Origin of the sequence: Allobosea sp. UC22_33 (assembly GCF_042700715.1) — a bacterium.
Lineage (GTDB): Bacteria > Pseudomonadota > Alphaproteobacteria > Rhizobiales > Beijerinckiaceae > Allobosea.
In genome coordinates this window covers 4,879,026-5,102,226 of record NZ_CP170556.1, presented here as the reverse complement: position 1 = coordinate 5,102,226, position 223,201 = coordinate 4,879,026, and the positions used below count along the sequence as shown (strand labels likewise).

Here is a 223,201-nt window from a genome sequence, read left to right as displayed (position 1 = left end):
CTCGCGAATCTCGATGGCATGGGAGACGCGGTCCGCCGTCTGCCGCGCCTGCCAGTTGATCCAGGCGGCCAGCAGGATCGCGAGCGCGACAACCCCGATCGCGATGATCGTGGTCGTCGCCGAGCGAAGGCGCGCGCCAAAGACCGGAAAAACCGGCATCGGAAAGCGGTTGCGGGGCCTCACCTGAGCAGACATGCAGGTCTTGTTAGGGGACGCATGTCGACATCCCTATGTAAAAAGACATGCCTCGTCCATGCCGCCACCTGGCGCGGAATCAGGCTTCCCCATCGTCATCCGAGCCGCCCGCAACGATCTGGCGACCCAGAATCGCGCCGAGCACGACGATGCCGCCTGCTGCAGCCATCCGCCAGCTCAGGCGTGATCCGATGAGCTTTGCGGCCAGCGGCGCGGCCGCGAAAGCCGCAGTCGCCGCAGGGCGCGGCGGCCGGCGGCGATTCTTGACGATGGTCGCCGCGCCCAGCGCCAGCAGGGCCGCAAGGAACAGCCCTCCGGCGATCCAGAGGCTGGCGGCGACAGCGCCGTAGCGCAGCACCAGCACGGTATGCAGCGCATTCAGGGCATAGCCGCCGGCGCAGAGCATGAGCAAGGCGGCAAGGCCGAACAGGCCGTAGACGGTGACATTGCGCCTCACCACCCCGGAAATCTCCGCGGAGATGAAGGACCCGATCCCCCCGAACATGGTCAGCGCGCCGACAGGAAGCCGACGAACAGGCCGACTGCCGCCGCCAGGCCAAGCGCGCGCAGCGGCCGCTCGCGGATCTCAGCCTCGATCAGTTGCTGCAGTTCGGTCGCCTGTTCCTTGGCGACGTCGACCATGCGGTCGGTATCGACGCCTACGGCGCGCAGGCGCTCGCTGACGGTCGCGGCGATATCTTCGGCGCTACGGGTCAGGGTGTCCTCCAGCGCGCTCGCCTGGCGCTTGGCACGGGCTCCGGCCTGGCGGACCTCGGCCGCCACATCCTCGGCGCCGGCTTCGACCTCGGCCTTCGCCCGCTTGGCAGCGGCGGCAGCCTGACGTTTCGCGGATGTCGTGGTGGCCATGGCAATGTCGTCCTGTCGCTGATGGAAGTGTGGATGGTGGCGAGGAGGCGCGGCGGCCGCAAGGGCTTCCGCTTGATCGGGCAACGCGTGCACGGCGGTTCTGTTCCGGAAACCGCTCAGGCAGCTTGGGCTTCGCCGGTCTTCTCAGCCTCTTCGGTATCTGCCCTGGCCTTTTCGCGGCGATAGCGCGCAAATTCCTCCTGCGCCACCATGGCGACGATGACGATCGGCGTCGAGAGCACGGCGCCGACGGGCCCCCAGAGCCAGAGCCAGAAGATAAAGGCGATGAAAACGAGGAAGGGGGAGATCGTCAGCCGGTTGCCGACGAAGACGGGCGTGACCGCGTTGCCCTCGATCAGGTGCAGGACATAATAGGCCGCGGCCGGCCAGAGCGCTGCGAGAATCGAGGGCGCATCCAGCAACGCGCCGGCGAGAAGCATGATCGCGACGAAGATAGGCCCGACGAAGGCGAGATAGTTGAGCAGGAAGGCGAGCGCGCCCCAAAAGACTGGAAAAGGCAGGCCCGCGAGCCAGGCGATCGCCATCGTCAGGATGCCCATGCCGAGATTGATCACCGTCACCAACGCGAAATAGGTCGCCACCCGTGCCTCGATCTCCTCGAAGAAGGACCCGGCCGAACGGCGCGCGCCCCGGCCGAGACAGAGCCTGAGCACGCGTGCCTTGAGGTGGCGACGCGTCGCCAGCCAGAAATAGATCGTCGCGACGAAGATCAGCATGCCGCCGGCCGCCGTCGACGAGGACATGGCGATGTCGAAGAGCGGATTACCCTGGGAGACGCTGAGTTCGGCGCCCTTGCCGGTTATGGATGCGATGCCGCGCTTGAACTCGTCCATGAAGGCGAAGACGCCGGCGAGCTTGCCGTGCAGGGCCGCCATCATCGCCGGAGCCTGGTCGCTCCAGCCGGCGACCGGCACGGCGAGGATCGCGACCGCGCCGAGCAGCAGGCCAATGAAGAGCAGCACCACCAGGGCCGCAGCCGCGTGTTGGGGAACGCGGTGGCGGGCCAGCACATCGACCAGGGGCCCGAGCACGAGCCCGAAAATGACGCCCGCAACGACCGGCATCGCGATGACCTTGGTCAGTGCCAGCGAGGCCGTGGCGAGAATAACGAAGATGCCGACGATGGCGTAGCGGACGATGAGGTCATGCTCGACGGGCGTGACCTCCACGGTGTCCTCGACCGGTTCCGCCTCGGCCATGTAGCGCGGAAACGGCCGCCAGGCCGATGAACTGAGCATGGGATGCTTCCAACGCGCGAGCCGCGCCCCCCTGGCGCGTCAACGGGATCAACGCTGGAAAGATCGACCGGGTTCCGGTTGGCGAGAGGCTCTTAGTGCGCCTCGTCCCAGTTGCCGGCGGCGCGGGCCTCGACCGCGAGCGGCACGCGCAATTGCACGGCCGGATGCGGCGCCTCGACCATGACCTTCTCGATGATCGGCAAGGTCTTCTCGACCTCCTCCTCCGGCACCTCGAAGACCAGCTCGTCATGGACCTGCAGGAGCATGCGGGCGCCCAGCCGGTTGGCGGCGAGGGCGTCATCCATGCGGGTCATCGCCCGGCGGATGATGTCGGCGGCCGAGCCCTGGATCGGGGCGTTGATCGCCTGGCGCTCGACGAAGGCGCGCTCGGACGGGTTCTTCGATGAAACCGCCGGGAAATGGCAGACGCGGCCGAAGATCGTCGTGACCTGGCCATGGGCGCGGACATGGGTCTTGGTCTGGTCCATGTAGTCGCGGATGCCGGGGAAGCGCTCGAAATACTTGCGGATATAGGCGCTCGCCTCCTCGCGGCCGATGCCGAGCTGGTTGGCGAGGCCGAAGGCGGAGATGCCGTAGATGATGCCGAAATTGATCGCCTTGGCGCGGCGGCGCACCTCGCTCGGCATGCCCTCGACGGGCACGCTGAACATCTCGGATGCCGTCATGGCGTGGATGTCGATGCCATCGGCGAAGGCCTGCCGGAGCTGCGGAATCTCGGCGATGTGGGCGAGCAGGCGCAGTTCGATCTGGCTGTAGTCGGCCGAGACCAGCTTGTAGCCCTTCTCGGGCACGAAGGCGGTGCGGATCTTGCGGCCGGCCTCGGTGCGGATCGGGATGTTCTGCAAGTTCGGTTCGGAGGAGGAGAGCCGGCCCGTCGTGGTCGCAGCCAGCGCATAGGAGGTGTGGACCCGGTTGGTTTGAGGGTTCACGTAAGCTGGCAGCGAGTCGGTATAGGTCGATTTCAGCTTGGCGAGCTGGCGCCATTCCAGGATCTTGGAGGGCAGCGGATGCCCCTGCTCGGCAAGCTCTTCCAGCACGCCGGCGCCGGTGGCCCACTGGCCGGTCGCGGTCTTCTTGGCGCCCGCCAGCCCCATCTTGCCGAACAGGATGTCGCCGAGCTGCTTGGGGCTGCCGATCGTGAATTTCTCGCCGGCGAGCTCGTAGATCTCGTCCTCCAGCCGGGCCAGCCCCTGCGCGAAATCGCCGGAGAGGCGGGAGAGGATCTGCCGATCGATGGCGATGCCGCGGCGCTCCATCCGGGCGAGGACCTCGACCATCGGCCGCTCCAGCACCTCGTAGACCGCCGTCTTCTTCTCGGCGACAAGACGCGGCTTCAGTGCGAGCCAGAGCCGGAGCGTGACGTCGGCATCCTCGGCGGCATAGTCCGTCGCGCGGTCGAGCGGGACCTTGTCGAAGGTGACCTGCGATTTTCCGGTGCCGGCGACCTGCGCATAGGGAATCGTCTCGTGGCCGAGATGCAGTTCCGAGAGCTTGTCCATGCCGTGGCTGTTGTTGCCGGCATCGAGCGCATAGGAGATCAGCATGGTGTCCTCGATCGGGGACACGCTGAGGCCATGACGCTCCAGGATCAGCAAATCGTATTTCAGGTTCTGGCCGATCTTAAGCACGCCCTGATCGGCGAGGAGCGGCTTCAGGGCGGCGACGGCCTGCGCCAATGGAATCTGGCCTTCGAGCAAACCTTCATCGAAAAGGCCGCCATCGCCGCCGCGATGCTGGAGCGGGATATAGCAGGCGCGGCCCGGCGCGACCGCCAGCGAGATGCCGGCGAGATCGGCCTGCATCGCGTCGAGGGAGGTGGTCTCCGTGTCGAGCGCGACATGGCCAACTTCGTAAGCCCAGCCGATCCAGCGTTCGAGATCGGCGAGCGTACGCACGCATTCATAGGCTGTGCGGTCGATCTTGCCTGCGATCGCCTCGTTCTTGCGGGCAGCGGCGAGGTCGCCCGGCTTCAGCCAGCCGTCTTCGCCGACCGCGGCGCCCGAGGCGGCAGCGGCAGGCGCGGGAGACGCAACCGGTGTGGAGCCGGAAACAGCGTCCTCGATCGCATCGGCCCCGACATAGAGCGCCTTGAGCTCGGCGGCGCGTGCGCCACCCGGCGCCAGATCCGGATCGGCGTCGACGGCGCCGACATCGGCCTCATAGGCCTCGGCGACGCGCTTGGTGATGGTCGTGAATTCCATCGCCTTGAGGAAGGCGATGAGCTTGGCCGGATCGGGCTGCTCCAGCGTCAGGTTTTCCAGCGGCGTCTCGACCTTCACGTCGTCGACAAGGCTGACGAGCTTGTGGGAGATGCGGACCTTCTCGATCACCTCGGGATTGGTCAGCGTCTCCCGGCGCTTCGGCTGCTTGATCTCGCCGGCCCGCGCCAGCAGGGTTTCGAGATCGCCATATTCGCCGATGAGCTGGGCCGCGGTCTTGATGCCGATGCCCGGTGCGCCCGGCACGTTGTCGGTGGCGTCGCCGGCCAGCGCCTGCACATCGGTGACCTTGTCCGGCATGACGCCGAAATACTCGACGACCTCGGGCTCGCCGATGCGGCGCTCGGCCCGGAAGCCCGCGCCCTTCTTCTGGTCGCCGGAGGCGGGATCGTACATGGCGACGCCCGGCTTCACCAGCTGCATCAGGTCCTTGTCGGCGGAGACGATGAGGACATCGGCGCCAGCCTCGCGCGCCTGCTTCGCATAGGTCGCGATCAGATCGTCGGCCTCGTAGACATCCTGCTCGACCGGGATCAGGCCGAAGGCGCGCACCGCCTCGCGCATCAGCGGGAATTGCGGGATGAGATCGGCCGGCGGCTCCGAGCGGTTGCCCTTGTAGGCCGGGTAGATCGCCTTGCGGAACGAGTTCTCCGACTTGTCGAAGACGATGGCGAGATGGGTTGGCCGGACGCCGAGCACGCCCTCGCGCACGAACTGGAAGAGCTTGGTGGCGAAGAGCCGGACCGCGCCGGAAGGCAAGCCGTCCGACCGGGCATTGTATTTCCGGTCCTGATTGATCGACTGGAAATAGGCCCGGAAAATGAAGTTCGAGCCATCGACCAGGAAGAGATGGTCGCCGGGCTTCAGGGCGGGCGCGGTGGTGGTTGTCTCGCTCATGGCGCGGACCATAAGCGGGCAGACGCAACCGGTCCATTGCATCCGGGCGGCGATTCGCAGCAAGCTGGCCAAAATGCGTCAGGAGCGAAGCGTCGTGAGTCCCTATGTCACCATGCCCCTCGTCTTCGAGAGTGTTCCGGAAGCGGAGATGCAGGGGCGGGCGGAGGCCTTCCTCGCCCGCATGCGCAAGCGCCGTACCGTGCGCGACTTCTCCGACAGGCCGGTGCCGCGCGAATTGATCGAGACCGCCGTGCGCGTCGCCGGCACGGCTCCCTCAGGCGCCAACCAGCAGCCCTGGAGCTTCGCCTGCATCGCGGACCCCCAGCGCAAGAAGCTGATCCGCGAGGGCGCGGAAGAGGAGGAGCGCGCCTTCTATGCCGGCCGCGCCGGCGAGGAATGGCTGGACGCGCTCGCCCATCTCGGCACGGACGACCAGAAGCCTTTCCTGGAGAACGCCCCCTGGCTGATCGCGATCTTCGCGCAGCGCTGGGGCCATGATGCCGAGGGCAACAGGATCAAGCACTATTACGTGCCTGAGTCAGTGGGCATCGCCACCGGCTTCCTGATCGCGGCGCTGCACGATGCCGGGCTGGCGACGCTGACGCATACGCCGGCGCCGATGAACTTCCTGAACGAGCTCTGCGGGCGGCCCGACAACGAGAAGGCGCTGATCCTGCTCGTCGTCGGCTATCCCAAGGAGGATTGCCGCGTCCCCGCCATCGGCAAGAAGCCGCTGGAGGAGATCGCAACCTTCCTGTGAGCCTCGGGCTCAGGCGGTGATCTTGTCGATCTCGGCGAGGTCTTCCGCGCTCAGCACCCAGTCGGCCGCCTTGACGTTGGCCGCGACCTGCTCCGGCTTGGTGGCACCAGCGATGACGCTGGAGACGACGGGCTGGGCCGCAAGCCAGGAAAAGGCCAGCTCGACCAGCGTATGACCGCGCTGCTCGGCGAAGGCGGTCAGGCCCTCGATGCGGCGCCAGTTATCCGCGCTGAAGATCTCGTCGGCGCGCTGCGGCAGCTTGGTCAGGCGCGCGCCTTCCGGCATCGCCGCGCCGCGCTTGTACTTGCCGGTGAGCGCGCCGTTGGCGAGCGGGAAATAGGGCAGCAGGCCCATGCCGTAATGGGCGATGGCGGGGATCAGGTCCTTCTCGGCGCCGCGCTTCAGCAGGCTGTACTCGTCCTGCGCCGAGGCGAAACCGGGGATGCCGAGATCGCGCGCCGTCCACTGGGCATCAGCGACCTGCCAGGCGACGACGTTGGAGCAACCGACATAGCGGACCTTGCCCTGGCGGACGAGATCGTCGAGCGCGCGCAGCGTCTCCTCGATCGGGGTCAGCGGGTCAGGCCGGTGGAGCTGATAGAGATCGAGCCAGTCGGTCTTGAGGCGCCGGAGCGAATCCTCGACGGCGTTCATGATGTAGCGGCGCGAGCCGCCCTTCTTCACGCTCTCAGTATCCATATCCATGCCGAACTTGCTGGCGAGCACGATCTGCTTGCGGCGCGCGCCCAGAACCTCGCCCAAAGCCGTCTCGGAGCCGCCGCGCTCACCATAGATATCGGCCGTGTCGAACAGGGTGATGCCGTGCTCGATCGCGGCATCGACGACCTTGCGCGTCGCGTCGAGGTCGATACGGCCGCCGAAATTGTTGCAGCCGAGCCCGACGAGCGAGACGCGCAGGCCCGAGCGGCCGAGATTGCGGAATTGCATGGTGGTGATCCTTCCCCTGAGAGGCGGGCAGAGGATCAGAGCGGGCGGGCAAGGACAATCGCCCGGCGCGTCATCCGCGGGCTGCGCTCAGCGCAGACCCGGAAACGAAAATGCCCGGGCTCGCGCCCGGGCATTTGATCTCAGGCCACTTTCGGCCTTCTGCTTCTGCGAGCGCTTGCGCTCGTTCGGGTCGAGGATGCCCTTGCGCAGGCGGATCGACTTCGGCGTGACCTCGACGAGCTCGTCGTCGTCGATCCAGGCCAGCGAACGCTCCAGCGTCATGCGGATCGGCGGGGTCAGGCGCACCGCCTCGTCCTTCGAGGTCGTGCGGATGTTGGTGAGCTTCTTGCCCTTGAGCACGTTCACCTCGAGATCGTTCTCGCGGGTGTGCTCGCCGACGATCATGCCCTGATAGACCTTCCAGCCCGGCTCGATCATCATCGGGCCGCGGTCTTCGAGGTTCCACAGCGCGTAGGCCACGGCCTCGCCGGTCTCCATCGCGATCAGCACGCCGTTGCGGCGCCCGCCGATCTCGCCCTTGTAGGGCAGGTAGTCATGGAACAGCCGGTTCATGATGGCGGTGCCGCGCGTGTCGGTCAGCAATTCGCCCTGGTAGCCGATCAGGCCGCGGGTCGGGGCGTGGAAGACGAGGCGCAGGCGATTGCCGCCGGAGGGACGCATCTCCAGCATGTCGGCCTTGCGCTCGGACATCTTCTGCACGACGACGCCGGAATGCTCCTCGTCGACGTCGATCACGACCTCTTCGATCGGCTCCAGAAGCTGGCCGTCCTCGCCGCGCTTCAGCACGACGCGGGGGCGGGAGACGCCGAGCTCGAAGCCCTCGCGGCGCATCGTCTCGATCAGGATCGCGAGCTGGAGTTCGCCACGGCCGGAGACGATGTAGCTGTCCTTGTCGGAGGCTTCCTCGATCTTCAGCGCGACGTTGCCCTCGGCCTCCTTGAACAGGCGGTCGCGGATGACGCGGGTGGTGACCTTGTCGCCCTCGGTGCCGGCGAGCGGGGAATCGTTGACCATGAAGGTCATCGACACCGTCGGCGGGTCGATCGGCTGCGCCTTGATCGGAGTGTCGACTGACGGGTCGCAGAAGGTGTCGGCGACGGAGCCCTTCACCAGGCCCGCGATCGAGACGATGTCGCCGGCGACGGCCTCTTCGATCGGCTGGCGCTCGAGGCCGCGGAAGGCGAGGATCTTCGAGATGCGGCCGGTCTCGACGGTCGAGCCGTCGCCGGAGAGCACCTTGACGGTCTGGTTCGGCTTGGCCGTGCCCGAGGTGACGCGGCCGGTGATGATGCGGCCGAGATAGGGGTTGGCCTCCAGCAGCGTGCCGATCATGCGGAACGGGCCTTCCTCGACCTTGGGCTCCGGCACATGCGAGAGGATGAGGTCATACATCGGCGCGAGGCCGTTATCCTGCGGGCCTTCCGGCGAATGGGCCATCCAGCCCTGCTTGCCCGAACCGTAGAGGATCGGGAAGTCGAGCTGCTCGTCGGTGGCGTCGAGCGCGGCGAAGAGGTCGAAGACCTCGTTGATGACTTCGGTGGTGCGGGCGTCCGGCTTGTCGACCTTGTTGATCGCCACGATCGGGCGAAGGCCGAGCTTCAGCGCCTTGGAGACCACGAACTTGGTCTGCGGCATCGGGCCCTCGGCGGCATCGACCAGCACGATGGCCGAGTCGACCATGTTCAGGATGCGCTCGACCTCGCCGCCGAAATCGGCGTGGCCGGGGGTGTCGACGATGTTGATGCGCGTGTCCTTCCAGACGACCGAGGTCGCCTTGGCCAGGATGGTGATGCCGCGCTCCTTCTCGAGGTCGTTCGAATCCATCACGCGCTCGATGACGCGCTGGTTGTCGCGGTAGGTGCCGGACTGCTGCAGGAGCTTGTCGACGAGCGTGGTCTTGCCATGGTCGACGTGCGCGATGATGGCGATGTTGCGCATGGACATGCGGGTCTGGGCCTTGCTTTCAAGGCCACGAGCCGGTCTGGAGCGATGCCCCGCCGGCGCAGCCTGTTTCACGTGAATCTGGAATTCGTTGCGCTGCACATAAACGTTGGCGGGCTTTTCGGCAACCGCCGAGGCTGCCGAAAAGTAAATGCGCTCAAGCCTCCGCCAGCGCGCGCTGCCGTTCGGCCACGGCCCGGCCGACCTGATCGATGGCGAGGCGGTAGGCGGCGAGCGCGGCCACGTCGAGATCGCCCTTGGCATAATCCGCCAGCACGCGCGTCAGGATCTGGTCGGCTTCCTGGCCGAGGCGCATCAATTCCGCCTCGTCCTCGCAGGAACGGATCACGGCGAGAAGCTCCAGCAATTCGTCGAGGCCCGCCATCGCCCGTCGGCGGCGGTTGGCGCTTTCGCGGCCGAGCAGGGCAGCGCCGCCCGTGCCCACGGCCGAAAGCGCCATCGCGCCGATATAGAACCAGTCGCCATAGCGGTCGAAGAAGCTCTCCTGCTCCCCGTCGATATAGGCGGCCGCGCCGGAATGAACCGGCAGCGGCGCGTCCTTGTCGGTCGAGGGCGTCTCCAGCGCCTGCACGGCCGGCAGTTCCGAGGCCAGCGTCAGGCGCAGGCCGAGGATGTCCTTGGTCAGTTCGCCGACGAGATTGTCGTCAAGGCCCTGTGCCGCGACGAGGCGCGAGGTGATCGAGATGGTCTGCAGGCTCTCGGCCGGACGGGGCGGATCGCCGCCCAACGCACCGCGCACGATCTCGCCGGATTCGATCGCGCGGTAGTGCAGGGCGAGCGCATCGGCCTCGCGGACGGGGATCAGAACGGGGTCGTTGCCCCAGGCCTCGCGCAGGCGGCGCAAGCCGTCGTTATTAGTGTGGGAGCCGACCGCGTTGATCGAGAAGAAGACGTCGATGCGCTTCTCCTTCGCCGCCGCCACGATCTCCTCCTGGCTCAAGCCCACGATCTCGACCTCGTCCGGCCGGACCTCGTATTGCGCCAGCACCCGCTTCAGCAGCGTGATGTTGCCGGCCGGATTGCGGGACACGCCGATCCGGCGGCCGCGCAATTCGGCGATGCGGCCGATGGCGGTCTCGGCCCCGGTGATGAAGAAAGGGAAGGTCCGGCGGGTGATCAGCACGGTGTCGGCAGTCGAGGGCATGGCAATGTCGGCGCGCAGCATGGCGAGATCGGCCTGGCCGGCATCGATCCGCTTGGCGCTGTCCTCGGAACCCTCCGTCAGGACGAGACGCAGCCGCACCGAAGCCTTGTCGCGATTGAGGCCCTGCACGAAGGCAGCAGCCATGCGGGCATCCTCGGAGCCGAGCGGCCCGACCGCAAGGCGCAGGGTCCGCGGCTGGCCGACATAATAGAATACCGCCACGACGAGGCCGGAGACGGCGAGCAGCCCCGCCGCGATCGCCAGCCCTCGCCTGCCCATACCCAGCCGGATCAATCAACGCCCCCTTCTTCGCCCCATGCAAGCATGGCTTCCTTCGCCATCATGTCGCAAGTACGGCATGCGCCCGCGGACGGACCGTGCTAAACGCCGGGCCATGTCCACTGGTTCGCCCTTCCTGATCAAGATCTGTGGCCTCTCGACCCCCGAGACGCTGGAGGCCGCGCTCGCGGCCGGCGCCGACATGATCGGGCTCAATTTCCACCCGAAGAGCCCGCGCTACGTCACGCTGGAGCGCGCCAGGGAACTGGCGGCGATCGCCCGCGGCAAGACCGAGATCGTCGCGCTCGTCGTCGACTGGAGCGAGCAGCGGGCCGCCGAACTTGCCGAGGCGTTGAAACCCGACTGGTTCCAGTTTCATGGCCGCGAGACGCCCGAGCAGACCGCGGCCCTGCGCCGTGCCGTCGCCCGGCCGGTGATGAAGGCCCTCGGCATCGCCACGGCCGAGGACCTGAGCGCCGTCGCCGGCTATCGCGACGCCGCCGATCTCATCCTGCTCGACGCCAAGCCGCCGAAGGACGCGGCCTTCCCCGGCGGGCATGGCAAGCCCTTCGACTGGGGCCTGCTGGGCGGTCTCGACCCTTCCCAGCGCTTCATGCTATCGGGCGGGCTCGATCCGGCGAATGTCGCCGAGGCGATCCAGGTGACCCATCCGGCCGGTGTCGACGTATCATCAGGCGTCGAAAGCGCGCCGGGGATCAAGGACCCCGCCCGGATCGCGGAATTCATCGCGGCGGCCCGCAAGGCCGCGGCGGCAGGACAGGAAAGCTCGAGCGCATGAACGCCCCCTCGACCCCGAACAGCTATCGCAACGGCCCGGACGAGAACGGCCGCTTCGGCCTGTTCGGCGGCCGCTTCGTCGCGGAAACGCTGATGCCGCTGATCCTGGAACTGGAAGAGGCCTATAACGCCGCCAAGGCCGACCCGGCCTATCATGCCGAGATGAGCAGCGGGCTGAAGCATTATGTCGGCCGGCCCTCGCCGCTCTATCTCGCCGAGCGCCTGACGGACCATTTCGGCGGCGCCAAGATCTACCTGAAGCGCGAGGAGTTGAACCATACCGGCTCCCACAAGGTGAACAACGTGCTCGGCCAGATTTTGCTGGCGCGGCGCATGGGCAAGAAGCGCATCATCGCCGAGACCGGCGCCGGCCAGCACGGCGTCGCGACCGCGACGCTCTGCGCCCGCTACGGGCTGGAATGCATCGTCTACATGGGCGCGGTCGACGTCGCCCGGCAGGCGCCCAACGTCTTCCGCATGCAGATGCTCGGCGCCACGGTGGTCCCGGTCGAATCCGGCACCAAGACGCTGAAGGACGCCATGAACGAGGCGCTGCGCGACTGGGTGACCAATGTCGGCACGACCTTCTACTGCATCGGCACGGTCGCAGGCCCCCATCCCTATCCCGCGATGGTGCGCGACTTCCAGTCGATCATCGGCAAGGAGACCCGTGAGCAGATGCAGGAGGCGGAAGGCCGCCTTCCCGATTCACTCGTCGCCTGCATCGGCGGCGGCTCGAACGCGATGGGGCTGTTCCACCCGTTCCTCGACGATCCCAGCGTCGAAATCTACGGCGTGGAGGCTGCCGGCCACGGCATCCCGAGCGGCCTGCATGCGGCCTCGCTGAGCGGCGGGCGCCCCGGCGTGCTGCACGGCAATCGCACCTTTCTGCTGATGGACGATGACGGGCAGATCAAGGACGCGCATTCGATCTCGGCCGGGCTCGACTATCCCGGCATCGGCCCGGAGCATTCCTGGCTGCATGATGTCGGCCGGGCGAAGTACCTCTCGGCCACCGACGAGGAAGCGCTGGAGGCGTTCCAGCTGATCTCAAGGCTGGAAGGCATCATCCCAGCCCTGGAATCCGCGCATGCGCTCGCCCGCGTCGCCGATCTCGCCCCGCAGAAGCCGAAGGACCATCTGATGGTGGTCAACCTCTCAGGTCGCGGCGACAAGGATATCCCGCAGGTCGCGGAGATCCTGGCGGCGCGCTGACGCCGCCGCCCCTCACGAAACTTTGACGCGCAGCCTCTCGACTCTCGTTACGGCACTGGCGAGCATAGCTTGTTTCCGGCGCATCCGCGCCGGGCATCGTCGCGTGGAGCGGGACCGGGGCCAGTGGGGGGCAGCGGTAACGACGACCGTCCGATCGGGCACGGGCCGGGTTCAACCGGCCTGCCGGTCGAACTCGCCTTCCTGACGCGGCACGGCCTGGCGCCTTCGCTTCTCGCCCGCATTGCCGACATATCCCGGCGCAACCGCACCGAGCCGGTCCGCGAGGCGATCGCGCTCGGCCTGATCGACGAGACCGGCTTCTACCGGGCACTCGCGAACGAGATGGGGCTCGCCTTCCTGCCGCAGCCGCCGCGCCCGATGCCCGGCGGCGGGCACGATGCCATCCTGCGCCAGGGCATTGCGCCGACGATCGACGACCTGCGGTTCCGATTCATCCTCGCGCCCGAAGGTCCGGCGCTGCGGCGGATGATCGAGGCCGGGCCACGCCATCGCCACGACATCGCCGTGACGACCCCGCGCCGTTTCGGGGATGCCCTGCGCCACAGCAATGCCGGCCCGCTGGCCGAGCACGCGGCCGGGCTCGATCCCGCTGGCCTCGCCCGCGACAGCGCCCGCACGGGCGCGAGCCGGGGCCAGGCGATTACGGGCGGCTGCGGGATCGCGGCTGCCGCGACCGGCGGCGTCTTCGCCCCGCTCGAAACCTTCTTTGCCTTCGCGCTGCTGCTCGGCCCCCTCTTCCTCGGCCTGATCCTGCTGCGGCTGGCGGCCTCGATCGAACGCTCGGCGCCCGATCTCTGGCGCAGCCATCGCTGGCGCATCGACGAGTCGCGCCTGCCCGTCTACACCGTCGCGGTCCCGCTCTATCGGGAAATCGCCGTGCTCCGGCAACTGACGGATGCCTTGGCAGCGCTCGATTATCCTCCCGCCAAGCTCGACATCCGCCTCCTGATAGAAGCCGATGACACGGTGATGCAAAATGCGCTGGCGGGGATGGCCCTGCCGTCGCATTTTTCCGTGACGATCGTTCCGCCAGGATTGCCACGTACCAAGCCGCGGGCGCTCAACCTCGCCCTGCTGGAAGCGCGCGGCATGTTCTTCACGATCTTCGATGCCGAAGACATTCCCGACCCGCAGCAGGTGCGCATGGCGGCCGCCCGCTTCCTTGGAGGCCCGAAGGACCTCGCCTGCCTGCAAGCTAGGCTCGTGATCGACCATGACGACGAAGGCGTGCTGCCTGCCTTGTTCGCATTGGAATATGCCGGCCTGTTCGAGGTCTTGAATCCCGGGCTTCTGCAATTCCAACTGCCGATCCTGTTGGGCGGCACTTCAAACCATTTCCGGACCGAGGCGCTGCGCGCCGTTGGCGGCTGGGATGCCTGGAACGTGACGGAAGACGCCGATCTCGGCTTCAGGCTGGTGCGCGCCGGTTATCGCATCGGCGACCTGCCCTCCAATACCCGCGAGGAGGCACCGGTCTCGATCCCGGCCTGGCTGAAGCAGCGGTCGCGCTGGATCAAAGGCTATATCCAGACATTGGTGACGCATTCGCGCGCGCCCTTGCGATTGATGCGCGAGGCCGGGATCGCCGCGACCCTCGCCTTCCTGTCGCTGGTATTCGGCACCGTCGCGACGGCGCTCGGCTATCCCGCTTTCGCCATCGCCGCCCTGATCGCCTGCTGGAACGGCTCGCTGTTCGAGCCGGTGGGCACACTTGCCACGGCGACCTCGATCATCGCGCTGGGTGTCTGGCTGCTCGGCAGCATCGCCCTGTTCATACCGCCGATCGTCGGCGCATTGCGGCGCGGCTCGCCGGGGCTCCTCCTGCTCGTGCCGCTGCTGCCGCTCTACTATGCGCTCATCTCGCTCGCTGCCTGGATCGCGTTCTACGAATATCTCAGGCGCCCCTTCGCCTGGAACAAGACCGAGCACGGGCTCGCCCGCCGACGTCCCAACCGACCATCCTAGAGCAATCCGCAATTCTCCGAATCGCAGGATGGATCCAGGCCGATGCTTCATCGCATTGTCTTGACGCGAACCGGTGTCCCCTTCGCTCGAAAATGCTCTGGGACCAGCATCGGCCAGTCGTCGAAGCAGCCTTCGCTGCCATGAGCATCCCTTACGAGTGACGCAGCCACTCCGCTGCCGCCTGCGCCGGAGGCTGCTCGATATTGAAGGCGCCGACGAATTGGCCGTCCTTGCCCATCAGATAGACCAGGGCGGTATGGTCCATCGTGTAGTCGCCATCCTTGAGCGGGACCTTCTTGGAATAGGCGCGGTAGGCCTTGATCACGGCGTCGATGGCCGGCCGGTCACCGCTCAGGCCGACGATGCGCGGATCGAAGGAGCCGAGATAGCTCTTCATCGCGTCCGGCGTGTCGCGCTCGGGATCGACCGTGATGAAGAGCGCTTTAAGCCCCTTCGCCTTGGCGCCGTCGCCGGCCGCGCGCAGGGCCTCCGAGATCTCGAAAAGCTTGGTCGGGCAGATATCCGGGCAATGGGTGAAGCCGAAGAAGACCAGGAACGGCGAGCCCTTCAGGTCGGTATCGGAGAGCGGCTTGCCCTCCTGCGTCGTCAGCGTGAACGGGCCGCCGACGCTGGCGACGCCACTGCCACTGCTGCCCTGGCGGCCGGGCGAGAAAGTCAGGATCGCGGCTGCGGCGAGCGCGAGCGCCCCGGCCAGGAAGACGACGAGGGGCAGGACGAGACGGCGGTTCACGGAATTCATCCCAGCAGGCGGCCGCAGCCGCTAGACAGCGTTTTTCCAGGCATCGGTCGGATCCGAAAACCAGTTCCCACTTGTCGGACCGATGCCTAGAAACAGGCCACGATGGCGGCGATCAGACCGTCGGTGAAGAGCCGATCGCCTTCGCGCCACCACAGCAGCAGGCCGGTGAGAAACAGGGCGAAGAAGCCTCCGCCGATCAGCATGAGGCCGAGACGGCTCGAAGAGCCGGCCTCCGTCTGCGTTGTCTCGTCTGCCTGCGACATAGGCACACCCTAGCGCCGGATCACGCCCACCGAAAGCGGGCGCCGTGACGCAGGGGGCTCACGATGCGGCGATGCGCCCTGAACCCCGAAATAGCAGGGCGTCTCGGGCGAAGCGAAGCGCAGACCCGAGAATCTCTGGCAGGGAAAGGCTCCGGTGCCTCTCCTTCATGAGATGCTCGGGTCAAGCCCGAGCATGACCGCGCAGGTTCCGCTCACTTCACCGGGAAGGTCAGCGGGGAATAATCCGTCACCGGGCGCTTGACCCAGTCATTGCCGGGCGCCGCGGCTTCCGTCCGCTTCTGGGCTTCGTGGAGACGCAAGGCTGCGGCCGGATAGTCCATGGTCAGGACCGTACCGTCGCGGACGACGAGCCTGCCGTCGACATAGACGCGATCGACGGCGCGCTCGGCCGCGGCATAGACCATGCTGCGGACGGGGTCGCGACGCGGCTGCATCATCGGGTGCTTGAGGTCGACCATGACGAGGTCGGCCTTGCAGCCGGCTTCCAGGCGGCCGATATCGTCGCGGCCGAGCGCGGCGGCGCCCGCCGTGGTCGCGGCTTCGAAAATGTCGGTGGTGGTCAGCGTGCGCGGGTTCTCCGCCATCATGCGGGCGACATAGCCGACATGGCGCATCTCCTCGAGCATGTTGTGCGGGTAGGTGTCGGTGCCCAGGCCGATGCGGACACCGGCGCGGCGATAGCGCCCGAAATCGTCGAGCGCGATGCCGCGGCGCATGAAGACCGTCGGGCAATGGGCAACCATCGTGCCGGTCTCGGCGAGCAGCGCGAGATCGCGGCGGCTGTGCCAGGCGACGCGGGGGTAATCGTCTAGGAAGATGCCGTGGCCGACGATGCTGGTGTCGCCGAGCACGCCGAGCTTCTCCAGCCACTGGATCGGCGTCACGCCATGGCGGCGGGTGATCTCGTGGAACTCGACCGTCGACTGGGCCGCGTGGATCTGCCAGGGCAGGTTACGGCGCTTGGCCTCGGCGTGGCTGTCCTTGATCAGGCCCTCGCTGCAGGTGTCGATCTGCGAAGGAGAGACCATCGCGAAGAGCCGGCCGGACGGATGCTTCTGCGCCTGCTCGATGACCGCGAAAGCCTGCTCCATGGCCGCGACGCCGGCCTTCTCGTCCCACTCGTATTCCACGACATGGCCGTTCTTGGTGTACCAGCGGGCCGAGCGGAACATCGGCGACAGGCAGACGCGCAGGCCGCTATTGGCCGCCAGATCGATCCAGCCGGGATGAGCGACCGACATGTCGGCGAGCGTAGTGACGCCGGAGAGCAGCAATTCCGAATAGGCGACCTGCACGCAATCAGGCACCGCCTCGGCGTCCGGACGCAGGATCGGCATGAACTCGTAGAGCGAGGAATTGTAGAGTGCGGGCGAGCCGAGTTCGTCGAGAAAGCCCTTGTTCAGCGCCTCGCTCGAGGGATGCGAATGGATGTTGACGAGGCCGGGCATGACCATGCGCCCGCTGCCGTCGACGGTCTCGTCGGCCGGCCCTTCGTAGCGGGGCCCGACATAACGCAGCGTGCCGTCCTCGAAGGCGACATCGGCTCCGTGCAGATAGACATGCCGGGAGGCTTCCGCATCCCAGGCGACAACGACTTCGGCGTTCTTGATGACCGTGATCGTCACGATAGTTCCTCCCTAGTGGCCAGACATAGAAAAAGCGCCGCGCGGTTCCCACCGCGCGGCGCCGAAGACGCTCAGCGCTTCAGCTTGAGGTCGAGGCCCTTGTAGAGGCCCGCACCGTAGATGCCGTGGGCGCGCACGCCCTCCAGCCGGTCGCCGGCGACGACCCAGAGCGGCTGCGAGGCCAGGGGAACCCAGACATTCGCCTCGGTGAGCTGCATCTGGACCGCGCCGATCGCCTGCTTGCGCTTGTCGGCATCGACGGCGGTGGCCGCAGCCTTGAGCAGCTCGTCGGTCTTGGTGTCCTTCCAGTTCATCCGGTTCGGCGTCGGGGCCTGGCGGCTGGCGAAGTAGAGGTTCAGCGCCTCGGTCGCCGTCACATAGGGGTAGGACATGTAGAAGGCGTCGAATTCCTGCGTCGCCAGCTTGCCCCAGGCGACGGTCGCGTCCCAGAGCTGGATCTTCATGTCGATGCCGACCTTGCGCAGGTCGGCCTGCATCGCCTCGGAGATGCGCGGGTTGGTGTCGTTGCGGATGCCATAGACGATGAAGGTCGCCTTCTGGCCGTCCTTCTCGCGGATACCGTCGGCGCCCGGCTTCCAGCCGGCCTCGTCGAGAAGCTTGGCCGCCGCCGCCGGATCGTATTTCGGCGTCTTCGCGACCGTGTCCTTGTCGTAGTCGAGCACGGCCGGATTGAGCAGGGACGGCAGCGCCGAGCCCTTGCCGAAGAAGATCGCCTTGGAAATGGCCTCCTTGTTGGTGGCCATGTTGACGGCTTCGCGGATGGCCTTGTCCTTCGAGACCGGCTTGTCGACCTTGAAGCCCATGAAGACGTCGTAGATGTAGTTTTCCTGCCGCTGCACCGTCATGCCGGGGATGCGCTGCATCGTGTCGAGCGCGATATAGGGCATGTAATAGGTCACGTCGGCCTGCTTGGCCTGGATCGCGGCCATCAGCGTGTTCGACTCGGGGATCACCTTCCAGACGATCTCGTCGATCTGCGGCTTCGGGTCCTTGTAGATCGCGGGACCCCAGGCGTAGTGCGGGTTCTTCTTGAGCACGAGCTCCTGGCGCGGGGTCCATTTCGACCAGCAATAGGGGCCGGTGCCATTGAAGCCCTGGACGCCGAAATTCGGCCCGAGCTTCTCGACGGTCGCCTTGTCGACCACCGAGGCGAAGGACAGCGCGAGCTGGAACATCAGGTCGCTATAAGGCTCCTTCAGCTCGTAGATCAGCGTGGAATCGCCGTCCGCGCGGATGTCCTTGACCGGGCCGCCGCGGAAGGAGACCGGCGACTTGTTGGCCGGGTCGGTCCAGCGCTTCAGCGAATAGACGACGTCGTCGATCGTCATCGGCCGGCCGTCGCAGAACTTCACGTCCTTGCGGATCTTGAAGGTGTAGGTCGTGCCGTCGGGCGAGATCGTCCAGCTATCGGCGAGGCCGGGCTTGATCGTCTTCATGTCGAAATCGACCGTCACCAGCGTGTCGGCCATCATGTACAGGACCTCGGCCGCCGCGGTCGCGGTGGTGCGGATCGGATCGTAGTTGTCGGCGTCGATGACGCGCAGGATCGAGAGCGGCGCCTTCTGCTGGGCGACCGCGGGCACGGCCGCAAAACTTGCGGCGGCGGCGCCAGCGAGAAACAGAGTAGAGAGTTTGAACATCGAGCAAGTCCCCTTTTTTGATGCTTCTTGGTTGATATCGGCTGCTATTTGCGCAGCTTGGGATCGAGGGCGTCCCGCAGGGAGTCGCCAAGCACATTGAAGGCCAGCACCACCGCGAAGATCACCAGGCTCGGCAGGACCGAGACATGCGGCGCGAAGAACAGGAAGTTGCGCCCGTCAGCCGCCATCGCGCCGAGTTCGGCCGTCGGCGGCTGGGCGCCGAGGCCCAGGAAGGACAGGGCCGCGCCGAGCAGGATCACCTGGCCGAAGCGCAAGGTGACGAAGACGAAGAGCGCCGAGAGGCAGTTCGGCAGGACATAGCGGATGATGATCCGCAGGTCGCTCAGGCCCAGCGAGCGCGCCGCCTCGATATAGCCCTGCTGCAGCACGACCAGCGCCGAGCCGCGCACCACGCGCGCCATCAGCGGCACGGTCGCGATCGAGAGCGCGATGATCACCGCGAGCAGGCCCGGCCCGAAGATCGCGGCGATGGCGAGGCCGAACAGGATGGCGGGAAAGGACAGGAGGATGTCCATGAAGCGCATCAGCACGCCCGACACCTTCGGATAATAGGCGGCGACGAAGCCGATGACGCCGCCGATCGTGCAGCCGAACAGGACCGAAGCGAAGCCCATCAGCAGGGTCGTGCGCAAGCCGAAGAGCAGGCGCGTGATCATGTTGCGACCCTGCCCGTCGGTGCCGAGCAGGCCCAGCTCGCCCGGCGGCTTCAGCGTGTTGGCGATGTCGTTGACGAAAGGATCGGTCGGCGCGAGCCAGGGCGCGAAGGCCCCGCAGAGAATGGCGAGGACGACGAGGGCCAGCGCGATGCAGGACCCGACATCGGACAGCAGCATCCGCAGCACCGTCTTGCGGCGAACGGGCGCGGCGGCGGCGACGCTCACGGCGGCCTCGACCGTCTTGGCGCCGGGCTGGAGCGCATTGCGATCGAGCTTCATGGAAGAACTCATCAGGTGCCCCTCACGCGCGGATCGAGCACGGCATAGAGGACGTCCACCGCGAGATTGACCAGGATGAAGCCGAGCGAGAGCATGATGATCGTGCCCTGCGCCATCGGCAGGTCGCTCGACAGGATGGCGCCGACCGCGAGCCGGCCGATGCCCGGCCAGGAGAACACGGTCTCGGTGACGACGGCGCCGCCGAGCAGGAAGCCGATCTGCAGGCCGATCAGCGTGACGACCGGGACAAGGGCATTGCGCAAGGTATGGCGCAGCACGACCCTGCTCTCGCTGAGCCCCTTGGCGCGGGCGGTGCGGACATGGTCGGCGCCGAGTTCGTCCAGCACCGAGGTGCGGGTCATCCGCGCGACCGGGCCGACGAAGACGCCACCCAAAGTGACCGCCGGCAGGATGATCCCTTGCAGACCCTCCCAGGTCCAGAGCGGGCCGGTGCGCCCGGTGAAGGGCAGGATTGGATAGTAGAAGCCGAAGAGCCAGATCAGCCCGAGGCCGAGGAAGAAGACCGGCAGCGAGACGCCGGCGACCGAGAAAGCCATGATCGCGCGGTCGATCAGCGAGCCCCGGTAATAGGCGCCGACGGTGCCGAGGAACATGCCGAGCGGGATCGCCCAGACCAGCGAGGCCAGCATCAGCTCCAGCGTCGGGCCGATGGTGTTGCCGAGTTCCTGCGTCACCGGGACGTTGTTGATGATGGAAACGCCGAGATCACCCTGGAGCAGCCGCCCGAGATAGATCGCGAACTGCTTCCACAGCGGCTGGTTCAACCCGAGTTCCTGACGGATCGCCTCGACCACGTCCTGCGTCGCGGTCGGGCCGGCGCGGACCTGCGCCGGATCGGTCGGCACGACCTGCATCAGCAGGAAGCCGATCAGCAGCACGCCGAGCAGGACCGGCAGGACCAGCAGCAGCCTTTGCAGCGTATGTTTGAGCATCGCGGAGGTCCCGGCCTATTGCGCGGCGGCCGCGAACTGGCCGTGCCGGTCGAAGACGATCTCGCCCCCGAGCAGGGTCAGGTCGCAGCGCACCTCGTTCTCGACCTGCGCGACAGGAATCGCGAAGATGTCGTGCGAGAGCACCGCGATATCGGCGAGCTGGCCCGGCACCAGCCGGCCGAGCTTGTCCTCGGCGAACTGGGTATAGGCGCCGAGCAAGGTATAGGCGTGCACCGCCTCCTCCATGCTCAGCTTCTCGGCGCCGCCGATCTCGGTATGGCGCTTGGTCTGGCGGGTGACCATCGTGAACAGGTTCTTGAACGGGTCGGTGGCGCAGACCGGCGCATCCGAGCTTGCCGCGGCATGCAGGCCGCCATCAAGCCATTTGCGCATCGGGTAGGAGGCGCCGGCGCGCTCTTCGCCAAGGTTGATCACATAGAGATCGCCGAACTCGTAGATGAAGGCCGGCTGCGGCACCGGGTCGATGCCGGCGGCCGCCATGCGGGCGAGCTGGCCGTCGGTGAGGAAGCCGCAATGCTCGATCCGGTGGCGGCGCCCCTTGATCGGATGCGCGGGACTGTCGGCCTTCTCCATTCCGGAGAGAACCTGCTCGATCGCGGCGTCGCCGATCGCATGGATCGCGAGCTGGTAGCCCAACTCGTGGTAGTGCCGGAGATAGCGGTGCATGTCGGCATCGGAATAGATGAAGATGCCGCGATTATCGGGGTCGCCGACCAGGTAGGGCTCGCTCATCGCGGCGGTCAGACCGCCGGCACTACCGTCACCGAAGACCTTCATCGCACCGTAGCGCAGGAGGCCGGTCTCGCGGCCGAAACGGTAGCCCGCCGCATGGGCCTCGTCGCCGATGCCGTCGGCATTGCCGTAGATGCAGACCCAGGTGCGGACCGGCAGGGTGCCGGCGCGCGCGACCTCCTCATAGGCCTCGATCTCGGCCATACCGGCGCCCATGCCGACGCCGGCATCCATCACGCTGGTGAAGCCCTGCGCCAGCATGTAGTGCCCAGCCTTTTCGATCGCGGCTTTCAGCTCCGCAATGCTCGGCTTCGGCATCGCCTGGACAACCAGACGCATGGCGCTTTCGGCCAGCAGGCCGGTGAGCTTGTTGTCGCGGCGCTCGATCAGGCCGCCATCGGGGCTCGGCGTGTTGTGGCCGATGCCGGCCGCCGCCATGGCGCGGCCGTTGACGACGCCGACATGGCCGCAGGTGCGCTTGATATAGACGGGATTGTCCGGCGAAACGCGGTCGAGCTCCTCGGCGGTGGGATGGCGGGCCTCGGCCAGCTCGTTATGGTCGTAGCCGCGGCCGGTGACCCATTCGCCGGGCTTCCTGCCCTTCACGGCGGCGGCGATGCGGCGCAGGATCTCGTCAATGCTGTTGACGCCCTCCTCGGGGCGCAGGTTGACCTCGCTCATGGCGAGGCCGAGCGGCAGCAGATGCATATGGGCATCGTTGAGGCCGGGAATGGCGACGCGGCCGGCGAGATCGACGATTTTCGTCGCTGGCCCCTGCAGGGCGGCGATCTCAGTCGCAGAACCCGCAGCCAGCACCTTGCCATCGCCGATCGCCAGGGCTTCGACGAAGCCTTCCGCCAAGCCGCAGAAGATGCGGCCATTCAACAAAACGGTCTCAGCCTGCGTCATCGCCCGGATTATCCTGCTTTCCCTGTTGAATTCTCGCCGCGAGGCATTGGCGAGGCGATAGTCTTCGGCAAGCATCTCCCGTGCCATGCACACGGCAATGCGTGTGCATGCGGCCCGATCGTATCGAATGGGGATTTAGTCTGGACGGTATGCTTTGAACGCGAAAACTATTCCACTCCGCCGGTTCCCCATGACACTATTTTCTTATTGGCTTTCCGCCAGCATTGCTCAGAATATTGAACATGGCAAGGCCCGCCGAACAGGCGGCCCTTGCATGACGCGCAGGAAAGACAAGGCGCGGGGAAAAGGGAAACGGAACGGCCATGAGCTTTGACGTCGGCGGAAGGCTGAAGGAAATCAGGGTGGCTGCCGGGCTTTCCCAGCGCGAGCTCGCGGCGCGCTCCGGCGTGACCCATAGCCTGATCTCGCTGATCGAGCAGAACCGCAACAGCCCCTCCGTCGCGTCGCTGCGCAAGATCCTCGGCGGCATTCCGATGACGATGGTGAGTTTTTTTGACGAAGAACGAACGCCGCGCGACAAGGTGTTCTTCGAGGCCACCGACCTGCTCGACCTGACCTCGCGCCTGCACCAGGTCAATGGCGGGGAGAGCCGGGGCCAGATGTCCTTCCGCCAGGTCGGGGACGCCCAGGCGCATAATCTGCAGATCCTGCATGAGTCCTACGATCCCGGCGCCGATACCGGCGCAGCCATGCTCAAGCACGAATCCCATGAGGGCGGCGTGGTGCTTTCAGGCGAGCTCGAGATCACCGTCGGCGACCAGATCAAGGTGCTGAAGCCCGGCGATGCCTATCTCTTCGACAGCCGTATCCCGCATCGCTACCGCAATATCGGGACGGAACGCTGCATCGTCGTCAGCGCCTGCACGCCGCCTTATCTGTGAGGCCGGGATTACGGCACCGCGTCCCTGTCATTCCGGGACATGGCGAAGCCATGGGCCCGGAATCCAGAACCGATATCCTCTCTCATGAAGTGGGCCGGACCGCCGATCTCTCCGAAAGAGGGCGTCGGCTCTGGATTCCGGGCCCGATCTTTCGGATCGCCCCGGAATGACGGCGATGCGCCTCATCCCGCGCAAACCTTAGAATTCATTTAAACTATTGATATTATTTGATTTTTATACCACGGTCGGATAAGCATCGCCTCTTCTCAGAGGTCGCGATGCACGCCGGTTCCCGCCCCGTCCAGAAAACTGCCACGAGCCTGGAGCTGTTCTCGCACAACCTCTCGCTCTCGGTCGGCACCTTCCTGATCCAGGAGGGCGAGCGGATCGTCGGCCCGATGCGGCCGGGTCTCAAGGTCGCGGTCATGCTGGAAGGCCGGCAGGCGCTGGAACTCGACGACCGTCCAGCCGTGCTGCTCGATGGCCCGGCCGTTCTCGTCGCGGCCAATGGCGGCGACCATATGCAGCAGCGCACCGGGCTCGCGGATGGTGCCTTGCGCTGCGCCCTGATGCAGTTCGACTTCGATTTCGTCGCCCGCGAGTTCGGGCCGGATGTCGCCAAGGCCGCTCGCCTCGCCTGCTCCGACGATGCCGGTTTCTGGGTGCGCCCGGCCGATGCGCCGATCCGCTCGCTCGCGCTGCAGATGGCGGAATGCCCGGTCGGCGAGGCGCTGCGCCCGCTCTATCTCGCCGGCAAGGCGCTCGAACTCGGCGCTCTCGTGCTGGACCGGATGCTCGGCGAGCGGCCCGTGCGCCCGGCACGGCTCAGTCCGCGCTTGCGCGAGCAGGTCCATGCCGCACGCGACCGCCTGCTCGAAACGCTGCAGGAGCCTCTCAGCCTGGCGGAGCTGGCGCGCGAGTGCGGCCTCAACCCGACCAAGCTCACCTCTGCCTTCCGCACCGAGTTCGGTGCCAGCGTCTTCGAATACCTGCAGGAGCAGCGCCTGCAGCAGGCCTATGCGCTGATCGCGAGCGGGGAAGCGAGCGTCGCCGTCGCGGCCTTCCAGGTCGGCTACAGCCCGGCGCATTTCTCGGGGCTGTTCCGCAAGCGTTTCGGCATCGCTCCGAGCGCATTGCGCTGATTCAAACGATGAATTCGCCTTCCCGTCCTTGCTTGGAGGCGTTCGAAACGCGACCGAAAGAAATACTGCCGCGATCGAAAGCCAAGCGCGTTGCCCGCCTTGCAGCCTTCCTGAAAGAACCCCGGAGACGCGGCGCCAGAGGCGCCAGGGGCAGGATTACGGGCATGATCGGGATCAACGGCAGCAATCGCGCGATGTGGCAGGCCGGCGTGGCATTGGCCGCGCTCGTCGCCGGCGGAGCGGGCACGGCGCTGGCGCAGGGCGCCCAGGCACAGCCGGCAGGCGCGGCGATCGGCCTCGACACGATCGAGGTCCAGGGCGAGCGCGCCAGCGGCCCGGTCAACGGCTATGTCGCGCGCCGCAGCGAGACGGCGACCAAGACCGACACGCCGATCCTGGAGACGCCGCAGTCGATCACCGTCGTCACCCGCGACCAGATGGACGACCAGGGCGCAACCACGGTCAGCCAGGCCCTGCGCTACAGCGCGGGCGTGCTCGGCGAGACGCGTCTGTCCTCGGGCGGCCGCTATGACAGCGTCTTCATCCGCGGCTTCGGTGGCGCCGGAACCGGCGCCGGCTTCGTCAACAATCTCGATGGCCTGCGCCTTCTGCGCGGGGTCAACTTCCTCGTGCCGTCCTTCGAGCCCTGGGGGCTTGAGCGGGTCGAGGTTCTGCGCGGCCCGTCCTCGGTGGTGTTCGGGCAAGTGAAGCCCGGCGGCCTGATCAACATGGTCAGCAAGCGGCCGCGCGACGAGAAGCACGGCGAGGTCCAGCTTCGCGCGGGCAACCGGCAGCGGGCCGAGATGGCCTTCGATATCGGCGGCCCCGTCGACGCGCAGAAAACCTGGCTCTATCGCGTGGTCGGCCTCGGCCGCTCGGCCGACACGCAGGTCGATTACACGCAGGACCAGCGCGTCTTCATCGCGCCCTCCGTGACCTACCGGCCGACCGGGGCGACCACCTTCACGCTGATGGCCTCGTTCCAGCGCGATCCGGAAACCGGCTTTTACGGCTTCATCCCGGCGGTCGGCACCGTGCTGCCGAGCCGGGCCGGCCGTATCCGCAGCGAGTTCTTCCCCGGCGAGCCGCGCTTCGAAGGCTATAGCCGCAACCAGGCCAATCTCGGCTGGGCGTTCGAGCACCGCTTCAACGACATCTTCAGCTTCCGCCAGAATCTCCGCGTTTCCGATCTCGAATCGCGCTTCCGGACGGTGGCTGTCGGCGGCATCGCAGCCGACCAGAAGACGCTGACCCGCCGCGTCACGATGTCGAACGAGAAGGCGCGCACCGCCGGCATCGACAACCAGCTCCAGGCCGATTTCCGCACGGGGCCGCTGACGCACAAGGTGCTGTTCGGCGTCGACGGATACTGGACCGACGGCACCGCCTTCACCGGCGCCGGCGGCACCGTGCAGACCCTTGACTACACGAACCCGATCTATGGCCGCCTGCCCTTCGCGCTGCCGGCGCTGGCCGGCACGAAGCAGACCACGGCCCAGTACGGCATCTACCTGCAGGATCAGATCAAGCTCGACAGGCTCTCGCTGGTCGTCGGCGGGCGCTTCGACCGGGCCGAGGCCCGGACGCGAGCGATGAGCACGGGCGTGCTGACCAAGCAGGACGATACCGCACGCACCGGCCGCGTCGCGCTGATGTACAATTTCGACAACGGCTTTGCTCCCTATGCCAGCTACGCGACCTCGTTCGATCCGCAGGCCGGGACGACCTTCACTGGCACGCCGTTCAAGCCGACCGAGGGCGAGCAGTTCGAGGCCGGCTTCAAATTCGAGCCGCCGGGCATGAACGCCTTCCTGCAGGCCTCGGTCTACCAGCTCACCCAGACCAACGTCCCGACGACGGACCTCGCCCATCCGACCTTCCAGATCCAGACCGGCGAGGTCCGCGCTCGCGGCATCGAGGTCGAGGCTCGTGCGACCGTGTTCGAGAATCTCGACCTCGTCGCGGCCTACACCTACACGGATGCCGAAGTGACCAAGAGCACGGGCGTCGACCTGCACAAGCGCCCGACCGTCGTGCCACGCCACACGGCGGCGCTCTGGGCGCATTACACCTTCCGGACAGGCATGCTCTCGGGCCTCGGGCTCGGCGCCGGCGTCCGCTATGTCGGCAGCGGTGCCGGCGACCCCGGCAACACCTTCTCCACGCCGGACTACACGCTGGTCGATGCTGCCATCAGCTACGACCTCGCCGCGGCCAGCCCGGCCCTCAAGGGCTGGAAGGTCCAGGTCAACGCCCAGAACCTGTTCGACAAAGAATATGTCTCCGGGTGCTACGCCGCGACGCAGTGTTCCTTCGGCCTGCGCCGCACCGTGCTCGCCACGCTGTCATATCGCTGGTGACGTCGCCGATGCAGCCCGGAAGCCTCCTCGATCCCGCATTCGCCCCCGTCACGCTGCCGCTGGCCTGGCAGCGTGACTTCGAGGCGCGGGACGGTTCACGCTACCGGCTGCTGATCTCCGTGCCGGAAAGCCCCGCTCCGGCGCGCGGCTTTCCCGCGCTTGTACTGGTCGACGGCCACGCGCTGTTCCCGGTCGCAGCGACGGCCGCCCGGTTGCAGGCCCAGCGCCCGGAAGCGACCGGCGTCGGCCCCGCCGTCCTGATCGGCATCGGCTATCCCGACGGGCGGCCCTTCGATGCCGAGCGGCGCCAGCGCGACCTCCTGCCCGTCCCCGGCGGAGCCGACCGCTTCCTCGACATGATCGTCGAGGAGGTCCTGCCGGCCGTCGCAAAGCTCGCACCGCTCGATCCGAGCCGGCGCGCGCTCGCCGGCCATTCCTATGGCGGGCTGTTCGTCCTGCACGCGCTGTTCACCCGGCCCGGCCTGTTCGATGCCCTCGTCGCCGGCAGCCCGTCGATCTGGTGGCAGGACCGCGCCATCCTCGCGAGTGAGGAAGCCTTTCGCAGCAGCGGCTCTGGCCCTGCCGGGCGGCTTCTGATCACGGTCGGCAGCCATGAGCAGGCGCCCACGCTCGCCGTCACCCCGCAACGGGCCGAGCGGCTCGCTCAAGCGCGGATGCGTGACAACGCGGCGGAGATGGCTGAGCGCCTGACCGCCTCTGGCAGCGTCGCGTGTGACTTCATCGAATTCCCCGGCGAAAACCATGTCTCGGTCATCCTGCCGATGCTCGCGCGCACCGTGGCCTTCACACTCGCTGGCACGGCCCAAGACAAGGCGGCAGCCGCATGATGCTGGACAGGCGTTCACTGATTCTGGCCGGCTTAAGCCTGCCTGTGCTGCCCGCCATGGCCGCCGATCCGGTCGTCGCGACCGATGTGCTCGGCCGCACCGTGAAGCTCGCGGCTCCCGCCAAGCGCATCGTGCTGGGGCAGGGCCGCCAGCTCAACGCGCTCGGCCTGATCCATCCCGATCCCGTCAGCATCCTCGCAGGCTGGGGCAGCGATCTCGAACGCCAGAATCCAGACGGTCTCGCCCGCTACCGGGCGCGCTTCCCGGCCATCGACGCGCTTCCGCTCGTCGGCGACGGCGGCACGGCTGCCGGCTTCTCGCTGGAGCAGGCGATCGCGCTCGGGCCCGATCTCGTCGTGCTCAGCAAATCGCTCGCCGGCACGCGCCGCGGTCCCGGCGATCTCGTCGAGAAGCTGGAAGCGGCCGGCATCCCCGTCGCGGTCGTCGATTTCTTCCTGGAGCCGCTGCGCGACACCGTGCCGAGCCTTCGGGCGCTGGGCATCCTTACCGGCCAGCAAGAGCAGGCCGAGCGATTGATCGCCTTCTACGAGGACCGCATGAAGCGGATCGCGAGCCGGGTCGCGGATGCGAAGCGCCCCTCGGTGTTCATCCATGCCCATGCCGGCGGCTATGATTGCTGCATGACGGCCGGACAGGGCACGTTCAACGAATTCATCCAGGCCGCGGGCGGGCGCAACATCGCCGCCGCGATGCTGCCGGGCGCGACAGGACAGATCGGCCTCGAACAGCTGATCGGCGCCGATCCGGATGTCTATATCGCGACCGGCGGGACGCATCTCGCCAAGCTCGGCGGGCTCGTGCTCGGCCTCGGCGTCAGCGAGACGGACGCCGCCGCCAGCTTCGCCAAGTTGCTGGGCACGCCCTCGCTCAAGATGCTCAGCGCCATCGAGACGCGCCGCGCCTTCGGCTTCTGGCACCTGTTCAACGATACCCCACTGCATGTCGTCGCGATCGAGGCCCTGGCGAAATGGCTCCACCCGGAGCGTTTCGCCGATATCGACCCCGCCGCGACGCTTGCCGAGGGCGCGCGCTTCTCGGCGATCCCGCTCGATGGGACGCTCTGGATCGCGGCGCCGCCGAAAGCCTGACGGAGACCTTCATGCTCGCAACTTCGACCCGGATCGCGCTCGCCAACCCCTTGGGCGTCCTGAAGCCGCTCTGCGAGCATCTCGTCGAGCACGAGGCGGTCATCACCGAACAGGGCGGCACCACGATGATCGCGCTCGACGGCAGCCTGGCGCGGATCGCGCTTTCGGCCAGCGCATTGGATGTCAATGTCGAGGCGCCGGACCTGTCCGCGCTGCTCGGCATGAAGCGCGCCATCGCGAGCCATGTCATCGAGTTCGCCCCGAAGGACGACGCGCCGGAGATGCGCTGGACCGGCGACGGCACCGGCCCCGCCCTGCCGCCCGAATTCCGCCTCCTGACGGTCACCGGCGTCGAGCGGATCACGCCGCATATGGCCCGCATCCGCTTCACGGGCGAGAACCTCGCGCGCTACGACCATCTCGACGCGCTGCATGTGCGGCTGTTCATCCCGCCCGAGGGTGTCGCCGAGCCGAGCTGGCCGATGGTCGGCGATGACGGCCTGCTGCTGCCCTCGCCGGCCGAAACCAGGCCGCTGGTGCGCAAATACACGATCCGCGAGATCGACGTCGCTGCCGGTACGCTCGCGCTCGATTTCGTGCTGCATGAGGATGCCGGCCCCGGCTCGGCCTTCGCCTTCCGGGCCAAGGCCGGCGACCGGATCGGCATGGCTGGCCCCGGCGGGCGCGGCCTCAAGCCGGCCGAGCGCTATGTCTTCCTCGCCGACGAAACCGGGCTGCCGGCCGTGGCGCGGATGCTGGAGAACCTGCCGGCCGAGGCCAAGGGACAGGTCTTCATCGAGGTCGCCGATGCCGGGGAGGAGCAGGCCTTGCGCCATCCGGCCGGCATGGCGCTGAGCTGGCTGCATCGTGGCACGGCGGCGCCGGGCAGCCTGCCGCTGCTGCCGGACGCCTTCGCGACGATCGACTGGCCGGCGGACGGGCCATCAACCTATCTCTGGTCGGCGTCGGAACATGCCGCGTTCAAGGCGATCCGGGCGGCGTCGCGCGGCAAGCTCAGGCCGGAGCGCGACCAGAACCTCGTGGTCAGCTATTGGCGCGCCGGAGCTTCGGACGAGGAGCATGTCGCCGCGAAGAAGGCCGAAGCCGCGAAGGCCTGATCAGCCCTCTCGCACCGCGACCACGAACAGGCGCGGGAAGCGCAGCAGCACCTTGCCGTCGCTCTCGACCGGGTAATGCGGCGCGATGCGCTCGAGATAACGCGCGAGGAAGTCTCTCTGCTCCTCGGCCGCCAGACGGTCGAGATAGGGCTTCAGGCCGGTGCTCTTGAACCATTCGGCGATGGCTTCGAGATTGGCGAGAGCATGGACATAGGTCGTCTGCCAGATATCGACGCGGCAGCCGGCCTCGATCAGCCAGCGCCGGTAATCGCCGAAGGAGCCGATCGCCGAGCGTTCGGCCTTCGCACTGGCAAGCTTCTCCGCCCAGGGTCCTTCCGCCGCGACCTCGCGCATCGCGACATGGGAGGGCTCGTTGAGATTGTTCGGCATCTGCACCGCGAGGCAGCCGCCTGATGTCAGCGAGCGTGCCAGACGCGGAAACAGGCCCTCATGATCCGGCAGCCATTGCAGCACGGCATTCGCGAAGATCAGGTCGTAGCCGGCCGCATCGGACCATGTGTTCACGTCGCCGAGGATGAAGGAGAGATCGGGCAGGCGCTTGCGCGCCTTCTCCAGCATGTCCGGCGAGGAATCGAGGCCTTCGGTGATGGCGCCGGGGAAGCGGGCGGCGACCAGCTCCGTGCTGTTGCCGGGGCCGCAGCCCAGATCGATGCAGCGCTTGGGATCGCTCAGCGGCACGCGGGCGAGGAGATCGGCCGGCGGGCGCGTCCGCTCGTCCTCGAAGCGCAGATATTGCGCGGCGTCCCAATCCGGCTTGGCGTTCATCGCTCGCTCCTGTCGCGCAGCGCCGCCTTGCGAAGCAGCACTGTCAGACTCTTCTAGCGCGAAACGGCGGCGTCCGCAGGCTTGCGCGCGAGAAGGGCGAAACGGGTGGAGGAGGCCAGCCGGATCGCATCGTGCAGCGGTGCCGCGCGCTGCTGCTCACGCACGACCTGATGGTAATCGGCCGGGACGATGTCGATGAAGCCGGCGGCGGTCAGCATGGTCTCAAGGCGCTGCCGGCTGAGCCCATCCTTGAAATAGAAGCGCTTGGTGATCGAGGCATGGGTGTCGGCATCGATCTGGTGGACGGCGGCGCCACGCTTCTCGCGCAGCCAGTTGCCGAAGCGGTTGACCAGCGCCTGCCAGCGCGTGCGGTTGACCCAGTCGCCATCGATCACCAGCAGGCGGCCGCCGGGACGCAGGACGCGGAACCACTCGCCAAGCGCGGCCTCGGGATCGGTCAGGGTCCAGACGAGATGGCGAGTGATCGCAGCGTCATAGCTCGCATCCTCGTCGAGAAGGTGCTCGGCATCGCCGAGACGGAAGCGGGCGGCCTTGCCATGCTTGGCGCGGGCGCGCTCCAGCATTGCCTCGGAGAAGTCGAGCGCCGTGACGCGGTGCTTCAGCGAGAGCAGGGCGCGGGTGATCTCGCCGGTGCCGCAGGCGAGGTCGAGCACGTCGAGCGGCTCCGGCCCGAAGGAATCACCGATCAGGCGCTGGAAGGCCTTGAGCTCGCGATTCGACTTGATCGCATGGCCGAAGGAGAGATCGAAGCTCTCGGCCCGCGCCGACCAATAGGCGCGGATCTCTTCCTTCAGGGTGAAGTTGTCGTGCGAAGCGGGCGTGGACATCAGTGAACCTGGATATAGGGCTCGACCAGAAGCGTGCCCCGGGCCGAATGCTCGAGATGCACGCCGACGGCATATGTCTCCGAGACCGCCTCATGCGCAAGCACCTCGGCGGGCGCGCCAGCCTGCGCGATGCGCCCTGAATTCATCACCAGCACCCGGTCTGCGAAGCGCGCCGCGAGCGAGAGATCGTGGATCGCGACGACCGTGACGATGTCGCGGCGGCGGGTCGCCTCGCGGATGGTCGCCATGACGTCGAGCTGGCGGCGCACGTCGAGCGCGCTGGTCGGCTCGTCCAGCAGCAGCACGTCGGGCTCGCGCACCAGCGCCTGGCCGATCGCGGCGAGCTGGCGCTGGCCGCCCGAGAGCGTGGCGATGTCGCGTGAAGCGAAAGGGGCCAAGCCCAGCTCCTCGATCACCGCCTCGACGGCGCGGGTATCCTCGGCCGACGCCGCGAGCGCATAGCCGCGATGCAGGTTCTTGCGCGCGAGCAGGATGATGTCGAAGACCGAGAGCGCGACTCGCGCGCCGGTATCCTGCGCGAGATAGAAGACCTTGCGGGCCCGCTCGCGCTGCGACAGCACCGAGAGGTCATGGCCGTCGAGCGCGACCGTGCCGCGCTCGGGCCGCAAGAGGCCGGCGGCGCAGCGGAACAGCGTCGACTTGCCGGAGCCGTTGGGGCCGACCAGAGCGGCGAGCTCGCCACGCGGCAGAGCTTCGGTGCCGAGCGCCTGCAGGACCGGCGTCGCGCCGTAACGGAAATCGAGATCGCGAAGCTGCAGTGACATCGCTCAGAACTCCCCGCCCGCGGATCGACATGACCAGGCTGATGAAGAAGGGCACGCCGATCAGCGCCGTGATGATGCCGATCGGATAGATCACGCCCGGCGTGATCACCTTGGAGACGGTCGAGGCCAGCGAGAGCAGCACGGCACTCGCGATCGTCGCCGTCGGCAGGAAGAAGCGCTGGTCCTCGCCCACCAGAAGCCGCGCGATATGCGGGCCGACGAGGCCGATGAAGCCGATGCCGCCCACAAACGAGACCGAGACGGCCGCGAGCAGCGAGGTCGCGACAAGGATTTCCAGCCGCAGGCGGTCGACGCGGACGCCGAGGCTCTCGGCGCGCTCGTCGCCGAGGCGGAGCGCCGTCAGTGCCCAGCCGCGCATCAGGAAGAACGGCAGGGCAAGCGCGATCAGAAGCGCGGCGACGCCGACCTTCTCCCAGCTGGCGCGGGCGAGGCTGCCCAGCGTCCAGAACACGATCTGGGTGAGCTGTACCTCGTTGGAGCGGTATTGCAGCAGCGCGGTGATGGCGTTGCAGGTGAAGAGCAGGGCGATGCCGACGAGGATCATCGTCTCGGGGCTGACGCCGCGCAGCTTGGTCATGAAGAACAGGACGAGCGAGGCCGACAGCGCGAAGACGAAGGCATTCGCCGTGACGATATAGGGGCCGGCGCCGGGGATGACGCTCCAGCCGAAGACGATCGCGACGGAGGCGCCGACCGTTGCCGCCGCCGAGACGCCGAGCGTGAACGGATCGGCCAGCGGGTTGGCGAGGATGGTCTGCATGCCCGCCCCGCTCAGGCCCAGCATGGCGCCGACGGCCATCGCCATCAGCGCGATCGGCAGGCGCAGGTCCCAGACGATGACGGAGAGCCGCGGCGTGGCCGATTGCGGATCGACCAGCGTGCGCAGGACGTCACTGAGCGGCAGATTGCCGGGACCGATCGAGACATCGAGCGCCAGCGCGAGAGCCAGCGCGACGACACCGAGCAGGACGAGCTTCAGCCGGCGCGCATTGCGCCGGCGATAATCCCCGGTGGCGGTTGCCGTCATGGGCAGGGTCGCGGCCATCGTCGCTCAGGCCGCCTTCACTGGAGCTTGGCCCAGAACACGCCGGAATAGGGGATCGGCAGGAATTTTTCGTGGAATTCCTTGAAGACCGCTTCCGGGTCGATGTCCTTGAACCGGTCGGGATAGAACTCCTTCGCCATGGCGAGCTCGGCGATGAAGTAATAGGGCGCGTCGTAGAACTGGTGGTAGAAGGCCACGACCTTCTTGGCCTGCACCGCCTTGAGCTGCTGGAAGCCCGGGCGGTTCATCAGCGCCACCATCTGCTTCTGCACCTGCTCCGGCGTGGCGTCATAGCCGAGAGCGACCGCGGTGCTGCCGGGGTTGCTGCCGTACCAGTTGGCGCCGGTCAGGAAATAGACGTCCGGATTGTCGGCGAGCACCTTCTCCTGCGCGGCCTGCGCCTGGAAGGCGGAGAAGAACTGGCTGCCCCAGTTGCGCCCGCCGGATTCCTCGATGAAGCGGCCGAAATTGAACGGGCCGAAGGTGGCGCAGCAGGGCAGGAGGCCGGCGGCGCGCTCGACGAAGACCAGCGGCTTCTGCTTGTCGGGGATCGCGCCGACGCGGGCATAGATGCTGCGGGTCTGGCGCATGTAGTAGTCGGAGAAGGCGTTCGCCTCCTTCTCGCGGCCGAGGATGCGACCGAGCAGCTGCACGCTCGGCAGCACGTTCTGGGTCGGGTCCTGGCGGAAATCGACGAAGACGGTGGTGATGCCGGCCTTCTCGAGCTTGGCGAGCAGGCCGGTCTCCTGCGCCTTGAAGTAGTTGGACAGGTCGAGGATGTAGACCTCGGTGCCGAGCGAGGCGATCTTCTCCATGCTGACATCGGCGGCATAGGGGTTGCCCATGTTCGCGACGTCCTTGGCCTTGGGGAACTTGGCGAGATATTTCGCCCAGGCGCCCGGATCGTTCTCGATCAGGTCGTTGCCCCAGCCGACGACGCGCTTGAACGGGTCGTCGCGGTCGAGCATCGCCAGCGTATAGAGCTGGCGGCCTTCGCTGAGCACGATCTTCTGGGGGTCGCGCGTGACGTTGACGACGCGGCCGGCGAGATCGGTGACCTCGATGGTCTCGGCGCTGGCGGCGCCCGCAAACAGCACGGAAGCGCCGATGAGCACGGCGGAAGACAGACGGGCAAGCCAACGGGGAGCGGGCATCGGACAACATCCTGCCGGGGAAGATGCCCTCGCGCTAACACAGCCCGTCTTGGGACGGCAAAGCAAATCTGCTTGTTTTGAATCGATCTAAATTAGATCTATTCTAGAATTCATTGAGAGTAACGCCAGCCAACGAAGATAACGCTCTCGCGAATCCTGTCATCGTCTTGCGCTCAAACAAGGCGATCCGGCCCCTCCATCGCCTCGCGCGCTCGCACCGCAAAGCGCCGGGCGAGCGGCGCGACCTCGGCCGCATTGGCGGCGGCAGCCGTGCCGGTCCGGACCCGATCGGCGATGCCGACGAAGATCACCGCGAAACGGAACAGCGCGAAGACGAGATGGAAGCGCAGCAGCGGCGCCGTCGGCACGGCATGAGCGTAATAATGCGCGAGGAACTCGGCCTCGGCGGGAATGCCGAGCGCGGCCCGGTCGAGGCCGAGGATGCCACCATATTCGTCGGGTGCGGTGTGCCAGGGCATGGTGCAATAGCCGAGATCGGCGAGCGGGTGGCCGAGGGTCGAGAGTTCCCAGTCGAGGATGCCGATCACCTCGGGCTTCTCCGGATGGAACAGCAGGTTGCCAAGCCGGAAATCGCCATGGGCGATCGAGACATGGCCGTCGTCATCGGGCAGGTGCGCCGGCAGCCAGTCGGCGACCGCCTCTAGGTCAGGGATCGGTTCGCCCGGCGATTCCCGCAATTGCTTGGTCCAGCGCGCGATCTGGCGCTCGAAATAATTGCCCGGCCTCCCGAAATCGCCGAGTCCGACCTTGTCCGGCTTTACCGCATGCAGCTTCGCCAGCGCCTCGGCCATGCCGAGAAAGAGGCCCCGCCGCTCGCTCGGGGCGAGGTCGGGCAAGGCGGCGTCATGGAAGACGCGACCGTCCAGCCGCTCCATCAGGTAGAAGGGCGTGCCCAGCGGCTCGGGCTGCGCATGGAAAAGCACGGCGCGCGGCACCGGCACGTTCGTCTCCGACAGCGCTTCGAGCACCCGAAACTCACGGTCGATCGCATGGGCGCCGCGCAGGATCGGCCCGGCCGGCTGCTTGCGCAGCACGAGGCGGCGCGTCCCCCAATCGACGAAATAGGTCGGGTTCGACTGGCCGCCGCCGATGCGTTCGAGCGCGAGTTCGCCAGCGCCGAATTGCACCCGCAGCAGGCTCGCCAGAGCGGCCGGGTCGAAGTCGATGCTGGACGGCACTGCGGCTGCCATCGCCTCAGCCCTGCGCCTCGCCAGCCACGGACCAGTGCCAGAAATCCCGTCCTTCCTGCGTCAGGAAGCGATTCAGCACCATCTTGTGAACCTCGTCGGCGCCGTCGACCAAACGCGCCTGCCGGGCATAGCGATAGATCCATTCGAGCACGGTGTCCCTGGAGTAACCGCGCGCGCCGTTGACCTGGATCGCGACATCGGCGGCAGCGTGCAGGACATTGGCGACCTGGACCTTGGCCATCGAGACTTCCTTACGGGCGAAGCCGCCGCGATCGAGCTCCCAAGCCGCCTTCATCACCAGCAACCGGCCGATCTCGATGCGCATGGCGAGATCACCGAGCTTGAGCTGGATGCTCTCGCGATCGGCGAGGCGCTGGCCGAAACCGTATCGCTCGGCGGCATAGGCCTGGGCGATCTCGATGCAGCGCCTGGAGAGGCCGAGCCAGCGCATGCAATGCGTCAGGCGGGCCGGGCCGAGGCGGACCTGCGTCACCTTCATGCCCTTGCCCTCGCCGGCGAGCACGTTCTCGACGGGGATTTCGAGCCCGTCGAATTCGATCTCGCAATGGCCGCCATGCTCCTCCGGCCCCATGATCTCGATGCGGCGCAGGATGCGCCAGCCCGGCTGGTCGGCATGGAAGAGGAAGGCGGTGAGGCCGTTGCGCGGATCGTCCGAGGTGCGGGCGACGAGGATGAGGTGCTTCGCCTCCTCCGCGCCGGTGATGAACCATTTCCGGCCGCTGACGACGTATGTGTCTCCCCTGCGCTCGGCCTTCGTCCGGATCATCGAGGGATCGGAGCCACCGCCCGGATGCGGCTCGGTCATGGCGAAGGCGGAGCGGACCCTGCCCTCTACGATCGGCTTCAGCCAGCGCTCCTTCTGCTCGGGCGTGCCGAGCGCCTCCAGCACCATCATGTTGCCATCGTCCGGCGCGGCCGAGTTGAAGACGACCGGGCCGAAGATCGAGCGGTTCATCTCCTCATAAGCCACCGCCATGCCCATCTTGCCGAGGCCTGCACCTCCGGTCTCTGGCTTGAGCTGCAGGCACCAGAGACCCGCGGCGCGGGCCTTGGCGCGCATGGTCTCAAGCAAGGGCAACGCGATATTGCCATGGGCGTCATAGGAGGCCCGGTCGGCTTCGAGCGGCAGGATTTCGCGCTCGACGAAGGCGGCGATGCGCGCGCGATAATCCTCGATGCGGGGAGAGATCTCGAAATCCATGGCTGCGCTCACAAGGAGGAAACGAGATGGCCGCCATCGACGTCGATGGTGGAGCCGGTGATGTAGCTGCCGGCAGACGAGGCGAGCAGCAGAAGGGCGCCGTCGAGCTCCTCCGGTTGGCCCAGCCTTCGCTGCGGAATGCGCTTGATCAGGTTCAGACCGGCTTCGGTCGCGAAGAAATCGCGGTTGATGTCGGTCTCGATATAGCCGGGGCAGAGCGCGTTGACGCGGATGCCGTCACGCGCCCATTCGAGCGCCAGCACCTTGGTCAACTGGATCACGCCCGCCTTCGAGGCCGCATAGGCGCTGACGCCACCGGCGACGCGATGGCCGAGGATCGAGGCGATATTGACGATGGCGCCGCCTCGGTCGCTCTCGCGCATGCCGCGCGCCACGGCTTGGGCGACGAGGAAGACGCCCTTCAGATTGGTGTCGAGCACCGCATCCCAATCCGCTTCCGCGAGATCGGCCGCCGGGCCGGCGCCGCTGATGCCGGCATTGTTGATCAGGATGTCGAAGTTATGCCCGGCTAGTGCCGCCGCGATCGAAGCGGAATCGGCGACGTCCAGCACCAGGGTCTTCGAACTGCCGCCCGCTGCTGCGATCTCCGCTTTCGCTTGATCCAGCGCCGATTGCCGGCGCGCGGCCAGCGTGACCTCGACGCCGTGGCGCGCGAGCAGCCTGGCGAAATGCAGCCCCAGCCCGCCAGACGCGCCCGTGACCAGCGCGCTCTTTCCTGAGAGATCCTCGAACATCAGGCATCCCGCTTCGACCACGGCCAAGTCTCGGCCGGCCGCGCTCCGGGATCAAGGCGCCCAAACGTCGAAGAGCCCCGGCGCGAAGCGCCGGGGCTCCTTGATTCATGGCTGCCGATCAGCGGCTGCCCGGTCACTGCCAGGTCTGGCGGCCATACCAGGCATCGACATCGCTCGTCGCCTTGTCCTTGGCGAGGCCGTAGCGCTCCTGGATCTTGCCTTCGAGCTGGTCGCGCTTGCCGGCGATGACGTCGAGATCGTCATCGGTCAGCTTGCCCCACTGCTCCTTGACCTTGCCCTTGAGCTGCTTCCAGTTTCCTTCGACGCGGTTCCAGTCCATCGGGACCTCCTCGTGTGAGTGTGGATTCATGGAAACAACGCACCGGTCCGGCGATTGTTCATTCGAAACTGCCGCCAACCATAAATTACCCGGGTAGAATCTTGCTTTATTAAAATCCGGGTATTATTGAGCGTCCATCGAACAGGATGGGGCGCACCGATGCAGATGGCGGATAGGAAGGCGGCGACGGCAGCCTACAAGGAACGGAAAACGGTGGCGGGCATCTTCGCCTTCCGCTGCGAGGCGGCCGGGCTGACATGGGTCGGGCGGGCGCCCGATCTTTCGACGATCGAGAACCGGCTGCGCTTCACGCTGCGCCATGGCAGCCACCGCCAGCGCTCGCTGCAGGCTGCGTGGAACGCGCATGGCCCCGAAGCCTTCCACTTCGAGGCGCTTGAGCGGCTGGAGGCCGAGGATATCGCCTATGTGCTCGACCGCGTGCTGAAGGAGCGCCTCGCCCATTGGCAGGCGAAGCTCGGCGCGGAAGCGCTTTGACCGAACGCAACATGCTCCACCCAACCGCGTCATCCCGGGCGTAGCGAAGCGAAGACCCGGGATCCATGCCGGAACGGTTCAGGCATGGATCCCGGATCGGCGCAGCTTCGCTGCTTGTCCGGGATGACCAGCTTTTCCTGAAAGGACGATGTGCAGGTTGCGCCCGCTCAATCGTCCATCTTGAGGGCGGCGATGAAGGCTTCCTGCGGGATTTCGACCTTGCCGAACTGCCGCATCTTCTTCTTGCCTTCCTTCTGCTTCTCCAGAAGCTTGCGCTTACGCGTGGCGTCGCCGCCATAGCATTTGGCGGTGACGTCCTTGCGCAGGGCGCGGATGGTCTCGCGGGCGATGATCTTGCCGCCGATCGCGGCCTGGACCGGGATCTGGAACATGTGCGGCGGTATCAGCTCCTTGAGCTTCTCGCACATGGCGCGGCCGCGGGCATCGGCACGCGAGCGATGGACCAGCATCGACAACGCGTCGACCGGCTCGGCATTGACCAGGATCGACATGCGCACGAGATCGCCCTCGCGATAGTCCGTGATCGCGTAGTCGAAGGAGGCATAGCCCTTCGAGATCGACTTCAGCCGATCATAGAAGTCGAACACCACTTCGTTGAGCGGCAGGTCGTAGACGACTTTGGCGCGCGAGCCGACATAGGACAGATCGGTCTGGATGCCGCGGCGATCCTGGCAGAGCTTCAGGACGGAGCCGAGATATTCGTCGGGCGTGAAGATCGTCGCCTTGATCCAGGGCTCCTCGATGAATTCGATCTTCATCACGTCCGGCATGTCGGCCGGGTTGTGCAGTTCCAGCGTCGAGCCGTCGCGCAGCTTGAGGTGGTAGACCACCGAAGGCGCGGTCGAGATCAGGTTGAGGTTGAACTCGCGCTCCAGCCGCTCCTGGATGATCTCCAGATGCAGCAGCCCGAGGAAGCCGCAGCGGAAGCCGAAGCCGAGCGCGGCCGAGGTCTCCATTTCATAGGAGAACGAGGCGTCGTTCAGCCGCAGCCGGCTCATGGCGGCACGCAGCACCTCGAAATCGGCGGCATCGACCGGGAAGATGCCGCAGAACACCACCGGCTGCACCGGCTTGAAGCCCGGCAGCGGTTCCGCGATCGGCTTCTTCTCGTCGGTGATGGTGTCGCCGACGGCGGTATCCGCGACTTCCTTGATCGAGGCGGTGAAGAAGCCGACCTCGCCGGGGCCGAGCTGCTTGACCTCGGTCATCTTGGGCTTGAACACGCCGACGCGGTCGACGCCATAGGAGGCGTTGGCCCGCATCATCCGGATGGTCATGCCCTTCTTGAGCACGCCGTCGATGACGCGCACCAGCACGACGACGCCGAGATAGGCATCGTACCAGCTGTCGACCAGGAGGCACTTGAGCGACGCATCCGGATCGCCCTTGGGTGCGGGCAGCTTCGCGACGATCGCTTCCAGCACGCCCTCGATATTGAGGCCGGTTTTGGCCGAGATCGGCACGGCCTCGGAGGCATCGAGGCCGATCACGTCCTCGATCTGCTGCTTGATGCGCTCCGGCTCGGCGGCGGGCAGGTCGATCTTGTTGAGGACGGTGACGATCTCGTGGTTGGCGTCAAGCGCCTGATAGACGTTGGCGAGCGTCTGCGCCTCGACGCCCTGGGAGGCATCGACCACCAGCAGCGAGCCCTCGCAGGCCGCGAGCGAGCGCGAGACCTCATAGGCGAAGTCGACATGGCCGGGGGTGTCCATCAGGTTCAGGACATAGTCCTTGCCGTCCTTGGCCCGGTAGTCCAGCCGCACCGTCTGCGCCTTGATGGTGATGCCGCGCTCCTTCTCGATATCCATCGAGTCGAGGATCTGGTCGCTCATGTCGCGGGCGGCGACGGTGCCGGTCTGCTGGATCAGACGGTCGGCCAGCGTCGACTTGCCGTGGTCGATATGCGCGACGATCGAGAAGTTGCGGATATTGTCGATGGAACGGGTGCTCATGCGCGCGCCATAGCAGTGATGCCGCGCGGCGCCAAGCGATTGCGCGTTTCGAAGCGCGACCGACGACCATTAAACTCCAATGTCATCCCGGGCGAAGCGCAGCGAAGACCCGGGATCCATGCCGGAACCCTTCTCGGAAGCGCTCAGGCATGGATCCCGGATCGGCGCCGCTTCGCGGCTTGTCCGGGATGACCGGCGAGGTTCTACCGGATCTCACAATCAAACTTGCGATTCCAATATCTAAGAATTATTCTCTGAGTATGGAGTTCGACCACGATACCGAGATCGACCGGATGCTCGGGCTGCGCCTCAAGGCGGCCCGCCAGCGCCATGGCCTGACGCTCGATGCCCTTGCCGAGCGCAGCGGCGTCAGCCGCGCGATGATCTCCCGCGTGGAGCGCGGCGAATCGAGCCCGACGGCTGCGCTGCTGGTCCGGCTCGGCTCCGGGCTCGGCCTCTCGCTCTCCGCCTTGCTGGAAGAGAATGCAGGAAGCGGGCCGCTGGCGCGCCGCGACGCCCAGCCGGTCTGGCGCGATCCGGCGAGCGGCTATCTGCGCCGCAATGTCTCGCCGCGCGGGATGGGCTCCGGCTTCGAGATCGTCGAGGTGGAGCTGCCGGCCGGCGCGGAAGTCCGGCTCGACAATGCGACCGGCGCCGCGGCGCTCGACCAGCAGATCTGGGTGCTGCGAGGCCGGCTCGACCTGACCGTCGAAGGCATCCGCCATGAACTGGCAGAGGGCGACTGCCTGCAGATGCATCTGCGCGGCCCGATCGTCTACCGCAATCCGGGCGATGCGCCCGTCCGCTACGCCGTCATCCTCGCCGCGAAAAGCGGCGCCTTTCCGGGACATATCGCATGAACGCACGCGCTTTCACCGTCGCCATCGAGACGCTCGACGCCAAGGCTGCCGAAGCCGCGATTCCGGCTCTGGCCGAAATCCTGTGCGACAGCGTCGCCAACGGCGCCTCGGTCGGCTTCATGAACTGGAACACGGCCGCCGATTACGAGCGCTTCTGGCGCGATGTCGCGGCCGGCGTCGCGGGCGGGCAGGTCATCCTGCTCGCCGCTCGGAACGAGGATGGCATCGTGGGAACGGCCCAGCTTCACCTGATCGGCAAGCCGAACCAGCCGCACCGGGCCGAGATCGCCAAGGTTCTGGTGCATTCGCGGGCCCGCCGGCAGGGCATCGGCGAGGCGCTGATGCAGCGGGCCGAGGCGATCGCGCGGGAGAAGGGGCGCGACCTGCTGGTGCTCGACACCGACGAGTACAGCGCGGCGCGGCGGCTCTACAACCGGCTCGGCTGGACAGAAGCCGGCACCATCCCGCGCTACGCGCTGATGCCGGATGGCGCCGATTGCGGTTCGACGTTTTTCTACAAGAGCCTGGCTTGAGCCACCCTTGTCATTCCGGGGCACGCCGCAGGCGTGAACCCGGAAACCACGACGGGGTCGGGCATTTGATATCCGACGACCAGCCGCTCACCCGGTCGTGGATTCCGGGTCCTTCGCTTACGCGAAGCCCCGGAATGACAATGGAAGGCTCAGCCTTCGACCTTGCCACGGATGTAAGGCTCGACCGGGCCTTTGAGCGTGATCGTCATCGGACGGCCGAAGCGGTCCTTGGCGTTGCCGGCGGAGACCTTCACCCAACCCTCGGAGACGCAATACTCCTCGACATTGGTCTTCTCGACGCCCTTGAAACGGATGCCGATGTCGCGCGCCAGCACCTCCTCATTGTAGAAAGGGCTCTCCGGATTGACGGAAAGGCGGTCGGGAAGCTGCTCGGACATGGCTCGCACCTGAATTGCGGAAAGGGATGCTTTGCCCGCTCGATAACCGCTTCCGCCCGCAAAGCCAACTCAGGGCCTTGGGCTGGCTCTCAGCGGCTGCCGTCCAGCAGGCGGCCGACGACCTTGGCGGTGTAGTCGACCATCGGGACGATGCGGGCATAGTTCAGGCGCGTCGGGCCGATGATGCCGACCACGCCGACGATGCGCTGCTCGGCGTCGCGGAAGGGCGCGGCGACCATCGAGGAGCCCGACATCGAGAACAGCTTGTTCTCCGAACCGATGAAGATGCGCACGCCGTCGCCATCCTCGGCGCGGGTCAGCAGGTCGATGACGTCGGTCTGCGTCTCCAGATCGCCGAAGAGCATGCGGATACGCTCGAGGTCCTCCTGCGCCCGGAGGTCGTCGAGCAGGTTGGCCTGGCCGCGCACGATGAGATGGCGGTCGCTGCCGGGGCCGGCCTGGGTCGCAATGCCGCTTTCGACAAGCCGGGCCGTCAGCACGTCGAGCTCGCGCTCCATCAGGGCGCGCTGCCCGCCGATCTCGCTGCGCAGTTCGGCCAGCGTCTTGCCGAGGATGCGGGCGTTCAGGAAATTCGCGGCCTCGCTCAGGGCCGAGGCCGGCAGGCCGGGCGGAAGCGCCAGCAGGCGATTCTCGACCGTGCCGTCCTCAGAGACAAGCACAACCAGCGCGCGGGCCGGATCGAGCCGGACGAATTCGATATGCTTCAGCCGGACATCGGCCTTGGTGGTGACGACGACGCCGGCGCCGCGCGACAGGCCGGAAAGCAGGGCCGAGGCTTCCGTCAGGGTCTGATCGAGATTGCGGTTGCTGGCGGCAACCCTGATCTGGGCCTCGATGCGCGCGCGCTCGTCGGACGTGAGATTGCCGACCTCCATCATCGCGTCGACGAAGAAGCGCAGGCCTCTCTCGGTGGGCAGGCGCCCGGCAGACGTGTGCGGTGCGTAGATCAGGCCCGCCAGTTCCAGATCGGTCATGACGTTGCGCACCGTCGCCGGCGAGAGCGCCATCGGCAGCAGGCGGGCGATGTTGCGCGAGCCGACGGGCTCCCCCGTCGTCAGATAGCCGTCGACGATCTGGCGAAAAATCTCGCGCGAGCGCTGGTCGGTCTCGACCAGGCCGCTCATCGTCTCGGGGCGGGGCGTATGGGCGCTCATGAACCCTTTCAGGCGAACCGTCGTTCTCTATCCTATTGTCGTCATGCAGGAGGCGCGGATCAAGGGGCAAGCCCCGCCCGTGCCTTGCCGTCAGCGGCGCGAGCGCCTACAAGCCGCCACTTCCCCGCAAGACAGGAATATTTCATGCGACCCTCCAAACGCGCCGCCGACGAGATGCGCAAGGTCACGCTCGAACGCGGCGTGGTGCGCTATGCCGAGGGTTCCTGCATGGTCACGTTCGGCGAGACCAAGGTGCTCTGCGCCGCGACCGTCGAGGAAAAGGGGCCGCCGTGGCTGCGTGGTACCGGCAAAGGCTGGGTCACCGCCGAATATTCGATGCTGCCGCGCGCCACGCATGAGCGCACGCGCCGCGAGGTCACCTCGGGCAAGCCTTCCGGCCGCACGCAGGAGATCCAGCGCCTGATCGGCCGCAGCTTGCGCGCCGTGGTCGATCTCACCGCGATCGGCGAGCGCCAGATCGTCGTCGATTGTGACGTGCTCCAGGCCGATGGCGGCACGCGCACGGCCTCGATCACCGGCGCCTGGGTCGCGCTGCACGACGCGCTGAAATGGATGGAAGGGCGCGGCCTGCTCAAGGGCACGAACCCGCTGAAGGACCATGTCGCCGCGATCTCCTGCGGCATCGTCGCCGGCAACCCGGTGATCGATCTCGACTATGTCGAGGATTCAGGCGCGCAGACCGACGCGAATTTCGTCATCACCGGCTCGGGCGGCATCGTCGAGGTGCAGGGCACGGCCGAGGGCGCGCCCTTCTCCGAGGAGGAGCTGCTCGCGCTGCTCAAGCTCGCCAAGGGCGGCGTCTCCAAGCTCGTCACGCTGCAGAAGGCGGCGGTGGCTTAAAGGACCCGATATGTCCTCGCTGGAAATCGGTGTCGCGGTTGCGATTGCAATCATCGTGATAGCCATGGTGATCGTCATCAGCCTTCGCTCGACTTCCAGCCATAAGGCGCGCAGACAATCCTTCGAAGCGCCCGACCGAGGCTATCAGCCTCCGAATGATGACGGAGGACATGCAGTATGAAGATGAGCCAACACCGCCTCCTCACCGGCAAGGTCGTGATCGCCACCCATAACCAGGGCAAGTTGCGCGAGATGCGTGACTTGCTGGCGCCCTATGGCATCGAGCTGGTCTCGGCCGGAGAGCTCGGCCTGCCCGAGCCGGTCGAGGATGGCACCATGTTCTCGGAGAATGCGGCGATCAAGGCGGTCGCCGCGGCCTCGGCCAGCGGTTTGCCGGCGCTTTCCGACGATTCCGGCATCTGCATCGATGCGCTCGACGGCGCGCCCGGCCTGTTCTCGGCCAACTGGGCCGGGCCGGGCAAGGATTTCGCCCCCGCGATCGGACGCGTGCAGATGGAACTTGCCAAGCGCGGTGCCATCACGCCCCAGAAGCGCAAGGCGCATTTCGTCTCGGCGCTGGTGATCGCCTGGCCAGATGGGCATCAGGAATTGTTCGAGGGCCGCGTCTTCGGCACCGTGACCGAGCAGGCGCGCGGCCTGGGCGGCTTCGGCTACGACCCGATCTTCCTGCCTGACGGCCATGACAAGACCTTCGGCGAGATGACGGCGCTGGAGAAGCACGGCATTCCGGCCGATGGCTCGCCCGGCCTGTCGCATCGCGCGCGCGCCTTCCATGTGCTCGCCGCCGCCTGCCTGAGGAAGCCCTCTTGAGCGCCCCGGCCGCCCTCGCGGCGCGGCCATCACTCCTGCATCCGACCGCGGATGCGGGCTTCGCCGTCTATGTGCATTGGCCATTCTGCCTGGCCAAATGCCCCTATTGCGACTTCAACTCCCATGTCCGGCTGCAGCCGCCGGACCAGCAACGCTATATCGCCGCCTTCCGCCGCGAGATCGCGCATCGCGCCGCGCTGGTGCCGGGACGCACGGTCTCCTCGATCTTCTTCGGCGGCGGCACGCCCTCGCTGATGGAGGGGGCGACGGTCGGCGCGATCCTCGATGCGATCGGCGAATACTGGGCGGTCGATCCGAACTGCGAAGTGTCGCTGGAGGCCAACCCGACCAGCGTCGAGGCCGGGCGCTTCCGCGATTTCCGCGCGGCCGGCGTCAACCGCGTCTCGCTCGGCGTGCAGGCGCTGAACGATGCCGATCTCAAGGCGCTCGGCCGGATGCATTCCGCCGAGGAGGCGCTCGCCGCCGTCGCCATCGCGCGGCAATATTTCGAGCGCTATTCCTTCGACCTGATCTATGCCCGCTCGCCCTTGCAGACGCCTGCGCTTTGGCGCGCCGAGCTGGAACTGGCGATCAGTCATGCGGCCGAGCATCTCTCGCTCTACCAGCTCACGATCGAGCCCGGCACGGCCTTCGAGCGGCTGTTCCGCGCCGGCAAACTCGCCATCCCGGACCATGATGCGGGCGCCGCGCTCTACGAGATCACGCAGGAGATCACGGCCAAACACGGCCTGCCCGTCTACGAGATCTCGAACCATGCGCGGCCCGGCGCGGAATGCCGGCACAATCTCGTCTATTGGCACTATGGCGAATATGCCGGCATCGGCCCCGGCGCCCATGGTCGGCTGGTGACGGCGGAAGGCCGCATGGCGCATTCGACCGAGAAGCGGCCGGAAGTCTGGCTGGACCGCGTCGAGGCCGAGGGCCATGCGTTGGTCGAGAACGAGCGGCTGTCCGAGGAAGCGCAGGGCGACGAATACCTGCTGATGGGCTTGCGCCTCGTCGAGGGCATCGATCCCAAGGTGTTCAAGGCGCTTGCCGGGCGGGACCTCAACGCCAATCGCGTCGCCAGCCTGATCGACGAGAAGCTGCTGATGGAGCGCGCAGGCGGCCGGCTTGCGGCGACGTCTGATGGAGCGCTGCTGCTCGACGCGTTGGTGGCCGATCTCGCGGCTTGAACGAGGCTCTTGCTGGCCACGTACTCCTTAGCTATCTTCTTAGCTAACGGAGATACCCATGGCCCAGTTCTCGGTTCACGACGCCAAGACAAACCTATCCAAGCTGATCGCTGACGCTCTCGAGGGTGGTGACGTGGTGATCGCGCGCGGCAATGTGCCGGTGGTGCGCCTCGTGCCGGTCGCCCCCGGCGGGAAGCGGCGTTTCGGAGCACTCAAGGGCAAGATCGCCATCGACGCGCGCTTCGACGAGCCGCTGCCCGAGACCGAACTCGGCGGCTGGAATCTCACGTGAGGCTGCTGCTCGATACCCATGCCCTGATCTGGTGGCTTGCGGGCGACGAGGCGCTGAGCGGCTCCGCTCGCGAGGCTATCGCCGACGAGGCCAACAGCGTCGCCGTCAGCGCCGCTTCGGCCATGGAGGTGGCCACAAAATTCCGTATCGGCAAGCTGCCTGACGCGGCGCTGCTAGCGCAGAATTTCGAGGCCATCATCGCCGATCAGGGCTTTGTCGAACTGGGGATCTCCATCCACCATGCGCTCCGGGCCGGCGCGATGAACATCGCACACAAGGACCCGTTCGACCGACTCCTGATCGCTCAGGCTCAGTCCGACGACAGGGTGCTGGTTTCGAACGAAGCGCTGTTCGACGGCTTCGCCGTCAAACGCCTCTGGTGACGCCGCTCAGCCCTTACCCAATCGCACGCCCGTCTTCGGATCGAAGACATGGACCTTGTCGGGGTCGACGGTGATCCAGAGCCGGCCTTCCTGCGCCGCGACCTCGCCGGTCGCCGCCTGCATCACGAAGGGCTGGCCGGCGAGCTTGCCGTGGAAGAGCTGGGTCGCGCCGAGCTCCTCGATGAACTCGACATCGAAGGGCAGCGAGCCCGCCTGTCCTTCCGAGGCGATCTCGACATCCTCGGGACGCAGGCCGACCTCGACCGGCACCTGGGCCGCCAGGTCCTCGCGCAGGTCGCGGACCTCGATGATCGCGTCGCCGAGCGCGATAATGCCGGGGCCATCGACGGCGCCGGGCAGGATGTTCATCGGCGGGGAGCCGATGAAGGTCGCGACGAACTTGCTCGCCGGCTTGCGGTAGACCTCGGCCGGCAAGCCGATCTGCTCCACCTGGCCGGCATTCATCACCACGAGCTTGTCGGAGAGCGTCATCGCCTCGACCTGATCATGGGTGACGTAGATCGCGGTGACGCCGAGCGCGCGCTGCAGCTTCTTGATCTCGACGCGCATCTGCACGCGCAGCTTGGCGTCGAGGTTGGAAAGCGGTTCGTCGAAGAGGAAGACCTGCGGCTTGCGCACGATGGCGCGGCCCATGGCGACGCGCTGGCGCTGGCCGCCGGAGAGCTGGCGCGGCCGGCGCTCCAGGAAGGGCTCGATCGCAAGGATGCGGGCCGCCTCCCGGACGCGCTTGTCGATCTCGTCCTTGGGCGTGCCGCGGTTGCGCAGGCCATAGGCCATGTTGTCGTAGATGTTCATATGCGGGTAGAGCGCATAGTTCTGGAACACCATGGCGATGTCGCGGTCGGCCGGCTCGATCTGGTTGACGACGCGGTCGCCGATCGCGACCTCGCCGGACGAGATCGTCTCCAGCCCGGCGACCATGCGCAGGAGCGTGGACTTGCCGCAGCCGGAAGGGCCGACGAGGACGCAGAAGCCGCCATCGGGGATGTCGAAGGAGACGCCCTTCACGGCTTCGACGCCGCCGGCATAGACCTTCTTGACGTTGCTGAGAGTGACCTGGGCCATTCGCGGATTACTTCTCGGTTTCGACCAGGCCCTTCACGAAGAGCCTCTGCATGGCAATGACGACGAGGACGGGCGGCAGCATCGCCAGCATGGCCGTGGCCATGGCGAGCTGCCATTCCGTCAGGGCGTCGGCGGTGACGATCATCTTCTTGATGGCGATGACGATGGTCTGCATCGAGTCCTTCGTCGTCACCAGGAGCGGCCAGAGATACTGGTTCCAGCCATAGATGAACTGGATGACGAAGAGCGCCGCGATCGTCGTCATCGAAAGCGGAAGCAGCGTGTCCTTGAAGAACCTGAAGGGGCCGGCACCGTCGATCTTGGAGGCTTCGAGCAACTCGTCCGGGATCGTCATGAAGAACTGCCGGAACAGCAGCGTGCCCGTCGCCGAGGCGATCAGGGGGATGGCGAGGCCCTGATAGGTGTCGAGCATGTTGAGATCGGAGACGATCTTGAAGGTCGGGAAGATGCGGACCTCGACCGGCAGCATCAGCGTGATGAAGATGATCCAGAACGCCGCCATGCGGAAGGGGAAGCGGTAATAGACCACCGCATAGGCCGAGAGCACGGAGATGAAGATCTTTCCGAGCGCGATCGTCATCGCCATGATGAACGAGTTCAGCATCATCCCGATCACCGGCTCGCGCGTCGTGCTCGACGTCCCCACGAAGAGGATGCGGTTGTAGTTCTCCAGGAAGTAGGGGCCGGGATAGAGTGGCATCTGGCCGTTGATCACGGTCGAGGCGTCCCAGGTCGAGGCGACGAAGGTCAGCCAGACCGGGAAGGCGACGATCAATACGCCGATCGTCAGGATGATATAGGCGATCAGGTCGCCCAGGCGTCGGTCCTCGACCATCAGGCGGCCCTCCCCATCTCGCGCAGCAATCCGGCCAGCGCATCGGCGCAAGCCTCGAGGCAGGCCTGGCCCTTCTCAGGCGTGGCGCGGCGCGCATCGCCGACCACGCCGGTCTCGGTCATTTCCTGGAAGGAGCGGTGGCGCGAGACGACCTGCCGGCGCGGCGCGCGGTCCAGCGCACCAAAAGCTTCCGGCAGGCGCGGCTCGCGAACAGAGCCCGGCGCCAGCACCATCATCATCGAGGTCTCGACCTCGCAGGCATGCTGGACGCCCTTCTGATCTTCGAGGAGGGGGCCAAGCGCCGGTTCGGCGAGCATGAAATAGGTGGTCGCGGCGACCTGCAGCCGGGTCTCGCGGGCGAAATCGGGCAGGAAGGCGGTGAGCGCGGCGATGTTGCCGCCATGGCCGTTGACGATCAGCACGCGATGGAAGCCGTGGCGCTCGATGTTCTTCAGGAACGAGAGCAGCACGGCGCGATAGGTCGGGATGTCGAAGGTGAAGGTGCCGCCGAAGGCCATGTGATGCTCGGCCATGCCGCACCAGAGCGTGGGGGCGACCACGACGTCGACATCATCGGCGCGCTCGGCCGCCGCCTTGCAGACGCCGCTGCACAGGATGGTGTCGACGCCGACGGGCAGATGCGGGCCGTGCTGCTCGATCGAGGCGACGGGCAGGACGACGATCGCGTCCGTCGCCGCCTTGGCGCGCAGTTCCTCGGCGGTGAGGTCCATCCAGAGCACGGAGGCCATCAGTAGCTGACCTTGCGCTCGATGAAGCGGAACTGCACCGCGGTCAGCCCGATCACCATGATCAGCAGCAGCACCGACTGCGCCGCGGAACCGCCGAGATTGGAGCCGCCCTTGCCGTCGGAGAAGACCTTGTAGACCAGCGTCTCGGTCGCGCCCGAGGGGCCGCCGCCGGTGATGGTGTCGATGATGCCGAAGGTGTCGAAGAAGACGTAGACGATGTTGACGACGAGCAGGAAGAAGGTCGTCGGCGAGAGCAGCGGGAAGACGATGGTCCAGAACCGGCGCATCGGCTTGGCCCCGTCGATCACGGCGGCCTCGATCACGCTCTTCGGGATCGACTGCAGGCCGGCGAGGAAGAACAGGAAATTGTAGCTGATCTGCTTCCAGGTTGCGGCCAGGATGACCAGCAGCATGGCGTGGTTGCCGTTGAGGCGCGGATTCCACGGGATGCCCAGCGATTGCAGCCCGCGCGCGAGCATGCCGAGCGAGGGATCGAACATGAAGAGCCAGAGCACGCCGGCAATGGCAGGCGCCACCGCATAGGGCCAGATCAGCAGGGTCTTGTAGATCTCGGCGCCGCGAATCTGCCGGTCCGCCATGACGGCGAAGAGCAGCGCGATCGAGAGCGAGAACACACAGACGAAGGTCGAGAAGATCGCCGTGTTGACGAAGGCCTTGAGATAGCCGGGATCGGAGAAGAGCGCCTGGTAATTCTCGAACCAGACGAACTCCGTCGAGGTGCCGAAGGCGTCCTCGATCAGGAAGCTCTGCCAGACGGCCTGGGTTGCCGGCCAGTAGAAGAACACGATGGTGATGGCGAGCTGCGGCAGAAGCAGCAGGAAGGGGATCGTCAGCCCCTTGAAATATGCGTTCTTCTGCATCGGCTTCCTTGGAGAACAAGACGACCATCCCGGACGCATGTGCCCGGGATGGCCTCAGGGATGCAAGAGCTACCGCTCAGCGCGCCGCCGAGCGCTCGAACTGACGCAGCATCTGGTTGCCGCGCTCCACGGCCGCGTCCAGCGCCGCCTTCGGCGTCTTCTGGCCGTTCAGAGCGGATTCCAGCTCCTCCGACCAGACATCGCGGATCTGGACGAGGCTGCCATAGCGCAGGCCCTTGGAGTTGTCGGTCGGGGCCTTGTTGGTCAGCTCTAGGATCGGGGTCTCGAGATAGGGCTTGTCCTTGTAGAAGCCCGACGCCTTGACCTTCTCATAGGCCGCCTTGGTGATCGGCAGGTAGCCCGACTCGGTGTGCAGCTTCACCTGGCGGTCGACATCCGAGAGGAAGGTGAAGAACTTGGCCACGCCCTTGTATTCGGCCGGCTTCTTGCCGCCCATCACCCACAGCGAAGCGCCGCCGATGATCGAGTTCTGCGGGGCGCCGGCGGCTTCCGGATAATACGGCATCGCCGCATTGGCCCAATCGAACTTGGCGTTCGCCTTGACGTTGCCGAAGAAGCCCGAGGAGGTCAGGAAGATCGGGCATTCGCCCGAGGTGAAGCGACCCTCGCCGTTATTGGTGCGGCCTGAATAGTCGTAGGTCTTGTCCTTCTGCATCTCGACCAGATTGGTCCAGTGCTTCAGGAAGAGCGGGCTCTGGTTGAAGTTCATGACCGCATCGGCGCCGGCCATGCCGTTGACCTTGGTCGAGAGCGGAATGTTGTGCCAGGCACCGAACTGCTCGATATTCGCCCAGGGCGCCCAGGCGTTCGAGACGCCGCACTTGTCGTAGCCGGCGGCCTTCAGCTTCTTGGCGGCTTCGAAAGTCTCAGGCCAGGTCTTCGGCGGCTTCTCCGGGTCGAGGCCCGCCTTCTTGAAGGCGTCCTTGTTGTACCACATCACCATCGACGAGGAGTTGAACGGCATCGAGAGCATCTCGCCCTTGGCCGTCGAGTAATAGCCGCTGATGGCCGGCAGATAGGCGGCCGGATCGAACTTCTCGGCGGCTTCCTTCATCATCTCGTGGACGGGCTTGATCGCGCCCTTGGCCGACATCATGGTGCCGGTGCCGACCTCGAAGACCTGCAGGATATGAGGCGCCTGGCCGGCGCGGAAGGCGGCAATGCCGGCGTTCAGCGTGTCGGGATAGGAGCCCTTGTAGACCGGAACGATCTTGTAGTCCTTCTGCGAGGCGTTGAAATCCTCGGAAAGCTTGACGACGACGTCGTTATTGGCGCCGGTCAGCGCGTGCCACCACTGGATCTCGGTCTGCGCCAGGGCAGGCGAGGCGCCGGCGAGCGCAAAAGCCGCGACCGACATCAGGATGCGCGATTTGATGCTCATGGAATGTCTCCCTTCCGCGGGCGAGCGCCGCCGCGGTTCTTGTCGTTGGTGCGCAAGCTAGCATGAAGCGCAGGCGACATTTCAATGACAAATCGATGACGACCGGCGCAATCCGCCTATGGTCTGGGTCCGGCTTGCGCCGTCACGCAGAACGGGGTGTTCTCCGTCTCCCGACGATTTCCTTTCCGGACCGGTGCCATGCCTGATCTCGCTCTCTCCGTCGCCGCGGCCCTGCCCGCGGATGCCGACGCCGCCGCGCTCGCAGGGCGCGTCTGGCGCGCCGATCTCGGCGGGCCGGCCGTGGTGACGCTCCGCGGCGGGCAGGTCATCGACGTGACCCGGCGCTTCCCGACCAGCCGGGACCTCTGCGAAAGCGCCGATCCAGCCGCTGCGTTGCGCGCCGCTGATGGCGAAGCGATCGGCTCGCTCACCGAGATCCTCGCCAATACGCCTGTGGACGGTCGCGATCCGAAGCGCCCCTGGCTGCTCTCGCCGCTCGATCTGCAGGCAGTCAAGGCGGCGGGCGTCACCTTCGCGGTCTCGATGCTGGAACGCGTGATCGAGGAGAAGGCGCGCGGCAACCCGGCTGCAGCAGCAACGATCCGCGAGGAGATCGGCAAGCTCATCGGTGACGACCTCTCCAAGCTGAAGCCCGGCTCGCCCGAGGCGATGCATCTCAAGGACGTCCTGATCAAGCAGGGCGCCTGGAGCCAGTATCTCGAGGTCGGGATCGGGCCCGATGCCGAGATCTTCACCAAGGCCCCGCCGATGTCGACGGTCGGCACCGGGGCGGATGCCGGCCTGCATCCGGCCTCGAGCTGGAACAATCCCGAGCCTGAGGTCGTGCTGATCGTCGCCTCGACGGGCGCGATCGTCGGCGCGACGCTGGGCAACGACGTCAACCTGCGCGATGTCGAGGGCCGCTCGGCCCTGCTCCTCGGCAAGGCCAAGGACAACAATGCGGCGGCGGCCGTCGGCCCCTTCATCCGCCTGTTCGATGCCGGCTTCACGCTCGACCATGTCCGCCGGACGACGGTGACGCTGACGGTCGAGGGCGAGGACGGCTTCCGGCTGGAAGGCTCCTCCTCGATCGCGAAGATCAGCCGCGACCCGGCCGATCTCGCCGCGCAGATGATCGGCCCGCATCACCAGTACCCGGACGGGGCAGCGCTCTATCTCGGCACCATGTTCGCGCCGATCAAGGATCGCGATGCACCTGGCGGCGGCTTCACCCATAAATACGGGGACATCGTCACCATCGCCGCCCCCGAGCTCGGCAGCCTCGTCAACCGGATGAAGCGCACCGACGCATGCGCGCCCTGGACCTATGGCGCCTCGCATCTGATGCGCCATCTCGCCAGGCACGGGCTGCTGTGAGGCGATAGCCGACGCCGAACGCCGCGCTGTTCCTGCCGGCTTTCTTGACCGAAAACCGCAAGAAGCAGCGGTTTTGTCAGGCGGATGGTAAGAATTTTCTGCCAGAGAGCGGGCTGGACCAGGAGGGTTCGGCGTGGCGATGAGCGAGATCGGGAGGCAGAACTCCCAGGTCGGCACCAAGAATGTGAGCGGCAAGGGCGCGATGGCAAGGATAGCCGGTTCACCCCTCGCCTGGATCATGGCGTTCGCGCTGGCGGCCGTCGCAGGGCTGATCCTGCCGTTGCGCCTGCCGCTGGGGCCGAATGCCTGGGACACCGTCGTCTATCTCGACGCCATCCAGCGCATCGAGCTCGGACAGATCCCGACCATCGATTTCTTCGCACCGATCGGCCCGCTCGGCTTCTACCTGGCCGCGGCTCTCGACATCATCTTCCCCCATGCGCAGCCGATGCTGCTGATCAACTGGGCGCTGCAGCCGGTCATGCTGCCGGTGCTCGCCCTGCTGGCCACTGAGACCTCCCGGCGCTCCCGCCCGCAGGCGCTCGCGCTGGTGCTGCCCTTCCTGCTGTTCGCGGCGCTGCCGATCAACCTGCACGGGCTCTACCCCTCGCCCGGTTTCGACGGCTACGGCTTCTACAACCGCCATGTCGCGCTGCTGCTCTATCTGCTGATCGCGACCCTGATGGTCGTGCAGCGGCGCGGCCTCCGGATCGGGCTCGTCGCCGTGCTGATGCTGGCGCTGTTCCTGACGAAGGTGACCGGCGCGGTCTCAGGCACGCTGCTTGTCGGCTATGCCACGCTGAGCGGACGGATGCGCTTCCGCGATGCGGTCATTGCCGCCGGCCTCGTCTTCCTCGCGCTGGCCGTGCTGGAGCTGGCGACCGGGCTGAGCTCGGCCTATGTCCTGGACATCCTGACCCTGCTCAGCCTCAACACCGATACGCTGCTGCCGCGCTTCCTGACCGTGGCCTCGGTCAAGTTCAATGTGATCGGTCCGTCGCTGCTGCTGCTCGCCGCGCTGGCCTATGCGTCCTGGCGCGACGGTCTGCCGACGGCGCTGCCCGGCTGGCGGGCGCTGGCTGACGCGCCGATCGGCTGGTTCGCGGCCGGCCTGTTCGCGCTCGCGCTGTTCGAGACGCAGAATACCGGCTCGCTCGAATTCATCGGCCTGTGGCCGATCGTCCTGCCACTGCTGCTCGACTGGTGGGAGCGGCGCGAGGACCGCATGCGGCCCGTGGTTCTCGTGCTCGTGCTCGCGGTCACGCTGCCCAGCGCCGTCATCTGCATGGAGCGGGGCATGCGCGCGGCGATGGGCGGGGCGACCTATGTCGCGCTCGATGTGCCCGATCTCGGTCCGCTCGGCCGCATCAGCGTGAAGCCGGACATCGCCGCCCGCGCCGCCGCCATGCTCGACCACTACGCGACGCAGCCCGAGGGCTATAGCGACCTGCTCCGGCGCGACATCCTGCCCTCCTACACGCTCTATTCGGAGATCGACTATCAGGCGACCTGGATGCTGGAGATCCAGCAAGCCATCACCGCGATCAAGGCCTGGGAAGCCACCAACAAGCGCGAGCTCAACGGCTTCTTCACCTTCGATTTCGTCGATCCGCTGAACCGCCTGCTGGAGCGCTCGCCGCCGCGCGTCGTCCCCGTCGGCGTCGATCCCGGCCGCAGCACGCCGGACCTGCAGCCGGGCACCATCGAGGCGCTCAGGCAGACGGATGCGATGCTGATGCCGAAATGCCCGGTGACGACGCCGCGCGAGATGATCCGCAGCCATTTCGCCGCTGCGCTCGAAGGGCGCGAGCGGATCGCGCTCGCGCCCTGCTGGGACATGTATCTGAGGAAGTAGGCGCCAAAGCATTTTCAAGCGAAGTGGATACCGGTTCGCGTGAAGAAAATGCGATAAAACAAAGAATTAGAGCGCGCCTGGGTTTCGGAGAAACACGGGCACGCTCTAAGGATCAGCCGGCCGCGGTCTGCCCGGCTTCCCAGCCGAGGATGGCGCGCTTGCGCGTCAGGCCCCAGTGGTAGCCGGTCAGTGCACCGGACTTGCCGATGACGCGGTGGCAGGGCACCACGAAGGAGATCGGGTTCTTGCCGACCGCGGTGCCGACGGCCCGCGCCGCGCTCGGCTTGCCGATATGGCTGGCGACCTCGCCATAGGTGGTGGCGCAGCCGACGGGGATGCGCAGCAGCGTCTCCCAGACCCGCACCTCGAAATCGGTGCCGATCAGGACGACGCGCAGGGGCGTCTCCGGCGACCAGGCCTTGGGCTCGAAAATGCGGCCGGCATAGGGCGCGGTCTGGACGGGATCGTAATGGTAGTCGGCATGGGGCCAACGCCGCATCATGTCGGCCAGCGCCTCGGCCCTGCCGCCGACGACCTTGCCGCCATCGGCGCTGTTCGAGACCCAGCCGAGCCCGGCAAGGCCGCGATCGGTGATCACCACCAGCGCCTCGCCGAAGGGCGAGACATGGAAGCCGTAGGAGAGCTTCAGGCCCTCGCCACCGGTCTTCCATTCGCCGGGCGACATCGCCTCATGCGTGACGAAGAGATCGTGCAGGCGGCCGGGGCCGGAGAGGCCGACTTCCAGCGCCGTATCGAGGATGCTGGCCGAGGCGGAAAGCAGCCCCTTGGCATGATCGAGCGTGATCGCCTGCAGGAAGGCCTTCGGCGTCAGCCCGCACCAGCGCCGGAAGAGATGGTGGACATCGGTCGGGGTCGCGCCGGCGGCCTCGGCGATCGCCTCGATCGTCGGCTGCTCGCGCCAGTTATGGGTGATGAAGGAGAGGATGCGCCGGACGGTGTCGTAATCCGAGCCGGGGGCCGCGGCCGGGAAATCGGCCTCGCTCGGCATCGCATCGGTGGCGCGCGCCAGCACCGCATTGGAGAAGCGCGTCGGGGTCATCGCCGTTTTCATGGAAGCATGAGCGTTCATGGGAGCCTCACATCATTCGTCATGATGCGAATCTAGGGCGACCACCATGCCGTTCCCACCCGAAAGCTGGCAAGGGCGGGGGTTGCCCTCCGCATCGTCCTCGCTGATGAGCCCTCATCCTGAGGAGCCGCGTCAGCGGCGTCTCGAAGGATGCTCCAGATGGTTCACGAGCCTCCTTAAACATCCTTCGAGACGGCCCTTGCGGGCCTCCTCAGGATGAGGGCTGATGGCGACATGACCTCCCCCGCCGAAACCGTCATCGATCTCTACCAGCGCCATGCCGCCAGCTATGACCGCCAGCGCGGCAAAACCTTGCACGAGGGAGCCTGGCTCGCGCGATTCCGGCGCCAGCTATCACCCGAAGCCACTATCCTGGATATCGGCTGCGGCACCGGCCAGCCGATCGCCAGCTATTTCCGCGCGGAAGGCCATGCCGTCACCGGCGTCGATTCCGCCCCGGCGATGATCGCACTGTGCCGGGCGCGCTTTCCGAAGGGAGACTGGCAGGTCGCCGATATGCGCCGCCTCGCGCTCGGGCGCCGCTTCGGCGGATTGATCGCCTGGGACTCCTTCTTCCACCTGACGCCCGAAGACCAGCGCGGGATGTTCGCGGTCTTCGCGGCCCATGCGGCACCGGGCGCAGCCCTCATCTTCACCAGCGGCCCGGCCCATGGCGAGGCGATCGGCAGCTTCGAGGGCGAGGCGCTCTACCATGGCAGCCTCGATCCCGGGGAGTACCGGGCCTTGCTGGCGGAGAACGGCTTCGCGGTCATCGACCATGTCGCCGAGGACCCAGGCTGCGGCGGGCATACGATCTGGCTTGCCCGGCACGGCTGAAGCGCTTCAGGGCGCGTTGTAGTCCGGGCCGCGGCGGGCGCTCGACAGGGCCGAACCCAGCGCATCGGCAAAGCCGGCGCGTTCATGCGGCGAGAGCGCGGAGGCGACCGCGACGCTCTGCCCGCGCGAGACCAGCTTCAGGCCAAGCAGGCCGTAATCCTCGTCGGTCTGGCGTTCCAGCCGGGTCCAGATCGGATTGAAGCGCCAGATCGTCTCGCGGCCATGATGCGAGACCTTGCGCAGGAAGACCTCCAGCGGCGTCACCACGATGCGCTCGAAGGCGCGCGCATGCCGGAAATTGACGTGGAAGGCGGCGAAGAGCGCGATGACATCGATCCCGAAGAAACCGGCGACCGGCCAGGCGCCGAGCACGACGAAGGGGATCGAGGAGATCACACTCGCCAGGCAGACCAGCGTCATCACGATGCGGAAGCCGTTCTGGCCGAGCGAGCGATGCGGCGTGATCGTGGCGTCGAAGACCGGCCGCTGCGACGCGTCCGCGATCTCGCTGCCAGGGCTCTCACTGCCGGTGCTCTTGCCGGGGGTCATTCGCGCATTATAACGCCGTCATGGATCAGCGGAACAGGCCCCCTCGCATGGCTGCGTCGGCAAAGCGCATCACGTTGCCGCGCGCCCGCAAGCCGGCGGAGATCTACGAGATCTTCCGCCGCTTCCAGGCAGCCAATCCCGAACCCAAGGGCGAACTGGACTACGTCAACGCCTTCACGCTGCTGGTTGCCGTCGTCCTCTCGGCTCAGGCAACCGATGTCGGGGTGAACAAGGCGACGCGCCCGCTCTTCGCCATCGCCGACACGCCCGCCAAGATGCTCGCGCTCGGCGAGGAGACCGTGCGCGACTACATCAAGACGATCGGGCTCTTCCGCACCAAGGCGAAGAACGTGATCGCGCTCTGCGAGCGGCTGATCGCGGAATATGGCGGCGAGGTGCCGGCGACGCGCGAGGCGCTGGAAAGCCTGCCCGGCGTCGGCCGCAAGACCGCCAATGTCGTGCTCAACATCGCCTTCGGCGAGATCACGCACGCCGTCGACACCCATGTCTTCCGCATCGCCAACCGCCTGCGCATCGCGCCGGGCCAGAACGTGCTGCAGGTCGAGCTTGGGCTGGAGAAGGCCGTGCCGCCCGAATTCGGACGGCACGCCCATCACTGGCTCATCCTGCACGGGCGCTACACCTGCAAGGCACAGCGCCCCGAATGCGTCCGCTGCATCCAGAACGACCTCTGCGATTCCGCCGACAAGCGGATCGCCTGAGACCGCCGGAACGCCTCACTTCGCGTCGAGCAGGTCCTTGACCGACAGGAGCACCAGCTCGTTGTCGTCGGCCTTCTTCGGATCGCGAGACGACGAGAACGGCAGGTTGTTGTCGTTGCCGACGACGATGGTGCCGTTGGCGCGATCGACCACGTCGACATTCTCGATCGTGAAGAACGGGAAGGGCAGCACGCCGTCGATGGCGCCCTGCTTCGCCTTGTCGTCGGGATCGGCGATCTTCAGGAGGTCGATGAAGCCGATCTTGCGCACCGGCTTGCCGACGCTCGCCTCGGCCATCTCGATCTTCACGATGCGCTTGAACTTCGCGAGGTCGTGGAAGCAGTCGGGGCCCTTCTGGCCGGCGGCGCAGGCTTTGTCGGCGGTCCCTTCGCCGTTATCGCGCTCGATGATCAACGCGGTCGTAGCGTCGATCATGTTGAAGTCGCCGATGGCGTTGCCCTTCAGCTCCAGCGGATAGAACCAGGACCGGCCGGTCCATTTCTCGTTCGCGACATCGAACTCGAGGATGCGCAGGACTTCCTTGCCGTCGACCTCCTCGTTGCCCTTGGTCTCGGCATTCCAGAGCGGGCCTTCGAGCAACGGGTAGAGGAAGCGGCCATCCGGCGACTGCGCCATGCCCTCATAGCCCTTGGAGCGGCGGACGTTGAAGGCGACGCTCTGGTCCGGCGCGCCCGGGGTGGTGATGGCGTAATGGTCCGGCGAGCGGGCCGGCTTGCCGTCGACCTGCGTCTCGAACACCGCCTCCATCTTGCCGGTGGCATCGACGCGGATGAGATAGGGGCCGAACTCCTCGCCGATCCAGAACTTGCCGCCGATCGGCTGGATCGATTCCGGGTCGAAATCGGCGCCGGTCAGGTAGCGCTTTTCCGTGCCTTCCTGAACGATGCGGAACGGCACCTTCTTGTCTGGGTCGTGCAGGAAGGTGGTCGAGAGCCGCTCGACTGCGCCCTTGCCGAAATCGGCCTTGAGGCGGTGGAAGAACAGCATCGCGTCCGGCGAATTCGCCTTGGCACCGAAGCCATTGTCGGTCAGCACGAGGAACTCGCCATTCCCCAGTGAGCGGATACCGGAGAAACCCTGCACGGGCTGGCCGGCGAAGGGGGTGGAGAGCCCGGTCGGGCGCCCGCCCGAGGTGCCCATCACGGTGCCGACCGCCTCGACGCGCTTGCCGGGCGTGACGAACTTGCCGGAGACCTTGAGATCGGCGGGCGCGTCGGCAGGCGCGGGGATGATGGTGTTCGCCGGCAGCAGGGCATGGCCGACGAGCTTGGCGGGAAATTCCTTCTGGGCGTCCTGCGCCCCTGCGAGCATGGTCGAGGACAGCAACAGGGCGGCGATGATCGGCAGGCGCATGGGATGGCTCCGGAATGAGGCGAAGCCTTCGCTTCGCCCGCCCGGATTGCGGCGCGACGACAGCGCCGCGACTGTTCCGTGACAAGCCTGCCGTGCTGGCTTTCAGTAACCCCGCGCCGGATCGACCACGTTGAGCAGCGGTTCGCCCGCCTCCAGACGCCCGATCTGCTGGGCAACTGCCGTGGCGATCGCCTCCGGCTCCGACATCGCCGAGTTATGCGGGGTGACTGTCACCCCCGGATGGGTCCAGAGGGCCGAATCCGCCGGCAGCGGCTCGACCTCGAAGACATCGAGCGTCGCGCCCTTCAGCGTGCCCGCATCGAGCGCGGCCAGGATGTCGTCCGCGATCTGCAGGCCGCCGCGGCCGGCATTGATCAGGAACGGCCCGCCGAGGCGCCCGCCCTGCGCGAGGCCCGCAAGCATCCCGGCATTGATGATGCCGCGCGTATCCGGGGTCAGCGGCAGCAGGCTGACGAGAATGTCGGTACGGGCGAGAAAGGCCTTCATGCCGTCATCGCCGGAGAAGGTCTGGAGCCCCGCGATGGTCTTGGGCGAGCGGCTCCAGCCGGCAACGTCGAAGCCCATGACGGCAAGCTTGCGGGCGGCATCCTGGCCGAGTTCGCCAAGGCCCATGACGCCGACGCGGACCGAGCGCGCGGCCGGCTGGTTGCGGTCGTCGTCCCAGAGCTTTTCGCGCTGCTGGCTGTCATAGCGGCGCTGCTGGCGCAGATAGCTCAGGCAATGCAGGACGATGTATTCGCTCATCCGCGTCGTCAGGTCGGGATCGACGATGCGCGCGATCGGCGCGGCCGGCAGCTTGTCGTCGGCGAAGAGGAAATCGACGCCGGCGCCTAGCGAGAAGATCGCGGCGAGATTGGGCAGGCCGGTCAGGCTGCCGGGCGGGTGCTTCCAGCTCGCGACATAATGGACGGCGCGGCGGTCGAAGGGCTCGCCGAGGACGACGATCGGCATATCCGGCAACAGCGCCTGAAAGCGCGCGCGCCAATCCTCGATATGCCAGCCCGTCATGGCCAGAAGCAGACTCATCCCGACACCCTCTCCGTAACCCGTTCCGCGACCAGCGGGCCGCGCGCCGCACCCTCTCCGATCCGATAGGCCTTGCGCAAGCGCTCGCTCGCCGCTTGGTAACCCGCCTCGTCGCGGGCATGCACGATGCCGAGCGGCCGGTCGGGGCCGACCGCGTCGCCGATCCCGGCCAGCGCAACGATGCCCACGGCATGGTCGATCGGATCCTGCGGGCGCACGCGGCCGCCGCCGAGCGCCACGACGGCAAGCCCAACGGCGCGCGTGTCGATGGACGCGACGCTCCCCGGCGTTTCGGGACAGACCGGCTTCACGATCGGCGCGGCGGCGAGATGCTTCTGCGGCGCTTCCAGCAGGTCGGCCGGGCCGCCGAGCGCAACGATCATCCGGCCGAAGCGCTCGGCCGCGGCGCCGGATGCGAAGGCCTGCTCGATCCGGGCGCGGGCGGCATCGAGATCCGGCGCGAGCTTGCCGAGCAGCAGCATCTCGGTAGCGAGCGCCACCGTGACCTCGTGGAAGCGCGGCTCGCGCCGCCGCCCGGTCAGATGATCGAGCGCATAGGCGACTTCGAGCGCATTGCCGGCAGCCGAGGCCAGCGGCTCGTTCATGTCGGTGAGGAGCGCGTTCGTCGGCATGCCCGCGCCGTTCGCGACGCCGACCAGCGCCTGCGCCAAAGCCTGCGCCTTGCCGTAATCCGGCAGGAAGGCGCCGGAGCCGAATTTCACGTCCATGGCGAGGCCGTGCAGGCCGGCGGCAAGCTTCTTCGACAGGATCGAGGCGGTGATCAGCGGCAGCGATTCCACCGTCGCGGTGACATCACGGATGGCATAGAGGCGCTTGTCGGCCGGGGCGAGGTCGGCCGTCTGGCCGATGATGGCGCAGCCGGCCTCGCGCACCACCTTTCGGAAGAGGCTGATGCCGGGCTGGGTGACATAGCCCGGCACCGCGTCGAGCTTGTCGAGCGTGCCGCCGGTATGGCCGAGGCCACGGCCCGAGATCATCGGGACATGGCCGCCGCAGGCCGCGACCGCCGCCGCCAATGGCAGGCTGACGGTATCGCCGACGCCCCCGGTCGAGTGCTTGTCGAGAGCCGGGCCGGGCAGGTCGTCCCAGCGCAGCACCGTGCCGGAATCGCGCATGGCCAATGTCAGCGCCACGCGCTCGCGCTCGCTCATCCCGTTGAAATAGACTGCCATGGCGAAGGCGGCAGCCTGGCCCTCGCTGACCGAACCGTCAGGCAAGCCGGCGATGAGCAGGCGGATATCGGCCTCGGACAGTTCCGCACCGTCGCGCTTGGCGGCGATGATCTCCTGGGTCAGGCGCATCAATAGCCTCCTCGCGGCGCGGCATCGGGCGCGGCGTCTTCGATAGCTGCGACGAGTGCCGTATAGAGGCCGCTGGCGCCGAAGCGGAAACTCGTGGGCGTCGCCCAATCCTCTCCCATGATCGCATCGGCGAGATCGAGATAGCGCCTGGCGTCGGCCAGCGTCCTGATACCGCCGGACGGCTTCAAGCCGATGGGACGGCCCGCCTCCGCGATGACGTTGAGCATCACGCGGGCAGCCGGAATGCTCGCCGAATTCGCGGTCTTGCCGGTCGAGGTCTTGATGAAATCGGCGCCGGCGGCGATGGCGAGCTCGGACGTGGTCCTGACCTTGTCGAGATTGGGATATTCGCCGGTCTCCAGAATGACCTTCAGCCGCCTTTCTCCGCAGAGCGACTTGACGTTGCGGACCATCGCGGTCGCAGCCGTGGTCTGGCCGGCGAGAACGGCCCGCCAGGGCAGGACGAGGTCGATCTCGTCGGCACCGGCAGCGAGCGCCTCCTCGGTCTCGCGCATGGCCGGGGCGATCGGGGTGTCGCCGTCGGGAAAGTTCACCACGGTCGCGATTCGGACGGGGCCGTCGCCAAGCTCGGTCCGCGCCGTCGCGACGAAGCGCGGCCACAGGCACACCGCCGCGACCGGCGCGGGGCCGGATACGGCGCGATGGCAGAGATCGCGGGCGCCTTCCTCCGTGGCATCGTCGGCGAGATCGGTGAGGTCGAGGAGCGCGAGCGCGCGCCTGGCGAGATCGGCATCGGACATATCTACAACTCCGACAGGAAGGCGCGCAGCAGGCGCCGGAGCGCCCCCGCCGCGAGGCCCGCGACATCGCGCGTCTCGGCATGATGCGGCGTGCCGCCATGCAGGCCTGCGCCCATATTGGTGACGATCGACAGCCCGGCGACGCGCAGGCCGTGGCGGCGCGCGAGGATCACCTCCGGCACGGTCGACATGCCCACGAGATCGGCGCCGAGGATCTTCGCCATGCGGATCTCGGCCGGCGTCTCGAAGCTCGGCCCGGTGAACCACATGTAGACGCCCTCGCCGAGCGGGATCGCCACCCGCTGGGCCGCGCGCTTGAAGCGGCCGCGCAGATGCGGGTCATAGGCATCGACCATCGGCACGAAGCGCCCGTCGCCCTTGTCGCCGACGAGCGGGTTGGGGCCGTTCAGGTTGATATGGTCGGTGATGAGGGCGAGGCTGCCCGGGCGCATTTCCGGCGAGAGCGAACCGGCCGCATTGGTCAGGATCAGCGGCGGCGAGCCGAAGGCGGTGAGCACGCCGAGCGGGACACGCATCACGGCGGAATCGCCCCCCTCATAGTAATGGGCGCGGCCTTCGTAGATCAGCACCTTGCGGCCATGCAGCGTGCCATAGCAGAGCTGGCGGGCGTGGCCGGAGACCTCGCCGCGCGGGAAGCCGGGCAGATCGGCATAGGGAATGCGAACGGCATTCTCGATCTCCTCGGCGACGGCGCCGAGGCCGGTGCCGAGCACGATCGCACAATCGATCGCATCGATGCCCCGGTCCGCCAGGATCGACGCCACCTCGTCGAAGGCCGGATCGGCCGCCATCACACGCTCCCTTCCGGCCGCACGGCGCGGCCCCAAATCACCGCGGCAAATTGGCCGGTCCGAAGGAGGCTGGCAACAGTTCCTCCAGCGTGAAGCGCGCGCGGATGCCCTCGGGGCCGGCAATCCCGACCGGGGTCTCCGGCGCCGCGAATTCGCGGATGCGCTGGCGGCAGGCGCCGCAGGGCGTGACCAATTCGGCGCCCTCGCCGAAGACGACGATAGCGCGGATCGCCTTCCCGCCGGCCGCGATCATCGCGGAAATCGCCCCGGCCTCGGCGCAGGAGCCGACGGGATAGGCGGCGTTTTCGACATTGCAGCCGGCATGAACCGCGCCGTCATCGGCGACCAGCGCGGCGCCCACCTTGAAGCGCGAATAGGGCGCATAGGCGCGCGACTGGATGGCGGCGGCAGTGGCGAACAGGGCCTCGAAATCGATATCGGCCGGCAAATCAGCGTTCCTTGACATAGGGCAGGCCGGAGGCCCTGGGCGGCGTCGCCTTGCCGATGAAGCCGGCGAGCAGGACGATTGTCATCAGATAGGGCAAGGCCTGGATCGCTTCCACCGGCACGAGGCCGATACCGGGCAATGTCACGCCCTGAAGCCGGATCGCGACCGCGTCGAGCAGGCCGAAGAGCAGGCAGGCGCCGAGCGCCGGCCAAGGGCGCCAATTGGCGAAGATCACGGCGGCCAGCGCGATGAAGCCGCGCCCCGCCGTCATATGCGGCAGGAAGCCGGCGGATTGCGCGACGGCGAGATAGGTGCCGCCGATGCCGCAGAGGACCCCGCAGATCGCGACCGCGCCATAGCGCAGGCCGGCGACCGAGATGCCGGCCGTGTCCACCGCCGCAGGATTCTCGCCGACGGCACGGATGCGCAGGCCGAAGCGGGTGCGCTTCAGCACGAGGGCGGTGACGAGCACGCAGAGGAAGGCGAGATAGGCCGGGGTGGCATGGCCGGATACGACCTCGTCGTAGAACAGGCCGAGCCCGGGCACGTTTGCACGCGCCCAGCCGGCGAAGGGCAAGGTGAGTTCGCCGAAGCGGGCCGCGCCTTCGAGCGAAGGGGTGCGCCCGCCTTGCCCGTACCAGGCATTGCCGAGGATGACGGTGAGCCCGGCCGCCAGCATGTTGATGGCGACGCCGGAGACGATCTGGTTGCCGCGCCAGGTGATGGCCGCGAAGCCATGGACCAGCGCCAGCGCCAGCGCTGCCAGAATGCCGGCGCCGAGCCCGATCCAGGCAGAGCCGGTGACGAAGGCCGCGACCGCCGAGGCGAAGGCGGCGACCAGCATCTTGCCCTCCAACCCGATATCGACGACGCCGGCCCGCTCCGACCACAAGCCCGCCATCGCCGCGCAGATCAGCGGGACCGAGAGCCGGATCATCGAATCGAGCACGACGGCGATCGTCTGGAGCAGGTCCATCAGGCTGCCCCTCCACCGATCCGCAACACGCTCGCGACGAGCCGGCGGAAGAGACCATCCAGCGCGCCTGCGAAGAGCACGAGGACGCCGCCGATGACCACGACCATGTCGCGGGTGATGGCCGGCTTGTCGAAGGAAAGCTCCGCGCCGCCCTGATAGAGTACGCCGAAGAGCAGCGCGGCGAGGCCGACGCCGACCGGATGACCGCGGCCCATCAGAGCGACTGCGATGCCGACGAAGCCGTAGCCGGCGGTGAAATCGAGCACGAGCCGATGCTGGACGCCGAGCGCCTCGTTGACCGCGAGCCCGCCGGCCAGCGCGCCCGAGATCGCCATGGCGATCATAGTCACCGCAGCGGGCGAGATGCCGGCATAGGCGGCGGCGCGCGGATTGGCGCCGACGGTGCGGATCGCATAGCCCAATCGGGTGCGCCAGATCAGCAGCCAGACGGCGACAAGCGCCATCAGGGCGAGGAAGAAGGCGCTATTCAGCGGCGTCGAGGGTAGTTTCAGGCCGAACGGCGCGAGCAATAGATGCATCGGCGTCAGGATAGCGCGTGCCGGGAAATCCGGCGTCTCGGGCTGCATCGAGCCGGGTTTGCCGATCACTTCGCGCAGCAGATAGACGATCAGCGTCGCGGCGACGAAGTTCAGCATGATCGTGGTGATGACGACATGGCTGCCGCGCTTCGCCTGGAGCCAACCGGGAATGAAGGCCCAGAGCGCACCGCCCGCCGCCGCCCCGAGGATCGCGAAGGGCGCAGCGAGGAAACCGGGCAGCGTGGCAAGCGCCAAGCAGGTGATCGCCATGGCGATACCGGCAACAGTCGCCTGTCCCTCGCCGCCGATATTGAACAAGCCGGCATGGAAGGCGACGGCGACGGCAAGCCCGGTGAAGATGAAATTCGTGGCGTAATAGAGCGTGAAGCCGATGCCCTCCGCGCTGCCGAGCGCGCCACGCAGCAGCAGGGCCGTCGCCTCCAGCGGGTTCTCGCCGATGCCGACGACGACCAGCCCGGCGACGATCAGGGCCGCCGCGACCGAGACCAGCGGCACCAGCGCGATATCGGCCCAGCGCGGCAGGTCGACGGGTGCGGCGCTCATCCGGCGAGCGTCACGTTGCCGGCGGCATCCAGCGGGAAGAAGGGATTATGGGCGATCTCCCAAAGATGCCCGTCGGGATCGGAGACATAGCCGGAATAGCCGCCCCAGAAGACCTTCCGAGGCGATTTCACAGCCACCGCGCCTGCCGCGACCATGTCCGCGAACAACGCATCGACCTCGCCCTCGCTGCGCAGGTTATGCGCGAGGGTGATGCCGGAGAAGCCGGCCGCGCTATCCGCAACCTCTGCATCCTTCGCCAGTTCGGTTCGCGGAAACAGCGACAGGCCGATCCCGTTCAGCTGGAAGAAGGCGACGCTATCCCGCTTTGGTTCGATCTCGTGCCAGCCCAGCGCCGCATAGAAGCGCCGCGACCGATCGAGGTCCCCGACGCCAAGCGTCACCAATGTCAGCCTCTGTTCCATCACGCCGCCTCATCCGTTACGCCGGCCATCAGCAGGCCGAGATCGCGCTCGTCGGCGGTCTCCGCCACCCGCTCGCCGGTGATCCGGCCGCCGCACATGGCGATGATTCGGTCGGACAGCGCCATCACCTCCTCAAGCTCGACCGAGACGAGCAGGACCGCGACGCCAGCATCGCGCAAGGCCACCAACCGGCGATGGATGAATTCGATCGCGCCGATATCGACGCCGCGCGTCGGCTGGCCGACGAGCAGGACCTTCGGGCCGCGCTCGATCTCACGGGCGAGCACGATCTTCTGCTGGTTGCCGCCGGAGAATTTCGCCGTTTTCAGCGCCGGGTCGGGTGGGCGCACGTCATAGGCCGCGAAGGCCTCGCGCGCATGGGCCTCGATGCGAGCCGGCGAGAGCAAGGGGCCGGAGCCGAAAGCGGGATCGTGCTGATAGCCGAGGATGGCGTTCTCGGCGGCGGAGAAGGCGGTGACGAGGCCGCTGCGGTGGCGATCCTCCGGGATATGCATCAGGCCGCGCTGGCGCAGCCGCGCCGGATGGCGATCCGCTGCCGCGAGGATCTGCCCGCCCAGCCTGATGACGCCGCGGCTCGGCTGGATCAGGCCGGCCAGCACCTCCAGCAATTCGCTCTGGCCATTGCCGGCGACACCGGCGATGCCGACGATCTCGCCTTCATGGAGCGTGAGGCTCACATCCTTCAGGGTCTCGGTGCCGCGCCCGTCGCGGCAGGACAGGCCGACCGCCTCCAGCACCGGCGCGCCACGCTCGCGCGGCTGCTTTTCGACCCGCAGCAGCACGCGCCGGCCGACCATCGCCTCGGCCAGAGCCGGCGGCGAGGTTTCGACTGTCGCGACATGGGCGACCATCTCGCCGCGGCGCATCACCGAGACGCGGTCGGTCACGTCCATGATCTCGCGCAGCTTGTGGGTGATCAGGATCACCGTCTTGCCCTGCGCCTTCAGCGCCCGAAGCAGGGCGAAGAGCTGGTCGGCCTCGGGCGGGGTCAGCACCGCGGTCGGCTCGTCGAGGATCAGGATCTCGGCGCCGCGATAGAGCGCCTTCAGAATCTCGACGCGCTGCTGCAGGCCGACGGAGAGCTCGCCGACGATCGCATCGGGATCGATCGCGAGGCCGTAATCCTGCGAAAGCTTCGCGAGCGCGCTCCGCGCCTTGCCGATGCCGCCTTTCAGGAAAGCCCCGCCTTCGGCGCCGAGCACGACGTTCTCGACGACGCTCAGCGTCTCAACCAGCATGAAATGCTGATGGACCATGCCGATCCCGGCCGCGATCGCATCGGCCGAGGAGCGGATGCGGCGCGCTTCACCCGAGATCCTGATCTCGCCGGCATCGGCCTCGTAGAAGCCGTAGAGGATCGACATCAGCGTCGACTTGCCGGCGCCGTTCTCACCGACGATGCCGTGGATCGAGCCGGCCGCGACCGCAAGGGACACGTCCCTGTTGGCGGCGACCGGGCCGAAGCGCTTGGAGATGCCGATCAGCTCAATGGCGGGCGCAGAGACGGCCTCCATCATGGCGCGGGCACCACGACGCAGAACCCCTCTCCCGGATGGGAGAGGGGCAGGGGTGAGGGACTGCCGCTGATTGTCAGAGCGCGGTGGTTGCCGCCGCGCCTTCTGCGGATAGGGCGGGCCCTCATCCCTGCCCCTCTCCCACACGGGAGAAGGGTTCCCCGCGCCTCATTCACTCCCTCCGGCACGATGTCTCGCTCACATCGTGCATTTCTGGTCGGACATGTAATCGTGGACCTTGACCGTGCCGGCGATGATATCGGCCTTGGCCTTGTCGGCGGCGGCCTTCATCTCCGGCGTGATCAGGGCCTTGTTGGCGTCGTCCAGCGCCCAGTCGATGCCCTCTTCCTTCAGACCGAGCACGGAGACGCCGGGCTTCCAGGAACCGTCCTGCGCCGCCTTGAAAGAGTTGTAAGCGGCGACATCGACGCGCTTCAGCATCGAAGTCAGCACCTTGCCGGGATGCAGGGCGTTCTGGTTGGAATCGACGCCGATGCCGAGCTTGCCGGCATCCGCCACCGCCCGGAGCACGCCGATGCCGGTGCCGCCGGCCGCGTGATAGACCACGTCGGCGCCGCGATCGATCTGCGACTTGGCGAGCTCGCCGCCCTTGACCGGATCGTTCCAGGCGGCCGGGGTCGAGCCGGTCATGTTCTGGAAGATCTCGGCATCCGCCTTGCCGGCCTTGACGCCCTGGACATAGCCGCAGGCGAACTTGCGGATGAGGGGGATATCCATGCCGCCGACGAAGCCGACCTTGCCGGATTTCGAGGCCATCGCCGCCAGCAGGCCGACGAGATAGGAGCCCTCATGCTCCTTGAAGACGACCGACTGCACGTTCGGCAGTTCGACGACCATGTCGATGATCGTGAATTTCAGGTTCGGGAACTCGGTCGCGACCTTCTGCAGGGCGGTCGCCTGCGAGAAGCCGACCGCGATGATCGGCGAATGGCCGTCGCGGGCGAAGCGGCGCAGGGCCTGCTCGATCTGGGCATCGTTGGTCGGCTCGAAATCGCGGAAGTCGACATTCGTCTCCTTCTTGAACTTCTCCGCGCCGATGAAGACGCCCTCGTTGAAGGATTTGTCGAACTTGCCGCCCTTGTCATAGACGATGGCCGGCTTGATCGGCTGCGATTGCGCGAATGCCGCCACAGCCGAAAGCGCAACGCCGGCGAGCGCCGCCGCGAAAGAACCCAAACGCATCGAACCGATCCCCTGTTGCAGCCGGGCGCCGTTGTCCGGCCCTCGATGACATCACGATGGCATGGCCCGGGCGCGCGGCCAAGCGGACGAAGGTCATGCTCGCCGCGGGGCCCGGCCGGGCAAGGCCGGCGATTGCCGAAGGGCCGCTCCCGGCCTTAGGCTGGCGGCCATGATGCTGAACGACGACGAGATCGAGCGCTATGCGCGCCATATCGTCCTGCCCGAGATCGGCGGGCCGGGCCAGCAGCGGCTGAAGAACGCGCGCGTGCTGGTGGTCGGCGCCGGCGGGCTCGGGGCGCCGCTGATCCAGTATCTGGCGGCCGCCGGGGTCGGGAAGATCGGCATCGTCGACGACGATATCGTCTCGCTCTCGAACCTGCAGCGCCAGACCATCTTCACCACCGAGGATATCGGCGCGCACAAGGCGGTGGCCGCTGCCCGCTTCGTACGCAACCTCAACCCGAACGTGGTGGTCGAGGAGCATGTCACGCGGCTCGATCCGCACAATGCCCGCGCGCTGATCGCCTTCTACGACGTGGTCGCCGAAGGCTCGGACAATTTCGCGACGCGCTATGCCGTCTCCGACGCCTGCTACCATGAGCGCAAGCCGGTGGTGATGGGCGCGCTTGGCCGCTTCGATGGCTCGCTCACCACGATCCGGGCTCATGAGACCGGGACGGACGGCAAGCCGAACCCGACCTGGCGCTGCCTCTTCTCAGAAGCACCGCCGCCCGGCGCGATCCCGACCTGCGCGGAGGCCGGCGTACTCGGCGCGCTGCCCGGCGTGATCGGCTCGCTGATGGCACTGGAGGTGGTGCGCGCCGTCACGGGCTTCGGCGAATCGCTCGTCGGCAAGCTGCTGCTGGTCGATTCGCTGACGCTGCGTTTCGAGACGCTGCGCTATGGCTGGGACGAGGCCAACCCGCTCAACGGCACGGGCGTAGCCGAAGGCCGATCTTAACCGATTCCTGCTAGCCAATCCCCCAACAGGGACGGGGAAGGGCATCATGCAGGCCGGCGGCACGATCGGGACACGCGTTTCGACGCGAGCGGCCCGGCTTCCCAATTTGCCGCTCGCCCTACTCGGCATCGCCATCCTCGCCTGCGCGCTCTTGCTGACGCTGCCCCTGACCTTGCCGCTCGGGCCGATGTACTGGGACCTCGTCCTGTATCTCGACGCCGCCAACCGGATCGGCGACGGCCAGGTCCCGCTAATCGATTTCATCGCGCCGGTCGGGCCGCTCGGCTACTGGCTCTTCGACGGTTTCGATGCGCTGTTTCCCCGCGCGCATCCGCTGCTGCTGGCGCAGTGGTGCCTGTTCGCCGTGACGGCGCCGGCCATGGCTGTGGTCGTGCACAAGATCGACAAGCGATCGCGCGCCCAGGCGCTGGCGCTGCTCCTGCCCTATCTCGCCTTCCAGATCCTGCCGGTGAATGTCGAGCACTACTCCTTCTTCCCGGGCACGGACGGGTTCGGCATCTACAACCGGCATGTCAGCATCGTGCTCTACGTGCTGGTCTCCGGCCTCGTCTTCCTGCGCGGCCCCGCGCTCGGCGCGGTCATCGGCTGGACGCTCACCGCGCTGTTCCTGATCAAAATCACCGGCTTCCTCGCCGGCGGCCTCGTCACGGCCTTCGCCTTCACGGCCGGGCGGATCGGCTGGCGCCAGATCCTGCTGATCGCCGCTGCGGCCGGGCTCGGGCTGATCGGACTCGAACTCGCGACCGGGCTCGTCAGCGCCTATCTCGACAGCATCCTCGCGCTCATCGCGATCAATGCCGGCGGCATCCTGCCGCGCTTCGTCCAGGCCGCCTCGCTGCATCTCGACATCGTCGGCGCCGGAACGGCGCTCGGCCTCGCCCTGCTCTGGCTGGACCGGCGCGATATCGCGGAAACCGCGCTTGCGCTGCGCAGGCAACCGTCCGCGGCCGGCTTCATGCGCCTGCTCGACCGCGAGGTCGCATGGCTCGCCATCGTCCTTGCCGCGGGGCTGTTCTTCGAGACCCAGAACACCGGCGGGCAGGCCTTCATCTTCATCTGGCCGGTTCTGCTGATGATCCTGTCGCGCTGGCTCGGCAGCGGGCGGCGGGGCGCGCTCGTGGTCTGCGGCCTCGTCGCGGCGACCGCGATCCCACCGGCGGAAACCGTGCTCCAGCGCGGCGCGCGGGCGCTGATGGCGCAGGCCGGCTATGCCGCCCTGCCGAACCAACATCTCGGCCGGCTCGGCCAGGTCTCGCAGCATATCGACGTCATGAACCGCGCGAGCGCGATGCTCGACATCTATGCCAGCCATCCCGCCACGTTCCGGGAGTTCACCGCCCGCGAGATGCTGCCGAATCCGCAGCTCTATGCGGAGCTCGACTTCCAGGCGTCCTGGCTGATGGCGGTCGACGAGGGCGTCTCGGCGATCCTGGCGCATGAACAGGCCAGCGGGCGCCGCTTCGAGACGATCATGAGCCTCAATTTCGTCAATCCCTTCCCCGCGGTGATGGGCCGGAGTGCGCCGCGCGGCATCGCCATCGGCGCCGACCCGTTCCGCGCCGTGCCGAAGCCGGATTCCGAGGAGATCGCGCTTGCCCGCGAGGCCGACCTCGTGCTCTATCCGCTCTGCCCGGTCACGGTGGCGAACGAGGCCCTGCGCCGGATCTACGCGCCGATTCTGACAGGCCGGCAGGAGATCGCGCTCGGGCGCTGCTGGAAGGGCTATGTAAAGCCGGCTTAGCGGCCGCGCTTCGCCTCGATCACGTCGAAGAGCTGCGCCGCCAGATCGGGCCCGCCGAGCTTCTTGATCGCCCGCACGCCGGTCGGCGCGGTGACGTTGATCTCGGTGAGCTTGCCGTGGATCACGTCGATGCCGACCAGCAGCAGGCCGCGCTCGCGCAAGGTCGGGCCGATCGCCTCGCAGATCGCGAGCTCCTGCTTCGACAGGTCGGTCGGGCGGGCCGCGCCGCCGCGCACCATGTTGGCGCGGAGATCACCGACCGCCGGGACGCGGTTGACGGCGCCCGCCGCCTTGCCGTCGATCAGGATGATGCGCTTGTCGCCCTCGGTGACCTCCTTGATGAAGCCCTGCACCACCCAGGGCTCGCGGAAGAGGTTGCTGAACAGGTCGAAGAGCGAGCCGAAATTCGGGTCGGTCTTGCTGGTCTTGAACACGGTCGCGCCGCCATGGCCGTAGAGCGGCTTCATGACGATCTCGCCATGCTCGTCGCGGAAGGCCTCGATCTCCGCCCTGTCGCGCGTGATCAGGGTCGGCGGCATCAGTTCCGGGAAATGGGTGACGAGGATCTTTTCGGGCGCATTGCGCACGGAGGTCGGATCGTTGACCACCAGCGTCTTCGGGTGGATGCGTTCCAGCATATGCGTCGTGGTGACATAGGCCATGTCGAAGGGCGGGTCCTGCCGCAGCAGGACGACATCCAGCGTGGAGAGATCGACCTTCTCCTCGGCGCCGGCCGTGAAATAGTCGCCGTCGACGTCCTGCACCTTCACCGGGCGCATCGGCGCGGTGACCTTGCCGTCGCGCATCGAGAGCTTGTCGGGCGTGTAGGTGTAGAGGTTATGACCGCGCGCCTGCGCTTCCAGCATCAGCGCGAAGCCGGTATCCCCGGCGATCCGGATGCGCTCGATCGGGTCCATCTGGATGGCGACGTTGAGGCTCATGACAGGCTTCCTGTTGCAGGCCGTTCTTATCGGGCCGCGGGCGGGGTTCCTGCAAGTGGGTGGCCTTGCGTCAGAGGACAAGCGCGAAGGCGGCGGGCACATGGCGCGGCCGGCGCCAGGGGGCCACGAAGACCGCATCGGCGCGCAAATGATGGCCGGCGGCCCAGGCATTCCGCGAGAGCCAGTGCCGGATGCGCCGCTCGATCAGACGCTGCTTTTCCGCGGTGATCGCGATCATGGCGTCGTCGAGTCGGCCTCTCGCCTTGACCTCGACGAAGGCGATGGTGCGGCCGCGCTTCATCACGAGATCGATCTCGCCGCCCTTGCCGCCGAAGCGCCGCTCCAGCAGGCGATAGCCCTTCGCCGTCAGCCAGAGGATGGCGAGCCATTCGGCACGGCGCCCTGTGAGGCCGGAACGCTGCGCCTTAAGGCTGCGCCCGCCCGGATCGGCGCCCGCCCGGCTCACGGATCGTCGCGGGTCAATTCGAGCGCGCGGGCATAGACCTTGCGGCGCGGCTGGCCGGTCTCGGCCGCGACCTGTGCCACAGCCTCCTTCAGCGAAACCCGGGCAAGCGCCGCGCGCAAGCGCTCGTCGATCGCCTCGTCGGTGGGAACGAGATCGGCGGCACCGGGCGGGCCGATGATGACGACGATCTCGCCGCGCGCCTCTTCCTCGCCATCATAATGAGCGGCCAACTCGGGGAGGGTGCCGCGCCGGACCGTCTCGTAGAACTTGGTGAGTTCGCGCGCGACGGCGCCCGGCCGCGGGCCGAGCACGGCTGCAGCGTCCGTCAGCATCTCGGCGAGGCGCCGGGGCGATTCGAAGAAGACCAGCGTGCCGGGGATCGCGGCGAGCTCGGTCAGGCGGGTGCGGCGCCCGCCCGATTTCGGCGGCAGGAAGCCCTCGAAGAAAAAGCGGTCGGTCGGCAGGCCGGCGAGCACCAGCGCAGCCAGCACGGCGGAAGGGCCGGGAATGCCGGTGACGGGCAGGCCTTCCGCCACCAGCTCGGCGACGAGCTTGTAGCCGGGATCGGAGACCAGCGGCGTGCCGGCATCCGAGATCAAAGCGAGCTTGCCGCCCTCGCGCAGCTTCGCCAGCACCTTCGGGCGCATCTGCGCGGCATTGTGCTCGTGATAGGGCAGGAGCGGCGTCGAGATGCCGTAATGCGCCAGCAGCGTCTTCGAGGTGCGGGTATCCTCGGCCAGGATCGCATCGGCGGCGGCGAGCGTCGCCAGCGCCCGGAACGAGATGTCACGGAGGTTGCCGATCGGCGTCGCGACGATATGCAGGCCCGGCGCCAGAGGCTCGGCCTCGGCCCTCAGGCCGAAGGCGGTGTAACTGGGGGAGCGAGGGGCGGCATCGGTCGACATCCGATCACGCTGCCACAGCGGCCGCGCCCGCGCTATGGCAAGGCGTGCAGCGCCCCCTGCAACCTATAGTTAACAACTTGAAAATAGGCTTCCACACTGGCACGAGAGGTCCCGGGGGTAGAACAGTTCCGCAGGACCTATCGCGGGCGGCGCTTCGCCGGCCCGGTCACGACTGGAGATCGCCCGTGTTTCATCGGCACCTCGCACCGACCCTGCGATCCAAGGCTGGGGCCTTCGCGGTCCTGCTGCCGCTCGCGCTCGCGGCCTGCGGCGGCGGTACTTCCGGCCTGCCCGGCTTTGATTCGGGCGCGCCCGCAGCCGGCGGCGGCGCCGCGCCGACCGGCCAGACCATCGGCACCGGCAAGGTCAAGGTCGGCCTCATCCTGCCGCTGACCGCCGAGGGCCAGGGCGCCGTCGTCGGCAATTCCCTGAAGAATGCCGCCGAGATGGCGCTGGCGGAATTCCCGAACGCCGACCTGACCCTGCTGGTCAAGGACGATCGTGGCACGCCGGAGGGCGCCCGCGCCGCCGCGCAGGAGGCTCTTTCGGAAGGCGCCGAGCTGATCGTCGGCCCGCTCTTCGCGCCGTCCGTGCAGGCTGCCGGGCAGGTCGCGCGCGCCGCCAACAAGCCGGTCATCGCCTTCTCCAGCGATTCCAACGTCGCGACCCGCGGCGTCTACCTGCTCTCCTTCCCGCCCGAGAACGACGTCAACCGCGTGATCGGCTATGCCGCCCAGCAGGGTCGGAAGTCATTCGCCGCGCTCTTGCCCGACACGGCCTATGGCAAGGTGGTCGAGGCGGCCTTCCAGCAGGCGGCAGCCAGCCGTGGCGTGCGCGTCGCCGCGATCGAGCATTTCGGCGCCGATCCAGCGGCGATGAAGGCCGCGATCCAGCGCCTGATGCCCTCGCTCGCCCAGGCCGATGCGCTGTTCGTGCCGGCCGCGGCCGATACGATGCCGACGATCGGCCAGTTGCTGCAGGAGGCCGGCTACAACCCGGCCAAGGTCAAGCCGCTCGGCACCGGCGTCTGGAACGATGCGGGCATCGCGCGCGTGGCGGGCATCCAGGGCGGCTGGTTCGCCTCGCCCGACACGGCCGGTTTCAACGCCTTCGCCGGGCGCTACCAGCAGCGCTTCAACAGCGCGCCGACCCGCACCGCGACGCTCTCCTATGACGCCGTCTCGCTGGCGGCGGCGCTGGCGCGCACGCAAGGCTCCCAGCGCTTCTCGGAGGCCGTGCTGACCAATGGTTCGGGCTTCGCCGGGGCGGACGGCGTCTTCCGCTTCCGCCCGGACGGACAGGTGGAGCGTGGGCTAGCGGTGCTGGAGCTGCGCAACGGCCAGATCGTCACGATCAACGCCGCGCCGCGCGATCTCGGGCCGCGGTCGCAGTAAGACACCCGGCAAGCTGCCGTTATTCTCGGGCTTGACCCGAGGATCTCTTTGAGAAGGAGGCTCTGGAGCCTCTCTCGGCATGAGATGCTCGGGTCAAGCCCGAGCATGACGGCGAGGAAGGATCAGCTCAGCGGCGCGTATTTCACGACGCAGCCATAGGCCTTGGTGCTGGCTTCCGAGACCGGCTTGCCGGCCTTGAGCTCGGCGACGGCCTGGCGGACATAGCTCTTGGCGCCCTCGAGGCTCGATGCCGCCGAGGTCGGCCTGTCGTCGATCGCGCCCATATAGGCGAGCGTCCCCTTGGGATCGATGATGTACATGTGCGGCGTGGTCTGCGCCCCATAGGCCCGCGCCACCTTGCTGTTCGGGTCGAGCAGGATGCCCGCCGGAGCGGCATTGCGCTGGACCGTCAATTCCTTGGCCTTGGCGGCATCGACATGGCCCTGCTCGCCCTGCGGCGAGGAGATCACCGAGAGCCAGACGACACCCTCCTTCGCCATGTCCTTCTGCAGGGTCTGCATGGTCGCGCTGTTATAGTGCTTCCGGACATAGGGGCAGTCGTGATTGGTCCATTCGAGGATCACCGTCTTGCCGGCGAACTCGGAGAGGTTGCGCGTCTTGCCCTCGACATCGACCGCCTGGAAGGCGGGGGCGGGCGCGCCGACCTTGGCCGCGCCTTGGGCAAAGGCCGCGGCCGGGAAGGCGAGGCCAGCGAGAGTGAGGCCGGCGATGAAAGTCTGTCTGGTCAGGCTTTGCATGTCTGTCTCCCTGGGTTGACGTCGAAAACCTATGGCAATGCAGCCGTCTTCGTGGTGCGACCGGCCGCGCGTTCGGCAGCCGCGATCAGCGTATCCGCCGTCAGGAGCTGCGGCAGGATCTCGGCCTGCGCCTCCTGGCGGGCGGGGTAGAACAGATAGAGCGGCACGCCGGCGCGGCCCTGTTCGGCCAGCGCCTTGGCGATGCGGCTGTCGCGATTGGTCCAGTCGGCCTTGAGATAGACGACGCCGAGCTTGGCGAAGGCATCCTTCACCTCCTGCCGGGATAGCGCGACACGCTCGTTGGCGAGGCAGGTGATGCACCAGGCGGCGGTGAAATTGACGAAGACCGGCTTGCCCTGCGCCTGCAAGGCCGAAACCCGCTCGGGCGACCAGGCCTCGATATCTCCGGCCCGCGCCTCGGTCGCCGCGCCGGGAACGGCGTTCTGCAGGGTAAACCAGCCGGCGCCGAGCACGACCAGCGCCGCCAGCGCCGATCCGAAGAGGCGACGCCCAAGCGATCCGCGCGTCACGCCGACGAGCCAGACGGCGAAGCCCGCCGCCAGCACCGCGACCAGAGCGGCGAGCACGCCCTGCGGGCCGCTCTGCACCGAGGCGACCCAGATCAGCCAGATCGCGGTCGCGAACATCGGGAAGGCGAAGCCCTGCTTCAGGACCAGCATCCAGCGGCCGGGCTTCGGCAGCAGGCGCAGCAGGCCGGGCGCGAAGGAGAGCGCGACCACCGGCAGGGCGAAGCCCAGCGCCAGCGCCATGAACACGGAGAGGGCGACGACTGGGGGTTGCGTCACCGCATAGCCCATCGCCGCGCCCATGAAGGGCGCCGTGCAGGGCGTCGCGACGACGACCGCGAGCACGCCGGTCATGAAGGCGCCGAGCCGCCCGCCCCGGCTGGCGAGGCTGTCGCCGAGCCCGGTGACCGAGGTGCCGATCTCGAAGGCGCCGAGCAGGTTGAGGCCGATCAGGACCATCACCACCGCAAGCGCGATGACAAGCGGCGGGGACTGGAGCTGGAAACCCCAGCCGACGCTGCTGCCGAGGCTGCCCAGCGCGATCACCGCGCCGGCCAGAACCATGAAAGTCACGAGCACGCCACCGAAGAAGAGCAGGCCCTGCTCGCGGACCTCCGAGCGGCTGCGATGGGCGAGCTGCGCAAAGCCGAGCGCCTTGATGAACAGCACCGGCAGGACGCAGGGCATCAGGTTGAGGATCAGTCCGCCGGCAAAAGCGAAGGCCAGTGCCGCCCACAGCGTCAGATCGGCGCCTTCGGCCGGCATCGGAATCCGCACCACCGCAGGGCGGGTTTCAGGCGCGACCGCGCCGCCGGCCGCAATCAAGACAGGATCGGCATCGGCGAGCAGCGTGATCGCGCGCGGCGCGCCGCCTTCGCTGAAGGTGAGGACGCCTGAGACTTCCGGCTTCGCCAGCTTGAAAACGGTCGAGCGAGTCAGCGTCAGGGCGGGCTTGTCGCCGGTCGCGAAGGGCTGATCGGCCGCATGCTCGATCAGCGTGTCCGACATCGGGAAGAAGCGCAGATCGCTGGCGCCGGCCGGCAGGCCCGGCAGGTCGAGCACGAGCTTGCCGACATCGTCACGCAGCTTGGCGCGGAACGAGGCCGGCTTCGGCAGCGATGCGATGGCGGCATCGATCCGCGCTTCGGCAGCCTGATCGATCGCGCTTGCAGCCCCGATGGGGAGGTCCAACGTGAAGGAGCCTTCCTCGGGAATGCAGATCTTCTCGCAGACTAGCCAGGTCGCCTCGGCCTTCAGCGCAAAGTTCTCACCGGGCCTGGCATCGGCCGGGACGGTGATCTCGAGCGGCAGCAGGACCGTGCCCTCGAAGCCGAAATTGACGAGCGGCTCGACCCGGATCGCCTTGGGCGCCGGCCACTGGATCTCGCCCGCGGTCGCGCCGGCCGGCAGGTCCCACTTGATCTGGGTCGGCTCGCCGGAATCGCCGGGGTTCAGCCAATAGGTGTGCCAGTGCGGTGCGAGCTTCTGGACGAGCGCGACCTTGAAGCGTTCACCCGGCGCGACCGCGTCACGGCTCGACAGCAGGGTCGCGGTGACGCGCGGCGAGCTGACGGCAGCGGATTCGGCGGCGAGCGCAAGGCCGGGAGCCAACAGCCCCAGCGCCAAAGCCGCTCCACGCAGGAAACGCTTGCCGAAATAAAGCCGCATGATGCCGTCGCAATCCTTGGTCACCCCGACCCCATGCCTCAATCCGCCCTCGCCTGCCAATGACAAGGCAGTGAGGCGGGGTCAGGAGCATTCTGGGCGATCCGGCGCCGGGAGGCAGCGTGCCATGATGTCGCCGCCCATGAAAACGGCGACGCGGCTGGTCAGATCGCAGCGCCGTCCGTGACGATGTCGGCGCCGAGGCCCTGGCGGACCGCGCGCACGATCTCGGCCTCCGCCGCAGCGCCGCGCTTGCGCGGACGGGGCGCTTCGATGCGGTGCTCGGCGATGATCTGGCCGGGCGCGCCCGAGAGAACCACGACGCGGTCGGCGAGATAGGCGGCCTCGTCGATATCATGGGTGACGAAGAGAACGGTCTTGCCGGTGCGCTGCCAGACGCGGATCAGCTCGTCCTGCAGGTTTTCGCGGGTCAGGGCGTCCAGCGCCGAGAAGGGCTCGTCCATCAGCAGGATTTCCGGCTCGACGGCAAGCGCGCGGGCCAACGAAACGCGCTGGCGCTGGCCGCCGGAGAGCTGGTGCGGCCAGCGCTGCGCCAATGGCGCGAGGCCGACGAGATCGAGCATCGCGGTCGCCTTGGCGAGGCGCTCAGTGCGGGGCGTGCGGCCTTCGAGACCGAAGCCGACATTGGAGACGACCTTGCGCCAAGGCAGCAGGCGCGAATCCTGGAAGACCAGCGCGACCGGCCGGCGTGCCCGGTCCTTCGCGTCGATCACGACCTCCCCGCCGCTCGGCTTGGCGAGGCCGGCGATGACGCGCAGCAGGGTCGACTTGCCGACGCCCGACGGGCCGACGATGGCGAGGAATTCGCCGCGCCCGACCGAGAGGTCGAGCTTGCGCAGGACTTCTGTCTCTTCGCCGTCGCGGGTGAAGGTCAGCGACAGGCCCCGAATCTCAATCGCACTCTTCTCGATCACGCTTTCCAACGCAGCACCCATTTCTGGAAGGCGACGAAGCCGGTGTCGAGCAGGCCGTAGAGCGCCGCCATCGTCAGCATGTAGACCACGACGATATCGGTCGCGAGGAGGCTGGAGGCCTGCATCATGCGCTGGCCGACACCGGCGACGCCGAAGATCTCGGCCGCGACCACCGCCATCCAGGCTTGGCCGAGCGCCGTCCTGATACCGACGAGGATGCCCGGCAAGGCCGCCGGCAGCAGGATCTTGAACAGACGCTGCCAGGGCGAGCGGAAGCCGAAGGCATCGGCGACCTCGATGAGATCGCGGTCGACGCCGCGGATCGCGCCCTGCGCCGCGAAGAAGACGATCCAGAACACGCCGATGGCGATGATGAAGACCGCGGCGCCCGGCGTGACGCCGAACCAGATGATGGCAAAGGGCACCCAGGCGAGGCCGGGAATCGGACGTAATACCCGGACGACCCAGGCCGTCGCCTCTTCGGCGATGCGGGACATACCGACAGCCACGCCGAATGCGATGCCGAGCCCGGCGCCGACGAAGAGTCCGACGAAGTAGTGCCAGAGCGAACCGAGTATGGCCGCGAGCCAGGCGCCGGAGGAGAGCTCCCGCATGAAGGCCTTCGGCAGGGCGCTCGGCCCCGGCAGGAAGGCCGGATTCACCAATCCGAAGAAAGGCATCGCCTCCCAGAGCAGGAGGAAGGCGACGAGGCCCAGAAGGGCGAGGGCCGGGGCCCGGAGTCTGCTCACAGGATCAGCCGCCGGCCTTGATCGCGCGCTCGTAGTACTGGGTCTCGAACAGCCCGTCGAAGGGGAGTTCCTTCTCCAGCGAGCCGAGCTTGACCTGGTAGGCCTGCATGGCGCGGGCGGGCTCGATGATCTTACGCGGGTCGATTTCGAAGCGGCTCGCCGGCGAGACCAGCGCCTTCTGAATCAGTTCGGGATCGACGATGCCCTTGCCGAGTGCGGCGCCGACATGGGGCGCAGCCCTGGTCGGGTCTGCCTTGATCAGCGCAGCCGCCTTGACGAGGCCCGCAACGAGGTTCTGCACGGCCTGCGGGTTCTTGGTGGCGAAGGCGCCGGAGACGGCGACGACCGTGCCGGGCTGGCCGGGGAAGACCTCCTCGCCGCCGGCGATGAGCTTGATCTGCGGGTTGCGGGTCTGGATGATCGTCAGCGCCGGTTCGCGCACGGAGCCGCCATCGACCGCGCCGGCGAGGATCGCCTGCTGGGTCGCGTCGATGCCCATCGGCACGATCTCGACATCGGCCTTGTCGACCTTCGCGACCTCCCAGAGCCAGTATTGCAGCGTCGTGTTGGGCACCGAGCCCGCCGGCTGGGTTGCGAGGCGCGCGGCCTTGCCGTTGGCGGCGCGGAAGGCCTTGAAGGCGGCCGCAGCATTCGTGCCGGCCGTGAAGAACTTGGTCAGCGAGGGGGCGCTGACCACGACGTTCTCGCCGATTGCGGTCGAGGCGACGACGCGGATATCGATGCCGCGCGAACGGGCGACGGCGAGCGGCGCGACACCGGCGACGTAGACGTCGATCGTGCCGGAGGCGAGCGCCTGGATCATGTTCGGGCCTGATTCGAAGACGGTGACCGCGACGTCGATGCCGCCCTGCTTCAGCCAGCCCTCGCCATTGGCGACGAAGAACGGCGCCGTGCCGACGATCGGGATGTAGCCGACCCGCGCCGCGACGCTCTGGGCGCGGGCCGGACCGGCGAAGGGCATGGCCGCCGCGAGGCTCGACCCGGCGATGAGGAACTGGCGGCGATCCATCGTTCAAATCCCTTTCGAAAACAGGCCCAAACGAGCCCCCATTGACAGATTGAGAAAAGGATTTTCTATCTGGATGCAATAGATCAGCTAGAAAAAGATACTTCATCTCTTTCATGCGAGATCTGCGAAACGAATTTCTAGAGATAGCGAGTTTGAGAGAATGGACGCCATCGACCGCAAGATCCTGACCGTGCTTCAGGCGGACGCGAATATCTCGATCGCGGAGCTCGCCGACCGCGTCGGGCTCTCGCAGACCCCGTGCTGGAAGCGCATCCAGAAGCTCGAACAGTCCGGCGTGATCCTGAAGCGGGTCGCCCTGGTCGCGCCCGAAAAGATCGGCCTCGGCCTCACCGTCTTCGTCCAGATCGAGACGGCGGACCATTCCGGCCCCTGGCTGGAGAAATTCGCCCAGATGGTGGCCGCCATGCCGGAGGTGATGGAGTTCTACCGGATGGCGGGGGATGTCGACTACATGCTGCGCGTCGTCGTCGCCGACATGGCCGCCTATGACGGCTTCTACAAGAAGCTGATCGAGACGATCCCGCTCAAGAACGTCACGTCGCGCTTCGCGATGGAACGGATCAAGGCGACGACGGCCTATAAGGTGCCAGACCTGCCCCGCACCTGAGGAACAGGGGACAACGCGCCGCGCATGACAGCGCGGCACGGCAGATGCTACGTAACGGACAGTTCGCCATTCGCGCTGCCCGAGGAGCCGTTTTGTCCGCTTCCCGCTCCGTTCTCCTGATCATCGGCGGCGGCATTGCCGCCTACAAGATGCTGGAAGTCATCCGCCGGCTGAAGGATCGCGGCATCGCCTCGCGCTGCATCGTGACCAAGGCGGGCGAGCAGTTCGTCACGCCGCTCACCGTCTCGTCGCTGGCCGGCGAACGCTGCTTCACCGATATGTTCTCGCTGACCGACGAGGCCGATATCGGCCATATCCAGCTCTCGCGCTCGACCGATCTCGTCGTGGTCGCGCCCGCCACCGCAGACCTGATCGCCAAGATGGCGAACGGGCATGCCGACGATCTCGCCTCGACGGCGCTGCTCGCCACCGACAAGCGCGTGCTGATCGCCCCCGCGATGAACCCGCGGATGTGGCAGCATCCGGCGACGCGGCGGAACATGGCGCAACTCGAAAAGGACGGCGTCCTCGTCGTCGGCCCCAATGTCGGGGCGATGGCGGAGCGCGGCGAGAGCGGGCCGGGCCGCATGGCCGAGCCGCCGGAAATCCTCGCCGCGATCGAGGCGGCGCTGGCCGGTGAAAAGCCCAATGCCCAGCGCGCCATCGGCTTCCTCGGCCGGCTGCCGGGCGGCGAGCATGCGACCGGCTCGCTCGCCGGGCAGCATGTGCTGATCACCTCGGGGCCGACGCATGAGCCGATCGACCCCGTGCGCTACATCGCCAACCGCTCCTCCGGGAAGCAGGGCCACGCCATCGCGGCCGCTGCCGCCGCTGCCGGGGCGCGGGTCACGCTGGTCAGCGGGCCGGTGAACCTGCCCGATCCGACCGGCGTCGAGACCATCCATGTCGAATCGGCGCGCGAGATGCTCGCCGCCGTCGAGACCGCATTGCCGGCCGATATCGCAATCTTCGCCGCCGCCGTCGCCGATTGGCGCGTGGCCGACGCGGCCTCCGACAAGCTGAAGAAGGACGGCAAGGCCTTGCCGCCGCTCTCCCTGGTCGAGAATCCCGACATCCTCGCGACCGTCGCGCATCGCAAGAGCGGGCGGCCTCCGCTCGTCGTCGGCTTCGCGGCGGAAACGCAGAACGTGATCGACTATGCCCGCGCCAAGCTCGCCCGGAAGGGCTGCGACCTGATCGTCGCCAACGATGTCGGCGGCACCGGCGTGATGGGCGGCGATGCCAATACCGTGCACCTCGTCACGCCGGCGGGCGTCGAGACCTGGCCGACCCTGCCGAAAGGCGAGGTCGCCGCCCGGCTGATCGCCCATATCGCGGGGCTCGCGCCGGCCCGGCTGGCGGATTGACGATGACCACCGTCCTCCTGCAGCGCCTTCCGCATGGCGCCGACCTGCCCTTGCCGGCCTATGAGACGGAAGGCGCGGCCGGGCTCGACCTGCGCGCCGCCATCGGCGAGGCCGTCACGCTCGCGCCCGGCGCACGCGCGCTCGTTCCGACCGGGCTGTCGATGCAACTGCCCGTCGGTTTCGAGGGACAGATACGGCCACGCTCGGGATTGGCGCTGCGCCACGGCGTCACCGTCCTGAATGCGCCCGGCACGGTCGACAGCGACTATCGCGGCGAGGTTTCGGTCGTGCTGATCAACCATGGCAATGAGCCCTTCACGATCACGCGCGGCGATCGCATCGCCCAGCTCGTCGTCGCTCCGGTGACCCATGCCCGACTTTCGGAGGTCGACAGGCTCGATGAGACCGCGCGCGGTGCCGGCGGCTACGGCTCGACCGGCATTAGCGGCGGCGCCAAAGCGGGGAGCCGGCCATGATCCTGCTCTCGCGCCGCAGCCTGCTCGCCATCGCTGCCGTGGTCGATATCGCGCTGCATGCGAGACCTTCGCCGGTCGCGGCCAAATTGCTGGCCGCGCGCCATGCCCTGCCGCCGCGCCATCTCGAAACCCTGCTGCAGACGCTGGTGCGCGTCGGCATCCTCAAGGGCGTGCGGGGGCCGCGCGGCGGCTACGAACTCGCCCGCGAGCGGCGCAAGATCACGGCCGGCGACATCGCGCGCGCCGCGATGCAGGAGGCCATCGAGGAGGCGCTCGGGCCGGAGCCGCAGTCTCGGCTGGTCGACGAGGTCATCGGGCCTGAAGTGGAGCAGGCCTCGGCCGCGTTCCTCGCCGCGCTCGACACGGTGACGGTCGAGGAACTGTGCCGCAGGGCGCAGGCGAAGGCCGTCTTCGGCGAGCCCGGCACGAAGCCAGATTTCACAATCTGATGATGTGATTTATTTCTTTGTTCGACAATTTCTGTGAATTGATCTAGCGTCGCGACCAAACGTTCTCTCGTCCAGAGGAGTCATGTCATGGCCGAAGCACAGAAGACGACGAAGGCGCCCGGACGCGGACGCATCTACAATTCGATCACCGACACGATCGGCGATACGCCGCTGGTCAAGCTCAACCGCCTGCCGGCCGAGCGCGGGGTCAAGGCGACGATCCTGGCCAAGCTCGAATTCTTCAACCCGATCTCGAGCGTGAAGGACCGCATCGGCGTCAACATGATCGATGCGCTGGAGGCCTCCGGCGCGCTCAAGCCCGGCGGCACGCTGATCGAGCCGACCTCGGGCAATACCGGTATCGCGCTCGCCTTCGTCGCGGCCGCGCGCGGCTATCGCCTGATCCTGGTGATGCCGGAGACGATGTCGCTGGAGCGGCGCAAGATGCTCGCCCTGCTCGGCGCCGAGCTGGTGCTGACCCCCGGCCCCGGCGGCATGCGCGGCGCGGTCGCCAAGGCCGAGGAGCTCAAGGCCGAGATCGCAGGCTCGATCATCCCGCAGCAGTTCGAGAACCCGCATAATCCCGAGATCCACCGCAAGACGACGGCCGAGGAGATCTGGAACGACACTGAAGGCGCGGTCGACATCGTCATCTCCGGCGTCGGCACCGGCGGCACGATCACCGGCGTCGGCCAGGTGCTGAAGGCGCGCAAGCCGGGCGTGAAGATGGTCGCGGTCGAGCCGGAGGATTCCCCGGTCCTGTCGGGCGGCCAGGCCGGCCCGCACAAGATCCAGGGCATCGGCGCCGGCTTCGTGCCGGGCATCCTCGACCGCGGAATCATCGACGAGGTCGTCACCGTCGGAAACCAGACCGCCTTCGAGACGGCCCGCGCGCTCGCCAGGAGCGAGGGCATTCCGGCCGGCATCTCGTCCGGCGCGGCGGTCGCGGCGGCGCTCGAAGTCGGCGCCCGGCCGGAGAATGCCGGCAAGACCATCGTGGTGATCATCCCCTCCTTCGCCGAGCGCTACATCTCCAGCGCCCTGTTCGAGGGTCTGTGACCGAAACGGCGATCCAGATCGTCCGGCTGGCCGAGAGCCTGCCGGACGATTTCGAGGCCCTGCGCCAGGAAGCAAGCGCGGAAAGCTACCGCTTCGTCGAGGGGCTGCGCGAGGAATGGCTCGCCGGCCGTTATGGCGGCGAGGACGAGCGCTTCGTCACCTTCGCCGCCTTCCATGAGGGCGAATTGGCCGGGGTCGGCGCGCTGACGCCCGACCCTTACGATCCCGCACCCGACCTCCTGCGCGTCCGGCATGTCTATGTCCGGCCGCTGCATCGCGGCGCCGGCGTCGGCCGCATGATCGCTGCAGCGCTGATCCAGCAAGGGCTGGACTTGGCGCCCAGGCTGTCATTGCGCTCCGCCGACCCTCGCGCGAGCGATTTCTGGGAAGCGAACGGCTTCGCGCCCGATACGGGCGGAACGCGCCGCTCGCATCTGCTGACGCGGTGAGCAGATACCTTCTGGTAAGCCCATCCAGAACGATGCCGTCATCCCGGACAAGCCGCGTCAGCGGCGCCGATCCGGGATCCATCGGAGGCCTCCGGCGCTCTACGATGGATCCCGGGGCAAGCCCGGGATGACGTCGTGGTTTTCCAGAAAACCGAACGCGTCTCAGCGCACCAAAACCAGCCGGTTGTTCCAGGGATCGGTGACCGTCGGCGCGCCGTCGGCCTCGCTGCCGCCGGCCGCCAGGATGCGCTGGCGCATCGCCGCGAAATCGGCCTCGCCATGCGCGACCAGCTCGAAGCGGTCGAGCCCTGCTTCGCCCGGCTGGCGCGGACCGGCGCCGCGGCTGCCCCAGATATTGCCGGCGATATGGTGGTGATAGTCGCCGCTGGAGAGGAAGCTCGCGCCGGGATAATGCACCATCAGGTCGAAGCCGAGCAGATCGCGGTAGAAGGCCTCCGCCGCCGCCGTGTCACCGACGCGCAGATGGATATGGCCCATCCCCGTGCCCTCGGGCATGCCGGCATAGGTCGCCTCATCGGCTTCGCCGAGCAGCTTGTCGAGGTCGAGCCGCTCGGTCGCCATGGCGATGCCGCCATCCGGCTTGCGCGGCCATTCCTCACGCTTCCGGTCGCGATAGATCTCGATGCCGTTGCCTTCGGGATCGGAGAGATAGAGCGCCTCGCTGACGAGATGGTCGGAAGCGCCCTCAAGCGGAATGCGCGTGACCGCGGCATGCCTCAGCCAGTTGGCGAGATCGCGCCTGGACGGCAAGAGGATGGCAAGATGGAACAGGCCGGCGGCCGAAGTCGGCCGGGCCGCGCCCGCCACCAGCCGGACGAGCGCCTGACCGCCGATGCCGAGCTCGGCGCTTGTTGCATCCTGGCGGATCAGGCCCAGGCCGATCGCGTCCCGGTAATAGGCTGTCAGCGCGGGGAGATCGCGGACCCGCAGCGTCACGGCGCCGATGAAGACCGGCGCCTTGTGGGCTTCGAGGGTGGCGGCGGGGGCCGTCCGTTCGATGGTTGCGACCATGGAAGATCCTTTCGCGGCGGCCATGCCGGCCGCATCCCTAAAATGGCGCTTCCACCTGGTCTTGTCGCCTCCCCGACCGGCAAGGCTGCGATTGCACGGCTGCAATCACGTCGTCAGCCGGGGCGCGGCCGGTCGATGGCGAAATGGCGGAACCAGCGCTTCTCCCGCCCGCTCGCCAGCGCGCCGATCAAGCGCGAGGCCATGAAGCTGAAGGTGATGCCGTTGCCGCCATAGCCGTAAGCCGCGAGCAGGCGCGGTTGTCCCGGCACGCGCCCGATCAAGGGCAGGCCATCCTCGGTCTGGCCGAAGGCGCCGGACCAGGCATGGCTCAGATCGAGATCAGCCTGCGGGATCAGGGCGTGCAGGCGCGCCTGCAACGCCTTCGTTTTTTCGGGACCGACGGCCTCGCGCTTTTCGGGATCGTCGAATTCCTCGTCCTCGCCACCGAAGACGATGCGGCCGTCCGTCGTGGTGCGGCAGTAGCAGTAATCTTCCGACGCTTCCCAGACGAGCGCCGGGCCGGGCCAGAGCGCCTGCGGCTGTTGCGGCACCGTCGCGATCGCCCAGCTCGACGCGACGCGGTGCAGGTCGTCCTGGACACAATCCGGCATCACATAGCCGGTCGCGAGCACGATTTGGCTGGCCTCGACGATCCGCCCGCTCGCGAGGGTGACTGCGGCTGCGGTGCCGGCGCCTTCGAAGGCCACGGCCTCGTCGCGGATCAACCTGGCCCCCCGCCGCGCGGAGATGGCGAGAAGCCCATGGCAGAGGCTGAGCGGATCGGCCTCGGCCGAGCCCGGCGAGACGATGGCAGCGGCGCGGTCGAAGCCGAAGGCCTCGCGCAGGGCGGCATGCTCGACGAAGCTGCCGGGCAGCCCGGCCCGCTCGCGCAGCGTGGCCTCCTCCAGCAGCTCGCGCGGGCCGCTCTCGCCTGCCGCGAGATAGACGGTCTGGCGGGGCGAGAAACCGCAGGGAATGGCGAGCTCGCCGATCAGGCTGCGCAAGCCCTGGACGGCCTCGAAACTCAGCCGGTAGACCTCGGTAGCGGCCGAAAAGCCGTAGAGGGCCGCGAGTTCGGACAGTTTGAGGTCGATTTCCCATTGCAGCATCGCGGTCGATGCCGCCGTGCTGCCGAAGCCTTCGCCCTCGCGGTCGATCAGCACGACATCGCGGCCCATCGCCGTCAGGTGTTCGGCGATCATCGCACCGGTGATGCCGGCGCCGACGATGGCGACGTCGCAGCGCGTATCGGCCTCGAGCTCGCGACTCGGGGGGCGCGCCAGGCCGTCGAGCCAGGGGCCCTTGCCCGTGCGCAGGTCGTCGTGGCGTGTCGTCTGGGGGTCGAGCATCAATCCGCCCTTGCCGGGCCGACCCGGTCTGCCATGGTCGCCCCACGCTGGCCGAGCGGCTTCGGCCGCCCGATCGTGGTGTCATGCGCCGTCTGGTGCTCCAGCTCGGCATTGAGCTCAGCCCCCGCCAGGACGATCGTCGCCGAGAGCCAGAGCCAGGTCATGAACACGACGACGGTCGCGAGCGAGCCATAGGCCGCCGTGTAGTTGCCGAGCGTCGAGACATACCAGGAGAACAGGTAGGAGGCCGCGCCCCAGAACAGGGCTGCGGCAATGGCGCCGGGCATCACCCAGACGAAGCGCACGCGCTCGCGGCTCGGGCCGATCCAGTAGAGAACCGCGATCGAGAGTGTCGCCATGACGAAGAAGGACGGCCAGCGGACGAGGCGGATCAGGCGTTCAAGCTCGGAATGGAAGGGAAACAGCGCCGTAACGACCGGCAGGCTGGCGATAGCGATGAGTGCAGCCGTAAGCAGCACGACGCCGCTGACGGTGGTGAACAGCGAGATCGCGTTGAGCTTGAGGAAGCTGCGCTTCTCGGCCTCACGATAGATGATGTTCAGCGCATCGAAGAGCGCCTTCACCGCGGCATTGGCCGACCAGGTCGCGACGCCCAGGCTGATCCAGAAGGTCAGCGACAGGGTGACGCCGGACTGCGTCGAGAGCCGCATCGCCTGCTCGTGGATGAGCTCGCGCGCGGCCTGCGGGAACATGGTCGTCACCGTGTCGAGCTGCTCGGCGATCGTCGCTGGGTCGGTGAAATAGCGGTAGATCGTGACCAGCAGGGACAGGGCCGGCACGAGCGAGAGCAGCGTGAAGAAGGCGACCGCGCCGGCGAGCGAGGTCAGGCGGTTATCGGCGACATTGCCGATGAAGCGCAGCAGCACGTCCTTCCAGCCGAGCCAGGTCATCTGCAGCGGGGACCTGGCGAGGCGGCCGCGCACGGCTTCCTCCCGGCGGCGCCCGAGCTTGTCGGCCACCACTCCCGACAGATAGCCGAGCGCGACCCCGATCCCGGCGGCGCCCGTGATCCGTTTGAGGAAAGCCATATCGGAATTCGCGCTCCACCTGCCGTTTCTGCCACAGCTTGCGAGCAACGGGCCGCGTTCGCAATCGTTCCGGCCGGGAGCCGGCGACAGGGCCGCTTAGGCGATTGTTAACCTTAATGCTTCGTTATGACGGGGCGCAGCCGCGAGCGGCAGGCGCTTGTCTGTCCTTCCGGATACGCCCGATGACGAAGCTGTTCAGAACCGGCCTGACGGGCCTCGCGATCCTGCTGTCGGGCGCGGCCTATGCGGCCGACCTGCGCAAGATCGCCTTGCCGCCCGCGCCGGACCTGCCGGCGCTCTATTCCTGGACCGGTTTCTATGCGGGTCTCCAGGGCGGCTATGCCTGGGGCGACAGTCGCGTGCGGATCGGCGGGGGCTTCGCACCCGTCAGCTTCCGCATCGGCGCGGATTCGGCTTTCGGCGGCGCCCATGCCGGCTTCAACTACCAACTCGGCGGCATCGTGCTCGGCGTCGAGGGCGATGTCGAAGCGCTGAACAGCCGCAGCCGCTTCGATGGGATCGGTCTCTCCGCCCGCGTCAGCCAGGACTGGCAGGGCTCGGCTCGCGCCCGCCTCGGCCTCGCCTTCGACCGCTGGATGGTTTTCGGCACCGGCGGCGTCTCCTTCACCGAATACGAGCGTCGCATCTTCGCGCCCGGTGCCGGCTTCGGCGAACGGCTGACCAGCGCCCGGACCGGCTGGAATGTCGGCGCCGGCGTCAATTTCGCCTTCACCGATCACCTGATCCTCGGCGCCGAGTACCGCTACACCGATTTCGGGCGAAACCGCTTCGCCTCGTCCGGCGCCTTCCCGGGCCTGACCGGCTCGCAGGAGCTGTCGAGCCATAGCGCCCGCGCCAGCGTCGCCTACAAGTTCTGAGACTTTCTCAAAACCCCGTGCGCTGGCGGATGGCGGCGGCCAGCGTGCCGTCGTCGAGATAGTCGAGCTCGCCGCCAACCGGCACGCCATGGGCGAGCCTGGTCACCTTCACCGGCAGATGCGCCAGGAGATCGGTGATGAAATGCGCCGTGGTCTGGCCGTCGACCGTGGCGCTCAGCGCAAGGATGATCTCCCTCACCGCCGTATCGGAGGCGCGCGCCACCAGCGCGTCGAACGAGAGATGCTCCGGCCTGATACCATCGAGCGCCGAGAGCACGCCGCCGAGCACATGATAGCGGCCGGAGACCGCGCCCGAGCGCTCCAGCGCCCAGAGATCGGAGATGTCGGCGACGACGACGATCAATGAATCGTCGCGGCGCGGGTCGGTGCAGAGCCCGCAGGGGTCGCGGGTATCGACATTGCCGCAGCGGGCGCAGACGACGATGCGCTCGCGCGCCACGGCCATCGCCTCGGAGAGCGGGCCGAGCAGTTGCTCGCGCTTCTTGACGAGATGCAGCGCCGCACGCCTTGCCGAGCGCGGTCCGAGCCCCGGTAATTTGGCCAGGAGCTGGATCAGCCTTTCGATCTCGGGACCGGCAATGGCGCGGGACATGGAGGCAAGCGACCTTCTAACTCCTCTCAGCCCTCATCCTGAGGAGCCGCGAAGCGGCGTCTCGAAGGATACTCCAGAGCACGCTGGAACATCCTTCGAGACGCAGCCTATCGGCTGCTCCTCAGGATGAGGGCTGAGAGGAAAGCCTCAAAACAGCTTCATGCCGGGCGGGATCGGCAGGCCCTTGGTGATCTCGGCCATGCGCTCCTGCATGACGCGCTCGCCGCGCGTGCGGGCGTCGTTGGCGGCGGCGACGATCAGGTCCTCGAGGATCTCGCGCTCGTCCGGCACCATCAGGCTCGGGTCGATCTTGACGCCCTTGAGCGCGCCCTTGGCCGTCATCGTCACCGTGACCATGCCGCCGCCGGCGCCGCCCTCGACCTCGATCGAGTCCAGCTCGGCCTGCATGTCGGCCATCTTCTGCTGCATCTGCTGCGCCTGCTTCATCAGGCCCATCATGTCACGCACGGGACATCCTCCTCGTAATCGTCAGAAATCGACGCCGTCGAAATCCGGTTCGGAATCGTCGAACAGGGGCTCGGCATCGGGCAGGTACTCGTCTTCGGTCGGCACGGACGCCGCCGCCTCGGCAGCGGCGATGGCGCGGGGATCGCGGACATCGACGATGCGCGCGCCGGGGAAGCGCTCCAGCACCGCCTTGACGGCAGGGTGAGCCGCGGCGTCGTTCTCGCGCTGATCCTTTGCCGCCGCGGCCTGCTCGCGCATGGTGGCGCCGCCTTCGTCATTGACGACGGCGACCATCCAGGTCTGGCCGGTCCATTCCTTGAGGCGGCGGGAGAGATCTTGCGCGAGCGTGCGCGAGGCGCCCTCGGCCAGCGCGAACTCGACCCGGCCGGGCTCGAAGCGAACCGGGCGGATGTCGCGTTCCAGCGCGATCTTCAGCGTGATGTCGCGATGCTGGGAAGCCAGCGCAACGACATCCTCCAGCGAGGCGACGATCGCCATCGGCGCTGCCGCCGCACGCGCGACCGGCACGGGCGCGGGATTGGCGCTGGCGAGGATCGGGCGAGCGGCGAGCGCGGTGTTGCCGCCGCCGGAAGGCGGACGCGGCATGCCCATGCCATTGCCGCCGCCATTACCGTTGCCGGCGGGAACCGAGCCCATGCCGTCGCGCAGCATCTTCAGCGCCTCGTCCGGCGTCGGCAGGTCGGCGGCATGGGCGAGGCGGACGAGGACCATCTCGGCGGCCATCACTGGCCGGTCGGCCTGCTTCACCTCGGCAATGCCCTTGAGCAGCATCTGCCAGGTGCGGGCGAGGATGCGGACCGAGAGACGCTGGGCGAAATCGCCGCCGCGTACACGCTCGGCCTGGGCGAGGCTGTTGTCCTTCACAGCCTCGGGCACGAGCTTGAGGCGGGTGACGAGATGGGTGAATTCGGCGAGGTCGTTCAACACCACCACCGGATCGGCGCCGGCATCGTATTGCGCCCGCAATTCTCCGAGCGCGGCGGCGATGTCGCCCTTCATCACGGCTTCGAAGAGATCGATGACGCGGGCCCGGTCGGCAAGGCCGAGCATCGAGCGGATATCGTCGAGCGTGATCCGGCCAGCTGCATGCGCGATGGCCTGGTCCAGAATCGAAAGGGAGTCGCGCACCGAGCCTTCGGCGGCGCGGGCGATCGCCGCGAGCGCCTCCTGCTCGGCATCGACGCTCTCGGCCCGGCAGATCGTGGCGAGATGGTCGACCAGCATGTCGGATTCGACGCGGCGCAGGTCGAAGCGCTGGCAGCGCGAGAGCACCGTGATCGGCACCTTGCGGATCTCCGTCGTCGCGAAGATGAACTTCGCATGCGGCGGCGGCTCCTCCAGCGTCTTCAGGAAGGCGTTGAAGGCGCCGGTCGAGAGCATATGCACCTCGTCGACGATATAGACCTTGTAGCGGGCCGAGACCGGCGCATAGCGCACGGCGTCGTTGATCTGGCGGATGTTGTCGACGCTGTTGTTCGAGGCGGCGTCGATCTCCATCACGTCGATATGGCGGCCCTCGATGATCTCGCGGCAATGGATGCCGAAATCGCGGAGCTCCGTGGTCGGGGCGCCCTGCCCGTCGGGCGTCTGGAAGTTCAGCGCGCGCGCCAAGATGCGGGCGGTCGTGGTCTTGCCGACGCCGCGGACGCCGGTCAGCATCCAGGCCTGCGGGATGCGGCCGGCCGCGAAGGCGTTGGTCAGGGTGCGCACCATCGCTTCCTGGCCGATCAGGTCACCGAAATGCGCCGGACGATACTTGCGCGCGAGCACGCGATAGGGCGCGGGCGCCCCAGTGGCGGCGGGCGGCGGCGCAGGCGCCGGATCGAAACCGGCAAATCCCGGTTCGTCAGCAGAGGCGGCGTCGATTGGGTCGGTCATGCGGACTGGTTTCGCCAATCGGGAGGCGAGGGTCAATGGCGCCGCGCCGGCTCCGTGTTCGGTCCGGCGCTTTATCGGGCGCATGAGGTGGGAGGCTGGACGAAGACCCGTTCGGTCTCGTTAGGGCTGCTTCCTTCCGGACCTGACCCGGTTGGCGAGTGAGACGTCCCTCGCCAACCTCCCGCCCGCTATATCGGGGATGTCTCGGAGAATCGCAAGCCGGCATCGCAGCGGCGCGAAGCTTCGTCGCAGCCGGCGCCAAATCTGCCAGTTTGGCGTTGACTTGGTGTCGTCCATCCGTCATAAGCCCGCGACTTGCGCAGCCGAAAGGTGGCGCAGACCCTTATCGCATGACAGGCTCGGTTGGCCATGCTTTCCCCGGAAAGCCGCGGCCGTCGTGCTCATAAAGGCCCCGGAGACGGACCGTGAAGAGAACCTATCAACCCAGCAAGCTGGTTCGCAAGCGCCGCCACGGCTATCGCGCCCGCATGGCGACCAAGGGTGGCCGCAAGGTCATCGCCGCTCGCCGCGCCCACGGCCGCAAGCGCCTGTCGGCCTGACGAGCCCTGGCGCGTCACGACAGCGCGCCGGTTTCGGAAGACAGGCCAATCGCCATGCGCCTCGCCCGTCTGACGCAACGCAAAGAATTTCTGGCGGCGGCCGATCACGGCCGCCGTTTTCGTTCGTCCGCCTTCATGGCGCAGGTGCGCGACGCCGCGCCCGACGAGCCCCGCAAGGGCGGCGAACCCGTGGCCTTGAGGCTCGGCCTCACCGCCTCGCGCAAGACCGGCAATGCCGTGAAGCGCAACCGCATCCGCCGGCGCCTGCGCGAAGCGGCCAAACAGGCGCTCGCCAACCAGACCGAACGGCCCTGCGACGTCGTGATCGTCGCCCGCTCCGACGTGCTGACCGCGCGATTTAAGGCGCTCGTCGCCGATCTTTCGGTTGCCATCGACCGGGCAAAGCCTCACAAGCCGCGTGAAGCAGCCTTTGCCGACAGGCGCCGCCCGCCCCCCAAGCGCGGCACGCCTGCGCAAGCCTGACCTGCCGCGCCCCGACCCTGCCGGACCAAGCGAGATCCGTTTCCGACCATGATGAAAGAAGACAACCGCAATCTGCTTCTCGCGATCGTCATGTCCGTGGTCGTGCTGCTCGGCTGGCAGTTCTTCTACGGCGTGCCGCAGATGGAAAAGCAGAAGCAGGCCGCGCAGCAGGCCCAGAGCCAGCAGGCGCCCGCCGCTTCCGGCTCCGCTCCCGCCCCCTCGACGCCCGGCCAGCCCGCCGGCTCGGTCGCGCCCGGCACCGCTGCCCCGCAGCAGATCGGCACCCGCGAGCAGGCGCTGGCCGCGAGCGCCCGCGTCAAGATCGACACGCCCAAGATCGCCGGCTCGATCTCGCTGACCGGGGCGCGCATCGACGACGTCTCGCTCAAGGCCTATCGCGAGACGGTCGACCCGAAGAGCGCGAACATCATCCTGCTCTCGCCGATCGGCGGGCCGAACGCCTATTATTCCGATTTCGGCTGGGTCGCGGCGCCCGGCACCGCCGTGCCGCTGCCGAATGCGACGACGGTCTGGACCGCCGACAGCCAGGTGCTGACCCCGGCCAAGCCGGTGACGCTGAGCTGGGACAACGGCCAGGGCCTGACCTTCAAGCGCATCGTCAGCGTCGACGACAACGCCATGTTCACGATCCGCGACGAGGTCGAGAACAAGGGCGGCGCCGCCGTCACCCTGTTCCCCTACGGACAGATCGTCCGCCAGGGCAAGCCGCCGACACTGGGCTATTACGTGCTGCACGAGGGCCTGGTCGGCAATCTCGGCGAGCAGGGCCTGCAGGAATACACCTACGACAAGCTCGACAAGGAGCCGCTGCTGTCGCCGGGCACCACCGGCAAGGCCTGGAAGGACGCCGTCGGCGGCTTCGTCGGGATCACCGACAAGTACTGGGCCGCCGCGGTCATCCCCGACCAGCAGCGCAAGTACGAGGGCCGCTATTCCTCGGTCCAGACCGGCACCGGCCATACCTACCAGGCCGATTTCCTCGGTGAGGGCGTCGCGGTCGCTCCGGGCGCCACGGCCTCCTCGAACGCCCGCATGTTCGCCGGCGCCAAGGAAGTCGCGGCCATCGACGGCTATGAGAAGAATCTCGGCATCAAGCGCTTCGAGCTCCTGATCGACTGGGGCTGGTTCTATTTCATCACCAAGCCGCTCTTCTTCGTCCTCGACTGGATCTACAAGCACATCGGCAATTTCGGTGTCGCGATCCTGATCGTCACGGTGCTGCTCAAGACGCTGTTCTTCCCGCTCGCCAACAAGTCCTACGCCTCGATGGCGAAGATGAAGGCGATGCAGCCGGAAATGACGGCGATCCGCGAGCGCTACGCCGACGACAAGATGAAGCAGCAGCAGGCTCTGATGGAGCTGTACAAGACACAGAAGATCAATCCCGTAGCAGGCTGCTGGCCGGTGCTGCTGCAGATCCCGGTGTTCTTCGCGCTCTACAAGATCCTGTTCATCACCATCGAGATGCGGCATGCGCCGTTCTTCGGCTGGATCCACGATCTCGCGGCGCCGGACCCGACGAACCTGTTCAACCTGTTCGGTGCGCTGCCCTTCACCCCGCCGGCCATGCTGCATCTCGGCCTGTGGCCGATCATCATGGGCGTCACGATGTTCATCCAGATGAAGATGAACCCGGAGCCGCCGGACCCGGTGCAGAAGATGATGTTCACCTGGATGCCGGTGTTCTTCACCTTCCTGCTCGGCTCGTTCCCGGCCGGCCTGGTGATCTACTGGAGCTGGAACAACCTGCTCTCGGTGCTCCAGCAGGGCTACATCATGAAGAAGAACGGGGTGAAGATCGAACTCTTCGACAACCTCAAGGGGCTATTCGGCAAGAAGCCGGCAGCGCCCACTGTGCCGGCGGCACCCAAGCCCGCCAACGGCAACAAGAAGTGAGTGATCGAAGGGCGGGGTTTCCCGCCCTTCGCTTTTGAAGGCCCTCGACCCGATGCCATTGCCCGATCCGAGCACGCGCCATCCGATTCCCGGCTGGAAGGGCACCGCCTTCCTGAAGGCGGTGGTCGACCATCCGCTGATCGCGGTCGGCGACTACAGCTATTACGACGACTCGCGCGGGCCGGAGCATTTCGTCGCCCGCTGCGTGCGCTATCATTTCGACTTCATCGGCGACCGCCTGATCATCGGGAAATTCGTCGCGATCGCGCAAGCCGCGCAGTTCATCATGAACGGCGCCAACCATCCGATCGGTGGCTTCTCGACCTTTCCCTTCCAGATGTTCGGCCTCGGCGATCCCGAGAGCCTGAAGCGACCCGGCCCGAACAATCGCGGCGACATGGTGATCGGCAACGATGTCTGGATCGGGCGCGAGGCGGTGATCATGCCGGGCGTGACGATCGGCGACGGCGCGATCATCGGCACGCGGGCGCAGGTGACCAGAGACGTGCCTGCCTATGCGGTCGTCGCCGGCAATCCCGGCCGCGTCGTCAAGATGCGCTTTCCGCCGGAGATCGTCGCGGAGCTGCTGGCGGTCCGCTGGTGGGATTGGCCGGCCGACAGGATCGCGCGTCATGTCGACGCGATCCAGGGCGCCGATATCGACGCGCTGCGCGCAGCCGTGTAGGCAAGGCATCATGACCACATCGACGACAAAGCCTTATGACGCCGAGGAGATCGAGGCCGCCCGCAAGCTCTTCGAGGGGCCGTGGGATTTCGTCTGGGCCTCGACCAAGATCGACGACCTGCCGCCGATGGTCGGGCAGGAGATCGCCTTCGCCGGACGCTCCAATGTCGGCAAGTCGAGCCTGATCAACGCGCTGACGCGGCGCAACGCGCTGGCGCGGACCTCGCATACGCCCGGCCGGACGCAGCAGCTCAACTTCTTCCGCCAGGTCGAGCACGAGGAGCCCGCCGGGGCAGGATCTACCGGCAGCAAGCGCTCGCGCGAAAAGCCGGTTCCGGTTTATTCGCCCCATGCGCCGACCATCGTCGACATGCCCGGCTACGGCTATGCCGCCGTCGGCAAGGAGAAGGTCGCCGCCTGGACCCGGCTGATCCACGATTACCTGCGCGGCCGTGCCAACCTGATGCGCGTCTATGTGCTGATCGATGCCCGCCACGGCATCAAGGATGTCGACGGCGCCGTGCTGGAGACGCTCGACAAGGCCGCGGTGTCCTACCAGGTCGTGCTGACCAAGGGCGACGCGCTGAAGCCAGCCGACCAGACATTCATGACCGAGGCGACCTTCGACGAGATCAAGCGCCGCCCGGCGGCCTTCCCCGAGGTGCTGCTGACCTCCAGCGAGACGGGCGCCGGCATGCCGGAATTCCGTGCCGCGATCGGCCGGGTTCTGGCCGAGCGCGCCTGAGCGCCATGACCGCGACGCCCCTGCATCTGGCCCTTGCTGCCCTGATGGGCTTCGCCGGCGTCGCCTTGCTGGCGGCCGCGGCCCACATCACCGGCACGGCCAATGTCCAGACAGCCGGGCAGATGCTGCTGTTCCATGCCTCCGTGATCATCGGTGCCACTGCGGCGCGCAGGGGTGGACATCTCCATGACCTGCTGGCGCGGATCGCGCTCTCGGCGATCATCGTGGGTGCGGCCCTGTTCGCGGCCGATCTCGCCCGGCGCGGCTTCGCCAATGAGGCGCTGTTTCCGCGCGCCGCGCCGATCGGCGGCTGGTTCATGCTCGGCGGCTGGCTCGGGCTGGCCGTCGCTGCCGTGACCGCGAAGCGCAGCTGAGCGGCGTCAGCGTTCTTCCGCCTCGGTCGATCTTGAGCTAGAAGCGCCCCGCATCTGTCCTTGCGGCCGCGCGGAGCCTGCCCGAATGACCGACCATCCCAACCTGACGCCGTCGCAATCCGCCGAGCTGCTGGTGCAGGCGCTGCCGCATATGCAGCGCTACGACCAGGAGATCATCGTCATCAAGTATGGCGGCAACGCCATGGGCGACGCGGCGACCGCCGAGGATTTCGCCGAGGATATTGTGCTGCTCGAGCAATCCGGCCTGAAGCCGGTCGTCTGCCATGGCGGCGGCCCTCAGATCGCGGCGATGCTGAAGAAGCTCGGCATCCAGTCCGAGTTCAAGCAGGGCCTGCGCGTTACCGACGAGGCGACCGTCGAGGTCGTCGAGATGGTATTGGCCGGCTCGGTCAACAAGGAGATCGTCGGCTACATCAGCCGCGAGGGCGGCCGCGCCATCGGGCTCTGCGGCAAGGACGGCAACATGGTCACCGCCCGCAAGGTCACGCGCACCGTCGTCGATCCCGATTCCAAGATCGAGGAGGTCCTGGACCTCGGCTTCGTCGGCGAGCCCGAGAAGGTCAACACGACCGTGCTCGACGCGGTGCTCAAGGCCGAGCTGATCCCGGTTCTGGCGCCGGTCTGCGCGGCCGCCGACGGCCAGACCTACAACGTCAATGCCGACACCTTCGCCGGGGCCATTGCGGGCGCGCTCAACGCCAAGCGCCTGTTGCTGCTCACCGACGTGCCGGGCGTCCTGAACAAGGACAAGCAGCTCATCCCCGAGCTCACGGTCGAGGAATGCCGCCACCTGATCGCGGACGGTACGATCTCCGGCGGCATGATCCCGAAGATCGAGACCTGCATCTACGCGCTGGAAAAGGGCGTGGAAGCCGTCGTCATCCTCGACGGCAAGGTGCCGCATGCGGCGCTGATCGAGCTCTTCACCGATACCGGCGCCGGCACGATCATCCGGCGGTGACGGACGTCTCTATCCCGGTCATTCCGGGCGAAGCGCAGCAAAGACCCGGAATCCATCATAGAGCGCAGCGCGCTTCGATGGATTCCGGATCGGCGCCGCAATCGCGGCTTGTCCGGAATGACAGCGGGGAGGGTTTCGGGCACGACCACCATTAAGCCCCCGCCAAGGACTTGCGGCGCAGACTCCGGCTCGCCACATCTCGGAGTCCGATGAATAGACTCGCAGACACCCCAGCCGCGACCCCGCCCCTGACGGCGGAAAGCTTCGCGCATGTCGACCACTGGATCTTCGATCTCGACAACACGCTGTACTCACATGAGAGCCGCGTCTGGCCGCAGGTCAACGAGCGCATCACGCTGTTCCTGCAGGAATTGTTCGGGCTCGACGGCCTGTCTTCGCATGCGCTGCGGCAATATTACTATCATCGCTACGGTACGACGCTGAAAGGGCTGATGGAGGAGCACCAGATCGACCCCGATCAGTTCCTCGACTTCGCCCATGATATCGACCTGACGCTGCTCGAGCCCAATCCGGAGCTCGGCGCGGCGCTGGCGGCCTTGCCCGGCCGGAAGCTGATCCTGACCAACGGCTCGGTCGGCCATGCCAGGAACGTTGCCGGCAAGCTCGGCATCCTCGACCAGTTCGAGGACATCTTCGACATCGTCCATGCCGGCTTCCTGCCGAAGCCCGAGCGCGCGACCTACGAGAATTTCCTCGCCAAGCACTCGGTCGATCCCGGCCGCGCCGCGATGTTCGAGGATATCGAAAAGAATCTGATCGTGCCGAGCGACCTCGGCATGAAGACCGTGTTGATCATCCCGCAGACGCCCGACCCCTTCCGCGAAGCCTGGGAGCAAGCCGCGATCGATGCCGGCCATGTCCATCATGTCACGGCCGATCTCACCGGCTTCCTGAGGCCGCTCGGGCGCTCGAACGAACAGCAAGGCTGAGCGGGAGGCGTTTCCTCCCGCCGGGGTTCCCTGAAAAAAGGAAATTCCGTTCTTCTTTACGAACTCCTTGGGAGCTGATACTGCTCCTGTCCGTTATAAAGAACGGATCGAGAGTTCCATGCCGTCACCGGACAAAGCCGCAGCCAAGCTGCATCCCGAGACCCGCCTCGTCCATGACGGCATCCAGCGTTCGCAGTTCGGCGAGACGTCCGAGGCCCTGTATCTGACGCAGGGCCATGTCTACGACAATGCCGCGCAGGCCGAGGGCCGCTTCCTGAACACCGATCCCGGCTTCCAGTACGGCCGGCTCGGCAACCCGACCACGGCAATGCTGGAGGCCCGCATGGCCTCCTTCGAAGGCGCCGAGGCCTGCCGCGCCACCGCGACCGGCATGGCCGCCGTCACCGCGGCGATGATGGCGCCGGTGCGGGCTGGCGATCATGTCGTCGCCGCGAGCGCGCTGTTCGGCTCCTGTCGCTACATCATCGAGGACCATCTGCCGCGCTACGGCGTCGAGACGACGCTGGTCGAGGGCACCGATCTCGATGCCTGGCGCAAGGCGGTTCGCCCCAACACCAAGCTGTTCTTCCTGGAATCGCCGTCGAACCCCACGCTGGAAGTGCTGGATATCGCCGCCATCGCGGAGATCGCGAAGGAAGCAGGCGCCAAGCTCGTCGTCGACAATGTCTTCGCCACGCCACTCTACCAGCGTCCCCTCGAACTCGGCGCCGATATCGTCGTCTATTCCGCGACCAAGCATATCGACGGCCAGGGCCGCTGCCTCGGCGGCCTGATCCTCGGCTCGAAGGAATTGATCGAGGCCGATATCCAGAACTACCTGCGCCAGACCGGCCCGATCCTCTCGCCCTTCAACGCCTGGGTGATGCTGAAGGCGCTGGAGACGCTGCCCTTGCGCGTCGCCAAGCAGGCGGAGAATGCGACGGCGGTCGCCGACTGGCTAGCGGCGCAGAGCAAGCCGACCAAGGTGATTTTCCCCGGCCACAAGAACCACCCGCAAGCCGAGATCATCAAGCGCCAGATGAGCGGTCCCTCGACGATGATCGCCTTCGAGGTGCCCGGCGGCAAGGACGGCGCCTATCGCCTGCTCGACGCCTGCAAGCTGATCCGGATCTCGAACAATCTCGGCGACGCCAAGAGCCTGATCGTCCATCCCGCGACCACGACGCATCAGCGCTTCACGCCTGAGGTGCGCGCCGCGATGGGCGTCAGCGACGGGCTTGTCCGCCTCTCGATCGGGCTGGAGCACCCCGACGACCTGATCGCCGATCTGGAGCAGGCGCTGGCGAAGGTTTGAGGGTTCCGGTCGGCAAGTCGGTACGGACAGCGCGGGGAACCCTCTCCCGTAGGGAGAGGGCAGGGTGAGGGGTAGGCCCTCGGACGCTTTGGCCGAGCCCTGACCGCTGCGCCGTTGGGTATCACCATACTGGTCCAGGGGCCGACACCTCACCCCTGCCCCTCTCCTTACAGGAGAGGGGTTCCCCGCGCCCTTCGGCACCGGCCTGTGGCCATCCCCGCTCGCCCCTGCTAAAGCGAAGCCGTTTTCCAGCCAGCCCTGAGAGGCCAGCATGCGTTCGGGCGAAGTGAAGCGCCGCACCAACGAGACCGATATCGCGGTCTCGCTCCTGATCGACGGCACCGGCAAGGCCGAGATCGCCACTGGCGTCGGCTTCTTCGACCATATGCTCGACCTGTTCGCCCGCCATTCGCTCATCGACCTCACGGTCAAGGTGAAGGGCGACACGCATATCGACGACCATCATTCGGTCGAGGATGCCGGCATCGCCATGGGCGAGGCCCTGAAACAGGCCCTCGGCAGCAAGAAGGGCATCCGCCGCTATGCCGATGTCCACCTGCCGATGGACGAGACGCTGACCCGCGTCGCCGTCGACGTCTCCGGCCGGCCGTTCCTGGTCTTCCGCACCGAGTTCAAGGCGCAGAAGATCGGCACCTTCGACACGGAACTGGTGCGCGAGTTCTTCCAGGCCTTCGCGATCAATGCCGGCATCACGCTGCATGTCGAGACGCTCTATGGCGACAACGCCCACCATATCGCCGAGAGCTGCTTCAAGGGGCTGGCGCGGGCGCTGCGGCAGGCGCTCGACGTCGATCCGCGCGAGGGCGACCGCGTGCCTTCGACCAAGGGTGCGCTGTAGGAGGTCCGAATGCCGTTCTACATCGTGATGACGCCGCCGCCCGACGGGGGTGACCGGCGCGAGGAGATCGAACAGGCGCGGCTGATCCCCGAGCATTTCGCCTGGGGCGCCTTCGTGCTCACGGGGCTCTGGCTGCTGGGCAAGCGGCTCTGGCTGGCGACGCTGCTCTTCGTGCTGGCCTGGATCGCGATCTTCTATATCCAGACCCGCTTCGGCCTGCATGCGACCGCGCTTGGGCTGATCTACTGGTCGATCGCGCTGTTCCTCGGCGCCGAGGGCAACAACCTCGTCGTCCGCAAGCTCACCCGCCAGGGCTGGCGGCTCGCCGATGTCGTCGAGGCCCGCACGCTGTCCGAGGCCGAGCGCCGCTATTTCGAGCGGGCGCTGGCCGGCGAAGCGACGCTGCCACGCGTCGAGGCCGCACCGGCGGCGGTCGCCGCCCGGCCGAGCGGCCCGCTGCCGATCATCGGGCTGTTCCCGGAGGCCCAGGGTCGATGAGCCAGAGCGTCGCGATCATCGATTACGGCTCGGGCAACCTGCACTCGGCCGCAAAAGCCTTCGAGCGGGCGGCGACTGAAGCCGGCATTCCCTCGACCATCCATGTCACCAGCGACACCGACATCGTGCGCGCGGCCGACCGGGTCGTGCTGCCCGGCGTCGGCGCCTTCGCCGATTGCCGGCGCGGGCTCGATGCCGTGCCGGGCATGGTCGAGACGCTGGAAGAGGTCGTGCGGGGCAAGGGCCGGCCCTTCCTCGGCATCTGCGTCGGTATGCAGCTGCTGGCCTCGCGCGGGCTTGAATACACGGTGACGCAGGGGCTCGGCTGGATTCCGGGCGACGTCACGCTGATCAAGCCGACGGACGACGCCCTCAAGATCCCGCATATGGGCTGGAACACCCTGCACAAGCAGGACGAACATCCCCTGCTCGACGGCATCGAGACCGGCCCGCAGGGTCTGCATGCCTATTTCGTCCATTCCTATGCGCTGGCGGCGTCCCGCGCGCAGGACGTGCTGGCCCTGACCGACCATGGCGGGCCGGTCACCGCGATGGTCGCGCATGGCAACGTTGCCGGCACGCAGTTCCACCCCGAGAAGAGCCAGAAGCTGGGGCTGAAGCTCATCACGAATTTCCTGAGCTGGGCACCATGATCCTCTTTCCCGCGATCGACCTGAAGGAAGGCCGCTGCGTCCGGCTGAAGCAGGGCGACATGGCGCAGGCCACGATCTTCAACGACGATCCGGCGGCGCAGGCGGCGGAGTTCGAGGCCCAGGGCTTCGAGTGGCTGCATGTCGTCGATCTCGACGGCGCCTTCGCCGGCAAGCCGATGAACGCCGCAGCGGTCGAGGCGATCCTCAAGCGCGTGGCGTTTCCGGTGCAGCTCGGCGGCGGCATTCGTGACATGAAGACGGTCGCCGGCTGGCTGGAGAAGGGTATCCGGCGCGTCATCATCGGCACGGCGGCGGTGCGCGATCCCGGCTTCGTGCGCGAGGCGGCGAAGGCGTTTCCGGGCCAGGTCGCTGTTGGAATCGACGCGCGCGACGGCTTCGTCGCGGTCGAGGGCTGGGCGGAGACCTCTTCGCTCGCAGCGACCGATCTCGGCCGGCGCTTCGAGGATGCCGGCGTCGCCGCGATCATCTACACCGACATCGCCCGCGACGGCATGCTGGAGGGTATCAACTGGGACGGCACGATCGCGCTGGCGCAGGCCGTCTCGATCCCGGTCATCGCCTCGGGCGGGCTGGCCTCCATGGCCGATATCGAGCGCCTCTGCGCCGACGACGCCGCGATCCTCGCAGGCGCGATCACCGGCCGGGCGCTCTATGACGGGCGGATCGATCCGGCGGCGGCGCTGAAGCGGCTGGCGGCGGCCGGCACGGGAGCGGCGGCATGACGCTCAAGACCCGCATCATCCCCTGCCTCGACGTCAAGGACGGCCGGGTCGTCAAGGGCGTGAAATTCCTCGATCTCGTCGATGCCGGCGACCCGGTCGAGGCCGCCAAGGCCTATGACGCGGCCGGCGCGGACGAGCTCTGCTTCCTCGACATCACCGCGAGCCATGAGGATCGCGGCATCCTGTTCGACGTCGTCACCCGCACGGCCGAAGCCTGCTTCATGCCGCTGACCGTCGGCGGCGGGGTGCGCAAGGTCGAGGATATCCGCGCGCTCCTGCTGGCCGGGGCCGACAAGGTCTCGATCAACACGGCTGCCGTCACCAACCGCCAGTTCGTCAGGGAAGCGGCCGAGAAATTCGGCGCGCAGTGCATCACCGTCGCGATCGACGCCAAGCAGGTGACGCCCGGACGCTGGGAGATCTTCACCCATGGCGGGCGCAACGCCTCCGGCATCGAGGCCGTCGCCTTCGCCCGCGAGGTCGTTTCGCTCGGCGCCGGCGAATTGCTGGTCACCTCGATGGACCGCGACGGCACCAAGGTCGGCTACGATCTCGGCCTGACGCGGGCGATCGCGGACGCGGTCTCGGTCCCGGTCATCGCCTCGGGCGGCGTCGGCGATCTCGACGATCTCGTGGCCGGCGTCGCGCAAGGCCATGCCTCGGCCGTGCTCGCCGCCTCGATCTTCCATTTCGGCACCTACACGATTGGGCAGGCCAAGGCGCATATGGCGGAAGCCGGTCTCAGGATGAGGCTGGACTGAGACGTGGCAGGGCTCTCATCTCCTGCCATTCCGGGGCTTCGCGAAGCGAAGAACCCGGAACCCACGACCGGGCGAGCGGCCTGGGACCGGGTATCACATGTCTCACCCCGTCGTGGGTTCCGGGTTCGCGCCTGCGGCACGCCCCGGAATGACAAAGGTTCAGCATGACCTTCACCCTCGCCGATCTCGAAGCCCGCATCGCCGAGCGCGCGAGCGCCTCGCCGGAGGAATCCTGGACGGCGAAGCTGCTGGCCGCCGGGCCGGAGCGGGCCGCCAAGAAATTCGGCGAGGAGGCGGTCGAGGCCGTCATCGCCGCCGTGAAGGGCGACCGGGCCGAGCTGATCGCCGAGAGCGCCGACGTGCTCTATCATCTTTTGGTTGTGCTCCGGGCGCGCGATGTTGCATTGCAAGACGTCTTGAGCCAGCTTGAGGCGCGTATGGCCCGCTCTGGACTGGCGGAAAAGGCGGCCCGGCCCCGGTAATCAGCCGGTTTGCGTTGCGTGAGGATGGACCTGGCAGGATGACCCTCCCTTGAACCTCGAAGCCTGGATTGCGGGCCGCGTCATGGACCAGCGCCTGATCTCCTCCCCGCCCGAACGCGATCTGGTCTCGCCCTATCGCCTGTTCTCGCGCGACGAGTGGGCGCATCTGCGCGCCGACCAGCCGCTGACGCTGTCCGTCGACGACCTCACCAAGCTGCAATCGATCAACGACCCGATCTCGCTCGACGAGATCGTGGCGATCTACCTGCCGCTGTCGCGGCTGCTCTCGCTCTATGTCGCGGCGACGCAGGGCCTGTTCAAGGCGACGCAGCGCTTCCTGATGGCCGAGTCCGAGCCCAAGGTGCCCTATGTCATCGGCGTCGCAGGCTCGGTCGCGGTCGGCAAGTCGACCACGGCGCGCGTGCTCAAGGCGCTGCTCTCGCGCTGGCCGAACACGCCGAAGGTCGAGCTCGTCACCACGGACGGCTTCCTGCTGCCCAATGCCGAGCTGGAACGGCGCGGGCTGATGCAGCGCAAGGGCTTCCCCGAGAGCTATGACGGCGCGGCAATCCTGCGCTTCCTCTCGGACGTCAAGGCCGGCAAGCCGCGGGTGAGCGCGCCGGTCTATTCGCACCTCGTCTACGACGTCGTGCCCGGCGAGACGGTGACCGTCGAGCGGCCGGACATCCTGATCCTGGAAGGACTCAACGTCCTGCAGCCGAGCCGGATGCCGAAGGACGGCACGGCCATCCCCTTCGTCTCCGACTACTTCGATTTCTCGGTCTATCTCGATGCCGACGAGAACGACCTGCACCGCTGGTATGTCAACCGCTTCATGACGCTGCGCCAGACGGCCTTCCGCGATCCGCGCTCGTTCTTCCGCAAATATGCGGAGATCGGCGAGGAGGAGGCGCTCGCCATCGCCGAGAAGCTCTGGACCGGCATCAACCTGCCCAACCTGCAGGACAACATCCTGCCGACACGCCAGCGCGCCGGGCTGATCCTAACCAAGGGCGCGAGCCATCGCATCCAGCAGGTCGCGCTGCGCCGGCTGTAGCACGGGGCCGGAACCGCCCGTGACGACCTATGTCGCCCTGCTGCATTCGATCGTGCTCGGCCCCGGCAGGCGTGTGGTCATGGCCGACCTGAAGGCCATGGCAGCGGAGCTCGGCTTCGCCGATCCGCGGACCTGGGTCGCCACGGGCAACCTGATCTTCGAGGGCGAGGATGCGCCGCTCGCGACGATCGAGGAGCGGCTGGAAGCCGGTTTCCGTGACCGCTTCGGCAAGCCCGTGGACATCATCCTGCGCACGGCGCCGGCCTGGAAGCGGCTCGCCGCGCAAAATCCCTTCCCGGAGAGGAACGGCGCCGAGATCGGCATCCGCGTCATGCGCCAGCCGCTCGAGCCGGAGGTCCTGCCCGGGCTCGAGGCCTTCGCGATGCCCGGCATGGCGCTTGCGCTTGTCGACGGCGATCTCTGGATCGATTTCGCGGGCGAGCCGAGCGAAGCGAGGCTGCTCTCGCACCTGACGACCAAGAAGCTCGGCATCGGCACGCTGCGCAATGCCAACACGGTGAAGGCGCTGGCCGCGATGCTCGCGTGATGGACGCTCTGTCTTCCCTTGGCGCGATGGCGGTCGCGGCCTTCGTCGCCGCCACCTTGCTGCCGGCGCAGTCGGAAGCCGTCTTCGTCGGGCTCCTGGCGGCGAGGAGCGTGGACCCGCTTGCACTCTTCCTGACCGCGAGCATCGCCAACACGGCCGGCTCGATCCTCAACTGGTGGCTCGGCCTGATGATCGCGCGGTACGGCGTCGACAGGCTGCCGGCCCGGCTGCGGCCCGATCCGAAACGCTTCGCCCAGGCGCAGGGCTTGTTCGCCCGCTTCGGCTGGCCATCACTGCTGCTGGCCTGGCTGCCGATCGTCGGCGATCCCCTGACTTTCGCGGCGGGAACGCTGAACTACCCGTTCTGGCGCTTCACCGTCCTCGTCCTGATCGGCAAGGCCGGGCGCTATGCGGCGCTCTGGGCAGGCTGGGCGAGCTTCGCCTGACAGTCCCGGCGAGGGCATTCGGCAGGGTCTGCCCTTGGTCAGGCGCATATCATTTGCGAAACCGGCCGGGGCGGGCTACCAGCGAAGACGTCCGTCCAAGGAGATTTGACTATGAGCATTCAGCGTATCGGCGTCGGCCCGCGTATGTCCAAGGCCGTCGTGCATGGCAACACCGTCTATCTGGCCGGTCAGGTCTGCGACAAGGCCGCGGGCAAGAGCGTCGGCGAGCAGACCCAGGAAATCCTCGGCATCATCGACGGGCTCCTGGCCGAGGCCGGCACCGACAAGACGAAGCTGCTGATGGTCAACATCTGGCTCTCCGACATCTCGACCTTCGCCGAGATGAACGCCGTCTGGGACAAGTGGGTCGTCGCCGGGGCCACGCCGGGCCGCGCCACGGTCGAGGCCAAGCTGGCCGCGCCGCAGTTCACCGTCGAGATCGCGGTCATCGCCGCGAAGTAATCACCCCGGATCGTCGCGCGTCCGAACGGGGGCGCGACGATCCCTATGACCGGACCGGAGCGGGAGGCGACCATCAGCCAGACCGACCAGATCGCTCCGCTGCTGGCGCGCATCGCCGGACGTCGCGGCATACCGCCGATGGCTCTGGCGACGATGATCGGGGATTGGCTGCGCCGCCCCGGTTCCACCCAGCCCAGCGAAAGTCTGCTCGAGCGCAAGGCCGGCGATTTTCTCGCGCTGGCGAAGCGTCTTGCGGCGCCCCTGGGCAATACCGAGATTCAGCGGCTGCGCAGCGAGGCGGCTGCCGCCATCGCCGCCGCCCGTTTCGCCGAAGCCGACAAGAGTCTCGCCCAGGCCGAGTTGCACGCCATCGGTGGGTCCACCGACCTGTCGGCATTGCCCCTCGAAAGCCGGCTTCTGATCGGCGAGAACCGCGCCGACCGCGCGGCCATCAGCTTCCTGCGCACGACCGCCGAAGCCTATCGCGAAGCCGCTGCCCGGTATGGCGAAGCCTCGGCCCTGATCGGCCTCGCCGATATCGACCGCAGCCGGGACACTGCCCTCGACCAAGCGAAGGCCCTTGCCCGGATCAGTGAGGATTTCGGCGGCCGGGAGGGCTATGACGCGGCCATCCCGGCCCTGCGCCGGTTGCTGGAGGGGCTGGACAGCCTGGCCGATACCGTCGCTTTCGCCGAGACCCAGGAGGCACTGGCCGCCTCGCTCGACAAGCTCGCGGGACTCAGCGGCGACAGCAAGCTGCTCGACCAGGCCCTCGCCCATTGCCGGGCCGGGCTGGAGGATCTGCGCCATGACGAGGCGCCGGCGCTCTGGCGCGCCCTGAAGCTGCGCTTCGGCAAGCTCGCGGTCAATCTCGGGATTTCCCAGAAGGACGACAACCTGCTCGAAGAGGCGGTCGCAACCTATGCCACGGCGCTGGCCGTCTGGAAGCGCAGCGACGACGAGGCCCGCTGGCTCGAAGCCGAGCACATGATTTCGCGCGCCCGCGCCACGCTCGGCGGGCGCCGCAGCGACCTCTCCCTGCTCGAACGCGCCTTCAACGGCTTCAACCGCGTCGCCGCAGCGACGGACCGCGCCCGCGCCCCCATGCGCTGGGCCGAGCTCCAGGACCAGATGGGCGGCGTCCTCGCTGCCATGGGCGAGCGCTACAGCGAGCCCGTGGTCATCGAGGAGGCGATCGCCGCCTTTGCCGCAGCCCTGGAGGAATATCGCCAGGAGCGCGCGCCGCTGCTCTGGGCGCAGACGCGGGCCAATCAGGCCGAAGCCATGCTGCTGCTCGCGCGCCGCAACAAGGACAAGGCCCAGGCGCAGCAGGCGCTTGCCCAATTGATGACGGCGACGGAAGCCGCGCGCCAGGCGGCCAACGGCGGCACGGTTGCGGCCGACCTGCAGAAGCGGCTTGCCGCCGCGGGCGCCGTTGCCACCAAACTGATCGCCGGCTGAAGCCGCTTGGATCGTCGCGCGCCCGACAGGCGCGGTCACGATGATCGGCTCGTTATCACACCGGATTCGTCCGGAAAGCGGCTTCCGCCTTTCGGCTCGATGCTTCAGCGCGGGCGACGCGCCGCCAGTCGCTCGAGCGCCGCATCCAGCGTCGCGTCGCGCTTGGCGAAGCAGAAGCGGACGACGTTCCTCACCGCGCCCTCGGCATAGAAGGCGCTGACCGGGATTGCGGCGACGCCATTCTCGGTCACCAGCCTGCGGCAGAAATCGACGTCGTCGCTCTCGCCGAGCGGGGCGATATCGACATTCACGAAATAGGTGCCGGCGCTCGGCAGCACCGTGAAGCCGAGATCGCGCAGGCCGGCGGCGAAGCGATCGCGCGAGCGCTGGAAATCGGCGCGCATGCCCTCGAAATAGCCGTCATCCTTGCCGAGACCGTAGGCGACGGCGGCCTGCAGGTTCGGCGGCGTGGTGAAGGTGATGAACTGATGCGCCTTGGCCAGCACGCGCATGATCGCCGGCGCCGCCATGACGAGCCCGACCTTCCAGCCGGTCAGCGAGAAGATCTTGCCGGCCGAGGAGATCTTGACGGTGCGTTCGCGCATGTCCGGCCGCCCGAGCACCGAGGCGTGGCGATGGCCGTCGAAGACGACATGCTCCCAGACCTCGTCGCAGACCACGATCGCATCGTGGCGGATGCAGAAATCGGCAAGCAGGTCGAGATCGGCCTTGCCGAAGATCGTCGCCGTCGGGTTGAGCGGGTTGTTGAACAGCACGACCCTGGTCTTCGGCGAAAAGGCTTTCGCCAGCGCCTCCTCGGTCAGGCCGAAATGCGGCGGGGTCAGCGTCACGAATTTCGGGATGCCGCCGGCCCGCCGCACCAGCGGCAGGTAGGCGTCATACATCGGCTCGAACAGCACGACCTCGTCGCCGGGCGTGATCAGGGCCATCAGCGCGCCGGCGATCGCCTCGGTCGCGCCCGATGTCACCATGATCTCGCTGTTCGGATCGAGATCCAGTCCCTGCCAGTGCTTGTAGTGCTTCGCCGCAGCCTCGCGCAGTTCGGCCAAGCCCATCATCGGCGGATACTGGTTCCAGCCATCGACCACCGCTTCGGCCGCTTTCTGGCGAACGTCGAGAGGGCCCGGATCATCCGGGAAGCCCTGGCCGAGATTGACCGCGCCGGTCTCGCGCGCGAGCTGCGACATCACTTCGAAGACGGTGGTGGGAAGGGCGGAGAGGATCGGATTCATCGCGGTCGGATCGGCTCGGCAAAGGCGGGAGCCGTGGTGTTAGCACGCCGGGTCGGCGTGCGCACCCGATGGAAACCCGATCTCGCGGGGGTGCTAAAAATAGCGAATGATGAATGTTGACATTCGTCAGTGTTCAGTGTTTATTCAGTTCAGCCGGTCCTCGGCGGACGCCTGTTGCGACTTCGCCCCTTTGGCGCAGCAGGATGCCGCAGGGGACCGGCGAACCTTGTCAGGATGATGCAGGTCGTATCCCGACGCGCGGCGGCCCCGCCAACCTCTTCCATCCTCCTTGCGTGAAGATTGCCGCAGCCGGTTTCCGCAGCGATGCGAACCGCGCTAAGCAGGCGCATGGCCCGCTCCCCCGTTCCCGCGATCATGATCCTCGGCACCGGCTCCAATGTCGGGAAGTCGCTGATCGTCGCAGGGCTATGCCGGCTCTTCGCGAATCACGGCTTGAAGGTGCGGCCGTTCAAGCCGCAGAACATGTCGAACAACGCCGCGGCGACCGATGCCGGCGAGATCGGCCGGGCGCAGGCGCTCCAGGCTCGCGCCGCCCGCATCGAACCGCATCCCGACATGAACCCGGTGCTGCTCAAGCCTGAAGGCGAGCAGGGCAGCCAGATCATCCTGCAAGGCCGCGTCGCCGGCCGCCTCTCGTCGCGCGATTTCGCCCGGCGCGGCGATTTCATGCCGCAGGTGCTCGGCAGCTTCGGACGTCTGAGCGAAGGCGCGGATCTCGTCATCGTCGAGGGCGCGGGCTCACCGGCCGAGACGAACCTGCGCGCCCGGGACATCGCCAATCTCGGCTTCGCCCGCGCCGCGAACGTCCCGGCCGTGCTGGTCGGCGACATCGACCGCGGCGGCGTGATCGCAAGCCTGGTCGGCACCCATGCCGTGCTGGACGCCGAGGACAGGGCGATGATCCGCGCTTTCGCGATCAACCGCTTCCGGGGCGCCGTCGAACTGTTCACGCCCGGCGTCGCAACGATCACCGAGGCCACGGGCTGGCCCTGTCTCGGCGTCGTGCCCTGGTTTGCGGATGCGGTCAGGCTGCCGGCCGAGGACGGACTCGACATCCGCTCGGGGCGCAAGATCGGAGCCCGCATCAGGGTCGCCGTTCCCGTGTTGCCGGGCATCGCCAATTTCGACGATCTCGACCCGCTCAAGCTGGAACCGGATGTCGACCTCGCGATGATCGGGCCGGGGCAGCCTTTGCCGGGAGATGCCGACCTCGTCATCCTCCCCGGTTCCAAGACGACGCTGCGCGATCTCGCGGCGCTGCGCCGGGAAGGCTGGGACATCGATATCCTCGCCCATCATCGCCGCGGCGGGCGCGTTCTCGGGCTCTGCGGCGGCTACCAGATGCTCGGCCGGGTCGTACGCGATCCGCTCGGGCTGGAGGGGCCGCCGGGAGAAGCGCCGGGCCTCGGGCTGCTCGATGTCGAAACCACGCTCGACACCGACAAGACCGTCCGCGAGGTCGGGTTCAGCGATGCCGCGAGCGGGGCTGGCGGCCGGGCCTACGAGATCCATCTCGGCCGGACGGAGGGCGCCGACACGGTCCGCGCGCCCTTCCGGGTCGAAGGCCGGGCCGAAGGTGCCGCGAGCCCCGACTGGCGGGTCGCCGGCAGCTATCTGCATGGCGTCTTTGCTTCGGACGCGGTGCGCAGCGCCTGGCTCAAGGCCATCGATGGCCAGCGGCAGGCGTCGGACCTGCTCTATGAAGACGCCGTCGAGACGACACTGGATGCGCTCGCCGCGCACCTGAAGGATCATTTCGATACGGAAACCCTGCTCAATCTCGCCCGAACGCGCGTTTCCGTGAGGTAATCGGTTCCGGGAACTTCGGCCGCGCCCGGCGGTTTCCTTGCCGGAGAACCGCGGGAGGATTGATGCACATCAAGGCAAAAGTCTTTATTCGCCATTATGTTGACGAATGATGAAATTCGTCATAACGATCAATTCTTCACCGCTTTCGTTTGAAACAATCCAGCCGGCGACGCCGTGAGCAATCCCGAACGCGATACCAGGCAGATCATCGTCGACACCGCCGAGCGCTTCTTCCGCGATATCGGGTACCAGAAGACGACCGTGGCGGACATCGCCAAATCCCTGCGGATGAGCCCCGCCAACGTCTATCGCTTCTTCGACTCCAAGAAGTCGATCAACGAGGCCGTGCTCGAGCGCTACAAGCGCGAGCAGGAAGAGGCGATCGCTACCATCGCCGACGAGGACCGGCCGGCTGCCGAGCGCCTGCGCGACATCCTCGCCACCTCCTACCGCCTGAACGCCGCCCGCTTCGCCGGCCACGCCCGGATGCAGGAAATGGTCTGCGCCGCGATGGAGGAGAGCTGGGACGCGATCATCGCCCATATCGAGCGTTTCGACATCGTGCTGCGCCGCGTGGTCGCCGACGGCATCGCGCGGGGTGAATTCCGGCCGATGGAGCCGGCCCATGCCACGGGCTGCATCCGCACGGCGATGATCCGCTTCATGCACCCGCTGCTGATTACGCAATGCGAGTGCATCCCCGGCCCGACGGCGGACGAGATGATCGCCTTCGTGCTCAGCGCGCTGGAAGCCAGGCCGCAAGCCAACTGAGCGATCCGCTAGATTTTGATTTCGCATCGGCTTTCCCGAAAACCGCGCTCCACTTTTCGGGCCGATGCTCCAACGCGTTGACAAGCCGCCGAGGGAGCGGGATACCGCCCGGACATGGCCATCCTGCCCAAACAAGATCTCAAGAAGCTCGCCGTCATCCTGCATGACCTCGCGGTCACGGCACTGGCGATCTGGCTCGTCTTCGTCGTCCGCTTCGAGGGCGCGCAGCTCGTCGAGCATCTGCGCTACCTGCCCCGTTTCCTGCCCTTCTTCGTGGCCTATGCCGGGCTGATCTACTGGCTGTTCTCGCTCTACCGCTCGAAATGGCGCTTCGCCTCGCTGCCGGACCTCTCGAACATCGTCAAGGCGGTGTCCGTCCTGACGGTGTCCCTGCTCGCGGTCGACTATGTGCTGGTCGCGCCGAATTTCTACGGCGCCTTCTATTTCGGCAAGATCTCGATCGCGCTCTACTGGCTCGTGCAGGTCGCCCTGCTCGGCGGGCCGCGGCTGGCCTATCGCTATTTCAAGTATGCGCGCTCGCGCACCACGGCCGTGCGCGAGGCGAACCTGCCGGCGCTGCTGCTCGGGCGCGGCGTCGAGATCGAGATGGTGATCCGCGCCATGGAGGCCGGCACGATGCGGCGGCTGCGACCCGCCGGCATCCTGTCGCCGCGCCCCGACGATCTCGGCCAGTCGATCCGCGGCGTGCCGGTGCTCGGGCTGCTCTCCGATATCGAACGGATCGCGGGCGAAGCGGTGGAGCGCGGCGAAGCCTATCGCCGCATCGTCGCCACGCCTTCCGCCCTGCTGCCGGAGGCACAGCCTGAAAAATGGCTGGCGCGCACGCGCAAGCTCGCCTTGCCGATCTCGCGTATCGACAGCCTCGGCGAAGGCTTGCGCGATACGGAGGTGGCTCCGCTCGAGATCGAGGACCTGCTGGTCCGCTCGACCGCCACGATCGACCGCGACCGGCTGGGCGCGTTCCTGAAGGGCAAGCGCGTCATCGTCACCGGCGGCGGCGGCTCGATCGGCTCCGAGATCTGCCTGCGCTGCGCCGCCTTCGGAGCGGCCGAATTGCTCATCATCGAAAGCTCGGAACCCGCCCTGTTCCAGATCAGCGAACAGCTCTCGGTGCAAGCGCCGGGGACGGCCGTCTCCGGCGCGCTTGCCGATGTGCGCGATCGCGAGCGCATCATGCCGCTCTTCGCCGGCTTCAAGCCCGACATCGTCGTCCATGCGGCTGCGCTCAAGCATGTTCCCTATCTGGAGGCGGACTGGAGCGAGGGCATCAAGACCAATATCTTCGGCTCGGTGAACGTCATCGACGCCGCCGTCGCCGCCGGTACCCGGACCTTCGTGATGATCTCGACCGACAAGGCGATCGAGCCGGTCTCGATGCTGGGCGCGACCAAGCGCTTCGCCGAGATCTACGCGCAATCGCGCGATGCCGAGCTGGTCGAAGCCGCTTCGGGCATCCGCCTCGTCGCGGTCCGCTTCGGCAATGTGCTCGGTTCGGCCGGTTCGGTGGTGCCGAAATTCAAGGCGCAGATCGCCCGCGGCGGGCCGGTGACGGTCACCAGCCCGGAGATGATCCGCTATTTCATGACGATCCGCGAGGCCTGCGATCTCGTCCTGACTGCCGCCACCCACGCCCGTGCGAGTGAGGCGGAGGCCGAGCGAGCCGCCGTCTACGTGCTCAAGATGGGCCAGCCGATGCGGATCATGGACATGGCCGAGCGGATGATCCGCCTCGCCGGCTTCGAGCCCGGCGAGGACATCGAGATCGTCGTCTCCGGCGTCCGGCCCGGCGAGCGATTGAACGAGATCCTGTTCGCCCGCGACGAGCCGATGGCCGAAACCGGGCTCGACGGCGTGATGGCGGCCAAGCCGATCTTCGCCGGCCGCACCAGGATCGAAGCCTGGCTGGAGCGGCTCGCAGCGGCGGTGAAAGCCAATGATCAGGAAGCGGCCAATGCCGTGCTCGACGAGGCGATCCCGGATTTCAGCCTGCGCGACTCGAAGCGGCCAGACGCATCAGCCCCGCCTTCGTCTCAACCTGCGGCCGCCAGCCAGCCCTGAGCAAGCGCTCCGGCCGGGCTAGGAGGCTGCCCGCCAGCTTGAGGAAGGTCTCCTCGCGGCCGGCGAGGCGTGCCAGCCGCCGCAGCCAGGCTTCGGGCACGGGCAGCAGGCCGGGGCCGCGCCCCAACCCGGCACGCATCGCCGCCAGCATGTCCGACACGCTGACGGGATCGGGATCGGAAACCGCATAACTTTGCCGTGCCGGGCAGGCCGGCGTCAGCGCGAACAGGATGGCGCTGGCCAGATTCTCGACGGCCAGCAGCGAGCGCGGCGCCTTCAGCCCGCCGAAGGGCAGCGGTGCGGGCAAGCGCGCCAGCTTGAGCAGCGCGGCCATATTGGCCTTCACGCCGGGGCCATAGATCAGGACCGGGCGCAGCGCGACCCAATCGAGATCGATTTCGGCCAGCCCTCGCTCCGCCGCGAGCTTGGAGCGGCCATAGGGATCGCCGGGCGCGGGCTGCATCTCCTCCCTCAGCGGCGGGCCGTCGAAGGCATCGCTCAGCGCCTTGATCGAGGACAGATAGACGAAGCGCTGCACCCCGGCCCTTTCGGCAGCGCGTGCGAGCTCCAGCGTCGCCTCGGTGTTGATGCGCCGGTAGAGTTCCTCGTCGAGGCCCGGCCCGGCATGGGCGAGGCCGGCCATATGCACGACATGGTCGACACCCTCCAGGGCGGTGGACCAGTCGACCGCGGCCGAGAGATCGCCGGTCACCACGGCTTCGGCGCCCGCAGGGACCGGTTGCGGCTTGCGATGGGCGAGGCGCGGGCGATAGCCCGCTGCGATCAAGGCTGCGACGACATGCGGCCCGACGAAGCCGCTGGCGCCGGTGACGAGGACGCGCCGGTCAGCCATGGCGGGGGCCTGTCGCGAAGCGGCGCAGCAGGAGACCCGTCAACAGGGCGGCGAGCGCGAGGCAGACGAACTGGACGGGAAGCGCCGGCCAGGCCAGCGAAACGCCCGCTATCGCGGCCAGCGCAAGATTGAGCAGGGCTACCCGGCCAACTACGCCCGGCACGCTGAAACCGTTCGTCGTCGCCTGCTGGTAGAAATGCGAGCGATGCGCTTCCCAGACCTTCTCGCCGCGGGCGAGGCGGCGCAGCAGCGTGATCGTCGCGTCGGAGATATGGTAGAGCGGCAGGATCAGCGCGGCGGCGAAGGCGCCGGTGCCGGCGAGCCGATAGAGCAGATAAGCGGTAACGAGCCCGATCGGCAGCGAGCCGACATCGCCGAGGAAGAGGCGCGCGACCGGCCGGTTGAACGGCGCGAAGCCGAGGAGCCCGCCGCAGAGCGCCGCCGCGAGCCAGCCCGTCACCGGCTCGATCGTTCCGGTCATGCCGGCAAGCGCCAGCGCCGCCGTCAACGGCACGATGCCGGCGACGGTGATCCAGTCGAGCCCGTCCATGAAATTGACGAGATTGACGAACCACACGCCCGCCAGAAGCGCGAGGCCGCGCTCGACCGCCAAGGGCAGGAATTCGGGAAACAGGCGCAATTCCGGCGCGGCGCGAAACAGCACGAAGCCGACGCAAACCGCCTGCAGCACCAGCCGGATGCTTGCGGGAAGCGGCCGGATGTCGTCCCAGGCGCCGACGACGCCGAGCCCTGTCACGGCCAGCGCCAGCACCAGCACCGAACGAGTCGCCTCGCCCTCCACCGGCGCGAGCCAGAGCGCCACACCCAACACGATGAAAGCTGCGGCGAGAACGGCGATGCCGCCGCCCTGCGGGGTCGGGACCTTGTGGCTGGAACGGGCATTGGGCCGCGCCAGGGCATAGCGCAGCAGGAGCGGGCGCAGGGCCACGCAGAGCACCGCCGCCAGGACGGCGGCGGCGGCACAGATCATCAGGGGGTGGAGCACATTTTCCAAGGTGCCCGCACCATAGTCGAGGCGATGCAAATGCCTAGAGGCTAGCCTCGCTTATCCGCGCGAAGCGGTTCCGGACTAATTGCGGAAACCGATCAGCACGCCGTCGGCGCCGAGCTGGAGCTGGAGCCCCTGGCGTCGGGTGGCGAGCCTGAGCGTCACGCCCTTGTCGTTGCGCAGCCAGGTGGTCCCGCGGCCAGCGCCTCCGACGGCCCAGCCTTCCTTGAGCTGGACATAGGGTCCGGCGAAGTCGGAGACGCGCCGCAGCCCGTAGACCGTGCCGGAGGCGACCGAACGCGAAGCGCCGATCGAGCCGATGCCGATCCCGCCCACCGTGATCGGGTATGAACGGCCCTGGTAGCGCAAGGTGCCGCCGCCAGCCTCGCCGGAGGCGATGAAACCGGCCTGGACCTGTTCGATGCGCACGGTTCCCGTCGACGGGCCAAGCGAACGCTGCTGGGCCATAGCCGGCGAAGCCAGCATCAGAACGGCGGCGATGGTGGTGGTGGTCTGCCTGATCGTCATCATATCCTGCTCCTTGCGCCAGATCGGCGGCTTGGCGGATCAACCCGCGAGATGCGGATTCGATCCCGCGGTGCGAGCGGGATTGCAGGTTTCCACGATCCGGATGGACGAATCGCGCCGCGCAGGCGGGTCACTTGCCGACCTTCTCGTTGCGCAGGGCGTTGGCGACCTGGTCGACGAGGCGGCGCGGATCGGGATGGCCGTCATATTCGATGACGCCGACATTCAGCGTGTTCTTGAGGATCGTCTTGCCGTCGATCGAGAAATGCGTCGCCGCATAGCTTTCGACGATGCTGCGGGCGAACACTGCCGCCTCCCTTGCATCGGTCCCGACGCGAATGATCAGGAAGGTCTCCCGGCCCATGCTGAAGACCGTGTCGCTCGACCTGACGGCGTTGAGCAGCATCGCAGCCGTCTGCTGGACGACGGTATCGGCGCCGGCTTCGCCAAGATGGGCCCGCAGCGTCTCGAACTGGGAGATCTCGAGCATGATCATCGAGAACGGGCGGCTCGTCCGGCGGCGCAACGCGACCTCACGGGAGACGGCGGCCCTGAGATAACGGCGGTTCAGCAGCCGCGACAGCGGATCCCTGGCGCTGCCCATATCGAAGGAATGACTGAATTGGACGCTCAGGAGATTGTTGATCTGGCCGACAATCTGCCTGATCTCCCGCAGATGCGCCTGGCGACGGGGCGCATCACCGCCATCGCGCAATTGCCGGATATGGGCATCGGCCTCATCGACGAGCCGCGCGATCGAGGCATATTCCGCGGTCCGGCCGAACAGCAGGTTCGCCCGGTGGGAAAACCACAGGCCGAACTCGGAGCGGCTCAGTGGCAGGACGCCATCGGCCTCGCCGGCGATATGAGAGCCGAAGAAGACCGCCTGCGCCCACTCGGACAGCGACGCCTTCTGCTTTTCACGCTCGGCGCGGAAATCGTGATCGATCGACACCTGGCGAAGCGCTTCCTCCGCTCGCAGGTTGCGATCGAGCCCGCTGATATGGGCGGCGGTGATCGCCGCCGTCGCGATGTCGATGACGCCGGTGACATAGAGCGCGGCCTGGGCGAATTCGTCACGCGACAGCCGGGTATGCTTGAGGTTGTTGTAGATGCCGCGCTTGAACGCACGCGCCGCGAGCATGCTCAGCGAGGTCGGAATCTGGATGCGGGCATGGGTCGATCCGATCTCGGACTGGCGCATGAGGAAGAGCGTCGGATCGATCGGCTCCCGCGGGAAGATATCGACGAGCCATTGCGACAGGGCACTCCGAAAACGCCGGGCGAGGCCCTCGTTGTCGAACAGGACCTGCACCCGCACATGGCGCGCGAGGTCGACCCAGAGTTCGTCGACCAGCTCGCCGGCGAAATGCTTGACGGTGCTCGCCACCATAGCGCGCACAGATGGAGGGATACTGCCGCTCAAGGTTGCAATCTCAACCTTCAGTTGCGCGAAATCTTCTTCTTCCCAGAGCGCTGCGCTCAGCATTTCACCTTATCCGGCAGAATAGAGGCTCCCGACGAGGTCAATCGGTAGTATCTTATAGTTATCAAACGCCAACAAACCTGTCGCAAGCTCGTTAAGGCCTCGTTAAGATCCATTAATACGTTAACGAGCCTCGAGGGCAAAACCCCTCATAATGAGTCGAAAATGAACGATCGCCGTACAAATCCGCTCATGACGGCATCCGATTGATGAATTTTTCTGGCGCCGTTAAGCGCAGCTAACAAAGCCTTAACCGCTCCCGTAAATACCCCCCTTCGTTATTTAACTTGGTTAGAGCTTTCTTCCCTGCGTCACATCGCGCTGGGAATGGATAATGGCCTTCAACCTCTTCAACAAGGATGGCGCCTCGGCGCAGATCGAGGCGATTCACCGGTCGCAGGCGGTGATCGAGTTCGACATCACGGGGAAGGTCCTCTCCGCGAACGGCAATTTCCTCGCGGCCACCGGCTATCAGCTCGCGGAGATCGTCGGCCGCCCCCATGCGATCTTCCTGCGCAAGGACGAGGCCGAAGCGCCGGCCTACAAGGCGTTCTGGAGCGCGCTGCGCCAGGGAGAGCCGCAGGAGGGACAGTTCCTGCGCGTCGGCAAGGGCGGCGCGCCGCTCTGGCTCCAGGCGACCTACGCGCCGGTGCTCGGACGCGACGGCAAACCGACCAGGATCGTCAAATTCGCCACCGATATCACCGCTCAGAAGGCGGAGATCGCCAATTCGGAAGCGCAGATCGCCGCGATCCGCAAGTCGCAGGCCGTCATCGAGTTCAATCTCGACGGCATCATCCTCGACGCCAACGCGAACTTCCTCAACGCCGTCGGCTATCGCCTCGACGAGATCAAGGGCCAGCATCACCGCCTGTTCATCGCGCCCGAAAACCATCCATCCGACGAATACAAGCGCTTCTGGGCCAAGCTCGGCCGCGGCGAGTATGACGAGGGCGAATATCTCCGCGTCGGCAAGAACGGGCGCCGGATCTGGATCCAGGCGACCTACAACCCGATCCTCGATTCGGCTGGGCGTCCCTACAAGGTGGTGAAGTTCGCCACCGATATCACGGAACGCCGCCGCGCGCAGGAGGCACTCCAGCTCACGGTCGCGGAGACGCAGCAGGTCGTTGCGGCCGCCAAGCAGAAAAATCTCAACCCGCGCATCGACATGGCCGGCAAGGACGGCGACCTGCGCAATCTCTGCGAAGGCGTGAACGCGCTGATCGAAACGCTCTGCGACGTCGTGACGACGACGGCCGAAATCTCCGGCACGCTCACGGCCGGCTCCTCGACGATCAACCAGGACAGCCGCAACCTCGCGCAGCGGACGGAGGAGCAGGCCAGCAGCCTCGAAGAGACGGCGGCGACGACCGAGGAGCTCGCGGCTTCCGTCAAGCAGAGCGCGGCGCGGGCGCAGGACGCGACGATGCTCGGCGAAAAAGCCAATTCGATCGCAAATCGCGGCGGCGACATCGTCACCGCGGCCATCGCGGCGATGGAGCGCATCGAGCGCGCCTCGGCCAATATCGCCGAGATCATCAACGTCATCGATACGATCGCCTTCCAGACCAACCTGCTGGCCCTCAACGCAGCCGTCGAGGCGGCCCGAGCCGGCGAGGCCGGGCGCGGCTTCGCGGTGGTGGCCTCGGAGGTGCGCGCACTCGCCCAGCGCTCCAGCGATTCGGCCAACGACATCAAGAAGCTGATCACGAACTCGGCCGAGGAGGTCGCGGCCGGCGTGAAGCTGGTCCGGGAAGCCGGCAGCGCGCTGACCGAGATCGTGCAGTCGTCGCAGCAGGTTTCCACGGCCCTGGGCGATATCTCGATCGCCTCGCAGGAGCAGGCCAACGGAATCGAGGAGGTCGCCAAGGTGGTGGCGCATCTCGACGAGATGACGCAGCAGAACGCCACCATGGTCGAGCACAGCCATGCGGTCGCCGGCACGCTCGAGGATTCGGCCAAGCGGCTCCAGTCCCTCGTCGCCTCCTTCCAGATCCCCCTGGAGCGGCTGAGCGGCAAGGCCGACAGCATCGCCTTCACCAGGCCGACCCGGGTTGAAGCGGAACCCGCGACCATGCCAGCCAAGCTGCAGCGCAAGGTGCTGCGCGCGATGAACGGCCGCGACGACTGGGCGGAGTTCTGATGCAGCCCACCCCTGACCCCATGCCCATTTCGACCGAGGACGGGCCGCAAAGCGACGATCGCAGCGGCACCAGCCGGCCCACCCGCGAGGACAACGCCATGAACCAGGATCTCAGCAACTGCATCGCCGGGCTGGCCAGCGCGCAGATCAGCCTGTTCGGCATCCTGTTCAAGCATCTGGAGAACCGCCTGGGCAGCGAGATCAGGCGCGATTTCGCCGACGAACTCGGCCGGATCATCGCGATCTCCGAACAGAGCGGACAGCAGATCCAGCCCTTGCAGCGCATCGTCTTCGAGAACATCGCCGACTGGCTGAAATCATCGGAGCGCGGCTGGACACCGGTCGTGATCGACGGGGCGAAAGCAGCGCAATAGGCGCTGCCGACCAGGCACTGCTATCGCTTCTCCAGGCCGCGACCTGAGCACGCTTTATCGCGCCGCGACTCCTGGAACCAAGCTCCTCTGTGTGCGTCATACATCCCGCTTCCTCGATCGCATGCTCTTCAGGGCAAGAGCCGGGGGGTGGCCGAGAGCGGCGGAGGCGAGGGCAGCAACGTCAAAACGCCACAATGGGCCGCTATTCGTTTCCGATCGATCAAGTGATTCGACTGGCCCGCCGAACAGGCGCTTGCCCGACATCCCACTCTTCGACAATTGAACGCCGCTCCGCGGCACGCTGCCGTCGGCATTTGTCCGGCGGCCTTACGGGTAGCGCGGTTACGCTGCGCGCCACTGGACCAATATGAAAAGCAATATCCAATACGACCACAAGAAGACGCAGCCCCTTGGCCCGTCGGCCTCGGGAGCGTCGCTGCCTAAATCCTCGCCGAACTGGAAACCCGAACCGTGCGGCCTATCCCGCGAGGAGCTGCGCAAGATCGTCGCGCGGATCATGGGCTGAGGCGAAAGCCATGAACCTCGATCATCGTAGGCGGCCGGTGCTCCGGCGCATTGCGACGAAGAATTCGGGTTCAGACCTTCAGGCACGTTACGACCGTGCCCTTGCTCTCGCCCGAGGGTTCGAAGCGACAGGCGACACGATCGATGCAGAGCGCTTTTATCAGCAAGCCGACCACTTCCATCGCCTGTTGAACAGCAAAGCCGCGCAGTTCATCGCTGCCGGCGTCTGAAATCTTCGCGATGCCGACCTGATCCGTCGTGCGGGCGATCGGGATCGAGCCGACGCCATTCGGCCCGCGAAGCGGCACCGGGCCGTTGAAGATCCGTCCTCGCGCGCCAAACGGATCAACTGGCCGGATCGTCGGATCGCGATCATCCCGGTTTTGCTGGACGCTCTCACCCGCGCCGGTTGATGGCGGGCCGGGGATCATCTACCCGAAACCGGGCTTGGCGCGTTGCCATCCGCAACGCTGCGCCATAGCCGTTGGAACGATTCTGGGGCTCGCCGCATTCGATGTCGATTGAGCGTTACGACACTGTCATCCTGGGTGCCGGTGCCGCTGGAATGATGTGCGCGATCCACGCCGCAGCGCGCGGTGGGCGCGTTCTCATCGTCGATCATGCCAAAGCGCCCGGCGAGAAAATCCGCATCTCCGGCGGGGGACGCTGCAACTTCACCAATATCGGCACAAGCGCGCGCAATTTCCTGTCGAGCAATCCGCATTTCGCGAAATCGGCGCTCGGCCGCTACACGCAGCATGATTTCGTCGCGCTGGTCGAAAAGCACGGCATTGCCTATCACGAGAAAACGCTCGGGCAGCTCTTCTGCGACGATTCCGCCAAGGATATCATCGCCATGCTGATGGATGAGATGGCGCGCGCGGCCTGCGAGCTGCGCCTCAGGACCACGCTGGAAAGCCTTGAGCGGCTTGACGACGGCTTTGCGATCGCGCTTGGCGGCGAAGGCGCCGCAAAGATCCGCTGCCGGCAGTTTGTCGTGGCCTGCGGCGGAAAATCCATCCCGAAAATGGGCGCCTCCGGCCTGGGCTACCAGATCGCCGGGCAGTTTGGTCTCGCGGTGACGGAAACACGCCCGGCCCTGGTGCCGCTGACATTCGGCGAAGAGGTTCTTGCCGGATTCCGCGACATGGCCGGCGTCGCCGCGGATGTACGGGTCACCTGCGGCAAGACGACGTTCGATGAGGCGCTGCTGTTCACGCATCGCGGGCTTTCCGGCCCCGCGATCCTGCAGATTTCGTCCTATTGGCGCGAGACGGAATCGATCAGGATCGCGTTCCTGCCCAGCCAGGACGTGTTTGCCATCTTACGCGCCTCCAGGCAGGAAAACGGCCGCAGAAGCATCGGGAATACGCTTGGCGAGATTCTGCCGAAGCGATTGGCGGCCTATCTTGCGGACGCCCATGGCTGGGTTGGGCCTATCGGCGACGCCAGCGACAAGAAGCTCGCCGCGATCGCCGCCGCGATTCAGGGCTGGGACGTCCTGCCGATCGGGTCGGAAGGATACCGGACCGCGGAGGTGACGCTCGGTGGAGTCGATACGTCCGGCCTGAACTCACGAACGATGGCAGCGAAGGCCGTCGACGGCCTGTACTTCATCGGTGAGGTGGTCGACGTCACCGGCTGGCTTGGCGGCTATAATTTCCAATGGGCGTGGTCATCAGGCTGGGCGGCAGGGACCGCCATCGCCGAACGCACCGGCTGAGATGCCTTCGCGCAGCGCGCGGGCAAATTCTTCGACATCCTGCGATCAAATGGATTTTGGAGCGGGCGATCGGGATCGAACCGACGACATTCAGCTTGGGAAGCTGACGTTCTACCACTGAACTACGCCCGCATGCCCTTCACGCTGCAAAGCAACGCGCGGCAGGCCCGCGTTCATAGCGGGTCCGAAGGCGGGTGTCATCCGGGAATCGCGAGCCGCCCCACCGATTGCGGGAGGGCCGGAGCGGGCGTCTGCCTAGCTCTTGAAGTGCTTGGACAGCTTCAGGGCCTGGCCCTGATAGTTCGACTTCAGGTCGGCGCCGTAGAGCGCATCGGGGCGGGCCGCCATGCTCTCATAGACCAGGCGTCCGACGATCTGGCCGTCCTCGATGATGAAGGGCACGTCGCGGGAGCGGACCTCGAGCACGGCGCGGGCGCCCTGACCGCCGGCGGCGCGATGGCCGAAGCCGGGATCGAAAAAGCCGGCATAATGCACGCGGAACTCGCCGACCAGCGCATCGAACGGCGTCATCTCAGCCGCGTAGTCCGGCGGGACATGCACCGCCTCCTTGGAGGCGAGAATGTAGAACTGGCCGGGATCGAGAATCATGCTGCCAGAGCCGTCGTCATGGATCGGCTCCCAGAAATCGGCGGGGCGATAGGCACCGACGCGGTCGACATCGATCAGCGCCGTGTGATGCTTGCCGCGATAGCCGAGCAATCCGTCGAAGCCCGAGAGATCGACGCTGACGGCGACGCCGCCCTGGAAGGAGGGCTCGGCCGCGCTGACCAACGTCTCGCGGGCATGAATCTCGCCGAGCGCGCGGTCGTCGAGCCGGGTCTCGCCGGCGCGGAAGCGGATCTGCGAGAGGCGCGAGCCGGAGCGGACCAGAACCGGGAAGGTGCGCGGCGAGATCTCGATGAAGAGCGGGCCTTCATAACCGTCCTCGACCAGATCGAATTCGCGGGCGCGGTCGGTGATGACGCGGGTGAAGACGTCGAGCCGGCCGGTCGAGCTCTTCGGATTGGCAGCGGCGCGCAGGCCCTTGGGCAGGCGCAGTCCCTCCATCAGTTCGGCGATATAGACGCAATCGGTCTCGAGCACCGCGCCCTGCGTCAGGTCGATCTCGTGCAGCGAGAGGTCCTCGATACGGCTATGCACCGTGCGGTCGGGACCGGGCAGGAACGAGGCACGGACGCGATAGGCCCGCGCGCCCAGGCGCAGATCGAGGCTCGCGGGCTGGATCTGCCCCTCGGCCGGCGGCCGGGCGAGCGTGATCGCACCCGCCTCGATGAAGGCGCGGATGGAGCTGTCGGGCTGGATGCCGGGCTTGAAGGTCAGCATGCGCGTTCCGCTGGGATAATCGATCATAGCTAGCGAAGCGGGCTCCCGAGGCCAAGCATGCCGGCAGCAGGGCATGCGCGCGCCGAGGGGTTGTCCACGCCAGAATGGCCCGCCACCGCATTGACGCTGGCGCCGGCTGGCCGATAACACATCACAGCGGCAAAGCCGCGACCGGCCAAGGCGGAGCCTTCGATGTACCAGGCCCAGACGCATGGCGTGCGTGTCACCGTGGCGCCGCGTTTCATGGATGCGGAATCCTCGCATGCGCAGGGCCGCTATTTCTGGGCCTATCAGATCGAGATCGTGAATCTCTCGACACAGACCGTGCAGTTGATGACCCGGCACTGGTTCATCACCGACGGGCGCGGCGAGGTCCATGAAGTCCGCGGCGAGGGCGTCGTCGGCAAGCAGCCGGTGCTGCGCCCGGGCGAGAGCTTCAACTACACCTCGGGCTGCCCGCTGACGACGCCGGATGGTTCGATGCACGGTTTCTACGCCATGCAGGATGAGAGCGGCACGATCTTTGATGTCGAGGTGCCGCTCTTCCCGCTCGATTCCCCCTATGTGAAGAAGGTTCTGCATTGACCGCCTCCGCTCAAGCCGGGCAGCTCTACACGCCGCTCGAAATGCTCGCCCGCCTCGTCGCCTTCGACACCGTGAGCGACAAGTCCAACCTGCCGCTGATCGACTTCGTCGAGGATTACCTCGCCGGCTGGGGCGTCTCCTCCGTGCGCTTCCCCAACGAGACCGGCGACAAGACAGCGCTGTTCGCCACCGTCGGCCCGCAGGATCGCGGCGGCATCGTTCTTTCCGGCCATACGGACGTGGTGCCGGTGGCCGGCCAGGCCTGGAGCCGCGACCCGTTCACGCTGCATGTCGAGGATGGCAAGGCCTATGGCCGCGGCGCCGTCGACATGAAGGCCTTCCTGGCACTCGGGCTCGCGCTGGTGCCGGATTTCCTGGCGGCCGACCTGAAGACGCCGATCCATCTCTTCCTGTCCTATGACGAGGAGGTGACCTGTCTCGGCGTGGTCGACGGCATCGCTGCCATGGGCAAGACCCTGCCGCGGCCGCGCGCCGTCATCGTCGGCGAGCCGACCATGCTCGACATCTGCGACGCGCATAAGGGCGTCAGGACCTTCCAGACCGTGGTGAAGGGCTTCGCGGCGCATTCCTCCAAGCCGCAGCTCGGCGCCAGCGCTGTCCATGCCGGCGCGCGGCTCGCCGCCGAACTCGATCAGATGGCCGAGGATGCCCAAACGCGGCCTGATACCAGCGGGCGCTTCGATCCGCCCTATGACACGGTCCATATCGGCACCTTCCACGGCGGCATCGCCCGCAACATCCTGGCCGACCGCAGCGAAATCCTCTGGGAGATCCGGACGGTCCCGAGTTCCGATCCCGAAGCCGGGCCGGCGCGTTTCGCCAAGACGGCCGACAAGGTGCTGGCACGGATGCGTTCGACCGCCCCGAGCTCGGCGATCGAGACGCAGATGACCTCGGATGTGCCGGGTCTGGCGCCCGATCCGGGCTCCGAGGCCGAGCGGCTCGCCATGCGGCTCTCCGGCCGCAACCACACGATCGCCGTCGCCTATGCCACGGAGGCCGGGCATTTCCAGCAGGCCGGGCTTGCGACCGTGGTCTGCGGCCCGGGCTCGATCGACCAGGCGCACCAGCCGGACGAATACATCACGCTGGAGCAACTGGCGGCAGGCGAGGCCTTCATGCGCAAGCTGATGGCGGAGTGCCAGGCGGGGTAGCTTCAAGCGTCATGCTCGGGCTTGACCCGAGCATCTCTTGACGAGGGAGGCTCCCGCGCCTTTCTGGCATGAGATTCTCGGGTCGCCACTTCGCGGCGCCCGAGAATGACGGAGGGGCTTACTCGCCCGCCGCCTGCCCGTCCTCGACCTCGGCGGGGTCGAAGGCATAGCGCCGCGAGCAGAATTCGCAGGTAACGCCGAGCTTGCCGTCATCGGCGATCATCGCCTTGCGGTCCTCGGGCGCGAAGCCGCGCAGCATCGAGAGCACGCGCTCGCGCGAGCAGCGGCAGGCCTCATGCACGACAACCGGCTCGAAGACGCGGGCGCCGCGCTCGTGGAACAGGCGATAGAGCAAGCGCTCGCTTTCCAGCGTCGGATCGAGCAGCTCGTGATCCTCGACCGTCTCGACCAGCGAGCGGGCCTCCATCCAGGCATCGTCGGCGATGCCGTCGGGATCAGCATTGGCGAGAATCTCGTGACCTTTCGGAACGTCGCCGGGATGGATATCGGCCGCGCGCAGGCGATCCGCCGAATGCGGCATGAACTGCACGAGGATGCCGCCGGCCCGCCATTGCGGGCGACCGCCGGTGGTGACGGTCCCGACCCCGAGCCGGACCCGCGTCGGAATCTGCTCGGACTGGCGGAAATACTGGTGCGCGACCTCTTCCAGGCTCTGGCGTTTCAGCGTCACGATGCCCTGGTAGCGCGTCGTGGCCGAGCCCTGGTCGACAGTCATGGCGAGGTGGCCCTCGCCGAGCAATTCGCCGGTCGAAACCTTGTCGAGCGCGATCGCCTCGGCGAGCTTGGCCTCGTCGATATGGGCGACGGCGCGGAAATTGTCGGGCGCGTTGAAGTCGACCACCATCATCGGGATGGCGCCGTCGCTCTTGGTCTGGAGCTGGAAGCGGCCCTCGAACTTGAGCGCCGTGCCGAGCAGGACGGTGAGCGCAGCCGCTTCGCCGAGCACGCGCGAGACGGGCTCGGGATAGCCATGACGATCGAGGATCGTGTCGATCGACGGGCCCAGCCGCACGACGCGGCCACGCACGTCGAGATCGGGCACGGCGAAGGGGATGACCCGATCGTCGAGCCCGATGGCGCTCATGCTGTCGTCCACGGCCATCAGGCCGCCACTCCGCCGAAGCACCAGGCGAGAATGCCCTTCTGCGCATGCAGGCGGTTCTCGGCCTCGTCGAAGACAGCCGATTGCGGGCCGTCCATGATCGCGTCCGTGACCTCCTCGCCGCGCGAGGCCGGCAGGCAGTGCATGAAGATCGCGTCCTTCTCGGCGCGCTGCATCAGCCGGTCGTCGACCTGATAGGGCCGCAGCAGGTTGTGGCGGGTGCCTTCCTGGTCGCCCATCGAGACCCAGCAATCGGTGATGACGCAATCGGCGCCCTCGACCGCTTCCTCCGGACGGTGGGTCAGCTTGATCTTCGCGCCCTGCTTCTTGGCCCAGGCGATCAGGGCCGGCGGCGGCGCCAATTCCTCGGGCGTCGCGACGGCCAACTCGAAATCGAGCCGGCCGGCGGCATGGACCCAGGAGGTCAGCACGTTGTTGGTGTCGCCGGTCCAGGCGATGCGCTTGCCCTCGATCGCGCCCTTGCGCTGCTCGAAGGTCATGACATCGGCCATGACCTGGCAGGGATGCTGGCGCTTGGTCAGGCCGTTGATCACCGGGACGGTTGCGTATTTCGCCATCTCGACCAGCGAGTCGTGATCCAGGATGCGGATCATGATCGCGTCGACATAGCGCGAGAGCACGCGGGCCGTGTCCGCGATGGTCTCGCGCTCGCCGAGCTCGATCTCATGGCCGGCGACCATCATCGGCGAACCGCCGAGCTCGCGGATGCCGACATCGAAGGAGACGCGGGTGCGCAAGGACGGCTGCTCGAAGATGGTCGCCACGACCTTGCCTTCGAGCAGGCGGTCGCCGGCAGCCGCGGGCGTACGGCGTCGCGCCTTGATCTCCTCGCCCGTGCGCAGGATCGCGCGCAGTTCGTCGCCGGAGAAATCGGAGAGATCGAGGAAATGGCGCGTCACGGGCGCTTCCTTCGCTTCGCTGGTGGGATCTGGGGGTGAAATTATTCGGCTGCCGGGCGCTTCAGCGTCACCTCGATGCCGGACGCCGCCTTGTCGAGACGCGACACGGCTTCCGCGACATCGGCCTCGGAGATGATCAGCGGCGGCAGCAAGCGCACGACGTTGTCGCCGGCACCGACCACGAGCAGGCCGTGGGCGCGGGCTTCGTTGACGAAGTCTGTGTTGAGCGTGTGCAGCTTGAGGCCGAGCATCAGGCCCTCGCCGCGGATCTCGGCGATGACCTCGGGATGCTTGTCCTTCAGCTCGGCCAGCGACTGCTTCAGGCGAAGAGCGATCTGGCCGACATTCTCGATGAAGCCGGGCGCCAGCACCACGTCGAGCACGGCATTGCCGACCGCCATGGCGAGCGGGTTGCCGCCGAAGGTCGTGCCATGGGTGCCGAGCGTCATGCCGGACGCGGCCTCTTCGGTCGCGAGGCAGGCGCCCATCGGGAAGCCGCCGCCGATGCCCTTGGCGATCGACATGATGTCCGGCGTCACGCCGTATTTCTCATGGGCGAAGAACTTGCCGGTGCGGCCGACGCCGGTCTGGATCTCGTCGAAGATCAGCATCAGGCCGTGCTCGTCGCAGAGATCGCGCAGCAGCTTGAGGAAGCGGGCCGGCACCGAGCGCAGGCCGCCCTCACCCTGGATCGGCTCGATCATCAGCGCGGCGGTCTCGGGCGTGATCGCGGCGCGCAGCGCCTTCTCGTCGTCGAAGGGCACCTGGTCGAAGCCGTCGACCTTTGGGCCGAAGCCGTCGATATATTTCTGCTGGCCGCCGGCGGCGATGGTCGCCAGCGTCCGGCCGTGGAAGGCACCCTCGAAGGTGATGATGCGATAGCGCTCGGGATGGCCCTTCGCGGCGTGGTACTTCCGCGCCATCTTGATGGCGCACTCGTTCGCCTCGGCGCCAGAATTGGTGAAGAAGACGCGTTCGGCGAAGGTCGCCTCGCAAAGCCGGCGGGCCAGCCGCTCGCCATCCGGCGCGCCATAGAGGTTCGAGGTGTGCCAGATCTTGCCGGCCTGCTCGGTCAGCGTCTTGACGAGATGCGGATGGGCGTGGCCGAGCGCGTTGACGGCGATGCCGGCGCCGAAATCGAGATAGCGCGTGCCGTCAGCCGTGATCGCCCAGGGGCCCTCGCCGCGCTCGAAGGCGACGGGCGCACGGGCATAGGTCGGGACAAGCACGGACTGGCTGGCGGAAACAGGGGCGGGAGCCATGGGGCGAAGATCCTCGCGAGGGGGACGGGTGAGAAACGGATTGGCGCTGGACGGAGAACGACGATCCGGGATGGATGCTGCAGGCATGCAGCCACGATAAGACCCGGTGACGACGTTATCGTCGCACCCAGCTCCTGATCTCTCGTCGCGCCGTCATCCGCATCGTCGGGACCTTGATCCGCCAAACATAAGCGCCGCCCGATCGAGGGCGGCGTCACCTTGTGGATAAATATGCTTAAGGCGGCCGCGACTGTCAATTCAGTGCCGCTGGGACAGTGTTGCCGAAAGGATTCGCTTGACCGCTCAATCGCGAATCGCCTGGGGAAAAGCCGAATTGGGATTCGCCGACTTCTTGTTCGCGAGTCACCGCAGCTTGTATGGTCGGCTCCGTCAGATACGACATTTCGTGCGGCGCCTCCTGTACCGTCTGTTGCGGCAGCAACGGTTTTGTCCCCGTGACAAGACCGCCGGTCCCGGATTCCGTCACGAAGCGCCCTTAAAGGCCGAACCTGCGAGGGATCGGCCGGACAAGACAGGTGATGCGGATGAACGAAGCCGGAGCATGGACGGAAGAGCGCGTCGAGCTGCTCAAGAAGCTCTGGAGCGACGGGCTGAGCGCCAGCCAGATCGCCGCCGAGCTGGGGAGCGTCACGCGCAATGCGGTGATCGGCAAGGTCCACCGCCTCGGCCTCTCGGGCCGGGCCAAGAGCGCGGCACAGCCCGCCGCGCCGCGTAACAACGCCCCGCGCAAGGCTCCGGCCCGCACGCCGAGCCACCCGATGGCCGCGCCCGCCCCGACGCGCGGCGCCCATGCGCTGGCGCCGGACTTCGCCCCCGAGGCGGAGATCGAGGTCGAAACCGCGCCTGTGCCATCGGAGGACGTGGTGATCCCGTTCTCCGAGCGCGTCACCATCATGGACCTGCGCGAGTATATGTGCCGCTGGCCGATGGGCGACCCGACGACCCCGGAATTCCGCTTCTGCGGCGCGCGCTCGCAGACCGGCCTGCCCTATTGCAGCCACCACGCCCGCATCGCCTACCAGCCCGCCGCCGACCGCCGGCGCGACCGGAGCAAGGTCCGGGCCTGATCGGGTTTCGGCGCATCAAACAGAGAAAACCGGCCGAAAGGCCGGTTTTTTGTTGCCTGCGTGAAGGGTACGTCATGCTCGGGCTCGACCCGAGAATGACGACAGTGCGGATCCTCACAGCCTCCGCTTCTTCTCCAGCGAGCGGCTCCAGCGCGAGAGCGCGAAGCAGATCAGCCAATAGATCGCTCCCGAGAAGACATAGGCCTCCATGTTCATGCCGACCCAGTTGGGATCGGCGAGCGAGGCCTGGGCGATGCCGAGCAGGTCGAGGATCGAGACGACCAGCACCAGCGTCGTGTTCTTGATCAAGGCGATGAACTCATTGGTCATCGCCGGCAGCGAGATGCGCAGCGCCTGCGGCAGGACGATCAGCCCCGTCGCCTTCCAATAGGTGAGGCCGAGCGCCGTCGCGGCCTCGCGCTGGCCCTTGGGCAGGGCCTGCAGGCCGCCGCGCACCGCTTCCGCCATATAGGCGGCGATGACGAAGCCGAGCCCGACCACGGCGCGCGCCAGCCGGTCGATGCCGATGCCGCCGGGCAGGATCAAGGGCAGCAGCAGCGAAGCCAGGAAGATCACCGCGATGATCGGCACGCCGCGCCAGAACTCGATGAAGATCACGCTGATCAGGCGGATGATCCGGAGTTCCGACTGCCGGCCGAGCGCGAAGAGGATGCCGAGCGGGATCGCGATCAGGCTCGAATAGATCGAGATGAACAGGGTGAGCATCAGCCCGCCCCATTCGCGCGTCTCGACATAGCGCAGGCCGAACCCGCCGGAGAGCAGCCAGATGCCGAGCGGCGGCAGGATGACCAGCATGGCGAGGCCGAGCTTCAGGCGGAAGCGCTGCGGCGCCAGGACGACCGACGCGATCCCCAGCACGAAGGCGATGCCGGCGATATCGACGCGCCAGCGCTGGTCGACGGGGTAGAGCCCGTACATGAACTGGCCGAAGCGGGCGCGGATGAAGACCCAGCAGGCGCCGCCGGGGGCGCAATCGGCCCGCGTCGAGCCGACCCAGGTCGCATCGATCACGGCCCAGCGGATCAGCGGTATCGCAAGCCAGGCGATCAGCGCGACCAGCACCACCGAGGTGAAGCCGGTGAAGGGCGTGCCGAAGAGGCGTTCGCGCCAGAGCGAGAGGGAGGAGGTGCGGGTCATCGCGTCACCAGGGCGATACGGGCGTTGTACCAGTTCATCAGCGCCGAGACCGCGAGCCCGATGACGAGATAGACCGCGAGCGTCATGGCGATGATCTCGATCGCCTGGCCGGTATTGTTGAGCGCCGAGCCCATGAACAGGCTGACCACATCGGGATAGGCGATGGCCGCGCCGAAGGACGAGTTCTTGAGCACGTTGAGATACTGGTTGGTCAAGGGCGGGGTCATCACGCGCAAGGCCTGCGGGATGACGACGAGGCTGAGGATGCGGCCGGGCCGCAGGCCCAGCGCCGAGGCGGCCTCGCTCTGGCCCTTGGCCACGGATTCGATGCCGCCGCGCACGATCTCGGCGATGAAGCCGGCGGTATAGGTGACGAGCGCCGCGAGCAGCGCGACGAATTCTGGAATGACCACGAAGCCGCCGCGATAGTTGAAGCCGCGCAGCACGGGGATGTCCCAGCGCGTGGCGAGGCTGGCCCAGGCAATGGCGAGCGCCGGCACCGCGACGATCAGCACGAGCCCCATGACCAGCAGCGGCGCATCCTGGCCGGTGCGCTCCTTGCGCCGGCGCGCCCAAGCGTTGGCCAGCCAGTAGCCGAGCCAGGAAACGAGGATCGCCAGCGCCGCCCAGCGGAAATTGCCGGGTGAATCCGGCAGCGGGATGGTGATGCCGCGGTTGTTGAGGAAGGCGACGCCGAACAGGCCGATGCTCTGGCGCGGCTGCGGCAGGGCGGCGATGACGCCGAAATACCAGAACAGCACGAAGAACAGCAGCGGGATATTGCGGACGAACTCGATATAGGCGCCAGCGATGGTCGAGAGCAGCCAGTGCGAGGACAGCCTGGCAATGCCGAGCGCGAAACCGAGCAGCGTCGCCAGTGCGATCGCGATCACCGTCACCAGCATGGTGTTGGCGACGCCGACCCAGAACAGCGCGAAGATGTCGTCGGACTGGGTGTAGCCAGTCAACACGAAGGGCACCTCGATGCCCGATGTCCGCCAGAGGAAGTCGAAGCCCGAGGCGATGCCGGCCTTGACCATGTTCTCCGAGGCGTTGCGCACGAAGAAGACGGTGAGGCCGACGAGCAGCAGGATCAGGGCGATCTGGTAGAACCAGTCCCGGACGCGCTTGTCGTTGATGAAGGATAGAACCTGGGCCAAACGCGGTCCTCCGGCAGGAGGCTGAGGAGGAAAGCCAGCCGTCATTCCGGGCGGAGCGAAGCGGAGACCCGGGATCTATCGTAGGGCAATGCGCGCTACGATAGATTCCGGATCGGCGCCGCTACGCGGCTTGTCCGGAATGACGGCTGCGCTTCATTGTCGAGCGCAGACGTCCGGGAAGTCCACTCTCACTGGAAGGGCGGGGTGAAGAGCAGGCCGCCCTTAGTCCAGAGCTGGTTCTGGCCGCGCTCCATCTTCAGGCTCGAGCCCATGCCGACGGTGCGCTCGAAGCTCTCGCCGTAATTCCCGACCTGCTTGATGGCGTTGTACATCCAGTCGTTCGAGAGCCCCATCATCGCGCCGAAACCGCCCTCGGCACCGAGCAGGCGGCGGACTTCGGTGTTCTTCGAATTGGCCTTCATCTCGTCGACGTTCTTGGAGGTGACGCCGAGCATCTCCGCCGCGATCATGCCGTTCAGCACCCAGCGCACGACGAGCTGCCAGCGCTCGTCGCCCCAGCGCGTCACCGGGCCCTGCGGATCGTTCGAGATCGGCTGGGTCAGGATGACGTGATCGTCGGGGCTCTTGAGCTTGGCGCGCTGGCCGGCGAGCGCGCCGACGCCGGCGGTATAGGCGTCGCAACGGCCGGCGTCATAGGCCGCGATGGCGTCGTCGTTCTTCTGGAAATTGGTGATCGTGGTCTTGAGGTTGCGCTCGCGGAACCAGTCGGCGGCGTTCTTCTCCTCGGTCGAGCCGGCGGCGACGCAGACCGAGGCGCCGTCGAGATCGGCCGCCGTCTTGGCATTGGCCGACTTGCGGACGATGAAGGTCTGGCCCTCGTAGAAATTGATGCCCTGGAAGTTGAGGCCGAGCGTCGCGTTGCGCGAGAAGGTGATGGTCGAGTTGCGCGAGAGCACGTCGACCTGGCCCGATTGCAGGATCGGCCAGCGCTGCTGCACCGAGGTCGGGGTGTACTTGACCTTGTTGGCATCGCCGAGGACGGCCGCGGCGAGCGCCTTGCAATAATCGACGTCGAGCCCGCTCCACTCGCCCTTGTCATTGGCGAAGGAGAAGCCGGGCAGGCCGAGATGCACGCCGCATTCGAGATTGCCGCGCGCCTTGATGGCGTCCAGCGTCGGGCTCGGCGCGAGCTGCTGCGCCTGCGCCATCGAAGCTCCCGCAGCGAGCAAAACCGCCGCTCCCAAGATCCTGATCGTCATAGTCCCGTCTCCCCGAAGCCGTCAGCGGCTTTCTGTGTTGCAGGGCGACTATGCAACAGGCGCAAGGAAAGCGGTAGCGGCGGAAATGCCAATCCGCGTCAGTTGCCGAAGATGGTGTTGAGCTGGCTGCCGACCATGATGAAGGTGGTGCGCTTCGACATCTCCTTCAGGCGGACCGCGCCGATATAGGTCATGGCCGAGCGCACGCCGCCCATCAGTTCCTGCATCGTGCCCTCGACCGGGCCGCGATAGGGCACCTCGACGGTCTTGCCCTCGGAAGCGCGGTACTTGGCGACGCCGCCCGAATACTTGTTCATCGCCGTGTCCGAGGACATGCCGTAGAAGGTCATCGCCACCGGCACCTTCTCGCCGTCGCGCTCCTCGTAGCGGATCTCGCCCTCGCACTCGTCGTGGCCGGCGAGCATGCCGCCCATCATCACGAAATCGGAGCCGCCGCCATAGGCCTTGGCGACATCGCCCGGCACGGTGAGCCCACCATCGCCGCAGACGAAGCCCTTCAGGCCGTGAGCCGCATCCGCGCATTCGATGATGGCGGAGAGCTGCGGATAACCGACGCCGGTCATCTTGCGGGTGGTGCAGACCGAGCCCGGCCCGATGCCGACCTTGACGATGTCCGCGCCCGCGAGGATCAGCGCCTCGGTCATGTCGCCGGTCACGACATTGCCGGCCATGATCGCCGCATCCGGGAAGGCGGCGCGCGTCGCCTTGACCGTCTCGACGAATTTCTCGGTATAGCCATTGGCGACGTCGAGGCAGATCTTGCCGATCGGCGACTGGGCGTGGACCGCCTTCAGCTTGTCATGATCGGAATCGGTCGTGCCCAGCGAGTAGAAGGCGTTGGCGGAGCCGGGCTCACGGAAGAAGGCGATCAGCTCCTCGGCACTGTAATGCTTGTGCAGGGCGACCATGGCGCCGTGCTTCAGGAGCGCGCGCGCCATCGCCATTGTGCCGACCACGTCCATATTGGCGGCGATCAGCGGAAAACCTTTCCACTCCCGCCCCGTATGGGCGAAGCGGAACGAGCGCTCGACATCGACCTCGGCGCGGCTGCCCAGCGTCGAGCGCTTCGGGCGAATCAGCACGTCGCGGAAGTCGAGCTTCGGGTCGTTTTCGATGCGCATGATCCGGCCTCTGGATGTCGATGTCGCCGGGCGAAGGCCCGGCGGCACGCATGCGGAGAGGCGTGCGCCGATTCATAGCGCCCGCGACGGGGCCGGCGCAATCCCGGCCCGATCAGGCGGTTGCGGGCGGCGGCGCGACGGTGCGGGCGTTCTTGCGGATCGTGTAGAGCGTCGCCCCAATGACGACGGCGGCGCCGAGCCAGGTGGTTAGCTCGGGAATCTCGGCGAAGAAGACGAAGCCGGTAAAGCTCGCCAAGAGCAGGCGGCTGAAATCGAGCGGCGCCAGCGCGGCGGCCTCGCCGACCTGATAGGCGCGGGTGATCAGCCATTGCCCGGCCGTGCCGAACAGGCTGAGCGTGACCAGCCAGAACCATTGGTTGGACGTCGGCATCTGCCACCAGGCCCAAGTCGGCACGGCCAGCAGCACGATCAGCACGATGCCCTGGTAGAGCAGGATCGTATCGGTGCGCTCGCTGGCCGCGAGCTTGCGGACGCTGACAGTGATCGCAGCGCCGCAGATGGCACCGGCGACTGCGAGAAGCGCATAGATATCGAGCCCTTCCGAGCTCGGGCGTAGCATGATCAGCACGCCGATGAAGCCGATCACGGTCGCTGCCCAGCGCCGGCCGTCGACCACCTCCTTAAGGACAAGGACCGCCGCAATGGTGACGAAGAGCACCTGGCTGAAGCCGATCGCCGTCGCCTGAGCGAGCGGGATTTTGACGATGGCCGTGAAGCCGCAGAGCATCGAGAGCAGCGTGACCACGCTGCGGAATATCTGGAGACCGAGCCGGTCGGTATGCAGGGCTTGCCCCAGGCTGCCGGCGGCGAAGAGCAGCAGGATCGCGGTCATGATCACCTGCCGGATCAGCAGGATCTGCACGAGCGGGATGGCCTGGCCGACATGCTTGATGCCGGCGACCATCACCGCATAGACGAGCATCGCCGCGAACATGAAGACCGAGCCGCGCAGGTTCGGGCTGGCGCCGCGCCACCAATAGCGCAGGCGCTGCCTGCGGCTGTCGAGCCAGCCGGTTCGGCCTGCCTTCGCGCCATCGGGCGGCTCGGCCTCGACGATCGGGACGGACCGCGACGATCCGGGCTCGGGAGGTGCGGAAGCCGCCGGCTCCTGCCATGCAGGGGCCTCGCCCTCAAAACCCGGCCGCTCCTGACGGCCGGACTGCCGATCCTCGCTCATCACCCTCAACCAGTGGTCGCAGCCGATGACCGGCCCAGCATTTCATCCCTACGCACAAATCATTGAGGAAACGCGGCAATTCGGCCAATGACAATGCGACATGGCCGCCTTGTCCCGGCCGCGCGACGCGCAGGGGCGACATACCCGGCGCGGACTGTGCAAGGGCGCCGACAGCCTCTAGGAGGGACCGGAAAGGGACCCTGCCGCTTGACGCTCCGACACTGCCCCTCCGTCCGTCCTCGGACCATGGCAACCGACCGGCCGATCCGGCACGGCGGAGCAGGCCGATGAAGGTCCTGCTCGACGATTTCCTGGGCGGCCTGCGCCAGCTTGCCCGAGCCGCTTTCCCTATCGGCGCTTTGCCCTGGCGCTGGCGCTCGGCGGGCTCGGCGGCTGGCTCTTCGTGCAGGCCAAGCTGCCGCTGCCCTGGATGCTGGGCTCGATGGTGTTCTGCACCTTCGCCGCGCTGATCAGCCTGCCCGTCGCCGCGCCGGCCGTGATCCGCCCGCCGATGACGGCGGTGATCGGCGTGATGCTCGGCGCCTCGTTCAAGCCGGAGGTGGTCTCGCAACTGCCGAACTGGCTGCCGACGCTTGCCGGGCTCGTGCTGTTCATGGTCGCCTGCGGGCTGTGCTGCGTCAGCTATTTCCGCCGCGTCGCCGGGTTCGACCCGGTCACGGCCTTCTTCTCGGGCATGCCGGGCGGCCTGATCGAAATGGTCACGGTCGGCGAGGAGAAGGGCGGCGATGCCCGCATCATCGCGCTGATCCACTCGGCGCGCATCCTGCTCGTGGTGATGACGCTGCCCTTCATCGTGCAGTGGATCGGCGGCGTCACGCTGAGCGGTGGACGCGTCGCCGGCCCGTCCATCACGCAGACGCCGCTGGGCTCCGAACTCTGGCTGATCGGCTGCGGCATCGTCGGCGTGATCGTCGGCCATTGGCTGCGGATGCCGGCGAAATACCTGCTCGGCCCGATGCTGGTCAGCGCGATCGTGCATGTCACGGGCCTCAGCGCCGCGATGCCGCCGTCGGAGATCGTGAACGCGGCGCAGCTCGTGCTCGGCGTGACGATCGGCTGCCGCTTCGTCGGCACGGCGCCACGCACCATCCTGCGCGTGCTCCTGCTCTCCGTCGGCTCGACCGCGATCCTGCTCGCCCTGACGCTGGGCTTCGCCTGGCTCGTGGCGCTGATGTCGGTGCACGGCCATGTCCCGCTGATCCTGGCCTATTCGCCCGGCGGCCTCGCCGAGATGAGCCTGATCGCGCTGGCACTCCATACCGAGGTCGCCTTCGTGGCGGCCCATCACATCATCCGCGTCTTCCTGGTGATGGTCTCGGCCGGGCCGATCTTCGGCCTGATCGGGCGCCGGAACGGCAAGGCTGCAGCGGAATAGCGTCTCACCTCACCGCAGCGGCAAGCCCACGCGCGAGCCCCTCCGCCAATGCCAGCCGCTGCGCGGCCATGAAGGCGGCGCCATCGACGCGCTGCCGGTCTCCCGCGCGAATCATCGTGACGCGCTCCGTCAGAGCCCGGGCGAAATCCTCGGGCGTATCGGCGAGGGAGAAATTGGCCGGCAGCTCCGTGAAACCGCGGCAGGACAGGGTCGTGGCCACCGCCGGCAGGCCGAGCTGCATCGCCTCGATCGTCTTGAGCTGCACACCGGTGCCGGCCCGGCTCGACAGGGCGATCAGCCGGCAGGAGCGCAGGAAACCTTCAGCCGAGGGTACGCGGCCGACCAGGGTCACGCCGGGCGGCGCCTGCAGCTCGGCAGGCACGCGGCCGGCGACGGCGATGCGGATATCGTCCGGCAGGAGCGGGCAGATTTCGCGCAGGAACCATTCGAGGCCGATGAGATTAGGCCCCCAGGTCCAGGTGCCGATCAGGCCGATATCGAAGGCCGGAGCCTCGCCCAGATCGTCGGGCGGCGCTCCGATCAGGCCGCCGGAGACCAGCGGCAGGGCACAGGATTTTTCCCGATAGGCGGCGCCGAGCGCCTGACGGTCTTCCTCGGCCAGCGTCCAGATGAAGCGCGCCTCGTCCCAGAGCCTTCGTTCGAGCCGCTCCAGGAGGCGCGCCTCGCGCCCGTAGAGCCGGCGCAGGGCCGGATTCCCGGCATGTCCGGCATTCTGGCGGGCCGAGACATGCTCGATATTGTGCTCGACGAGAATGCAGGGCGCGATCCGCAGCAGCTCGGGAAAGGCGCCGGGCAGCATCACCGAATTCAGGACCAGCGCATCGAAGGGACCCTGCGCCCGGACGGTCTCGGCGAAGCGGCCCGCCCCCGCGAGCCGGAGCTTGGCGCAGGCGACCGGCAGGTCGAACCGGACTGCGGCCGCCAGCCAGCGCAGCTTCTGCGCGGCCGGCACCACCGCGTTCTCGATATCGGCCTCGGCGACCACGATCGCCTGCTCCGGTTCGGCCGGGGCCTCGCCGGGACGCAGAAAGCCGATCGCGGTGACCTCGTGCCCGGCCTCGCGCAGCGCCGAGAGGATCGCCGCATTGGCGATCTCGAAGCCGGTATCGGGCCGGGCGACGGGGATGAGCGAGGTCAGGAAAGCAAGGCGCAAGGAGGAAGCTCGTCGGCAGATGCTATTCCACTCCTCCCATTGCCCGGGCAGGTCAAGCTGCGCCGCCGGCTATGATCAATGGGAGCTGGCAGGATCGGCCGCTCTTTCGACGAAGGCGGACACCGAACCTTAAGCTGGCGCAGCCTAGCCTGCGGGCCGATGACCATGGCCAGCCAAACCTCCGAAGGCGCGATGGAAGGCGAGCGGGACCACCCCGCCGGGCCGGCCTTCGGCACGCCCGAAAGCTTTGTGGTGGTGGCGAGCTCGGCGCCGGAAGCGCTGGCGGGAATCAGGAGCGTCGTCTGCGTCCCGACCTTCAAGCGTCCGGATATGCTGGAAGCGACATTGCGCTCGCTCGCCGGCCAAACGGGCGGGCATGATTTTGCGGTGATCGTGGTCGAGAACGAGGGCGTCGAGCGGGCCGGCGCCACCCGCGCCAGCGCCCTGCATGCCGCCGGGCTGTTCAAGGGTTTCGTCATCGTCGAGCCGCGCCAGGGCAACTGCAAGGCCTATAACGCGGCCTGGCGCTGCGCGCTGACGCGCTTTCCGGCGCTCGAACAGGTCCTCGGCATCGACGACGACGAGGAGGCCGAGCCCGGCTGGCTCGACGCCTTCGTCACGGCGGCCCGCACCGCTCCGGCCGAATTGTTCGGCGGCTCGGTGACGCCGGTTTTTGCCGATGCCTCGCGGGCCTGGCTCTCGGCGCATCCGGTGTTCCAATCGCATTACGACCGCTCCGGCCCGGTTCCGATGCTCTATTCGAGTGCCAACTACCTGATCCGGCGCAGCGTGCTCGACAGGCTGGGCTTTCCCTTCCTCGACGAGAGCTTCGATTTCACCGGCGGCGGCGACACGGATTTCTTCACCCGCGCCAGGGCCGCCGGCTTCCGCTTCTGGTGGGTGCAGGAGGCCGCGCAGCGCGAGACCATGCCGGAGCGACGCAGCGAATTCGCCTGGATTCACGCGCGCGGGCTGCGCAACGGCGCCCTCTCGGCAATGATCCAGCGGCGCGAGAATCCGGGGCTTTCCGGCCGCATCCGGGTGCTCGCGAAATCGCTCGCCCTGCTTGCCGCGGCCGTCCCAAGGGGGCTCGCGCTCGGCCTGCGCACCCGCTCGGGGTTGATCGGCCTCTATCACCTGCAGGTCGCGATCGGCCGGCTGATGTCGGAATTCACCGGCACGAACGAGCAGTACCGCAAGCCCGAGACGAACTGACCCGGTCTTCGCTCCCTCAACCCGTCATTGCGAGCCCCCGGGACTTGCCTTCGGCAAGCCCGAGGACAGGCTCCGCGCAGCAATGACGGTTCAGGCCGCGTTGATCACGAGGCCGCGCAGCTTGTTCGCGTGCGGCCCGAGCTCCGCCTGCCGGCGCTCGGCCGCGGCCTTGGCGGCGCGCCCGTCGCGCGCGACCAGAACGATGTCGTCGACGGCCTCGGCGAAGCGCCCGATCAACCCCGCGATCGGCAGGCTGCCGCCATCGACGATCATCGGTCCGAAGCGGTGCGCGGCCGCGAACGGGCCTGTCCGCAAAGAGACCTGCCCCGCCGGCGGCGGGTCTCCGGCAAGCGGCAGGAAGGTCAGACCGGTGCCTTCGTCCTTGAGGATCGCGCGCGCCAGCGCCGCACGCCCGGCCAGCACATCGCCGAGCCCGAGCGGCGCATCGGCGGCGAAAACCGGCGTCAAAGCCTGGACACCATCACCCGCATCGACAAGCAGCGCCGGAAGACCGGACCGAGCCGCATCCAGCGCGAGATTGAGGGCAAGGGTAGTGGCACCCGCCTGCGGCTCGAGGCCGAGCACAAGGACACGGCGGCGCTGCTCGCCCCCGGCCGCCCCGGCCAGTGCGAGGCGGATGGCCGAGACGGCCTCGGCGAAGCCGGATTGCGGCTTGTCGATGACATCGACCAGATGCGCCTGCCCCTGGAAGACCGAGCGCGCTTCCGCCACGCCGCGCCGCCAGCGGCGGTTGCGCACGGATGGAATGGTGCCGAGCGCTGCGAGGGCGGCCGGTTCGGCAACGGGTTGCGGAGCGGCTTGCGGAAGGGTTGCGGGAACGGAGGGGCGCACCGGCTCGGGAACCGGGTCGGCCGCCGGCTCCGGCCGGCTCGCGGTGCGATCCGCCTGTCCGCCCTGGATCGCCATGAGGCGCCTCCAGCTCGCCGGCCCCAGACCCGTGGAACCGGCCGGCGGTGATGGGTCCGGCCGCGCCGCCGCGGGCTGCGACGGGGGAGCGGCAGGCGAAAGAGGCAAGGGCGCCGGCCGTCCGGTCTCGGCCGGATCGGCGGCGGCAGGGCGTGGCGCGCGGCGCCAGAACGGTTGCCGCGGCGCCGGAGCGGGCTGCGGCGGAGGGGGAGGAGAAGCGCGAGGCGAGGCAGGCGCCGGCACGGGCCGCTCCGCTGCAACGGCCTCGGCCGCAACCGGCCGCGGCGCACGGCGCCAGAACGGCTTGCGGGGCCGGGGCTCAGCGCTTGCCGGCGGGCGCGGCACGGCGAACAGGGCAAGGCCCAGTGCCAGCAGCATGCCGGCCCCGCCGCCGCCGAAGGCGCCGAGCAGGGCGACCGTCCGGCGGCTCATGCCGCTCTTTTCCAGCGGCGGCATGGCCGGGCTGATGACACGGGCATTGGTGGTGTCGATGCCGCCGAGCTCGCCGGTCTCGCGGGCGCGCTTGAGGAAGGCATCATAGATCACGCGCGAGGACTCGACCTCGCGTTCGAGCTCGCGCAACTGCACGGAGGCGCGGCCGGCGGCGTATTGCCCTGCCGTGAGCTGGTCGACACGGCGGGCGAGCTGACGCTCGGCCTCGACCGCCCGGTCGTATTCGGCCTTGGCGGCACGGGCGATGCGGGAGAGCTCATCGGCGATCTGGCGGCGGGCATCGCGGACCTGCGATTGCGACGAAGCGAGCGCCGGATGCCGGGCGCCGAGCGAGGAGACGAGATCGGCCTCGCGCGCCAGCGCCGCGCCGAGCTGGGCGCGCAAGGCGGTCATGGTGTTGGAGGCGACCGCTTCCGGTATGGCGCCAGCTTCGATATTGGCAGCGCGCGTCGCGGTGATCTGGTCGTATTTGGCCTTGGCTTCGGTCGCGCGGGTCCGGGCGGCAACGAGCTGGGTGTTGTTGAGCGAGAGCTGCTCTTCGCTCAGCGAACGGCCGCCAACGCCGACGATATTGTTGGCTTCCTTATATTTCTCCGCCTTCTCCTCGGCGATGCGCAAGCGGTTGCGCAGTTCTTCCAGGCGCCCCGTCAGGGCCGTGGTCGCGCGCTGCGCGGCCTCGGACCGGACCGCCGTCTGGTCCTCCAGATAGGCCTCGGCCAGCGCGTTCGCGATCTTCGCCGCCTTGTCGGGGTCCTGTGCCGTCGCGGAAATGTCGATGACGAAGGTGCGTTCGCCGCGGCGGACGCTCACGGTGCGGTCGAGCGCCGCGAGCGCGTAGAGCGTCGCCTTCGGCGAGGGACCGGTATCGGCTCCCATCAGCCGGGCGAGGAAACCGGCCGAGCCCCCGCCGAAATCGGGATCGCGGTCGAGGTTCAATCGCTCGACGACGCGCGATTTGATGCTGTCGGAGGCGATCACGCGGGCCTGGCTTTCAAGATAACCAGTGATCGATGTCGGGTCGCTGCCCACGGTATTGGGCGAGACGTCGTTCTGGAGCACGCGCAGATCGCGCGGATCGATGAAGAGCTGCGCGGTCGAGACGTATTTCGGCGTCATCAGCAGCGCGGCGACGATCGCCAGCACCAGACCGAGCAGGGCCATGAGCAGGATCAGCCCGCGCCGCGCCCACAAGGTTCCGACGATCCAGACGGGATCGGCGAGGCGGGCGAGCTGGGCAGGCACGGCCGCAGCCGGCCGCTCGCGGCGGTCCGGCCTGTCCTGTACTTCGCTCGGAGCCGGCTCGGTCGTGAACATGACGCTACGCTTCACTGTCCCACATCACGCCGTACCGCGCCTGTAGCGCTCGAGCACGGCCATCATCGGCTTGGGCCGATAATCGGCATCAAGCGGCAGAGGCCGGGCACGGGCGCTGTCCTTGCGCGGAAAAGTTTCATGGACCCAGGAATAACGGTCGGTCAGCCCCCAGGTGATGATGGATTTCGGCCGCTTGGCCGAGACGACGGCGTCGAGGAAGGTCGAGACCAGGGCGGCGGCAGTCTTGTCGCGCTTGGCGGGATCGGCCGGCAGCTTCCAATCGATGACATCCAGCTCGGTGATCTCGACATCGAGGCCGAGCTCGTCGAGCTGGCGCATGAAGCCCTGCACCCCGTCCACGTCGATGCCCTTGTCGGCATAGAGATGGGCCTGCATGCCGACGCCATGCACCGGGATGCCCTTGTCCTTCAGGCGCCGGCAGATATCGAGCGCGACCTTGCGGCGGGCGGCGGCACCGGGAACCGGCTCCTCGAAATGAAAATCGTTGAGCACGAGCCGGGCCTTCGGGTCGACCCGCGCCGCCGTGCGGAAGGCGATATCGACATGTTCCGGCCCGAGCAGGCGCTGCCAGATGGTGTCGCGCCAGGGCCCACCTTCCAGGGGATCGTATTTGATAACCTCGTTGACCACGTCCCAGGTCGCGATCTTGCCCTTGTAGCGGTCGACGACGACCTCGATGTGGTTGACGAGCTCGCCCTCGGCCTCGGCCCGCGTCGCCATCTCCCGCGCCCAGTTGGGCAGCGCCTCGCCCCAGAGCAGGGTGTGGCCGCGCAGCGCCTTCTTGTTCGCCTGGGCGAAGGCCACGAGTTCGTCCGCTCCGGAGAAGTCGAAGCGCGGCTGGTCGTGCCGCAGCGCCTCCCATTTCAGGTCGTTCATCGGCACGATGACGTCGCAATAGCGCTTCAGCGCGTCGCGATAGCGCGGATCGTTGCGGAAGGCGCCGATCTCCGCCGCGGAGCCGAAGGGGATCGGCCTGTTGATCGCAAGGGCCGAACTGGTTCCGCCCATGGTACCGGCCATCAGGCAAGCGGAAGCGCCGCGCAGCACGCCGCGGCGCGTCGGTGACGCCTCATTCCGGTCCGTTTCAGGTTGCTGTTCGATCAATCGGGACGCTTCCGTGTCGTTTAGGGTCGTTCAACGCCTCTGGGCTAAGAGGGATTCGTCACGCTGGAAAGCTCAAGGCACGCGCCGGGCCAGCCGCCGCGGAAACGGGTCATGCTGCCGGATCGCACCACCATCTTCGCCTACCTCACCATCCTGAGCGGCTCTGCCGGCCGGCTCGTGATCTCCCTTGTCTACTTCCTCATCGTTGCGAATACGTTGACCCTCGGCGAATTCGGTCTGTTCGCGACGGCGTCCTCGACCGGGCTCATCCTGTCGCGGCTGCTCGCCTTCGGATTCATCTCGCCGCTCTACCGGGTCGCGACCGTCAAGCCGCGCCTGCTCGGCGCCTATCTCTCCGGTTTCGCCGGCCTCTCCGTGCTATCGCTGCCGCTGATCGTCGCGGCGGGCGGCGCGGCCTATCTGCTGCTCTTCGCGGAACGCCTCGCGCTCCTGCCCTTCGCGGTGATCATCCTCGCGGAGGTGCTGGGCTGGCGGCTCGTCGAGGTCGTCGCCATCGTCAATAACGGCTTGAGGCGCTTCCGGCAGGCGGCGCTCCTCGTGATCATCGGCTCGGGCCTGCGCACGGTCGCGGCGCTACTCTTCGCCGCTTTCGGACAGGCCAGCCTCGAGATCTGGGCCTTCGCCTATTGCGGGGCGACGATGGCGAGCGCCCTGATCGCGCTTGTCGCCTTCCTGCCGGCGGCGCGCTGGCGCTTCGTGCGCAGCCTCTATCCGCGCCGCATGGCCGATGCGGTTTTCGCAGGCGCGGCCGATATCGTGTTCTACGTCCAGTCCGAGCTCGACAAGCTCTTGGTGCTGGGTCTGGCCGGGGAGCGTACCGCCGGGCTCTACGCGATCGCGCTGCGGGTGATCGACCTGACCGCCATGCCGGTGCGCAGCTTCAACCAGATGCTCGTCCAGAAGATCATGAAGGAGCGCGGCGTCGGGGGCTTCAGGCGGCTCGCGGCTTACGAGGCCGGGATCGCGCTGGTCTCGATCGCCGGGCTCGTCGCCGTGATCATCGCGCTCAAGCCGTTCCCGAACCTGCTCGGGCGCAATGTCTCGGAAGCGGCCTATCTGTTCGCGCCGATGCTGCTGGTCCCGGCCTTCCGCAATCTCGTCGAGTACCACGCCGAGCTGCTCTATGCCCGCGAGCGCACGGGCTCGCGCATCGCGCTGCTCTGCCTGCTGACCGCGATCAAGGCCGGGCTGATCTCGCTGGTGATGACGCGCTTCCCGGAGGCCGGAAGCTGGGCTGCGGGCATGAATCTCGTCTTCGGCGTGGTCTATCTCGCCTCGGCGGGCTTCACCTATTCGCTGCTGGCGCAGGCGCGACGCGAGCCGCTACGCTGAGGCCTGCTGATCGAACAGGGCGCGGATGCGGTCGAGCGGCTGGCCGATGAAGGACTGGATGCCGATGGCGACCTGCCAGGGCTCCAGCACCTCCTCGAAGGAGGCGAGCTGATCCATGCCGGCGACATCCTCGCTGAACCAGTAGACCTTGCAGAGCTCCCGCGCGTCCGGCCAATGGCTGGAGGCCTCGAGCCCGAGCACGCGTTCGACGAAATAGCCGTAGATCATGTATTCCGAGAACTGCCGCTCGCGCGCGATCGCGGAGACCCAGTCGCGCCCGCTGACACTCTCGACATGGTCGAGCAGGGCCAGCACATGGTCACGGCGCCAGCTCACCAGATTGTTGATGTAGTCGGGGCTCGGAAAGGCCGGCGCATCGAGCCCGAGCAAAGCGGAGGCATGCGTGCACCAAGGGATGTGGCGCGCCATGTCGGCGGTGATCGCGTCGGGCTTGCGGTAGAGCCGGATCGCGCCCTCATCCGACAGGCTGGTCAGGTCGAAGGGCCGCACGAACAGCATGTCGGAATCGGCGAAGAGGATCACGTCCTCGGTGCCGGCCCTGGCGACGGCGAATTTCCGGAGCTGCTGGGCATGCCAGCCGCGCAGCGGCGGGATGCCGCGCGTCAGCGCCTGCACTCCGGTCCAGAGGCGGCGCCTGCCAAGGGAAAGCGGGTCGGGCCGCGAGCGCAGCCAGCCCGGCAGCAATTGCGATTCGGGCAGGATGCGCCGGCGCGGCCCTTCGAGCTCGCGAAAGAGCGGGACGTCGCGATCCTCGACCAGGAGATAGTGGACGGCATGGCCGCTGACGAAGCGATCGATGCTGGCGCAGAGCAGCCGGCAACGCTCGATATCGCCCCTGTAGCTTGGCGTCGCCAGGGCAAAGGTTTCGTTCAATTGATTGGACTCACCCGCTCCGTCGGCCGCCCACGGCATATTGCCGGGCCATGCGCATAAGGAAAGCGGGATTTCCGAGCACGTAGCGGCGCCAGAGCCGGCGCGGTTCGAGCCAGAGCCGGTACATCCATTCGAGTCTGATCTGGCGAACCAGCTCGGGCGCACGCGGCACCTCGTCGGCGAAGAAGTCGAACAATGCCCCGACGCCGGCGGCAACCGAGCAATGCTGCGGCCCGAGCTTGTCGGCGATGAAGCGCTCCTGCAGCGGATTGCCCATCGCCACCAGCAGCAGGTCCGGGCGCTGGATCTTCAGCTTGCCGAGGAGCACGATCTCCTCGTCGGCGGTGAAATAGCCGTGCGAGACGACGCTGAAATGATGCCCCGGATAGCGCTTCGCCAGATTCGCGACCGCCCGGTCCGCGACACCGGGCCGGCCGCCGAGCAAGGCGACGTGCATGGACCGTCCGGCTTGCGCGAAGAGCGCAGGGAAGAAATCCGTGCCGTTGAGATTGGCCGGGAAGGCCTTGCCGTAGAGCATCCAGCTGCCGAGATCGACGCCGATGCCGTCGGCCAGCACGAGGAAGGTCGAGAGGCTGCGCTGCAAGGCGGGGTCGCCCGCGGCGACGTTCACCAGATTGGCATTGCAGAAGGCGAGCTTCATATGGCCGCCCGTCAGCACCGCATCGGTGACCTCGGCAATCGCCGTCTCGCGTTCCATCACGGCGATGCCGATGCCGCCGATATCACGCTTGGCATAGCCCGGCCGCTTGCGGCCTCCGGCTTCGCTGGCGATCGTGATGGAGGCGGTTGCGGGCACGGTGCTCTCGGTCAGGGGCACGGCGGCCCATTGCGAATACCGTGATTGTCTTGGCCGTTCGGGAGACTGGGTCAAGGCAAAGCCGGCTGAAAGGTGAACGGCTTCTTCCCGCGATCCGCGAAGCCGCGTTAATGGCAATCCTCTTGCAGCAACAAGGCCTTGTACCGAACCGGAACGAAAACCGGCGGCGCCTGCGGCACCCCTCCTCCGGCCCGTTCCGCCGCGACACAGCCCCTGCCGGAACCGCCTCGATCCGACACAGGAACAAGGCCCTCCTCTCCGCAATTTTTTGTCATCGTCCTTAACGATTTGCATGGCGGGTCTGCGCATTCCTGGGAAGCCGCGATGCCCTCTGGCCGCTGCCAATCCGCCCGGCTAGGGTGACCCTCACAAAATCCGGGAGGGCTGGGCATGAACCAAATCGATTTAAAGAAGCGCGTCGCCATCGTGACGGGCGGAGCGCAGGGCATCGGCCGGGCCGTCGCCGAGCGCTTTGCCCAGAGTGGCGCGACCGTCGCGATCTGGGATGTCGACGCGGTCCTCGCCGCCAAGGCCGCCGGCGAGATCGGCCATGGCGCGATCGGCGTCGGCGTCGACGTGACCGATGCCGCCGCCGTCCAGAAGGCGAGCGATGCGCTGGAAGCCCAGCATGGCAGCATCGACATCCTCGTCACCAGCGCCGGCATCGCCGGGCCCAACCACAAGACCTGGGAATATCCGCTGGAGGACTGGGCCCGCGTCATGAAGCTCAATGTCGACGGCACGCTGCATTGCTGCCGCTCGGTGATCCCCGGCATGGTCAAGCGCAATTACGGCCGCATCGTCCTGGTCGCCTCGATCGCCGGCAAGGAGGGCAACCCCAACGCCTCCGCCTATTCCGCCTCGAAGGCGGCGGTGATCGCGCTGACGAAGTCGCTCGGCAAGGAGCTCGCCGACAAGGACATCGCGGTAAACTGCATCACGCCTGCGGCGGCGCGCACACGCATCTTCGACCAGATGAGCGAGGAGCATATCGGCTACATGCTGGCGAAGATCCCGCGCGGGCGCTTCCTGCTGCCCGACGAAGTCGCCGCAATGGTCGCCTTCCTGGCCTCGGCCGAGAACAGCTTCACCACGGCCGGCGTGTTCGACCTGTCGGGCGGCCGCGCGACCTACTGAGACGCCGGGTCCAGAGCCTCACCGTCATTACGGGGCAGGCCGCAGGCCTGAGCCCGGAATCCGGAGCCGATGCCAGCAGGAATTTGAGCGATCGCTCATCTGCGCCATTTACGGAAACGGTGTCGGTTCTGGGTTCCGGGCTCTTCGCTTCGCGAAGCCCCGGAATGACGGCATGCTTCCATCAAAAGATGAGGGCTGGAGGCTGCCAGCAATGCCGCCCCGGAGAAGCTGCTTGGCGAAATTGCCGGTCGCAGTTTTCGAAACCCTGCTCTAGCTTGGCGGCATGACGCAGATGCTCCCCTCCGCCGTCGTCCTCGGTGCCCGCGCCTTCGCCGCGTTGGCCGGCCTCAATCGCTTCAGCGACGAGCCCGGCAAGCTGACGCGGCTTTATCTTTCGCCCGCACACAAGCAGGCGGCAGAATGGGTCAAGGGCGCGATGGAGGTCGCGGGGCTCGCCGCCTTCATCGATGCCGCAGGCTCCGTGCAGGGACGGCGTGAAGGCACCGTACCGGGGGCCCCGGCGGTGCTGATCGGCTCGCATATCGACACCGTGAAGGATGGCGGGCGCTTCGACGGCAATCTCGGCGTCGTCGCCGGCATCCTGGCCGCGCAGGCCCTGCGCGATGCCGGGATCAGCCTGCCCTTCCCGCTCGAGGTGATCGGCTTCGGCGACGAGGAGAACGTGCGCTTTCCCACGCATCTCTCGACCTCCGAGGCGCTGGCCGGCGCCTATGACCCGGCCTGGCTGGAGGCGCGCGACAGCGAGGGCGTGAAGCTCGGCGAAGCCCTCGTCGCCTTCGGCGGGAATCCGGCGGGGATCGCGGCGCTGGCGCGCAAGCCCGGCTCGATCCAGGCCTATCTCGAAGTCCATATCGAGCAGGGGCCGGTGCTGGAGGCGGAGAACGAAGCGGTCGGCATCGTCACCGCCATCAACGCCCAGAGCCGGGCGCAGGTGCGCGTCACCGGCGAGGCCGGACATGCCGGCACCGTGCCGATGGCGCTGCGCAAGGATGCGCTGACCGCGGCGGCCGAGATGGCGCTGGCGCTGGAGCAGATCGCGGGCGCGCATGAGCTCGCCGTCGGCACGGTCGGCGTGCTGCGCCCCGAGCCCGGCGCAACCAATGTCGTTCCGGGCGCCGCCGAGTTCACCATCGATTTCCGCGCCCCGCAAGACGCGACGCTCGCCTCGATGGATACGGAGATCCGCAAGCGTTTCGCCGAGATCGCGCAGCGGCGCGGTGTCGGGCTGGAGATCATCCCCTATGCCAGGGCCGCGGCCGTGCCGATGGCGCCGAAGCTGCAGGATGCCTTCGCCGCCGGCATCGCCCGGACCGGCAGCAATCTCGCCGGCCGGCGCCTGCCCTCCGGCGCCGGGCACGACGCCATGGCGATCGCGCAGGTCGCGCCCGTGGCCATGCTCTTCGTGCGCAACGAGAAGGGCATCAGCCACTCGCCGCTGGAGAACATGACCGAAGCCGATGCCGGCATCGCCATCCGCGTCCTCATCGAAACGATTCTGGAACTGGCCGGGCACTCACAGTAGAACGATTCCAGCCGCGACACCGCGCGCCATTCCGCAGACGGCCCGAAAGGCCTAGGAGAGGCGCGCCGCAGGAGGCTGGCCATGGATTTCGAGAATTTCTTCCGCCGGGAACTCGACGGATTGCGCCGCGAAGGCCGCTATCGCGTCTTCGCCGATCTGGAGCGCCAGGCCGGCCGCTTCCCGATCGCGACCTATCACGGCGAGCGCGGCACGCGCGACGTCACCGTCTGGTGTTCGAACGACTATCTCGGCATGGGCCAGCATCCCAAGGTGCTCGCCGCGATGCATCAGGCGCTCGACGGCAGCGGCGCCGGCGCCGGCGGCACGCGCAATATCGGCGGCACCAACCATTACCATGTCCTGCTGGAGCGCGAGCTCGCCGACCTGCACGGCAAGGAAGCGGCGCTGATCTTCAATTCCGGCTATGTCTCGAACTGGGCCTCGCTCTCGACGCTGGCGGCGCGGATTCCCGGCTGCATCGTCCTGACCGACGGGCTGAACCATGCCTCGATGATCGAGGGCATCCGGCATTCGCGCGCCGAGAAGCATATCTTCGCCCATAACGATCCCGCCGACCTGCGCCGCAAGCTCGCGGCGCTCGATCCCGCCCGGCCGAAGCTGATCGCCTTCGAGTCGGTCTATTCGATGGATGGCGACATCGCGCCGGTCCGCGAATTCTGCGACATCGCCGAGGAATTCGGCGCGATGACCTATATCGACGAGGTCCATGCCGTCGGGCTCTACGGCGCGCGCGGCGGCGGCATCTCGGAGCGCGAGGGGCTGACCGACCGCCTCACCCTGATCCAGGGCACGCTGGCGAAATCCTATGGCGTGATCGGCGGCTACATTACCGGCTCGGCGGCGCTCTGCGACTTCATCCGCAGCTTCGCCTCCGGCTTCATCTTCTCCAGCTCGCTGCCGCCGGCCGTGGCGGCCGGTGCGATCGCCGCGATCCGGCATCTCAAGGAAAACTCGGTGGAGCGCGAGCGCCAGCAGGACCGCGTCGCGGCGTTGCGGGCCAAGCTCGACGCCGCCGGCATCCCGCATCTCGCCAATCCCAGCCATATCGTGCCGGTGATGGTCGGCGATGCCCAGGCCTGCAAGGCGATCAGCGACGAATTGCTGGATCGCTTCGACATCTATGTCCAGCCGATCAATTACCCGACCGTGCCGCGCGGCACGGAGCGCCTGCGGATCACGCCCTCGCCCTTCCATTCCGACGCCGATATCGGCGCGCTGGTGGCGGCACTCGGCGCGATCTGGGCACGGGACGGGCTGAAGCGGGCGGCGTGAGCGCTTAGCCACGCTTGGCCACGATCATCAGGGCCGCCGAGAGCAGCCCGAAGACCGTGGTCAGGCCGGCAAGGATCAAGGTTCCCAGCCATTGGGACAGGAAGCCCTCGATTTCGGCCTTGTCCGGCGTCGTCGCGTCATAGAGGACGGTCACCCGGTCGCCTTTGCGATAGGCCGATGGGCTGGTGCCCCATGAGGTCACGAAGGTGACGGACTGCCCCTGCGCCGTGCGGAAGCTCACGACCGGACGATAGGTCGAGTCTCCACCGCCATGCCGTAGCTCGACCACCGTTCCGGCGGCGCGATCGGCGTGCGCCAGGAGCTTCTGGTTATGGCTGTAGGTGAAATAGCAGACCGTCGCGAGGATAACGGCGACGATCCCGAAAACGCAGCCGATGCGCCAGAACAGGAGCTTGCCATCCTGAGGGAGGCCCCCGAACCGTTGCTTCCTGCGGCTTTCGCCCATCCGCCCTCAGAGATTGAAAACGCGATGGGGGACGAACTCGCCGTTCTGGACCGAGCCCGTCGAGACCAGCGTGCCCCCGCAAGTCGCGTAGGCGGCCTCCAGCTCGATCGGGGCCCCAGCGCCGCGCAGCAGGGCGGTCTGGCCGCGCTTGAGGCGGGCGGCGGCGTCGCGATGCAGCACGATCTCCGGGATCAGCGTCAGCGCCGCCTTGACCGGCTGGAGGGCCGTGAGCGCGCTCTCCGGGCTTTCGCGCAGGGTCTCGACGCTGGCGGCATCAGCGATCAGAAACGGGCCGACGCGGGTGCGGCGCAGATGCGCGACATGGCCGAGGCAGCCGAGCGCCAGGCCGAGATCGCGGGCGATGGCGCGGACATAGGTGCCCTTGCCGCACTCGGCCTCGAAGGTCGTGGTGGCGCCGTCATGGCTGACGATGCGGAGCGCGTCGATCTCGACAGGCCGCGCCTCCAGCTCGACATCCTCGCCGTCGCGGGCGAGATCATAGGCGCGCTCCCCGGCGATCTTGATCGCCGAGAACTTGGGCGGCGTCTGCAGGATCGTGCCGGTGAAACGCGGCAGCAGGGCCAGGATCGACGCCTCGTCCGGGCGCTTCTCCGAGGTCGCGATGACGCTGCCCTCGGTATCGTCCGTATTGGTCTGCGTGCCCCAGGCCACCGTGAACTGATAGGCCTTGCGGCCGTCCATGACGAAGGGAACGGTCTTGGTCGCCTCGCCCAGGGCGATCGGCAGCAGGCCGGAGGCCAGCGGATCGAGCGTGCCGGCATGGCCGGCCTTCTTGGCGCCGAAAGCGCGCTTCACGACGCTGACCGCATGGGTCGAGGTCATGCCGATCGGCTTGTCGAGGATGACCCAGCCATGGACGTCGCGCTTCTTCGGGCGCTGTACCGGGGCGGCATCCTGATCCCGGGCGGTTTCGGGGGCGTTCTCAGCGGTCATCGTCACGGCGGTCTTCTTCGGGAATTTGGTCTTCGTGGTCCTGGTCGATCCTGAGGCGCTGGACCAGCGTATCGCGGCGCACGGCATCGGTATCGAGCAGCGCATCGATGCGCTCGGCCTCGGCGAAGCTCTCATCGGCCCGGAAGCGGATATCCGGCGCGTATTTCAGGTTCACGCGATGGGCGATCTCGCCGCGCAGATAGCGCTTGTTGGCTTCGAGCGCCTTGAGCACGGGCTTCACATCCTGCCCGCCGAGCGGCATGATGTAGGCGGTAGCGAGCTTGAGGTCCGTAGAGAGGCGCACCTCCGGCACGGTGACGACGTGTTTTGCCAACACGTCGTCGTGAATGTCACCGCGCGCCAGAATCTCCGCGAGCGCATGGCGGATCAGTTCGCCGATGCGCAATTGCCGCTGGGAATTACCGGAGGTTTTTGCAGGTTTTGCCATGGTTCTCGTTTCTCCGGGATCGGACCGGATCAAACGTCACGGCGGGGCCTGGCCCGCCGTCTCAGGAAGATAAGGCGCTGGACGCGCTCTTCTCGTCACGAGATGGCCGGGCGAGAGCCCGGCCATGACGCGCTGTTTCAGGAGCGCAGTCCTCAGAGGGTGCGCTTGATCTCTTCGACGCGATAGCACTCGATCACGTCGCCGGCGCGCATGTCCTGGTAGTTCTCGAAGGACATGCCGCATTCCTGGCCAGCCACGACTTCCTTGGCGTCGTCCTTGAAGCGCTTCAGCTGCGAAAGCTTGCCCTCGTGAACCACGACGTTGTCGCGGATCAGGCGGACATTGGCGCCGCGCTCGATGGTGCCGTCGGTGACGCGGCAGCCGGCGATCTTGCCGACCTTCGAGACGTTGAAGATCTCGAGGATCGACGCGTTGCCGAGCATGGTTTCGCGGAGCGTTGGCGCCAGCAGGCCCGACATCGCAGCCTTCACATCATCCATGAGGTTATAGATGATGTTGTAGTAGCGGATCTCGACACCGGCACGATCGGCCGCCTCGCGCGCTTCCTTGTGGGCGCGCACGTTGAAGCCGACGACCACCGCGCCCGAAGCCTGGGCGAGCGTGACATCCGATTCCGTGATGGCGCCGACGCCCGACGAGAGCACGCGGGCGCGCACCTCGTCGTTGCCGACTTTCTCGAGCGCGCCGACGATGGCCTCGACGGAGCCCTGCACGTCGCCCTTGACGACAAGCGGGAACTCCTTGCGGCCGGCGCCTTCCTTGAGCTCGCGCATCATCTCGGCGAGCGAGCGGCCAGCGCCCGAAGCCGCGCCGCGGGCGGCAAGGCGGTCGCGACGCTGACGCTCGCGGTAATCGGTGATCTCGCGGGCACGGGCCTCGGACTCGACGACCGCGACGCGATCACCGGCCTCGGGCGTGCCGTTGAAGCCGAGAACCTCGACCGGCATGGAGGGCGGGGCTTCCTTCACCTGCGCGCCGGTATCGGCGATCAGGGCGCGGACGCGGCCCCATTCGGCGCCAGCCACGACGATGTCGCCGGTGCGCAGCGTGCCGCGCTGGACCAGCACGGTCGCGACCGGGCCACGGCCGCGGTCGAGCTTGGCCTCGATGACCGTGCCTTCGGCCGGACGAACGGGGTTGGCCTTGAGATCGAGAACTTCCGCCTGCAGCGCGATCGCTTCCAGCAGCTTGTCGAGGTTGTGGCCGGTCTTGGCGGAAACCTCGACTTCGAGGGTCTCGCCACCCAGCGTCTCGACCTGGATCTCGTATTGCAGCAGTTCGGCGCGGACGCGATCCGGGTTGGCGTCGGACTTGTCGACCTTGTTGATCGCCACGATCAGCGGCACGCCGGCCGCCTTGGCGTGATGGATCGCCTCGGCCGTCTGCGGCATGACGCCGTCATCGGCCGCCACGACCAGCACGACGACGTCCGTCACCTTGGCGCCGCGGGCGCGCATCGCCGTGAAGGCGGCGTGGCCGGGCGTGTCGATGAAGGTCACCTGGCTGCCCAGCGGGGTCGTCACCTGATAGGCGCCGATATGCTGGGTGATGCCGCCGGCCTCGCCGGTGACGACCTTGGTCTTGCGGATCGCGTCGAGCAGCGAGGTCTTGCCGTGGTCGACATGGCCCATGATGGTCACGACGGCCGGCCGCGACTCCAGGGTCTCGTCGGTGTCCGGCGTGTCGAACAGGCCTTCCTCGACGTCGGATTCGGCGACGCGCTTGACGGTGTGGCCCATTTCCTCGGCGATGAGCTGGGCGGTGTCGGCATCGATCACGTCGGTGATCTTGTGCATCGCGCCCTGCTTCATCAGCAGGCGGATGACGTCGACGCCGCGCTCCGTCATGCGGTTCGCGAGTTCCTGGATGGTGATCGTCTCGGGGATGATCACCTCGCGCATCACGCGCTCTTTCTGGGCATCCGACGCACGATGGCCGGTCATGCGCTGCACGCGTCGGCGGAACGAGGCGACCGAGCGTGTCCGCTCGTCCTCGCTCCCGGTCGCGGTCGACAGCGTCAGGCGGCCGCGGGGCTTGTCGTTGGCGACCTTCGGCGTCTTGGGCGCGGCCGGAGCCGGGCCACGGCCGGCGCCGGCGCTCAGGCCAGGGCGACGGAAGGCGGCCTTGACGTCGACATCATCCGAGCGATTGCGCGTGGTGTTGGCCGACGGAGCCTGACGCGCCGGACGGGCGATCGCGGGCTCGGCCGGGGCCGTGGTGTCGATACGGGGCGTGCGCGGCGCATCGGAGCGCGGCGGACGGCTGTCGAGCCGCGGCGGGCGGGCGCCGGTGTCACGCATCGGCGGACGCGAGGTGAACTCGCGCGGGCCGGACGGGGCCTGGCGGCCGTAATACTGGGTGGGCTGCGGCGCCGGAGCCTGAGGATCAGGCGCAGCTTCGCGAGCCTGCGGCGGCGGGGCGGCCGGACGGGCCGGCTGGTCGTCGCGCTGGCGCGCGGCGACTTCGACGCGGCGCTTCTGGTCGTCTTCCTGACGGCGGCGCTCTTCTTCCTGCCGCTGACGGGCGGCGGCGGCTTCCCGCTCCTGGCGCTCGCGCTCGATGGCGGCATTGCGCTGGCGCGCCTCGTCCTCGGCGATGCGGCGGGCTTCGGCCTCGCTGCTGCGGGCTTCCGACAGGGCGCGCTGACGGGCGTCCTTCTCCTCGTCGGAGAGGGTGCGCAGCAGCATGCTGCTGGCCGGACGCTGGGGCGGCGGCGGGGCGGCCGGGCGGGGCGCGGGCGCCTGCGGAGCCGGGGCCTGGGGCGCACGCGGCGCGACAGGCTCCTTGACCTCATGCCCGGCGGCGCGGCGTTTCACCTCGACGACGACCTGCTTCGTACGCCCATGCGAGAAGCTCTGTCGAACAGTGCTCTGTTCGACAGGCCGCTTCAGCGACAGGGTCTTGGGCGGGTTGACGGTGAGTGTCTTGTCGCCCGGGGTCTTGGTATCGGTCATTCCGCGTTCGGTCCTGCCGGTTCGGTCGTGTCTTCGGTGTCGTTCTGGTCTGATGCGGCCGTATCGTCCGTCCGGTACCGGACGAGCCGACGCCAGCGGGAGAGGACACCCTCGGCCGCCGGACCCGGAGCAAGCGCGGCATGTATCACATGTGCCCGCCCTAACGCCAATTCCAAATCCGCCGCCGTGAAAATAGCGACGACGGGCAGCTCGCGCGGCTTGAGCCCTTCGGCTTCGCGCGCCGCCCCGGCCCGCCGGATGGCCTGGCCGATCTTGCGCTTGCCGTCCTCGGCCCCGTCGCTGGCGGCGATGACGCCGACACAGCGGCCGGAACCGATCAGGGCCTCGACCTTGGCGAAGCCCGCGATCACGAGCCCCGCCTTGTTGGCCATCGATACGGCCTGGACCGCATCGCGCAGCATCAGCGTATCGATCATCTCCGGAAGGTCGGCGGGAACCGCGACCTTCGCCTTGAGCGAGCGCTCGAAGGCCTTCCGCTTGATCGCCTCGGTGACGGTCTTGCGGCTGAGGCTCGCCCAGACGCCACGTCCGGGGAGCTTGCGCCGCAAATCCGGCACCAATGTGCCGTCGGGTCCAGCGACGAAGCGGATCAGATCGTCAGGCGCCTTCACGGTCCGCGTCACGACGCAGCTCCGCTCCGGCCCCTCCTTCTCTGCCGCCTTCATCGCGACGATCCCGCTCAGGCCTCGGCCGCCTCATCGGCTTCCGCCTCGGGCTCCTCGGCCGGCGCCTCGACCCAGCCCGCATGGATGCGGGCGGCCATGATGATCGCTTCCGCGTCCTGGCGCGACAGGTCGAACCCGTCGAGATAGCCGGAGTGACGGGTGGACTCGCCGTCCTTGCGCTCGGTCCAGCCGACGAGATCGTCCGTGGCGCAGCCCGCGAGGTCCTCGACGCTCTTCACATCGTTCTCGCCGAGCGCGACCATCATGGAAGTGGTGACGCCATCGACCTCGCGCAAGGCGTCCTCGACGCCGAGCGCGCGGCGCTTCTCGTCCAACTCCGCCTCGACGGCGGCAAGATGCTCCTGCGCGCGGCTCTGGATCTCGCCGGCGGTGTCCTCGTCGAAGCCCTCGATCGAGGCGAGCTCGGAGAGCTCGACATAGGCGAGCTCCTCGACATTGCGGAAGCCTTCCGAAGCCAGGAGCTGGCCGACCGTCTCGTCGACGTTCAGCGCGTTCATGAACAGGTCGGTGCGCTGCACGAATTCCTTCTGGCGGCGCTCCGACTCCTCGGCTTCGGTCAGGATGTCGATGTCCCAGCCGGTGAGCTGCGAGGCGAGGCGGACGTTCTGGCCACGGCGGCCAATGGCGAGCGAGAGCTGCTCGTCGGGAACCACGACCTCGATCTTGTCGGCTTCCTCGTCGAGCACGACCTTGGCGACCTCAGCCGGCTGCAGGGCGTTGACGACGAAGGTCGCCACATCCGGCGACCACGGGATGATGTCGATCTTCTCGCCCTGGAGCTCGCCGACGACCGCCTGCACGCGCGAGCCGCGCATGCCGACGCAGGCGCCGACCGGGTCGATCGAGGAATCACGCGAGATCACGGCAATCTTGGCGCGCGAGCCCGGATCGCGGGCGACAGCCTTCACCTCAACGATCCCGTCATAGATCTCAGGCACTTCCTGGCCGAAGAGCTTGGCCATGAACTGCGGATGGGTGCGCGACAGGAAGATCTGCGGGCCACGCGGCTCGCGGCGCACGTCGTAGACATAGGCGCGCGCGCGGTCGCCGACCTTGAAGGTCTCGCGCGGGATCATCTCGTCGCGGCGGATGATGGCTTCGCCACGGCCGAGATCGACGAAGACATTGCCGTATTCGACGCGCTTGACGGCGCCGTTGACGATCTCGCCGATGCGATCCTTGTACTCGTCGTACTGGCGGTCGCGCTCGGCCTCGCGCACCTTCTGGACGATGACCTGCTTGGCCGACTGGGCGGCGATACGGCCGAAATCGAAGGGCGGCAGCGGATCGGCGATGACGTCGCCGGCCTGGGCGGCCGGGTTATGGCGCTTGGCCTCGTCGACCGTGATCTCGATCGCCGGGTTCTCGACCTGATCGACGACCTGGAGATGGCGGGCGAGGCGCAGTTCGCCGGTCTTGGTGTTGATCTCGGCATGGACGTCGGTCTCGGCGCCGTAGCGCGAGCGGGCGGCCTTGGCGATGGCGTCCTGCATGGCGTCGACGACGATCTGGCGGTCGATCGACTTCTCACGGGCGACCGCGTCGGCGATCTGCAGCAGTTCGAGCCGGTTGGCGCTGACGACCATGACGCTCACTCCTCTTCGTTATCGTTTTCGTGCGGGGCCTGCGTGTCGGCCTTCTTCGGCCGCGGCCCCAGCGATTTTCCTCGGCCCTTTTTCGGGCTGGCGATTTCTTCGGCGGCCGGCATCTCCGGCGGCAGGCCGGACTTGCCGCGGCGCAGCGACTCGGTGACGAGCGCGTCGGTCAGAACGAGGCGGGCCTCGGCGATCGCACGCATCGGAATCGCGACGTCGCGCTCTTCCTCGCTCTTGGCGTCGTCGCGCGACAGCAGCGCATCCTGCCCGGCGACACCGCGCAGGATGCCGCGGAAGCGCTTGCGGCCTGCGACGATCTCGCTCGTGTCGATCTTGGCGAGATGGCCGGCCCAGCGCTCGAAATCGCTGGCGCGCACCAGCGGCCGGTCGATGCCCGGCGACGATACCTCGAGGTGATAGGCCGCCTGGATGGGGTCGTCGACATCGAGCGCCGGCGACACCGCCTGGCTGATCTCCTCGCAACCCTCGACATTCATCGTGCCGTCCGGTCGCTCAGCCATGATCTGCAGGGTGCAGCCGTTCTGGGCGCTGATGCGCACGCGCACCAGCCGGTAGCCGAGATCGACGATCGCCGGCTCGATGATCGCGGCAACACGCAAGGCCACGCCGCTCTCGACGACGAGGCGGGGTTCCTGATCGGCTGCCGTTATCGGCTCGTGGGTGGGTTCACTCATGGCCTGAGACCGTTCCGTCTGCCTCCGGCGGGTAGCGGCCAATAAAAAAGAGCGGGCCGGTGGGCCCGCTCTTGATCATCGGCGTTAACCGATACCAGAGCTGTTGCCCGCTATTTAGTCCGCATCGCCCCGATATGCAAGCTCGCTTGCGGCGGCGCTAACCCGATGGTCATCCTTCGCGTGTCAGATGACGCAACGGGATATCGGTTGAGGACTTGGTATGAGTGCGGTCGGCTCGCTGTTGCGAGATCTCGAATCCACGATGCTGCGCGGCTCGAATGACGAGCGCGCCGACATCCTGTCGCGGCTGACGGACCTGTTCCTGGCCACCGCCGTGCATATGGACGAAGAGCAGGTCGGCGTCTTCGACGTGGTCATCGGGCGGCTGTCGCGCGCGATCGAACTGCGCGCCCGCGTCGAATTGTCGGAGCGGATCGCGCCGGTGCCGAACGCGCCGAGCGGCGTGGTCCGCCAGCTCGCCCTCGACGAGATCGCCGTGGCGCGCGCCGTGCTGGTGCAGTCGCCGCGCCTGAACGACCAGGATCTCGTCGCGGTTTCCGCCGCCAAGGGACGCGACCATATGCTGGCGATCACCGAGCGGCCCGAACTCGGCGAACCCGTCACCGATTTCCTGATCCTGCGCGGCGGCCGCGTCGTCACCCATGCGGTCGCGGCCAACCAGACGGCGCGCTTCTCCCGCCACGGCATGGGCGTGCTGGTGATGCGGGCGGCGCAGGACGATGCGCTCCAGGCCACGCTGGGCCTGCGGCGCGACATTCCGGCCGAGCTGGTCGACCAGTTGATGACCGCGGCGAAGAACTCCGCGCGGCGGCGCTTGAGCGAAAGCCTCGAACCCACGCTGGCGGGCGATGTCGACAGCGCGGTCGAGCGCGGGGCGGATGCCATCGCCGCCGGAGGCCAGATGCCGGGCGAGCTCGGCGCCATCAGCGCGGCCCTGGTCGAAATCCGCGAACTCAACGAGACCGGCCTGCTCGACGAGGCCAAGGTCCGCACCTATGCCCGCGACGGCGCGACCGAACATGCGATCTGCGGCGTCGCCGTGCTGGCGCAGCTCGGCCTGCCGGCGAGCGAGCAGATCATCCTCGGCAGCGACCGCGAGGCGGTTCTGCTGGTCGCGCGCGCGCTCGGCTGGTCGTGGGAAACGACGGCTGCGCTGATCTCGCTGCGCAAGGATTTCGGCAAGTCGCAGGCCGCGATCGACCGTGCCCGCGAAAGCTTCCGGAACCTTGCGCAAGGCACCGCCCAGCGCGTGCTTGGCTTCCTCAGGATGCGCGACGCAAAGCCGTGAGATAGCTGGAGATGCGCCCCTCGCGAACCGCCTTCGCCTCGTAGCGGGTGCGGATCCAGCCGGGATAGGGCGTGCGCCAGTCGCCCGGCCGCTCGTCGGTCCAGTCGAAATCGGGCGAGGCCATCAGGCGCGACAGCGTCCAGCCGATGTAATCGTCGATATCGCTGGCGAAGCGGAAGCGGCCGCCCGGGCGAAGTGCTCGGGCGAACAGGCCCAGCGTATGCTCGGAGACGAAGCGGCGCTTGCGCTGGCGGCGCTTCGGCCAGGGATCGGGATAGAGCAGGTCGATCGCATCGAGGCTGCCGGCCGGAAAGCGCGGCAGCAGCAGCGCGGCATCATCGTCCCAGACCCGGATATTGGTCAGCCCCTCGCGCTCGGCCACCGCCAGGAACTTGGCCATGCCGTTGATGAAGGGCTCGACGCCGATGAAGCCGATCTGCGGGCTCTCGCGCATGCGCATCAGGAGATGCTCGCCGCCGCCGAAGCCGATCTCGAGCCGGACCGCCTCGACGGGTTGCGGGAACAGCGCCTTGAGGTCGGCGATCTCGCCTTCCGGCAGGCGCAGGCGCGGCAGCGTATGCTCCATCAGATGGCTCTGGCCATCGCGCAGGGCCTTGCCCTTGCGGCGGCCGTAGAACGCGCGGTCGTCATGATCGGAGGGGTGGGTCATTCGAGATCGTCTCGCAGAAACCGAGGTCATCCCGGACAAGCGGCTTCAGCCGCGCCTATCCGGGATGACGGCGCGGATAGAATGCCTGTAGCAAAATGAAAAGGCCGGAGCGATCGGCTCCGGCCTCGTCAATTCAAGCGAAAGCGCTATCTCAGGCGACGGCCTTCTTCAGCGCGTCGACGAGATCGGTCTTCTCCCAGGAGAAGGAGCCGTCGCGGCCGGGCTTGCGGCCGAAATGGCCGTAAGCCGAGGTCTTGGCGTAGATCGGCTTGTTGAGGCCGAGATGGTTGCGAATGCCGTTCGGCGAGAGGTCGACCAGCTTGCCGAGGACCTCCTCGAGCTTGGCCTCGTCGACCTTGCCCGTGCCGTGCAGGTCGACATAGATCGACAGCGGCTTGGCGACGCCGATGGCGTAGGAAAGCTGGATCGTGGCGCGGTCGGCGAGCTTGGCCGCGACGACGTTCTTGGCGAGATAGCGCGCCGCGTAAGCCGCCGAACGGTCGACCTTGGTCGGGTCCTTGCCCGAGAAGGCGCCGCCGCCATGCGGGGCAGCACCACCGTAGGTGTCGACGATGATCTTGCGGCCGGTGAGGCCGGCATCGCCGTCAGGGCCGCCGATCACGAACTTGCCGGTCGGGTTGATGTGCCAGACCGTGTCCTTGGAGATCCAGCCATCCGGCAGCGCCTGGCGGATATAGGGCTCGACGATCTTGCGGACATCGGCCGAGGTCAGCGTCTCGTCGAGATGCTGGGTGGAGAGCACGATCTGGGTGACGCCGACCGGCTTGCCGTTCTCGTATTTGACGGTGACCTGGCTCTTGGCATCCGGGCCGAGCTTGGCGGCGTCGCCCTCGCCCTTCTTGCGGGCGAGCGTCAGGGTCTCGAGGATCTTGTGGGCATAGTAGATCGGGGCGGGCAGCAGCTCGGGCGTCTCGCGGCTGGCATAGCCGAACATGATGCCCTGGTCGCCGGCGCCGACATCCTTGTTGCCGGCCTCATCGACGCCCACGGCAATATCCGCGGATTGCGGATGCAGCAGCACGTCGATCTTGCACTTCTTCCAGTGGAATCCATCCTGCTCGTAGCCGATCGCCTTGATCGCCTTGCGCGCGGCCGACTTGACCTTGCTCTTCATCGCCTTCTCGTCGAGCGAGGTGCGGACCTCGCCGGCGATGACGACGCGATTGGTCGTCGCCAGCGTCTCGCAGGCGACGCGGACCTTGCTCGCATCCATGCCCGCCTTGGCGGCTTCCTTGAAGAACAGATCGACGATCTCGTCGGAGATGCGGTCGCAGACCTTGTCGGGGTGCCCCTCCGAGACGGACTCGCTGGTGAACAGGTAATTCTGGCGTGACACGGTCGGGGATTCCCTGAATCGGCACATGGAAAAGGCCGGCACAGCCGCGCCAGCCAATGAACGGCCCGTCATTGCAGCGGACGCGTTCGCCGTCAAGCGCTAAAATCCGCTCAGTCGGGAAGATCGTTCGTCACATCGAACGAAATGGAGGCGATATCACGCTGTTCCGGCGTCTTCCTCCGCCAGGGCCTCCACCAGATCGATGATCCTCCGGCGAACCCGGCCGCTCTTGATCCGCGTGAAGGCCTTGGTTAGCTGCACGCCTTCGCTGGTGGCGAGGAACTCGGAAATATAGGTCGTCGCGGCGGAATCGGCGAAGCCGGGCTCCGGCATGTCGCCGGTCGGCGCGCCATCGAAGAAGAAGGCCACCGGCACATCCAGCATCTTGGCGATCTGCTGCAGGCGGCTCGCGCTGATGCGGTTGGAGCCCTTCTCGTATTTCTGCACCTGCTGGAAGGTCAGTCCGAGTGCTTCACCGAGCTTCTCCTGGCTGACGCCCGCGAGCATCCGACGCATACGAACGCGGCTACCGACATGCTTGTCGATCGGATTCGGGACCTTCTTGATCATGATTCACCCTGCTTAGGCATCAGTGTCATGACCAGGAGCCGCCATCCTGGTCGGCGCGGTAATCGTCCCTTTATTATAGGCGTCGCTGCTAATCCACCCTTCAGCGCGAAAAAGTTCCAATTGGGATCATTCCCGCGCCCGCAAGCGGGAAAATGCCAGAAAAATAAGCAGAAGCCCTGCGAAGACGACGTCTCCCACCCTTGCGTAGAGGGTAATGGGGCCGGCGCGGGGCAGGCCCGAATCCAGCACGCCCTCGACGCCGAGGGGCAAGCTCGCGATGGTCCGGCCATAGGCATCGACCACCGCGGAAATCCCGGTATTGGCGACGCGCACCAGCGGCAGGCCTTCCTCGATGCTGCGCAGGCGCGCCTGCGCGAAATGCTGGTAGGGGCCGCTGGTCTGGCCGAACCAGCCGTCATTGGTCAGGTTCAGGAAGAAGCCCGCACGCGGGCCGCGCGCGGCAACCTCGCCGGGGAACACCGCCTCGTAGCAGATCAGCGGCGCCGCCGTCGGCAGTCCCTTGATCGCGAGCGGCGTGCGGGTGCTGCCGGCCGCGAAGCCGCCGGGAATCGAGACGAACTGCGACAGGCCGACGCCGCGGATCAACGTGTCCAGAAAGGGCGGCAGATATTCGCCGAAGGGCACGAGATGGACCTTGTCGTAGCTGGCGAGGATGACGCCCTCGTCATTGACCACCTGGATCGCGTTGTAGATCGGCGGCCGGCTTTCGCCCGGCAGCATCTCGCCGGCCCGCGCGGCGCCGGTGATCAGCGTCACGTCGGGCGGGAGCACCGCTCCGATGCGCGACAAGGCGCCGGGCGTGCGGCCGAGAAGGAAGGGAAAGGCCGATTCCGGCCAGATCAGATGCGTGATGCCCTGGAGGCCGGGTGTGGTCGGGCTGGTCGCCCGGTCGCTCAGAGCCAGGTAATTGTTGAGGATCGCCTCGCCATTGCGGCCGTTGAACTTGGCATCCTGCGGCAGGTTGGGCTGCATCAGCCGAAGCTTCACTCCCGCCACGAGCGGCGAGGAAGCGGCCGGCAGACGCCAGAAGCCGAAAGCGAAGAGGCCGGCCAACGCCGCCAGCGCCAGGAGCGGCGGCACGTTGCGTCCCGCCGGCGTCCGCGCCGTTCCGAGCACGGCCGGAGCCGCACCGATCGCCACCGCGAACAGGGTCAGGCCGTAAAGCCCCGTGAGCGAGGCCACCTGTGCGAGATGGATCTCGCCCGCCAGCATCATGCCGTAGAGGTTCCAGGGGAAACCGGTCAGGACATGGCCGCGCAGCCATTCGCTGAGGGCCAGCATCGCGGCGAGCACGAGGATGCGTCCGGCGCCCTTGGGCCAAGCGAGCCGCGCCAGGCCGAAAGCGCTGGCAGGAAAGACGGCGAGGAAGGCCGGGAGCGCGACGACACCCAGCGGCATCGCCCAGGCGAACTTGTCGGCCTCGACGAGGAAGGCGGCACCCAGCCACCACAATCCGGCGAGGAAGAAGCCGAAACCCCACCACCAGCCGACCGCGAAAGCGGCCCGGAACCGGCGCCAGGCACTGGTCCCCACGGCCCCGTCGATCAGCCAGACCGCGATGGTCATCGGCACGACGATAACAGGCCAGAGATCGAGAGGCGGCAAGGCGAGCGCGCCGCTCGCGCCGGCTGCAAGCGCGATCAGGCGCTTCCGCCAACCCCACCCCAGGATGACGGCCTCGGCTGCCCCCGCCAGCCCCATCAGCCCGGCTCCATCGCCGGCTCTTCGGTGGCAGGCTCGCTATGGCAATGGATGGTCAGGCGCTTCACGCGGCGCTGATCGGAATCGAGGATCTCGAAGCTGAGCCCGTCCGGGCCTCTCACCGTTTCTCCAAGAGCCGGAACGCGCCCTGCGAGCGTGACGATCAGGCCGCCGAGCGTATCGATATCGTCGGCGACCTCGTTGCCGGAGAGATCGACGCCGGTCGCCGCCTTGAGCTCGGCCAGCGTCGCGCGGGCATCGGCGGTAAAGCGGTTCTCGCCGGCCGGGACGATCGGCGTCTCCTCGAGATCGTGCTCGTCCTCGATATCGCCGACGACGATCTCGATCAGGTCCTCGATCGAGACGAGGCCGTCGGTCCCGCCATATTCGTCGATGACCAGCGCGATATGGGTGCGGGTCGACTGCATGCGGACGAGCAGGTCGACCGCCGGCATCGAGGGCGGAACATAGAGGACCGGCCGCAGCAGCTTGGTCTCGGACAGGCGCGTCGAAAGCTCCACGGCGGACAGCGTATGCGGAATCGCGAGCTTGCCGTTCTCCTCCGGCGGCCCGTTCTCTCCGGGCCGCGCCTTCTCGGCGATGTATTCGAGGAAGTCGCGGATATGGACCATGCCGCGGGGATCATCGAGCGTGTCGTCGAAGACCGGCAGGCGCGAATGGCCGGCGGTCCGGAAATGCGCGAGCAACTCGTCCAGCGTCGCCTCGGCCGGGACGGCCACGATATCGGCACGCGGGATCATGACATCGCCGACGCGGCGCTCGCGCAGGCTCAGCACATTGGTGAGCATCGCGCGTTCCTGGACGGAGAGATCGGCGAGTTCGCCGTTCTCCTCGGCCAGGGCCTCGACGATTTCCTCGCGGGCTGTGCCGCCGCCACGCAGGCCGAGCCGGTCGAGGAATTGGCCGAGCCAATGGCCGAGGCCACGGCCGGCGGTTTCGGGCTGGGATTGTCGACTGTCGTCGCTCATGATCGTGGGGACTTATGCGGAAGAAGGAACGGGCGCCGTGACGAGTTCGGCACCGGCGTAAGGATCGGCCACGCCGAGACGGGCGAGGGCGTCGATTTCAAGCGCTTCCATGCGGCGCGCCTCGGCCTCGGTCTCATGGTCCTCGCCGAGGAGATGAAGCAGGCCGTGGATGGCGAGATGGCGGAGATGGTCCGTCACGCTCTTGGATTCGGCCTCCGCCTCGCGCAGCACCGTCTCGTAGGCGATGACGATGTCGCCGAGCAGCGGGCTTTGCGCGATGCGCTCCGGCGGGGCGGCCGGGAAGGAGAGCACGTTCGTCGCCTTGTCGAAGCCGCGCCAGTCGCGGTTGACGATGCGGATGCGCTTGTCGTCGGTCAGCAGCAGGCTGAGCTCGGCGCCGGGCATGGGCTTGCGCGGGGCTACTGCGATCCCCGCTTCCAGCGCCTCGTTCAACAAGGCTCGCAGGCCCGGCAGCTTGCCGAGCTCATGCCAGCGGCGGGACTGCGCCCTGACGTCGAGATTGATCTCCGGAGACGTCTTCTCGGGTGGCGGCGCCAAGCGCCGCCCGCGAGGTCGATCGTTCATCGCGGCCGCTCCCGCGCCAACATCCGCTTCAGCCCTTCGCTGTCGCCTTCCCGGTTGAGATCCGGGGGCGCATCGGGATTGCGCAAGCGCTCTTCCCGTTCCGCGCGCTCATGGCGCGCCGCGCTCTCATAGGCCATGACGATGCGTCGCACCAGATCATGCCTGACGACATCGCCTTCCTCGAAGCGGGCATAGCCGACGCCCTCGACATCCTTAAGCAGCTTCACCGCCTCATTCAGGCCGGAACGCTGGCCCGGCGGCAGGTCGATCTGCGAGGGGTCGCCGGTGATGATCATGCGCGAGCCCTCGCCCAGGCGGGTGAGGAACATCTTCATCTGCATCGAGGTGGTGTTCTGGGCCTCGTCGAGCAGCACCACGGCATTGGTCAGGGTGCGCCCGCGCATGAAGGCGAGCGGCGCGATCTCGATCATGCCGGTCTGCAGGCCGCGTTCGACATGGCGCGCCTCCATGAAGTCGTTCAGCGCGTCGTAGATCGGGCGCAGATAGGGATCGACCTTCTCGCGCATGTCGCCGGGCAGGAAGCCGAGGCGCTCGCCGGCTTCCACCGCCGGGCGCGACAGGATCATGCGCTCGACCACGCCCTGCTCGATCAGCGAGACGGCATGGCCGACCGCGAGCCAGGTCTTGCCGGTGCCGGCCGGACCTTCGGCGAGCACGAGCTCATGGCGCTTGAGCTGGCGCAGATAGGCGTCCTGCGCGGCATTGCGCGCCCTGACCGGCCCGCGCTTGCGCGTCACCACCGCATCGAAGGAGGTCTTGCCGGCATCGGCGGTCGGGAACAGCGAGCGCTGCACGTTGCTTTCCTCGATCGCGCCATCGACCTCGCCGAGCGTGACCGGCGCGCCGGCCTTGGCACGGGCATAGAGCGTCTTCAGCACGCGCCCGGCCTGCTCGGCCGTCTCGCGGGCGCCCTTCACGGTGACGTGATTGCCATTGGGGCTGACCACGACGCCGAGCCGGCGCTCGAGATGGGCGAGGTTCTGGTCGTACTGACCGAAAACCAGGCTGGCGAGCCGGTTGTCGTCGAAGGAGAGCACGACCTCCGTCGCCGCCAAGCCTTCGCGGCCCGCGCTTTCGCGCACACCGCCCTCGGGGCGGGTGGGCGCGAGGTCGCGCCGCGGGTTCCGGTCGGGTCTTTGCGTCGAATCAGCCTGTGCCAAATGCGTCGCCTCGCTTCAGGCCGGGGTGGCGGTTGGCCTGTCCCCGGCGCCTGTTCCAGCCGGGCAGGAGCACCCGGCCGGGTCGTCTCGCAGCATAACCGGACGCAACGATATCAGCCTGATGACAGGCCGGCGCCCGTCCCTGGCAAATGGGAATGAAGCCGGTCGCGCTCAAGCGGCCAAGCCCTTTCCATCGGTCTCGCCCGGCTCCGCCAGCCGGCCGAACAGGGAATTCGTGCTCGTCTTCTCGATCACCACCCGCACGATGTCGCCGATCTGATTCGCGTCGCTCTCGATCTGCACAGCCTGCAGATAGGGCGACTTGCCGGCAAGCTGTCCGGGATAGCGTCCAGCCCTTTCGAGCAGGACATCCACCGTCCGCCCGACCATGGCCCGGTTGAAGGCCTGCCGGTGATGCTCGATGCGATCCTGCAAACGATAGAGCCGCTCGTTCATCAGCTCGCGAGGGATCTGCGCGTCGAGATCGGCTGCCGGCGTGCCCGGGCGCGGCGAATAGTTGAAGGAATAGCTGGAGGCGAAGCCGATCTCGTCGACGAGGCGGATCGTGTCCTCGAAATCGGCATCGGTCTCGCCGGGGAAGCCGACGATGAAATCCGAGGAGAGCGCGATATCGGGCCGGGCGCTCCGGATGCGATCGATCAGGCGGCGGTATTCGTCGCCGGTATGCTTGCGGTTCATCGCCGCGAGGATGCGGTCCGAGCCAGCTTGCACCGGCAGATGCAGGAAGGGCATGACCTGCGGCAGGTCACGATGGGCGGCGATGAGATCGTCGTCCATATCGCGGGGGTGGCTGGTCGTATAACGGATGCGGGCGATGCCCGGCACCTCCGCGACACGGTGCATCAGGCGCGCCAGGCTCCAGACGGCGCCGTCCGGCCCCTCGCCGTGATAGGCGTTGACGTTCTGGCCGATCAGCGTGACGTCGCGCACGCCGGCTTCGGCCAGGCGCTCGACCTCGATCATGATCTGCGCGACCGGCCGCGAGAATTCGGCGCCGCGGGTATAGGGCACGACGCAGAAGGCGCAGAACTTGTCGCAGCCTTCCTGCACCGTGACGAAGGCCGAGACGCCGCGCGCCAAGATCGCCTGACGCTTCGGCGCCGGCAGGAAGCCAAACTTGTCCTCGACCGGCAGATCGGTGTCGACGACGCGGCGCTTGTGAGCCTCGGCCAGAAGCTCCGGCAGGCGGTGATAGGCCTGCGGCCCGACCACGAGATCGACGGCGGGCTGGCGGCGCTGGATCTCGCCGCCCTCGGCCTGCGCGACGCAGCCGGCCACGACGATCTTCGTCTCCTGGCCTTCCGCGCCTTGCGCCTTCTTGATGTCGCGGAGCTTGCCGAGCTCGGTATAGACCTTCTGCACCGCGCGGTCGCGGATATGGCAGGTGTTGAGCAGGATCAGGTCCGCGCCCTCCGGCGTGGCCGTCTCCTCATAGCCCTGATGGCTCAGGATATCGGCCATGCGCTGCCCGTCATAGACGTTCATCTGGCAGCCGAAGGACTTGATATGGACTTTCTTCATCGGTGCGGATCGGGTCTCCAAAGCGCATTCTTTACTGCGGATCGGGCGCCTTGGGAACGGCCGCGAAGCGCAAGCCGATGGCAAGCAAGCCGCGGACCAGCCGGCGTCACGCTTCCTGGCGGCCCGTGACGGCCCGACGCCGGGCCTTGCGCACCGATGTTTCGGCAAGCCGCGTCGCTTCCTTGCGCGAGGTCGCACGGCCCATCACGATCGGCTCGCCCCAGACCAGCTCGACATCGACGGCACCGCATTCCAACACATGCTTCAGATGCGGCCAGAGTTCGGTATCGCCATACCAGGCAAGGGCCGCCCGCCCGTTGCGCCCGCCCGGCAGGTTCTGCCAGCCGGTATAGGTGATGGTCAGCGGATAGACCGTCACATCCGCCGTGGCGTCGCCCATGGCCTGATGCGCGGCGCCTAGCAGGGAGGAGCGGAAGGGCAGGATGCGCGTGCCGTCACCGGTCGTCCCCTCGGCGAAAAGCACGACCTCCTCGCCACTGGCGATGCGCGCACCCATGGTGGCCGCCATGCCTGCGGTCGCGCTGCGGCGCTGGCGGTCGAGATAAAGCGTGCGCTGGAGATTGGCGAGAAAGCCGACCACCGGCCATTCGCCGACCTCGCTCTTGGCGACGAAGGCCAGTTCGCGCTCGGCGCCGATCACGCCGATATCGAGCCAGGAGACATGGTTGGCGACGATCAGCGCCCCGGTTCCGGCCGGCGGCGGAGCACCACGCACCTGCCTGCGTACGCCGAGACACCAGCAGGTCAGGCGGTGGAAGCGCAGCGGCAAGGCCCCGCGCCGCGACGGCATGACCCGCATGACGACGAGCTGGGCGAGAACGAGCCCGAGCGTGCCGGTGCACAGCATCACCAGACGGGCGAGCGCACCGAAGCGGAGTCCGTTCATGCTGAGGCGGGTCCGGTCATCGGCGAAAAGGCGGTCTCGTTGGGAATCTGCTGCCGTCAATGGCGCGATTGCGCCGGCTTGTCACGCGAGATCGAGCCGCATCGCGATCGCCGTGGCGCGGCTACCGTCCGGCTTGGGATAGTAGCCCTTGCGCCGGCCGACCTCGCGGAAGCCGAAATGACGGTAGAGCCGCTCGGCCGGGAGATTGCCCTCCTCGACTTCGAGGAAAACGTGGTTCGCCCCCTCCTCGGCGAGCCGCGCGAGATGCGCTGCCAGCAGCGCGCGGCCGAAACCGTCGCGGCGGCGGGCAGGCGCGACGACGATGCTCAGGATCTCCGCCTCGTCGGCAGCCTTGCGGGAGATGACAAAACCCTCGGGACGGCTGTGGCCGCCGCTGAAGACGCCATCGCCCACGACCGCCGAATCGGCGATCAGCGCCGCGCATTCGGCCGGCTCCCAGCCGCGGGCGAAGCCGCCCTGATGGTGCAGCGTCGCGACCTGCAAGGCGTGGCCGGCATCGAGCCGCATCGTCCGCGGCGGCGGCGAATCAGGGTGAAGCAATCGGCGCAACCAATCCATGCCGCCTGTTCGCACAGATTGACGCAGCGGCAACCACCATTTGGGGGATAGGCTCACCGGCGCGGCAGGCGGGCTTTGTCCTGCGGCGTCGTCTCGGGCGCCTTCAGGTAGAGCGGGCGGGGCGGGGCGGTCTCGGGATCGGCGATGAAGCCGAGCCGGGCGACCCAGGCGATATCGGGCGCCTTGGCATCGTCGATCACCAGCGCATCGAGGCCGATGGCCCAGGCCTCGTTGGCCACAGCCAGCGCCGAGGAGCCGACAAGGCTGACGGGACCTGCGCCGATGGCGCGGGCCGCATCGCGATAGCTGACCTGCCGGAGCGAGACCAGCGGCTTGCCCTCGCCCGTCAAGGCCTGGAACCAGACCTGGCCGTGCCTGGCATCGAGCGCGGCGGCGATGACACGGCCCGATTCGCGCCCGATCAGGGGCGCGGCGCAAGCCGCGACGGTGGTGACGCCGACCGCCGGGATGCCGGCCGCGAAGGCGATGGCGCGCGCTGCGCTGACGCCGACGCGCAGGCCGGTATAGCTGCCGGGGCCGACGGTGACGGCGACACGCGAGAGCGAGCCGAACCCGCCCTCGACGCCCTTCATGACGCGCTCGACAAGCGGCATCAGCGCCTCGGCATGGCCGCGATCCATCGCGACCTGCTCGATCGCCAGGGGCTTCACCATGTCGGCCGTGTCCAGCACGCAGGCCGAGCAGGCGCCGAGCGCGGTATCGATCGCGAGAATGCGCATCAGGATGTCATTCCGCGAAAGGCCACGCTCATCGTCACAAAAATTCCCGCAGCTTTCTCAGACGGCTTCGACTTCGCGCACATCCGGCAGGAAGTGGCGCAGCAGGTTCTGGATGCCGTGCTTCAGCGTCGCGGTCGAGGAGGGGCAGCCCGAGCAGGAGCCCTTCATCGCCAGATAGACCGTGCCGTCGCGATAACCGCGGAAGGTGATGTCGCCGCCGTCGCCGGCCACCGCCGGGCGGATGCGGGTCTCGAGCAGATCCTTGATCGTCTCGACCGTCTGCGCATCGGCGGGATCGAAGAACTCGCCCTCCTCGATCACGTCCGCCGCCGAGCCGGCCGCCAGGACCGGGGCGCCCGACATGAAATGCTCCATGATCGCGCCGAGGATGGCGGGCTTCAGATGCGGCCATTCACCGTCCGACTTGGTGACGGTGATGAAATCGGAGCCGAGGAAGACGCCGGAAACGCCGGAAACGCCGAACAGGCGCTGCGCCAGCGGCGAGCGCTCGGCATCCGTGACGTCGCGCAGGTCGAGCGTGCCGTCGGGCATGACGGCGCGGCCGGGAAGAAACTTCAGGGTCGCCGGATTCGGCGTGGCTTCGGTCTGGATGAACATGGACTTGCCTCCGGTACCGGCGATTCAAGGTCGCCGTTCCTGGCTCCGATATAGGCCGCCGGCTGGAATCATTCCAGCGGCATGGGATCGCAGACCGCCGCCCTCAGGCGAGGGCGTCGATCTCCTCGTCCTCCAGATGGCCCGGCACGATGGCGACGGGGATCGGGAAGCTTGCCGAGGACTTGCCGGCAAGCGCGCTGACCAGCGGGCCGGGGCCCTTGCTGCTCGTACCGGCTGCGAGCACGAGCAGCGAAATATCCTCGTCTTCCTCGATCAGCCTGACGAGCTCGTCCGCCTTGTTGCCGACACGCACGACCTTCTCCGGTTCGAGCCCGGCCAAGGTCCGCACCGCTGCAGCCGCCGCATCGAGGCGCTTCTCGGCCTCGGCCTCGGCCTCCGCCTGCATCACTTCGCCGACGCCGAGCCAGGTTTCGTGCTCGGGCGGGGTGGCGACGCCGAGCAGGACGATCGCCGCGCCGACACGGGCGCAGCGGCGCGCGGCGAAGCGAATCGCCTTGGCGCATTCCTCGCTGCCGTCGACCACGGCGAGGAATTTCGGGCGATGGCCCGTCTCGTAGGACCGCCGTCTCTTGACCATGAACTGTCCTGCCGCCGCTTCAGGGACAAGCATGGTGGCCTGCGCCGGCACCCCGGCGCAAGTCCACCCAGCGTCACCGGCTCCGGACGAAGCCGACGATGTCCTTGACCTCGCGCATGATCGGCGCGGCGATCGCATCGGCCCGGTCCGCGCCCGCGCCGAGGATGTCGTCGATGTGCTGCGGGTCCGCCAGCAGGCGGCGCATCTCGCCGGCGATCGGCGCGAGCTTCTCGACCGCGAGATCGACCAGCGCCGCCTTGAAGCCGGAGAACTGGCCGCCACCGAACTGCTTGAGCACGGCGTCCTTCGACGAGCCGGAGAGACCGGCATAGATGCCCACGAGGTTTTCGGCCTCCGGGCGACCCTCCAGGCCCTTCTCCTCGGAGGGCAGCGCCTCCGGATCGGTCTTGGCCTTGCGGATCTTCTGGGCGATCGCCTCGGCATCGTCGGTCAGGTTGATGCGCGAATAGTCGGAGGCGTCCGATTTCGACATCTTCTTGGTGCCGTCGCGCAGGCTCATGACGCGCGGCGCCGGGCCCTGGATCATCGGCTCGGGCAGCGGGAAGAAGCCGAGCTCCCCGGTGCCGAGGCCGCGTTCGGCGATCTGCGTCCCGAAGTCGTTGTTGAACTTCTGGGCGATGTCGCGGGTCAGCTCCAGATGCTGCTTCTGGTCCTCTCCGACAGGCACATGCGTCGCCTTGTAGAGCAGGATGTCGGCCGCCATCAGGTTCGGATAGGCATACAAGCCCACCGAAGCGTTCTCGCGGTCCTTGCCGGCTTTTTCCTTGAACTGGGTCATGCGGTTGAGCCAGCCGAGGCGGGCGACGCAATTGAACACCCAGGCAAGCTCGGCATGGCCCGGCACCTGGCTCTGGTTGAAGATGATGCTGCGCTTGGGATCGACGCCGGCCGCGATATAGGCCGCGGTGACCTCACGGATGGCGCGCTTCAGGTCGGCCGGATCCTGCCACATCGTGATCGCGTGCATGTCGACGACGCAATAGATGCACTCATGCGTATCCTGCATCGCGACCCAATTGGTCAGCGCGCCCAGATAATTGCCGAGATGCAGCGTCGAGGTCGGCTGCATGCCTGAGAATACGCGCTGATGAAAACCCGACATGGGGCACTCCGTCGTCACGATGGAGAAGGGAAGCGGCGCTTCTGGCTCAACCCCGCCGCTTGCGCAAGGGGAGAGCGCCGAAGGCGCCCAGTGCCCAGCCCGCCGCGCCATAGCTGACGAGCCCGGCAAGGCAGAGCAGGCCGAGCGCTCCGACCCGGTGCAAGGCCGGCTGATCGAAGGCCAAAGGCCCGGCCAAGAACCGCAGCGACAGCTCCAGAACGGCGAGCATGATCGCGCTGGCCGCAAGCCCGGCGGCGATCGGCCGCAAGCTGCCGATGCTCGGGCGCCAGATGCCGTCACGCAGCAGCATTCCACCCAGCAGGCAGGCCTGCGCCACGAAAGCGAAGGTCGCTGCGAGCGCCGCCATATGCGCCGCGTTGCCCTCGTTCGCCAGACAGAACCCGATGAGGGCGGCGACCAGCACCGCAAGGCCGCCTGAGAGCAACGGCAGACGCGGTGCGCGGCGCGCGAAATAAACCTGCCCGAAGACCTTTGCGGCGATGGCAAAGGGCAGGCCATAGCCAAAGGCGGCCAAAGCCGCAGCCGTACGTGTGCGATCACCCGCATCGAAGCGGCCATATTCGAACAGCGCCGAGACGATCGGCTCCGCGAGCGCCACCAGCGCCGTCGCGGCCGGCAGGGCGAGCGCGAGACCCAGCGCCAGGGCCTGCCCGAGCATCGCGTCAGGGCCTTCCCGGTTCGCCGCCAGCGCCATGTCGGAGAGCACCACGGTACCCATCGCAACGCCGACGAAGCCGAGCGGCAACTGGAAGACGCGATCGGCATAATAGAGCGCGGCGACCGCGCCCGGCCCCGTCGAGGCGATCTGCGTCGCCACCAGCAGGACGAGCTGCGCGGCGGAGGCTGCGAGCAAGGTCGCGCCGCCCGTGCGGACGAGCCGCGTCATGTCCGGCGACCAGCGCAGGCCCGGGCGCGGCAGGCCGGGGCCACGCAAGGCGAACAGGATCATCACGAGATGGGCGAGGCCCGTCAGGCTGGTGCTGAGCGCGAGCCAGCGAGCGCCGGTCTCGGGCTGCACACCCTTCGCATGCAGCAGCAGGAGCACGGCCAGCAGGATCGCGTTCATCAGCGCCGGGGCCAGAGCGGCGACCGTGAAGCGCTTCTCGGCATTGAGCAAAGCCGCCAGCATGGCGGCCAGCGTCGTCAGGAACAGGAAGGGCAGCATCAGCCGCGTGTAGGAGGAAGCCAGTGCGAGGGTTTCGGGCGCCTCGGCGAAGCCGCCGGCGAGGCCGAGCACGAGCCAGGGCGCGAACAGCTCGCCCAAGCCGACCAGCACCAATAGCAGCATGCCGATCTGCCCGGCCGCCTCGCCGGCGAAGCCACGGGCCGCCGCCTCGCCGCGCTCGCCCTTGATCGCGAGATAAAGCGGTACGAAGGGAGCATTCAGCCCGCCCTCGCCCAGGACGCGCCGGACGAGATTGGGCAGCCGCAAGGCCGCCAGGAAGGCATCCGCCACCGGCCCGCCGCCGAGCAGCCGCGCGATCAGCACGTCGCGGGCGAAACCGAGCAGGCGCGACGCGATCGTGGCTGCGCCGACGACGGCGGAATCGCGAGCGAGACGGGAGGATTCCGGCGCCGATGCCGCCGGCTTCTCCATCAGAGAATGAACCGGCTCAGGTCGGCGTTCTTGGCGAGGTCGCCGATGCGGGCCTCGACATAGGGGGCGTCGATCGTCACGGCCTCGCCCGAGCGGTCCGGCGCGGTGAACGAAATCTCGTCGAGAATGCGCTCGATCACGGTCTGGAGTTCGGCGGGCGCCGATATTCTCGACCGTGGAGTTCACCTCGACGGCGATGCGGGCGATGGCGTCGATTGCGTCAGGCGTGAAGGTGACCGCGACCTCCTCCGTCGCCATCAGCGCCACCGACTGCTTGATCAGGCTCGCTTCGGTCTCGGTCAGGATGCGCTTGAAATCCTCGATGTCGAGCGGGTTGAGCTCGACGCGGATCGGCAGCCGGCCCTGCAGTTCCGGCAGCAGGTCGGAGGGGCGCGAGACGTGGAAGGCGCCGGACGCGATGAAGAGGATGTGGTCGCTCTTCACGGCGCCGTGCTTGGTCGCCACCGTCGTGCCCTCGATCAATGGCAGCAGGTCGCGCTGCACGCCTTCGCGCGAGACATCGGCGCCGCCCTTGCCCTCGCGGGCGCAGATCTTGTCGATCTCGTCGAGGAAGACGATACCGTTCTCCTCGACCTCGCGGATGGCGGCCTGGATGATCGCATCCTGGTCGATCAGCTTGTCGCTCTCCTCGGCCAGCAGCGGCTGGTAGGCGTCCTTGACCAGGACGCGCTTGGGCTTGCCCTTCTGGCCGAAAGCCTTGCCGAACATGTCGGAGAGGTTGATCGCGCCGATCGAGGCGCCGGGCATGCCGGGAACCTCGAACATCGGCGCGGTCGCACCGGAACCCGCCGTCATCTCGACCTCGATCTCCTTGTCGTCGAGCTCATTGGCGCGCAGCTTGCGGCGAAAGGAATCGCGCGTCGCCTGGCTGGCATTGGCACCGACGAGAGCGTCGAGCACGCGCTCCTCGGCCGCGACATGGGCCTTGGCCTGGACATCCTTGCGTCGGCTCTCGCGCACGAGAGCGATGGCGACCTCCAGGAGGTCGCGCACGATCGATTCGACATCGCGGCCGACATAGCCGACCTCGGTGAACTTGGTCGCCTCGACCTTCAGGAAGGGCGCATTGGCGAGCTTGGCGAGGCGCCGGGCGATCTCGGTCTTGCCGCAGCCGGTCGGCCCGATCATCAGGATGTTCTTCGGCGAGACCTCCTCGCGCAGCGGCCCTTCGAGCTGCTGGCGGCGCCAGCGGTTGCGCAGCGCAATGGCGACGGCGCGCTTGGCATCCTTCTGGCCGACGATGAAGCGGTCGAGCTCCGAGACGATCTCGCGGGGGGAAAAGCTGGTCACTGCCGGTACTCGCTATTGAGCTTCATCGTCTTGTTGAGAAATCGGACGGCTTCGCTCCCGCTCGCCTTTGCGATGAAGCGGTCGAACTCCGAGACGATCTCGCGAGGGGAAAGGCTGGTCATGGCGATGTTGTATCCGGTGAACGGGCCTGGTGGGCCTCAGGCCGCTTCGAGCGTCTCGATGACGAGCGAATGGTTGGTGTAGACGCAGATGTCGCCGGCGATCTTCATCGCCTTGCGCACGATCGCCTCGGCATCGGGCTCGACATCGATCAGGGCGCGCGCCGCCGAGAGGGCGTAATTGCCGCCCGAACCGATCGCCATCACGGCGCCATGCTCGCTCGCCTCCGGTTCCAGCACGTCGCCGGTGCCCGAGATCAGCAGAGAAACCTCCTTGTCGGCGACCAGAAGCATCGCCTCCAGACGGCGCAGGTAACGGTCGGTGCGCCAATCCTTGGCGAGCTCGACACAGGCACGCAGGAGCTGCGTCGGATATTGCTCGAGCTTCTTCTCCAGGCGCTCGAACAGGGTGAAGGCATCGGCGGTTGCGCCGGCAAAGCCCGCGATCACCTCGCCTTTCGCGAGCCGACGGACCTTGCGCGCATTGCCCTTCATGATGGTCTGGCCGAGCGAGACCTGGCCGTCGCCGCCGATGACGACGCGCCCGCCCTTGCGCACCATCAGGATGGTGGTGGCGTGCATGACGGGGGCATTGCTGTTTTCGGACATGAGATAATGAACCGGGTATCGAGACGGGGCGGCGGATATTGCCAAACATGTTCAGGAGAGGCCGCACTATCAAGGGGGAAGCCGGCATGCCACCTGTGAGGGCGGCATAGTGGAATATGCAAGCCATGCTTGAATGGCGTGTTTACTAGCAGTTGAATTTCAGCTTTCGTGGCGTAGGCGCAACCATATCAGCGATAAACCTGATCATACGCATGCGAGTCCTTGGACTCTGCCGTAGAGCATCCGCAGCAGAATCCTGAAATGCCGCAATGCTAAACTTTTAAGCAGTTTTTTATCATTAACGCCCAAAGGTCAGGGTTTAGATCGGCTTCCATTGTCGGGAAGCCGCCTCGGGGCGTCATCATGAAATCCATCCGGCTGAAAATCCTTGCCATGCTGGCCATCGTTGCCGGCGGCGCCATCCTCTCGGCGATCATCAGCATCTACGGCCTGCACAAGGCCGACGATCTGAACACGCGTTCCGAGATCCAGGCCAATGTCGCGCTGCTCACCCAGCGCATCAACGGCGTGGTCACCGCCGTGGTGATGGAATCGCGCGGCGTCTACATGTCGAAGACGCAGCAAGAAGCCGCGACCTATGCCAAGGGCATCGAGGAGCGGTTTCCGACGCTGCGCAAGTTCAGCGCCGACCTGCAGAAGGTCGCGCCGGCGGAAGAGCGCCAGACGGTCGAGCAGATCGCCAAGGCGATCGATGAATTCATCATGTTCCGGACCGAGACCGCCCGACTCGGCCGCGAGGTTTCTGCCGCGGCGGCCAATGAGCAGGGCAACAACGAGGCCAATCGCGCGAACCGCAAGGCTCTCAACGACCTGCTGATCAGCTTCAGCCAGCGCGTCGAGAAGGCCGGCATCGCGGTCGGCGAGGAGGCCACTGCCTTCACCCGGCAGGTCCAGTGGCTGCTGCCGATCGTCCTGCTGACGACGCTGCTGATTTCGGTTGGCGTCGCGCTCGTCTTCGCGCAGCGCTCAATCACCAAGCCGATCCTCGATCTCAGCCAGGTCATGGAGAAGCTCACGGCAGGCGATACCAGCGTCAACGTTCCCCATTCCCAGCGGCCCGACGAGATCGGTGCCATGGCGCGCGCGGTTTCCGTACTGCGCCAGAGCACCGAGCAGGTCGCCTTGCTGCAGGAGCAGGAACGCGCTGCCGCTGCCGCGCGCCTCGCCCGGGCTCAGTCGATGGAAGCGGTGGTCTCGGATGTCGGCGAGGTCGTCGCGGCCGCCGCTGCCGGCGATTTCTCCGCGCGCCTCCAGATCGAGGATGCCGACGAGCAGATGCAGCGGCTGGTGGCCGGCATCAACGAGATCAACGCGGTTGTGGACGGCGCGACGACGGAGTTTGCCGAGGCCCTGTCGGCCATCGCCGGCGGTGACCTGACCAACCGGGTCGAGACGGCCTATCGCGGCCGCTTCGCCGACCTGAAGGGCGCGATCAACGAGACGGTGGACCGTCTGTCGGACACGGTCGCGACGATCCAGACGACCTCGGCCGATGTCGGGCTGGCCGCTCGCGAGATCAACATGGGTGCCGACGATCTGTCGAAGCGCACCGAGGAGCAGGCCTCCTCGCTGGAGGAGACCGCCGCCACGACCGAGGAGCTCGCAGCCTCGGTCAAGGCCTCGGCCCAGGCCTCGAAGGATGCGGCGCGCATCGCCGACGAGGCGATGCAGGCAGCCGAGAGCGGCGGCGCGATCGCCGGCCAGGCGGTCGATGCCATGGCCCGCATCGAGACCGCCTCGCAGAAGATCTCCGACATCATCCGGGTGATCGACGACATCGCCTTCCAGACCAATCTGCTGGCGCTCAACGCGGCGGTCGAGGCAGCCCGTGCCGGCGATGCCGGCAAGGGTTTTGCGGTGGTGGCGTCCGAAGTCCGCACGCTGGCGCAGCGCTCGAGCTCCGCGGCCAAGGACATCTCCGGCCTGATCTCCTCGTCCAATGTCGAGGTCGGCGAGGGCGTCAAGCTGGTGCGGCAGGCCGGCGAGCAGCTCAGCCGCATCCTCGCGGCCTCGCAGAAGGTCGCGGCGACGATCGCCGACATCTCGGCGGCATCCGGCGAGCAGGCCAACGGCATCGACGAGATGAGCCAGGCGGTGGCGCATCTCGACGAGATGACCCAGCAGAACGCGGCCCTGTCCGAGCAGAGCGCGGCCTCGGCCGGCTCGCTGTCCGGCCGGATCGAGCAGCTCAACGCGCTCGTCGCGACCTTCCGCACCGGCCGCGAGCAGACGGGCCAGACGGCCGCAACGGCACCCCGCGCGGTGAAGGCGCCGATGCGGGCGGCCGGGCGAGCAGCTCCTGTGTCCACGGCGACGTCCGGCGAGCCAGAACGCTTGCGCCAGCTCGCGGAGGCCGCCTTCGTCCAGTCCCGCTCCGCCCCCGCTCCGCGGAAGGTCGCCAATGGCGGCAGCGGCCGGGCCAGCGATTCCGGTTGGGAGGAGTTCTGAGGCCAACCGGCCTTCGAACCGGTCTCGAACACGACACGCGCGGCGCCCCAGAAGGGCGCCGTTGACGTTTCCGAGAGAAATTTTTACTCGCCGCCTCTTGTCGAGGCGCTTGATCAGCCTATCTCCGTGACAGGCGCCGGAGCTTTGCTCCATCACGACGCCGCCCTCGCACATTCATAACGCGACGTTTCTCGGCCGACTCACTGGAGTCGATCGATGCCCCACCGCTTGCTGACAGGTCCCGACGGGGATGTCTGCGACAAGCGGTTTCAGCCGTCACCACGACAGGGAGACGAAAACCATGCAGTTCAGCCAGGTTCTTCAGGCTCTCGGCCAGTTCGCTTCCGGCTTTGCGCCGGCCAGCCGTTCCGTCCGTCCGCTCGAGATTGATTTCGACACCGCCGACACCCTCGGCCCCTTCGAACAGGCCGCGATCGGCCAATGGAAGACCGAGGACGGGTCGATCCTGATCGATCTTCGGCCCGACGGCCAGTTCCACAAGGCCAAGCCCGCCGCCGGCGCCAAGCATGTCGGGCGCTACGCGGTCGATCGCTCGAAGCTCTATTTCGAGGGCGAGACCGGTTGGGTCGCGCTCGGGAAGCTGAAGCGCGGCACGCTCAGCATCGGCGAGAAGCGCTTCCGTAAGGCCTGAGCGCTATTGCCAGCCACTCCATAAAGAAGGGCCGCGCTTCCCGAAGGAGGCGCGGCCCTTTTCATGACATTGCGAAGATCAATAGCCAACCGTGAAACGGCGGCGGCTATGGGCCGGCTTCTCCAGCTCGTCGACGAGGGCGATCGCGTAATCCTCGGCCGAGATCGCGCTGTTGCCTTTGGCGTCGACGAGAAGCTGATCGGTGCCGAGGCGGAACTGGCCGGTGCGCTCGCCCGGCTGGATCAGGGCTGAAGGCGAGAGGAAGGTCCAGTCGAGACCCTGCTCCTGCTTGAGAAGGTCGAGGAAGATACCGCCCTTCCTGGCTTCATCGAGATAGACGGCGGGGAATTGCGGCGTGTCGAAGAGTTTCACGCCCGGCGCGACCTCGAGACTGCCGGCGCCGCCGACGACGAGATAGCGCTTCACGCCCGACTGTTTCACGGCCGCAAGCAGGCGCTGCGGGTCGCTGGCAGTGAAATGCACCGCGCTGATCACCGCATCATGGCCGGCTATGAGTTCGGCAAGCCCGTCCTTGTCGAAGACATCGCCCTTGACGGCGGTGACGCCCGGCAGCGCAGCGACCTTCTCGGGATTGCGGACGATGGCGGTGACGGCATGGCCGCGGGCTGAGAGTTCGGCCAGCAGGCGCGAACCGATGAATCCGCTGGCGCCGATCAATGCGACCTTCTTGGCGACGTTCATGACAAGGGGCTCCTTGTTGTGGTATCCAACGGATACCTGCACTCCAATGGAACCTATGTGATCCTGCCGCGCCGCCTCGTAAAGAAGGCACTTTCACGCGACATGGTCACCTCCGGGAAACCGCCATGCTGAAACGCCCCGACCCTTTCCAGGCGCTGTGCCCGACCCGGCGGGTGCTCGATCGCATCGGCGATACCTGGGCGGTGCTGATCCTGATCGCGCTCGACGACGGCACGCTGCGCTTCAACGAGCTCCGGCGGCGGATCGAGAACATTTCGCAGAAGATGCTGTCCCAGACGCTGAAGAGCCTGGAACGCGATGGGCTGGTGCGGCGCGAGGTGTTCGCGACGGTGCCGGTCACCGTCGAGTATTCGCTGACCGGGCTCGGGCGGACGCTGGCGCAGACGGTGAACCAGCTCACCCTTTGGGCCGAGGCGCATATCGGCGAGGTCGAGGCGGCGCAGCAGCGCTATGATCGCGGCGAGGCCTCGGCCTAGCCCGGACTCGGGAACGCTGGCGTTTCCATCGATTTCGTGTATATGCCCGGGCAACCGGCTTAACCAGCCGGCGGCGCGACCCCTCCGCGATGAGGCGGCTCGCGGGCTTCGGACCTTGCTGGACGACATCCCGGCCTGGCCCGCCAGATCAACCCAAACATGAGGATATCCCGATGTCGATCACTGCCGAGCGCAAGACTGCGCTGATCCTGGAACACGCCACCAAGCCGAACGATACCGGCTCGCCGGAAGTGCAGATCGCGATCCTCACGGAGCGCATCACCAACCTCACCGGCCACTTCAAGTCCCACAACAAGGACAACCACTCGCGCCGCGGCCTGCTCAAGCTGGTCTCGCAGCGCCGGTCCCTGCTGGACTACCTGAAGGGCAAGGAAGAGGCCCGCTACAAGACGCTGATCGAGAAGCTCGGCATCCGCCGCTGATCGAGAGCCGACGGTTTCCGCCCGGTGCGACCTGCTCCGGGCGGCTCCTTCTCAGGTGAGGCCGCCATGGGGCGAGCCGCCTGCCTGCCGCGGCGGCCGCATGGGGCGGCCCTCCCGCGTGACCCGCCGGGCGCCCAAGACGTCCATGGCAGGATCGCCGAGCGCCCGGACGCGCAATCTCGCATGATCCGGGTGCTCCGCCGTCTTGCCCATGGGCCTGAAGGCACCGGACGGGTCAAAACCCGACCGAAAGAAAAATCCATGTTCGATATCCAAACCGAAGAACTGATCTGGGGCGGCCGCAAGCTCGTCCTCGAGACCGGCAAGGTCGCCCGCCAGGCCGACGGCGCCGTGCTGGCCACCTATGGCGAGACCGTCCTGCTCGCGACCGTCGTCTCGGCCAAGGAGCCGAAGCCGGGCTTCGACTTCTTCCCGCTGACCGTGAACTACCAGGAAAAGACCTTCGCTGCCGGCCGCATCCCCGGCGGCTATTTCAAGCGCGAAGGCCGTCCGAGCGAGAAGGAGACACTGGTCTCCCGCCTGATCGACCGCCCGATCCGCCCGCTCTTCGTCGAAGGCTACAAGAACGACACCCAGGTCGTCGTCACCGTGCTCCAGCATGACCTGGAGAACGATCCCGACATCCTGGCGATGGTCGCGACCTCGGCCGCGCTCACCCTCTCCGGCGTGCCCTTCATGGGTCCGATCGGCGGCGCCCGCGTCGGCTATATCGACGGCGCCTACAAGCTGAACCCGACCATCGAAGAGATGAAGGACTCGGTTCTCGACCTCGTCGTCGCCGGCACCCAGGACGCCGTGCTGATGGTCGAGTCGGAAGCCAAGGAGCTGCCGGAAGACGTGATGCTCGGCGCCGTGATGTTCGGCCACAAGCATTTCCAGCCGGTGATCGACGCCATCATCCGCCTGGCCGAGAAGGCCGCCAAGGAGCCGCGCGACTACACCCCGGCCGACAACTCCGTCGTCCTGGACGCCGTCCTGAAGCTGGTCGACGCCGATCTGCGCGCCGCCTACAAGATCACCACCAAGGCCGAGCGCTACAAGGCGCTGGACGCCGCCAAGGCCAAGGTCGCCTCGCTGATCTCGGCCGAGCCGGACGGCAAGACCACCTTCACCAAGGAGCAGGTCGGCGGCCAGTTCAAGGAAGCCCAGGCCAAGGTCGTGCGCTGGACCATCCTCGATGACGGCACCCGCATCGACGGCCGCGATCTCAAGACCGTGCGCAAGATCGTCGCCGAGGCCGGCATGCTGCCGCGCACCCACGGCTCGGCCCTGTTCACCCGCGGCGAGACGCAGGCGCTGGTCGTGACCACGCTCGGCACCGGCGACGACGAGCAGTTCATCGACTCGCTGGAAGGCACCTACAAGGAAACCTTCCTGCTGCACTACAACTTCCCTCCCTACTCGGTCGGCGAGACCGGCCGCATGGGTTCGCCCGGCCGCCGCGAAATCGGCCATGGCAAGCTCGCCTGGCGCGCCATCCGTCCGATGCTGCCGGCGAAGGCGGAATTCCCCTACACGATCCGCGTCGTCTCGGAGATCACCGAGTCGAACGGCTCCTCCTCGATGGCCACCGTCTGCGGCACCTCGCTGGCGCTGATGGATGCCGGCGTGCCGCTGAAGGCGCCGGTCGCGGGCATCGCGATGGGCCTGATCCTGGAAGGCGAGCGCTTCGCCGTGCTCTCCGACATCCTGGGTGACGAGGATCATCTCGGCGACATGGACTTCAAGGTGGCCGGCACCGCCGCGGGCATCACCTCGCTGCAGATGGACATCAAGATCGCCGGGATCACCGAGGAGATCATGAAGGTCGCCCTCGACCAGGCCAAGGGCGGTCGCGAGCACATCCTCGGCGAGATGAACAAGGCGCTCTCGACCTCGCGCGCCTCGCTGGGCGAATACGCCCCGCGCATCGAGACGATGAAGATCCCGGTCGACAAGATCCGTGAAGTCATCGGCTCCGGCGGCAAGGTCATCCGCGAGATCGTCGAGAAGACCGGCGCCAAGGTGAACATCGAGGACGACGGCACCATCAAGATCGCCTCGGCCGACGGCAAGTCGATCGAAGCCGCGATCAAGTGGATCAAGTCGATCGTCTCGGAAGCCGAAGTCGGCGTGATCTATGACGGCACCGTCGTCAAGATCATGGAGTTCGGCGCCTTCGTGAACTTCTTCGGCGCCAAGGACGGTCTCGTCCACATCTCCGAGCTCGCTCCCCAGCGCGTCCAGAAGGTCTCGGACGTCGTCAAGGAAGGCGACAAGGTCAAGGTCAAGTTCCTCGGCCAGGACGAGCGCGGCAAGATCCGCCTCTCGATGAAGGTCGTCGACCAGGCCACCGGCGAGGACCTGACCGAGAAGCTCAAGGCCCAGCGCGACGCCGAGAAGGCCCGCGAGAAGCAGGGCGCGGCCGAGTAATCACGGCTCGCCAGCTTGTATAGGACAGGACGCCCCGCATCGGATGATGCGGGGCGTTTTGTTTTTTGACCTGGACGCCCAAGCAGCCGGGATGATGCCGCTCGCCATGCTCGGGCTTGACCCGAGCATCTCTTGCCGCGTGAGGCTCCGGCATCGTCTCGTCCGGAGATTCCCGGATCTACGCTTCGCTTCGCCCGGGAATGGCGGCAGTTTCCGGACGGTGACGCGCTCCGCATAATAGTCTAGACATATGCCGATCCATGGAGACCGGCATGTCCGACCACCGCATCGCCTCGCTCGACGACCTCGCCCGCGCCTATCCCAATCCGGTCGCGCCGGCATCGACCTTCAAGGAGATCGGCCACGTCGATGCCAACTATGCGGCGCTGATCGCGGCCTCGCCGTTTTTCGTGCTCGCGACGGTCGGTCCGGAGGGGCTGGATTGTTCGCCGCGTGGGGATTTGCCGGGCTTCGTCACGGTCCGGGACGCGAAAACGCTCCTGATTCCCGACCGAAAAGGCAATAACAGACTGGATTCATTGAAGAATATCCTGTCCGACGATCGAATCGGAATGCTCTTCCTGATCCCCGGTTGCGGCGAGACGCTGCGCGTGAACGGACGTGCGGAGATTTCCTGCGACCCTGAGTTGCTCTCGCGGTTCGAGATGGCCGGGAAGCTGCCGGCGAGCGTCATGGTCGTCCATGTCGAGGCCGTCTACTTCCAGTGCTCGCGCGCGGTGATGCGGGCGGAGCTCTGGAGCCCGGAGCGGCAGGTAGACCGGCGCAACCTGCCCTCCCCCGGAACGATGCTGCGCGACATCACGGCGCGCAACGCGGAGGTCGCGACCTTCGACGGCAAAGCCTATGACGAGGCGCTGCCGGGCCGGGTCAAGGCGACGCTGTATTGAGAGAAGCGGTCAGCCTTGTCATTCCGGGGCTTCGCGCAGCGAAGAGCCCGGAATCCACGAGTGGGTGAGACCGAACGTTCAGCAGCGCGGCAGGAATTGTAATTCGGGCATCGCCCGGTCGTGGGTTCCGGGTTCGGCCCAGAGGGCCGCCCCGGAATGACAAGCCGTGGCGCTCTCAGAGCAGCCCTTCGTTGCCCGCCAGCGTCTTCAGGCTGACATCGGGACGGGCCCCGACATGCGAGATGATCTCGGCTGCGGCCAATGCGCCGAGGCGAAGCGAATCACGGGTCTCGCGGTTCGAGGTCAGGCCGTAGAGGAAGCCTGCGGCGAAGAGGTCGCCGGCGCCGGTCGCATCGACCACGCGCTCGACCGGGAAGACCGGCTCCTCGACGATGCCGTCCGGCGTCACGGCCAGCGCCCCCTTCTCGGAGCGGGTGACGACCGCGAGGATGTTCTCGGCACGCAGCGCGGCCAGCGCGGTGTCGAAATCCGAGGTCTGGTAGAGGCTCTTGAGCTCGTGCTCGTTGGCGAAGACGAGATCGACCATGCGGTTGCGGATCAGGCCGACGAACTCGTCGCGATAGCGGTCGACGCAGAAGGAATCCGACAGGGTGATGGCGACGCGGCCACCTGCCTTGTGCGCGATCTCGGAGGCCTTGCGGAAGGCCTCCTTGGCCGCCGGCGGATCCCAGAGATAGCCTTCGAGATAGACGATGTCGGCGGCCTCGACGGCCTTGGCGTCGACATCCGCAACCGAGAGGCCCTGGCAGGCGCCGAGATAGGTGTTCATCGTGCGCTCGCCATCGGGCGTGACGATGATGAAGGAGCGCGCCGTCGCCGGGCCTTCCGTCGCATCGGCCGTGCCGAAGGCGACGCCGAGCGAGGTCAGGTCATGGCGATAGAGCTTGCCGAGCTCGTCGCCCTTGACCTTGCCGATGAAGGCGCCCTTGCCGCCGAAGGAGGCGAGGCCCGCGATGGTGTTGGCGGCCGAGCCGCCCGAGATGATCCGGGCCGGGCCCATGGCGGCGTAGAGCGACTCGGCGCGGGCCTCGTCGATCAGCATCATCGCGCCCTTGGTCAACTTCTGGGCGATGAGGAAATCCTCCTCGGCCGAAGCCAGCACGTCGACAATGGCATTGCCGAGGGCGAGAACGTCCGTGCGGGTCTGGGTCATGGCTCTTGCTTGTTCTGTCCGGAGGGCGCGGCCCATCGGCCGATAGGGAAGGTCCTGGCCCTGTCGCATCCGCCTGCCGTGCGGTCAAGCATCGCGGATCAGGCCGGGTCGCGGCGATTGGAGGCCTCGTCGAGGGTCGCGGCGAGCCGGCGCAAATCCTCGCCCTCCAGCAGGGCGATCTCGCGCGACAGCCGATTGGCGAAGAGTGTCGCTTCGGGGTCCAGCCCGGCGGTGTCGATGGTCACGCGGGGATGCGAGAGATCGGCGAGGCGGACGAGTTCGTCAGCCTCGTCCCAGATCACGCCGAGGAGATGGATCGTGCCCTGGATCAGCGTGAAGGTCGGGCGGCCGCGCTTGCCGTGCTCCAGCGCCGAGAGATAGGCCGGGGAGACGCCGAGGCCCTCCGCCATCTGCGCCAGCGTCATGCCGCGCGCCTCCCGCAAGGCCCGGACGCGCTGGCCGAAGGGCGTCACGGCCCGTGCTCCCGCAAGCGGCGCAGGCGGACATAGAGCGCGCCGGAACCGCCATGGCGCTGCTCGGCCTCCTCGAAACCCAGGACCAGCGAGCGCAGGTCGGGGAGGCGCAACCAATGCGGCACCATCCGGCGCAACACGCCGCGCTCGTCACCAAAGAGAGCCGGCGCCAGCGCGCCCTTGCCGGTCACCACCAGGGCAATGCGGCAGCCGCGGCGCTGCTCGCGGCGCAGGAAGGCATGAAGCGCCAGATGCGCCTCGTCCTGCCGCATGCCGTGCAGGTCGATGGAGGCGTCGACGCTCTGCTGGCCGCGACGCAATTGCGTGCGCAAGCGCCGCTCGATCGGTGCCAGCGGCGGGGCCGCGGGTGGCGCGCTCTTCACCGGCATCGCCGCCACGACGGCGCGCATCTGGGTTTCCGGCGGGGCGGAAGCAGTCGTTTCGGCAATCGGCTCGGGTTCGACGGGTGCCCGGCCGGGCAGCGGCTTGACCGAGCGCGCCACCTGGCGCCAGAGCGCGATATCGACCTCCGTCAGCGTCTTTCCGCGGCGAGACCGCATCTCAACGCGGCCAGAGCACGGTGAAGGCGACGGGATGACGGATCAGGCCGGCGCGATGCCCCGCCGCAGCCCCTGAGCCGACGAAAAGGTCCATGCGAGCCGGGCCGAGGATGGCAGAACCGATATCCTGCGCGATCATCAGGCGCGCCAGATGCTCGTCGCCGCCGATGCCGTCGGGGATCGTGGTGTCGATCCAGACCGGCAGGCCATAGGGCCAGGCCGTGCGATCGACCGCGATACTGCGGAGCGGCGTCAGCGGCAGGCCGGCGCCGCCGATCGGGCCGCTCTCGGCCGGCAGGTCGTCGCGGCGCGCGAAGAAGACGAAGGACCTGTTGAGGCGGATCAGGTCGCGCGCGAAGCCGGCATCGGCCTTCAGCCGGGCGATCAGCCGGTCCATGGTCATCTGCTCGGGCGGAATGCTCTCGCGCTGGCTGAGGACGCGGCCGAGCGAGGTATAGGGGTGGCCGTTGCGGCCGGAATAGGTCAGTCGCGTCACCGATCCGTCCGGCAGCCGGACGCGCCCCGAGCCCTGCACCTGCAAGACGAAGCGGTCAACGGGATCGCGCAGCCAGAGAATTTCGAGTCCCTGGCCGTCGAGCGCGCCGGTTTCGATCGCCGTTCGGTCTGGGAAGGGCTCGAAACCCACAGCGGTGCGGCGCGCCGCCGACAGCGCCTTGTCGAGCGCCGGCCAGTCATCCTCGGAAAAGCGCGTCACCAGATCCTTCGGCCGGTCGTAGAGCGGAGTCGGGAAGGCATCGGAGCGTCTCAGCGAACCCTCGAACTCAGGCTCGAAATAGCCGGTCGTGAAGCCGGTTCCGCCGCCTTCCGGCCGGATGCGCCAGAAGGAGAAATTCTGCTCGAAGAAAGCTTTCGCCTGCTCGCGATCGACCGGCCCTGCGGTAATCAGCGCCTTCGCCTTGTCGCAGACAGCGCTCAACCGCTCAGGGAGCGGCACGCCCTGGCGCAACGGCGGATCGGCCATGCAGCCCTTCGCGAAGATGGCGAAGGCCTTGCCGTGATCATCGCTGGCCCAGCCGGGAATCGCGACCGGCGACAGCGCCTCGGCGCGGGCTCCTGGGGGCAGCGGGGGCGACGAGGCCATGGCGGTCACGGAGAGAAGGCCCAGGGCAGCGGAGAGCGCCAGTGCGACACCGGCGCCGCCGCGCTTCACGCGGCGGATTCGGTGGCGACGAGCAGCCAGTTGGGGTCCCGGCTGCCGAGCTGGCGCGAGAAGGTCCAGATATCGCTGACCTCGGAGACCTGCTCGGCGCTGCCGTCGACGACTGCGCCCTGCGCATCGCGGGTGACGCTGATCAATTGCGAGACGAAGGCGATCGTGACCTGGGCGGTCTTGCCCTTGACCTCGACGGCTGCGAGATCGGCCTTGTCGATCGAAACGAAATTCGATTCGGCCTTCTCGCCGCGCTTCTCGCGCTCGGTGATGGCCTGCTCGAAGCCGTCATAGACCTCCTTGGCGAGGAGGCCCTTCAGCATCTTGCGGTCGCCGCGGGCGAAGGCGGTGACGATCGCCTCGTAGGCAGCCTTGGCCCCGCCGACGAATTCATGCGGATCGAAGCTCGGCTCCTGGCGGATCACCGCCTCGATGCCGGCGCTTACGGGCGAATCCGGGGCAGCCAGATCCTTCCAGCGCTCGGCCGCGGGCGGCTCCGGCGCAACAGGGTCGTTGGCGGCGCCCGGCAGGCGGATCACGTTGTCGCGCTTTTCAGGTGCTTGCGGCTGGTCGGGCCGCACCGGCGGCGTCTCGCGGCGAGCGAAGGGGTCCTTTGGCTGTTCGTGACCGGTCTTCTGGCCGAGCACGGAGCGCAGCTTCCAGGCCACGAACACAGCCAGCACCAGGAAGACCAGAGTCTGCATGTCGAAGGAATTTTGCATCGAAAGCTGACCCGCGGCTCCCCGTTATTGGCTTGGCCCTGCCGCATCGCTGCGCCGGGCGTTCACCAGTCATATGGTGAGACTGGCTCGTAACATCCACCCCCCCGCTTGTGAAGGCGACTTCTTGTGCCGGCACGGTGTCCATGATAGCCGACGCGCGCGCCGCTCCATAGCATGGAGCGCAGTCCCGAATGCCGGCAGAGGCACGGGATTTCCCGAGACAGCCTGCCAGAACGAGATGGGACCGATGGCCAACGAACTCCCCAACGGCAATGGCGCCGGCGCCGAAGCGGCTCCGAGCCTGAACGCCCTGATCCAGTACACCAAGGATTTCTCGTTCGAGAACCCGAAGGCGCCGCGCTCGCTCGCCCAGCAGGATGCGCAGCAGGGCCCGCAGATGTCGCTGCAGGTCAATGTCGGCTCGACCGCTCTCGGCGACAACGATTACGAGACCGTGCTGCGCCTCGAGGGCAAGGCCGAGGTCAAGGGCGAGACGCTGTTCGCCTTCGACCTGAGCTATGCCGGCGTGTTCCGCCTGCAGAACATCCCGCAGGAGCATGTCCATCCCGTGCTGGTGATCGACTGCGCCCGCCTGCTCTTCCCCTTCGCCCGGCAGATCATCGCCGAGGCCGTGCAGAACGGCGGCTTCCCGCCCTTCTACGTGCCGCCGATCGACTTCGCCCAGCTCTTCCAGCAGCGCCTGCAGGAGCTCGAAGGCCAGCAGGGCACCGCGACCAACTAATCGGCCGCCGCATCGCCGCGCCATGACGGAAGGGCCCTCGCGGGCCCTTTCTTCGTTTATTGCGGATAATTGTTGTCCTTGCAGGGCAAGGTAGCCCTCTCCATGTGCTTGGGATCAACGGCGGACGCCCCGGCAGGGACGCCCGCCTTTTCCGTATCCGATGGAGACCCGATGGACCACCTGATGACGCTTGCCGCCGATCCCACCGTCTGGGCCGCACTCGGGGCACTGATCGCCATGGAGGTCGTGCTCGGCATCGACAACCTGATCTTCATCTCGATCCTGACCAACAAGCTGCCCGAGCACCAACGCTCGAAGGGCCGCAAGATCGGCATCGGCCTGGCCCTCATCCTGCGCCTCGCCCTGCTTGGCACCGTCGCGATCATCGTCAAGCTGACCGCCCCGATCTTCACGGTCTTCGGCCAGGCCTTCTCCTGGCGTGACCTGATCCTGATCGCCGGCGGCCTCTTCCTGGTCTGGAAGGCGACGAAGGAAATCCATCACAAGGTCGATCCCGATCCGGAATCGGTCCTGGCCGAGGGCGGCACGCGCGCGGTGACGCTGAGCTTCGGCGCCGCGATCTTCCAGATCCTGATCCTCGACCTGGTGTTCTCGATCGACTCGATCATCACCGCCGTCGGCATGACCGAGCATGTTCCGGTCATGGTCATCGCGGTCATCGTCGCCGTGCTGACGATGCTGCTCGCCGCCGATCCGCTGGCGCATTTCATCGACAGGAACCCGACCGTCGTGATGCTGGCGCTGGGCTTCCTGCTGATGATCGGCGGCACACTGATCGCCGAGGGCTTCGGCGTGCACGTGCCGAAGGGCTATATCTACGCCGCGATGGCCTTCTCGGCCCTGATCGAGGCGCTCAACATGGTATCGCGCCGCCGGGCGCGATAGGCTCTGGGCTCACCCTCTCCTTGTCATTCCGGGGCGCGCCATAGGCGCGAACCCGGAACCCACGACTGGGCAGGCGCTCGCGATCAGGTGCCTGAGAGGACTCACCCAGTCGTAGGTTCCGGGTTCTTCGCTGCGCGAAGCCCCGTAATGACAAACCGAGCGGGCTACTGCGCCGCGTCGTCGGTGATGCCGAGATAGCCCTTCCAGAGCGGCGCCTTGAGCGAACGGAGAATGAAGGTCTCGTGCGCCTTGAGCGCCTCCTCGCTAAGGCGCGGCGCAAGCGGACGCTGACGCTGCGGCTTCTCGACTGCCGCCATGGCGATGCCCCCCCGCCCTGCGGCGGCATCGACGCCAAGCCCGAGCGAGGCCTGCTTGCCGCCGATCAGCTCGATATAGACCTCGGCCAGGATCTCGGAATCGAGCAGAGCGCCGTGCTTGGTCCGGCGTCCGTTGTCGATACCGTAGCGCGAGCAGAGCGCGTCGAGGCTGTTCGAGGCGCCGGGATGCTTGCGGCGCGCCATCGACAGCGTGTCGACCACGAAGGCCTGCTCGATCGGCGGCATGCCGAGACGCTTGAACTCCATGTTGATGAAGCCGACGTCGAAGGCGGCGTTATGGATCACCAGTTTCGCACCGGCGATGAATTCCGCGAATTCCTGGGCGATCGCAGCGAAAAGCGGCTTGTCCGACAGGAACTCTTCCGAGAGGCCATGGACGTTGAAGGCCTCGATCGGCATCGAGCGTTCGGGATTGATATAGACGTGGAAGGTGCGACCGCTCGGGCAATGGTTGAGCAGCTCGACGCAGCCGATCTCGACGATGCGATCGCCGTTATTGGCTTCGACGCCGGTGGTTTCGGTATCGAGAACGATCTCGCGCATCGCTTCAGGACCTCATTTGCGCACCGCGCCCGGGGCGGCCGGCGAGCGCCATCAGGATAGAGCCGACCTGCCGCTCGGCGGCCACGAGGCCGCGCGACGTGTCCACAAGGAAATGGGCGCGGCGGCGCTTCTCCGCATCCGGCATCTGGCGCGACAGGATGGCGTCGAGCTTTTCCGCGGTCATGCCGGGCCGGGCGAGAACACGCTGGCGCTGCACTTCGGCCGGCGCCGTCACGACGAGGACGGCATCGCAGCGCGCCTCGCCACCGGTTTCCAGCAGGAGCGGCACGTCGATGATGGCAAGCTCCGCTCCCTCCCGGCGGCAGCGGTCGAGGAAGGCTTCCTCCTCCTCGCGCACCAGCGGATGGATGATCGCTTCGAGCCGGCGCAGCGCTTCTGGCTTGCCGAGTACGGCGGCGCCCAGCTTTACGCGATCGACCGCGCCATCGATCACCGTGCCGGGGAATGCGGCTTCGATCGGGGCTGCTCCTCGGCCGCGATGCAGGCGATGCACGGCCGCGTCGGCATCATGCAGGGGCACGCCGCGCTTCTCGAAGAGCTGCGCGGTCGTCGATTTTCCCATTCCGATCGAGCCCGTCAGGCCCAGCACGAAGGTCATGGCGGCTCCGGCGAATCAGGCCTTCAGGATATCGGCTTCGATCGGCGCGCGCAGGGCCGGCGTCACCTGCGGCGTCACGCCGAACCAGCGGGCGAAGCCGGGCACCGCCTGATGCAAGAGCATGCCGAGCCCATCGACGGGGACGCCGCCACGCGATTCCGCTTCCGCCAGCAGCGCCGTCTTCAAGGGAACATAGACGATGTCGTCGACGATCGTCCCCGGCCGTAGAGCGGCGAGATCGATCTCCAGAGGCGGCTTGCCCTGCATGCCCAAGGCCGTGGTGTTGACGATGAGATCGGCCTCGCAGACGAGGCTGTCACGCCTGCCCCAATCGCCAGCGACCAGCGGATGCCCGAGTGCGGCGACCAGCTCGGCGGCTCGCTCGGGGCTGCGGTTGACCACAATGATGCGCGCGACGCCGCGTGCCTTCAGGCCGTAGCAGATGCCGCGCGCCGCGCCGCCGGCTCCGAGGACGAGAGCCGTGCCCACCTTGCCCTGCCAGCCCGGCACCGTCGAATCGAGATGGGCAAGGAAGCCGCCGACATCGCTGTTGTCGGCGATGATCCGGTCGCCCTCGCGCCAGAGCGTATTGACGGCACCAACCGCCCGCCCCGCAGCGCTGATCTCATCGACCAGCGCCATCACGGCTTCCTTGTGCGGGACAGTGACATTGCCGCCAGCGAATTCGCCCGCGCGCATGCGAGAAATGAAAGCCGGAAGATCGGATGGGGCGACATCGATCCGCTCATAGGAGCCGGCAAGCCGATGCTCGCGCAGCCACTCGCCATGGATCAGGGGCGAGCGCGAATGCGCGATGGGATGTCCGATGACGAAGCAGCGAGGCGGCATGAATGCAGTCCGTTAGCGGGCGAGGCAATCGAGCTCGCGCAGAGACGCGAGCACCGCGAGCAGCGGCAGGCCCAGAATGGTGAAATGGTCGCCCTCGATCCTGTCGAAGAGCTGGGCGCCCGGCCCTTCGAGCTGATAGCCGCCGACGCTGGACAAGGCGGCCGAACCGGCGACGGCCAGATAGCGCGCGATGAAATCGGCCTTGAGCAAGCGCATTGTCAGGCGTGCCGCCTCGAGGCCCTCGGCCAGCGGCGCGCCGTCGCGTGCGATGACGAAGGCGGAGTGGAGTTCGTGCGTCCGGCCGGCGAGCGTGGCTATCTGCCGTTCCGCCGCCGCCAGATCGGCCGGCTTATGAAAAGCGATGCTATCGCAAGTGAGGGTCTGGTCGGCAGCCAGGACGAGCCGGCCCGGGCGATCACGCGAGACGGCGAGCGCCTTGGCGCAGGCCAGGGCAGCTGCGACCTGATCCGCCGGCACGCCGCGATCGACCAGAGGCCTCTCGACGGCCCGTTCATCTATGTCCGGCTTTACGACCTCGACCGGAATGCCCGCGGCCAGGAGCAAGTCCCGTCGGGTTGCACTACCTGAGGCGAGGATCAAGGGCTCGGCGGCGAGCCAGAGGCCGGATGATGTGCTCATGTCGCGATGAACTTCATGCGATGGTCGCGCAGCAGATCGACGATCGAGGCCGCGGTCTCCTCGATCGAGCGCCGGGTCACGTCGATCACCGGCCAACCCTTGCGGGCGCAAAGACGGCGCGATTGCGTGACCTCGTCGGCGACGGCGGTCGGATCGACATAGGACGTGTCGTCGTCCGCCCGCAGCGACAGCAGACGGTTCTGGCGGATCTGGACGATGCGGTCGGCGCTGGCGATGAGGCCGACGATCAGCGGCTTCTTGGCGCTTTCCAGTTCCGGCGGCAGCGGGATGTTCGGCACCAGCGGGATGTTCGCGGTCTTGATGCCGCGATTGGCGAGATAGATGCTCGTCGGGGTTTTCGAAGTCCGGCTGATGCCGACAAGGATGACGTCGGCATTGTCGAGATCGCCGCCCATCTGCCCGTCATCATGCAGCAGCGTGTAGTTCATCGCGTCGATGCGGCGGAAATATTCGGTGTTCAGCACATGCTGGGCGCCCGGCTTCGTTGCCGAGGCCTGGCCGAGATAGGACTGGAACAGCGACAGCACGGGCTGCAGAACCGAGAGGCAGGGGCAGCCGAGATCACGGCAGAAGTTCTCCAGCTTCTCCTGCCATTCCGGCTCGACCAACGTGTAGAGCACGACACCGGGCGAAGCCTCGATCTCGGCGAGGACACGGGCGAGCTGCGCCTCGGAGCGGACCAGCGGATAGACATGCTCGATCGCCGAGACGGTTTCGTATTGCGCGGCCGCGGCCCTGCTGACCGCGATCAACGTCTCGCCGGTGGCATCCGAGACCAGATGCAGATGGAAATAATTGCGGACCACGGCATCCCCCGGCCTGAAGCGTTCTCTTCCTCTAGCGCGCTTTGAGCGCAACCGGAATCGCCACGACGAGAATTGCCGCTGATGCCGTTTTTCCAGGCCGGAAGAACGCCGGACGGGATCTCGGCTTCGCGGCGGCGGGTTATCCCGGGCCATGGGGACCAGTGTGGACAACCGACCATAAAACGGAAACCCGGGAGCGGCTCTGTATAACCCCGTCAAACCATCAACAGCCGCCCGGCTGTGAATGGTAAAGAAAGTGTTTCACGTGAATCATTTTGGAAGCCGGCAGGGCTGAGGCCGATTCCAATTCGTTAATAAAGCCTTAACGGGTGGCCGGGCCTCCTGCCGACCCGCGACTCGCTGTCCCAGTGGCTGTGGATCGGTTGTGGACGAAATTGCGGCGGGCTATCTCCCTGCCTCCAAGAGTCAAAACAAAAAAGATTCTCTCTAGAAATCTTATTTGAGAGATAGCGGGATGGATGGCCCGTCAGGCATGACGACACGCGAGACCCCTGCCCTGATCCGTGTGCTCGGCGGTGAAAGCCTGCCGACCCCTCCGATCTGGCTGATGCGCCAGGCCGGACGGTATCTCCCGGAATATCGCGAGCTCAGGGCCAAGGCCGGCAGCTTCCTGTCGCTCTGCTACAATCCCGAGCTGGCAGCCGACGTCACGCTGCAGCCGATCCGGCGTTTCGGCTTCGACGCCGCGATCCTGTTCTCGGATATCCTGGTCGCGCCGCAGGCGCTGGGCCAGAAGCTTTGGTTCGTCGAAGGCGAAGGGCCGCGGCTGGAGCCGGTGGCCGACGCGGCGCGCCTGGCCGAGATCGATCGCGACGCCGATCAGAGCCGGCTCGACCCGATCCTGGAGACGGTGCGGCGGGTACGGGCTGCCCTGCCCTCCGGAACCGGCTTCATCGGCTTCTGTGGCGCGCCCTGGACGGTTGCGACCTATATGGTCGCCGGTCGCGGTACTCCGGATCAAGGGCCGGCGAAGGAGCTGTTCGGCCGTGACCCGGTGTTGTTCCAGGCGATCATCGACCGGCTCGTGACGTCATCGGTCGCTTATCTGAACGCGCAGATCGCGGCCGGCGTCGATGCCGTGCAGATTTTCGACAGCTGGGCGGGGTCGCTCGGGCCGGATGATTTCAGGCGGTGGTGCATTGCGCCGACGCGGCGGATCGTCGAGGGCGTGCGGGCGGTGCATCCGCAGGCGCGGATCATCGGCTTTCCCCGCGGCGCCGGGCATCTGATCCCGGAATACATCGAAGGCACCGGTGTCGATGCCGTCGGGCTTGAAACCGATATCGACCGGGGCTTCGCCCGTGAGGCGATCCAGTCCAAGGTTCCGGTACAGGGCCATCTCGATCCGCTGGTGCTGCGCGCCGGCGGCCCCGAGCTGGAACGGGAGGTCGAGGCGATCCTGACAGCGTTTGGAGACCGGCCCTTCATCTTCAATCTCGGCCACGGCATTCTGCCGGATACGCCGATCGCGCATGTCGAGCGCTTGCTGAAACGGGTACGGGGCTGAGGCTCAGACGATGTACGAGTGGATCAAGGCTTTCCATGTCATGGCCGTCATCTCCTGGATGGCCGGCATGCTCTATCTGCCTCGCCTGATGGTCTACCATGCGGAGGCGCAGACGGGCTCGATCCAGTCCGAGACCTTCAAGATCATGGAGCGCCGGCTGCTCAGGGGCATCATCAACCCGGCGATGATCGTGACTTGGGTGCTTGGCCTCTACCTCGCCTGGCACGCCTTCGGCTTCAAGGGCGGCTGGCTGCACGGCAAGCTCCTGCTCGTTTTCCTGCTCTCCGGCATCCATGGCGTGCTGGTGAAACACGTCCGCAATTTTGCGAACGACCGCAATGTGAAGTCGCCGCGCTATTTCCGCATCCTCAATGAGATCCCGGCCGTTCTGATGGTCGGCATCGTCATTCTCGTCATCGTGAAGCCGTTCTGAGGCTCGTCGCGCTTTCCGCTTGAGCCCGGATGCGCTTTCCGCTATCAGGACGCTGCGCTTCTCCAGCGTCCTCCCTTGTTGTCGACTGTTCGTGAGCCGCCTGCCCTAGCAGCAGCTCATGTCGCGCAACCCAAGCGCAGGTCCGGCCAGGACCGATCCAGTCGATCAATCCAGTACCGTCCTCTCCCCTGCTTTCCGGCAGGGTGTTCATGATCCGGGTGCCCCATGCGGGAAATCAAGCTTCAAGAGCTGAAGATCAAGTCGCCGACCGAACTCCTGGCCTTTGCCGAGGAAGTCGAGGTCGAGAACGCCAGCACCATGCGCAAGCAGGAGCTGATGTTCGCCATCCTGAAGCAGCTCGCCGCGCGCGAGACCGAGATCTTGGGCGAGGGTGTCGTCGAAGTCCTGCAGGATGGCTTCGGCTTCCTGCGCTCCTCCGATTCGAACTATCTGCCGGGGCCGGACGACATCTATGTCTCGCCCACGCAGATCCGGAAATTCGGCCTGCGCACCGGCGACACGGTCGAGGGTCCGATTCGCGGCCCGAAGGATGGCGAGCGCTATTTTGCCCTGCTCAAGGTCAACTCGATCAATTTCGAGGACCCCGAGAAGATCAAGCACAAGATCCATTTCGACAACCTGACGCCGCTCTATCCGGACGAGCGCCTGAAGCTCGAGGTGCAGGATCCGACGAAGAAGGATTTCTCGCCGCGGGTCATCGACATCGTCGCGCCGATCGGCAAGGGCCAGCGCGCGCTGATCGTCGCGCCGCCGCGCACCGGCAAGACGGTTCTGCTGCAGAACATCGCGCAATCGATCACCAGCAATCATCCCGAGTGCTATCTGATCGTGCTGCTGATCGACGAGCGCCCGGAAGAAGTCACCGACATGCAGCGCTCGGTAAAGGGCGAGGTCGTGTCCTCGACCTTCGACGAGCCGGCCTCCCGCCACGTCCAGGTTGCCGAGATGGTGATCGAGAAGGCCAAGCGCCTGGTCGAGCACGGCCGCGACGTCGTCATCCTGCTCGATTCGATCACGCGCCTCGGCCGTGCCTACAACACGGTCGTGCCGTCCTCCGGCAAGGTGCTGACCGGCGGTGTCGATGCCAACGCCCTGCAGCGTCCCAAGCGCTTCTTCGGCGCGGCCCGCAATATCGAGGAAGGCGGCTCGCTGACCATCGTCGCGACCGCGCTGATCGATACGGGGTCGCGCATGGACGAGGTGATCTTCGAAGAGTTCAAGGGCACCGGCAACTCGGAAATCATTCTCGACCGCAAGGTGGCCGACAAGCGCATCTTCCCCGCGATCGACATCATCAAGTCCGGCACCCGCAAGGAAGAGCTCATCACGCCGCGCTCTGACCTGCAGAAGACCTATGTGCTGCGCCGCATCCTCAACCCAATGGGTCCGCAGGACGCGATCGAGTTCCTCTTGGACAAGCTGCGCCAGACCAAGCAGAACTCGGAATTCTTCGATTCGATGAATACCTGACCGCCGCCACCATCAGTGAAGAGATTCGAATTCGCCGCCGTACTGATCTCCCTCCGGGATCGGTGCGGCGGCGAAGTCGTTCTGAATGCTCGCGAAGCGACTCCAACCCTTTTCCGCTCATAACGCCAAAGCAAAGTTGGCGCGCCGGTTGCTAGACGCGTAAGAGATCGAGTTCGATCGGGAGATCCCGCCGCGAAGCCAGGCGTTGCTTGCCCAGTGTCGATTCGGCAGCGAAATAATGCCCCTTTGTCGCTAGCAGCCCAGCCTGCGGATTGAAGGCTCACGTCGATGCCGGGTGTAGGCCATTTCAACCTCCCAAATTGATGAGATGGAAGCAGCAACCCTGCGTCTTGGAGATTTCGCGCGGGTATGACCAGTTCGGTGAGCTGGTCCGGCGTGACGTCGATCCGAACAACCAGAAAGCTGGAAGAACCGGCCATACCGCTAATTAACATAGTGGCTTAGCTGGGTCACCGGCGAGATTCTGCCGCCAGCACTACCAGGTAGTGCTTCGGTAGTTTCGGACGTTCATTCGTCATACCGGCCCTCGCTTCCGGGAATTGGCATTACCCTGTTGCATCAGGCAGGCGTGGCCGTGCTGAGCCGGGCACTGGCCCCATTGCGAGAAGGTGCCGATGGTCGACGGAGGGATGGTGGCCGGCAGGCTGCACGTCCGGCGAGCTTGATGTTCGGAGAGAGAGCGTTCATGACGCGACGGTCGCAGCCTTGTAGGCTGCCTTGATACGCAGGGCGGCTTCACTGGCACAGGCCACGCGGCCTCCCAAGGATCCGACAGGGCATGACAGGCGCGGAAGCCTCCCCCACCATCGTTGCCCTCTCCTCGGCGTCCGGCAAGGCCGGTGTCGCCGTGATCCGGGTTTCGGGGCCGCGCGTTCGATTCGTTCTCGAAACAATATGTGGAATCGTTCCCACGCCGCGCGTCGCGACACTGCGTAAGCTGGTCGATGGGCAGGGCGAGACCGTGGATAGCGCGCTCGTCCTGTTCTTTTCAGCTCCCGCCAGCTTCACCGGCGAGGACGTCGCGGAGTTTCATGTCCATGGCTCACGGGCGGTCCTGGCGCGGCTTCTCGCCGTTCTCACCGCCTTGCCTGGCTTGCGACTGGCCGAAGCCGGCGAATTCACCCGGCGCGCATTCGAGGCCGGGAAGCTCGACCTCGCTGCGGTCGAGGGCTTGGCTGACCTGATCGATTCGGAGACGGAATGGCAAAGGCAGCAGGCCTTGCGCCAGATGGAAGGCGCGCTGAGTGGCTTCGCCGCGAGCTGGCGAGCCTCCTTGATCGACGCCATGAGCCTGCTGGCGGCGGAACTCGACTTCTCCGATGAGGGCGATGTGTCCGGGCCCTTGCAACAGCAAGCGCTGGCCCTGGCGGCCGACGTGCTGGATTCGCTGCGTCGGGCCCTCGGCAGCTTCGCCATGGGTGAACGGGTTCGGGATGGATTCGTAGTCGTGCTGGCGGGTCCGCCCAATGCCGGCAAGTCCAGCCTACTGAATGCGCTGGCGCGGCGCGACGTGGCGATCGTCTCGCCGATCGCGGGGACCACGCGCGATACGCTGGAAGTGCGCCTCGATCTCGCGGGTCTTCCGGTCATCCTGATCGATACCGCGGGTTTGCGCGAGAGTGCCGATCCCATCGAGGCCGAGGGCGTCAGGCGGGCCAGGGCGCTCGTTGCGCGCGCGGATCTCGTCCTCAGCCTGCGCGCAGTCGATTCGGATCCGTATCGAGTCGAGAACGAGACCCAGCTGCTCAAGGTCGCCACGAAAACCGACCTGGCAGGTTCGGCCCTGCCGGATGAGCGGGCAATCTCCGTAAAGACCGGCGACGGGCTGTCGGAACTGCTCGACGATATCGTCTCGCGGCTTGAGCTCCTCGGGCATGGCGAACCGGCCCTGCTGACGCGCGAGCGGCATCGCATCGCGGTCACCGACGCGATTGATGCTCTCGAACGTGCGGTGGCGGCACGCCATGGGCAGGGAGAATTGCTGGCCGAGGACATGCGCCTTGCCGTGGTTGCACTCGAGCGCCTCGTTGGCCGGATCGATGTCGAGGATGTGCTCGATCGGCTGTTCGCGGGGTTTTGTATCGGAAAGTGAAGCCCACGCGGACCATGGCGGCGGTTTTCGTTGACCCATCCGCCGGGCTTCGCTAGCGAAACGGCATGTCAACTCATCGGCAGAAATACGACGTGATCGTCGTCGGCGGCGGCCATGCCGGAGCCGAGGCCGCGGCGTCTGCGGCGCGTTACGGCGCCCGCACGGCCCTGATCACGCACAAGCCCGAAACCATTGGCGTGATGTCGTGCAATCCCGCCATCGGCGGCCTCGGCAAGGGGCATCTCGTTCGCGAGATCGATGCGCTCGACGGCATCATGGCCCGAGCGGCTGACCTGGGCGGCATCCAGTTCCGCATGCTCAACCGCCGGAAAGGCCCGGCGGTCCGTGGTCCCCGCGCTCAGGCGGACCGCAAGCTCTACCGGCAGGCGGTGCAGGACCTGCTGGCGGCACAACCCAATCTCGATATCGTCGCCGGCGAGGTTTTCGACCTGGAGATCGAGGCGGGGCACGTCGCTGGGGTCATCCTGGCAGATGGACGTCGATTCGCTACCGGAACGGTCGTGCTGACCACCGGCACCTTCCTGCGGGGCCTGATCCATATCGGCGAGAAGCGGATTCCCGCGGGTCGCGTCGACGAGGCGCCCTCCCTTGGGCTTTCTGCGACGCTGGAACGCCACGGCTTTCCGCTCGGCCGCCTGAAAACCGGGACGCCGCCGCGTCTCGATGGCCGCAGCATCGACTGGAATGCTCTTGAGATGCAGCCGGGCGATGAACCGCCCGAACCCTTTTCGGCACTGACCTCGGCCATCACCAATCCGCAGATTTCCTGCGGGATCACGCGCACGACCCTGGCGAGCCACGATCTGATCCGGGCCAATCTCCATCGCGCGCCGATGTTCTCCGGCCAGATCGAAGGGCGGGGGCCGCGATATTGTCCGTCGATCGAGGACAAGGTGGGGCGCTTCGGCGACCGGGACGGCCACCAGATCTTCCTGGAACCCGAGGGGCTCGACGACGATACGGTCTATCCCAACGGGATTTCGACCTCTTTGCCCGAGGACGTGCAGCGCGACCTGCTGAAGACGATCCCTGGCCTGGAACGGGCGGCGATGCTGCGGCCGGGCTACGCGATCGAGTATGATTTCGTCGATCCACGCGCTCTCAAGAACACGCTGGAGACGCGCGCGCTCGGCGGGTTGTTCCTGGCCGGGCAGATCAATGGCACGACCGGCTATGAAGAGGCGGGCGCGCAGGGGTTGCTCGCCGGGTTGAACGCGGCACGCCTAGCAGGGGGAGCGGAGCCGACGGTCTTCGACCGGACCCAGTCCTATATCGGCGTGCTCGTCGATGACCTCGTGACGCATGGCGTTACGGAGCCGTATCGAATGTTCACATCGCGGGCGGAGTTTCGCCTATCCTTGCGCGTCGACAATGCGGATGAGCGATTGACGCCGCTGGGCTTGCAGCTTGGTATCGTCGGCACGACACGCCAGGTCGCTTTCGAAGCCCGCAATCGGGATATCTCCGTTTTGCGAGACGAGCTGAAGGATTTGTCGCTGACGCCGCAGCAGGCGCAAAGCTTCGGCCTGCAACTCAATCGCGATGGGCTTCGTCGCAGCGCCTATCAGATCCTGTCCTATCCAGACGTCTCGTTCGAGCAATTGACCGCAATCTGGCCGGAGCTGAGTGCACATGCCGCGCCGGTCGTGGCGCGGGTAACCGCGGACGCCGTCTATTCGGTCTATCTCGATCGACAGGCGGCAGAGATTCAGGCCTATCGCCGGGATCAATCTCTGAAGGTCCCGGCTGATCTCGATCTCGACGCGATTTCGGGCCTGTCGAACGAGTTGAAGCTCAAGCTGGCGGCCCAGCGCCCTGCCGATCTGGCCCAGGCGGGGCGGATCGAGGGGATGACGCCCGCAGCCCTGACGCTGCTGGCGGCTCACGCTCGAAAGGGCCGGGCGGCCACCGCATTATCCACAGGATCGACGTGACTGTTGATAAGAACGACCGCCAGCGCGCTTTGCGCTTGACGCCTGTTTCACGTGAAACAGAGGAGCGCCTCGCACTTCTGGTGGCCGAGCTCGGGCGCTGGCAGGCGGCGAAGAACCTCGTTTCCTCAGCGACGCTCGCCGAGGTCTGGACCCGCCATATCGCGGACTCCCTTCAGATCTTCGGACTGGCCGAGGGGCGCGAGCGCTGGCTCGATCTCGGCTCCGGTGGCGGCTTTCCCGGGCTGGTGATCGGCATCTGCCTGGCCGAGCAGGGCAAAGGCCGGATCGATCTGGTCGAGAGCAATGCCCGCAAATGCGCGTTCCTGCGTCATGCCGCCCGCATCACCGGCGCGCCGGTCACGGTTCACGCGGCCCGTATCGAAGATGTGATCGGCGATTTCACCGGCAAGGTCGATGTGGTGACGGCCCGTGCGCTGGCGTCCCTGCCCCAATTGCTCCTTTGGTGCGAAGAGCTGTTGAGAACCGGGACGCTGGGTCTCTTTCCCAAGGGACAACATCTAGATGCGGAATTGACCGACTCAGCCAGATATTGGAAGATTCAAGCGACAACGGTTTCCTCCGTGACTGACGATGCCGCGCGAATCCTGATGGTACGCTCGGCGGAGAGACGAGCCGATCAATGACTGAGCTCACATCCGTGACGACACCGCGCCGCCCGCGCGTGATCGCGCTTGCCAACCAGAAGGGCGGCGTCGGCAAGACGACGACGGCGATCAACCTCGGCACGGCGCTGGCCGCCATCGGCGAGAAGGTCCTGATCGTCGACCTCGACCCGCAAGGCAATGCCTCGACCGGGCTCGGCGTCGATCGTCGCAGCCGCAAGTCGTCGACCTATGACGTGCTCTGTGGTGATGTCGGCCTTGGGCAGGCCTTGCAGCCGACGGCCGTTCCCGGGCTGTCGCTGGCGCCTTCGACCCTCGACTTGCTCGGCGTCGAGCTGGAGATCGCCTCCGCCAAGGACCGGGCGCATCGCCTGAAGAACGCGATCGACGAACTGGTCTATGATCAGCGCTGCCAGGACCTGACTTATATCCTGATCGATTGCCCGCCTTCGCTCAGCCTGATCACGATCAACGCGATGACGGCGGCGGATGCGGTGCTGGTGCCGCTGCAATGCGAGTTCTTCGCGCTGGAAGGCCTGAGCCAGCTGCTCAAGACCGTGGAGCAGGTGAAGGCCGGCCTCAATCCGCGCTTGATCATCCAGGGCGTCGTGCTGACGATGTTCGATCCGCGCAACAACCTGTCGGGCCAGGTCATGGCGGATGTCAGGAGCTTCCTCGGCGACAAGGTCTACGACACCGTGATTCCGCGCAATGTGCGGATTTCCGAGGCGCCGTCCTATGGCAAGCCGGCGCTGCTCTACGATCTGCGCTGCTCGGGGTCGCAGGCCTATCTCCGACTGGCTTCGGAAGTGATCAAGCGCGAGCGCGCCCTGCGGGCCGCAGCGTAAATTACAATTTAGAGGTTGATGAGGATGGCAATGGCCGAAGAACAGGGGCGTTCCCGCCTTGGCCGCGGTCTGGCGGCGCTGATCGGCGATGTCGGTGACGAGATCGGGGCGATCGAGCGGGCGCGCGGCCAGCGTCGCGTGCCGGTCGAATTCCTGCGGCCGAGCGCTCGCAATCCGCGGCGCAATTTCGTGGAAGAAGATCTCGAGGATCTGACGACCTCGATCCGCGAGCGCGGCATTCTGCAGCCGATCATCGTTCGTTCCATTCCCGGAATGATGGATGCCTATGAGATCATCGCCGGCGAGCGTCGCTGGCGTGCCGCACAGCGCGCCGAGTTGCACGATGTTCCGGTCATCCTCGTAGAGGCCGATGATCGCGAGGCGCTGGAGATCGCCATCGTCGAGAACGTGCAGCGCACGGATCTCAACGCGATCGAAGAGGCCGCGGGCTATGAGCGCCTGATTGCCGAATTCGGCTATACGCAGAACGATCTGGCGCGGGTCATCGGCAAGAGCCGCAGCCATGTCGCCAACACGCTGCGCTTGTCGAAGCTGCCGGAGCCGGTGCGGAAGCTCGTCAGCGAAGGCGCGGTTTCGGCCGGCCATGCGCGTGCGCTGCTGTCCGTTTCGGACCCGGAATTCATGGCGCAGAAGATCATCGACGATGGCCTCAGCGTCCGCGATATCGAGCGTATCGTGCAGGAAGAGGCGCGGGGCGAGACCAAGAGTGCGGTGCCGAGCAAGCCGAAGGCGGTGAAGGACCCGGATACGCGGGCTCTGGAGAAGGCGCTGGAAGAGGCGCTCGGCCTGTCCGTCTCGATTGGGCACAAGGCGAACGGCTCGGGCGAGATCAAGATCGGCTACAGAACGCTCGAACAGCTCGACGCGCTCTGCCACCGCCTGAAATCCTGATCGCACGCTGATTTCGCCACAGCCGGACCGTCAGTGACGGGACAGCGTGACGCTGAGTCGCGCTGCTCAATCGCTCCGCCCGGCGCGTCCCAGCCGTGCGAGGGTCCAGAGGGCGCGTGCCGCGATGGCCCGGCCCATATCGGCGTTCTGCCGCGTCGCCAGCACCGCATTGCCGAGAAGGCCCACTGCTTCGCTCAGTTTGGCACTGGACCAGGCGTTGAGCGCGGCTTCCGTGGTCGCGATGCGCGGATAGGGCAGGCGCATCGTCGCGACCACATCCCTGACGCCGCGCCCGCCATCGATGCTCTGGCGGGCCTTCAGCAGCGTCAGCGCCTGGCGCAGCACAGTGCCGAGCATCACGCCGGGGTCGAGGCCTTCGCTGCTCAGCTTGGCCTGCGCGAGGTCGAGCACCGGTAGCTTTCCGGCAAAGACCGCATCGACCAGCATCGCCTGCTCGCGCTGGGCCGTGTCGCCGACGACGGCGTCGACATGCTCGACCTGTACGGCCGCATCCGTGCCGACATAGAGCAGCAGCTTCTCGATCTCACGGCGCGAGGTTTGCCGGTCGCCGCCGAGCAGCCCGATGAGGTGATCGCGCGTCGTACGGTCGATCGACTTGCCGGCGGCGCGAACCATTTCATCGATGATCGAGCCGAGATCACGCGCCGCATCGCCATAGCAGGGAATGGCCAGCGCCGTCTTCGCCTTCTCGCAGGCGGTGCGGATCGGATTGCTGCGCTGCAGGTCACCGGCCTCGACGATGACGAGCGCATCCTGGGACGGCGTCGCCAGCAGAGGTTCGAGGGCGGCCAGAAGCGGCTTCGAGGTCGGGGAAACCCGGATGGCGCGGCGGCCGCCGAAGAGGCCGATCGTGTTGGCCTCGTCGGCAAGCTTGAGCGGATCGGAGGCGATGGCATCGCCATCCATGCGCACGAGCTGGAAGGCGTCCTGCGGATCGTCGACGCTGGCCCGGGCGAGCCCGGCCGCCCGTTCCGAGACGAGGCCGGCATCGGGTCCGTAGATCAGGACCAGCCGCCAGGCGGGATCGAGCCGTGCGAGGGTCCGTTCGGCCTCGTGCGCCTTGATCGCAACCATGGTGCGTCAGGACGCGAGGTCGGCGGCGATCTGGCCCCGGACGATGGTGGCGAGGTTCTTCGCCGCGCGGACCTGCGCATCCCGCGCGGCGCGCACGGTCGCGAAGCGCTGCGACGAGCGCTCATAGGGAACACGCACGGAGTTCGTGCCGGTGGCGAGGACTTTGCCGGTACCGTTCTGGGTGAGCTTCCAAGTCGCCGTCGCGACGAGGACGGCCGAATCGGCGCGGCCATTGGCATAGTCGACGGTGACGATCTCGACCGATTCGGCGATCGCCGCTTCTAGCTTCGAGGTTCTCGGGGCGTCGGCGTCGCCGCTGCCGTCAAGCTCGAAAACCAGCTCGTTGCGGAAATAGTGGCCCACCAGACCCTTGATTTCGGGGATCTCGATGCCGCGCAGCGCCGTCTTGACGCTGCCGCCCATCGTGCTGGTCGTATAGTCGGAATAGAGCGGCTGGAAGCAGCCGCCGGCGAGGGCGGCGACCGTCAGCGCGGCCGCCAGCAGGAAGCGGCGGGGGCGGGCGGCTTCAGACGACGACATTCACGATTCTCCCGGGAACCACGATGATCTTGCGAATCGCGCGCCCTTCAAGGGCCCGCTGAACGGCCTCGCTGGCCCGCACGACCGCTTCCACCGCCACCGTATCCGCATCGGCGGCCACGGTCACTTCGGCGCGTTTCTTGCCGTTGAGCTGGACGGGCAGCGTGATGCTGTCATCCTTCAGCAATGCGGGATCGACCTCCGGCCAGGATGCCTCGCCGGCGAGGCCCGGCCGGCCGAGCGCGAGCCAGCATTCCTCGGCCAGATGCGGCATCATCGGCGCCACAAGCTGGGTGACGATCGTGGCAGCCTCAAGGAGCGCGAAGGCGATATCGGCGTCGAGTTCAGGCTTCTCGGCCGCGCCATCCAACGCCTTACCGATCGCATTGGTCAGCGTGTAGATATGGGCGACACAGCGGTTGAAGCCGAGGCGCTCGATATCAGCGCCGACGGCGTCGAGGGCGCGGTGGCTCGCCTTGCGCAGCGCCAGCGCGGCCTCGCCGATCTGGGCGGGCTCGGCTGCCTTGCCACCGGTGCGCTCGGCAATCTCCGCCACCATGCGCCAGAGGCGCTGGACGAAGCGGGCGGCGCCCTGCACGCCCTCGTCGGTCCAGATCACATCGCGATCCGGCGGTGAATCCGAGAGCATGAACCAGCGCGCGGTATCGGCGCCGTAGGAAGCGATGATGTCGTCGGGGTCCACGACGTTCTTCTTGGACTTCGACATCTTCTCGATCGAGCCGATCTCGATCGGCGCGCCGGTATCGACGTCGAAGCCGCGCCGGTCGGTGCCGGAGACCTCGATGCGGACATTGCCCGGCTCGACCCAGTCGCCATTGGCGGCGCGGTAGGTCTCGTGCACGACCATGCCTTGCGTGAACAGGCCGGCGAAGGGCTCGTCGAGCCCGGCATGGCCGGTCTTCTTCATCGCGCGGGTGAAGAAGCGCGAATAGAGCAGGTGCAGGATCGCGTGCTCGACGCCGCCGATATACTGGTCGACCGGCAGGAAGCGGTCGACGGCCTTGCGGTCGGTCGGGCTTTCGGTGCGCCACGGATCGGTGAAGCGGGCGAAATACCAGGACGAATCGACGAAGGTGTCCATCGTGTCCGTCTCGCGGCGGGCATCCTTGCCGCATTGCGGGCAGGCGACGTGCTTCCAGGTCGGATGATGGTCGAGCGGGTTGCCCGGCTTCTCAAAAGAGACGTCGTCCGGCAGCTTCACGGGCAGATCGGCATCCGGAACCGGGACCGTTCCGCAGGCGGAACAATGGATGACCGGGATCGGGCAGCCCCAGTAGCGCTGGCGCGAAATGCCCCAGTCGCGCAGGCGGAAATTGACCTTGCGCTGGCCGACCGGGCGGTTGCCGCGGATCTCGGCCTCCAGGCGGCGCGCGACTTCCTCCTTGGCTTCCGCGATGGTCAGACCGTCGAGGAAGCGGGAATTGATCATGCGGCCGTCGCCGTCATAGGCGGTGTCGGTGATGACGAAGCTCGCGGGATCGGTGCCTTCGGGCGCGACGACCGGGATGTTGCCCAGGCCATACTTATTGACGAAGTCGAGGTCGCGCTGGTCATGCGCCGGGCAGCCGAAGATGGCGCCGGTGCCGTATTCCATCAGCACGAAATTCGCGACATAGACCGGCAGCGTCCAGTTCGGATCGAGCGGGTGGATGGCGCGTAGGCCGGTGTCGAAGCCGAGCTTCTCGGCCTTGTCGATCGCTTCCTGCGCCGTGCCGGTGCGCTTGCATTCCTCGATGAAGGCCTGCAGCGACGGGCTCTTCGCCGCGATCGACTTGGCGATCGGATGATCAGGCGCGATGGCGACGAACTTGGCGCCGAACAGCGTGTCGGGACGGGTGGTGTAGACCTCAACCTCGTCCTGCCCAGCGCCATTCGATTCGAGAGCGAAACGAACCAGCAGGCCTTCCGAGCGGCCGATCCAGTTCTTCTGCATCAGCCGGACCTTTTCGGGCCAGCGGGTCAGGCCTTCCAGGGCGTCGTTCAGCTCCTGGCCGTATTCGGTGATCTTGAAGAACCATTGGGTCAGCTCGCGGATCTCGACGGGCGCGCCGGAGCGCCAGCCACGGCCGTCGATGACCTGCTCGTTCGCCAGCACGGTCTCGTCGACCGGGTCCCAGTTGACCTTGGCGGTCTTGCGGTCGACCAGCCCGGCCTTCAGGAAGTCCAGAAACATCTTCTGCTGGTGGCGATAGTAGCTGGGGTCGCAGGTCGCGAGCTCGCGGCTCCAGTCGAGCGACAGGCCCATCGACTTGAGCTGCTTGCGCATCGTCGCGATGTTCTCGTAGGTCCATTCGCGCGGATGGACCTTCTTCTGCTTGGCGGCGTTCTCGGCCGGCAGGCCGAACGCGTCCCAGCCCATCGGATGCAGCACCGAAAAGCCCTTGGCGCGCTTATAGCGCGCGACGACATCGCCCATCGCGTAGTTGCGGACATGGCCCATATGGATGCGCCCCGACGGATAGGGGAACATCTCGAGGACGTAGTAGCTCGGCCGTGTGTCGTCGTTCCTCGTCTCGAAAAGCTTGCGCTCTTCCCAGACGGTGCGCCATTTCGGCTCGGACTCTTTCGGATTGTAGCGTTCGACGGCCATGTCAGCGGGCAATTCTTGCGGGTTTGCCGGCTCCCGGAGGCAGGCCGGCGCAGGGGCTGAATGCAAAAACCGGATGTCGGAATCTTGCAACCTGCTCTAGGACACCATTGCGCGCACGCGGTCAACGGCGTGCAGGGCATGAGAGGCTGGCAGATGAGCGATACGGTTACGCGTTTGGCTGAGATTCGGACGGCGATCGGCCGCACTGAGCGCGATTTCGGGCGTGAGGCGGGCTCCGTCGCGCTGGTCGCGGTCTCCAAGACCAAGCCGGCCGAGCAGATCACCGAGGTGCTCGAAGCCGGGCAGCGCGTCTTCGGCGAGAACTATGTTCAGGAAGCCAAGGCGAAGTGGCCGGCGCTGAAGGAGCGTTTTCCCGATGCCGAGCTGCACATGATCGGCCCGCTGCAATCGAACAAGGCGCGCGAGGCGGTCGAGCTCTTCGACGTCATCCAGTCGCTCGACCGCGAGAGCCTGGCGAAGGAGCTGGCACGCGAGATCGCGCGGGTGGGCAAGACCCCGCGGTTCTTCGTCCAGGTCAATACCGGCGAGGAAGCGCAGAAGGGCGGCGTGCCGCCGGCCGAGACGGATGCCTTCATTGCCCGCTGCCGCGAGGTTCACGGTCTCGCGATCGAGGGGCTGATGTGCATTCCGCCGGCCGACGAGCCGCCCTCGCCGCATTTCGGGTTGCTGGCCAAGATCGCCGCCCGCAACGGACTCAAGGGCCTGTCGATGGGCATGAGTGCCGATTACGAGGCGGCGATCCAGCTTGGCGCGACCTATGTGCGCGTTGGGAGCGCCATTTTCGGGGCGCGGGGGTGACCTTCAAGGTGCGGTCATCCCGCACGCGCTGCAGCATGCAATGCTGCTGCGCAGATGCGGGACCGTTTTCCGCATAGGGCGCTCTCTTCTGACGACGGTCCCGTATCTGCGCAGCGGCGCTTCGCGCCGCAGCGCGCACGGGATGACAGCGGGTTTCGCCGCTATTTCTTCAAGGGCTCGCCGACATCGATGCGGTTGCCGTCCAGGTCCTCGAAGACGAAGGCGCGCAGGCCGTAATCCTTGTCGCGCAGGCCCTTGACGATGCGCAGGCCGCGCGCGCGGATCACGGCGTGCACCGCGTCGATATCCTCGACCATCATATGCGCGACGTTGAAGGGCGCGGCCTTGTGGCCGGGCTGGAGCGTCAGGTGCAGTTCGGCTGCGTCGTGCTTCAGGATCATGAAGCCGACGGGGTTGCCGTTCTCGAAGGTTTTCCGGAAGCCGAGGGCGCCGACATAGAAGTCGCAGGCTCGCGCCATGTCGGCGACAGGCAGCATGGCGGCGATCCGCCCGAAGCGGAACGCGGAAACCGAATCAGTCATCGCAAATCTCTGGCTGGGATGGCGCCGCGTCGCGGGACGGTGCCCGGGAGCGCGACAGCCTGATCCGAAGATATGATCGAGACGGTGCCCGCGTTTCTCCTAGCTCACCGCACCACGATCCGGCAATGGCGTGCCAGCCGCGGCAGCACCTTGGCGAACACGCGACCCTCGACGGCGACGCAGCCGGCGGTCGGGGTGAAACCGGCGCGAGCGAGATGCCAGAAGATCGCGCTGCCGCGTCCGCGTTGCACCGGCCGGTCGTTCCAGCCAAGCTCGACGATCACATCATAGAGATGATCCTCGCGCTGCAGGCGCTCCTCAGCCTCGCCCGGCGGGCGGTCGATCAGGCGATTGTAGCGCCGATCCCTCTGGTCGTCGCACCAGGCATCACGTGGCCCGATCCGCTTCAGCGGCAACAGGGTGCGAGGGCGGGCGAGGCGGTCGGCCCGGTAGAAAACGCTGCGCAAAGGCAGGTCGAAGCGCGGCGTATGGCCGTCACCCTCGCGTTTCGTGGTTGCGATGCCGGAGCGACCAAGCGCGCAAGGGAAGACCGCGCCGCCGGCGACAAGGAAGCCCTTGCGGCGATCATGGACCGAGGCGAAGACGCGCAGAGCGGTGAGATTGCGCGGTCCGCCATGCGGCGCGGCGCGGTGGTTCGGTCGGTTTCTCACGGGAATTCCAGGCGGCCTCACTTGCGATGACGACTCAGCAGGCTCATGTTGCCGCAATCCCTGCGTGCGAGCGATCCATTCATGTCCGCCGTCCATCATATCCTGCTCGTCGACGACGACCAGACTCTGCGCGACACATTGTCCGAGCAGCTCTCGCTCTACGAGGAGTTCCGGCTGTCGACGGCTGAGAACGCGACGGCGGCGATCAAGGCCGTGCAGGGAGACCGCGTCGACCTCGCCGTCATGGATGTCGGCCTGCCCGACATGGACGGGCGCGAGGCCGTCAAGGTGATGCGCAAGAACGGCTTCAAGAGCCCGGTGGTGATGCTGACCGCGCAAGGGTCCGACGCCGATACCGTGCTCGGGCTCGAGGCCGGCGCCAACGACTATGTGGTCAAGCCGTTCAAGTTCGCCGTGTTGCTGGCGCGCATCCGCGCGCATCTCAGGCAATACGAGGCGAGCGAGGACGCGATCTTTCAGGTCGGGCCGTACACGTTCCATCCGGGATCGAAGCTGCTGGTCAGCGAGAAGGGCTCGAAGACCAAGCTCACCGAGAAGGAGACCGCGATCCTGCGCTTCCTCTACCGCGCCGGCAGGAAGCCGATCGCGCGGGAGGTGCTGCTGCAGGAGGTCTGGGGCTATAACAGCCAGGTGACGACGCACACGCTCGAAACCCATATCTACCGGCTGCGCCAGAAGATCGAGCCCGATCCGGGCAATGCGCGGCTCCTGGTCACCGATGCCGGCGGTTACCGGCTGAATCCCTGACGGATGGCACTCGACGAAGACATGGCCCTGCTGGCCCGGCAGCCGCTGCTGAGCCTGATGGATCGCGACGCGCTGAGGCTGCTCGCCTTCGCGGCCGAAAGCCGCATCCTGCGCGCCGGAGACGTGCTGTTCCGGGCGGGCGAGCCGTCTGACGGGGCGGTGCTGGTGGTGTCCGGCGCCGTCGCCCTGAGCGTGCAAGATGACGGCAAGCCCGCGAGCGAGGTCGTCGGGCCCGGCGCCATGATCGGCGAGCTTGCGCTCTTCACCTCTGTGCCGCGGCAGGTCACCGCGATCGCGCGCGAGCCGACCCAGGTGATGCGGCTGCCGCGCAGCGTGATGCGGCGCGTGCTCGGCGAATCGCCTGATTCGGCCGAGGCGATCGCTGCGGCGATCGGGGCTCGGCTGCGGGGATTCGTCGGCGAACTCTCGGCCGTTCAGGAAGCGCTGGACGCGATCGACCGGAAATAGCTCTCGTTCAGGACGAGGGCGGGTGCCGGGCTGCCCGGATTGCGGCGAAGCGCGGCCAGAGGATGTTGATGCACAGGCCGGACATCACGAGCCCGGCCGCGACGAACTTCCAGACCGGCAGCGGCTCGCCCAGCCAGATCGCCGCGGCACCCATGCCGAAGATCGGGACGAGCAGCGCCGTCGGTGCGACCGTGGCGGCGGCATAGCGCGAGAGCAGCCAGCCCCAGACGGCATAGCCGAACATGACATTGCCGACCGCCTGCCAGATCGCGGCGGCCCAGGCGGCGGCCGGAGCCGTGGCGAGGCCCTCGCGGATCGCCGGCCAGCCCTCGATCAGCCAGGAGAGGGCAAGGAGCGGCGGGATCGCGAACAGGCTGGTCCAGACGACATAGGCGAGCATGTCGACCTTGGGCGTGCTGCGCGCGACGATGTTGCCCGCTGCCCAGCAGATGGCGGCACCGAGCACGAGGACGATGCCGAGCGGCGTGGTCGAGCCGTCGGTGTGCCAGAGGATCACGCCGATCCCAACGGCGGCGAGAAGCAGGCCGGCGATCTGGAAGGGCTGCACGCGTTCATGCGTGATCGCGGCCGCCAGCAGGATGGTGAAGAAGGGCTGCGACTGCACCACAAGCGAGGCGAGCCCCGGCGCGATGTAGCCCTTGATCGCGAAGAAGAGCAGGCCGAACTGCCCGGCGCCGATCAGCACGCCATAGGCCGCCAGCTTGCTCCAGGGCGCGTCCGGGCGCTTGAGGAAGAAGACCGCCGGCAGCAGCGCGAAGGTGAAGCGCAGCGCCGCGAAGAGCAGGGGCGGGAAATGTTCGACGCCGATATGGATGACGACGAAGTTCGTGCCCCAGACCACCATGACCGCCAGCGTGAGCAGCGCGTCGCGGAACGAGAGCGTCGTGGGGAGAGCTGGCTGCACGGAACTGGCTTCGCCGGAGAACTTATCGCCGGGCCATACCATGCAGGCCTGCCTGCCGGTTAGGACAGGCCGGCATGGCTGAGGGGCCGCTGTGGCATGAAGCGCGGCGTGGCGCCGTCAGAGCTCCAGCGTCACTGTGACCGGGACGTGGTCGGAGGGGCGCTCCCAGCCGCGGGCCTCGCGCAGGAAGGTGAGGTCGCGCAAAGCCGGCTTCAGCCCGTCGGAGAGCCAGATATGGTCGAGCCGGCGGCCCTTGTTGGATGCCTGCCAGTCCTGCGCGCGGTAGCTCCACCAGGAATAGAGCTTTTCGGGTTCGGGCCGCAGGGTGCGGGCCGCGTCGGTCCAGCCGAGCTCGCTGCGCAGCTTCTCCAGCGTCGTCGTCTCGATCGGGGTGTGGCTGACCACATCGAGGAGCTGCTTGTGGCTCCAGACGTCGTGCTCGTAAGGCGCGATGTTGAGGTCGCCGAGCAGGATCGCCGGCCGGTCGGTCGGTTTCTTGGTCACGCCCCAGGCACCGATCTCGTCGAGGAAGGCGAGCTTATGGGCGAATTTGTCGTTCTTTTCGGGATCGGGCAGGTCGCCGCCGGCCGGGATGTAGAAATTATGGATGGCGATGCCGGCGGCGGCGCCGGCCGCCTCGTCGAGCGTCACCGTCATGTGCCGGGCATCGTTGCGGCCGCACATCGACATCGCCTCCTTCTCGCTGAAGGGCAATTTCGAGACGATGGCGACGCCGTTATAGCCCTTCTGGCCGATGAAGGCCTGGTGGACATAGCCGAGCTGGTGGAAGGCCTTGGCCGGGAACTGCTCGTCCGGCGTCTTGGTCTCCTGCAGGCAGAGCACGTCGGGCGCATAGGTGGTCAGGAATTCCCCGACCATGCCGATGCGCAGGCGAACGGAATTGATGTTCCAGCTGGTGACGGTGAGTTGCACGCGAGGATTCCGGCAGGGAGGAGGCCGGAAACTGGGTCGTCAGGCTACAAAAGGCAAGCCGTTTTCGGCTTGGCTGGCGCTGTCAGAGCCTGCGCTGGTAATCGATCACGAAATTCTGCGGATCGGGCCGGCGGCGGGTGTCGAGATTGTAGAGCGAGATCGCGGTCTCGTAGCCCTGCGGGTCGACCACGATCCATTGCCGGAGCTCGTTGGCGACGAGATCGAATTTCAGCGTGATCTTCGAGGTGCCGCCCAAGGTCGAACGGTCCTCGATACGGACCGTCAGCAGGTCGCCGTCGACGCTGGCGCCCTTGAGCGTGCCTTCGCGCGCCAGATCCATCTTCTCGCGGACGAGGAATTTCAGCGGGGTCTGGCCGATCGAATAGAGGTCCTGCGTCGCGAGGCGCTTGTCGCGGATGGCGACGGAGGTGCCGTCCGCGATCACTTCCGTGGTGGTCGGCGGCTCGTATTCGAAGCGCATCTTGCCGGGGCGCTGGATATAGATCCGCCCTTCCAGGCGCCGTCCATTGGAAGCGTGCTGGATGAAATTGCCCTGCAGGGTCTGGAAGCTGTTGAGATAGGCATTCAACCGCTCGACGGCCTCTTCCTGCGTCGCGGGAGGCGCCTGCTTGCCCTTGGCGGGAACGGCAGCGGGTTTCGCCGTTTCAGCTGCCGGAACGGCCGCTGCAGGGGCGCTGGTCGCTGCGGCCTGAACCGGAGCGGCCTCCATCGCGCCACCGCGTGCCTCACCGAGCCCGGCGGGCCGAGGCGGCGGCAGAACAAGGCGTGGCGCGGCCGGCTTCGTGGCAGCGGGCTTCGGCGGCTGGAGCTGGAGCGGCTGGGCCGCCAGCGGGCCGGCCGCGAGTGCGCAGCCGACACATGTCGCCACCAGAACCGAAGCCCGAACGGCCGGGGTCAATCTGTCGAGCAAGGCTGCTCCATTCCTTGTGCTCCGGGCATTGCTGCCGAAGCCTAGAGATCGCTGACGCGGGGATCGGACGATTTCCGATCCGGTCCTTATCGTCTCAACGTTTGGTCCGCTGCCGAGGTTGCAGCATCGTCATGGCAATTTGAGGACTGGCGCCGGTGCCTGCAAGGGCACGGAGCGTCGCAAGTCTCATTCGTCGTGCTGATTCTGGCTCTCGACGAGGATCTCGCGCTTCCCGGCATGGTTTGCGGGCCCGACGATGCCCTCGTTCTCCATGCGCTCCATGATGGATGCGGCGCGGTTGTAGCCGATCTGGAGGCGGCGCTGGATATAGGAGGTCGAGGCCTTCTTGTCGCGCAGTACGACGGCCACAGCCTGTTCATAGGGATCGTCCGAGTCGGCCGAGCCCATGGCGCTCTTGTCGAAGACGGCGCCGTCCTCGTCCTCGCCGGCTTCCTCCTCCTCGGAGGTGACGGCGTCGAGATATTGCGGCCGGCCTTGCGTCTTGAGATGCGCCACGACCTTCTCGACCTCGTTGTCCGAGACGAAGGGGCCGTGGACACGGGTGATGCGCCCGCCGCCGGCCATGTAGAGCATGTCGCCCTGGCCCAGAAGCTGCTCGGCGCCCATCTCGCCCAGGATCGTGCGCGAGTCGATCTTGCTGGTGACCTGGAAGGAGATGCGGGTCGGGAAGTTCGCCTTGATCGTGCCGGTGATGACGTCGACCGAGGGGCGCTGCGTGGCGAGCACGACATGGATGCCGGCGGCGCGCGCCATCTGGGCGAGGCGCTGGATCGTGCCCTCGATCTCCTTGCCGGCGACCATCATCAGGTCGGCCATCTCGTCGACGATGACGACGATATAGGGCAGAGGCTCGAGGTCCATGACCTCCTCCTCGTAGATCGCCTCGCCCGAATGCTTGTCGAAGCCGGTCTGGACCGTGCGGGTGATGACCTCGCCGGCGGCCTTGGCCTCGCCGACGCGGGCATTGAAGCCATCGATGTTGCGCACCGAGAGCTTCGACATCTTCTTGTAGCGCTCCTCCATCTCGCGCACCGCCCATTTCAGGGCGACGACCGCCTTCTTGGGATCGGTGACGACGGGGGTGAGCAGATGCGGGATGCCGTCATAGACGGAGAGTTCGAGCATCTTGGGATCGACCATGATCAGGCGGCACTCCTCCGGCTTCAGCCGGTAGAGGATCGACAGGATCATCGTGTTGATCGCCACCGACTTGCCCGAGCCGGTGGTGCCCGCGACGAGCAGATGCGGCATGCGCGCCAAATCCGCGATGACCGGCTCGCCGCCGATGGTCTTGCCGAGGCACAGCGCCAGCTTGTGCTTGGTCGATTCGAAATCCTGGCTGGCGAGGAGTTCGCGCAGGAAGACGGTCTCGCGGCGGGCGTTGGGCAACTCGATGCCGATCGCGTTCTTACCCTGCACCACAGCCACGCGCGCCGACACCGCGCTCATCGAACGCGCGATGTCGTCCGCCAACGAGATCACCCGGGAGGATTTCGTGCCGGGCGCGGGCTCCAGTTCGTAGAGGGTGACCACCGGGCCGGGGCGCACCTGCGAGATCTCGCCGCGCACGCCGAAATCTTCCAGCACGCCTTCGAGCAGCGTGGCGTTCTGTTCGAGCGCATCGGTCGAGACCGTATTGGCCGCGACCTTCTTCGGCTCGGCCAGATAGGTCAGCGGCGGCAATTCGAATGTGTCGCGATCGAGCAGGGAGGGCTGCGCCTCGCGCTGCATGCGCTTGCCGGGTTTCGGCGCGGCGCGCGGCATGGCGACGCGCGGGGCATTGAGATCGCGCAGGTCCTGCGGCTCGTCGTCGAGATCGAACGGTGCGTCGTAGTCGTCCGAGGCGCGGTTAGGCCCGGAAACGGGGCGGGCGCCGGGCAGCGGCTCGGGATCGAATTCGGGCAGGCTGCGGCGGCCGGCGGGCGCCTCGCCGAACTGGGGCTCGCGGCGGACGCGGCTGCTGTCGCGGGTGGGAATGACGCCGGTATCGACGGCGGGTTCCGGCGGCTGCGGCAGGCGGCGCAGGATCGCGGCGCGCAGCGCCATCGCGCCATGGGCGAGCCAGCCGATCAGGATGACCGCGATGCCGGGCTCGTCGTCGCGGCGCTCGTCGCCATCGGACCAGCTGTCCTCGGCCTCGTCGCTGTCGAGCGCGGGGTCCTCGTCGGTGACGAAGCCGAAGCCGGCTGCGGCGGTGACGGCGAGAATGGCGATGCCGGCATAGAGGAAGCCGACTAGGCTGCCGACCGCGCTGCCGGCGATGCCCGCGATATTGCGCGTGCCGAACAGCAGGCCGTCGCCGATGACCCCGCCCATGCCGGTGGGAAGGGGCCAGCGTGGGGTCGCCGGCAACGCGCTGGCGACGGCGGCGGTGGCGGCGACGCCGACCACCCAGAGGCCGAGCTTCAGCGCGCCGCGATCGAAGATGTGGAAGCGGACGAGCCGGAGCGCCCAGATCACCGGGGGGAAGAGCAGGGCGATGACGCCGAGGCCTATAAGCTGCATCAGCAGGTCGGCGACCATCGCGCCGGGGCGGCCGAGCCAGTTGCGGACGGCGCCGCTGGTGGCGTTGTTGAGGCTGGGATCGTCGACCGACCAGCTCGCCAGCGCGGTGGCGACGGCGACCATCAGGGCGAGCACGCCCATGCCCGTAAGCTCCGAGGCGCGGCGCGACAGGAACTCGCGCACCGGGTCCGGCAGGCGGTCCATGAGCGATTGGGAGCGGCGGATCGTGCGCATGCGGGTTCGGGTCTTGTCCGGGCTGTCGGGCCGCATCATTCCGGCCATCAGCGGAAGGTTAGGAAGCCGAGGTTAAGACCCGCTTAACCTTGCCGGGCAGCGCTCCGTCATTCTCCGTTTCCAGTCCGAGCTTGATGAGCCGGGGCCAAAAAAAGGCCCCGGCGAAGCTGCCGGGGCCGAGTTGCCGCTGGGAGCGGCGGGAGGATCAGCTGTGATAGGCGCGCTCGCCGTGCTCGGCGATGTCGAGGCCTTCGCGCTCCTCGTCGGTGGTGACGCGCAGGCCGACGACCAGGTCGACGATCTTGTAGAGGATCGCCGAGCCGACGGCGCTGAACACGATGGTGAACAGCACGGCCTTGATCTGCGCCATGACGGCCGGGCCGAACTCGTAGGCACCCACGGCGAGCTCGCCGGGCTTGCTGGAATAGTCGGGTATGCCGGCGCCGCCGAGCGTGGTGTTGACGAGGATGCCGGTCGCGATCGCGCCGATGATGCCGCCGACGCAGTGGATGCCGAAGACATCGAGCGAGTCGTCGTAGCCGAGCGCGTTCTTCACGGTGGTGCAGAAGAAGAAGCAGGCGGCGCCGGCGACGAGACCGAGCACGATCGAGCCCATCGGGCCGGCGAAGCCGGCAGCCGGGGTGACGGCGACGAGGCCGGCGACCGCGCCCGAGACCATGCCGAGCATCGAGGGCTTGCCCTTGACCGCCCACTCGACGAAGAGCCAGCCCAGCGCCGCCGCCGCGGTGGCGACGAAGGTGTTGAGCATGGCGAGCGCGGCGGTGCCGTTCGCCTCGAGGTTGGAGCCGGCATTGAAGCCGAACCAGCCGACCCAGAGGAGCGCGGCGCCGATCAGCGTCATGGTCAGCGAGTGCGGCGCCATCAATTCCTTGCCGAAGCCGACGCGCTTGCCGATCAGGATGCAGCCGACGAGGCCGGCGATGCCTGCGTTGATATGGACGACCGTGCCACCGGCGAAGTCGAGCGCGCCCCACTTGAAGAGCATGCCGGCATCGGCGTTGACGGCGTCGAGCGCGGCCTGGGCGGCGACCTTGCCGTCGGCGCCGGCCTCGGCGAGCGCCTTGGCGGCATTGCCGACCGCGTCAGGCCCGCCCCAGTACCAGACCATGTGGGCCATCGGGAAATAGATGAAGGTGACCCAGAGCACGGTGAAGAGCAGCAGGGCCGAGAACTTCATGCGCTCCGCGAAGGCGCCGACGATCAGCGCCGGCGTGATGCAGGCGAAGGTCATCTGGAAGCAGACATAGACGAATTCGGGGATGTAGACGCCGTTCGAGAAGGTGCCGGCGACGGTGGTGGCGTCGACGCCCCTGAGGAAGGCCTTGGAGAAGCCGCCGACGAAGTCGTTCAGGCCGCCACCATTGGTGAAGGCGAGCGAGTAGCCATAGGTGACCCAGAGGATGCAGACGACGCTGACGATGGCGAAGACCTGCGTCAGGACCGAGAGCATGTTCTTGGAGCGGACGAGGCCGCCATAGAACAGGGCGAGGCCGGGAATGGTCATGAGCAGGACGAGGATCGTCGAGCTCATCATGAAGGCGACGTCGCCCTTGTTGGGAACGGGCGGGGTGGCGGGAGCCTGGGCCAGCGCGACGCCGGCCGTCAGGGCCACCAGTGAGAGGCCAGCCAGTCCGGCCCGCAGGGAAGTCCTGAAATTCATCGTCGAAAACTCCTGGAGGTCGGGGCTCAGAGGGCGTCGGTGTCGGTTTCGCCGGTGCGGATGCGCACGGCCTTCTCGATCGACGAGACGAAGATCTTGCCGTCGCCGATCTGGCCGGTGCGGGCAGCGGCGGTGATTGTCTCGATCACCCGGTCGACGAGCTCGTCGGCGACCGCGACCTCGATCTTGATCTTGGGCAGGAAGCTCACGGCATATTCGGCGCCGCGGTAGATTTCCGTATGGCCCTTCTGGCGGCCATAGCCCTTCACCTCGGTCACGGTCAGGCCGTGGACGCCGACGCCGGTGAGCCCGTCGCGCACCTCCTCCAGCTTGAACGGCTTGATGATCGCCATCACGATTTTCATGGCTGGGTTTCCCGTCTGCGCCGCCCGGTCGTCAGCCCCGGCGATCTCGTTGCACCTCTCGCGCCTGCGGGACCGCAGTTGCGTCGCAACATGCAATTCAAGGGACGTGCCAACCCGCTCCGGGCGGCGCAAAGGCGCGTCCAGAGGCGGAATCATCGTGGGAATAGGGAAATGGCGGGCTCTATTGCCTAAGATTTAGGCAATAGACTGGATTCTGCGCAGCTGCCTGAAATCCGGTCAGCCGAGATCGGGCCGCGGTCGGACGAGCCCTTCCTGCGCGACGGAGGCGACGAGGCGGCCCTGCCGGTCGAAGACCAGACCGCGCGAGAAGCCGCGCGCACCGGAGGTCGAGGGGCTGTCCTGCGAATAGAGCAGCCAGTCATCGGCCCGGAACGGGCGATGGAACCACAGCGCGTGGTCGAGGCTCGCAGCCTGGATCTTCCGGTCGAAGACGGTCGCGCCATGGGCGATCAGGCTGGAATCGAGCAGCAGCAGGTCGGAAGCATAGGCGAGCACGCTCTGGTGGAAGGCGGGTTCGTCCGGCAGCGGCTCGATCGCGCGGATCCAGACGTTGAACTTCGGCTCCAGGCTGCCGCCGCCGCGATAGCGTTCGAGCTCGACGGGGCGGATCTCGATCGGCCGCTTGCGCTGGTAGAAGGTCTGGAGCGGGTTGTGCTCCGGCGCGCTGAACAGCTTCACCATCTCCTCGCGGTCCGGTAGCTCTTCCGGCATCGGCACCTTCGGCATCGGCATCTGGTGCTCGTAGCCGGGTTCCTCGACATGGAAGGAAGCCGACATGGCGAAGATCGCCTCGCCCTTCTGCACGGCCAGAACGCGCCGCGTCGTGAAGGAGCGGCCGTCGCGCAGCCGGTCGACCTCGTAGACGATCGGCACCTCGGGATCGCCCGCGAGCAGGAAATAGGCATGCAGCGAATGCGGCTGCCGGCCTTCGACCGTCTTGCAGGCGGCGTAGAGCGATTGCGCGATGACCTGCCCGCCGAAGACGCGCGGCCAGCTCGATTTGGGGCTGCGACCGCGGAACAGGTTGCGCTCGAGCGGCTCGAGGTCGAGAATCGCCGTCAGGGAGGCGCTGATCTGGGACATGGTCGGCGGTATCGCGGTCAGGTTGACGGACGGGCCGGCGCCCCGCACAGGGACAGCCGGTTTCGCCTGGCATCAGCACCGAGGCATCCCGTGGCGTCAAGTCGGCGCGGAGAGAAGGACGTCATGGCTATCGAGCAGGGCAACAGCGCCATGCGCATCGTCATCGCCGGCGGCGGCATTGCCGGGCTGGCGCTGGCGCTGGCATTGAAGCAGGCGCTGGGCGAGGATTTCGCGATCATCCTGGCCGATCCGGCGCTTGCGGCCAAGCCCCGTGGCGATAACCGCGCCTATGCGGTTGCGGCCGGTGGCCGGGCGATGCTGAAGACGCTGGGCATCTGGGATGCGATCGCGCATACCGCCCAGCCGATGCTGGAGATGATCGTTTCGGACAGCCGCACCGAGGACGCCGTCCGCCCGGTCTTCCTGACCTTCGACGGCGAGGTCGAGCCCGGCGAGCCCTACGCCCATATGGTCGAGAATGCGGCCCTGGTCGCGGCGCTGAAGGCGTCCTGCGAGGCTGCCGGTGTCGAACTGCGGAGTGCCGGCGTGCGGCGTTTCTCCGCGGATGATGCGGCGGTTGAATTGGCTTTCAGCGACGGAAGCCGTTGCGAGGCCGCGCTGCTGGTCGCGGCCGATGGGGCCCGTTCGAAACTGCGCGAGCAGGCCGGCATCGGCTGGGTCGGCTGGGATTACGGCCAATCTGGTATCGTCGCGACGATCGGGCATGAGCGGCCGCATGACGGGCGCGCGGTCGAGCATTTCCTGCCGTCGGGGCCGTTCGCGATCCTGCCGCTGGCCGATGGCGGGGCGCTCGGGCACCGGTCCTCGATCGTCTGGACGGAGCGGACGGAGAATGTCGAACCGCTGCTCTCGCTCGATGCCGAGGACATGCTGGCCGAGATCGAGCGGCGCTTCGGGCTCGAACTGGGTGAGATTGCGCTCGAAAGCGCGGTGAGTGCGCATCCGCTCGGCTTCGGCGTGGCCCGGCGCTTCGTGGGCGAGCGCCTGGCGCTGCTGGGGGATGCCGCGCATCTGATCCACCCCATCGCCGGACAGGGGCTCAATCTCGGCCTGAAGGATGTCGCGGCGCTGGCCGAGGCGATCGTCGATGCGGCGCGGCTCGGCCTCGATCCCGGCTCGGCCGATGTGCTGGAGGATTACGAGAAGGCGCGCCGCTTCGACACCGTGGCGATGGGCGCCGTGACTGATGGGCTCAATCGCCTGTTCTCGAACGATGCCACACCGCTCAGGCTGGCACGCGATCTCGGGCTCGGCATCGTCGATCGTTTACCGGGGCTGAAGCGCTTCTTCATCCGCGAGGCCGCTGGTGTCGCCGGCGCGCCGCCGCGGCTGCTGCGGGGCGAGGCGCTTTAGGAGTTCCGCATCATGCTCGGGCTTGACCCGAGCATCTCTCGCAAGACATCGCGCCTCTCTCGGCATGAGATTCTCGGGTCACCGCTGCGCGCCGCCCGAGAATGACGCATCGTATCAGTCTTCCAGCTGCCG

Annotated in this window: 215 protein-coding genes, 1 tRNA gene, 1 other RNA gene and 2 pseudogenes (2 of these 219 only partly in view); 90 read left to right on the top strand and 129 right to left on the bottom strand. The window is 67.1% G+C overall.

Features of this window, described 5'->3' with window-relative positions:
* The 5 genes from ACFJGT_RS24680 to polA all read right to left on the bottom strand — a co-directional run.
* Positions 1–195, bottom strand: partial view of a sensor histidine kinase gene (locus ACFJGT_RS24680; RefSeq protein WP_377843811.1) — the beginning only. Its footprint begins 1,197 nt before the window's first position; 195 of the gene's 1,392 nt are visible here — the first part of the coding sequence; the start codon lies at positions 193–195; its stop codon lies beyond the left edge, outside the window.
* 79 nt (positions 196–274) lie between these two features.
* The gene (locus tag ACFJGT_RS24675) at positions 275–700 is read right to left on the bottom strand and encodes a hypothetical protein (RefSeq protein WP_377843809.1); all 426 of its coding nucleotides are present in this window, start codon (positions 698–700) and stop codon (positions 275–277) included.
* A gap of 2 nt (positions 701–702) precedes the next feature.
* Complete coding sequence (locus ACFJGT_RS24670) at positions 703–1,062, bottom strand: hypothetical protein (RefSeq protein ID WP_377843807.1); 360 nt, start codon at positions 1,060–1,062, stop codon at positions 703–705.
* 116 nt (positions 1,063–1,178) lie between these two features.
* Complete coding sequence (locus ACFJGT_RS24665; protein ID WP_377843805.1) at positions 1,179–2,321, bottom strand: AI-2E family transporter; 1,143 nt, start codon at positions 2,319–2,321, stop codon at positions 1,179–1,181.
* A gap of 92 nt (positions 2,322–2,413) precedes the next feature.
* On the bottom strand, positions 2,414–5,458 hold the full coding sequence (gene polA, locus ACFJGT_RS24660; RefSeq protein WP_377843802.1) for a DNA polymerase I: 3,045 nt from the start codon (positions 5,456–5,458) through the stop codon (positions 2,414–2,416).
* 94 nt (positions 5,459–5,552) lie between these two features.
* On the opposite strand from polA, the gene ACFJGT_RS24655 reads away from it, so the two are divergent.
* Positions 5,553–6,218, top strand: a complete 666-nt coding sequence (locus tag ACFJGT_RS24655) for a nitroreductase family protein (RefSeq protein WP_377843799.1) — start codon at positions 5,553–5,555, stop codon at positions 6,216–6,218.
* 9 nt (positions 6,219–6,227) lie between these two features.
* Here the strand turns inward: ACFJGT_RS24655 and ACFJGT_RS24650 are convergent, their stop codons facing one another.
* The 3 genes from ACFJGT_RS24650 to ACFJGT_RS24640 form a co-directional block, all read right to left on the bottom strand.
* A complete protein-coding gene (locus tag ACFJGT_RS24650) occupies positions 6,228–7,166 on the bottom strand; it encodes an aldo/keto reductase (RefSeq protein WP_377843796.1) in 939 nt (312 codons plus the stop codon).
* A gap of 87 nt (positions 7,167–7,253) precedes the next feature.
* Positions 7,254–9,131 carry a translational GTPase TypA gene (gene typA / locus ACFJGT_RS24645; RefSeq protein WP_377843793.1) on the bottom strand — a complete coding sequence of 626 codons (1,878 nt, stop codon included), beginning with the start codon at positions 9,129–9,131 and terminating at the stop codon, positions 7,254–7,256.
* A gap of 154 nt (positions 9,132–9,285) precedes the next feature.
* Positions 9,286–10,587, bottom strand: a complete 1,302-nt coding sequence (locus ACFJGT_RS24640; protein ID WP_377843790.1) for a TAXI family TRAP transporter solute-binding subunit — start codon at positions 10,585–10,587, stop codon at positions 9,286–9,288.
* 100 nt (positions 10,588–10,687) lie between these two features.
* Here ACFJGT_RS24640 and ACFJGT_RS24635 point away from each other — a divergent pair, with 100 nt between their 5' ends.
* The 3 genes from ACFJGT_RS24635 (at position 10,688) to ACFJGT_RS24625 (ending at position 14,571) form a co-directional block, all read left to right on the top strand.
* Positions 10,688–11,371, top strand: coding sequence for a phosphoribosylanthranilate isomerase (locus tag ACFJGT_RS24635; protein ID WP_377843787.1), 684 nt, complete (start codon positions 10,688–10,690; stop codon positions 11,369–11,371).
* Positions 11,368–12,585, top strand: a complete 1,218-nt coding sequence (gene trpB, locus ACFJGT_RS24630; RefSeq protein WP_377843784.1) for a tryptophan synthase subunit beta — start codon at positions 11,368–11,370, stop codon at positions 12,583–12,585. The genes ACFJGT_RS24635 and trpB overlap by 4 nt, the downstream gene beginning before the upstream one ends.
* A 123-nt stretch (positions 12,586–12,708) precedes the next feature.
* A complete protein-coding gene (locus ACFJGT_RS24625) occupies positions 12,709–14,571 on the top strand; it encodes a glycosyltransferase family 2 protein (RefSeq protein WP_377843781.1) in 1,863 nt (620 codons plus the stop codon).
* A 151-nt stretch (positions 14,572–14,722) separates the two neighbouring features.
* On the opposite strand, the gene ACFJGT_RS24620 is transcribed toward ACFJGT_RS24625, so the two are convergent.
* From ACFJGT_RS24620 to ACFJGT_RS24590, 7 genes are all read right to left on the bottom strand, one after another.
* Positions 14,723–15,331, bottom strand: a complete 609-nt coding sequence (locus ACFJGT_RS24620; protein WP_377843776.1) for an SCO family protein — start codon at positions 15,329–15,331, stop codon at positions 14,723–14,725.
* An 86-nt stretch (positions 15,332–15,417) separates the two neighbouring features.
* On the bottom strand, positions 15,418–15,594 hold the full coding sequence (locus ACFJGT_RS24615) for a hypothetical protein (protein ID WP_156367053.1): 177 nt from the start codon (positions 15,592–15,594) through the stop codon (positions 15,418–15,420).
* A gap of 212 nt (positions 15,595–15,806) precedes the next feature.
* Positions 15,807–17,240, bottom strand: a complete 1,434-nt coding sequence (locus ACFJGT_RS24610; RefSeq protein WP_377843773.1) for an amidohydrolase family protein — start codon at positions 17,238–17,240, stop codon at positions 15,807–15,809.
* Between the two features lie 71 nt (positions 17,241–17,311).
* Positions 17,312–18,901: an ABC transporter substrate-binding protein gene (locus ACFJGT_RS24605; RefSeq protein ID WP_377843768.1), complete on the bottom strand. Its 1,590-nt coding sequence runs from the start codon at positions 18,899–18,901 to the stop codon at positions 17,312–17,314.
* 44 nt (positions 18,902–18,945) lie between these two features.
* Positions 18,946–19,869: an ABC transporter permease gene (locus ACFJGT_RS24600; protein WP_377843767.1), complete on the bottom strand. Its 924-nt coding sequence runs from the start codon at positions 19,867–19,869 to the stop codon at positions 18,946–18,948.
* Positions 19,869–20,810: an ABC transporter permease gene (locus ACFJGT_RS24595; protein ID WP_377843766.1), complete on the bottom strand. Its 942-nt coding sequence runs from the start codon at positions 20,808–20,810 to the stop codon at positions 19,869–19,871. The genes ACFJGT_RS24600 and ACFJGT_RS24595 overlap by 1 nt, the downstream gene beginning before the upstream one ends.
* A gap of 15 nt (positions 20,811–20,825) precedes the next feature.
* Positions 20,826–22,472, bottom strand: a complete 1,647-nt coding sequence (locus ACFJGT_RS24590) for an amidohydrolase (RefSeq protein ID WP_377843765.1) — start codon at positions 22,470–22,472, stop codon at positions 20,826–20,828.
* Between the two features lie 323 nt (positions 22,473–22,795).
* Between ACFJGT_RS24590 and ACFJGT_RS24585 the strand changes: the two genes are divergently transcribed.
* From ACFJGT_RS24585 to ACFJGT_RS24560, 6 genes are all read left to right on the top strand, one after another.
* Positions 22,796–23,374, top strand: a complete 579-nt coding sequence (locus ACFJGT_RS24585; protein ID WP_377843763.1) for a cupin domain-containing protein — start codon at positions 22,796–22,798, stop codon at positions 23,372–23,374.
* Between the two features lie 278 nt (positions 23,375–23,652).
* Entirely contained in the window at positions 23,653–24,516 is an 864-nt protein-coding gene (locus ACFJGT_RS24580; RefSeq protein WP_377843761.1) for a helix-turn-helix transcriptional regulator, read from the top strand.
* 164 nt (positions 24,517–24,680) lie between these two features.
* A complete protein-coding gene (locus ACFJGT_RS24575; RefSeq protein ID WP_377843758.1) occupies positions 24,681–26,876 on the top strand; it encodes a TonB-dependent siderophore receptor in 2,196 nt (731 codons plus the stop codon).
* A gap of 8 nt (positions 26,877–26,884) precedes the next feature.
* Positions 26,885–27,724 carry an alpha/beta hydrolase gene (locus ACFJGT_RS24570; protein WP_377843756.1) on the top strand — a complete coding sequence of 280 codons (840 nt, stop codon included), beginning with the start codon at positions 26,885–26,887 and terminating at the stop codon, positions 27,722–27,724.
* On the top strand, positions 27,721–28,833 hold the full coding sequence (locus ACFJGT_RS24565; RefSeq protein ID WP_377843752.1) for an ABC transporter substrate-binding protein: 1,113 nt from the start codon (positions 27,721–27,723) through the stop codon (positions 28,831–28,833). Before ACFJGT_RS24570 ends, ACFJGT_RS24565 begins: the two co-directional genes overlap by 4 nt.
* A gap of 11 nt (positions 28,834–28,844) precedes the next feature.
* Positions 28,845–29,951 carry a DUF2218 domain-containing protein gene (locus tag ACFJGT_RS24560; protein ID WP_377843749.1) on the top strand — a complete coding sequence of 369 codons (1,107 nt, stop codon included), beginning with the start codon at positions 28,845–28,847 and terminating at the stop codon, positions 29,949–29,951.
* Here ACFJGT_RS24560 and tam read toward each other — a convergent pair whose 3' ends face one another.
* The 9 genes from tam to ACFJGT_RS24515 form a co-directional block, all read right to left on the bottom strand.
* Positions 29,952–30,737 (bottom strand): trans-aconitate 2-methyltransferase, encoded by a 786-nt coding sequence (gene tam / locus ACFJGT_RS24555; protein ID WP_377843746.1) that lies wholly within the window; start codon positions 30,735–30,737, stop codon positions 29,952–29,954.
* A 53-nt stretch (positions 30,738–30,790) separates the two neighbouring features.
* Positions 30,791–31,585, bottom strand: a complete 795-nt coding sequence (locus ACFJGT_RS24550) for a class I SAM-dependent methyltransferase (protein ID WP_377843743.1) — start codon at positions 31,583–31,585, stop codon at positions 30,791–30,793.
* Positions 31,585–32,238: an ABC transporter ATP-binding protein gene (locus tag ACFJGT_RS24545; RefSeq protein ID WP_377849067.1), complete on the bottom strand. Its 654-nt coding sequence runs from the start codon at positions 32,236–32,238 to the stop codon at positions 31,585–31,587. The genes ACFJGT_RS24550 and ACFJGT_RS24545 overlap by 1 nt, the downstream gene beginning before the upstream one ends.
* A complete protein-coding gene (locus ACFJGT_RS24540) occupies positions 32,174–33,418 on the bottom strand; it encodes a FecCD family ABC transporter permease (protein ID WP_377843739.1) in 1,245 nt (414 codons plus the stop codon). Before ACFJGT_RS24540 ends, ACFJGT_RS24545 begins: the two co-directional genes overlap by 65 nt.
* Positions 33,419–33,453: 35 nt before the next feature.
* Positions 33,454–34,590 (bottom strand): ABC transporter substrate-binding protein, encoded by a 1,137-nt coding sequence (locus ACFJGT_RS24535; RefSeq protein WP_377843736.1) that lies wholly within the window; start codon positions 34,588–34,590, stop codon positions 33,454–33,456.
* Positions 34,591–34,763: 173 nt separating this feature from the next.
* Positions 34,764–35,801 (bottom strand): phosphotransferase family protein, encoded by a 1,038-nt coding sequence (locus tag ACFJGT_RS24530; protein ID WP_377843733.1) that lies wholly within the window; start codon positions 35,799–35,801, stop codon positions 34,764–34,766.
* A 4-nt stretch (positions 35,802–35,805) separates the two neighbouring features.
* Positions 35,806–37,023, bottom strand: coding sequence for an acyl-CoA dehydrogenase family protein (locus ACFJGT_RS24525; RefSeq protein WP_377843731.1), 1,218 nt, complete (start codon positions 37,021–37,023; stop codon positions 35,806–35,808).
* Between the two features lie 8 nt (positions 37,024–37,031).
* Positions 37,032–37,778: an SDR family NAD(P)-dependent oxidoreductase gene (locus ACFJGT_RS24520; RefSeq protein WP_377843728.1), complete on the bottom strand. Its 747-nt coding sequence runs from the start codon at positions 37,776–37,778 to the stop codon at positions 37,032–37,034.
* Between the two features lie 133 nt (positions 37,779–37,911).
* On the bottom strand, positions 37,912–38,118 hold the full coding sequence (locus ACFJGT_RS24515; protein WP_199086832.1) for a CsbD family protein: 207 nt from the start codon (positions 38,116–38,118) through the stop codon (positions 37,912–37,914).
* A 159-nt stretch (positions 38,119–38,277) separates the two neighbouring features.
* Between ACFJGT_RS24515 and ACFJGT_RS24510 the strand changes: the two genes are divergently transcribed.
* Entirely contained in the window at positions 38,278–38,613 is a 336-nt protein-coding gene (locus ACFJGT_RS24510) for a GIY-YIG nuclease family protein (protein ID WP_377843724.1), read from the top strand.
* Positions 38,614–38,780: 167 nt separating this feature from the next.
* On the opposite strand, the gene lepA is transcribed toward ACFJGT_RS24510, so the two are convergent.
* Positions 38,781–40,586 carry a translation elongation factor 4 gene (gene lepA / locus ACFJGT_RS24505; protein WP_377843721.1) on the bottom strand — a complete coding sequence of 602 codons (1,806 nt, stop codon included), beginning with the start codon at positions 40,584–40,586 and terminating at the stop codon, positions 38,781–38,783.
* Between the two features lie 260 nt (positions 40,587–40,846).
* Here lepA and ACFJGT_RS24500 point away from each other — a divergent pair, with 260 nt between their 5' ends.
* Positions 40,847–41,446 (top strand): helix-turn-helix domain-containing protein, encoded by a 600-nt coding sequence (locus tag ACFJGT_RS24500; protein WP_377843717.1) that lies wholly within the window; start codon positions 40,847–40,849, stop codon positions 41,444–41,446.
* Complete coding sequence (locus tag ACFJGT_RS24495; protein ID WP_377843713.1) at positions 41,443–41,979, top strand: GNAT family N-acetyltransferase; 537 nt, start codon at positions 41,443–41,445, stop codon at positions 41,977–41,979. Before ACFJGT_RS24500 ends, ACFJGT_RS24495 begins: the two co-directional genes overlap by 4 nt.
* Positions 41,980–42,128: 149 nt before the next feature.
* Here ACFJGT_RS24495 and ACFJGT_RS24490 read toward each other — a convergent pair whose 3' ends face one another.
* Together ACFJGT_RS24490 and hrcA are read right to left on the bottom strand one after the other, a co-directional pair.
* Positions 42,129–42,377: a DUF3297 family protein gene (locus ACFJGT_RS24490; RefSeq protein ID WP_199086816.1), complete on the bottom strand. Its 249-nt coding sequence runs from the start codon at positions 42,375–42,377 to the stop codon at positions 42,129–42,131.
* Positions 42,378–42,466: 89 nt separating this feature from the next.
* The gene (gene hrcA, locus ACFJGT_RS24485) at positions 42,467–43,552 is read right to left on the bottom strand and encodes a heat-inducible transcriptional repressor HrcA (protein WP_377843707.1); all 1,086 of its coding nucleotides are present in this window, start codon (positions 43,550–43,552) and stop codon (positions 42,467–42,469) included.
* 144 nt (positions 43,553–43,696) lie between these two features.
* Here hrcA and rph point away from each other — a divergent pair, with 144 nt between their 5' ends.
* Genes rph through ACFJGT_RS24455 form a run of 6 tightly spaced genes read left to right on the top strand, consistent with a single transcriptional unit; the run spans position 43,697 to position 47,115 of the window.
* Positions 43,697–44,413, top strand: coding sequence for a ribonuclease PH (gene rph / locus ACFJGT_RS24480; RefSeq protein WP_291669506.1), 717 nt, complete (start codon positions 43,697–43,699; stop codon positions 44,411–44,413).
* Between the two features lie 10 nt (positions 44,414–44,423).
* Positions 44,424–44,594, top strand: a complete 171-nt coding sequence (locus ACFJGT_RS24475; RefSeq protein WP_291669507.1) for a hypothetical protein — start codon at positions 44,424–44,426, stop codon at positions 44,592–44,594.
* Between the two features lie 2 nt (positions 44,595–44,596).
* Entirely contained in the window at positions 44,597–45,244 is a 648-nt protein-coding gene (gene rdgB / locus ACFJGT_RS24470) for an RdgB/HAM1 family non-canonical purine NTP pyrophosphatase (protein ID WP_377849066.1), read from the top strand.
* Positions 45,241–46,440, top strand: a complete 1,200-nt coding sequence (hemW, locus tag ACFJGT_RS24465; RefSeq protein WP_377843701.1) for a radical SAM family heme chaperone HemW — start codon at positions 45,241–45,243, stop codon at positions 46,438–46,440. Before rdgB ends, hemW begins: the two co-directional genes overlap by 4 nt.
* Before the next feature lie 58 nt (positions 46,441–46,498).
* Complete coding sequence (locus tag ACFJGT_RS24460) at positions 46,499–46,732, top strand: type II toxin-antitoxin system Phd/YefM family antitoxin (protein WP_377843698.1); 234 nt, start codon at positions 46,499–46,501, stop codon at positions 46,730–46,732.
* On the top strand, positions 46,729–47,115 hold the full coding sequence (locus tag ACFJGT_RS24455) for a type II toxin-antitoxin system VapC family toxin (protein ID WP_377843694.1): 387 nt from the start codon (positions 46,729–46,731) through the stop codon (positions 47,113–47,115). Before ACFJGT_RS24460 ends, ACFJGT_RS24455 begins: the two co-directional genes overlap by 4 nt.
* A 6-nt stretch (positions 47,116–47,121) precedes the next feature.
* Here ACFJGT_RS24455 and ACFJGT_RS24450 read toward each other — a convergent pair whose 3' ends face one another.
* The 5 genes from ACFJGT_RS24450 to ugpB form a co-directional block, all read right to left on the bottom strand.
* Complete coding sequence (locus ACFJGT_RS24450) at positions 47,122–48,201, bottom strand: sn-glycerol-3-phosphate import ATP-binding protein UgpC (RefSeq protein ID WP_377843691.1); 1,080 nt, start codon at positions 48,199–48,201, stop codon at positions 47,122–47,124.
* Between the two features lie 7 nt (positions 48,202–48,208).
* Positions 48,209–49,057, bottom strand: coding sequence for a sn-glycerol-3-phosphate ABC transporter permease UgpE (gene ugpE, locus ACFJGT_RS24445; RefSeq protein WP_377843688.1), 849 nt, complete (start codon positions 49,055–49,057; stop codon positions 48,209–48,211).
* On the bottom strand, positions 49,057–49,806 hold the full coding sequence (locus tag ACFJGT_RS24440) for a creatininase family protein (protein WP_377843685.1): 750 nt from the start codon (positions 49,804–49,806) through the stop codon (positions 49,057–49,059). The genes ugpE and ACFJGT_RS24440 overlap by 1 nt, the downstream gene beginning before the upstream one ends.
* Positions 49,806–50,687 carry a sn-glycerol-3-phosphate ABC transporter permease UgpA gene (ugpA, locus tag ACFJGT_RS24435; RefSeq protein ID WP_377843683.1) on the bottom strand — a complete coding sequence of 294 codons (882 nt, stop codon included), beginning with the start codon at positions 50,685–50,687 and terminating at the stop codon, positions 49,806–49,808. The genes ACFJGT_RS24440 and ugpA overlap by 1 nt, the downstream gene beginning before the upstream one ends.
* A gap of 76 nt (positions 50,688–50,763) precedes the next feature.
* Positions 50,764–52,089, bottom strand: a complete 1,326-nt coding sequence (gene ugpB, locus ACFJGT_RS24430; protein ID WP_377843680.1) for a sn-glycerol-3-phosphate ABC transporter substrate-binding protein UgpB — start codon at positions 52,087–52,089, stop codon at positions 50,764–50,766.
* Between the two features lie 198 nt (positions 52,090–52,287).
* On the opposite strand from ugpB, the gene ACFJGT_RS24425 reads away from it, so the two are divergent.
* On the top strand, positions 52,288–53,466 hold the full coding sequence (locus ACFJGT_RS24425; protein ID WP_377843677.1) for a fumarylacetoacetate hydrolase family protein: 1,179 nt from the start codon (positions 52,288–52,290) through the stop codon (positions 53,464–53,466).
* A 133-nt stretch (positions 53,467–53,599) separates the two neighbouring features.
* Positions 53,600–55,321, top strand: coding sequence for a hypothetical protein (locus ACFJGT_RS24420; protein ID WP_377843675.1), 1,722 nt, complete (start codon positions 53,600–53,602; stop codon positions 55,319–55,321).
* Between the two features lie 112 nt (positions 55,322–55,433).
* Here the strand turns inward: ACFJGT_RS24420 and ACFJGT_RS24415 are convergent, their stop codons facing one another.
* On the bottom strand, positions 55,434–56,330 hold the full coding sequence (locus ACFJGT_RS24415) for a methylated-DNA--[protein]-cysteine S-methyltransferase (RefSeq protein ID WP_377849065.1): 897 nt from the start codon (positions 56,328–56,330) through the stop codon (positions 55,434–55,436).
* A gap of 315 nt (positions 56,331–56,645) precedes the next feature.
* Between ACFJGT_RS24415 and ACFJGT_RS24410 the strand changes: the two genes are divergently transcribed.
* Positions 56,646–57,248, top strand: a complete 603-nt coding sequence (locus tag ACFJGT_RS24410; RefSeq protein WP_377843672.1) for a class I SAM-dependent DNA methyltransferase — start codon at positions 56,646–56,648, stop codon at positions 57,246–57,248.
* Between the two features lie 6 nt (positions 57,249–57,254).
* Here the strand turns inward: ACFJGT_RS24410 and ACFJGT_RS24405 are convergent, their stop codons facing one another.
* Positions 57,255–57,797 (bottom strand): DUF2244 domain-containing protein, encoded by a 543-nt coding sequence (locus ACFJGT_RS24405; RefSeq protein WP_377843669.1) that lies wholly within the window; start codon positions 57,795–57,797, stop codon positions 57,255–57,257.
* Positions 57,798–57,844: 47 nt separating this feature from the next.
* Here ACFJGT_RS24405 and nth point away from each other — a divergent pair, with 47 nt between their 5' ends.
* Complete coding sequence (nth, locus tag ACFJGT_RS24400; RefSeq protein ID WP_377843665.1) at positions 57,845–58,519, top strand: endonuclease III; 675 nt, start codon at positions 57,845–57,847, stop codon at positions 58,517–58,519.
* 15 nt (positions 58,520–58,534) lie between these two features.
* On the opposite strand, the gene ACFJGT_RS24395 is transcribed toward nth, so the two are convergent.
* From ACFJGT_RS24395 to ACFJGT_RS24345, 11 genes are all read right to left on the bottom strand, one after another.
* The gene (locus ACFJGT_RS24395) at positions 58,535–59,893 is read right to left on the bottom strand and encodes an esterase-like activity of phytase family protein (RefSeq protein WP_377843663.1); all 1,359 of its coding nucleotides are present in this window, start codon (positions 59,891–59,893) and stop codon (positions 58,535–58,537) included.
* Between the two features lie 102 nt (positions 59,894–59,995).
* Positions 59,996–60,940, bottom strand: a complete 945-nt coding sequence (locus tag ACFJGT_RS24390; RefSeq protein ID WP_377843660.1) for a 2-hydroxyacid dehydrogenase — start codon at positions 60,938–60,940, stop codon at positions 59,996–59,998.
* Entirely contained in the window at positions 60,937–62,262 is a 1,326-nt protein-coding gene (gene deoA / locus ACFJGT_RS24385) for a thymidine phosphorylase (protein ID WP_377843658.1), read from the bottom strand. Before deoA ends, ACFJGT_RS24390 begins: the two co-directional genes overlap by 4 nt.
* Positions 62,262–63,023 carry a deoxyribose-phosphate aldolase gene (deoC, locus tag ACFJGT_RS24380; protein WP_377843655.1) on the bottom strand — a complete coding sequence of 254 codons (762 nt, stop codon included), beginning with the start codon at positions 63,021–63,023 and terminating at the stop codon, positions 62,262–62,264. The genes deoA and deoC overlap by 1 nt, the downstream gene beginning before the upstream one ends.
* Positions 63,024–63,025: 2 nt before the next feature.
* Positions 63,026–63,835 carry a purine-nucleoside phosphorylase gene (locus tag ACFJGT_RS24375; RefSeq protein ID WP_377843651.1) on the bottom strand — a complete coding sequence of 270 codons (810 nt, stop codon included), beginning with the start codon at positions 63,833–63,835 and terminating at the stop codon, positions 63,026–63,028.
* 37 nt (positions 63,836–63,872) lie between these two features.
* Complete coding sequence (locus tag ACFJGT_RS24370) at positions 63,873–64,283, bottom strand: cytidine deaminase (protein WP_377843648.1); 411 nt, start codon at positions 64,281–64,283, stop codon at positions 63,873–63,875.
* A 1-nt stretch (position 64,284) separates the two neighbouring features.
* Complete coding sequence (locus ACFJGT_RS24365; RefSeq protein WP_377843646.1) at positions 64,285–65,259, bottom strand: ABC transporter permease; 975 nt, start codon at positions 65,257–65,259, stop codon at positions 64,285–64,287.
* Positions 65,259–66,362: an ABC transporter permease gene (locus tag ACFJGT_RS24360; protein WP_377843644.1), complete on the bottom strand. Its 1,104-nt coding sequence runs from the start codon at positions 66,360–66,362 to the stop codon at positions 65,259–65,261. Before ACFJGT_RS24360 ends, ACFJGT_RS24365 begins: the two co-directional genes overlap by 1 nt.
* On the bottom strand, positions 66,359–66,784 hold the full coding sequence (locus ACFJGT_RS24355; RefSeq protein WP_377843642.1) for a VOC family protein: 426 nt from the start codon (positions 66,782–66,784) through the stop codon (positions 66,359–66,361). The genes ACFJGT_RS24360 and ACFJGT_RS24355 overlap by 4 nt, the downstream gene beginning before the upstream one ends.
* Positions 66,784–68,322, bottom strand: a complete 1,539-nt coding sequence (locus ACFJGT_RS24350) for an ABC transporter ATP-binding protein (RefSeq protein ID WP_377843640.1) — start codon at positions 68,320–68,322, stop codon at positions 66,784–66,786. Before ACFJGT_RS24350 ends, ACFJGT_RS24355 begins: the two co-directional genes overlap by 1 nt.
* 195 nt (positions 68,323–68,517) lie before the next feature.
* The gene (locus ACFJGT_RS24345; protein ID WP_377843637.1) at positions 68,518–69,522 is read right to left on the bottom strand and encodes a BMP family protein; all 1,005 of its coding nucleotides are present in this window, start codon (positions 69,520–69,522) and stop codon (positions 68,518–68,520) included.
* Positions 69,523–69,691: 169 nt separating this feature from the next.
* Between ACFJGT_RS24345 and ACFJGT_RS24340 the strand changes: the two genes are divergently transcribed.
* Together ACFJGT_RS24340 and ACFJGT_RS24335 are read left to right on the top strand one after the other, a co-directional pair.
* A complete protein-coding gene (locus ACFJGT_RS24340) occupies positions 69,692–70,483 on the top strand; it encodes a HesA/MoeB/ThiF family protein (RefSeq protein WP_377843635.1) in 792 nt (263 codons plus the stop codon).
* 46 nt (positions 70,484–70,529) lie between these two features.
* Entirely contained in the window at positions 70,530–72,245 is a 1,716-nt protein-coding gene (locus ACFJGT_RS24335; RefSeq protein ID WP_377843633.1) for a DUF3488 domain-containing protein, read from the top strand.
* Here the strand turns inward: ACFJGT_RS24335 and gshB are convergent.
* The 3 genes from gshB to rsmI form a co-directional block, all read right to left on the bottom strand.
* A complete protein-coding gene (gshB, locus tag ACFJGT_RS24330) occupies positions 72,242–73,186 on the bottom strand; it encodes a glutathione synthase (RefSeq protein WP_377843631.1) in 945 nt (314 codons plus the stop codon). The genes ACFJGT_RS24335 and gshB overlap by 4 nt on opposite strands.
* 70 nt (positions 73,187–73,256) lie before the next feature.
* A complete protein-coding gene (locus ACFJGT_RS24325; RefSeq protein ID WP_377843628.1) occupies positions 73,257–73,652 on the bottom strand; it encodes a YraN family protein in 396 nt (131 codons plus the stop codon).
* Complete coding sequence (rsmI, locus tag ACFJGT_RS24320; protein ID WP_377843626.1) at positions 73,649–74,557, bottom strand: 16S rRNA (cytidine(1402)-2'-O)-methyltransferase; 909 nt, start codon at positions 74,555–74,557, stop codon at positions 73,649–73,651. Before rsmI ends, ACFJGT_RS24325 begins: the two co-directional genes overlap by 4 nt.
* A gap of 185 nt (positions 74,558–74,742) precedes the next feature.
* Here rsmI and ACFJGT_RS24315 point away from each other — a divergent pair, with 185 nt between their 5' ends.
* Positions 74,743–75,951: a penicillin-binding protein activator gene (locus ACFJGT_RS24315; RefSeq protein WP_377843625.1), complete on the top strand. Its 1,209-nt coding sequence runs from the start codon at positions 74,743–74,745 to the stop codon at positions 75,949–75,951.
* Between the two features lie 122 nt (positions 75,952–76,073).
* On the opposite strand, the gene ACFJGT_RS24310 is transcribed toward ACFJGT_RS24315, so the two are convergent.
* The 5 genes from ACFJGT_RS24310 to ACFJGT_RS24290 all read right to left on the bottom strand — a co-directional run bounded on the left by ACFJGT_RS24310 (position 76,074) and on the right by ACFJGT_RS24290 (position 81,615).
* Entirely contained in the window at positions 76,074–76,709 is a 636-nt protein-coding gene (locus tag ACFJGT_RS24310; protein WP_377843623.1) for a thioredoxin family protein, read from the bottom strand.
* A 29-nt stretch (positions 76,710–76,738) separates the two neighbouring features.
* Positions 76,739–78,928 carry a protein-disulfide reductase DsbD family protein gene (locus ACFJGT_RS24305; protein ID WP_377843621.1) on the bottom strand — a complete coding sequence of 730 codons (2,190 nt, stop codon included), beginning with the start codon at positions 78,926–78,928 and terminating at the stop codon, positions 76,739–76,741.
* Between the two features lie 137 nt (positions 78,929–79,065).
* A complete protein-coding gene (locus ACFJGT_RS24300) occupies positions 79,066–79,857 on the bottom strand; it encodes an ABC transporter ATP-binding protein (protein ID WP_377843619.1) in 792 nt (263 codons plus the stop codon).
* Positions 79,833–80,516: an ABC transporter permease gene (locus ACFJGT_RS24295; protein ID WP_377849064.1), complete on the bottom strand. Its 684-nt coding sequence runs from the start codon at positions 80,514–80,516 to the stop codon at positions 79,833–79,835. The genes ACFJGT_RS24300 and ACFJGT_RS24295 overlap by 25 nt, the downstream gene beginning before the upstream one ends.
* A 73-nt stretch (positions 80,517–80,589) precedes the next feature.
* Complete coding sequence (locus ACFJGT_RS24290) at positions 80,590–81,615, bottom strand: ABC transporter substrate-binding protein (RefSeq protein WP_377843617.1); 1,026 nt, start codon at positions 81,613–81,615, stop codon at positions 80,590–80,592.
* 160 nt (positions 81,616–81,775) lie between these two features.
* Here ACFJGT_RS24290 and ACFJGT_RS24285 point away from each other — a divergent pair, with 160 nt between their 5' ends.
* From ACFJGT_RS24285 to ACFJGT_RS24260, 6 genes are all read left to right on the top strand, one after another.
* Positions 81,776–82,243: an Lrp/AsnC family transcriptional regulator gene (locus tag ACFJGT_RS24285; protein WP_377843615.1), complete on the top strand. Its 468-nt coding sequence runs from the start codon at positions 81,776–81,778 to the stop codon at positions 82,241–82,243.
* 92 nt (positions 82,244–82,335) lie between these two features.
* Entirely contained in the window at positions 82,336–83,610 is a 1,275-nt protein-coding gene (locus ACFJGT_RS24280) for a phosphopantothenoylcysteine decarboxylase (RefSeq protein WP_377843613.1), read from the top strand.
* Positions 83,611–83,612: 2 nt separating this feature from the next.
* Positions 83,613–84,086 carry a dUTP diphosphatase gene (gene dut / locus ACFJGT_RS24275; protein WP_377843611.1) on the top strand — a complete coding sequence of 158 codons (474 nt, stop codon included), beginning with the start codon at positions 83,613–83,615 and terminating at the stop codon, positions 84,084–84,086.
* Entirely contained in the window at positions 84,083–84,535 is a 453-nt protein-coding gene (locus ACFJGT_RS24270; protein ID WP_377843609.1) for an RrF2 family transcriptional regulator, read from the top strand. The genes dut and ACFJGT_RS24270 overlap by 4 nt, the downstream gene beginning before the upstream one ends.
* Before the next feature lie 87 nt (positions 84,536–84,622).
* Positions 84,623–85,594, top strand: coding sequence for a cysteine synthase A (gene cysK, locus ACFJGT_RS24265; protein ID WP_377843606.1), 972 nt, complete (start codon positions 84,623–84,625; stop codon positions 85,592–85,594).
* Positions 85,591–86,043 (top strand): GNAT family N-acetyltransferase, encoded by a 453-nt coding sequence (locus ACFJGT_RS24260; RefSeq protein WP_377843604.1) that lies wholly within the window; start codon positions 85,591–85,593, stop codon positions 86,041–86,043. Before cysK ends, ACFJGT_RS24260 begins: the two co-directional genes overlap by 4 nt.
* A gap of 162 nt (positions 86,044–86,205) precedes the next feature.
* Here ACFJGT_RS24260 and ACFJGT_RS24255 read toward each other — a convergent pair whose 3' ends face one another.
* The 3 genes from ACFJGT_RS24255 to ACFJGT_RS24245 form a co-directional block, all read right to left on the bottom strand.
* Entirely contained in the window at positions 86,206–87,075 is an 870-nt protein-coding gene (locus ACFJGT_RS24255) for a VOC family protein (protein WP_377843601.1), read from the bottom strand.
* Between the two features lie 113 nt (positions 87,076–87,188).
* On the bottom strand, positions 87,189–88,424 hold the full coding sequence (locus tag ACFJGT_RS24250) for an NAD(P)/FAD-dependent oxidoreductase (RefSeq protein ID WP_377843599.1): 1,236 nt from the start codon (positions 88,422–88,424) through the stop codon (positions 87,189–87,191).
* Positions 88,424–89,473, bottom strand: coding sequence for a YihY/virulence factor BrkB family protein (locus tag ACFJGT_RS24245; RefSeq protein ID WP_377843597.1), 1,050 nt, complete (start codon positions 89,471–89,473; stop codon positions 88,424–88,426). Before ACFJGT_RS24245 ends, ACFJGT_RS24250 begins: the two co-directional genes overlap by 1 nt.
* A gap of 182 nt (positions 89,474–89,655) precedes the next feature.
* On the opposite strand from ACFJGT_RS24245, the gene ACFJGT_RS24240 reads away from it, so the two are divergent.
* Positions 89,656–90,351, top strand: a complete 696-nt coding sequence (locus ACFJGT_RS24240) for an outer membrane protein (RefSeq protein WP_377843595.1) — start codon at positions 89,656–89,658, stop codon at positions 90,349–90,351.
* Between the two features lie 7 nt (positions 90,352–90,358).
* Here the strand turns inward: ACFJGT_RS24240 and recR are convergent, their stop codons facing one another.
* The 4 genes from recR to ffs all read right to left on the bottom strand — a co-directional run bounded on the left by recR (position 90,359) and on the right by ffs (position 93,515).
* Positions 90,359–90,964 carry a recombination mediator RecR gene (recR, locus tag ACFJGT_RS24235; RefSeq protein WP_377843593.1) on the bottom strand — a complete coding sequence of 202 codons (606 nt, stop codon included), beginning with the start codon at positions 90,962–90,964 and terminating at the stop codon, positions 90,359–90,361.
* 147 nt (positions 90,965–91,111) lie between these two features.
* Positions 91,112–91,432 (bottom strand): YbaB/EbfC family nucleoid-associated protein, encoded by a 321-nt coding sequence (locus tag ACFJGT_RS24230; RefSeq protein ID WP_377843587.1) that lies wholly within the window; start codon positions 91,430–91,432, stop codon positions 91,112–91,114.
* Between the two features lie 21 nt (positions 91,433–91,453).
* Entirely contained in the window at positions 91,454–93,331 is a 1,878-nt protein-coding gene (locus tag ACFJGT_RS24225) for a DNA polymerase III subunit gamma/tau (RefSeq protein ID WP_377843583.1), read from the bottom strand.
* Positions 93,332–93,416: 85 nt separating this feature from the next.
* An RNA gene (gene ffs, locus ACFJGT_RS24220) (signal recognition particle sRNA small type) lies at positions 93,417–93,515 on the bottom strand.
* Between the two features lie 241 nt (positions 93,516–93,756).
* Here ffs and rpmH point away from each other — a divergent pair.
* From rpmH to ACFJGT_RS24120, 20 genes are all read left to right on the top strand, one after another.
* Complete coding sequence (gene rpmH, locus ACFJGT_RS24215; protein ID WP_038364779.1) at positions 93,757–93,891, top strand: 50S ribosomal protein L34; 135 nt, start codon at positions 93,757–93,759, stop codon at positions 93,889–93,891.
* A gap of 54 nt (positions 93,892–93,945) precedes the next feature.
* Positions 93,946–94,374, top strand: coding sequence for a ribonuclease P protein component (rnpA, locus tag ACFJGT_RS24210; RefSeq protein ID WP_377843580.1), 429 nt, complete (start codon positions 93,946–93,948; stop codon positions 94,372–94,374).
* 51 nt (positions 94,375–94,425) lie between these two features.
* Positions 94,426–96,291 (top strand): membrane protein insertase YidC, encoded by a 1,866-nt coding sequence (gene yidC, locus ACFJGT_RS24205; RefSeq protein WP_377849063.1) that lies wholly within the window; start codon positions 94,426–94,428, stop codon positions 96,289–96,291.
* A gap of 52 nt (positions 96,292–96,343) precedes the next feature.
* The gene (locus tag ACFJGT_RS24200) at positions 96,344–96,976 is read left to right on the top strand and encodes a CatB-related O-acetyltransferase (protein ID WP_377843578.1); all 633 of its coding nucleotides are present in this window, start codon (positions 96,344–96,346) and stop codon (positions 96,974–96,976) included.
* Between the two features lie 10 nt (positions 96,977–96,986).
* Positions 96,987–97,721, top strand: a complete 735-nt coding sequence (locus ACFJGT_RS24195; protein ID WP_377843575.1) for a GTP-binding protein — start codon at positions 96,987–96,989, stop codon at positions 97,719–97,721.
* Between the two features lie 5 nt (positions 97,722–97,726).
* Entirely contained in the window at positions 97,727–98,095 is a 369-nt protein-coding gene (locus ACFJGT_RS24190) for a DUF423 domain-containing protein (protein WP_377843572.1), read from the top strand.
* A gap of 85 nt (positions 98,096–98,180) precedes the next feature.
* Complete coding sequence (argB, locus tag ACFJGT_RS24185) at positions 98,181–99,077, top strand: acetylglutamate kinase (RefSeq protein ID WP_199087836.1); 897 nt, start codon at positions 98,181–98,183, stop codon at positions 99,075–99,077.
* A gap of 209 nt (positions 99,078–99,286) precedes the next feature.
* Complete coding sequence (locus ACFJGT_RS24180; protein ID WP_377843568.1) at positions 99,287–100,027, top strand: pyrimidine 5'-nucleotidase; 741 nt, start codon at positions 99,287–99,289, stop codon at positions 100,025–100,027.
* A 118-nt stretch (positions 100,028–100,145) separates the two neighbouring features.
* Positions 100,146–101,342, top strand: a complete 1,197-nt coding sequence (gene metZ / locus ACFJGT_RS24175; RefSeq protein WP_377843566.1) for an O-succinylhomoserine sulfhydrylase — start codon at positions 100,146–100,148, stop codon at positions 101,340–101,342.
* Positions 101,343–101,613: 271 nt separating this feature from the next.
* A complete protein-coding gene (hisB, locus tag ACFJGT_RS24170) occupies positions 101,614–102,201 on the top strand; it encodes an imidazoleglycerol-phosphate dehydratase HisB (protein ID WP_377843563.1) in 588 nt (195 codons plus the stop codon).
* A 9-nt stretch (positions 102,202–102,210) separates the two neighbouring features.
* A complete protein-coding gene (locus ACFJGT_RS24165) occupies positions 102,211–102,699 on the top strand; it encodes a DUF2628 domain-containing protein (protein ID WP_377843560.1) in 489 nt (162 codons plus the stop codon).
* On the top strand, positions 102,696–103,352 hold the full coding sequence (hisH, locus tag ACFJGT_RS24160; protein ID WP_377843557.1) for an imidazole glycerol phosphate synthase subunit HisH: 657 nt from the start codon (positions 102,696–102,698) through the stop codon (positions 103,350–103,352). Before ACFJGT_RS24165 ends, hisH begins: the two co-directional genes overlap by 4 nt.
* Positions 103,349–104,095 carry a 1-(5-phosphoribosyl)-5-[(5-phosphoribosylamino)methylideneamino]imidazole-4-carboxamide isomerase gene (hisA, locus tag ACFJGT_RS24155; RefSeq protein ID WP_377843554.1) on the top strand — a complete coding sequence of 249 codons (747 nt, stop codon included), beginning with the start codon at positions 103,349–103,351 and terminating at the stop codon, positions 104,093–104,095. Before hisH ends, hisA begins: the two co-directional genes overlap by 4 nt.
* Positions 104,092–104,856 (top strand): imidazole glycerol phosphate synthase subunit HisF, encoded by a 765-nt coding sequence (hisF, locus tag ACFJGT_RS24150; RefSeq protein ID WP_377843551.1) that lies wholly within the window; start codon positions 104,092–104,094, stop codon positions 104,854–104,856. The genes hisA and hisF overlap by 4 nt, the downstream gene beginning before the upstream one ends.
* A 164-nt stretch (positions 104,857–105,020) precedes the next feature.
* On the top strand, positions 105,021–105,338 hold the full coding sequence (locus ACFJGT_RS24145) for a phosphoribosyl-ATP diphosphatase (RefSeq protein ID WP_377843549.1): 318 nt from the start codon (positions 105,021–105,023) through the stop codon (positions 105,336–105,338).
* Positions 105,339–105,420: 82 nt separating this feature from the next.
* Entirely contained in the window at positions 105,421–106,395 is a 975-nt protein-coding gene (gene coaA / locus ACFJGT_RS24140) for a type I pantothenate kinase (protein WP_377849062.1), read from the top strand.
* 19 nt (positions 106,396–106,414) lie between these two features.
* Positions 106,415–106,942 carry a DUF1697 domain-containing protein gene (locus ACFJGT_RS24135; RefSeq protein ID WP_377843547.1) on the top strand — a complete coding sequence of 176 codons (528 nt, stop codon included), beginning with the start codon at positions 106,415–106,417 and terminating at the stop codon, positions 106,940–106,942.
* Entirely contained in the window at positions 106,942–107,388 is a 447-nt protein-coding gene (locus ACFJGT_RS24130; RefSeq protein WP_377843544.1) for a YqaA family protein, read from the top strand. The genes ACFJGT_RS24135 and ACFJGT_RS24130 overlap by 1 nt, the downstream gene beginning before the upstream one ends.
* A 111-nt stretch (positions 107,389–107,499) precedes the next feature.
* Entirely contained in the window at positions 107,500–107,850 is a 351-nt protein-coding gene (locus tag ACFJGT_RS24125) for a RidA family protein (RefSeq protein ID WP_377843541.1), read from the top strand.
* Positions 107,851–107,895: 45 nt separating this feature from the next.
* Positions 107,896–109,311, top strand: coding sequence for a hypothetical protein (locus ACFJGT_RS24120; protein ID WP_377843538.1), 1,416 nt, complete (start codon positions 107,896–107,898; stop codon positions 109,309–109,311).
* Between the two features lie 104 nt (positions 109,312–109,415).
* On the opposite strand, the gene ACFJGT_RS24115 is transcribed toward ACFJGT_RS24120, so the two are convergent.
* Positions 109,416–110,564, bottom strand: coding sequence for an aminotransferase (locus ACFJGT_RS24115; RefSeq protein ID WP_377843535.1), 1,149 nt, complete (start codon positions 110,562–110,564; stop codon positions 109,416–109,418).
* Positions 110,565–110,912: 348 nt separating this feature from the next.
* Here ACFJGT_RS24115 and ACFJGT_RS24110 point away from each other — a divergent pair, with 348 nt between their 5' ends.
* From ACFJGT_RS24110 to ACFJGT_RS24100, 3 genes are all read left to right on the top strand, one after another.
* A complete protein-coding gene (locus ACFJGT_RS24110) occupies positions 110,913–112,394 on the top strand; it encodes a cobyric acid synthase (RefSeq protein WP_377843532.1) in 1,482 nt (493 codons plus the stop codon).
* Between the two features lie 174 nt (positions 112,395–112,568).
* A complete protein-coding gene (locus tag ACFJGT_RS24105; RefSeq protein WP_377843530.1) occupies positions 112,569–113,165 on the top strand; it encodes a TetR family transcriptional regulator in 597 nt (198 codons plus the stop codon).
* Between the two features lie 123 nt (positions 113,166–113,288).
* Positions 113,289–115,244 carry an SDR family NAD(P)-dependent oxidoreductase gene (locus ACFJGT_RS24100; protein WP_377849061.1) on the top strand — a complete coding sequence of 652 codons (1,956 nt, stop codon included), beginning with the start codon at positions 113,289–113,291 and terminating at the stop codon, positions 115,242–115,244.
* Here the strand turns inward: ACFJGT_RS24100 and ACFJGT_RS24095 are convergent.
* The 4 genes from ACFJGT_RS24095 to ACFJGT_RS24080 form a co-directional block, all read right to left on the bottom strand.
* Positions 115,168–116,097, bottom strand: a complete 930-nt coding sequence (locus ACFJGT_RS24095; protein WP_377843528.1) for an NAD-dependent epimerase/dehydratase family protein — start codon at positions 116,095–116,097, stop codon at positions 115,168–115,170. The genes ACFJGT_RS24100 and ACFJGT_RS24095 overlap by 77 nt on opposite strands.
* Positions 116,090–117,088, bottom strand: a complete 999-nt coding sequence (locus tag ACFJGT_RS24090) for a glycosyltransferase family 4 protein (protein WP_377849060.1) — start codon at positions 117,086–117,088, stop codon at positions 116,090–116,092. The genes ACFJGT_RS24095 and ACFJGT_RS24090 overlap by 8 nt, the downstream gene beginning before the upstream one ends.
* 99 nt (positions 117,089–117,187) lie before the next feature.
* Complete coding sequence (locus ACFJGT_RS24085) at positions 117,188–117,637, bottom strand: hypothetical protein (protein WP_377843526.1); 450 nt, start codon at positions 117,635–117,637, stop codon at positions 117,188–117,190.
* 127 nt (positions 117,638–117,764) lie between these two features.
* Positions 117,765–119,027 carry a GGDEF domain-containing protein gene (locus tag ACFJGT_RS24080; protein ID WP_377843524.1) on the bottom strand — a complete coding sequence of 421 codons (1,263 nt, stop codon included), beginning with the start codon at positions 119,025–119,027 and terminating at the stop codon, positions 117,765–117,767.
* 427 nt (positions 119,028–119,454) lie between these two features.
* Between ACFJGT_RS24080 and ACFJGT_RS24075 the strand changes: the two genes are divergently transcribed.
* From ACFJGT_RS24075 to ACFJGT_RS24060, 4 genes are all read left to right on the top strand, one after another.
* On the top strand, positions 119,455–121,266 hold the full coding sequence (locus ACFJGT_RS24075) for a methyl-accepting chemotaxis protein (RefSeq protein ID WP_377843522.1): 1,812 nt from the start codon (positions 119,455–119,457) through the stop codon (positions 121,264–121,266).
* The gene (locus ACFJGT_RS24070; protein WP_377843519.1) at positions 121,266–121,640 is read left to right on the top strand and encodes a hypothetical protein; all 375 of its coding nucleotides are present in this window, start codon (positions 121,266–121,268) and stop codon (positions 121,638–121,640) included. Before ACFJGT_RS24075 ends, ACFJGT_RS24070 begins: the two co-directional genes overlap by 1 nt.
* 536 nt (positions 121,641–122,176) lie before the next feature.
* Positions 122,177–122,395: a DUF4167 domain-containing protein gene (locus ACFJGT_RS24065; RefSeq protein ID WP_377843517.1), complete on the top strand. Its 219-nt coding sequence runs from the start codon at positions 122,177–122,179 to the stop codon at positions 122,393–122,395.
* A 290-nt stretch (positions 122,396–122,685) separates the two neighbouring features.
* The gene (locus tag ACFJGT_RS24060) at positions 122,686–123,888 is read left to right on the top strand and encodes an NAD(P)/FAD-dependent oxidoreductase (protein WP_377849059.1); all 1,203 of its coding nucleotides are present in this window, start codon (positions 122,686–122,688) and stop codon (positions 123,886–123,888) included.
* 57 nt (positions 123,889–123,945) lie between these two features.
* On the opposite strand, the gene ACFJGT_RS24055 is transcribed toward ACFJGT_RS24060, so the two are convergent.
* Both ACFJGT_RS24055 and ACFJGT_RS24050 read right to left on the bottom strand, forming a co-directional pair.
* A tRNA-Gly gene (locus ACFJGT_RS24055) sits at positions 123,946–124,020 on the bottom strand.
* A gap of 123 nt (positions 124,021–124,143) precedes the next feature.
* Positions 124,144–125,232, bottom strand: a complete 1,089-nt coding sequence (locus ACFJGT_RS24050; RefSeq protein WP_377843515.1) for a 2'-deoxycytidine 5'-triphosphate deaminase — start codon at positions 125,230–125,232, stop codon at positions 124,144–124,146.
* A 192-nt stretch (positions 125,233–125,424) separates the two neighbouring features.
* Between ACFJGT_RS24050 and apaG the strand changes: the two genes are divergently transcribed.
* Positions 125,425–125,817, top strand: a complete 393-nt coding sequence (apaG, locus tag ACFJGT_RS24045; RefSeq protein ID WP_199086463.1) for a Co2+/Mg2+ efflux protein ApaG — start codon at positions 125,425–125,427, stop codon at positions 125,815–125,817.
* A complete protein-coding gene (gene argE / locus ACFJGT_RS24040; protein ID WP_377843512.1) occupies positions 125,814–126,992 on the top strand; it encodes an acetylornithine deacetylase in 1,179 nt (392 codons plus the stop codon). Before apaG ends, argE begins: the two co-directional genes overlap by 4 nt.
* A gap of 118 nt (positions 126,993–127,110) precedes the next feature.
* On the opposite strand, the gene ACFJGT_RS24035 is transcribed toward argE, so the two are convergent.
* Genes ACFJGT_RS24035 through ACFJGT_RS24025 form a run of 3 tightly spaced genes read right to left on the bottom strand, consistent with a single transcriptional unit; the run spans position 127,111 to position 130,297 of the window.
* On the bottom strand, positions 127,111–128,115 hold the full coding sequence (locus ACFJGT_RS24035) for an Hsp33 family molecular chaperone (protein WP_377843510.1): 1,005 nt from the start codon (positions 128,113–128,115) through the stop codon (positions 127,111–127,113).
* Entirely contained in the window at positions 128,115–129,035 is a 921-nt protein-coding gene (gene argF, locus ACFJGT_RS24030) for an ornithine carbamoyltransferase (protein ID WP_377843508.1), read from the bottom strand. Before argF ends, ACFJGT_RS24035 begins: the two co-directional genes overlap by 1 nt.
* A 41-nt stretch (positions 129,036–129,076) precedes the next feature.
* Positions 129,077–130,297, bottom strand: coding sequence for an aspartate aminotransferase family protein (locus ACFJGT_RS24025; protein WP_377843506.1), 1,221 nt, complete (start codon positions 130,295–130,297; stop codon positions 129,077–129,079).
* Positions 130,298–130,842: 545 nt separating this feature from the next.
* Here ACFJGT_RS24025 and ACFJGT_RS24020 point away from each other — a divergent pair.
* Positions 130,843–131,385, top strand: coding sequence for a GcrA family cell cycle regulator (locus ACFJGT_RS24020; RefSeq protein WP_377843504.1), 543 nt, complete (start codon positions 130,843–130,845; stop codon positions 131,383–131,385).
* Positions 131,386–131,499: 114 nt separating this feature from the next.
* On the opposite strand, the gene ACFJGT_RS24015 is transcribed toward ACFJGT_RS24020, so the two are convergent.
* From ACFJGT_RS24015 to ACFJGT_RS23995, 5 genes are all read right to left on the bottom strand, one after another.
* Positions 131,500–132,543 (bottom strand): amino acid ABC transporter permease, encoded by a 1,044-nt coding sequence (locus tag ACFJGT_RS24015; protein WP_377843502.1) that lies wholly within the window; start codon positions 132,541–132,543, stop codon positions 131,500–131,502.
* Positions 132,540–133,703, bottom strand: coding sequence for an amino acid ABC transporter permease (locus ACFJGT_RS24010; RefSeq protein WP_377843500.1), 1,164 nt, complete (start codon positions 133,701–133,703; stop codon positions 132,540–132,542). Before ACFJGT_RS24010 ends, ACFJGT_RS24015 begins: the two co-directional genes overlap by 4 nt.
* A gap of 188 nt (positions 133,704–133,891) precedes the next feature.
* Positions 133,892–134,923, bottom strand: a complete 1,032-nt coding sequence (locus ACFJGT_RS24005) for an amino acid ABC transporter substrate-binding protein (protein WP_377843498.1) — start codon at positions 134,921–134,923, stop codon at positions 133,892–133,894.
* A gap of 98 nt (positions 134,924–135,021) precedes the next feature.
* On the bottom strand, positions 135,022–136,065 hold the full coding sequence (locus tag ACFJGT_RS24000; protein ID WP_377843495.1) for a GMP reductase: 1,044 nt from the start codon (positions 136,063–136,065) through the stop codon (positions 135,022–135,024).
* A 112-nt stretch (positions 136,066–136,177) separates the two neighbouring features.
* Positions 136,178–137,263 (bottom strand): DMT family transporter, encoded by a 1,086-nt coding sequence (locus ACFJGT_RS23995; protein ID WP_377843493.1) that lies wholly within the window; start codon positions 137,261–137,263, stop codon positions 136,178–136,180.
* Positions 137,264–137,627: 364 nt separating this feature from the next.
* Between ACFJGT_RS23995 and ACFJGT_RS23990 the strand changes: the two genes are divergently transcribed.
* Positions 137,628–138,659, top strand: a complete 1,032-nt coding sequence (locus ACFJGT_RS23990; RefSeq protein ID WP_377849058.1) for an AbrB family transcriptional regulator — start codon at positions 137,628–137,630, stop codon at positions 138,657–138,659.
* Between the two features lie 4 nt (positions 138,660–138,663).
* Here ACFJGT_RS23990 and ACFJGT_RS23985 read toward each other — a convergent pair whose 3' ends face one another.
* Entirely contained in the window at positions 138,664–139,833 is a 1,170-nt protein-coding gene (locus ACFJGT_RS23985; protein WP_377843491.1) for a glycosyltransferase, read from the bottom strand.
* Between the two features lie 165 nt (positions 139,834–139,998).
* On the opposite strand from ACFJGT_RS23985, the gene ACFJGT_RS23980 reads away from it, so the two are divergent.
* Positions 139,999–141,048: a glycosyltransferase family 2 protein gene (locus ACFJGT_RS23980; protein ID WP_377843489.1), complete on the top strand. Its 1,050-nt coding sequence runs from the start codon at positions 139,999–140,001 to the stop codon at positions 141,046–141,048.
* Positions 141,049–141,138: 90 nt separating this feature from the next.
* Here the strand turns inward: ACFJGT_RS23980 and ACFJGT_RS23975 are convergent, their stop codons facing one another.
* Both ACFJGT_RS23975 and ACFJGT_RS23970 read right to left on the bottom strand, forming a co-directional pair.
* Positions 141,139–143,742 (bottom strand): Wzz/FepE/Etk N-terminal domain-containing protein, encoded by a 2,604-nt coding sequence (locus ACFJGT_RS23975; RefSeq protein WP_377843486.1) that lies wholly within the window; start codon positions 143,740–143,742, stop codon positions 141,139–141,141.
* Between the two features lie 24 nt (positions 143,743–143,766).
* Positions 143,767–144,771 carry an endo-1,4-beta-xylanase gene (locus tag ACFJGT_RS23970; RefSeq protein ID WP_377843483.1) on the bottom strand — a complete coding sequence of 335 codons (1,005 nt, stop codon included), beginning with the start codon at positions 144,769–144,771 and terminating at the stop codon, positions 143,767–143,769.
* Positions 144,772–144,978: 207 nt separating this feature from the next.
* Here ACFJGT_RS23970 and ACFJGT_RS23965 point away from each other — a divergent pair, with 207 nt between their 5' ends.
* A complete protein-coding gene (locus ACFJGT_RS23965) occupies positions 144,979–146,220 on the top strand; it encodes a lipopolysaccharide biosynthesis protein (RefSeq protein WP_377843481.1) in 1,242 nt (413 codons plus the stop codon).
* Here the strand turns inward: ACFJGT_RS23965 and ACFJGT_RS23960 are convergent.
* The gene (locus ACFJGT_RS23960) at positions 146,212–147,114 is read right to left on the bottom strand and encodes a DUF6492 family protein (protein ID WP_377843478.1); all 903 of its coding nucleotides are present in this window, start codon (positions 147,112–147,114) and stop codon (positions 146,212–146,214) included. The genes ACFJGT_RS23965 and ACFJGT_RS23960 overlap by 9 nt on opposite strands.
* A 10-nt stretch (positions 147,115–147,124) precedes the next feature.
* A complete protein-coding gene (locus ACFJGT_RS23955) occupies positions 147,125–147,931 on the bottom strand; it encodes a WecB/TagA/CpsF family glycosyltransferase (RefSeq protein ID WP_377843475.1) in 807 nt (268 codons plus the stop codon).
* A gap of 411 nt (positions 147,932–148,342) precedes the next feature.
* Between ACFJGT_RS23955 and ACFJGT_RS23950 the strand changes: the two genes are divergently transcribed.
* From ACFJGT_RS23950 to hemA, 3 genes are all read left to right on the top strand, one after another.
* Positions 148,343–149,089 (top strand): SDR family NAD(P)-dependent oxidoreductase, encoded by a 747-nt coding sequence (locus ACFJGT_RS23950; RefSeq protein ID WP_377843472.1) that lies wholly within the window; start codon positions 148,343–148,345, stop codon positions 149,087–149,089.
* Between the two features lie 283 nt (positions 149,090–149,372).
* Positions 149,373–150,632, top strand: a complete 1,260-nt coding sequence (locus tag ACFJGT_RS23945) for an allantoate amidohydrolase (RefSeq protein WP_377843469.1) — start codon at positions 149,373–149,375, stop codon at positions 150,630–150,632.
* Between the two features lie 81 nt (positions 150,633–150,713).
* The gene (hemA, locus tag ACFJGT_RS23940) at positions 150,714–151,925 is read left to right on the top strand and encodes a 5-aminolevulinate synthase (RefSeq protein ID WP_377843465.1); all 1,212 of its coding nucleotides are present in this window, start codon (positions 150,714–150,716) and stop codon (positions 151,923–151,925) included.
* A gap of 4 nt (positions 151,926–151,929) precedes the next feature.
* On the opposite strand, the gene ACFJGT_RS23935 is transcribed toward hemA, so the two are convergent.
* The 7 genes from ACFJGT_RS23935 to rimP all read right to left on the bottom strand — a co-directional run bounded on the left by ACFJGT_RS23935 (position 151,930) and on the right by rimP (position 159,765).
* Positions 151,930–152,391 (bottom strand): DUF3592 domain-containing protein, encoded by a 462-nt coding sequence (locus tag ACFJGT_RS23935; protein ID WP_377843462.1) that lies wholly within the window; start codon positions 152,389–152,391, stop codon positions 151,930–151,932.
* 6 nt (positions 152,392–152,397) lie between these two features.
* On the bottom strand, positions 152,398–153,345 hold the full coding sequence (gene truB / locus ACFJGT_RS23930; protein WP_377849057.1) for a tRNA pseudouridine(55) synthase TruB: 948 nt from the start codon (positions 153,343–153,345) through the stop codon (positions 152,398–152,400).
* Positions 153,335–153,793: a 30S ribosome-binding factor RbfA gene (rbfA, locus tag ACFJGT_RS23925; protein WP_377843459.1), complete on the bottom strand. Its 459-nt coding sequence runs from the start codon at positions 153,791–153,793 to the stop codon at positions 153,335–153,337. The genes truB and rbfA overlap by 11 nt, the downstream gene beginning before the upstream one ends.
* A gap of 152 nt (positions 153,794–153,945) precedes the next feature.
* Positions 153,946–156,768 carry a translation initiation factor IF-2 gene (gene infB, locus ACFJGT_RS23920; protein WP_377843456.1) on the bottom strand — a complete coding sequence of 941 codons (2,823 nt, stop codon included), beginning with the start codon at positions 156,766–156,768 and terminating at the stop codon, positions 153,946–153,948.
* Positions 156,765–157,454: an RNA-binding protein gene (locus ACFJGT_RS23915; protein WP_377843454.1), complete on the bottom strand. Its 690-nt coding sequence runs from the start codon at positions 157,452–157,454 to the stop codon at positions 156,765–156,767. The genes infB and ACFJGT_RS23915 overlap by 4 nt, the downstream gene beginning before the upstream one ends.
* Before the next feature lie 14 nt (positions 157,455–157,468).
* A complete protein-coding gene (gene nusA / locus ACFJGT_RS23910) occupies positions 157,469–159,061 on the bottom strand; it encodes a transcription termination factor NusA (RefSeq protein WP_377843451.1) in 1,593 nt (530 codons plus the stop codon).
* A gap of 5 nt (positions 159,062–159,066) precedes the next feature.
* Positions 159,067–159,765 (bottom strand): ribosome maturation factor RimP, encoded by a 699-nt coding sequence (gene rimP / locus ACFJGT_RS23905; protein ID WP_377843448.1) that lies wholly within the window; start codon positions 159,763–159,765, stop codon positions 159,067–159,069.
* A gap of 220 nt (positions 159,766–159,985) precedes the next feature.
* Between rimP and ACFJGT_RS23900 the strand changes: the two genes are divergently transcribed.
* Positions 159,986–161,074, top strand: a complete 1,089-nt coding sequence (locus ACFJGT_RS23900; RefSeq protein ID WP_377843446.1) for a DUF2336 domain-containing protein — start codon at positions 159,986–159,988, stop codon at positions 161,072–161,074.
* On the opposite strand, the gene ACFJGT_RS23895 is transcribed toward ACFJGT_RS23900, so the two are convergent.
* From ACFJGT_RS23895 to hslV, 18 genes and pseudogenes are all read right to left on the bottom strand, one after another.
* Positions 161,049–161,744, bottom strand: a complete 696-nt coding sequence (locus ACFJGT_RS23895; protein ID WP_377843445.1) for a tRNA (guanine(46)-N(7))-methyltransferase TrmB — start codon at positions 161,742–161,744, stop codon at positions 161,049–161,051. The two genes, ACFJGT_RS23900 and ACFJGT_RS23895, sit on opposite strands and share 26 nt — an antisense overlap.
* A 151-nt stretch (positions 161,745–161,895) precedes the next feature.
* Positions 161,896–163,101 (bottom strand): methionine adenosyltransferase, encoded by a 1,206-nt coding sequence (gene metK / locus ACFJGT_RS23890; RefSeq protein WP_377843443.1) that lies wholly within the window; start codon positions 163,099–163,101, stop codon positions 161,896–161,898.
* Positions 163,102–163,257: 156 nt separating this feature from the next.
* Positions 163,258–163,671 (bottom strand): helix-turn-helix domain-containing protein, encoded by a 414-nt coding sequence (locus ACFJGT_RS23885; RefSeq protein ID WP_377843440.1) that lies wholly within the window; start codon positions 163,669–163,671, stop codon positions 163,258–163,260.
* Between the two features lie 126 nt (positions 163,672–163,797).
* Positions 163,798–165,393, bottom strand: coding sequence for an apolipoprotein N-acyltransferase (gene lnt, locus ACFJGT_RS23880; protein ID WP_377843438.1), 1,596 nt, complete (start codon positions 165,391–165,393; stop codon positions 163,798–163,800).
* Positions 165,393–166,382: a hemolysin family protein gene (locus ACFJGT_RS23875; protein ID WP_377843435.1), complete on the bottom strand. Its 990-nt coding sequence runs from the start codon at positions 166,380–166,382 to the stop codon at positions 165,393–165,395. Before ACFJGT_RS23875 ends, lnt begins: the two co-directional genes overlap by 1 nt.
* Before the next feature lie 12 nt (positions 166,383–166,394).
* Positions 166,395–166,967 (bottom strand): rRNA maturation RNase YbeY, encoded by a 573-nt coding sequence (gene ybeY / locus ACFJGT_RS23870; protein WP_377843433.1) that lies wholly within the window; start codon positions 166,965–166,967, stop codon positions 166,395–166,397.
* Positions 166,964–168,070 (bottom strand): PhoH family protein, encoded by a 1,107-nt coding sequence (locus ACFJGT_RS23865; protein WP_377849056.1) that lies wholly within the window; start codon positions 168,068–168,070, stop codon positions 166,964–166,966. Before ACFJGT_RS23865 ends, ybeY begins: the two co-directional genes overlap by 4 nt.
* A 249-nt stretch (positions 168,071–168,319) precedes the next feature.
* A complete protein-coding gene (gene miaB, locus ACFJGT_RS23860; protein WP_377843429.1) occupies positions 168,320–169,690 on the bottom strand; it encodes a tRNA (N6-isopentenyl adenosine(37)-C2)-methylthiotransferase MiaB in 1,371 nt (456 codons plus the stop codon).
* 106 nt (positions 169,691–169,796) lie between these two features.
* Entirely contained in the window at positions 169,797–170,597 is an 801-nt protein-coding gene (locus ACFJGT_RS23855; RefSeq protein WP_377843425.1) for a lysophospholipid acyltransferase family protein, read from the bottom strand.
* Between the two features lie 81 nt (positions 170,598–170,678).
* Positions 170,679–171,176 (bottom strand): GNAT family N-acetyltransferase, encoded by a 498-nt coding sequence (locus tag ACFJGT_RS23850; protein ID WP_199086527.1) that lies wholly within the window; start codon positions 171,174–171,176, stop codon positions 170,679–170,681.
* Positions 171,177–171,229: 53 nt separating this feature from the next.
* Positions 171,230–171,916, bottom strand: coding sequence for a tRNA (adenosine(37)-N6)-threonylcarbamoyltransferase complex dimerization subunit type 1 TsaB (gene tsaB / locus ACFJGT_RS23845; RefSeq protein WP_377843419.1), 687 nt, complete (start codon positions 171,914–171,916; stop codon positions 171,230–171,232).
* Positions 171,917–171,973: 57 nt separating this feature from the next.
* Positions 171,974–172,534 (bottom strand): NifU family protein, encoded by a 561-nt coding sequence (locus tag ACFJGT_RS23840; protein WP_173043174.1) that lies wholly within the window; start codon positions 172,532–172,534, stop codon positions 171,974–171,976.
* A 103-nt stretch (positions 172,535–172,637) separates the two neighbouring features.
* Positions 172,638–173,132 (bottom strand): universal stress protein, encoded by a 495-nt coding sequence (locus ACFJGT_RS23835; RefSeq protein WP_377843416.1) that lies wholly within the window; start codon positions 173,130–173,132, stop codon positions 172,638–172,640.
* A gap of 73 nt (positions 173,133–173,205) precedes the next feature.
* Positions 173,206–174,255, bottom strand: a complete 1,050-nt coding sequence (gene trpS, locus ACFJGT_RS23830) for a tryptophan--tRNA ligase (protein WP_377843414.1) — start codon at positions 174,253–174,255, stop codon at positions 173,206–173,208.
* A 46-nt stretch (positions 174,256–174,301) separates the two neighbouring features.
* Positions 174,302–175,822 (bottom strand): annotated as a pseudogene (murJ, locus tag ACFJGT_RS23825) (murein biosynthesis integral membrane protein MurJ); the annotation flags it as partial.
* Between the two features lie 50 nt (positions 175,823–175,872).
* Positions 175,873–177,184 (bottom strand): annotated as a pseudogene (hslU, locus tag ACFJGT_RS23820) (ATP-dependent protease ATPase subunit HslU).
* Complete coding sequence (locus tag ACFJGT_RS23815) at positions 177,181–177,306, bottom strand: hypothetical protein (RefSeq protein WP_377843412.1); 126 nt, start codon at positions 177,304–177,306, stop codon at positions 177,181–177,183. Before ACFJGT_RS23815 ends, hslU begins: the two are co-directional and overlap by 4 nt.
* A gap of 36 nt (positions 177,307–177,342) precedes the next feature.
* The gene (gene hslV / locus ACFJGT_RS23810; protein ID WP_306227462.1) at positions 177,343–177,912 is read right to left on the bottom strand and encodes an ATP-dependent protease subunit HslV; all 570 of its coding nucleotides are present in this window, start codon (positions 177,910–177,912) and stop codon (positions 177,343–177,345) included.
* A 363-nt stretch (positions 177,913–178,275) separates the two neighbouring features.
* Between hslV and ACFJGT_RS23805 the strand changes: the two genes are divergently transcribed.
* Together ACFJGT_RS23805 and ACFJGT_RS23800 are read left to right on the top strand one after the other, a co-directional pair.
* Positions 178,276–180,381, top strand: coding sequence for a methyl-accepting chemotaxis protein (locus ACFJGT_RS23805; protein ID WP_377843409.1), 2,106 nt, complete (start codon positions 178,276–178,278; stop codon positions 180,379–180,381).
* A gap of 301 nt (positions 180,382–180,682) precedes the next feature.
* Positions 180,683–181,033 carry an Atu4866 domain-containing protein gene (locus ACFJGT_RS23800; protein WP_199085709.1) on the top strand — a complete coding sequence of 117 codons (351 nt, stop codon included), beginning with the start codon at positions 180,683–180,685 and terminating at the stop codon, positions 181,031–181,033.
* 78 nt (positions 181,034–181,111) lie between these two features.
* Here ACFJGT_RS23800 and ACFJGT_RS23795 read toward each other — a convergent pair whose 3' ends face one another.
* Positions 181,112–181,735, bottom strand: a complete 624-nt coding sequence (locus ACFJGT_RS23795) for an NAD(P)-dependent oxidoreductase (protein ID WP_377843406.1) — start codon at positions 181,733–181,735, stop codon at positions 181,112–181,114.
* 125 nt (positions 181,736–181,860) lie between these two features.
* Here ACFJGT_RS23795 and ACFJGT_RS23790 point away from each other — a divergent pair, with 125 nt between their 5' ends.
* The 4 genes from ACFJGT_RS23790 to ACFJGT_RS23775 all read left to right on the top strand — a co-directional run bounded on the left by ACFJGT_RS23790 (position 181,861) and on the right by ACFJGT_RS23775 (position 186,016).
* On the top strand, positions 181,861–182,232 hold the full coding sequence (locus tag ACFJGT_RS23790; RefSeq protein ID WP_377843403.1) for a winged helix-turn-helix transcriptional regulator: 372 nt from the start codon (positions 181,861–181,863) through the stop codon (positions 182,230–182,232).
* Positions 182,233–182,405: 173 nt separating this feature from the next.
* Positions 182,406–182,675, top strand: a complete 270-nt coding sequence (gene rpsO, locus ACFJGT_RS23785) for a 30S ribosomal protein S15 (protein WP_377843400.1) — start codon at positions 182,406–182,408, stop codon at positions 182,673–182,675.
* Between the two features lie 261 nt (positions 182,676–182,936).
* Positions 182,937–185,108: a polyribonucleotide nucleotidyltransferase gene (gene pnp / locus ACFJGT_RS23780; protein ID WP_377843396.1), complete on the top strand. Its 2,172-nt coding sequence runs from the start codon at positions 182,937–182,939 to the stop codon at positions 185,106–185,108.
* A gap of 272 nt (positions 185,109–185,380) precedes the next feature.
* Entirely contained in the window at positions 185,381–186,016 is a 636-nt protein-coding gene (locus ACFJGT_RS23775; RefSeq protein ID WP_377843393.1) for a pyridoxamine 5'-phosphate oxidase family protein, read from the top strand.
* Positions 186,017–186,191: 175 nt separating this feature from the next.
* Here the strand turns inward: ACFJGT_RS23775 and ACFJGT_RS23770 are convergent, their stop codons facing one another.
* The 5 genes from ACFJGT_RS23770 to ACFJGT_RS23750 all read right to left on the bottom strand — a co-directional run bounded on the left by ACFJGT_RS23770 (position 186,192) and on the right by ACFJGT_RS23750 (position 190,116).
* Positions 186,192–187,190, bottom strand: a complete 999-nt coding sequence (locus ACFJGT_RS23770) for an adenosine kinase (protein ID WP_377843391.1) — start codon at positions 187,188–187,190, stop codon at positions 186,192–186,194.
* 98 nt (positions 187,191–187,288) lie between these two features.
* Complete coding sequence (locus ACFJGT_RS23765; protein ID WP_377843388.1) at positions 187,289–187,663, bottom strand: helix-turn-helix domain-containing protein; 375 nt, start codon at positions 187,661–187,663, stop codon at positions 187,289–187,291.
* Positions 187,660–188,223 (bottom strand): Smr/MutS family protein, encoded by a 564-nt coding sequence (locus ACFJGT_RS23760; RefSeq protein ID WP_377843386.1) that lies wholly within the window; start codon positions 188,221–188,223, stop codon positions 187,660–187,662. The genes ACFJGT_RS23765 and ACFJGT_RS23760 overlap by 4 nt, the downstream gene beginning before the upstream one ends.
* A 1-nt stretch (position 188,224) precedes the next feature.
* Positions 188,225–189,394: a murein transglycosylase A gene (locus tag ACFJGT_RS23755; protein ID WP_377843383.1), complete on the bottom strand. Its 1,170-nt coding sequence runs from the start codon at positions 189,392–189,394 to the stop codon at positions 188,225–188,227.
* Positions 189,391–190,116, bottom strand: coding sequence for a Tim44/TimA family putative adaptor protein (locus ACFJGT_RS23750; protein ID WP_377843379.1), 726 nt, complete (start codon positions 190,114–190,116; stop codon positions 189,391–189,393). Before ACFJGT_RS23750 ends, ACFJGT_RS23755 begins: the two co-directional genes overlap by 4 nt.
* Before the next feature lie 247 nt (positions 190,117–190,363).
* Between ACFJGT_RS23750 and secB the strand changes: the two genes are divergently transcribed.
* Complete coding sequence (gene secB, locus ACFJGT_RS23745) at positions 190,364–190,858, top strand: protein-export chaperone SecB (RefSeq protein WP_377843376.1); 495 nt, start codon at positions 190,364–190,366, stop codon at positions 190,856–190,858.
* A 171-nt stretch (positions 190,859–191,029) separates the two neighbouring features.
* Positions 191,030–191,764 (top strand): TerC family protein, encoded by a 735-nt coding sequence (locus ACFJGT_RS23740; RefSeq protein ID WP_377843374.1) that lies wholly within the window; start codon positions 191,030–191,032, stop codon positions 191,762–191,764.
* Between the two features lie 164 nt (positions 191,765–191,928).
* Here ACFJGT_RS23740 and dnaQ read toward each other — a convergent pair whose 3' ends face one another.
* From dnaQ to ACFJGT_RS23715, 5 genes are read right to left on the bottom strand one after another with little or no spacing between them, the layout of a single operon-like run.
* The gene (gene dnaQ / locus ACFJGT_RS23735) at positions 191,929–192,645 is read right to left on the bottom strand and encodes a DNA polymerase III subunit epsilon (protein ID WP_377843371.1); all 717 of its coding nucleotides are present in this window, start codon (positions 192,643–192,645) and stop codon (positions 191,929–191,931) included.
* Between the two features lie 4 nt (positions 192,646–192,649).
* On the bottom strand, positions 192,650–193,264 hold the full coding sequence (gene coaE, locus ACFJGT_RS23730; RefSeq protein WP_377843368.1) for a dephospho-CoA kinase: 615 nt from the start codon (positions 193,262–193,264) through the stop codon (positions 192,650–192,652).
* Positions 193,265–193,279: 15 nt separating this feature from the next.
* Entirely contained in the window at positions 193,280–194,113 is an 834-nt protein-coding gene (locus ACFJGT_RS23725; protein WP_377843365.1) for a shikimate dehydrogenase, read from the bottom strand.
* A gap of 12 nt (positions 194,114–194,125) precedes the next feature.
* Positions 194,126–194,752, bottom strand: a complete 627-nt coding sequence (locus ACFJGT_RS23720; RefSeq protein WP_377843362.1) for a Maf family protein — start codon at positions 194,750–194,752, stop codon at positions 194,126–194,128.
* On the bottom strand, positions 194,749–195,579 hold the full coding sequence (locus ACFJGT_RS23715) for a pyruvate, water dikinase regulatory protein (RefSeq protein ID WP_377843359.1): 831 nt from the start codon (positions 195,577–195,579) through the stop codon (positions 194,749–194,751). The genes ACFJGT_RS23720 and ACFJGT_RS23715 overlap by 4 nt, the downstream gene beginning before the upstream one ends.
* A 493-nt stretch (positions 195,580–196,072) precedes the next feature.
* On the opposite strand from ACFJGT_RS23715, the gene hemE reads away from it, so the two are divergent.
* From hemE to ACFJGT_RS23675, 8 genes are all read left to right on the top strand, one after another.
* Positions 196,073–197,107, top strand: a complete 1,035-nt coding sequence (gene hemE, locus ACFJGT_RS23710; protein WP_377843356.1) for a uroporphyrinogen decarboxylase — start codon at positions 196,073–196,075, stop codon at positions 197,105–197,107.
* Positions 197,108–197,117: 10 nt separating this feature from the next.
* Complete coding sequence (gene hemJ, locus ACFJGT_RS23705) at positions 197,118–197,540, top strand: protoporphyrinogen oxidase HemJ (RefSeq protein ID WP_377843353.1); 423 nt, start codon at positions 197,118–197,120, stop codon at positions 197,538–197,540.
* A gap of 225 nt (positions 197,541–197,765) precedes the next feature.
* A complete protein-coding gene (gene rho, locus ACFJGT_RS23700; protein ID WP_377843350.1) occupies positions 197,766–199,031 on the top strand; it encodes a transcription termination factor Rho in 1,266 nt (421 codons plus the stop codon).
* A gap of 799 nt (positions 199,032–199,830) precedes the next feature.
* Complete coding sequence (gene mnmE / locus ACFJGT_RS23695) at positions 199,831–201,144, top strand: tRNA uridine-5-carboxymethylaminomethyl(34) synthesis GTPase MnmE (RefSeq protein ID WP_377843347.1); 1,314 nt, start codon at positions 199,831–199,833, stop codon at positions 201,142–201,144.
* Between the two features lie 65 nt (positions 201,145–201,209).
* Entirely contained in the window at positions 201,210–203,099 is a 1,890-nt protein-coding gene (gene mnmG, locus ACFJGT_RS23690) for a tRNA uridine-5-carboxymethylaminomethyl(34) synthesis enzyme MnmG (protein WP_377843344.1), read from the top strand.
* Positions 203,096–203,743: a 16S rRNA (guanine(527)-N(7))-methyltransferase RsmG gene (gene rsmG, locus ACFJGT_RS23685; protein ID WP_377843341.1), complete on the top strand. Its 648-nt coding sequence runs from the start codon at positions 203,096–203,098 to the stop codon at positions 203,741–203,743. The genes mnmG and rsmG overlap by 4 nt, the downstream gene beginning before the upstream one ends.
* On the top strand, positions 203,740–204,570 hold the full coding sequence (locus ACFJGT_RS23680) for a ParA family protein (protein WP_377843337.1): 831 nt from the start codon (positions 203,740–203,742) through the stop codon (positions 204,568–204,570). Before rsmG ends, ACFJGT_RS23680 begins: the two co-directional genes overlap by 4 nt.
* Before the next feature lie 30 nt (positions 204,571–204,600).
* Entirely contained in the window at positions 204,601–205,482 is an 882-nt protein-coding gene (locus tag ACFJGT_RS23675) for a ParB/RepB/Spo0J family partition protein (RefSeq protein WP_377843335.1), read from the top strand.
* 66 nt (positions 205,483–205,548) lie between these two features.
* Here ACFJGT_RS23675 and holA read toward each other — a convergent pair whose 3' ends face one another.
* Genes holA through leuS form a run of 3 tightly spaced genes read right to left on the bottom strand, consistent with a single transcriptional unit; the run spans position 205,549 to position 209,728 of the window.
* Positions 205,549–206,577 (bottom strand): DNA polymerase III subunit delta, encoded by a 1,029-nt coding sequence (gene holA / locus ACFJGT_RS23670; RefSeq protein ID WP_377843333.1) that lies wholly within the window; start codon positions 206,575–206,577, stop codon positions 205,549–205,551.
* A gap of 6 nt (positions 206,578–206,583) precedes the next feature.
* The gene (gene lptE, locus ACFJGT_RS23665; RefSeq protein ID WP_377843331.1) at positions 206,584–207,117 is read right to left on the bottom strand and encodes an LPS assembly lipoprotein LptE; all 534 of its coding nucleotides are present in this window, start codon (positions 207,115–207,117) and stop codon (positions 206,584–206,586) included.
* Positions 207,104–209,728 (bottom strand): leucine--tRNA ligase, encoded by a 2,625-nt coding sequence (leuS, locus tag ACFJGT_RS23660; protein WP_377843329.1) that lies wholly within the window; start codon positions 209,726–209,728, stop codon positions 207,104–207,106. The genes lptE and leuS overlap by 14 nt, the downstream gene beginning before the upstream one ends.
* Before the next feature lie 153 nt (positions 209,729–209,881).
* Here leuS and ACFJGT_RS23655 point away from each other — a divergent pair, with 153 nt between their 5' ends.
* A complete protein-coding gene (locus tag ACFJGT_RS23655) occupies positions 209,882–210,547 on the top strand; it encodes a YggS family pyridoxal phosphate-dependent enzyme (protein WP_377843326.1) in 666 nt (221 codons plus the stop codon).
* Between the two features lie 161 nt (positions 210,548–210,708).
* On the opposite strand, the gene ACFJGT_RS23650 is transcribed toward ACFJGT_RS23655, so the two are convergent.
* Positions 210,709–211,089, bottom strand: a complete 381-nt coding sequence (locus tag ACFJGT_RS23650; protein WP_377843323.1) for a glyoxalase superfamily protein — start codon at positions 211,087–211,089, stop codon at positions 210,709–210,711.
* Positions 211,090–211,193: 104 nt separating this feature from the next.
* Positions 211,194–211,760 carry a L,D-transpeptidase gene (locus ACFJGT_RS23645; protein ID WP_377843321.1) on the bottom strand — a complete coding sequence of 189 codons (567 nt, stop codon included), beginning with the start codon at positions 211,758–211,760 and terminating at the stop codon, positions 211,194–211,196.
* Positions 211,761–211,841: 81 nt separating this feature from the next.
* On the opposite strand from ACFJGT_RS23645, the gene ACFJGT_RS23640 reads away from it, so the two are divergent.
* Positions 211,842–212,528, top strand: a complete 687-nt coding sequence (locus ACFJGT_RS23640) for a response regulator transcription factor (RefSeq protein WP_377843319.1) — start codon at positions 211,842–211,844, stop codon at positions 212,526–212,528.
* 3 nt (positions 212,529–212,531) lie between these two features.
* Positions 212,532–212,996, top strand: coding sequence for a cyclic nucleotide-binding domain-containing protein (locus tag ACFJGT_RS23635; protein WP_377843316.1), 465 nt, complete (start codon positions 212,532–212,534; stop codon positions 212,994–212,996).
* A 7-nt stretch (positions 212,997–213,003) separates the two neighbouring features.
* Here ACFJGT_RS23635 and ACFJGT_RS23630 read toward each other — a convergent pair whose 3' ends face one another.
* The 7 genes from ACFJGT_RS23630 to tesB form a co-directional block, all read right to left on the bottom strand.
* Positions 213,004–213,921 carry an EamA family transporter gene (locus ACFJGT_RS23630; protein ID WP_377843314.1) on the bottom strand — a complete coding sequence of 306 codons (918 nt, stop codon included), beginning with the start codon at positions 213,919–213,921 and terminating at the stop codon, positions 213,004–213,006.
* Between the two features lie 117 nt (positions 213,922–214,038).
* Positions 214,039–214,854, bottom strand: coding sequence for an exodeoxyribonuclease III (gene xth / locus ACFJGT_RS23625; protein WP_377843311.1), 816 nt, complete (start codon positions 214,852–214,854; stop codon positions 214,039–214,041).
* 82 nt (positions 214,855–214,936) lie between these two features.
* Entirely contained in the window at positions 214,937–215,785 is an 849-nt protein-coding gene (locus tag ACFJGT_RS23620) for an outer membrane lipoprotein carrier protein LolA (RefSeq protein WP_377843308.1), read from the bottom strand.
* A 186-nt stretch (positions 215,786–215,971) separates the two neighbouring features.
* Positions 215,972–218,545 (bottom strand): DNA translocase FtsK, encoded by a 2,574-nt coding sequence (locus tag ACFJGT_RS23615; RefSeq protein ID WP_377849055.1) that lies wholly within the window; start codon positions 218,543–218,545, stop codon positions 215,972–215,974.
* Between the two features lie 205 nt (positions 218,546–218,750).
* Complete coding sequence (locus ACFJGT_RS23610) at positions 218,751–220,226, bottom strand: ammonium transporter (RefSeq protein WP_377843304.1); 1,476 nt, start codon at positions 220,224–220,226, stop codon at positions 218,751–218,753.
* Positions 220,227–220,252: 26 nt separating this feature from the next.
* Entirely contained in the window at positions 220,253–220,591 is a 339-nt protein-coding gene (locus ACFJGT_RS23605; protein WP_377843302.1) for a P-II family nitrogen regulator, read from the bottom strand.
* Positions 220,592–220,828: 237 nt separating this feature from the next.
* A complete protein-coding gene (gene tesB, locus ACFJGT_RS23600; protein ID WP_377843299.1) occupies positions 220,829–221,695 on the bottom strand; it encodes an acyl-CoA thioesterase II in 867 nt (288 codons plus the stop codon).
* A gap of 123 nt (positions 221,696–221,818) precedes the next feature.
* On the opposite strand from tesB, the gene ACFJGT_RS23595 reads away from it, so the two are divergent.
* On the top strand, positions 221,819–223,069 hold the full coding sequence (locus tag ACFJGT_RS23595) for a ubiquinone biosynthesis hydroxylase (RefSeq protein ID WP_377843297.1): 1,251 nt from the start codon (positions 221,819–221,821) through the stop codon (positions 223,067–223,069).
* Between the two features lie 114 nt (positions 223,070–223,183).
* Here ACFJGT_RS23595 and ACFJGT_RS23590 read toward each other — a convergent pair whose 3' ends face one another.
* On the bottom strand, positions 223,184–223,201 hold the end of the coding sequence (locus ACFJGT_RS23590; protein WP_199085751.1) for a Trm112 family protein. 180 nt of this gene lie beyond the right edge of the window; only the last 18 of its 198 coding nucleotides appear in the window; its start codon lies off the right edge, out of view; its stop codon occupies positions 223,184–223,186.

Excerpts from the sequence above, each read along its gene's own strand:
- ACFJGT_RS24675 (WP_377843809.1), bottom strand. The coding sequence starts at position 700 with ATGTTCGGGGGGATCGGGTCCTTCATCTCCGCGGAGATTTCCGGGGTG.
- ACFJGT_RS24670 (WP_377843807.1), bottom strand. The coding sequence starts at position 1,062 with ATGGCCACCACGACATCCGCGAAACGTCAGGCTGCCGCCGCTGCCAAG.
- ACFJGT_RS24665 (WP_377843805.1), bottom strand. The coding sequence starts at position 2,321 with ATGCTCAGTTCATCGGCCTGGCGGCCGTTTCCGCGCTACATGGCCGAG.
- polA (WP_377843802.1), bottom strand. The coding sequence starts at position 5,458 with ATGAGCGAGACAACCACCACCGCGCCCGCCCTGAAGCCCGGCGACCAT.
- ACFJGT_RS24650 (WP_377843796.1), bottom strand. The coding sequence starts at position 7,166 with ATGCAATTCCGCAATCTCGGCCGCTCGGGCCTGCGCGTCTCGCTCGTC.
- typA (WP_377843793.1), bottom strand. The coding sequence starts at position 9,131 with ATGTCCATGCGCAACATCGCCATCATCGCGCACGTCGACCATGGCAAG.
- ACFJGT_RS24635 (WP_377843787.1), top strand. The coding sequence starts at position 10,688 with ATGTCCACTGGTTCGCCCTTCCTGATCAAGATCTGTGGCCTCTCGACC.
- trpB (WP_377843784.1), top strand. The coding sequence starts at position 11,368 with ATGAACGCCCCCTCGACCCCGAACAGCTATCGCAACGGCCCGGACGAG.
- ACFJGT_RS24620 (WP_377843776.1), bottom strand. The coding sequence starts at position 15,331 with ATGAATTCCGTGAACCGCCGTCTCGTCCTGCCCCTCGTCGTCTTCCTG.
- ACFJGT_RS24615 (WP_156367053.1), bottom strand. The coding sequence starts at position 15,594 with ATGTCGCAGGCAGACGAGACAACGCAGACGGAGGCCGGCTCTTCGAGC.
- ACFJGT_RS24605 (WP_377843768.1), bottom strand. The coding sequence starts at position 18,901 with ATGTTCAAACTCTCTACTCTGTTTCTCGCTGGCGCCGCCGCCGCAAGT.
- ACFJGT_RS24600 (WP_377843767.1), bottom strand. The coding sequence starts at position 19,869 with ATGAGTTCTTCCATGAAGCTCGATCGCAATGCGCTCCAGCCCGGCGCC.
- ACFJGT_RS24595 (WP_377843766.1), bottom strand. The coding sequence starts at position 20,810 with ATGCTCAAACATACGCTGCAAAGGCTGCTGCTGGTCCTGCCGGTCCTG.
- ACFJGT_RS24590 (WP_377843765.1), bottom strand. The coding sequence starts at position 22,472 with ATGACGCAGGCTGAGACCGTTTTGTTGAATGGCCGCATCTTCTGCGGC.
- ACFJGT_RS24585 (WP_377843763.1), top strand. The coding sequence starts at position 22,796 with ATGAGCTTTGACGTCGGCGGAAGGCTGAAGGAAATCAGGGTGGCTGCC.
- ACFJGT_RS24580 (WP_377843761.1), top strand. The coding sequence starts at position 23,653 with ATGCACGCCGGTTCCCGCCCCGTCCAGAAAACTGCCACGAGCCTGGAG.
- ACFJGT_RS24575 (WP_377843758.1), top strand. The coding sequence starts at position 24,681 with ATGATCGGGATCAACGGCAGCAATCGCGCGATGTGGCAGGCCGGCGTG.
- ACFJGT_RS24570 (WP_377843756.1), top strand. The coding sequence starts at position 26,885 with ATGCAGCCCGGAAGCCTCCTCGATCCCGCATTCGCCCCCGTCACGCTG.
- ACFJGT_RS24565 (WP_377843752.1), top strand. The coding sequence starts at position 27,721 with ATGATGCTGGACAGGCGTTCACTGATTCTGGCCGGCTTAAGCCTGCCT.
- ACFJGT_RS24560 (WP_377843749.1), top strand. The coding sequence starts at position 28,845 with ATGCTCGCAACTTCGACCCGGATCGCGCTCGCCAACCCCTTGGGCGTC.
- tam (WP_377843746.1), bottom strand. The coding sequence starts at position 30,737 with ATGAACGCCAAGCCGGATTGGGACGCCGCGCAATATCTGCGCTTCGAG.
- ACFJGT_RS24550 (WP_377843743.1), bottom strand. The coding sequence starts at position 31,585 with ATGTCCACGCCCGCTTCGCACGACAACTTCACCCTGAAGGAAGAGATC.
- ACFJGT_RS24540 (WP_377843739.1), bottom strand. The coding sequence starts at position 33,418 with ATGACGGCAACCGCCACCGGGGATTATCGCCGGCGCAATGCGCGCCGG.
- ACFJGT_RS24535 (WP_377843736.1), bottom strand. The coding sequence starts at position 34,590 with ATGCCCGCTCCCCGTTGGCTTGCCCGTCTGTCTTCCGCCGTGCTCATC.
- ACFJGT_RS24530 (WP_377843733.1), bottom strand. The coding sequence starts at position 35,801 with ATGGCAGCCGCAGTGCCGTCCAGCATCGACTTCGACCCGGCCGCTCTG.
- ACFJGT_RS24525 (WP_377843731.1), bottom strand. The coding sequence starts at position 37,023 with ATGGATTTCGAGATCTCTCCCCGCATCGAGGATTATCGCGCGCGCATC.
- ACFJGT_RS24520 (WP_377843728.1), bottom strand. The coding sequence starts at position 37,778 with ATGTTCGAGGATCTCTCAGGAAAGAGCGCGCTGGTCACGGGCGCGTCT.
- ACFJGT_RS24515 (WP_199086832.1), bottom strand. The coding sequence starts at position 38,118 with ATGGACTGGAACCGCGTCGAAGGAAACTGGAAGCAGCTCAAGGGCAAG.
- ACFJGT_RS24510 (WP_377843724.1), top strand. The coding sequence starts at position 38,278 with ATGCAGATGGCGGATAGGAAGGCGGCGACGGCAGCCTACAAGGAACGG.
- lepA (WP_377843721.1), bottom strand. The coding sequence starts at position 40,586 with ATGAGCACCCGTTCCATCGACAATATCCGCAACTTCTCGATCGTCGCG.
- ACFJGT_RS24500 (WP_377843717.1), top strand. The coding sequence starts at position 40,847 with ATGGAGTTCGACCACGATACCGAGATCGACCGGATGCTCGGGCTGCGC.
- ACFJGT_RS24495 (WP_377843713.1), top strand. The coding sequence starts at position 41,443 with ATGAACGCACGCGCTTTCACCGTCGCCATCGAGACGCTCGACGCCAAG.
- ACFJGT_RS24490 (WP_199086816.1), bottom strand. The coding sequence starts at position 42,377 with ATGTCCGAGCAGCTTCCCGACCGCCTTTCCGTCAATCCGGAGAGCCCT.
- hrcA (WP_377843707.1), bottom strand. The coding sequence starts at position 43,552 with ATGAGCGCCCATACGCCCCGCCCCGAGACGATGAGCGGCCTGGTCGAG.
- rph (WP_291669506.1), top strand. The coding sequence starts at position 43,697 with ATGCGACCCTCCAAACGCGCCGCCGACGAGATGCGCAAGGTCACGCTC.
- ACFJGT_RS24475 (WP_291669507.1), top strand. The coding sequence starts at position 44,424 with ATGTCCTCGCTGGAAATCGGTGTCGCGGTTGCGATTGCAATCATCGTG.
- rdgB (WP_377849066.1), top strand. The coding sequence starts at position 44,597 with ATGAGCCAACACCGCCTCCTCACCGGCAAGGTCGTGATCGCCACCCAT.
- ACFJGT_RS24460 (WP_377843698.1), top strand. The coding sequence starts at position 46,499 with ATGGCCCAGTTCTCGGTTCACGACGCCAAGACAAACCTATCCAAGCTG.
- ACFJGT_RS24450 (WP_377843691.1), bottom strand. The coding sequence starts at position 48,201 with ATGGCCCAGGTCACTCTCAGCAACGTCAAGAAGGTCTATGCCGGCGGC.
- ugpE (WP_377843688.1), bottom strand. The coding sequence starts at position 49,057 with ATGGTCGAGGACCGACGCCTGGGCGACCTGATCGCCTATATCATCCTG.
- ACFJGT_RS24440 (WP_377843685.1), bottom strand. The coding sequence starts at position 49,806 with ATGGCCTCCGTGCTCTGGATGGACCTCACCGCCGAGGAACTGCGCGCC.
- ugpA (WP_377843683.1), bottom strand. The coding sequence starts at position 50,687 with ATGCAGAAGAACGCATATTTCAAGGGGCTGACGATCCCCTTCCTGCTG.
- ugpB (WP_377843680.1), bottom strand. The coding sequence starts at position 52,089 with ATGAGCATCAAATCGCGCATCCTGATGTCGGTCGCGGCTTTTGCGCTC.
- ACFJGT_RS24425 (WP_377843677.1), top strand. The coding sequence starts at position 52,288 with ATGCCTGATCTCGCTCTCTCCGTCGCCGCGGCCCTGCCCGCGGATGCC.
- ACFJGT_RS24415 (WP_377849065.1), bottom strand. The coding sequence starts at position 56,330 with ATGCCGAGCGAGGCCGATTTCCCGGCCGCGGCCCCCGGCTCGGATTAC.
- ACFJGT_RS24410 (WP_377843672.1), top strand. The coding sequence starts at position 56,646 with ATGACCTCCCCCGCCGAAACCGTCATCGATCTCTACCAGCGCCATGCC.
- ACFJGT_RS24405 (WP_377843669.1), bottom strand. The coding sequence starts at position 57,797 with ATGACCCCCGGCAAGAGCACCGGCAGTGAGAGCCCTGGCAGCGAGATC.
- nth (WP_377843665.1), top strand. The coding sequence starts at position 57,845 with ATGGCTGCGTCGGCAAAGCGCATCACGTTGCCGCGCGCCCGCAAGCCG.
- ACFJGT_RS24395 (WP_377843663.1), bottom strand. The coding sequence starts at position 59,893 with ATGCGCCTGCCGATCATCGCCGCCCTGTTGCTGTCCTCGACCATGCTC.
- ACFJGT_RS24390 (WP_377843660.1), bottom strand. The coding sequence starts at position 60,940 with ATGAGTCTGCTTCTGGCCATGACGGGCTGGCATATCGAGGATTGGCGC.
- deoA (WP_377843658.1), bottom strand. The coding sequence starts at position 62,262 with ATGCGCCTGACCCAGGAGATCATCGCCGCCAAGCGCGACGGTGCGGAA.
- deoC (WP_377843655.1), bottom strand. The coding sequence starts at position 63,023 with ATGTCCGATGCCGATCTCGCCAGGCGCGCGCTCGCGCTCCTCGACCTC.
- ACFJGT_RS24375 (WP_377843651.1), bottom strand. The coding sequence starts at position 63,835 with ATGGCGGCCGATCCGGCCTTCGACGAGGTGGCGTCGATCCTGGCGGAC.
- ACFJGT_RS24365 (WP_377843646.1), bottom strand. The coding sequence starts at position 65,259 with ATGGACCTGCTCCAGACGATCGCCGTCGTGCTCGATTCGATGATCCGG.
- ACFJGT_RS24360 (WP_377843644.1), bottom strand. The coding sequence starts at position 66,362 with ATGAGCGCCGCACCCGTCGACCTGCCGCGCTGGGCCGATATCGCGCTG.
- ACFJGT_RS24355 (WP_377843642.1), bottom strand. The coding sequence starts at position 66,784 with ATGGAACAGAGGCTGACATTGGTGACGCTTGGCGTCGGGGACCTCGAT.
- ACFJGT_RS24350 (WP_377843640.1), bottom strand. The coding sequence starts at position 68,322 with ATGATGGAGGCCGTCTCTGCGCCCGCCATTGAGCTGATCGGCATCTCC.
- ACFJGT_RS24345 (WP_377843637.1), bottom strand. The coding sequence starts at position 69,522 with ATGCGTTTGGGTTCTTTCGCGGCGGCGCTCGCCGGCGTTGCGCTTTCG.
- ACFJGT_RS24340 (WP_377843635.1), top strand. The coding sequence starts at position 69,692 with ATGATGCTGAACGACGACGAGATCGAGCGCTATGCGCGCCATATCGTC.
- ACFJGT_RS24335 (WP_377843633.1), top strand. The coding sequence starts at position 70,530 with ATGCAGGCCGGCGGCACGATCGGGACACGCGTTTCGACGCGAGCGGCC.
- gshB (WP_377843631.1), bottom strand. The coding sequence starts at position 73,186 with ATGAGCCTCAACGTCGCCATCCAGATGGACCCGATCGAGCGCATCCGG.
- rsmI (WP_377843626.1), bottom strand. The coding sequence starts at position 74,557 with ATGTCGACCGATGCCGCCCCTCGCTCCCCCAGTTACACCGCCTTCGGC.
- ACFJGT_RS24310 (WP_377843623.1), bottom strand. The coding sequence starts at position 76,709 with ATGCAAAGCCTGACCAGACAGACTTTCATCGCCGGCCTCACTCTCGCT.
- ACFJGT_RS24300 (WP_377843619.1), bottom strand. The coding sequence starts at position 79,857 with ATGGGTGCTGCGTTGGAAAGCGTGATCGAGAAGAGTGCGATTGAGATT.
- ACFJGT_RS24295 (WP_377849064.1), bottom strand. The coding sequence starts at position 80,516 with ATGCCTTTCTTCGGATTGGTGAATCCGGCCTTCCTGCCGGGGCCGAGC.
- ACFJGT_RS24290 (WP_377843617.1), bottom strand. The coding sequence starts at position 81,615 with ATGGATCGCCGCCAGTTCCTCATCGCCGGGTCGAGCCTCGCGGCGGCC.
- ACFJGT_RS24285 (WP_377843615.1), top strand. The coding sequence starts at position 81,776 with ATGGACGCCATCGACCGCAAGATCCTGACCGTGCTTCAGGCGGACGCG.
- dut (WP_377843611.1), top strand. The coding sequence starts at position 83,613 with ATGACCACCGTCCTCCTGCAGCGCCTTCCGCATGGCGCCGACCTGCCC.
- ACFJGT_RS24270 (WP_377843609.1), top strand. The coding sequence starts at position 84,083 with ATGATCCTGCTCTCGCGCCGCAGCCTGCTCGCCATCGCTGCCGTGGTC.
- cysK (WP_377843606.1), top strand. The coding sequence starts at position 84,623 with ATGGCCGAAGCACAGAAGACGACGAAGGCGCCCGGACGCGGACGCATC.
- ACFJGT_RS24255 (WP_377843601.1), bottom strand. The coding sequence starts at position 87,075 with ATGGTCGCAACCATCGAACGGACGGCCCCCGCCGCCACCCTCGAAGCC.
- ACFJGT_RS24250 (WP_377843599.1), bottom strand. The coding sequence starts at position 88,424 with ATGCTCGACCCCCAGACGACACGCCACGACGACCTGCGCACGGGCAAG.
- ACFJGT_RS24245 (WP_377843597.1), bottom strand. The coding sequence starts at position 89,473 with ATGGCTTTCCTCAAACGGATCACGGGCGCCGCCGGGATCGGGGTCGCG.
- ACFJGT_RS24240 (WP_377843595.1), top strand. The coding sequence starts at position 89,656 with ATGACGAAGCTGTTCAGAACCGGCCTGACGGGCCTCGCGATCCTGCTG.
- recR (WP_377843593.1), bottom strand. The coding sequence starts at position 90,964 with ATGTCCCGCGCCATTGCCGGTCCCGAGATCGAAAGGCTGATCCAGCTC.
- ACFJGT_RS24225 (WP_377843583.1), bottom strand. The coding sequence starts at position 93,331 with ATGACCGACCCAATCGACGCCGCCTCTGCTGACGAACCGGGATTTGCC.
- rnpA (WP_377843580.1), top strand. The coding sequence starts at position 93,946 with ATGCGCCTCGCCCGTCTGACGCAACGCAAAGAATTTCTGGCGGCGGCC.
- yidC (WP_377849063.1), top strand. The coding sequence starts at position 94,426 with ATGAAAGAAGACAACCGCAATCTGCTTCTCGCGATCGTCATGTCCGTG.
- ACFJGT_RS24200 (WP_377843578.1), top strand. The coding sequence starts at position 96,344 with ATGCCATTGCCCGATCCGAGCACGCGCCATCCGATTCCCGGCTGGAAG.
- ACFJGT_RS24195 (WP_377843575.1), top strand. The coding sequence starts at position 96,987 with ATGACCACATCGACGACAAAGCCTTATGACGCCGAGGAGATCGAGGCC.
- ACFJGT_RS24190 (WP_377843572.1), top strand. The coding sequence starts at position 97,727 with ATGACCGCGACGCCCCTGCATCTGGCCCTTGCTGCCCTGATGGGCTTC.
- argB (WP_199087836.1), top strand. The coding sequence starts at position 98,181 with ATGACCGACCATCCCAACCTGACGCCGTCGCAATCCGCCGAGCTGCTG.
- ACFJGT_RS24180 (WP_377843568.1), top strand. The coding sequence starts at position 99,287 with ATGAATAGACTCGCAGACACCCCAGCCGCGACCCCGCCCCTGACGGCG.
- metZ (WP_377843566.1), top strand. The coding sequence starts at position 100,146 with ATGCCGTCACCGGACAAAGCCGCAGCCAAGCTGCATCCCGAGACCCGC.
- hisB (WP_377843563.1), top strand. The coding sequence starts at position 101,614 with ATGCGTTCGGGCGAAGTGAAGCGCCGCACCAACGAGACCGATATCGCG.
- ACFJGT_RS24165 (WP_377843560.1), top strand. The coding sequence starts at position 102,211 with ATGCCGTTCTACATCGTGATGACGCCGCCGCCCGACGGGGGTGACCGG.
- hisH (WP_377843557.1), top strand. The coding sequence starts at position 102,696 with ATGAGCCAGAGCGTCGCGATCATCGATTACGGCTCGGGCAACCTGCAC.
- hisA (WP_377843554.1), top strand. The coding sequence starts at position 103,349 with ATGATCCTCTTTCCCGCGATCGACCTGAAGGAAGGCCGCTGCGTCCGG.
- hisF (WP_377843551.1), top strand. The coding sequence starts at position 104,092 with ATGACGCTCAAGACCCGCATCATCCCCTGCCTCGACGTCAAGGACGGC.
- ACFJGT_RS24145 (WP_377843549.1), top strand. The coding sequence starts at position 105,021 with ATGACCTTCACCCTCGCCGATCTCGAAGCCCGCATCGCCGAGCGCGCG.
- coaA (WP_377849062.1), top strand. The coding sequence starts at position 105,421 with ATGGACCAGCGCCTGATCTCCTCCCCGCCCGAACGCGATCTGGTCTCG.
- ACFJGT_RS24130 (WP_377843544.1), top strand. The coding sequence starts at position 106,942 with ATGGACGCTCTGTCTTCCCTTGGCGCGATGGCGGTCGCGGCCTTCGTC.
- ACFJGT_RS24125 (WP_377843541.1), top strand. The coding sequence starts at position 107,500 with ATGAGCATTCAGCGTATCGGCGTCGGCCCGCGTATGTCCAAGGCCGTC.
- ACFJGT_RS24120 (WP_377843538.1), top strand. The coding sequence starts at position 107,896 with ATGACCGGACCGGAGCGGGAGGCGACCATCAGCCAGACCGACCAGATC.
- ACFJGT_RS24115 (WP_377843535.1), bottom strand. The coding sequence starts at position 110,564 with ATGAATCCGATCCTCTCCGCCCTTCCCACCACCGTCTTCGAAGTGATG.
- ACFJGT_RS24110 (WP_377843532.1), top strand. The coding sequence starts at position 110,913 with ATGGCCCGCTCCCCCGTTCCCGCGATCATGATCCTCGGCACCGGCTCC.
- ACFJGT_RS24095 (WP_377843528.1), bottom strand. The coding sequence starts at position 116,097 with ATGGCTGACCGGCGCGTCCTCGTCACCGGCGCCAGCGGCTTCGTCGGG.
- ACFJGT_RS24090 (WP_377849060.1), bottom strand. The coding sequence starts at position 117,088 with ATGATCTGTGCCGCCGCCGCCGTCCTGGCGGCGGTGCTCTGCGTGGCC.
- ACFJGT_RS24085 (WP_377843526.1), bottom strand. The coding sequence starts at position 117,637 with ATGATGACGATCAGGCAGACCACCACCACCATCGCCGCCGTTCTGATG.
- ACFJGT_RS24080 (WP_377843524.1), bottom strand. The coding sequence starts at position 119,027 with ATGGTGGCGAGCACCGTCAAGCATTTCGCCGGCGAGCTGGTCGACGAA.
- ACFJGT_RS24075 (WP_377843522.1), top strand. The coding sequence starts at position 119,455 with ATGGCCTTCAACCTCTTCAACAAGGATGGCGCCTCGGCGCAGATCGAG.
- ACFJGT_RS24070 (WP_377843519.1), top strand. The coding sequence starts at position 121,266 with ATGCAGCCCACCCCTGACCCCATGCCCATTTCGACCGAGGACGGGCCG.
- ACFJGT_RS24065 (WP_377843517.1), top strand. The coding sequence starts at position 122,177 with ATGAACCTCGATCATCGTAGGCGGCCGGTGCTCCGGCGCATTGCGACG.
- ACFJGT_RS24050 (WP_377843515.1), bottom strand. The coding sequence starts at position 125,232 with ATGCTGACCTTCAAGCCCGGCATCCAGCCCGACAGCTCCATCCGCGCC.
- apaG (WP_199086463.1), top strand. The coding sequence starts at position 125,425 with ATGTACCAGGCCCAGACGCATGGCGTGCGTGTCACCGTGGCGCCGCGT.
- ACFJGT_RS24035 (WP_377843510.1), bottom strand. The coding sequence starts at position 128,115 with ATGGCCGTGGACGACAGCATGAGCGCCATCGGGCTCGACGATCGGGTC.
- ACFJGT_RS24025 (WP_377843506.1), bottom strand. The coding sequence starts at position 130,297 with ATGGCTCCCGCCCCTGTTTCCGCCAGCCAGTCCGTGCTTGTCCCGACC.
- ACFJGT_RS24020 (WP_377843504.1), top strand. The coding sequence starts at position 130,843 with ATGAACGAAGCCGGAGCATGGACGGAAGAGCGCGTCGAGCTGCTCAAG.
- ACFJGT_RS24015 (WP_377843502.1), bottom strand. The coding sequence starts at position 132,543 with ATGACCCGCACCTCCTCCCTCTCGCTCTGGCGCGAACGCCTCTTCGGC.
- ACFJGT_RS24005 (WP_377843498.1), bottom strand. The coding sequence starts at position 134,923 with ATGACGATCAGGATCTTGGGAGCGGCGGTTTTGCTCGCTGCGGGAGCT.
- ACFJGT_RS24000 (WP_377843495.1), bottom strand. The coding sequence starts at position 136,065 with ATGCGCATCGAAAACGACCCGAAGCTCGACTTCCGCGACGTGCTGATT.
- ACFJGT_RS23995 (WP_377843493.1), bottom strand. The coding sequence starts at position 137,263 with ATGAGCGAGGATCGGCAGTCCGGCCGTCAGGAGCGGCCGGGTTTTGAG.
- ACFJGT_RS23980 (WP_377843489.1), top strand. The coding sequence starts at position 139,999 with ATGGCCAGCCAAACCTCCGAAGGCGCGATGGAAGGCGAGCGGGACCAC.
- ACFJGT_RS23975 (WP_377843486.1), bottom strand. The coding sequence starts at position 143,742 with ATGTTCACGACCGAGCCGGCTCCGAGCGAAGTACAGGACAGGCCGGAC.
- ACFJGT_RS23970 (WP_377843483.1), bottom strand. The coding sequence starts at position 144,771 with ATGGGCGGAACCAGTTCGGCCCTTGCGATCAACAGGCCGATCCCCTTC.
- ACFJGT_RS23965 (WP_377843481.1), top strand. The coding sequence starts at position 144,979 with ATGCTGCCGGATCGCACCACCATCTTCGCCTACCTCACCATCCTGAGC.
- ACFJGT_RS23950 (WP_377843472.1), top strand. The coding sequence starts at position 148,343 with ATGAACCAAATCGATTTAAAGAAGCGCGTCGCCATCGTGACGGGCGGA.
- ACFJGT_RS23945 (WP_377843469.1), top strand. The coding sequence starts at position 149,373 with ATGACGCAGATGCTCCCCTCCGCCGTCGTCCTCGGTGCCCGCGCCTTC.
- hemA (WP_377843465.1), top strand. The coding sequence starts at position 150,714 with ATGGATTTCGAGAATTTCTTCCGCCGGGAACTCGACGGATTGCGCCGC.
- ACFJGT_RS23935 (WP_377843462.1), bottom strand. The coding sequence starts at position 152,391 with ATGGGCGAAAGCCGCAGGAAGCAACGGTTCGGGGGCCTCCCTCAGGAT.
- truB (WP_377849057.1), bottom strand. The coding sequence starts at position 153,345 with ATGACCGCTGAGAACGCCCCCGAAACCGCCCGGGATCAGGATGCCGCC.
- rbfA (WP_377843459.1), bottom strand. The coding sequence starts at position 153,793 with ATGGCAAAACCTGCAAAAACCTCCGGTAATTCCCAGCGGCAATTGCGC.
- infB (WP_377843456.1), bottom strand. The coding sequence starts at position 156,768 with ATGACCGATACCAAGACCCCGGGCGACAAGACACTCACCGTCAACCCG.
- ACFJGT_RS23915 (WP_377843454.1), bottom strand. The coding sequence starts at position 157,454 with ATGAAGGCGGCAGAGAAGGAGGGGCCGGAGCGGAGCTGCGTCGTGACG.
- nusA (WP_377843451.1), bottom strand. The coding sequence starts at position 159,061 with ATGGTCGTCAGCGCCAACCGGCTCGAACTGCTGCAGATCGCCGACGCG.
- rimP (WP_377843448.1), bottom strand. The coding sequence starts at position 159,765 with ATGAGTGAACCCACCCACGAGCCGATAACGGCAGCCGATCAGGAACCC.
- ACFJGT_RS23900 (WP_377843446.1), top strand. The coding sequence starts at position 159,986 with ATGAGTGCGGTCGGCTCGCTGTTGCGAGATCTCGAATCCACGATGCTG.
- ACFJGT_RS23895 (WP_377843445.1), bottom strand. The coding sequence starts at position 161,744 with ATGACCCACCCCTCCGATCATGACGACCGCGCGTTCTACGGCCGCCGC.
- ACFJGT_RS23885 (WP_377843440.1), bottom strand. The coding sequence starts at position 163,671 with ATGATCAAGAAGGTCCCGAATCCGATCGACAAGCATGTCGGTAGCCGC.
- lnt (WP_377843438.1), bottom strand. The coding sequence starts at position 165,393 with ATGGGGCTGGCGGGGGCAGCCGAGGCCGTCATCCTGGGGTGGGGTTGG.
- ACFJGT_RS23875 (WP_377843435.1), bottom strand. The coding sequence starts at position 166,382 with ATGAGCGACGACAGTCGACAATCCCAGCCCGAAACCGCCGGCCGTGGC.
- ybeY (WP_377843433.1), bottom strand. The coding sequence starts at position 166,967 with ATGAACGATCGACCTCGCGGGCGGCGCTTGGCGCCGCCACCCGAGAAG.
- miaB (WP_377843429.1), bottom strand. The coding sequence starts at position 169,690 with ATGAAGAAAGTCCATATCAAGTCCTTCGGCTGCCAGATGAACGTCTAT.
- ACFJGT_RS23855 (WP_377843425.1), bottom strand. The coding sequence starts at position 170,597 with ATGAACGGACTCCGCTTCGGTGCGCTCGCCCGTCTGGTGATGCTGTGC.
- ACFJGT_RS23850 (WP_199086527.1), bottom strand. The coding sequence starts at position 171,176 with ATGGATTGGTTGCGCCGATTGCTTCACCCTGATTCGCCGCCGCCGCGG.
- tsaB (WP_377843419.1), bottom strand. The coding sequence starts at position 171,916 with ATGCGCATTCTCGCGATCGATACCGCGCTCGGCGCCTGCTCGGCCTGC.
- ACFJGT_RS23840 (WP_173043174.1), bottom strand. The coding sequence starts at position 172,534 with ATGTTCATCCAGACCGAAGCCACGCCGAATCCGGCGACCCTGAAGTTT.
- ACFJGT_RS23835 (WP_377843416.1), bottom strand. The coding sequence starts at position 173,132 with ATGGTCAAGAGACGGCGGTCCTACGAGACGGGCCATCGCCCGAAATTC.
- trpS (WP_377843414.1), bottom strand. The coding sequence starts at position 174,255 with ATGTCGGGTTTTCATCAGCGCGTATTCTCAGGCATGCAGCCGACCTCG.
- ACFJGT_RS23815 (WP_377843412.1), bottom strand. The coding sequence starts at position 177,306 with ATGACCAGCCTTTCCCCTCGCGAGATCGTCTCGGAGTTCGACCGCTTC.
- hslV (WP_306227462.1), bottom strand. The coding sequence starts at position 177,912 with ATGTCCGAAAACAGCAATGCCCCCGTCATGCACGCCACCACCATCCTG.
- ACFJGT_RS23805 (WP_377843409.1), top strand. The coding sequence starts at position 178,276 with ATGAAATCCATCCGGCTGAAAATCCTTGCCATGCTGGCCATCGTTGCC.
- ACFJGT_RS23800 (WP_199085709.1), top strand. The coding sequence starts at position 180,683 with ATGCAGTTCAGCCAGGTTCTTCAGGCTCTCGGCCAGTTCGCTTCCGGC.
- ACFJGT_RS23795 (WP_377843406.1), bottom strand. The coding sequence starts at position 181,735 with ATGAACGTCGCCAAGAAGGTCGCATTGATCGGCGCCAGCGGATTCATC.
- ACFJGT_RS23790 (WP_377843403.1), top strand. The coding sequence starts at position 181,861 with ATGCTGAAACGCCCCGACCCTTTCCAGGCGCTGTGCCCGACCCGGCGG.
- rpsO (WP_377843400.1), top strand. The coding sequence starts at position 182,406 with ATGTCGATCACTGCCGAGCGCAAGACTGCGCTGATCCTGGAACACGCC.
- pnp (WP_377843396.1), top strand. The coding sequence starts at position 182,937 with ATGTTCGATATCCAAACCGAAGAACTGATCTGGGGCGGCCGCAAGCTC.
- ACFJGT_RS23775 (WP_377843393.1), top strand. The coding sequence starts at position 185,381 with ATGTCCGACCACCGCATCGCCTCGCTCGACGACCTCGCCCGCGCCTAT.
- ACFJGT_RS23770 (WP_377843391.1), bottom strand. The coding sequence starts at position 187,190 with ATGACCCAGACCCGCACGGACGTTCTCGCCCTCGGCAATGCCATTGTC.
- ACFJGT_RS23760 (WP_377843386.1), bottom strand. The coding sequence starts at position 188,223 with ATGCGGTCTCGCCGCGGAAAGACGCTGACGGAGGTCGATATCGCGCTC.
- ACFJGT_RS23750 (WP_377843379.1), bottom strand. The coding sequence starts at position 190,116 with ATGCAAAATTCCTTCGACATGCAGACTCTGGTCTTCCTGGTGCTGGCT.
- secB (WP_377843376.1), top strand. The coding sequence starts at position 190,364 with ATGGCCAACGAACTCCCCAACGGCAATGGCGCCGGCGCCGAAGCGGCT.
- ACFJGT_RS23740 (WP_377843374.1), top strand. The coding sequence starts at position 191,030 with ATGGACCACCTGATGACGCTTGCCGCCGATCCCACCGTCTGGGCCGCA.
- dnaQ (WP_377843371.1), bottom strand. The coding sequence starts at position 192,645 with ATGCGCGAGATCGTTCTCGATACCGAAACCACCGGCGTCGAAGCCAAT.
- coaE (WP_377843368.1), bottom strand. The coding sequence starts at position 193,264 with ATGACCTTCGTGCTGGGCCTGACGGGCTCGATCGGAATGGGAAAATCG.
- ACFJGT_RS23725 (WP_377843365.1), bottom strand. The coding sequence starts at position 194,113 with ATGCCGCCTCGCTGCTTCGTCATCGGACATCCCATCGCGCATTCGCGC.
- ACFJGT_RS23720 (WP_377843362.1), bottom strand. The coding sequence starts at position 194,752 with ATGAGCACATCATCCGGCCTCTGGCTCGCCGCCGAGCCCTTGATCCTC.
- hemE (WP_377843356.1), top strand. The coding sequence starts at position 196,073 with ATGACGACACGCGAGACCCCTGCCCTGATCCGTGTGCTCGGCGGTGAA.
- hemJ (WP_377843353.1), top strand. The coding sequence starts at position 197,118 with ATGTACGAGTGGATCAAGGCTTTCCATGTCATGGCCGTCATCTCCTGG.
- rho (WP_377843350.1), top strand. The coding sequence starts at position 197,766 with ATGCGGGAAATCAAGCTTCAAGAGCTGAAGATCAAGTCGCCGACCGAA.
- mnmE (WP_377843347.1), top strand. The coding sequence starts at position 199,831 with ATGACAGGCGCGGAAGCCTCCCCCACCATCGTTGCCCTCTCCTCGGCG.
- mnmG (WP_377843344.1), top strand. The coding sequence starts at position 201,210 with ATGTCAACTCATCGGCAGAAATACGACGTGATCGTCGTCGGCGGCGGC.
- ACFJGT_RS23680 (WP_377843337.1), top strand. The coding sequence starts at position 203,740 with ATGACTGAGCTCACATCCGTGACGACACCGCGCCGCCCGCGCGTGATC.
- ACFJGT_RS23675 (WP_377843335.1), top strand. The coding sequence starts at position 204,601 with ATGGCCGAAGAACAGGGGCGTTCCCGCCTTGGCCGCGGTCTGGCGGCG.
- holA (WP_377843333.1), bottom strand. The coding sequence starts at position 206,577 with ATGGTTGCGATCAAGGCGCACGAGGCCGAACGGACCCTCGCACGGCTC.
- lptE (WP_377843331.1), bottom strand. The coding sequence starts at position 207,117 with ATGTCGTCGTCTGAAGCCGCCCGCCCCCGCCGCTTCCTGCTGGCGGCC.
- leuS (WP_377843329.1), bottom strand. The coding sequence starts at position 209,728 with ATGGCCGTCGAACGCTACAATCCGAAAGAGTCCGAGCCGAAATGGCGC.
- ACFJGT_RS23655 (WP_377843326.1), top strand. The coding sequence starts at position 209,882 with ATGAGCGATACGGTTACGCGTTTGGCTGAGATTCGGACGGCGATCGGC.
- ACFJGT_RS23650 (WP_377843323.1), bottom strand. The coding sequence starts at position 211,089 with ATGACTGATTCGGTTTCCGCGTTCCGCTTCGGGCGGATCGCCGCCATG.
- ACFJGT_RS23640 (WP_377843319.1), top strand. The coding sequence starts at position 211,842 with ATGTCCGCCGTCCATCATATCCTGCTCGTCGACGACGACCAGACTCTG.
- ACFJGT_RS23635 (WP_377843316.1), top strand. The coding sequence starts at position 212,532 with ATGGCACTCGACGAAGACATGGCCCTGCTGGCCCGGCAGCCGCTGCTG.
- ACFJGT_RS23615 (WP_377849055.1), bottom strand. The coding sequence starts at position 218,545 with ATGCGCACGATCCGCCGCTCCCAATCGCTCATGGACCGCCTGCCGGAC.
- ACFJGT_RS23610 (WP_377843304.1), bottom strand. The coding sequence starts at position 220,226 with ATGAATTTCAGGACTTCCCTGCGGGCCGGACTGGCTGGCCTCTCACTG.
- ACFJGT_RS23605 (WP_377843302.1), bottom strand. The coding sequence starts at position 220,591 with ATGAAAATCGTGATGGCGATCATCAAGCCGTTCAAGCTGGAGGAGGTG.
- tesB (WP_377843299.1), bottom strand. The coding sequence starts at position 221,695 with ATGTCCCAGATCAGCGCCTCCCTGACGGCGATTCTCGACCTCGAGCCG.
- ACFJGT_RS23595 (WP_377843297.1), top strand. The coding sequence starts at position 221,819 with ATGGCTATCGAGCAGGGCAACAGCGCCATGCGCATCGTCATCGCCGGC.